Origin of the sequence: Caballeronia sp. LZ001, from assembly GCF_031450875.1 — a bacterium.
Taxonomy (GTDB): domain Bacteria; phylum Pseudomonadota; class Gammaproteobacteria; order Burkholderiales; family Burkholderiaceae; genus Caballeronia.
Genome location: NZ_JARTVX010000004.1, coordinates 3,297,314 through 3,527,999, shown reverse-complemented (window position 1 = coordinate 3,527,999; position 230,686 = coordinate 3,297,314). Strand labels below are relative to the sequence as shown.

Here is a 230,686-nt window from a genome sequence, read left to right as displayed (position 1 = left end):
AACGTCATCACGAAGAACCACGTCTTGTGGACCTCACCGGTGTGTGCATCGGTGATGGTCGGACCTGCGCCGAAATCAACTTGCGCGGCTTCTGCGGGTTTGAACTCAAGCCGCATCGGAACATCCGGCGTGAGCTCCGCCTTCAATTGCTGAAGTAGCCTGTAGACGGATGAGTAGCTTCCCGTGTAGCCGTGGTTGCGCACCAGCGCGCTGTGAATCGTCGTGCCGGGGACGCCCGCGTCGTGCCACTGGGCAATCTGTTCGCGCCACGGTTCGGCCGACGAGATACAGCTCGCGGGCAGGAACTCCTTGTGGCTGAACGCTGTAGCAAGCTGCGCGTCATCCGGCAGAGCGTTGTCCGGAGAAAGCCACCCGCGCTCGGTTGCGATCTCCCGCACGGCTGCCAGCTTCTTACGGCCCATGATCTTCGACCGGTCGATATCCCGGTCGGAGTCACCCTGGCGCATTCGCACCAGAACCTGTCGATATTGGTACATCTCGAACTTCCTCTTCAAGCCACCCTCCGGAGCAAATGCGTGCCGGCAGAGTAGCGGTTGGTGAAGTTCGAGCGCCCGACTCAGACGCCAGTGGCGCCTTTACGGCGAAAATCTACTGGCGCCTATATGCCGAAAAACTTGCGGCGCCTAAACGCCGAAAACTCCCTGGCGCCTTTATGCCGAAAACGGTTTGGCTCCTTAACGGCGAAAGTTCACAACGTGGCCACAAATCCTTGCAGCGCGGGCTTCCCAAGCCTTATCGCACCTGCTGCTCGGGGACAAAATGCCTCCTAGTTTCGTCGAAAAACATAAACCGGCATCGACAAAAAAAGATTGAACTCAAATTCCAAATGAAAAAGCCGCCAACCCCCATGGATAAAGGGTTTGGCGGCTTCCTCCATCGGAATTTATGCGAGTCTTTACCTCGGCAAGTGCCCGGAATTCCGCCTAGTCGTCATCCCCGGCAACCAGTGTCGGATAGGACGAGCTGATGTCAGCAGTCGGCTGTGGCGATTCGGGCTGACCAAACCGTTTGAGCATGCTCGCAGCGTCTTCGCGGTCAAGGGCTTCTTTGGCGGAAGCGCGCGTCGCCACCACAGCACCTCGTTTCCCAGTCCGTCTCGAATTTGCGGCCTTCAGAATCTTCTCCTCCGCTTGAGACACCACGGCCGCGGATGTCCGCTTCGCTTTGTTGATGGCCTCTTCCGCCATCCGCAATGCTTCAGAAAGGTTTAGATTCTTCAGCCTATTGATAAAGGTATGTTCCCACACGAACGTGTTGGGATAGTTGAGGGCTGTTTGCTCCGTCGCCTCGAGCGGACGTAATTTTCCCGCTGGGTCATCCCACACGAGGGTGTGCGGAGCATTGGCGAGTGAGTACACAGTCACCTCGAATGGCGAGCCCGGGTTTGTATCTTTGAAGGCCTTTGCCACTGCCTTCAGCAGCGGTGACGTGAACCGGCGCTTACCTAGCGTCACCACACCGTTCGTGGCTGACAAGACATGCTTGTCGTTTAGGCGCTTGGACACTTCTTCCTCGCTCCAGTCATCCGCGAAATCACCGCCACGGAGACTCTTGTTATAGGTATAGATTCCAATGGGCGTGGGCTGCGGTGGCTTCAGGTGCTTCTGCTTCGGGTTCAGCATCTCGTCTGTCATGAGATGCGTAACGTCCATCGTAGTGTTGCGTATATATATACCCGTGAGTAGAGCAACCATAAATACGTCCAGGGGAAGGGCCTTCACCTTCGCTTCTAGCCGACGCTCGCGGTCAACGTCATCATCTCCAGTCTTATGCGTCGAACCGAGTACGTTCGAAAGAGCCTTCTGAAACCAACCCATCCCGCCCTCGACATGGCCCTTACCTTGGGGGTCACCGGGCCGCGCGAACTTCATGTCGCCGTTGAGGCGGTCGACCGCCGCCATTTGAGTCGCTTCAGACATGCCAGGGCCGCGGTCAACGAACACGACTGATGCCTGGCCGTAGGCCATTCCAGATATCAAGTGAGGAACGCCCCAACGAAGTAGGTCTTCCTCTTTTGGCGTGTAAGCCGAGAAAAGACAACGGCGATAACAATCGCCGTTCTCGTATCCGAATGTCACGTACCATCCTAGGATAAGGTCGCTCGCTCGGTCTATTGCGAGGAGCACCGTCGGTTTTCCAGTTCCGTCGATGTAGATGTCATGCCCGCCGTACCGAATGAAGTTATCTGCGATAGTCGCGTCCAAATCCAACACGTTCAGGTCGCCATTCGCAAGTAACCCCGCTGAACCGCCCGAGAGTACGCGGCGACCTCCCGGCTCGTCGCTTTGTCTCGCTTTTTTGTCAGCGCGAGCTTTCCGCAGCGTGGCTCTGGCCAAGTCCCTCATGTTGCTGTCCCGAGGCAACTGCCGCTTGGCTGGATAGGTTCTTAATATCCGGTTTTCATCTCGATTGAAAGCTACTTGGGTGAGCTTGAAGCGGTCCAAGATGACGCCCAAGTTATCATTCGTCAACAAACCTTGAGCGCGAACGAAAGCGGTCCACTTTTCTCGCAATGCTCTCGAACACGTTCGGCGCCGATATCGCGTGTCCGGGTCTATTCTCTCCGCGTCCGTAGGTCTCCCGCGAAGTCGGACTTTACCGTTTTCATCCCTTATCTCAGGCTTCTCCTTTCCTAGCCCTCCCTTGAGCCAATCATGGGTCATGTTTGCGTAGGGATGTCCTCCGTAGAACAAGTCGTACTCCAACCAATTCTCGACTGTCTTCTTAGACGTTTCAAAGGCGACGACTGCGTCCTTGACAGCTTCCTTGTACGTTTTGTCCGAAAAAATCCAGCGCATCCCAAAGTGCTTTTTGACGTAGGCGACGGCTTCGCGCTTCATTGCAATGATGTCATCGCATTGTGTTTTTCCTTCGTGCTCACTGTCTCCCGCTAAACTCATCTGCTTTGGAATTCCTCGCTCTTGCACTCTTTCAAGCCGGTTTGCCATCACCCATTTTTCGACGTCTCGAACCCTCCAAGTCCTGCGTAGTGCCGTCGTCTTTGGGGGACTATGCAGCTTGAATGTTCCGTCCTTCTGCTCCTTACCAATCTCCATCATGTAAATGTGAGTCTTCGTTCGCTCCAAAAAGCGATAGACCGTCTCCGGCCGACCTGGCTCCCGCTTGACCCAGTTTCCAGAAGGTGAAAACGTGACGGCGTCCATATCCATGCGTGTTCTCCAGAGAAGCCCTACGAGGCAACTATTACTTGAGCAACATCATCGGTTTGTGTCGATGCAACTCATGCGCGTGATTCCATCTGAGATAGCCGAGGAAATGGGCAATGCCGAAAATTCTGTAAGCAGCGAGCTGGTCCCATCCCAGCCGTTTTGCAACCATTGTTAGCACACGGTCCAGCGTCCCCTTTGCTTTCGATGCCGCCAGAGCGCGAGCGAGTTCTGCAGCTGGTAGGACGTAATCCTCGATATTGCGCGTGTGCATCATGTAGGAGAGCAAGCGCCGATGGTTCACATGCTCCACTGGCGATATCGTGAGGTCAGTCATAACCTCGTGAGTGCTCCACTCCTCTACTCGGGTACGTTCACGCTCATGACGCGACTCGACGTCGGGCTCATACAGGAGGGCTGCGGGCTTTCCCGACACTGCGTGGTACAGACAGTATGGGTAACCCGGAATACGAAGGGTGAGCATGAAGTCAATCGTCATGATGTCCTTTCGCGCGAAGCGCTTTCCTGCTCGGAGATATCGCTCGAACTTTTCGAAATCCAGGGCAGGATATTGGGTACGGATTTCGATAACATACGGGCACATATCGAAAAACCTCAGCAGCGTCTCTTCAAGATGTGAATGACACCACGTCCTCCCGCCAGCCTTCCTGCTTCGGTAGGCGCCAGCGACACCTAATTTGCTCGCACAAGCCTTTTTCCAACATCGAAATTCCCCTGCACTGCTTACGCCCCTCGGGTCGTGAGGCGGCAGGACAGGCGGCCATTGAAGGATGGGTCTTCCACCTAGCCGCCTAAGATGCTGGGAACCTGATCAGAGAACAGTTCCCGTCGGGTCAACGAATTCGTTTGAAGCGGCTAGCGCCTTCGCCTTCCCTCGCGAATATGGCAAAAGACTGCAGTCGCCAATCCCAATGAGGTTTCCCTCAACAATCTTTTTGCTTGCTTGATTCTCTGATTGCATTCTCTTACCTCCAGAGACAAAAAGCTTTCCTCGATGCCGTAACGGCTCTTTGGTTTCACAGAACGAATGGCACGGCAAAGATGCGGTATCAACCGCTTGTTGTAGGTTTCATCTGAATCAATACATTCGCTTAAGGCCACTTTTAGTTCCTCAGGCCTAGTACGTAGCCCATTAGCCATCGGAACACCAGTCCGTAGTGCAGCCATAGTTACACGCATTCCCGGTACAGTTGAAATAAGATAAGCTCGGCGCGCATAGATTTGTGCAACCCGCTTCTCGATAGATTCATCGGTCAAATTGAATGCGTCAGGCAAAACCGATTGATAATACTCTTCATCGCAAATCCTGAGGAACGCGAGATAAATTGTTCCCCTTTTTCGTCTGTAGAGTTGGGTCCTCGTTATACAAGGAAACTCTTCAAGGATACTGGTCAACCATGTGCGAGCATTCGTCTTAAGCTCGTCCAACTCGTGTGCAGAGAGCTTCGAAAACTGTTGACGATAAGCTCGCGTCGAGCGCCCCTTGAGGTATTCCTTCATGTACTTTTTTGTTGCTTCGCTACTTCGAACGCCGGCTCTTCGGATTTCGTGACTCGATTCCAATTCGCTCTCGTTACGGTTACCTAAATCAGATAAGGTAGTCTGCTCAAATCGCTGCCACCCCCCGAAGGCGGCGTAGACACCAATTATGTTTAGGAATGGGTCTGCGAATGACTTCCCTGGCGATAGTGGTGTAAGTAGCTTACCGATAACATGCGGTCGGATATCTAATCTTTTTAGGTAATTTTCTCCAAGATTGTCTAAGAACATCTCCCTGAGAATTGTCATGGGAGCTCTTCCCTCACTGCCTTGTCGAGTGCAATGATGTTTGAAGGTAGAGACCAGAGCATTGCTTGCGCCCTGTGGACGATATTCTTTGGTCAATAATTGCTGGACCATCTCTGCGATATCACGGGCGACAGCAAAGTCTCGTTTCGAGAGCTTTCCTAAAGGTGTCAGCGGGCCGTTGCATCTGCATCGGTTTCCAGGTATCCAGGGAGCAACCTTTGTCGTCTCATTTACAAACTCGCACTTATCGCACAAGGTATAAAGAATTGTTGAATGGCGTGGGCATACCTCAATACCAGACATCAGCGCTAGGCGGTGCCAGTAGGCATAGCCGTATTGTTTTCGGTCTTCTTCGATGCAGTCCAAACAGACTTTAAGTCGACTTTTCCTGTTTGTGTGCACGCCACCGGGCCGCTTAGGCTCATCGACCCGGATTGCAATCAAGTCACGTATTTCAGCATCAGTTTTGAACGCACAATCGACCGGCATGCGCGTGTGTCGTTCAAGCGTCTCGGTAACCGGTGGCAGGCACATCCAAAACGCTTCGACGGCGGCTCGAACATTCTTCGGAACGAACCATGGAATATCGAGTTCCGGTCTTTGAATAAGTGATGACGTGACCTTGACACTTGGAAACCCTCGTATGGTTGACTGTATCTTGAGAAAACCGTTGTAATCCTCCTCTTCGGCGATGTGTCTCGCGTAGAGATATGAACCCTCGACCGATAACGCCAATTTCACCTCCTGAATGTGAGCTTAGTCTTCAGCCGCTCCTTTAAGGACGCGATTCACTGTTGATTGCCGCAGTTGAGCCGCTTTCGCCAGTGCCCAGTTTCGCTTTCCGACACGGCTCACGTGCTGAACCGCCCAGTCAACACGACGTCTGACGAAGTTCGTCGCACACTCTCCATGTGGGCTCATTGCCAAGCGACGACGGCCACTTCTGAACGAGTACTCTGAGACCCCAAGGAGGTGCCGTACTCGGTTGAGTGATTTCCTCAAAGGACGTTTCTCCCCGTCGTCGCAGGCCGCCTCAGCGATGTTGATAACTTGAGCGAAGCGCGCCAAGACAGGGCTAGAGGTTTGCGACTGTTTGCAGTTTCTCCGGCTGGTGGGCTTGCTGTCGGAGTGCGACTTCAGCCACACTTGCGCCTGTCGATAAAGCTGAGCCCATGTCGCTGGGAATCGTCGCCGGAGTTCGGACATCGGCAACACGGGGTTCGTGGTCCGAGCACTAGACCACACCTTTTTCGCTGTGGCGGTGCGGTCGGCAATCGCGCGCTTACTTGCCTCAACTGGCTCCGGCATAGACGACAGGATTCGATAGACGGTCGTGAGCGATACTCGAAACCGCGCTTGTACTGCCTTCGGAGAATCGCCTCCTTTCAGGGCGACACTAATGGCCTCTTGCAAAGAGCCGTCAATGAACTTCGGCCGCCAGGCTGCATGAAGCCCGTACCGCTTGCACAGAACAGCCACGCGTGCAGCGCTGATTGATAATGCCGTTGCGACTCGTGCGATGCTCCCGTGCTCCTGAAGGAGCGCCCATAATTCCTCTTTTGAAGGTTCCGCAGGTTTCATGAGAGGGACAGCCTGCGGTCGTTCCGCCTTAATCTCGCAACCGTCCGTGAACCACTTCAGCAAGATGCACCAGATGGGGTGTACAGCTCGCGTTTCGCGCATCAGATTCCTCAACGCGTTCTCGATGTGGCTGTCCGTCTGGGTTAGATGCCGAAGCCGTAAATCAGCGAACGCACCAGAATAGAACGAGGTGAAGTCTGAAAGGAGCTTTGATAGGTGCAATCTCCCTCCGCTTCGAACCCAGCCAGAGCGGCGCAAGGCCTCCTTCACAGAACATTTGCGGTAGGGCGACTGCAAGGCTGGAATCTCCATGCAGTCCCCTACTCGTTTCGCAAACTCCATCCCCATGGTGAGTTGGTATCGGCTACGTTGTTCTCGGCAGGCTTGGTCAAACAAGAACATCTGATTGCTCGTCGGTCGCAAATCACAAGCATGTAGGTAGCACACGTCGACGAACGGCGCGCCGGTTCTTCGATGGATAAAAGTGAAGCCTTCCTCGCGCAATTGCTCCCGATTACATTCTGGGCAGGACAGATACTCTCGCTCCGAAGCTCCAAATAAGACCGGCAAGCGAGTCAGCCTTGTTGGTCCCGGGAGAACGCCGTAAACCCGTTCGAACTGGTCCGCAATTTTGTGCGACGGAAGTCCACAGCAGTAGTATTCGATGGCGAGGTGATTCCTTGCTATTCCTTCGAGGTCGTCATAGAGATAGCCGATGACGCGATGAAACTCACGCAAGCCGTTCGGCATGCTGTCGAGACTGGGGGCTCGCTCAAGCAGCCTTTTGCATGTGACCACGAGACGACGTCCGCTGTCTGTACGCGGCAGATTGACCAAGTAGTCGTTGATGATTTGGCCTTTCGGAAACGGCGGCACCATCAACGAGATTTGCTCGACTTGAGGCATCTTTACGTCCGCACATGAAGAAGGTTTTTGAACTTCCTTACGTTGAAGATGGTCTTGGGGAAGTGGTCGATGTAGTTGTAGAAATCGAGCTCGTCCTCCAAATCTTTGCGTTCCGCCCAATGCACGAGCGCTGCCCTTGTTGGCAGTTGATAGGCGAGCTTTTGTAGCGCGAGCTTCTCAATGTATTCATAGTTCAACGTTTGTATCAGTGCAGGATGTTTTGCGACCTTGAGATGCAGGCCCTCCATGATTTGCATGGTCCAGCCTTTCCTGCCCAGCGCGAGTTTCGCCATCCATAGGGGTAATTCAATAGGCATCGAAGTTTCAGAGGAAATCACCCCTGAAGCCCACGCTCGAGAAACGAACTGATAGAGGGTACTCGTTGAATCAGGATTTCCGTTCGCGTCGGCCACGTTCCCGAGAGAGCCCAGATTCAGCCTCTGACCGCTAAGAAAGCTTGACGAACCGCCCTTCGCTAGGGACAGACAGTGCAGGAAAACAGGTGTTGCAGCAAACACGACGACTATGCCGGAGCGCTGCTGCAGCTTAACGAGCATATCCACCACCTCCTGCGGCTGACCAGCGAGACTTTTGAAACACGCACCGTCAATAGCAAGTACACCGACGTTGACTTGGACGCACAGAGAGATGATGGCGTTGACGCTATCCTGACCGGCAATCTCGGGGATGACATCTTTCAAGGTGTCGACTCGTCCAACCCTTTCTATGACGCGATACCGAATCTCGCGAAGCATTCCCTCTACTGTCCCGCAACTTGGATAAGAAATGGAGAGAAGTGGGACTATGCTCATGTAAGCTGGTTGCTTTCCGGTTCCATAGAATCGAAAAGGTGTATCGAAAATCTGCAGCAAGCGGTTTATGTATGCAGTCTTGCCGCACAAAGGGGGCGCCTCGACGATAAAAAATAGGTCCCGGAGAGCGCGGACGCAGGTTGGGATGGGACGCAAGGCATCGCCCTTCAGTATCTTGTCGATGTTGAAAAAAAACTCGCGATAGTCCGGGTCATCAAAGTTGCGCCTAGACATGGAGTGGCGAAACGCCGAAATAATGGAGTAGGTGAACTCGACTGTATCGTCGTCAGCGTAGAACGACTGACGGTAAAGCGCTAATGCATTCTTCTTTGCATCGCTGCTTGCATCCGGTTGTCGTGCCACGTCGGGAACGGCGCAGTACGACAGTTGTTGCTCCACTTCGGCGGTCGTCCTATCTCGAATCGCTTCCTGCAAACGCGTTCTTGACGCTTCCCGTATCTCCGCAATGTTCCGACTAGTGACAACTTCACGTGAGATTGAGGCTTCTTCCAGTGGGACGACATCATCTACGACATCACACTCAGCCGACGAACGCATTTCTCGCTCCTCAAATCGACTAACGGTAGTACTCCGTATTTAATATTTCAGACTCTGCTTGCATAGTCCGTAGATGTGTAGCTGGGTAGGTTGCCGGCTTTACTTGACTCTGACGACAAGGTTCTCGAGACGCTTGCGAAAGGGAGCAGCTTGCAATACTTCCATCCAACGCGCTGTATGAACACGTTTCTCAACCAACCGTTTCAACCCCGTGCGTCGAGCCAAAAGGAAGCCGATTAGAAAGACAGTTTTGCGGTCTAGGTTCATGGTTCTCAACGTGGTGAGTTTAGGCACCCATTCCGAAGGAAGGAATAGCTTTCAAAGCTTTTCGTGTAATAGCTATTCCCCAACTGTACGAGCATGGCTCGAAGCCTCGTCCGAGCCTGACGTATGGCTCTACGGTTCCTTGCTTGGCTGTGCTTTGCGAATGTAAGAGTTTTTCTAGTCGCCAGGTAGGACTGTTCGTATTTCTTGCGTGGCGTTTCGACTTTGTCGTTGCATCTGTCGGCAAATTTAACTGGCAGCCGCACGAGGATAGGACACGCTGACTTTCCTTGGCGCTTGCTATACATACACAGTACTCCTTCGGATATAAGCCTGAGATAAGAAAATCTGGTCGATTTTGAAACGGCACATTTGCTGTCCCGCGCCTTAACTAAAACATAGACGCTACTTGTCGCAGCGCTTCAGGAGCCCGAGGTCGGATGGGTCAACTATTCGATTGAGTCGTTCATGCGCAAGGAGCGAGACTCGTAGCGAGCAGCCTCGCGGGACGAATCAACAAACATTGGTCTAACGAATAGGCGCGAGGAAGGATGGGAGAGGAAGCGTAGCGGGATTTCGAAGGTATGCGATGCCGAGTCGCTCATTCCCTGGAGTGGGGCAGCATGGCGCACATCTGCTACCCGCTTTAAGTTGGCAGATGCGAGTGGCAGGCGAGAGGAATTCATCGGGTCTCATTCTCCGAATTCATCAAGCGCTTACATCTGCGCTTGACAGGGTGCTCCCCCTGTGAGACCCTTCGCGCGCGAAAGCGTGGGTGCCTCGAAAGGGGTACGCCATTCGGCCTGTACGGTTGCAGCCGTACGGGCCGTTCTCTTTTCAGGGGTACACGTTTCGCCAGCTAGTTCGTGTCCTCGTCAAGTTGGTCAAAGATTGCTCCCGCATTCCCGGCGAAAGCCGCATCAGATGCGAGGCGGACAGGTCGGCCCGGAAATCATTTTAGAAAATACCTGCGCAAAGTCGCCAGAGCCTTTCTGAGCAAGGGACTGAGCATCTAAGCGCAGTGGCTTGCGCGCCGCGTCTTCTGCGTGCGGCACAACCTAAAATCACCGAATTTAAAATTTGCGAGCCGCTCTTTAGGATGTGCTCGCACGCGGCCCAAACCCTTAATGGGCAAGGCTCTGACCTGTTTTGCGCGAAACATTTCTAAAGTGGACACGACGCCCTCTCAAATTTTGCTTGAGAATCTAAAATAACTTAGCTAAGATACTAGCTATCTTGCGATTATTGCGTCTTGGCATCGGATTATGCGTCGATGGGTGAGCGCACGTCAATAGCTTTTCTGCACCTTATTTCTCCTCGCGGTAATTCCTCGCAAAGTCAAAGACTTAAGCCGCTCTGCTATAGCAACCCATGTGTCGTCTTGGGCGCGCCATAGCCCGTTTTCGACGATGAGGGCTTTTTCCCGCAGCTGTACTGGGACATATCGAGCGTCGCAATCGACAAGGAAAACCGCGTCGGGCTCGCGTCTAAGATGGTCTCGCTCGAGAAGGTCGCGACGCGATGGAACCTCTTCTCGTAACCGCCTCAGCCGTTTGTTCCCAGGCGCAGTTGCTCCCACCACCCGCGAGGAAAGCGCACTTGGAAGAGTGTCGAGCACTGTGCGATAGCCATGTTTAGCGACCCAGCTTGAGCTGAGCACGACTTGCACGTCGTTTTCGGACTTGAGTAGCTCAGCGAGCCGATGCAGGTGTGCGTCAAGGGAAGCCCCTCTTAACCTGCCGGCCAGCCGGATTTGCGGCCAGTGGAAACAAAACGCCTTCGACCGTTAGATAAAGAACGTTCCGACCTGCCATAGCGCACCCCCTATTTGAGGGCAAGGCGACCGTCCCGAATCAATTAAAATGTCCGGGTACGAGTGAGGCGGCCGGGAGGTTGCAGTAGTTCGACTTTTTCCGGCCGGTGTTCGGATGAGATGTTTATCTCACCTTCAACATAGCTCGTCGCTCTTCAAAACGCAAAGGATTTTATGAGCGAAGCTGACTCTCCGTGGGCGCGGCTTGCGTGCCGCGTCGTGCGCGTTGCGATGGCACGCAAGGAGCACACCTATTCATCGCTTGTACAGCTGCTCGCAAGCGATGGGGTCGACGAGACCGAGCGCAGCTTAGTTCTGCGCATCAATCGCGGCAGTCTCCGACTAAGCTCGCTGCTGCACATCCTTTCGCTCATGTCGGCTACCGTGCCTGAGCTCTGGCGTGCGAGCTTGTCTGCAGGAGGCGATTGGCCCACGCGCGCCCGCGATGTCGTCCTCGTCGAACTTCGCGAGGGCGGCATTACAAGCCTCGGTTTGCTTACAGACCAACTGGGCAGACTCGGAACGAACATTACGGAGCAGGCTCTCGAGAGCCATGTGATGACAGGTACCATTCCGCTTTCCTTGGCTTTGCAGTTGCTCTTCATCGTGCGGTCGCATTCTCTAGAACGCTACTGCGATTTCACAGACATTCTGAAGACAGCCGACAAAGCTATCGTCTAACGAGAAAAAAGCCCTTGACGCGGTGGCGACATCGCCTACTCTGAGATAAGTATCTCATCGCAAGGCGCTGAAAAAGCAGAACGATAAGTCGGCCCTACCCTCCTGCGCAATGAAGTCAGACGTCCATTTGCGACGCTGACCGATTTCATTGCCCCACCGCTGGAGGCTGCAATGGCTATTTGGGCGACCCTCCCTGTCGACCTCGAGCCGGAAATCTGTCTGGAAGAATGGTGCGTTATCGAAACCGAGCCGGAGCGCGAGCAACGGCACCTTCTTGGTATCCGAACCGATACGCTGGACGCGCGCATCAGTTCCGAAATCTCCGACTTCGACATGAAGACCCGGGTTGCGCATTCGTCCACGGGGCGCACCTATCGCCTCATCGGACCGCCAGGATGGGCCATCGACGCGCAGTACGTTCTTCTCGAATGGTGCCGGCGGAATGCGGTGCGCGAAATTTCGGACGTGACGACTGAGTACCTGCTTCACGTAAAGGACGTCGAGGACTATCTTCGGTGCTGGGATGTGACGGCTCAGACGGCAAAGGAACGCGAACTGCCGCCGCCTTTGGTCAGGGGGTACCGCGTATGAGTCGGCCTCAAGACAGAACGAAAGCTGTCATTGATACACGACGCATCCTCGAGGCCCTCGAAGCGTCCGAGCAACCTCTTATGTGGGACCTGGTGCGAACCGTCGCGATGAACGCGCTCCGAAATTATCCAACGGAGGCGGACATCGCAGCATCCGCGGTCGCGCTTCCCTTGTTGTGGGGAGCACCGTCACCATCGCAGAACAACGGAGCGGGCATCCTCTGCCATCCGAAAATCTGTAGCGGCCGCTGCCAGCTTCTTTCCATCGTGCCCAAAACGAAAGAGGTGAATCAATAACCTCCGCGCTGCTCAGGACCCTTCTCTCTTTTAACACGAACAGTTGGAGTGTGGTGGTGCACTCACAGCCTCCGCGAATATGGCAAACGTCCCCGACAAGCCGGCTGTACCTGATAACTTTCCTCGTCCCGCCTTCGGCGTGGTAGCAGGTAGGCAACCAAAGGTCTGCGTGGTCCTGTGCAAAGACGGACGTTATCGGGAGAGCTCATCCGATGAAGTGCGAGCCGAGCGCTACGAGTTTTGCGAGGACCTCGCACAACAGCTCTGCCCTATCGCGATAAATGACGCGGTGAACCGTTCTCACGACGCAGTACTTGGGCGAGTATCGACCGCGGTCGAATCAAAAACATGGACGAGTCGGCAAGAAACCATGTGGGTGATTGAACGACTTCGGACACTCCTCGCTTGGTGACAGATGCTATGAACCTTCAAATAGCGAGCGACATTCATCTCGAGCGCCTGTCGGCAGAATCACGAGATGAAATGATGCTGCCACCGGCTCCTTCCGCCGACCTTCTCATTTTGGCTGGCGACATCTCTCGAGCGATAGACGGTGTTCGAAGGTTTGCCTCGTGGTCAAAACCGGTCATCCTGGTCCATGGAAATCATGAAGCGAGGTCAGGCCATCTGATAGACCTGTCGCGTTCTATGCGGAAACAGGCGTTAGGGACGAACGTGCATTACCTTGAGCAAGACGCACTTGAATATAACGGCGTTCGGTTTTTGGGTTGTTGCCTATGGACGGACTTCGCACTGTACGGGTCACCTCGGACAGCAATGCTGGAGGCCGCGCGACTTATGCCCGAGTACAGCATCTATAAGTCCGGCAATAGCCGTGCGTTCTCGCCCGAGTACTCGCTTGCAATCCATCGCAAGTCCCGTGTATGGCTTCAGAGTGAGCTCGCGAAACCCTACGCTGGCCGCACCGTCGTCGTCACGCATCATGCACCGCATCCGCGCTCGATTGTCCCGCGGTACGCAAATGACCCGCTCAATCCATCGTTCGCAAGCGACCTGACTGAGCTGATGGAGCACGTCGACCTATGGGTTCACGGTCATCTGCACACTTCATCGGACTACGCCGTCGGGCACTGCCGAGTCATCTGCAATCCGCGTGGATATCCGGTATCACGGCGTGATGGAATTCCTGAGTTCGAAAACAAGATGTTCGACCCGCAACTGGTGGTCACGCTCTGACATTCTCTTACGAAGAGACCGGAGGCTAAAGTGCTTTTAATCACCGTTGAACTGCTTTCTGGTGGAAGCGAGGAAGGACGGCGCACGCTTGGTGAGGCGCGAATCATTGACGTAGGTGGCGATGCTGCGTACGGGCACTATCTCACCGAAGTAAGGGAAGGCTTTGACAAGCCAAAGTGGCACGGGCAGCTTAGCGACTCCCCCAGATTTGCTGGCAGGGTATGGGACCTAGCCGCACGAGGAATCGTCATCGCCATGACTGGGAGCGAAGAGCTGCCGCCGCGGCCCGTGCATGCATGGCGTCAAGAAGACTCCCGGGATTGAGACGATGCTGAACTTCGTTTCGACCTCCGGTGATTCGCTATGAAAGTCCGCCAACTCTTGCGTCGACTCGAGCGCGTGCCGGAGGATGCGAATGTCCTTATGTCATCAACCAGCGGCGGCAGCGAGAGTGAAGCTGAAGAACTGAAGTTCGTCCGGCTATCCCGCTCGAAGCAGGTCGTGTATCTGCTCGCAGACAAGCAGGATGAGCATCGTTTGCTGTCGGATTCAACGCGCACGCCGGTCGGCGCCGGCCGACCGTCGATAGATGCTATCAGGGCTCAAGCACTCGAGAGGTGTTGCACGATGCTCGAAAGCGGAGACTTGCTTGGCGAAGATGCGTTTCGCAAAGGATTGGCTGTCGGCAAGAAGCGCTTCGCCGCGATGGTCGACGAAGGCACCGTCTTCGGATTGAAGCTCGATGGTCAGACGGTCTATCCGTCGATACTCTGCAACAGAGGATTGCGCCTTCAGCGATTGTGGGGGGTATCGAAAATCTTGGTTCCAGCGCCACCTGTGCTGCGCTTCGATTTTTTGACATCAAGGTCAGGGGCGCTCCGGAGTCGAGCACCTGTTGACCTGCTCGCCGATGACCGCGATTACCGTGAGCTCCGAAAGAACGCAAAAGCGTGGGTAAGCGAGTTCAGTCGGACCACCGTTAAGGTCGTCGCTGCCGAGGCAACAAAGAGCCCAGCGATGCGAGAAACTCTATATACATGTGCGACGGAAGTGGACCCGAGGCGCCCGCTTTGGAAACGTGCACTCGAAGCTGTTTGCGCGCCAGGCTATCAGTTTCCGCACAACGTACCGCGCTGTCCGCCCCTGGTCTTGCTTATTGTCGAGCGGCGCATGGCAGGGCAGGATTCCTTCGAAACTGAGGCCAAAGTCGTCTGCGACCTCCAAGCGACCGAGCTGAGTGTGTCCGTCGCGATACCGGGCGAACTTTCACCGGCTATCAAGTTTTCCTCGCCCGGTAAGCGGCCTACTGTCGCAGAAGTGGCCGAGGCTGTGTTCGCCTCGCTCGCGAAGTCATGACGGTCCGGCCGATTGCGAGCACGCGAGTGTTCTCTGCATCGGACACCACCGACCTTGACGTGATGCGCATAGTCCGTTGTGCGCGACGTCGGCTAGTCCGCACGAAGCACCTGCTGCTGGCAAGCGTGTTTGGAAAGCATGCGTGATGTAGGAGTGTGACCGCTGCTCCGAAATGGAACCTCTCATCATGAACACAAAAATCACCGAGTTTGAGGTCATTGCGCACATCGATGGCGACTGGGAGCCGTGCGGCCAACTGGCGATGACCGAAGACGGCACTGTTCTCGTTGGGTCCACGTTTAAATACGCGCGCCAGTATCTCGACCGACAGGATGCGTTCGATGTCGACCCCGTCGCCCTATCACTCAGATACGCTACCAGCATCGCCGGAAAGGTGCTCCACCCACCCAATTTCTTGCCGCAGTTCGGCAGCATCCGAGATGCCATGCCGGACGCTTGGGGGCGCCGAGTCATCGAGAACAAACTTACCGCGCCCCTCAACGGGCTCTCAGAGTCTGAATATCTTCTGCATTCGGGCCACGACCGCGCCGGCGCTTTGGATTTCAGACCTGCTATCGCCCCGCTCGAGCTGACCGAGCCCGCTGACCTGGGCAGTCTGCCGGGGTTAGCCGAAGCAGCCGCACTAATAGAACGCGGGCAGCGCGTCCCGAGCGACCTACGGAGCATTTTCGATTGTGGTGCCAGTCTTGGCGGGGCGAGGCCGAAAGCGGCCGTCCGCGACAGGTACGGGGTGGAGTGGGTTGCAAAATTCCCGAGCATCAACGACCGGCTAAATGTTCCCGCTATCGAATGGGCAACCCAGCGGCTCGCTACGCGGGCCGGACTCAACGCGGCTCTGGTCATGCTTCTCGAAATCGGCGACCGACACGGGCCGCTGCAGCATCTGGTCGACCGGCGCCACGTACTACTCAGCCGCCGCTTCGACCGGCGTTGGTTGTATTACCCAGAATGTTCCGAAGCCAAGACCCAAGCGGGATGGGAGGTCTATCGCATCCCTTATGCGAGCGCGCTGACCCTCGTGGGGTGCGACGAGATGAGCTCGCGTCATTGCAGCTACGGCGATGTCGTTCGAGCTTCGTATGAATTCTGCAGCGCGCTCGTGACGAAGCAGGATGCAGAAGAGCTATTTAAGCGTGCTGTCTTCGACATTCTTGTGAGCAACGACGACGCACATCTGCGCAACACGGCTTTCGTCTGGGATGCCTCGGTAGCTGGCTGGCGGCTGAGCCCGGCCTTCGACCTGATGCCACGACCAAGTGTCGCAAGCGACCGGTATCTTCACCTCTCGCTGGGGACCAGCGGACGTCACGCCACCCTCGACAACGCGCTGAGCGCACGCAAGGAATTCGGACTGTCGGAGGCTAGAGCATGTGAGCTGGTCTCCGAGCTTTGGGAAGCGGTTAAAGGATGGCGGTCGGCCTTCGAAGTGTTCCAACTCTCGCCCCAAGACATCGCCGCGGTCGCGTCGGCATTTCGGCACATTGATGACATAGCAAGTCGCGAGTTGCGTCGAAAACTTCCGTGACCCAGTCCTGAGAGACCGAGGTGAGCGAAGTGCTTCTGCCACGGCCTGTGCACGCGTGGCGACAAGACGAGTCGTAAGACCGCATTCGGCTTCTTACCACTGTCGTGCTATAGGGGAAGGTAATGGAAGTTCGTGAGCTTATTCACCTCTTAGGGCCAGCACCTCAGGATGCGACCGTTCTCCTGCTGCCAGCGGGTGCCACCGCGGGCGAGGCCGAGGTGGTCCGCGCCGCTATAACACCGGCTCAGCCTTGGGTCCGTGCGCGCCGAACGCGACCTGATGGCAGCACCGACGACTTCTACCATCCCGTAATCTACGAGCCGAATCCTAACTTCGAGGAGCAGACGGATGGACGGATAACGGAGAATGTTGTCGTCCTGGTTGCAAGCGCTGATGCTTCCGACCTCGGTCAGTCGATGATTGCGGGAACAGGGCGGCTTTCGATGGCCACCGTTCGAGCGGCCGCGCTAGAGCGGTATCGTGAGATGCTCACGAGCGGTGACTTATTGCGCGAAGCAGACTTTCGCGCGAGGCTGGGAGTAAGTGAGGAACAACTTGCCGCGCTTGTTCGCAAACACCAACTGTTCGCGCTCACGGTTGGCTGGGAGAAGCTCTATCCGGCCATCTTTTGCAATGAGGGGGTCCCGCTTCGGCGGCTATCGAAAATCGCGGCAATGTTGGCCCCACTTTTGCCTGCGCAGCGACTGTCCTTTCTGGAGTCAAAAAATGGCGCTCTCGGTGGTCGCACGCCCATCGAGATGCTCACCCGCGACACGGATTTCCGGAAAGTCCGTCAGTTGGCCGCCGCGACAGCGGCGGAGGCGTCGCGTACCTTCCTGAAAATCTTCGAGGCGTCGCAGCAGCCAATGCACACTCAGCTGATTGCACCACTGTACACAGCGGCCATGGAAGGCGACCCACGGCGTCCCCTGTGGGCACGAGCACTCGAAGCGATTCGGTCGCCTGGCTACCAGTCACCTCATGACATCCCAGTCGCGCCGCATACTCTCCTCATGGTCGTCGAGCGGCACTTGGCGAACCACGGCCTTGAAGAGGTGGAGGCTTGGGTCGACGTGAAGCTCGATGCCGACGGTATACGCTTTACTGTTGCTGGCCTCAATGAGAAGCGAGTGAGTTTGCCCCATTACCTGCAAGAAAAACCCCTCACCGTCATTGAGTTGGCGGATGTTTTGGTCAGTAGCCTCGCAGAGCGAAGCAAATCATCGTAGTTCGACTGAGAGCATGGATGGAGCGCCGTTCATGAAAATGCTCGTCGAAGACCTTGACGACCCGTCGGACTCAGACGCGATGCGTCGCGTGCGCCGTGCTCGGCGGCGGCTGGTTCAAGACGGACTGCTCGTGACGGGAAGCCAATTCTGCTTGCGCGCGGGCATCGCTGAAGACGAGCTCCGCTCGCGGGTCAGACGTAGGAGCATTTTCACCCTTCGTCTCGGTAGACGGACCTACTATCCGTCGCTGTTTTTCAGCGCGGACGGTCGGCGTTTCAGACTGCTTTCACGGGTTGAGCGCGTGACGCGGGCGATGAGACCGGAAATTCATCCGTGGACAGCGTATTTCGAACTTGTCCACGCGTTTGAAAGTCAGGGCGGGAAAACGTTGCAGCAGGTGATGCGTCGAGGAACAGGTTATCGGTCAGCGCTTCGTTACGCGCGAGGAGTCGGTGCGTCACAGAAGTCCTTCAAAAGGAGAGATGCCCTGCGCAGAGCTTAGACTTTTGAAGCCGTCGCACTCGTTCAGGACGTATCGCAGTCGTATCGCGCTGAATGATAGTTGGCCACCTACCCGTGAATACCGGAGTTATCGCCGTCCGAATGTTGCAGCCGTCAAGTCTTTGCTAGCCATCAAACATGATAAAGGCGACAGCATCCGTGCACCTAAGTCTTCGCCGCATCCCAAGGAGGCATCTCATCTGCGATATGGTGCGTCATTCCCATAGCGTTGCGAAATGCGGTACCTGCAACCACAGAACTCCTCCACTTCTTAGACAAGAGAGATAGCTTGTGATAAAGACTGCAAAAGGGTGGGAGGCTTCGGTACCGTATAGGTCTTGCAAAGAACAATGCCTTCTCATAGATGCGAAATCGTCGGATGGTCTAGGCCACTGCTCCAGGCAACTTGCCTGCGGCCGGCCCATCGACTGACTCTTCATCTTGAATGATTTGAGCGGCGGCCAGTTCGTGAGAATGGCATTGATGTCGATGTCAGACCGGGCCGCAGAACGGAGAGTACAAGCCGTCCCATCAGTGAAGAAAATTGCCACACCTCAGCCACTGTAGGACACTTGGCTATTTCCGTTTCTACTGACAGCACCAATGCCACTCGTAGAAGAATTGGGGCGTCATGGAATGATGAAATACGGAACCAACTGTTCTTTCACCGGCGCACGCTTTCCGAGATAAGGGGCGGACGGAAAGATGAGACCGTGGCGAACAACAATAATTTCGAATCGTTGAAAAACCGCCGGATTCGACGCAAAGCTGACGTGGTGCCCGTAACCACGACAGTCTCGCATCGCACAGCAGTCTCGGTTCGGGTCGTCCCGCACAATCTGCCGTATCGATTCGCCCAAGATTAGAGTAGCTCTAGGCGCGCTGAAACCCTTCTCAAGCACCGTTAGGATAAACATCGACAGGAAGCGATTCAGTGCATATGCGAAGCCAAGATGAGGTTCTTTGGTAATCCAGACGAAATATGGAAAATCCGGCGCATCATAGTCGTCTCTCAACAACTCATCCGCGAGCTTTTGGAACGCAGGTTTTGTGGCCGCAATTTCGTCTACATTGCCGTGTAAGTCGACGATATTGTTTTCTGTCGCGAATTCCACGATGAAATCACGACAGATTTCTTGAACGACCTCTCTGTACTCGGCATCCCAAATTTGCATCTCCCCATCTGGCGCTGGGTCGTTAGGGTTCGACATTCCCCACGCACACGCTCGTCGAGCACGGTCTTCAGCCGTCATTAGTCGGAGAAGATACTTCTCTTGAATCCTGCTCTTAAGACACACCTCGAGCTTGGCTAAGAGCGCTAAACCGAACTCCTTCGTAGCAGCGCGCTGGAAATCCTGCATTGCCCCGTCTCCTCCGCCAGAGATAAGCACTCGTTCCACGGAGCCTCGGGATTGACAATCAAACTTATCGTTGTCAAGAAAGTCATCATCAACCCAGAACCGGGGGCCACGGTAGCTTCTGAGTTCGACAGGAGATGTCCACGACTGCGTCGGATGGGGAACTTTTACCCTTCGCTGGAGAACGAGAGTCCGCTCGCGCATAAAACCTGTACATGAAACGACGGCCCCGTACACGCGGTCTACATTCTTACCGGCTCCTTCTGGCCATGGCCCCTTGACCTGAACAGAACCATTTGACGTTGTGCATTTGAAGTGTCTTACATTCGTATTGCGCAGGAGTTCTAAATTAGGAAGTGATTTTCTAGCCTTGTTAAAGGCGCTTTGCCAAGTCGCCGCATGATTGGCGGCAGAATCGGAATCAAACTGAAGAGGGAATGGTGGCGCGATGAACTCCGATGGGTCAGGCATTGGTCGTGGCCAGTCGTATTCAAACGGCGCAATCCTACGGGAGCGAGCCCTCGCGAGCGTTGAAAATTCTCTACGCTGTTTTTCGATGACGGTGACCGGAACGCCTTTTTGAGCGGCGATGAGAGCGCAAGTAATACCGGAAACGCCGCCGCCGAAGATGAGCAAACCCTGTTTGGAGCCCACCACTCTTGATATTTCTTTAACATCATTGAGTAGGGCTGCCGTTATTGAAAACGCTCGGATGAACTGGTCGCGCACACTGCCTGTTCTGAGACCAGACAAGTCGTATTGGCGCTCACCAACACGGTGAAACCCTAACAGCTGATTCCTTGGCATCAGAGCCCCGATTTGGTCGCATGAGACACAAGCTGTTTTAGGGGAAGGTGCGAGAACTCGTTATTACGAAGCTTGGTCGACGAAGCGGCTCACGTTCGGTAAAGTGTGACGAAAATACTTGTTGGCGTGGGCGACCAGCGTGGCCTCAGCTTCAGCGTCGACTGACTTCCTGTCAGACCGCCGACTCTTTCTTACTAGCAAACCGCGTCCTGCAAGCGCCTGGTCCACAGACGCAAGCGCCCCAATATGGATGTAAGACGGCAAATAAAGAAACGCCATCCCTGCATCCGCCTGTTCCAACTCGACGAGGAGCCGTGCCAAAGGCCGCTCTGCGCGCAGAACATCTGAAATCACGGCAACGCGCAACCCAGAGTCGGGTTCGGTAAACCGAATCGTCAGCCGGCGATGAGTCGATTTGGACTGCATCTCGGCCCGCCAACTCGGCCGCGCGAGTCAAGCTAGTCTGAAAACGGGACGCAAGCCTCTGAATGTCGCGGTTGCGGTCGCACTCGCGCCATTCCTGTGCCTCAACAGTCATCACGCGGTATTCCGCATACGTTGCCATGACGCCCCCATTTACGGCTCTGCATAGACGCGGCTACCGCTTCGCCGCACATACGTTCGATAATCCGAAAAATGAACTTACAGCCATAACGAAGATTCAAAGCGATATCGCGACCTCGTCATTCTTCCTGCTACAGATAGTCTACCCCCGAAACAATTTATGTGTGCGCATGCGAACACTAGGCTATCAGGGCTGTCGCCTCATGGCGACGGGTTCGATATTTTGGCGGACAACAGAAGGTGTGTACGAGCCCTCACAGCCTTTTTAGAGCGCTCGCAAACACATTATCGGCTGCAAACCTTCGCAACTTGAAGCAACCCACACCAGGGTTAGGAAATTGTCACGACCCAATCGAGGCCTATAGTCGCTTATGCGCCGTCGCCGATGGCTGGCTCACCACAGTCCGAACCAGCAACGTATGCCGACTGAGCGCCTTGCGTCGGCAACTCTGCGCCGAGCCGAAATCGAGATTGTTGGAATCAAGCCAATTAACAACCCACAGCCTGACCGTCGCGTCGATGGAGCACAGTAGACTTGTGCCCCATCGCGCGAAGTTCGTCGACAACGGATGAAGCTACCGTCGGCTCCAACGTGAGGTCAGCGTTGTCGTTAATACGCCAACGCGGCGCACCGGAGCATGCCTGAGGATTGTCACCCTGGAGCACGCGGCGCATAACCATCTGCGTGTGCCCTTGCGCCTGCATGTTGCCACCCATGACGCCAAAAGCCATCACCGGCGCGCCACCCTTGGTCATGAAAGCCGGGTCCGTCTCACTCGTTTCTGCGGAAGCCCTTTTTCCGGCCGGGTTCAAGAGTGATGTTTCGCGCCTCATTGCGAATATCCTCAAGCGCTTCGCTTCTGGTCGCATACAAATCGGTGAGAAGAGTTCACACCGGCTGACGATGACAAGAAGCGAGGGCGTCAAACCTTCCCGCTGGTGAACGGCCCGAGCCCTGGCAATGGTTGCGCGCCCGACCCGCTTAAAACAGAAACCCAGAAAGGTCCTCCGCGGGCGTCAATATCGTGACTCGGCGCATGGCGCGCGTGACGGCCACCCGCAGAGCCAGCTTTTCCTGCTCGACACTCCTCGTATCATCGGGTCGCTTCATGAACCGAGAGTGATAGCGGCCCTCATAAACGATAACCTCGTCAAACTCCTTGCCTTTTGATTTGTGCATGGTCATAACGTGAATGCCCTTGGTCTTCGTCGTTGCAGCTGCGAAATGCTGCTCGAGAAGCGCGTCCCGTATCGCTCGCTCTGCTCCGGCGTAGTGGCCTTGCTCCTTCCAAAGGATTCCAAGCGATGTTCGAAGAGCGGACCCTCTGTGCAAAAGACGCAAATACTTCGCGTCGTCGGCGACACGGCATAGTGTTGGCGCGGCCGAAGCTGCAAACATGTTGCGTACGGCAAGCCAGTCGTCCGCTGGATTGCCGCTGAATTCGTGAGCTGCGCAATCTTCAGCGAGCCGCCGGCACTCCGCAACAATCTCTTGGCGCCGCGAGCCCCGTATCTTTCCTGCTGCCATGTCGCCGGCGAGCGCGCCTGCTAATTCGAGGTCAGTGCGAGGGATTTTGTCGCGACCAGCACGCCCTCGAATATGTTGATGCAAGGCCCGCAGGATGCCGCCGGAGACTTCAGCAGTTGGGCCCCGCTCCAAGGCAGAGGCGATGACCTGTGCGGCAAGCGCTGGGGCTTCGGCATCCATCGCTACCTCATGCTCAAGCTCCGGGAGTCCGTCCTCAGCTCGACTGAGGTAGTCGGAAACAGCAATCATCAACGCCCTGGACGGTACGAGTATCGCAAGTGAATGCTCCGGTATTTCGGAGATACGTCCGAGAGCCTGGAGAACCTGTGCTTTTACTGTGAAATGCATACTGCGGTCGTAGTACAGGCGATGTGCAAGAACTCGTACGTCTGAATACTTCTTCCCCTTGTTTGCTCCGGTCAAGAGGTCGTTGCCGAACTCGGTAATGTCGGTACCCGCGCTCCGATGATTTTCGCCGGTGAAATCGAAAAGTGCCGCTCGAAACTCCGTGGCGAACTCTCCAAGCCGAGCCGGGTCGGCTCCACGAAACTCGTATATGCGCTGCTCTGGGTCGCCCAATGCGATAAGACGGCTTTTGTCGCCGAGCAGCCTAATGAGCGCCCATTGGTCGGCATCAGTATCTTGAAACTCATCGAGAATGATGAGTGGATAGGCGCTCGAGTAGATGTGGGCGAGTTTGCTGCTCTTTGCAAACAGCGTCGCCACCATACGAGCGAACAAGTCGAAGTGCAGGCGTCCATCCTCGTAAAACAGACGCTCTTTTTCGGCGTCGCGGTCTTCGGACGCGATATCGGCGAGGTGCGCTGCCGCATCCGGCGGCGGCAGCAACTGGATGTTCGGCTGGCCGTTTAAAAGATAGGCATGGCTCCGGAGAATGGACCAGGTGAATCCATGATAGGTGTTGATTTCCAGTTGTCGCAATTCGTCGCGGCCAACGAGCATCGCTGCTTTCTCTGCGATTCTCGACACAGTTGCGCGAGCGAAACTCAGAAACAGTACCTTTTGTCCGTCTGCGAGCGCGCCCCCTCGAATTTCGTCGCGTGCCTTCACCAAAGAGACGTGTGTCTTACCCGCCCCCGGGCCACCTAGTGCGAGAACGTGTCCCGTCGCTTGGAGGAACTGCAGCTTTTGCGGGCTCCAACCTTCGCTCATGATTCGAATTTCGGAGGCGCGGGAGCGAACTTTGGAAAACTAGACTCGTTCACAATCGCTGTCGCGTCGTCGGTCGGACCGGCCGCTGGCATGGGGGGCACGGGGGGCACGGCCGGTATGGTCAACACCATCGGTGAAGAAGCCACCACAGGCACAGGTGGAACTGGTGGCGGTACCGTAATAGGTGGCGGCACGCCGGGGACGTTCTGAATTACCGGTGCAGGTGGAACAAAGGGTGGAGCGATAGGCGGGGCCGACACACCAGGCGGGACCGGTGGCAGTGGTGGGATATTCACTACGACGGGCACCGGCGGCACGTGTGGAGCCGATGCTGCCAAACTTACTGCTGCTGCGACCGGCGGGACGGGAGGCGTAGTTTGAGCGGCAGCGCGAGGTGGCTGAACAACGTCTGTTATAGCCTTGAGCGTTTTACGGACAAACTGAGGCATGTCTGCCGAAGTGCCGCAGGATGCTAGAAGTTCCCCCGCATTGCCGCCACCTTTTGCCCATGAGAAATACTGCCTCAGCGCAGTTCGAAGGTCTGTCGCTCGAGAGGTTGATGTCGGCGTAATCGCGCCGAGATGCTGCGGCCAGTCGCCACCGGCCACGACCGCGAGTGCGTACGCTCGGAGCGCTACCTCGCCAGTCTGATTCAAGACCAAATCTTCGAATCCCTTCGTCTGCGATTCATATGCGTGGTGGACGGCCTTCTGAATTGCATCGAGCCCCGCCGCCGACTGTTTGTCGAAAACTGCGAAGACAATCTTTCCCAAGTCTTTGAAATATGCGCCAAGCGGGGCAACGTTCGTTTCCCCCTTCGCATCCACAATCGCCACGCCGAGATTGTCGAGGCTTCTGTACGAGTCGGGTTCAAGCTCGCCGAGCCTGGACGCCGCTGCAGGCATCGCGTCGTACTCTGTGCGACCTTCCACGACAAGGACATACTTCGCCAGAAGCGCTTCACAGAAACGTGTACGGAACTCAGTTCTGTAGCTTTTTGCCTTCACGCTGGGCGGGTACGTCGCTGCTTTTTCCGTAAGCTCACAGTTCGTGCGGGTCAGCACCCGTACTTGGCTGGGCTCGAACTCCTCCAAGACGTACGGCGAGTGGGACGTGAAAATAGCCTGCGCTGATTTTTTTCTCAACGAAGCAATGATTCTCTTCTGCGTGTACGGAGGAATTGCTATCTCGGGCTCTTCCATCGCAAAAATAACGTTCTGCTTCAGTTCGGCGATGAGTGACAGAAGCGCCAACACCAAGGCATTGATGGTGCCGGTGCCTTGATGCTGATACGGCGCCGCGTATGGTGTGCCATCAGGTCGAGTGGCACCCGTACCCATGAATACAGTCAGTGTTCGACGCAGCATCTCCCGAGTGAGGTCGGAAACGCGCATATGTGGGTTGTTGGCCCAATCCGATGGTACATAGTGCCGCACGGCTTCCTGAACGGAAGCAAGCAAAGCACCGATTTGCTCCTGCTCCCCGACTGGCATGTCGCGAAGACCGGCCAGCACGTCTTCCCACAATCGAAGCCGCTTATCCTGGAGTCGCAGGATGATATCCAGCAAGGACCCACGTTCAAGGCTCAATGCTCGCGCGCCTGTGCGAAGTGTTCGCAGGAGTAGAAAGCCGCAACGCCGTTTGTCGGAATTGGTGAACCTTTCGTACCCGCCCTCCGGCAATTCCGGTAGGGCGTAGAACGTATCTCCTTTGAAGTCGTCCTCTTCTGTGTCGTACCACCCGTTGAAAAACACGCGCAAGACAGGAGCGACTTCGGGATTTTCAGTGCCCTCCGCCGGTGGGCCTGACAACAGAGTCCGAGAGGTTGAGTCCCACCATTCGACGTGGTCGCGGAAGTGTCGCTGTTGCTCGGGAGACAAATCCGCAACGACGACTTCGATTTGTATCGGAACCACCTGAAGGGCGTCTACATCCACATAAAACCCGGCGTGGAAATCGTGCTCGTCAATGACAGGACGACGAGCGAGGCGCTCAGGGCCAAGTACAAGGTCGACCGCCTCCAACAGCGTGGACTTACCGGCATTATTGTGACCAACTAACACCGAATGGCCATCGAGGTGAACCTCGCCCTTCTTGATGCCTCGGAAATTGCAGACACGGACGCGGACAATTTGCATGCGAGTGCTCTCAGATTTTTGTTATGGTCCGCACCAGCTATCAACTCAGCGAGCACAGCGCGGCTCAAAGCGAAGCGCTATTGTCGCGAAAATAGCCCAAGCCGTGCATCAAATTGTTGCCCGACAACTGAGAATTAGAGCAAGTTCGACAGGTTGTGACTTCCAAGCATCGAGGTGTGCGCTGCGGCTTTATTTCGTTCGTGTCGTTATTGTTTGCACACGGCGACGCAACGGCGCGTCGCCTTCCTCGCTTGGAGCACGCGAGACTTCTCGCTGTCGATACGTTTCAGCAATAAAATCAATAAACGCTACCGCAGACGCTACAGCGAGACGTGCATGACGCGGTTGCAGGCCACGGTGCTGACCATCGCGACCGTGGCCCGTGCCGTAGAGTCCTCGAAGTTGGGCGAGATTGTTCGTGAGCTGTGTCAGATTGCGAAGTATGAGCTTGATATTCTCAGCGCCTTTTGCCTCATCGGAAATCCCTTCGGGAACCAACTTCAGCTCCGTCGCCACCTTCTTTGTCAGATTTCCAAGGTCGTCCGACTTGGAAAATTCGACGCTTCGCTTCGTCAAGATTGTCTTGCAGCACGTTTCCACGAGCTCCTTGGCGGTTCCGATTGCTAACGCAGGGTCTCGCTCCACAGCGTGCTCGAGACGCTCGATTTCTTTGGCCATCCAACCTGCGTCTAACGCATCCGAGACAGTTCGGGCGCGGTTGACGACGCGCGCTCCACTGTCGATAAGGCGACGATAGGCAAAGCGGGGACGACCCGCAACGCGCTCCTCCTCGAAAAGCTCCCAGCCTACCTGGCGTATTTGCTCATTGAAAAGCGACACCAGGTTGATGACATCGTCTCTGTCCGGCCGCACCAGCGGATGCACCATCTCACACAGGAATCTAAGGAAGCGTTCCGCAGGTCCGTCCACGAGATTGAAGCGGTTGTCGGAAAACAGCCAGTCGCGGCTCCAATCGTCGTTGTTCATTCGATGCTGCCAGATATCGCCAGCGGCGTCTTTGAAGCGGTCGTCCGTTGAGGGGAGCTGTTCGAGTTCAAACAGGCGGCTCAGAAACTCGACGTCGTCGAGCTGGCCATACCAAGCAACGTCATTTAATCGTAATCCGTCCAGGATGTTGAGACGTACTTGTCGCGGCAACGCGATTCCCGCGGTACGCCAATCCTTGTGGGTCACCTTCAACGGGATTATTTTTGCCGAGTACCAATCTTGAGTTTCTTGCTCAAGGACGGGCTTCAACCGTGCTGAAATCTGCTCCTCGATTTGCGCTCGCTTGGTCCCAAGTCGAGCGAATTCGGGTGCTGGCACCTCAAACTGGACCTCCCATATTTCGGTACCACCGTTCCAGTTGTCGTAACCAGTCTGTTCGGTCCGCGCAGAATGTTCGCGCACAAGGTTGGCTGCCTCATACATACCTTCTGCTTCAAGCAAAGCGTGGATGGTCCCCAAAACTTCTTCGAGCGCATCTTTTTCCACGGCGGGCCTCACAGGTCGTCATCGCAAAAAACTAACGGAATCTCATCATTGAAAAGCAGGCTCGCTCTCGTCAGAGACGAGATATCGAATCTGCGAAGTTTCCGTGAGCGTAAATTCCACCGGGACCCTTCGTCCTGGTTGAATCCTTTTGACGGCGCTCCGAATCGTGACATCCGAGAGGTAGGTACCAATCGTTTTGCCGAGTAGCGAACCGCCGAAGGCGGATATGCCGAGAGGTTCAAGCAGTCGCATGGCAGTTGGCCGCTTGACCGACAGCGTTTTTGTTAGGTTCTGTACTTCTTCTTCGTTAGTTGGGACGAAGACAGCGGACATGGTCTCTCCGGGCTTCGCTCTTCTCTTTGCAACCAAGTCCTTCAACCGGACGATGTCGCTCTCTGAAATGTCGAGCTTCTCTGGAATCACTATGTCAAGGTCCGAGTCAGCCAAGATTACTCGAAGCTTGCTAGCAAAATCGAGGAAATTATATGGAATCGCGCCGGTAGGGAGACCACCAACCCCTCCAGTAACAAGTTGACCATCCACTTCGACTTCAATCAGCCAACGTGTTCCACGCCGCACCTCGCGTTGAAAACGCTGTAGCTGGAGGAAAAACGGAAGGCTCTTGACGTTGCAGCCAATCCATCTCTTGAAAACCGGATTGAGCGTCAGCTTGAGTTCCTTGCCATCGCTTTGGATGATGCATTCGAGCATATCGTTGAGAAATCCAACGCGGCAAGATATGCCTTTGCTTCCAGATGTCAGCTTCGTGTTTGCCTGGTCCAAGAAGACTGGCTCGGCGTCTGGACTCGCTGACGTGGATATTCTGATGACAGCGTCTTTTGCGTCACCGCTCGTCATCAACACGCTCAGCAGCTGCCCATTCATGCTCTCAAATATAGGCGACCCTTCGAACGAAACGTGACTGCCGTCAAATCGCAGCGCCTCGCCGTACTCCTTGAATCGCCTCAAGTTTTCCGGGTCGTGCGCAATGGCTTGAACATGCATCGAAATCTCCACGGGCCCGTCTGCTGCCTCCAGATGCACCGACGTAGTTGAACCCGTGTGATAGACACGCGCTTTGAAGCGGGGGTCTAACAGCTCCAGCGAACGGGAAATTTCTGTCAAGGCGGTTCCCGCGCGCGCCAGTGCCTCCTGCGCGGACAGAACTACTCCGGTTTGCGTGATTGCAGATGGTGCGACATTGACTGGCTGATTGATGCCAAGTAGCGCTCGAGTTTCAGCGGTCTGCTTCCACGAGCGGAGCTTGCTTACCGGAAAGCGCGCGACGTCGCGGTCGATGAGGCCGGCGCAGTTGCGGCATAGCCAAATCGCGTTATCGAGAGAACCTCGTTGCTCAGCACTTATATGTGGGTCGAATCGTGGTCCCCCAGCAGAGGCAGCCGTGATATGAGCAGCTTCCCCTGTCAAAACAACGCCCGTTGGACCGCTCTTGGGACCCAGTGTTCGAACATTGCAATCCGGGTTCGAGCAAACAAAAGCAACTCGTCGTGCGAGCTCGTCGATGACGGGCTTTCTGAAATTGTCGCGGGCCATGCAGCGTGTAAGGGAGTAATAGAGGACGGGAGCTGAATTCGATTAAAACTTTTTCACTCGGACCGTACAGATGAGAGGCCTCCGCGAGTATTGGCCAGCATCTCAACGCTTTTCTGCGGCGCGTGTCCAGACAGCCGGGAAGCTGATGACCATGGACGGAACGCTATGAAACAGTGCCAGCTCACCCTGAGCCGCATACTCGTGGTCGAGAACCGACGTCTGCCTGTGGTTGTCGTCAGGTCCCGGAACGCAGTCAAGAGGCAGACGACTGAGTGTAGACGACTGAGCGAGAGCGCAGCGAGTCCAACGCCGTCATTTTAGCGGCTCACAAACCGGGTCGGGCTCGTAAGCTCCCAGCTGATTCGCTGTGTTGTTCAGCTTATGGGGCGAGCAAAGCATCGAGCATATCGCGCTCGGCCCGCATACCTTAATCGCACAGGAGAGTTTCGCCTTCGCGGTGACTAGGTAATAGTGGTATTGGAGTCGATTAAAGCGAACCCTAAACTGCGGCTCATCCCGGTAAATGTGTTGACATCGTCTGGCGAGGAGTCGGATATCGACTGTGCGTATGAGCTAGGCGTGACCGGTTTTATTGTCAAAGTTACTGACTTTACTGCTTTTCGTCGCGATATCGCAAGCGTCCGCGCCATGTGGAGCCACTTGAGTGAGGCGCCACCCTCCTTTCGCCTACGGGCCGCACCCTCCCGAGCTACACCGTCGGCCAGCAGGTCCTGGGACCAATCGTCGCGCGGCACGCTCATCGTCCAGAAACACCTTCATGCTTCAACGCCTACTTGCGCCTCGTCAAACACTCGGAAGCAGGCCGAGGCTTGGCGCAGCTACGGCAGTACACAGCTAGTTCGCGTTCATCAACCATTCTCGCGGAGACAAGCCAAGGTTCGGACACGTTCTTGAAAACGGTCATGTTGACGGCAACGTGAGGCTTTGACCGGTCCACGTGACGAAGGGAGAGCGAACAAGGGACAGTCATGCTTGCGGCAGGATACGGCGAGTTCAAAGTCGACCTGATTGCCGCCTCAGCGCTCATGTGCAGCGCAGCGACACCGACTATGTGCGTTACCACGCATTGAAAATCTGAAACAAATTGTGTGATTTGATACATCTTGTATCATTTACTAAGAAGGTCACTAAAAGAGCGCTACGGTGTTGATTTGCACCGGAAACTGACCTACTTTTTGCATCTAAAATTGACCCACCCCTGATGTGCAGAAACATCATTCTGGTGTGTCGTTTTCCTCCTCTTTTAGTCGCTTGGGTGAGCTTTTTCGGGTTGCAGCCCGCGAAGCGGGCTGCCCCGCCGTGCTGTTTTTAAAGCGCCACGAGTCGTTGCCTGTTTCGACGATATGGCAGTGGTGCGTAAGTCGGTCGAGCAGTGCCGTAGTCATCTTTGCATCGCCGAATACGTTCGACCATTCGGTGAAGCTTAAGTTGGTCGTCACGAGAATGCTCGTACGCTCGTACAGTTTAGAGAACAGGTGAAACAGCAGCGCACCGCCCGTCTGCGTGAATGGTAAGTAGCCCAGTTCATCTAGGACGATGGCATCGACGTACATCAGGCGGTTAGCCAACTGGCCAGGTTTGCCAGCAGCCTTCTCGGCTTCAAGGTTGTTCACGAGCTCGACTGTGGTAAAGAATCGAACTCGTTTCCCGTATTGTTGTATTGCTTCGATACCAATGGATGTCGCAAGGTGCGTTTTCCCCGTGCCAGGCCCACCGATGAACACGACGTTCTGCGCTGATTCGCAGAACCGTACGGTATGGAGGTCGCGCACGAGCGTTTCGTCGACGCTCGCCTGCTCGAAGTCGAAGCCGGCAAGGTCACGATGTGCGGGGAAGCGGGCAGCGGCCATCTGATAGTTGATTGACCGGACCTGCCGCTCAGCTGTCTCCGCCTTCAGCAGCATCTGCATGAATTTCTCCGGTTCAAACTCGTTATGGCGCGCTTGGGCGACCAACTCTGGCCATGCTTGCGCCATTCCGTGGAGCTTCAATGACTTAAGTAGTGCAGCGGTTTCATTCGACATGACCATCCTCCTCGTTACGTGGAACGCGAAGCTGCTCGTAGCGGTGGACATCCGCAAGCGGCTCGACCTTGAGCGTGATTGCCGTTCTCACGACGTCACCTGCACGTGCCGTCGGACTTTTTAGTCGAGCAAGAATGTTCAGGACATGGTCACCGCTCGGACGCCCCGATTCGAGCGCAAGCTCAACCGCAACCAGCACGGCCTCTAGACCATGAACCGGAGTTGCCGCGAGGACCTGCACCATGACCCGGTCGCCACCGGTTTGCTTCAACAAGTACCTCTGCAGTCGAAGCATCGGTTCAGGCATTGTTAAGAATGGCGCGCCGTTTCTTAACGAGCCGGGCTTACGCTCGACAAGGTTGATGTAGTGCCGCCAGTCGTAGAAGGTTTGGTAACGGTCGAAGCTACGCGGATGACGCGCTATCTCGACACCATCGGCCACGAGGCTGATGTAGGTTGGATAGCTCCGGAGACTGACGATGTGGTGCGCATATTCCGTCGGTACGCTGTAGCGGTTGCGGTCAAGATGCACCAGGCTCGTTGGCGAGACGCGCACAGGCTTCTCAATGTAGCCGTCGAACGGTTTGGGAACCTGCATCAGCCGTGGACGTTCGTCCGCCAAGGCATCCTCTACCGTCAGCTCAGGCCATTGAGGATGCTTCAGCTGCTTCCAGGCTTGTTGGCATCGCTCGGCCAACCATATGTTTAGAACTTCGAGCGACTCCCATCGAACGGCGATTGCATCGTGCCAAATCTGTCGACGCCGGTCCTGAACGTTCTTCTCGACGATGCCTTTCTCCCAACCGGCCGCTCGGTTGCAGAACTCAGGCTCGAATAGATAATGGCCACACATCGCGTGGAAGCGCGCGTTAATAGCTCGTTCCTTACCCGGCCCGACCTTATCCACGGCCGTCTTCATGTTGTCGTAGATGCCGCGTCGAGGAACGCCCCCTAAAGCCACGAACGCTCGTGCGTGGGCGTCGAACAACATCTCGTGGCTTTGGGTTGGATAGGCAACAAGCCAGAGCGCCCGACTCGCGGCGAGCTTCATGTGAGCGACTTCTATCCTTCGTCTAAGCCCACCGACGAAGACATACTCACAACTCCAGTCAAACTGGAAGGCTTCGCCATATTCGAAAGCCAGCGGCACGAAGGCGCCGCGCTGCGCACCAGCGTCGCGTTCCTTCTTCCAATTGCGTACGAACGCTGACACGCGGTCGTAGCTGCCGTCGTAGCCAGCCGCACGCAAATCCTCATACATCTGAGTTGCGGAGCGTCGCTCTCGTCTGGGACGTTTAACGTCGGCGACCAGCCACAGGCGAAGTTGCTCCGACCATGGGTCGACGACACTGTTGTTGACGCGTTTGGTGTACTTCGGCTCGTCGGACGACGGCTCACGCAGCCATCGTCGAATCGTGTTTCTCGACAGTCCTGTCTGTCTCGCAATGTCCCGAAGCGGGACGCCGTCGCGGAAATGCATCCGCCGAATCTTGGCCAACATGCTCACGGTTATCACTCCGTTCTCCTGCTTGGCGTCCAAGCAGGAAGTTGAACATGTGGGTCAATTTTCGATGCAAATTTCTAGCAGAAGTGGGTCAGTTTTGCGTGCGCATCAACAGACCAAGCTGGAACAGGAGATATTCAAGCAGCGAACCCGTCTTGCGGATGCCGAGCGCACATTGCAGTCGAAGGCTACGAAGGCCGCCGCCGAGAGCAAGCGCATCGCAACCGCCAAAATTGAGGCCTCGCTACGCCGACTCGAGGACATTAACCGGACGGAGCCAGAACCGCGCGACTCACGCATCTTTCCCGGCACTTACGCGCCAGTGCTTGTGATGGAAAACGGAATGTATGTGGTCAAGCCGATGCGGTACCAATGCCGAGTAGCAGGTAAGCCGGCGAACTACGATGTGAAGTACCCGGGGACTTACAACGCACGGCGCGATAATCTCGAAGGCTTCTGGAAACCCTGTTTCGGCTACACACATGGCGTGATGCTAGTGGACGTCTTCTACGAGAACGTCAAAAAGGCGAAGTATGAGAACACGCTGCTTGAGACGCACGCCCGAGACGAGAACGTCGTCCTTGAGTTTCGCCCGAGCAACGACCAGTTGATGCATGTTGCGTGCCTCTGGTCCAGATGGACCGCGCCAGGGCAGTCCGACCTGCTGTCCTTCGCCGCAATCACGGACGAGCCACCGCCCGAAGTCGAGGCCACTGGCCACGACCGATGCATCGTGCCCATCAAAGTCGACAATATCGAAGCCTGGCTCAATCCCAGCCAATCCAACTTGAATGCGATGTATGACATCCTTGATGATAGAGACCGACCATACTACGAGCATCGACTTGCGGCGTAACGGTCGGCTGCTCGAGCATAGCTTGCTGGAACGAAACATCGCGAAAGAAGGAGCGTCGAATGATACGCAAGACATTTAGTGCCTCTCGACTTTAGCAAGAAGTTGACCGACGAATCCATCGGCTACAGGAAATCGTTGAAGACGGCGTAAAGATTCGAGTGCCGCGGCCCCAATGGCAGGAGCCCGATAAAACGGGATGTGACTGGAACATGGCGCATTTTAGGAATGCGGTCGGCTTCGAGCGCGACATAGATGGTGTGCTTAAGGCCGTACGCGCTGAGTACAACCTGAGCACCGAATCAAAATCCGCTTCCGACCCATTCGGTGACTAAGGGAAAACAAACAAGCGCTGCCAGCGTAAGGTCCGGCAAGAGTTGCGATTCTGCTTCGCAGAGGTAGCAGAATGAGCTTCGAACTTCAGATGCTAATAGCCTATCTGCGCCGGTGTCTTTTATCTTGCTCTTCGGGCCTTAGGAGGTTGCAGTGGAGAGAGAAGAGGAGTCGAATGCGAGCGTTACCGAGCGGGAGCCCGAGTCGCTCAAAACCCTAGCGCAATACCTGGAGCGAGCGCTCGACAAGGCGACAACCATCGTCAAGATGCGGCATGCGCCTGGCATTTGCACGGTCTATCTGGGCGACCCGTCCGGTCCACGTGAGGAACTGAAGCAAGTCGGAGCGATTGCTACATCTCTGGAAGATGAGATGCTCCGACTGACTGCGTCCGGAAGCAACCGAATGAATATCGGCGAGCAAACCTACCGGTTCGCTCGCAGTTTCACGCAGATAGACGAAGTGGCAGCCATTGTATTCTCGACCTAGCCTCCTCGCCGGGCCGAGCAGTGCCGGCTCAACTGGAACGGCGCCGACCGCGAGAGCTGGATATGGAACCGATGAAGAGCCGTCATGTACTGTGTGGGAACATAGTGAACGCGACGAGTGCCGATGCTGACAATCCTAGGGAAAGCTTCCTCAATCAATGTTCGCAAGGTGCTTTGGGCTTGTGCGGAGCTCAAGCTGGACTTCGTTAGAGAGGATTGGGGGACCGGATTCCAGTCGACCCATACGCCGGAGTTTCTGGCGCTCAACCCCAACGGCTTAGTCCCGGTGCTGAAAGACGGCGATTTCGTTCTTTGGGAATCGAACACCATCATTCGCTACTTGGCGTCCGGCTATGGCGGCAAACATCTATACCCGGTTGAGCCCGTCGCTCGCGCACGAGTCGACCAGTGGATGGATTGGCAGGCGACTGAGCTAAACCGGTCGAGGAACTATGCGTTCCTCGCGCTCGTCCGACACTCGGAAGCTCATCAATCGACGGAGGAGACTGCGCGGTCGATTGCCTCTTGGACGCAGCAGATGACCATTTTGGAGAAACAGTTGTCGGCCACAGCGGCTTATGTTGCAGGTCCGACCTTTCTCTCGCAGATATCCCCATCGGACTGTCGGTGAACCGTTGGTTCTCTACGCCGTTTGACCACCCGCCCCTTCCGAGGGTGACCGCATACTTCGACCGTTTGGGGGACCGACCGGGCTTCGACGAGCATTGCCGAAACGGACTTGCATAATTCATCCCGCCGAGCTTGTGATTGCGAGCGCGGCAAATTTTGGCGTGCCCATCAGACTTACAGCAAGGCAGGATAGGTTCGAACCCTCTTCACATGCCCACTACGCTATTGCGGCTACGTTGCATCTATCGTCAACTCGGCTTCCGATGTGGCCTCGTCCGACTCGTAGTCTTCGCTGTCCTCGCGGCTTTCCCCGGTGTACGCGCGCTTCCCCATCGCATCCTCAATCAAAGCTAATAGCTGCTTTTGTCTGTCTGACATAAATGCTTCGAACGAATCGCTTCGAAGCAAAGCGGGATTGATAAAGTGCGACTCAAGATGCTCGTTCAGTCGTTCCCAATCGATAGGCGGGGTTGTCGAATTACCGCCCTCAAGCTTCGCGAGATACTCGGACGGTGCCACTCCACCGATAATCCTGTTCGTTCGATAGGACAGAGGGGTCTTGTTGATTATCGAATCATATACGGCGGGTTTGATGCCGTTGGCTTTACACCAGTCTTGCGGAAAGATATGGTGGATGTCGACGTTCTCACCAAAGAACACGGTATGGTCGAATTTCTGCCCAGAACGAAAATCGCGGGCGCCCTCCCTCATGAGCAGCGCATTCACACCCTTGTACGCGGCTGATAGGCGCATCCGCATCGTTTTCAGCCGGTCGGCGCGAAAGATGGTTTCGCTGATTGTCGTCGGTTCCGGTCCGCTGTTCAACCAAACCGGCACTTCCAAGAAGTCTCGGGCGAAGCGCGAGTCAACCGCCGAACCATATAGCTCACCAAAGACGCCATTCCAATACCATTGAACCAGCTTTGTGCGAATCGTATCGTGCTCCCACGCGGTTCCAATGTCGGCGAGTATCGCCGCAAGCGGAACAATTTGTGACTGATAGGGTAGGTCGAACACTCGGTATATGTGTAGCATATGAAGAAACTTGGCTGCATGGATGAAGCCAGTTTCGACCTGCGCCTCATACTTCTTATAAGCGGCCAACGGGAGATTCAGAAGCGCCTGACGATTTCCACTGACCGATGGCAAATCTTTTCCAGATTTATTGGCTTGCTCCGCCTCCCGGCGTTTCTCGCGAGTGTAGAAGAGCGAGACGGCTTGCAAGAAATCGGTATTGGTAACGTTCGCGATGATGCCGGAAGTAGCATCCGCGGGACGCAAAGTCTCTACGAAGCGGCTCTGCCGACCCTTCGTTTTTTCACTGCCGAACCAATCCTTTCGGAGTTCATGTCCTTCGGCGGCGTACATCGCGGTAACCAATTCGAATGCATCAAGCGGTTTGCCACCGGTATTGACCTTCTCGAACACGACGCACACTGCTTCCTTCGATGTGGACCTGTCGAGCGCGATGACAGGAACCCGATAGTCCTTGAAGTTCTCCAGAATCGACAGCTTGAATGCTTTGAACAACTTCCGCGTGTCTGAGTGCTCGTCTCCGCGCCAATATTCCTGGAAGCCATCCTGCCATGAATCCCAATCGAACACTTGTGAAACGGGATACATCAGCGTTTCGTACTCGCGCTCCGGCGTCGTCAGGTCAAGAACCTCTGAACGCCCAAAATCCGTACGGATAACTCTATCTTCCGGCACACCGACAATAGCGTCTTCACGGTCGCACGACGGGTCCATTGCTTTTCTAATATCGATATAGAACCAGCGTTTAACCTTCTTGTTTTTCGGAGTAACGGTCTCCACGACCTTTCCGCGGAGTGTTACCTGATAAAGTGACGTCATCCGCTGTTGGCCGTCAAGCAACAACGCCCGCGGCACAGCCGACTGAGCTGAGCGCGGCGCACCCTCAACTGGCCTGGGCTTGAACTCAACATCGCCTCCCGTCTCCAACGTCATCAGTGCTCCAACAGGAAACGCTCGGGAGATGGACGCGACTAGGCTTTTGATGCGGTCTTCGTCCCAGACCCAACTGCGCTGGAAGTCGGGCAGTTGGAGGGCACCTCTATCGCAGTCGTCAAGTAGTTCCCGCAGGGCGATTGGATTCGTCTGAAACGCTGACCTAGCCATAGTAATAAATGTAGTCTTTGGGGATAGCGGTGTTAGGAGGTGAGGTGCATGACGGTTGGGGTCACTGGGCAGCTCTCGTGGCGTATCTGTTGCAGGCAATTCGAGGTTTTTCGACGCTCCATCCTGCTAAGCGTAATATAAGTTCGCAGTCCCAGCCGTTAGACTCACATCGGGTATTCTAGTTGAACGGGTTCAACAACAAATTGCTAGGCTGCGCTCGAGACCGACAATTTGCTCATCAATTCATCGTCTAACTCGTCAACCGTTAGAGGGTATTGTGTGAGCAGATGCTCTAGCCCATCTCTTTCAATCAACTGAACACGGTTCGCGCCAGCTTGAGCGTGCGCGCCAGAGTTAAAACGCCGGTTCGTTACGCATATACGCCTAAAGCGCGTACCCGAATACGCGTTTTGGTACCGTGCGGCACCGGCGGCTACTTCCTTTACCGCATCCCATCCGAGTTCACCATTCGCAGACGACTTGCACTGGAGTAACTCACCTTCCTTGCCCTGCAGTGCAATCACATCAATGCCACCGTCGCCGCGCATCTTTGTCGTCACAGACGCCACGAATCCGCGCTTTTCCCACAACAGCCTGCAAAGGTATTCGAAGCTGGCGCCATCAAGACGGTCGACATCATCCATCGTGAGGTACCTGAGCTCAATCTGCGCGGAACCAGGCACGTCTCCCAACAGTTCAGACATCCGCACGTCTTCAATGTTGCCGTTCAGCATGGCCTCCATTGACGAATTGCTCATGGTTGCACCCGCAAGTTTTCCTTTGCGTTTCAGCATTTCGTCAAGACGTACCTCGAACGTAGGAAAGTCCGCGACAACGGTTGGACAGTAGACGAACACATCCCTTTCTTGGCCAATGCGATACGCCCGGTCCGTGGCTTGATTTTCCTTCGCGGCGTTCCACGCGCGGGTGTAGTGGAAAACGTGGTTTGCCGCCGTCACGTTGAGTCCGGCGCCTGCAGCCAGGGTGGAAAGAATGATGACGTTGAAGCCACCGGCACCAGAGAAACGGTCGATGAAACCCTGCCGGCCCTGCGTGTCGCCATTCACCACCGACGGTTTCAGGCCGAAGCGCTGATGGATGAAGTAGGCTAGCGCCGCCTGCACCTCGCGCAACTCGGTGAAGACAATCGCTTTCTCCGCGCGGCCCGCAACCGCCGCAAGTTGTTCGAGGAGCCACCGCATCTTTGGCGAATTTTCGAGATGCGCATCAAGACCCCGCTTGTCGGGCGCGAACCGGCTTCCCGGCAAACAGTACGGCTCGGCACAAACAGCCTTCATGAGATGCAGAGCGCCGAACGAAAGTCTCGCGCGCTGCCGGGCATCCCTCTCCGCGGCGGCATCCTGTAGCTTTTTGAGACCGCCTTTGTAGAGCACCAACTGGTGCCCTGAAATGGCAACCTCTAGCCGCTCACCGTCTAATGGATTGACGCTGAGCGAAGTCGCTGCTTGCGTTAGCCCTTGCAGGACGAAATATTTTTTCTTCAGTTCGTCGGCAATGTCTTCCTTGGTTCGACGCAAGGTTTGCGGGGCGATGAGCAACTGGAGCCGGTTCAGACTGTCGTGGTGCTCCTCGGTGTTGCACTCAATCGGCCGGCGGTAAGTTCGGCCGAAAGTCTCCAGCGCACCCAGCAGACCCGGCTGCACAAAGTCAAAAAGGCTCCATAGGTCGGCTAGGGAGTTTTCTACTGGCGTACCCGTGCAGGAGATACGAAAGTCCGCTTTCAGTTTTTTTGCGGCAAGCGTAACCCGCGTTCCAGGGGTCTTGATGCGTTGCGCTTCATCGCAGATGACAAACGCGAATTCCTTGCGGGCGAACGAGAATTCATAATTCGTCAGTACCTCGTAGGTCGTGATGATGACCTTGTGGTTCCCGAGCCAGTCTGGTTTGAGTAGGTCGGTGATACCGCGCGTCTGCAGTTGTTCGTCGATGAGGTCTATGGGCTGTTTTCTCGCTCGCAATTCGTCGCCATGCAACACAAGATGGTCGGGATAGGCAGGAGTGAAAAATCGCTCAATTTCCTGGGCCCAGTTTTCAAGCAGGCTTTTCGGTGCGACGACCAATGAGGGTTTTCCTTCGGGCTGCTGTTCGTAAAACCAGCCAAGCAGGGTAAGCAATTGAAGCGTCTTCCCCAGGCCCATGTCGTCCGCGAGGAGCGCTCCCCGGCACTCCGAAGGGCTCAATGCGACGAGATGCTGAAACCAAGCAATGCCCTGTCGCTGATGCATTTTCAGCGAAACGGATGGCCGCAGAGACGCTGGTAGGACTGCCTTCGCCTCCTCAGGCGGTGTCAGGACGGCTCGCCTCGCCTCCTGATAGTCAACCTCGTTGAAGTTAGTCTTGACGAGCAGGCTTTCCTTCGTTCTGCGCGACTTCGTCTCTCCGCCGGCCTTTTCCGCCTTGACCTTTTCACTAGCGGCAATCATCGAACCGAATGCGTCGGCGAGCTGCCGCGCCTGGGCGGTATCGATGGCCGTTGGCAGTTCGGGGGCGCACACCGCGCCAACTCCTTCCTTTTCCGCCTGCTGAACGGCCTGCTCGAAGTTTCCAACCCATTCTGCGGTGAGCGGAATGAGCACGTGACCGTCGTGTCCGGACAATGTGACTGAGACCATCGGAGTGAGTTCGTCGGGCAGCCAGCCGCCTTCATCATCCGCGTTGGAAGAAGCGTTCTGCATGACCGGTACATACACAGGCTTGGCTACGCCGATTCCGTGAATCCGGTCGCTGTACCCGTTCAGCGTGTATACGTCCGTGAAATCAATCCGCCCTGCGGGCTGACTACGCCACAAAAACAAAACCTGTCGGGCGGTCTCAAGCTGGGAGGCAGATTCGGCATCGACGGTAAGGTCGAACTCGTTCCACGGAAAAAGCTCTCGCTCCTCACACAGGGCGCCCTCTAGCGTAACCACAAATTCCGCGAGCGATGCCGTACCTTCAAACCTGCAATCAGAGGTTCGCGCCGTGCCATCGGCGTAGTGTTCGGTCACGACGAGTCCAACGGTGTCGATGCGACCGTCGCTCATCCGGGTCGCGACCGAGAAGATGGTCGTGAGCGGACCAGCAGAAGCTTTGTCCAGCAGGAAGTCTTCCTCATTGAGCACTTCAGCAGCACTGTCACCAAGAAAAGCCCACGGGTTGTGGATGAACTTTTCGGCACGTGCGCCCGCGACACGGCGTCCCGGCATGTCGCGTTTGATGACCTGGAGGACCTTGAGAACGGGCTCGGACAACACAATGCGGACTCGGCCGCCGTCGCTGCTCGCGAGGTCATAGTGAGGCTGGACAGTCCCAAACTGGTCAAAGGCACGTAACCATCCGTCAGGCGCGCCGTCGAACGTGGGCATAACAGTGTGAACACGGCCGAAAGGAGTCTCTTCCCTCGTCTGAGGAAGACGGAGCTTGTCCGGTGTCAGAACGTGTGTCGTTGCCAGGTACTGGGATTTATAAAGAGCGCTGGCAATATCCGCTTGGGAGCGAATCATTCCCCAGCCTAGTTCATTGAAATGTTGAGTGCGCTGCTCGACGGGGCGATGCTGGAACTGGTTGATGGTCTCGACCGTTTCCCATGTCGCCGCGGGGAGGAGCGCTTCCTCATCATCGACAATCAGCACGGCACCTGTCCGTCGAACCGTGCGAATGCTCAACCCGTTCAGCTCCCAGCTTTCGATGAATATATCGAAGGATGAATCTGATAGCGTGGCCTGATGGTCCAGTACCGGCTGGAACGGTCGCTCGGGTGGAACTACGAAGCTCGCGAGCAACGACTGATGTTCAGGCATCTCCCTCAGTCGGAAAAACTCCGACCAGGGCAGGAGAAGGCTGTTGGCGTCAACCGACGCCGCACCTTCCTGCACCAGTTGAAGGAGGTAGTGAGCAAGGACGAATTCGTGCCGCTCAACGGCATACGCCCTTGCCTGGAGCTCATCGATTGTCGGTGCCGGCAATGGAACGGCCAGCCTGAACGCGATGCCGCGCTCGGTCCACTCCGGCTGGAAGCTCGGGCGCGCCGTATTTGTCGAAGCGCCGCGTTTGAACAGGTTGAAGAAAGCCATCCTTACTCCGCGTAATACCACGCCGAACGTGAGTGAGCCCACTTGAAGCCCCACGCCTTCAGCTGTCTGCCAAGCGCCATGTCCTGTCGCGGGTCTTCAACCCATAGTCGGCCGCTGGCGGCTTGGCGCCTGTCATCGACGTAGGCACCAATGTATTGCTCGACATGGGCCTCCAGCGCCGCCATGGAAAAAGGTGTTTGAGTGGCGACTCGGGAGGGAAAGGTGGGCGAAACCCATCCCGGTCCTGCCAGCCCCGATTGGGGCGACGTCTTGATTTGTCGCGTTTCTACTAAGGTGGGACTGGGCAGTCGTGACTGCTTTATATCCTCGTCGGGACGAATGCCAAGCCGAGCCAGTTCGTGCGCCGCGCTGGACTGCCAGCCCGCATTATGGATGATTCGACATCGGGCTCCAGTGCGAAATCCGTAGCGCAAATCCTCAGTGCCGCCGTGATAAGTCGGTGAATATCTGTCGAACCGGAGGGTTGCAGAATCGTAGACGTACGCGGCGTTGCCCGTAGTGCTGAACTCGACAATGATGTACTCGCCAATCTGCATGATGAACGCATCAATGTTCTTGTTCCCATACAGCGTCGCGTACGCTCCAGCCTCTCGGGCGATAAGCTCCCGGATTCCCCGGTTGCTTCGCGCGAGTAACACCGTTTCGTTACTGAAAATCAGGCGCGTCCACGAAATCTGTCGCATGTAGCGGCTCCAGAACGCAAGCCGGCCCTCATCGGCACTATTCCGAGCAGCCAGTACATCGAAAAAGTCCCGCAGGTTGCCTTCGTTTACCCACTGCAAGACCATTCGCCAAACGGAGTCGGGCACGCGATTCCAGGCCGTCGCAATGCCTGCCGCCTTCAATTTCGGATTGCGCCACACATCCTTGCCGACAACGTAATCTCGCAATTCGTGGTGAACGGGATGCCCAGGAATGCGGTGGTATCGCGCGAGAAGGATTTCGAGGGCTTCATCACGAAACACAGGACGAGATTTGATAAGCGCAATCAGGCGCGGTATGTGGGCTACGAAGCGTTCGTCCCCATAGCCGGCACTAGTCTTCACTGCACTGAGGACCAGTGAGTGCCAGAACCAGCTGCTCTCCGGGATACCGACGTTCTCCACAATCAAATCAAGGGTAGTCCGGTCACCGGCAAGATAATGGTCCGCAAATTCGTCTGCAGCCCTTTCGCTGATAAGTGCGGGGTGTCGTCGTAAAGCGGCAAGCCAATCGGGGACCGTCGCATTGCCGCTAGCGCTGTCGATATGAGACCAGGTCGTAGCAAGAAGCTTCCTCAGCAACAGCCAGCCATCGTGTTCAATCCCCCGAGCGGAGAGCGGGTCGTACGAGAAATACGACACCAGCAAGCCGAACCAGGTCAGACGCCACAAAGTACCGGCAACTGCTTCGTCCTCGTAGTATCTGAAAAGTGCCGTCAGCCTGTCGCTGCCTATCGGCCTCGCTCCCTGGCGCTCTGAAACCGCCTGGTTTAGCGCGCTTGCAACTGTATCCTTCTGTGATTCGTCGAGTTCGTGTCCGCGTAAGAAGGCGAGCGCAGATGCGTAGGCATCGCGCGCCGAGGGGCGCGCACTCGCGTATTCTTCAAAAGTCCGCTTCGCCTGCTCACTCGCTTTTTCCACCAGTGCCGGCTGTCCGAGTTCCTTCCAGTCCGAACTGAAAGCGACAAGCTTTCGGTCGAGCGCCGACTTCAGAAGGGAGAGTGCGTCGGCACCTAGCTGCATTGCCCAAACTCCTTCGAAACGGGCGCGGGCAGTGCGGAGGGCTGTTCGTCCAGCGTCCAGAACTCAACCTTCAGTTCGACCCGGCGACTCGCTTCCTTGGACTCCTTCGTAGAGTTGAACGAGTATCCACCGACAAGGAACAGGTCACGAATCTGCGTTTTTTGACCAACGCTCAAAGGCGTCTCGTCTCGGCTTGGTAGTGCGAAAAGTGAACAAACCACACGCCGGCTGCGGTCGAGGCTCAGCCCCAGGTTGTATAGATAGCTACCGTCCTGGTCGGTAAACCCTTCCACGACAATGCGGCGAATCCATTTCTGGCCAATATCTGTCTGTTGCGCCTTGAGAAGAACCGGTACGTAGTTGCGAAGGAATGTCGCCCCGCTGGTCGAGATGTCTGACCGTCCACTATCGAACCGGACAATGTCACCGAGGTCAATGCGATAAGTGGTTTCATTGACCTTTACCTCTGGAAACTGCCGCGACACTTCCTTGATTTGCGCCATCAGTTCCCGGATGTCCGTTTCGCGCTGTATCTTCCTTTGCTCAACGGTCGAGACGCTCTTGGTGACAGTGATAAGCGTCACGGCCATCACGACCAAGAACAGGGTCATCAATGCGGACATCAGGTCCGAAAAGGAAATCCAGAAGGGACTTTCACCTTCGGACTTGCCCGGACGTTTGAGTACGATTCGCGGAAACATGACCTTACGCCGCGCGCTTCATGCGCTGAAGGGCGATGCCTAGCTCCTGGACGACGCCGGTCAGTTGCTGGACCCCATGACCGAGATGGCGGTCCGTCTCTCCGATGGTCTGACGCAGTTGGTTGGTCATAGCGTTGCCAAACTGCTCGAAAGACTCGGCGAGCGTCTGATTGACACCGTTAAGATACTCGGTAGCTTGCCGTTCCGCCTCGCGTAGCGTTTGAACAATCGCTTCAAGGTCCGTGAGCATGGATTGCGTCAGCCCGGCTTCTTTTCCTGCGGACTCGACGAGACCCTTCAGGATGCCAACATATTCTTGAACGGTCTCACGGGTGCGGTCATACTGCTGGAATGCCTGTGTCACCGTAGTCGACGCCGACTGAAGCGCTGAAGTCGCGCGCTGCAAGTCGGCCGCGACCGCCACTGATTTCTCGAACACGGTAGTGACGGAAGCGCCTGCGGTTTCAAACCGGTTCGCCGCCGTATTCATGGTCGCCGCACCGTTATTCATCCCGTCGATTGCCCGGATGCTGACGGCCTGAAGCGCATCGATATTGGCTTGTGTGCGCGTAATCTGGCCAGTGACCGCTTCGGTCATGGCTTTCAGTTGTGCGGAAAGGTTGCTGACGACTTCTTCGGTGCGACGCGTAAGTGCCTCGTTCCGTGCCTGGTCCTGAGTTGCCGCCGCGTCTCGTGTTGTCTGCAACTGGGCGACGGACGCGGATACTTCTTGCAGAACCCGGCCGACCACATCGTTCATTGCCTGGCTATTTAAGTCCTGCTGTTTTGCGGCACCGGTGCCCAGTTCCGCCGCAAATTGCCGCAACTGCATAGCCATCATTTCCTGGTGGCCCGAGAGGCCGCTGATGATTTCTTCGGTTCGGCGGCCCAACGATTCATTGCGCTGCTGTTCCTGCTGCGTTGACTGGCTCCTGCTGTCCGCGAGACTCTGAAGCGTGTCGTTGACACGCGCCATCACCTGACCAACGGTATCGTCCATCACCTGCCTGGACTTGCTATGCTCGTCGGCGACCAGTTGCCTGAACTCATTTACGAAGTCCCGCATCTGCGTGGTCATCAGCTCCTGGTTCGCAGATGCATGCGCAAGGGCCTCTTCGAGCTTCCCCGTGACTTGGGTCGACGCGTGCTCATTGGTTCTTGAAATGTCACTCAGCAACCGTTGCATGGAATCCTGAACCGCTTGCATGGCACCCAGCGAGCGCTCAATCTGTTCGTTCGCGCCGCGCATCTGGCCGCCAAAGGTGTCTTCGAGCTTGGCCATAAAGCTCGTCAGCATCGATTCAAGCATCCCATTGACAGCCTCACCGTTTCCGCGGCTCGTTTGCTCCATCGCATCGGTCATTCGTTGGAGCGGCGCAGCGAGTGTACTGTTGATGGTCTGTCCGATGTGTTCGCCAAGCATCACGGACGCCTTCGCCTGCGCTTCAATCTGGCGCTCGACCAGATTCGTCATCATGCGGCTCAGGTCTTCCACCATCGCGTCCTTGAGCTGGGCCGCGTGCGCCTCACTCTTTTCGGAAGCGTGAACGAGTCGCGCGAGATATTCCTCGCCCGCTCCCGTGTTGTAGAGTGCGTCAATCGCGTGATTCAGTTTTTCGACCAGACCATACAGGTAAGCGAGCGTCAGGCGACTTAGAAAGGTGACGCCCATCGCGCAGCAAATTGCAACTGCGGAGGCAATGAATGCGTGGGAAACCCCGGTGAGAAGCGGCGTGAGACCGGAGACCGCTCTTGTCGGGTTGGACGGGTCAAACCCACTTAAGCCCTGTAGGAGACCCGCGAATGTTCCGATGATGCCGAGACCTGTCAGGATGCCGGGAAGGTGCCGCGCGAAATCGTCAAACAGTCGCGCATCAACCAGCACGTCTCGGGTGAAATAGGTCTCTGCGGGAAGTGTCGCCCGGGTCTCTGGAGTTCCGTTGGCGGTGCGACGCAGCGGATGAAGAGTGTCCCGATATTCCAACCAAAGGTGTTTCAGCGGCGCGCGGGTGAAGTGTTTGCCGACTATATCCGGTTCTGGGCGCAGGCCCTCCGCCCTGACACCGCGGATTACTGCGCGGAGTTGCCACCATACCTGCGACCCTTTCCATACGTAGCCCGCAACGAATAAAAAGGTAAGCAGCAGAACAAGGCAGAAAACGGCTAGCGGGAAGCCAGACAACTCCCGGAGAGCCGGGTTGAACGTGGCCAGGAAATTTACAAGCCGGTCGGTCATATTTATACCCGTTTAGTTAACCGAGACCCTTTGCGGCGGCGGCTGGCGCAAAGCGTTGATTCTGCCTCGTGCGCGGGCGCTCAGTGTCTGTTTTCTCGTCTTTGCCGCGTGTCAGCGCGGCGGTTTTTATTCTCGCATTAGCGAACGATATTCAGTCTCGTGAATAATGCAGAGTTTCAACGCCAATTCGCGGAATGGATTGAAGGAGACGATTGGCCCGAGAGGAGGCTGCCTACATATTGCAATTCGACTCCGCGTTGCACAGTTCGTGACCATGTTCGGGGAAATCTGAATACACAAAACTCAGGTTTTTTGAAGCACTCCTCGGCGAAGGGTGTTCCATTTCTTAACGACCGAACCGTGCCGCGTTTCTGCAAGAAGTATTTGCGGGAGATGAATGGACTGCTCGCAAACGCACAAGGCGACAAGGCGGCGCAGGCGATTGCGGGGACTGCTGCTCTTGCTTTCATGATTTCTTGGTCTCAGGTCCAAATACAGCGCGTATTGCGCGCGTACGCACTCTTTATGAGTGGTTCTTCTCAGGGTCGTCGCGTCACGATAAGACGGTCGCACTTCTCATTACGTCCTTATGGACCAAAACTTGAGCGCCTTGCACACTCAAGTTTGCCGAGCGTGCGCCGTTAACTGCTGAGCCGCTTTGCGATTTTTCCGGCTAACTCGGCGTATCGACCGAACGCGCCACTGTGTGATACCGAGCCAGTGTCGGCATATGGCGGCCTAACGCACGGCCTTCGCATCGCAAGTGGCTTTTGCTGACGAGAAAAGCAATCAGCGACGCAAGGCGAACAAGGAGAGGACAAGATGGGTTGGGGCTACCGAAAAAGTATCAAAATCGCGCCGGGAATTCGCATCAACCTCAGCAAGAGCGGTGTGAGCACGTCCATCGGCGGCAGAGGCTTCACGTACAACACACGAGGCAGCGTTACTGCGAGCATTCCTGGTACTGGAATCCGTTACACGCACAGCCTGAAAAGCGCCAGGCATACCACGCGTCCAGTCACCTCAGTTGTGACAGGAAGCCGAAATTTAGACGCCGACGGATACGAGCGGTTGTCAAAACGCGAGCAGGCGACTCGCGACTTTGTCGAAAAGGTACAGAACCGAACCGCCACTGCGCTGGTCAACTACTTCCTCTCGCATGGGGTCTACGTGCGCGCGGAAGACCTGAGCGACGCCGTGACTCTGGAGGACTATCAGGATTTCCTGAACTCGCTATCGCGCGAATTTGAGGCTACGACGAACGCCATCCGCCTTGCGGTTGATATCGGTTCCATCTCACTCGCCGAGAAAGAGAAGGCGATGCGAGCCGTGTACCAAATTGAAAAACTGTGCGCGGAGAATCATGGCTCACAGGCGGAGCTCGGTGAGGCAGCGTCCGCTCTGCTCAGTGCTGTGCGAAGTTATCCCTCTGCGCCCTCCCTCACAGGCGCCTTCATCGTCGGCCTCCTGGGCGCCTTTCTGACGTACGCAATCAGCATCAGAGCCGGCCTTGGTTTGACAGCGTTAGCGCTCATCTACGGTGCAACCAAAGCGACGACATATTTTCGCGGGCGCGACGCGGCGCTGACGACAATTGAAGCCGCAGAGCATCGATTCGATACGTTGCTGACGGCAGAGATTTCCCCACGCCCGCATCTTCGCGCTGACGACGAAAACGTCAAGAGAAAAGCCATTGGGTTCGCCAGCGTTACGCTCGTTGCAATGCTCGTCGCTGTGTCCGCGCACGTCTTGCAGCCCACCCGGGCCGCCGTGACCGACATTGCGGCTGACGAATCAGCCCCTGCCGCTACTATGACGTCACATACCTTGGGCGCTGATGCTAACCAGACGAGCAGCGCCTTCGCATGGATGGTTGGAAAGTATCCGTACGACGTCGTGAACGACCATCGTTTCAAAGCAGCCTTCCGCGGAGTGTCGCGCGCCGATTGGAAGAAGATTGTCGAACGGCTGACAGTTGTCAATCAGGCCGGCATTCAATCAAAGGACGGCTTCCTTGTCGGCGAAGGATGCATGGCTCACGAGTGCAATTCCGAGAAAGCTGTGTTTGCCATCAACGAGACCACCGGCAAGGGCGTCCTTATCATGATGCAAACCCCCAGTAACACTCCGGTCTTCACGACCTATCGATGGAAAGACGCGGCCATTGAACAGACGCCACTGGCTGACTGGAAGCAGCAGCAGCTCGCCGACTCTATGCAAACAGCAGGCACAGCGACGGCTCCCGAGGGCGTGACGACAACCGCAGTCCTGCCAACCTTCCCGACCAGCTTTGATTGCGCGAAGGCGCACTCGGACGCAGAGCACCTGATTTGCGGCGACGCGCAGCTTGCTGCGGCTGACATTGAACTGGCCGCAGGCTACGTGAAGGCAAAGGGTGCGGTGGCAGACCAAGCGGCTTTCCGTGAGCGCACTCGCGCTCAATGGAACTACCGAGAGCAAACGTGCCACGACCGGGAATGTCTAGCTCGGTGGTACGCCGACCAGAAAATTGCGCTGAACGAAATGGCGACAACGGGAAGCGTCGGCCCGTAAGTCCCGTAGATGGCACATGGCGATTGAGGACATGAATCCATGGGGCAGCAGTCGTCGCCGGTAGGTGCAGGCGGTCGGTGATGACTAAACCCGCGCTTTAGACGGGTGATGGACCTGCCCATTGATGCTCTTCACGGCCCCATAACCGCCCCTCATCGTGTGGGCGCAGCTGCAAATCTGGTCGCTAGCCTATTGACAACAAGGGTGAGTCCGCGGCGCGCACGGACCTCCTTCAAAGTTGCTACACGGAAATGAGCCGCGTGTACAAACAAGTACAGGACGCAGCGAACCGTTCTTATCTGGCGTTTGGCTTCGGAAGCAGATTCTCGTTACGCTCTGTGCTGTATCGCTCAAATTCCGAGGCATAGTTGCGTCTGCGTGGGCACCGAGGCACGACGCCACAGCCACGCGTCGAATTCGCGTCGCGGAAGAGCAAGAAGGTCGGCCGCGCAGCAGAACGTTTTACGCAGGAAGTAGTAGTCGTCATTCTTGACCCCAGCCACTTTTGCAAATGTGCGGACGTGTCGGTCGACAGCGATGGAGTCGATTCCTACTAGGCAAGCCATGTAGTCGACAGTCTTCGGGCCGATGCCGTTCACCGACTGGATAGATTCGCAGAATTGCTCTGACATAAGGCGACGGCGCAAATCGTTCACATCCTCAATTCCGCCGGCATCTAAAAACGCAACCAGTGCTTCGAACCGGTTTACCTTCTCATGGTGGCGCCAATTGAGAAACGAACCAGTTTCTCCCGCCCGAATCATCGAGATGACCGAAGAGACCGATTTGAGATTCGGATATGTGCGCAGGATGGCCTGTACTCGGGGACGCACGACAGTGGCGTAGTTAAGCCCCGCCTGTAGTACAGAATCTGCCAGCACAGCGCCTAGATGTTCACAGGTAGCACGCAGCGGTTGCCCATCAAAAAATGCGCCCTCACCCCTTGCGTGGTCGGCAATTCGACGCGCAGCGAACAGAACCTCAAGTGCGGCGCCTTCCTCTCGAGACTTCTTCATACCAGCTTCGCCTCCCTTAAAGCCTTAAGGCGCTCGACGCAATTGGGACACGCCCCGCAGGGAAATTGCGAAGCCGCTTGGCACGAGTACGTCCGGCCGATAGGCACGCCAAGCTCAACAGCGGCACGCGCGACGTCGGCTTTAGAAGAATAGCGAAATGGAGAGTGAAAGCGAACAGGCCCAATGTTCGATGTCAGGCCGTCCAGGTCATTCATGAACGCGGCGGTGCAGTCGATTTCTTTCGCATGGTTGCTATTGATGAAACCGGTATAGACATCAAAGATGCCAACCGTCTGTGCACGCGCCGCTGCCGCAGCAAAGAACAACATCGTTCGATAGGGAATATACAAGTCATCGTCCTTGACCTCCTCAGTCCATAGGTCTGCTTCGCGTATCAGCCGCGAGTGCGAACCTTTGAAGATTTCAGAGATGTTGAAGCGCTCAGGACGAGTCATGTCGGAAGGCAGAACCTCGTTCAAACGCTTCCATTCCACTTCAACGCAGTGCTGCCCGTAATCAAAAAAAATGGGTACGACCGCGATGCCACTTGATGCTAGCTGATAGCCGACCGTCGTTGAGTCTAAGCCGCCGGAGGCTAGGAGAAGCACTTTTTTCACCGAGTTTCGCCCCTTAATTTGGCAACGACGTCAAAAATCCCGTTGAGGCATGCGTCAAGGTCTGCGGAGTATACCGAACTTCCCACCATGACCATCGTATTCTCGTTTTCCTTTCGCGGGTCGTAAGTCACCACAGGCTTGCTCATCTGAATCGCCATGCCAATCTCGACCAGCGTGCCGGGGTCACGCTCCAGAGGGACAGCAAAGACCGCGTCGCACTCTTGGAGTAGGCAAAGGTCTTTCTGATAGGTATGGTGCAACTCTCCTGCTGAAGCCGGCCGCTGCAGTTCACCGTTCTCACGTATGGGGCGGCGAACTTTAAAGTTGTGGTACGAAAGGCTTTTAGCCGCAGCTTCGAGCTCCTGCTTCTCGACATACGAGAAGTCGGGGCCTGCAAAATAGATGGAATACCGAGGTCTCTCATGCCAAGGCAGCGAAGCTCCGCCGAGCGACTGGAGTGCTGACAGCGGCAGCGTGAAACATCGCTGTAGGTCCCGCCGGATATCATCAGGAAATGTCGTCTGCGAATATATAGTCGCGGCCTGGCATCCGCGCCACGCCGCTTCGGACCAGCCGAGACTGGCAGCGAGTGCCACCATAACGGCCGAGTAGACGTCTCCCACGCCGACCGAATTGACCGTCTTCCCTAGTGTTGCGGGTATCTCCTCAACCGTATCTCGGACAATGTCGAACAGTCGGCTGCCACCACGATTCTCTTTAAGCAGTAGGACCTCAGGGGACAACGTTCTTGCGGCGCTCACCAATCCGCTGACGTCGTCCTTGCCGAGGCGAGCGAACAGGACTGATGAGGTCGAAATGATGACCGCGCGGGTGCGTCCGCGAAAAGCATCGAGTAATGCAATGTCATCAAGGTCGTACGCGATGTCGAATGCAAAGGAAGCATCGGGCGCGAACGATGCAGCGAGCGCCTGCATGTCAAACCGGCTCGGAAACACAAGAACCTGCCGATAGGCATCAAGCCCCTGTACCTGCTCATGAAGCAACAGTTGTTTTTTGTCGCGCATCAAATCTTCGTAACCCTGATGCCCGACTTCTGTCGCGTCTTGAATGATTACGACATTTGGTGCGCCAATGACATCGCCAAGCCAGATGAACTCTTCGCACGCGCAACTCTCGAGATAGCGCCTCGCCTCATCCACAAGGTAGCGCGGACAAAAAGCCGCAACAGAGTATTCGATGTTTGCGGCCCAAAGCCCTCGCGCTGCGTGAGCAACGCCACCCAACCGAAGTTTGCACATGAAACCGCTTTGAGGCAGCGTGAAATCGACAACCAGCTCGCCCACAACCAGCAGAGTCTCTGTAGCAGCCATGGTTATTGCGGCACGAAGTCGGCTTCAATGGTCGGCACCGGTTGCGCCGCCGAGTGTTTGACTACCCCAACATAAGTGACACCGGCAGTCAGACACGTTGCGAGATAGTTAAACGCTGTCGGAAGCGCGCCCACCGTTAAGCCGTTGACGTCTACCGCAAAAACGCGTGGCGGGTGAAATGCGATGGAGAGCTGCGTGCCGATGGCCGGCACCGTCATGAACTGCGAGTAGAAGGCACACTGGGCGACGTCTTCAAGCACGCAGCTAAAAGCCTGTTTGCACTTGTCAACGCCGCTTGCACCACCCGTTGCGCCGATTCCTTCACCCTCTGCGTCCTTGGCTTTCGAGCCAGGATAGTCCGAAAACGAACCCGAGCCGGAGCTGCCCATGTGTCCCTCGTCTTGTTATTGAAGAAACTCGTTTCAGAGCGCGGAAGCTCTTCTGTTTGAACTAAATTGTACAAGAGTGTACTGCTCGCCGAGATTGGTCGAATGGTGGCTCGGGCGGTTATGTGCAGGACCAGGAATGCGAAGCGGCAACAGCAGGTCTGCTGCGCTTAGTCAATTCCATACGTACCCGTACAGCAGCCGGACTGATGGCAAGAAGACAAAGCGTCGCCAGCGGTGAGTTCTGCGCGTATGCGAGTGGTTTCACAATTAGCAGCATTTCGATAGCCGCATTGTTCGTCAACGTTCGACGTGGACGCGCATCGTGTCGCCATGTACGCGCAAAACGTCGCCGCGAGGCGTTCGCTTACGGGGTATCTCATCAAAGGTTGGACGACGCTGCTCGGGGGCGGCCGACGTCGGCACTGGCGCCGCCACCGACTTCATCATGCCGCGTTGTTTGCTGCGCACCGTCGCTCGTTTGACCGGCGCTACGCGCTTTCGCGCAGGCTTGTGTTGGTGCCCAACGCCCAATGATGAATCTCCACGAGCCTCCGGCGGGTCCCAGACCTCGACGTAATGCTGCCCGGCGAACGCCGTGACAGTTGTCGTCAACAGCGCGCTGACAATGATGGTCCTTAGCAAACGACTCCTCCTGTGTTTGCGCGCAGGGAAATTCTTGCTGCGCGCCGTATTCTGCCATGCGCTAAGTCCGTCTTGAACCGCGCCAAGTTCTGCATTTCGATTCGTATCGACCTGTTTTTCCGGTCTCCGAGAGTGTCGTTGCGAATTGAAACGTCCATCGTCTCAACGTGCTGCTTAAATCTGCCGTGCCGAGCAAGCGCTCAATCAGCGTCGAGCGTTTAGAACGACATCTCTATAGGTTGGATGGATGACCCTATTGCAATCAAAACGACGGCGAATCGCACAACTGCCGCCGAGCTGGCATCGACGCTAGTTGAGCTGGTCGAGACTCTGCTGACAGATGCGGCGGCCGATGTCGAAGTGGTCGCACGTGAGCTTGGGCTCAAGGATGAGATGCGGGAGCGGCTCCGGCGGGCGTTGGACCGCAGTGAGTGCGCGCGGAGGGTTTTGGGAGCAGTGCGTGAAGTCGCAGGTTCGGAGGGAGCGTGGAAGGAGTTACTCCCAAAGAGATGCGGTCGTGACTCTGCAGACGGCGAACCCAATGGAAACTATGAGAATGACGAGCCAATAGACGCGAACGAGCGAGCTTGGGGTGCGATTGAATTGCTCGCAAAAGAGTGGCCACAGGACTACCCGGAGGGGGCAGCCGAGTGGCATTTTGTTCGGCCCGCGAATTCCGAGGAGCGCGGCGGATTGCGCCGATAGTAAGAATTAAGCTTCCAATCTTGCTAGTTGCTTTCGTTCTGGTACCAAAATTTCGATTTTTGCAGCGGGTGATTTGATGGTATCAAAATGCAGAAGCTGCGGGGTTGGGAAGAAGCCTTTCAGCCTTAGCCAATAAGGCTTCCAAGGAAGCCTTACCCCCTTCGAAAAAAGGCTTCTACCCCTATGTTTAGAAGCTTTCTATTTGTGCGGGACACTCGCGACGGCACCAACCCAACTTCACTCCACCGTCACCGACTTCGCCAGATTCCGCGGCTTATCCACATCCGTCCCACGCGCACAAGCGGTGTGATACGACAGCAATTGCAGCGGCACCACATGCAAAATCGGCGAGAGCGCGCCGTAATGCTCGGGCATGCGGATGACGTGAATGCCCGCCTCGCTGACGATGCGCGTATCCGCATCCGCGAACACATAAAGCTCACCGCCGCGTGCCCGCACTTCCTGCATGTTCGACTTGAGCTTTTCAAGCAGCGTATCGTTCGGCGCGACGGTCACGACCGGCATCGCCTCGGTCACCAGCGCGAGCGGCCCGTGCTTCAGTTCGCCCGCCGGATAAGCCTCCGCGTGGATATACGAAATCTCCTTGAGCTTCAACGCGCCTTCCAGCGCGATCGGATAATGCAGCCCGCGCCCGAGGAAAAGCGCATTCTCCTTGCGCGCGAATTCCTCCGACCACGCGATGATCTGCGGCTCCAGCGCCAGCACGCTATTCAACGCCGCCGGCAAGTGACGCAACTGACCGAGATAAGCCGCTTCCTGCTTTGCATCGACGAAATCGCGCAGCTTACCGAGCGTCACCGCCAGCACGAACAAGCCGACGAGCTGCGTCGTGAACGCCTTCGTCGACGCCACGCCAATCTCCGTGCCCGCATGCGTCAGGAACGCGAACTCGGTCTGTCGCACCATCGCGCTCGTCGCAACGTTGCAGACCGCGAGCGTGTACTTGTGGCCGAGCGATTGCGCGTGCTTGAGCGCGGCGAGCGTGTCGGCGGTTTCGCCCGATTGGGATACCACCACGACCAACGCTTTCGGATTCGGCACCGACTCCCGATACCGATACTCGCTCGCAATCTCGACCTGCGTCGGAATCTTCGCGATCGATTCAAGCCAGTACTTCGCCGTCAAACCCGCGTACGAACTCGTGCCGCACGCCAGAATGAGCACGCTGTCGATTTCCGCGAACACCTCGCCGGCCGTCGCGCCGAATAGCTCCGGGTCGAAGTGATCGGCTTGCGGAATCGTGTCGGTGATAGCGCGCGGCTGCTCGAAGATTTCCTTCTGCATGAAATGGCGATACGGCCCAAGCTCCACGGCGCCGCCGTACGCCGTCACCACGCGCACTTCGCGCTTCGCGGGCAGACCCGCCCGATCGAAAATCTTCACGCCATCGAGCGAAAGTTCGACGACATCGCCTTCTTCGAGGAACGAGAAACGGTCCGTGCTGCCCGCAATGGCGAGCGCATCGGACGCGAGGAAATTCTCGCCATCGCCCAGACCGACGACGAGCGGCGAACCCTGGCGCGCGCCCACCACCGTATGCGGCTGATCCTTATGAATGACCGCGATGGCATACGCGCCATGCAATTGCGCGACGGCTTCGCGCACGGTCTGGAACAGATCACCGCGATACATGCTGTGAATCAGATGCGCGATGACTTCGGTATCCGTCTGCGATACGAACTCGTAGCCCTTGCCGCGCAGCATCTCGCGCAACGCCTCGTAGTTCTCGATGATGCCGTTATGCACGAGCGCCACGGTATCGCGCGAAAAGATGGGGTGTGCGTTGTCGGTGACGGGCGCGCCATGCGTGGCCCAGCGCGTGTGCGCAATGGCCGTCATGCCGGCGAGTCCCGATTGCTTCACCTGTTCGTCGAGATCGGCCACGCGGGCGACGCTGCGCGCGCGGCGCGGCTCGCCGTTGCTCAATACGGCGACGCCGCACGAGTCGTAGCCGCGATATTCGAGGCGTCGCAGGCCTTCGACGAGCACCGGGACGATATTACGTTGCGCAACCGCGCCGACAATTCCACACATGGCGTTGATCCTTTCAGACTTAGTTTCGTGCGCGCGCCGCAATGCAGTCCGCGCGCGTTGTTCAGACCTTCTTCGCCTTGACCGGGCGAACGTAGCCCGGCTTGCTGACCTGCACTTTCTCGTTCAGCACGAGTTCGCCTTCGCCGACATCCTTCCACACGGTCGTGCCCGCCGCGATGGTCACGCCGCGACCTACGCGCACGGGCGCGACGAGCTGCGTATCCGAGCCGACGAACACGTCGTCTTCGATGATCGTGCGATGCTTGTTCGCGCCGTCGTAGTTACAGGTAATGGTTCCGGCGCCGACATTTACCCGCGCGCCGATGTCCGCGTCGCCGATATAGGTCAGGTGGTTCGCCTTGGAACCGTGGCCTAGCACCGCGTTCTTCACTTCGACGAAGTTGCCGACGTGCGCTTCGTCGCCAAGCACCGCGCCCGGACGCAGCCGCGCATACGGCCCGAGCACGACATTCGCGCCGGTCTTGCCGCCTTCGATATGCGTGTACGCGTCCACGCGCGCGCCTGTGCCGATGGTGGCATTGCGAAGCACGCAGTTCGGACCGATGGTCACGTCATCCGCCAGCGTCACGCGGCCTTCGAAGACGCAATTCACGTCGATGAAAACGTCCGCGCCGCATTCGAGCGTGCCGCGTACGTCGATGCGGGCCGGGTCCGCGAGCGTCACGCCCGCTTCGAGCAGCGCGTAAGCCACGTTGCGCTGATGCACGCGCTCCAGTTCCGCCAGCTGAATCTTGCTGTTCACACCGAGCGTTTCCCATTCGGCATCGGGCTGCGCCGTCACCACTTCGACGCCCGCTTCGATGGCGCGCTCGACTACATCGGTGAGATAAAACTCGCCCTGCGCGTTGTTGTTCTTAAGCGACGCGAGCCACGCTTCGAGCGTGCGCGTGGGCGAAACGACAATGCCCGTGTTGATCTCCGCGATCCGCCGCTCTTCCTCGCTCGCATCTTTTTGTTCGACGATTTTCTGCACGGAACCGCTGGCATCGCGCACGATCCGGCCGTAGCCGGTCGGATCAGCCACCGTTACCGTCAGCACGCCGTAGCGTTCGCCGCCGGCAGCATCGAGCAGGCGTTGCAACGTGCTTGCGCGCGTGAGCGGCACGTCGCCGTAGAGCACGAGCGTCGGCACGGAGGGATCGAGCAGCGGCAGCGCCTGTTGCACCGCGTGGCCCGTGCCGAGTTGCTTGTCCTGGACGGCGAACTGCACGTCGGACGCGCCGACGGCTTCGCGCACCTTGTCCGCGCCGTGACCGATCACCACGACGAGCCGCGTCGGCGAAAGCGTGCGCGCCGTGTCGATGACATGCGCGAGAAGCGGCTTGCCCGCCAGCGGATGAAGGACCTTCGGCAGAGCGGAGCGCATGCGCTTGCCCATGCCGGCAGCCAGAATCACGATGTTCATTGACGGATTTCTTGCGAAGAATGGTTGCGGCCAATATAGCACGCAGGCCTTTTGACGCAGTGCGGTAAATGCCACGCTGCGCCTTGTCGGGAAAGGCTCAAAGGTCGTCGAACTGCACGATTGAAATCGCCTTTGCCGGCCCGGACGGTTCGCTCGCGCACGGTTCTTCGTCGAAGGCAATATCGCCGTTTGCGTCCGCCTCGCCCGTCGCGCACAATCCGGCGAACGGAAAGAGCTTGTGATCCATCAAGTGCGACGGCACGACATTGGTCAGCGCGTTGAACATATTGTCCACTCGACCGGGAAAACGCTTGTCCCAATCGCGCACCAGCGCCTTCATTTCCGCGCGCTTCAAGTTGGGCTGACTGCCGCACAGATTGCACGGGATGATCGGAAACTCGCGCAACTCGGCGTATTTTTCCAGATCGGTTTCCTTCACGTAGGCAAGCGGGCGAATCACGATGTTCTTGCCATCGTCCGATTGCAGCTTGGGCGGCATGCCCTTCAGCTTGCCGCCATAAAACATGTTGAGCAAAAGCGTCTGCAGAATGTCGTCGCGATGATGCCCGAGCGCGATCTTGGTCGCGCCCAGTTCGCCCGCCACGCGGTACAGAATGCCGCGCCGCAGCCGCGAGCACAGCGAACACGTCGTCTTGCCTTCCGGCACCAGCCGCTTGACGATGCTGTACGTATCCTGGTTCTCGATATGAAACGGAATGTCGAGCTTGCTCAGATATTCGGGCAGCACATGCTCCGGAAATCCCGGCTGCTTCTGATCCAGATTGACGGCCACGAGTTCGAAGTTGATCGGCGCGCGCTCGCGCAGGCGCATGAGAATTTCGAGCATCGCGTAACTGTCCTTGCCGCCGGACAGACACACCATGACCTTGTCGCCTTCCTCGATCATGTTGAAGTCGCCGATCGCCTCGCCGACTTGCCGCGCGAGCCGCTTGAAGAGCTTGTTGTTCTCGTAGGCTTCCTTCTGCTGACGGCGCGTCAGCGCTTCGCGCGCGGGCTTTTGCTCGTCGGGCGCTTGCAGTGTCTCGGGCGCGTTCATGCTCGTTCCTCTTTGATACGGAAGACTTCGACGCCCACCGCGTCGCAGTCGGGATACACGTCGGGTTTTTCTGTCGATACCACCACGGCCCGCACATTCGGATGCGCGAGCAGCGCGGCGGCGACATCGTCGCAGAGTGTTTCCTGCAGATGGATGTGGCCGCGCTTCACGCGCTCGGCGATGGTCGAGCGCATGAAGTCGTAGTCGACGACTTCGGCGAGCTTGTCCGCGACGGGCGTGGACAGCGCGAGCGGCACGAACAGTTCGACGTTGATCACGACGCGTTGCTCGCCGCGCTTCTCGAAGTCATGCACACCGATATTGATGCGCACTTCGTAGTTGCGCAGAAAAAGCCGCCGGCAATCGGCCAGCCGGGGATGCGAAAGTGCGGCAAGCATGGGTTCGTTCCAAAAGTTGATACGCGGCGCGCGGGGCTACAGCTTCGGCGCGCCGAACAGGTACATCACGTCGCGCGGGCTCGGCACGAGATGCTGGCCGCCATCGACCACGAGCGTCGTGCCGGTCATGCCGTGCGCGTTCGCCAGAAAGCACGCGGCCTCCGCGACGTCGCGCACCGTGGACGCCCGCTTGAGCGGCGTCACGCGATGCGCCGCCGCGAACGATTCCGGCGTCTGCCCGGCGGAAATCAGCGTCAGTCCCGGCGCGAGGCCGACGACGCGCAGCTTCGGCCCCAGCGCCTGCGCGAGCGCGACGGTGGCGTTTTCCAGCGCGGCCTTCGTGAGCGTGTACGACAGGTAATCCGGGTTCATGTTGTACAGCTTCTGATCGAGCACGTTGATGACAACGCCGCGTTGCGTGTCGTCATCGGCGGCGGATTCAGGCGTGATTTCGTGCAACAGACGCGCAAGCGTGAGCGGCGCGGCGACGTTGATCGCGGTCATCTCGAGCAGCTTCGCGTAGCCGAAGTCGGTGGCCGTGTCTTCGTCGAAACGCGATGCGCAGTTCACCACGCAATTCAGCGCGCCGAATGCCTCGACACACGCCGGCACGAGCCGCGCCACATCCGCTTCGATGCCGAGATCCGCGTGCAATGCGGCCGCGCGCCGGCCAAGCGCTTCGATTTCGGCGACGGTTTCGAGCGCTTCACGCGCAGAGCCGCCGTAGTGCACGGCGACGTCCCAGCCCTGGCGAGCGAATTCCAGCGCGACGCCGCGCCCGATGCGCCTGGCGCCGCCGGTCACGAGTACGACGCGGGACCGCGCAGCCGAAGCGGGCGAAAGCGGCGAATTTGCGGAAGATAACGGCGTGGAGGCGCTCATTTACAATACTGGGATGAATCCGAAAGCTCGACAATCCGACAGTTTACCTGCTCCCGGCGCGGATGCACTCGCCCAGTCCGACGCACTTTCCGCGCTGATTTGCGAGCGTATCGCCGAGGCGGGCGGCTGGCTGCCGTTCGACCGCTACATGGACCTCGCGCTGTATGCGCCCGGACTCGGCTATTACAGCGGCGGCGCGACGAAGTTCGGCCGGCGTGCGGAAGACGGCAGCGACTTCGTCACCGCGCCGGAATTGTCGCCCTTGTTCGCGACGACGCTCGCGCGGCCCGTGGCGCAGGCGCTCGAACAGAGCGGCACGCGCCGGCTGATGGAGTTCGGCGCGGGCACGGGCAAGCTCGCGGCGGGTTTGCTCAACGCGCTCGCCGAACTGGACGTGGCCTTCGATAGTTACGCAATCGTCGATCTTTCCGGCGAATTGCGCGCGCGCCAGCGCGAGACAATCGAAGCGCAGGCGCCCACGCTCGCCGCCAAGGTCATCTGGCTCGATGCATTGCCGGATTCGTTCGAAGGCGTGGTGATCGGCAACGAAGTGCTGGACGCCATGCCGGTGCGGCTCGTGGTGCGCAAGCTCGGCGCGTGGCACGAGCGCGGCGTGGTCGTGCTGAACGACCGTCTCGCTTTCGATGACCATCCCGTGGAAATCGACGAGCAAATCGAATTGATCGATGCCGCCATCGACGAAGCCAACGACGAGCCATTCACCGAATACGTGACCGAAACGCACGAGGCGGCGCTCGGCTTCACGAAGACCGTTTGCACCATGCTCACGCGCGGCGCGGCGTTTTTCATCGACTATGGATTTCCGCGCCGCGAGTTCTATCACGCGCAGCGCGCGACCGGAACGTTGATGTGTCATTACCGGCATCGCGCGCACACGGACCCGTTTCTCTATCCGGGCTTGCAGGACATCACGGCGCACGTCGAATTCACGGGGATCGCGGAAGCAGGCACGGAAGCCGGCGCCGATCTGCTGGGCTTCACGTCGCAGGCGCGCTTTCTGATGAACGCCGGTATCACCGACGTACTCAACGAACTCGATCCCGCCGACGTGCGGCGCTTTTTGCCCGCCGCCAACGCCGTGCAGAAATTGCTTTCGGAAGCAGAGATGGGCGAACTCTTCAAGGTGATCGCGTTTTCGCGCGGCATTCCCGGCACGCTCGACGCCTTCTCGGCCGGCGACCGTTCCCATACGCTCTGAGCCATTGCCATGATCCGCTGGCTTCTGACTACGTTTGTCGCGCTGATGGTGCTGTCGGCTTGCTGGCCGTGGCTCCGCAAGCTCGGCGTCGGGCGCTTGCCGGGCGATTTCACGCTGCGCATCTTTGGACGCGAATACTCGTTTCCGTTCATGTCGACGCTGCTGCTGTCGATGTTGCTGTCGCTGATCGCGCGCGCGCTCTAGCCGTTACAGAACCGCCTTCACCGCTTCGACCCGCGCATCGTGCACGGCGTCTTTTATGCGGGCGGGCTGATTGGCGAAGCGTTGCGCGACCGCGCCGGCATCGACGGAACGGGCCGCGACTAGCGCCTTGCGCAGCCGTTCAGCCTGTGGATAAGGCTGCTGTTCCAGACCGAGCCGACCGCGCGCATCGGCGAGACACGCCTGCAAGGCTTCCGCGAAACGCGCGGGTTTGCGCAACGCGTCGGCGCGTTCGAAGAGGCGCACCAGCGCGGCCGCGCCCGCGTCCATGACGCGATGAATGTTGCCGTGCTCGCGCGCGACGAGTACCGCCAGATCGCGGCACTCGTTCGGCACGCGCAATCGGTCGCAAAGCGGCTTCAGGAGATCGACGCTGCGCCCTTCGTGACCAAGATGGCGCGGCAGGATATCGTCCGGCGTGGTCGCCTTGCCGAGATCGTGAGTGAGCGCGGCGAAGCGCACCGGCAACGCAAACCCCTGCGACGCCGCGTAGTCCACCACCATCATCACGTGGACGCCGGTGTCTACTTCAGGGTGATAGTCGGCGCGTTGCGGCACGCCCCAAAGCGCGTTGACTTCGGGGAGAATGCGCGCCAGCGCGCCGCAACCGCGCAGGACCTCGAACATGCGGGAAGGCTTCTTTTCCATCAGACCGCGCGAGACTTCCTGCCATACACGCTCGGGCACGAGGGCATCGACTTCGCCCGCCTCGACCATTTTCTTCATCAGCGCTTCGGTTTCCGGCGCGACTGAAAAATCGGCGAAGCGCGCCGCGAAACGAGCGAGACGAAGAATACGCACCGGGTCTTCGATGAACGCATCGCCCACATGCCGGAAGAGTTTCTGCGCGAGATCGGCGCGGCCGTTGAACGGATCGATCACCGGGCCGGTCAGTTCGCCATCGGGATTCACTTCGCGCGCCATTGCATTGATGGTCAAATCGCGCCGCGTCAAATCCTCTTCGAGCGTCACGTCCGGCGAGTAGTAGAACTGGAAGCCGTGATACCCCGCCGCCGTCTTGCGCTCGGTGCGCGCGAGCGCGTATTCCTCGTGCGTCTGCGGATGCAAAAACACCGGGAAATCCTTGCCCACCGGCTTATAGCCTTGCGCCACCATTTGCTCGGGCGTGGCTCCAACCACGACATAATCGCGATCCACCACCGGCACGCCGAGCAACTCGTCGCGGATCGCGCCGCCAACCGCGTAAATGTTCATTGCGCGATTTCCTGCTTTGCATCCTCGATCCACGCCACGACCGCGGGCAATGCGGTCACGCGCTGCGCATAGGCACGCGATTCATCGTCAAGCGACGGCTCGTAGGAATTGAAGCGCATGACGACCGGCGCGAAGATGGCATCCGCAATACCGAACTCGCCGAACAGAAACGGCCCGCCCGACTTCGCCAGGCAATCGGCCCACAACGCTTCGATGCGCGCGATATTCGCCAATGCGCCTTCGCTTGCGCCTTTGCCTGGCGCGTGCGTGTGAATTTCCATGGGCATCGACTGACGCAAGTCAGCGAAACTCGCGTGCATCTCGGCGCTGATGCTGCGCGCATGAGCCCGCGCGCCGGCATCGCGCGGCCACATCGCGTGGTCGGGAAAGCGCTCGGCGAGGGTCTCCATGATCGCAAGCGACTCCCACACGGAGGCGCCGTCGTCGGTGACGAGACACGGCACCTTGCCCGATGGCGACACTTCGAGAATGCGCGCCTTGGTATCGGGCTGACCGAGACGGATCAGCGTTTCCTCGAAGGGAATGCCGAAGTGCTTCATCAGCACCCAAGGGCGCATGGACCAGGAAGACGTGTTCTTGTCACCAATGACGAGTTTCATGCGATCGAAGTTCAGCGATGCGCCGTGGCGCGAAAAGAATTGAAGCGCGAGCGATTCGACGCGCCCGTCAGATACAACGGCGCAATCGCCTCGATGCTCGCCGGTTCGCCGATGCCCAGTTCGGGCGCAAGCGGGCCGCTCGCAATATTCGGCGTTTTCATGGAATCGAGATTGTCGCGCGAAATCAGCGGTTCGCCGGGCGCGAGTTCGAGCGTCATCGCCTGAAGGCGGCCAAGGCTCTCGGGCAATTTGATGATGCGCGAATGCTTGCCGATGGTCGCGCCCGCAAAGCGCACCAGCTCCGCGAGCGTGAAGACGCCCGGCCCCGCGAGTTCGTAGACCATGCGGTTGGCCGCGTCGAGGTCCAGCACGTTGACCATGGCCTTGGCCACGTCGCCGACGAAAATAGGCTGGAACTGCGCGTCGGCGCAAGCCAGCGGAATCACCGGGAACATGCGTTCGAGGAAGGCGAACTGATTCAGCAGATTGTCCTCGGGACCGAAAACGACGGAGCTTCGGAAAATGGTCCAGTCGAGGCCCGAGTCGCGCACCGCCTTTTCGCCATCGCCCTTCGAGCGCAAATACATGCTCGGACCTTCCGAATCCGCGCCGATCGCGCTCATGTGCAGCAGCCGGCGCACGCCTTTCGCCGCGCACGCCGCCGCGATCTTGCGCGGCAACTCGACGTGCGCTTTCTCGAACTCAGGCCCATAAGGCTCGCCGCGCCGCCCTTGCAGCACGCCGACGAGGTTGATCACCGCGTCGGCCTCCGCGACGAAAGCCGCGAGTTGCGCGGGATCGTGAATATCGGTTTCGATGACATCGACGGGAAGAAGCGTCAGATGCGCCGCGTTGGAACGGCGCCGCGTGGCAATCCGCACGTTCTTGCCGAAATCGACCAGCGCGTTGACGAGATGACTTCCGATGAAACCCGAACCGCCGATGAGCGCTACCTTTTGATGTCGCATATTCGCCTCTTGAGTCGCGGCTTTGTGAGTGCGCTTTGACGAATGCGAACGGCGAAGGGGCAGCCGCGCGCCCGTTCCGTTTATTCGTGCAACGAAACCGCGACGCGCGGTGCAAAAGAACTACGGCGCGATATATCCCAGCCGCGTCTTCAGCGATTGCGGACGGCCTTCGAACAGTGCCGCGTAATAGACGGTGTTCGACAGCACGTTCTTGACGTAATCGCGCGTCTCGGTGAACGGAATGGTTTCAGCAAAAATCGCGCCCTCGACAGGCGCGCGCAAATCCTGCCGCCATTGCTTCGGCCGGCCGGGACCTGCGTTGTAACCGGCAGTGGCGAGCACGGGCGAGTTATCGAATTGATTGTAGATCATCGACAGGTAATTTGTGCCGAGCAGAATGTTGGTGTTGATGTCGTTCATTTGCGCGCGCGACACCGGACCCATGCCGATTTTCTTGGCGACGAGTTGCGCCGTTCCCGGCATCAGTTGCATCAAGCCGCCCGCGCCTACTTCCGAACGCGCGTTGATGATGAAGCGCGATTCCTGGCGAATAAGCCCGTATGCCCATTCGATATCGAGCCCGGTGGTTTGCGCATCGCGCTCGACGATATCGCGGAACGGCGACAGATAACGCAGCGTGAAGTCGTGCTCGGTCTTAGTCTTGTCGGCGGTGTTCACCGTGCGGTCGAACAGTTCGATGCGCTTTGCATACTGCGCGGCGGCGATGAGTTGCCGGTCCGTCATGCTGCGCAACGGCCAGTTCCATTCGCGGTTGCCTTCGAGCCGCATGTTCAGCGAGTAGAAACGTTGCGACAGCGCGAAGCCCGGCACCGACTGCATCTGCGCGATTTCGGCATCGCTCACGGTAGTGCGCGGCGGGACGCTGATCTTCTGGCCGGTCTCTTCCAGCGCGAGCTGGCCGTAAAAGTTGTATTGGTCCGCGATCGACTGGAATTCCTGATTGGCCGTTGCGGCGTCGCCCGCTTGCTTGACCGCGCGGCCGTGCCAGTAAGTCCACGCAGGCTGGCTGCGCAAGCTGGGCGGCATCTGGTCGATAGACCAGCGCACCATGTTCCAGTCGCCCGCGAGAAGCGCGCTGCGCGTGCGCCATTCATATGCGGGGTTCGACAACTGCGCGTTCGCCGATAGCCGATACCAGTCCGACGCGGCCGGCATGCGCTTGATCGCCGCCTGATAGCCGATGGTGCCCCAGCCGATCGCGCGTTCCTGCGCGGTGAGACTCGGCGCGACCGAACTGAACGTGGCCGCGGCCATTGCCGGATCGTTGCGAGCCATGCGCGTAATGGCGAGCAAGGTCAGTTGGTGCGCCGGCGTGTTCGGCATGACGCCGCGCGCGAGGTAAAGCGGCGGCTTGTTGACCGCGTCGTCGAGAAGCGAGCCTTTCGGCTTTTCCTGCCCGAGCGCTTCGACGATATTTAATCCGGTCGACGTGTAGTTCTGTTCGTAAGCGATGCGAATCTGCTGCCAGATGTCGTCGCTCGTGAACTGGCCTGACTCCGCAAGTGCGCCGATGAGATCGACGCAGCCGTCGCCGTACCATTTGGGATCGACGAGCAGCGCGCGCGCCGCTTCCGCGACGTTCTCGCCCTTCGAGAGACGCGCTTCGAGTGCATAGCACTTGACCTGCGTGTCGTCGTTGAGCACGAAGCGGGCATATTGCTGCTCGAAGTTCTTCCAGTCGTGACGGCTGCCGAGCACGACGAGATAATCGTTGCGCATGCGGTCGGCAATGGCCTGGCCGTCGTTGCGCTGCAGGAACGAGAGCACCGGCGCATCGGGCGCGTCGATGCGCGCGTGGCCTTGCGAATCGAAGAGTTGCGGCTTGATCGTGAAGTACTCGACGTAACTCGGCGCCGGATAGTTCGGGATTTGCGCGGCAAGAACGGCGGCTTTGGCCGGATCGTTCGCGCGCGCGGCATCGCGCAACTGCATGAAGATGCGGTCGTCGGACGACGGCGAGAAGTCTTCGTCGGGGCGAACCGCGGAAGCTGTTCCACAAGCGACGAGCGTCACTGCGGCAAGTGCGGTACCAGCCGCAAGATATACTCGGTCGAGGCGTTTTGACATCGTTATTACTGGAGCGCGAGGTGGTCCAAAGATCGGTTGAAAGCATAGCACGCAACGTTTGCGCGGAACCTAAAAGCGCATTGCGTTCCACGCTTCTCGCAAGCCGCGAAGCACAGCGTGACGATCCCGCGCAAGCCGAAAGAAATAAGGCGCTCGCGACACGCATCGAGGCGTTGCTCGCGGAGCATGCGGTCAAGTGCATCGGCTTTTATTGGCCCGTTGCGGGCGAATTCGATGCGCGCGCTTTGCTCACGCGCTGGCTCGCGGCAGACGCGACGCGCGCCGCCGCGTTGCCCGTGGTGGTCGAGCCCAAGGCGCCGATGGCCTTCCACGCATGGCATGCGCAAATGCCGATGAAGGAAGGCCGCTATCGCATTCCCGTGCCTGCGCAGGAAACCCGCGTGACGCCGGATCTGTTGCTGATTCCATGCGTCGGTTTCGATCTGCAGCGCTTGAGACTGGGTTACGGCGGCGGCTACTACGATCGCACGCTCGCCGCCTGGCCGAATGGCGAGCGCCCCGTGACTATCGGGATTGCCTACGAATCGGGCAAATGCGATGCGCTCCCGCGCGAGACTCACGACTTGCCGCTTGGAGCCATCGTTACCGAGGCTGCCGTCTACTGACTCAAAGCGATGTCGCCGCGCGCGCGGCGGTATCGTAAAGACCGGATGCGTTGCGCATGAGTTGCGCGGCGTCGCCAATCTGCTCGTTTGTCAGCCCGCTCTCGCGCAGCGTCGACATGAGACAGCTCTCCCGCACTTCACGATACTTCCCGCACAACTCGCGCCCTGCCGCCGTTGCGGAAAAGAACACTTCCTTGCCCGTCTTCTCGCTTTTAACGTAACCGCGCGCCACCAGTTTCTTGAGTGCATACGTGGCAACGTGGGTATCCTCGATATTGAGGACGAAGCAGATATCGGCGAGCTTTTTCTTGCGATCGCGATGGCTCACGTGATGCAGCAGCGATACTTCCACGGCGGTCATGTCCTTCGCGCCCGCCGCCGACATGCAACGCACCATCCAGCGATTGAACGCGTTGCTCACCATGATGAGCGCGTATTCGAACTCCGATAACTCGGCGCTGACTTCTGACACGAGATGCTCGGACGAGACGATCTTGGTAGGGTGACGCGACATGGCGAGGACCGTTGAAAAGTGCGTGGAGTGTATCCGAACGATATCGCGCAGCCGCGACCTTGCGTCACGAACTACACTCCGAACAAACGCTTATTGATAAATTGTCGATAATTTATTGACAATGTAGCATTCTGACGCGTTGCTGGCCGCATGGACGGCGCGCGCAAGGGACCAGAGAGGCATGACGAAACCACGTATTCATCCGCTTGGCGACAACGCGCTCGTGTGCGAATCCGCGCCACCGGCGACGCTCGATTGTCAGCGCCGCATCTGGGCGCTCGCCGACATCGCGCGACTCATGCCGCACGTCGTCGAAGTCGTGCCGGGCATGAACAACCTGACCATCGTCTTCGACCCGCTCGAAGCCGATTACGAAGCCCTCGCGGCGCAACTCGAAGATGGTTGGGAAGCGGCCACGCCATCGGATACAGGCGGCGCGGAGATCGAGATTCCGGTGCGCTACGGCGGCGCGGACGGCCCCGATCTGAGTTCGCTCGCCAAGCACGTCGGCCTTTCCGTCGATGAAGTCGTGAAGCGTCACACCGAAGCCGAATACGTCGTCTTCTTTCTCGGTTTTCAGCCGGGCTTCGCCTACATGGGCGGCCTCGATCCCGCGCTGCACACGCCGCGCCGCGCGGAACCGCGCCTCGAAGTGCCGGCGGGTTCGGTCGGCATCGGCGGGGCGCAGACGGGTATCTATCCCGCTGTATCGCCCGGTGGATGGAATCTGCTCGGCCGCACCGACCTCAAGCTTTTCGATCCGGCCCGCAACCCGCCGACGCTCATGCAGCCCGGCGACCGCGTGCGCTTCACGGCGCTGGAGGTGCGCGCATGATCGAAGTAAAACGCGCGGGCGTGCTCTCGTCCGTGCAGGATCTCGGGCGCCACGGTTATCGGCATCTCGGCGTGAGTTCGGGCGGCGCGCTCGATGCGCTGTCGCTGGAAATCGGCAATCGTATCGTCGGCAACAAGGCGGATGCGGCGGGCATCGAAGTCACGTTCGGGCCGACCGTGCTGCGCTTCTCGCGCGCGACGCGCGTGGCGATTACCGGCACGGACTTCGGCGCGACGCTCGACGACGAGCCGGTTTATTCGTGGTGGAGTTTGCCCGTGCGCGCGGGCCAGGAACTGACGCTGCGCGCGGCCAAGCGCGGCATGCGCGGCTACGTGTGCATTGCGGGCGGTATCGACGTCTTGCCGATGCTCGGCTCGCGCAGCACCGACCTCGGCGCATGCTTCGGCGGCCTGGGCGGACGCGCGCTTGCCGACGGCGACCGTTTGCCTGTCGGCGTGCCGCAACCGCACAAGGGCATCGCGTTTTCGCCGGAAGAACCGGCCTTCGGCGTGAAGGCGCCCGCGTGGTGCAAGTTCGTGCTCGTCGATGAACCCGTGCGGCGCGGCCGACATGCGCCGGGCGTCGACTGGGCCGTGCCGATTCGCGTGCTGCGCGGTCCGGAATACGCGAGCTTCACGGAGAAGGCGCAGCGCGACTTCTGGAACGAGGAATGGACCATCACGCCAAACAGCAACCGCATGGGCTTTCGCCTTGCGGGCACGGAGCTCGAACGCGGCGAGAAGATCGAACTGCTGTCGCACGCGGTCCTGCCCGGCACGATTCAAGTGCCGCCGAACGGCCAGCCCATCGTCCTGATGGGCGACGCGCAATCCACGGGCGGCTATCCGAAGATCGGCGCGGTCATCAAGGCGGATTTGTGGAAGCTCGCGCAAGTGCGGTTGAACGGCGGCGTGCGCTTCATCGAAACGTCGCTGGAAGAAGCACGCCATGCGCTCGCCGAAGAGCGGCGCTATGTCAGTCAGGTGGGCACGGCCATCGCGATGCATGAGGAACGCTGCGCGCGTCTGGCTAAATCAACGTAACGACTTTGAACGATACGACATCATGGAAATCGATCTGAACGCCGATCTCGGCGAAGGCTGCGGCACCGACGAAGCGCTGCTCGAACTCGTCAGCTCCGCGAACATCGCGTGCGGCTGGCATGCGGGCGGCGCCACCGCGATGCGCGAGTGCGTGCGCTGGGCGGTGCAAAAAGGCGTGGCGATCGGCGCGCATCCGAGCTTCAACGATCCCGAGAACTTCGGCCGCAAGGAAATGGACTTGCCGCCCGAGGAAATCTACGCGGGCGTGCTGTATCAACTGGGCGCGCTGTCGGCCATTGCGCGGGCGGAAGGCGGACGTATCGCGCATGTGAAGCCGCACGGCGCGCTCTACAACCAGGCCGCGAAAAGCCCCGGGATAGCGGATGCCATCTGCTCCGCCGTGCATGACTTCGATCCGTCGCTGCTGATCTTCGGTCTCGCCAACAGCGGTCTCGTCGATGCGGCGCGGCGCGCGGGCTTGGTCGCCATCGAGGAAGTCTTCGCGGATCGCGGCTATCGCGCGGATGGCTCGCTCGTGCCGCGCAAGGAACCGGGCGCGCTGCTCGAGGATGAAACCGAAGTGCTCGACCGCACGCTCGCGATGGTGCGCGAGCAACGCGTGCAGGCCGTGTCCGGCGAATGGGTGCCGCTCAAGGCGCAGACCATCTGCCTGCATGGCGATGGCGCGCACGCACTCGAATTCGCGCGACGCATTCGCGGCGCGCTCGCCGATGCGGGCGTCGATGTCCGCGCCGCCCGCGCCGCCCGCGCCGAATAAGCGATTTTCCGATGCATCGAACGCCCCGCCTGCCGGGGCGTTTTAACAAGCGCTATTTACGCGTCCGCTTCGAGGCGCGATGTCTAACCCCTGGTCTGGAGATCTCATGGCAACCGCAGTCAGCTTATGGCCGCTCATCGGCGTGGCCGTCATCATCGTGGGCTTCGTGCTGCGCTTCAATCCGATGCTGATCGTCGCCGCAGCGGCGATCGTCACCGGCTTCGCGGCGCACTTTCCCGTGGAGCGCATTCTGACCACCATCGGCACCGGCTTTCTGAAGACGCGCAATATTCCGCTCATCATCTTGCTGCCGCTCGCGGTGATCGGCCTGCTCGAACGGCATGGCTTGCGTGAACGCGCGCAGACGTGGATATCGAGCATTCGCGCGGCGACGGTCGGGCGACTGTTGATCGTCTATCTGCTCGTGCGCGAACTGACGGCGGCGGTCGGCCTCACGGGGCTCGGCGGCCATCCGCAAATGGTGCGACCGCTCCTCGCGCCGATGGCCGAAGGCGCCGCCGAAACGCGTTACGGCAAGCTCTCCGACGCGGTGCGCCACAAGCTGCGCGCATATTCGGCGGCAACCGACAACGTCGGCCTCTTCTTCGGCGAGGACATCTTCGTGGCGTTCGGCGCCATCGTGCTGATGGTCACGTTCCTCAAGGAAGCGGGCATCGTCGTGGAACCCATGCATGTTGCCGTGTGGGGCATTCCGACCGCGATCTGCGCGTTCCTCATCCACGGCTTTCGGCTGTGGCTGCTCGACCGGCGCCTGACGCGCGAACTCGGCGCGCTCACGCGCAATCTCGCGGGAGAGAAAGCATGACGCTCACCATCAACTATCTTTTCTATCTCGTCGGCATCGTGCTGGTGGTGGTCGCCGGCATGATCCTCACCGACAAGTCGCATCCGCGCCGCCTGACGACGGGCGTGTTCTGGCTCGTGTATGCGCTCGTGTTCCTGATCGGCGACTGGCTGCCGCCCGCGGTCGTCGGCGTGCTCGTGATAGCGATGGCGCTCATCGCCGGACTCGGCGGCGTGACCGGCGCGAAGCCGAAAATGCTGTCGGAGCAAACGCGCCGGCAGAGCGCCGCGCGGCTCGGCAACAAGCTCTTCGTGCCCGCGCTGACCATTCCGGTCGTCACCGTGATCCTGACGCTCGGCGCGAGCCATCTTGTCTTCGGCGGGCAACCGTTGATCGAGTTGAAGAACGTGACGCTGATCGGCTTCGGCATAGGCTGCGTGATCGCGCTGGCGGTGGCGTGCGTCATGACGCGCGATACCGTCGGCCAGTCGATGCGCGAGGCGCGCCGTCTCATCGACGCGCTTTCGTGGGCCGCCGTGCTGCCGCAAATGCTCGGCATGCTCGGACTCGTGTTCTCGGACGCAGGCGTCGGCAAGGCGGTCGCGCATGTGACGACGGCCTACATCAACCTCGACTATCGGCTCGTCGCGGTGACGGTCTATGTCGTCGGCATGGCGCTTTTCACGATGGTGATGGGCAACGGCTTCGCCGCGTTTCCAGTGATGACGGGCGGTGTCGGCGTACCGATTCTCGTCGGCGTGTTCCACGGCAATCCGGCGACGATGGCCGCCATCGGCATGTTCTCGGGCTACTGCGGAACGCTGATGACGCCGATGGCCGCGAACTTCAACATGGTTCCGGCGGCGTTGCTGGAGTTGCCCGACAAGAACGCGGTGATCAAGGTGCAGGTGCCAACGGCGTTGTCGCTTCTGATCGTGAACATCTTCTTGCTGAACTGGCTGATGTTCATCTGAATCGGCAAAGCGTTCAGCCAGCCACCACGACGAAGCCGCGCTTTCTCAGCAGTTCGAGCACGCCGCGCGACCCGCCGAGATGCAGCGCCCCGATAGCCACGAACACCGGCTTGTCGGGCGCTGCCAGTTGCACCATCCGCGCGACGAAGCGGCGATTGCGCTCATATACCACGCGGTTATCCACCTGATCCGCGAGCGGCTTCGAGCGCGCAAGCTTGTTGCCCTTGGCGTCGTCCCAGGCTTTGAGCGCGTCCGCGTCGCCGATTCGCCAGAGCCGGTGCAGCTCTTTCACGTCGGCGATGTTTTCGGTTGGCGTCTGCACGAGATCCTGTGCGAGCATCTCGCGCTGTTGCGCGGAAGTCAGACGCGTGAACGTCGATATCTGTTCGTTCAAGGTTTCGAGCCCGACGATTTTTCCTCGCACATGCAGATAGACATTCTGCAACTGCGCCTCGGTGCCGTACTCGCTCTGAAAACCGGCCTTGAGCGTGTCGTATGTTTCGATCAGCATCGACGCGAGCCACGGACGCGTGTGCCGCAATTCCTTCAGCGCATCGGGATTGTTGCGCATGCGCGCTTGCACCGCCTGCCACATCGAATCCGGCAAATAATCGATCAGACATTCGCTGCGGCACATGCCGAAGCGATTCACGTCCTCTTGCGAAACGAGCAGTTCGTCGGGAGAGATTTCGAGCGCGAGTGTGGGCGATGCATAAAGCGCAGCCAGTATCGACTGGCGAAACGGCTGTTCGGCCGGATAGTCGGTCGCGAAACCGACATGCAGCGTGCCGAGCAAATAGATGGTGGTCGTGCCTTTGGTCGCAACGTAGAACGGCATGCGCGCCGGCGCCGCGCGCACGGGGCCGCTTGCCGTCGTGCCATCGGATCGATCCACGGCCGGCGCGGGTGCCGATGCGCCCGGTGCCGCCGCTACGTCCGCGCCGCCTGCGGGCTGCGGAGTGCCACCTGCCGGCGTACGCGATCCGACGACCGCGAAACCGGATGGCGTAACGACCGCGCCTGCCATGAACAGTACGAACGACAGCACAATGGCTGTCGCTCTGGCGGACGCCACGCGCGCGGCGCGCGGCTGGTCATATGAATACGGCACGAGCGACATCTTAAAACATTCACGCGACCCGCTGGACACGCGCTGTCGCTTCGAGACGATCGACTTGGAGCTTGACCGCGCGCCGCCTTCTTTGAACGAAGCTGGCGCGCGTCAAACCGCGCGTCGATGCGATTCAAACCTCCACGTCACCTACCTCCTCGGCGCGATGACACGAGACTTGCCGCCCGTCGACGACGCGCAGCGCCGGTTCCTCGGTTCTGCAACGATCGATCGCGTACGGGCAGCGCTGATGAAACGTGCAGCCCGATGGCGGATTGAGCGGCGAAGGCATTTCGCCCTGCAGCTTGATCTTAATGCGGCGATCTTCCTCGAACAACGCGGGCGTTGCCGACATCAAGGCCCGCGTGTACGGATGACGCGGTCGCGCGAAAATGGTTTTCTTGTCGCCGAGTTCGGCCACGCCGCCGAAGTACATCACCATCACGTCATCGGCAATATGCTCGACCACCGACAGGTTGTGCGAGATGAACACGTAGCTCGTGCCGAACTGCGCTTGCAGGTCCATGAACAGATTGAGAATCTGCGCCTGGATCGAGACATCGAGCGCGGAAACGGGTTCATCGGCGACGACGATTTGCGGGTCGAGAATCATCGCGCGCGCAATCGCCACGCGTTGCCGTTGACCGCCCGAAAACATGTGCGGGTAGCGCGTCGCGTGTTCCGGTCTCAGGCCGACGGTGCGCATCATCTGCGCAATGCGTTGAGCGCGTTCGGTTGCGTTGAGCTTCGTGTTGATGGCGAGCGGCTCGCCAAGCGTCTGCTCGACGGTCTTGCGCGGATTGAGCGAGGCAAACGGGTTCTGGAACACCATCTGCACGCGCTGCCGCAACGCGGCGATCTTGTCCTTGCTCGCGCCCGCCACGTCCTCGCCATCGATCAGAAGACGGCCCGATGTCGGCGTTTCGATCATCGTCAACTGACGCGCGAGCGTGGACTTACCGCAGCCCGATTCGCCGACGACAGCAAGCGTGCGCCCGCGCTGCAACTCGAACGACACGCCGTTCAGCGCCTTCACCGTGCCCTGTTCGAACATGCTGCGCTTGACGCTGTAATGCCGCGTGAGCTGATCGGCGGCGAGCACGATGTCCTTGTTGATTTCCTTCGGTACGGCGTTCATCGCGCGCCTCCTTCCACCACCACTTCGACATTCAACGGCTTGATGCAACGCGCGCGCACGGCCGCGTCGTTGGGGTCGAGCTGGAACAGATTCGGCCGCCCCTTCCAGCAGTCCTCGACGGCATATTTGCAGCGCGGCGCAAAGAGGCATCCACTGGGTCTGTCGTCTCGGCCCGGCACCATGCCCGGCAACGCCGCCAGACGATCCGCGCCGCGGCTATGTTCCGGAATCGCGGCGAGCAACGCTTCCGTGTACGGATGATGCGGCTCGCTGAAAATGGCAGGGACGTGATTCGTTTCGATGATCTCGCCCGCATACATCACCGCGACGCGCTGCGCCACTTCCGACACCACCGCGAGATCGTGCGAAATCAGCACGAGCGCCATGCCGCGTTCCTTTTGCAAGCGCACGAGCAGTTCCATGATCTGCGCCTGAATGGTCACGTCGAGCGCGGTCGTGGGCTCGTCGGCGATCAGGAGTTTGGGATTGCAGGCGACCGCCATTGCGATCATCACGCGCTGATTCATGCCGCCCGACATCTGATGCGGAAACGCGTCGATGCGGCTTTTCGCATCTGGAATGCCGACCTGATCCAGCAGTTCGAGCGCGCGTTTGTTGAGTGCGTCGCCGCGCAAGCCTTCGTGCAGTCTCAGCGATTCCTTGATCTGATAGCCGACCGTGTAGCTCGGGTTCAGGCTCGTCAGCGCGTCCTGAAACACCATCGCGATGTCCTTGCCGATGATCTTGCGACGCTCGCGCGCCGAGGCCTTCAGCAAATCTCGCCCATCGAAGGTGACCTGATCGGCCGAGACCTTGCCGGGTGCATCGATCAGGCCCATGAGCGCCATCATCGTGACGCTTTTGCCCGAGCCGGATTCGCCGACCACGCCGACCACTTCGCCCGGCTTGACCGACAGGTCGATGCGATCGACCGCCTGTGTGCCGCCGAACGTCACTTGCAGATTACGGATAGTGAGTAGATCGTTCATGTCATCCCATCCGTTTCAGTTTCGGGTCGAGGGCGTCGCGCAGACCGTCGCCGAGCAGATTGATGACGAGCACCGAGATCAGGATGGAGAGACCGGGCATCGTGACGATCCACCATGCGCTTTCGATGTAATCGCGCGCCGAAGCCAGCATGGCGCCCCACTCGGCCGCGGGCGGTTGCACGCCCAAGCCGAGAAAGCCGAGCGCGGCGGCGTCCAGAATCGCCGATGAAAACCCGAGCGTCGCCTGCACGATGAGCGGCGCGGCGCAGTTCGGCAGCACTTGCGAGAACATCAGCCGCACGACGCCCGCACCCGCGACGCGCGATGCCGTCACGTATTCCTTTTGCAATTCGCCGAGCGCCGATGCGCGCGTCAGACGCACATAACCCGGCAGCGCGACGATGGCGATGGCAAGCATGGTGTTGACGAGCCCCGGCCCGATGATCGCGACCACGGCGACCGCGAGCAAGAGCGAAGGCAGCGCGAGGAGCACATCCATGATGCGCATGATCGGCGTATCGAGCCAGCCGAAGAACGCGGCCATGAGCCCCAGCACGACGCCCGGAATGAGCGCGAGCACGACCGATACGAAGCCGATCCAGAACGACAGCCGCGCGCCGTACATGAGACGCGAGAGAATGTCGCGGCCGGCTTCATCGGTGCCGAGCAGGAACATGCGGTTGCCGCCTTCGAGCCACGCGGGCGGAATCTTCACGTATTCGCGATATTGCTCGATGGGGCTGTGCGGCGCGATCACGGGCGCGGTGAGCGCCACCAGAATCAGCACGAGCACGATGAAGCCCGCGACCACTGCGCCGCGATTGCGCGAGAAGTTCGCCCAGAACTCGCGGCCCGCGACCATGCGGCCGCTGGGTGGCGGTGTTACTGCCTGGGGAGGTAGGTTGTTTTGAATGTCGGCCATATCATGCCTCTCGCCGAGCCGCCTCAAGAGAGGCATGCGCCCCCTCGGGGGGCAGCGAACGAATATGAGCGTGGGGGTGGTACATGTTTATGCCTCTCGCCGAGCCGCCTCAAGAGAGGCATGCGCCCCCTCGGGGGGCAGCGAACGAATGTGAGCGTGGGGGTGGTACATGTTCACCTTGTATGGCGAATGCGCGGATTCAACACGCCGTACAGCAGATCGACGATCAGATTCACGAAGATCACGAGCGACGCGATCATCAGAATGCCGCCCTGCACGACGGGATAATCGCGACGCGAAATGGCATCGATCAGCCACTTGCCGACGCCCGGCCACGAGAACAACGTCTCCGTCAACACCGCGCCCGCGAGCAACGTGCCAACCTGCAAGCCGATCACGGTCACCACGGGAATCAGCGCATTGCGCAACGCATGCACGATCACCACGCGCAACGGCGAAAGCCCCTTCGCGCGCGCCGTGCGAATGTAGTCCTCGCGCAGCACTTCGAGCATCGACGAACGCGTCATGCGCGCAATCACCGCGAGCGGAATCGTGCCGAGCACGATGGTCGGCAATATCAGATGGCTCACCGCGGACTTGAACGCGCCTTCATCGGTGGAGAAGATCGAGTCGATCAGCATGAAGCCCGTGACGTGCGGAATGTCGTATTCCACCGCGATCCGCCCCGACACCGGCGTCCAGCCGAGCCTCGCCGAGAAGAACATGATGAGGATCAAGCCCCACCAGAAGATCGGCATCGAATAGCCCGTGAGCGCGGTGCCCATCACGCCATGATCGACCACCGTGCCGCGCTTGAGCGCCGCCGCCACGCCCGCCGGCAGACCGACGATGAGCGCGAAGATCATCGCGCAGATGGAGAGTTCGACGGTCGCCGGAAAGCGCGCCATGAATTCGCTCATCACACTCGTATTGGTGATGATCGACATGCCGAGATCGCCCTTGAGCGCATGGCCGACATAGTGGAGATATTGAAGCGGCAAAGGCTCGTCGAGACCTAAGCGCTTCATGGCTTCGGCGTGCATCGCCGGGTCCACGCCGCGTTCGCCCATCATCACTTCGATGGGGTCGCCCGGGATCAGGTGGATGAGCGCGAACGCGAGAATCGTAATGCCGATGAACGTCGGTATCACCATTCCTATGCGTCGCAAAACGAATCGGAACATGATCGCCCTTTGGTTCGTACTTGGGGATTTGGAAGAGTGACCGGCGGCGCGGATCGTTTTCGACCCGCGCCGCCGGCCCTGTTCGACTAATTATGGTTTAGTGCAAAAAGCGTTCCGCTTGCAAGCTGCGTTTTGCGGATGCTCTCGCTTTACTGCATGCCCACGCCGTCGAAACGCACATAGCCGAGCGGTTCGATCTTCAGGCCCGTCACCTTCTTGCTGGCCGGCTGATACACCGTCGAATGCGCGATCGGCGAGAACGGCAGCTGTTGCGCGAAGATCTGCTGCGCGTCCATGTAGGCCTTCGTGCGCGCCGCGACGTCGCTCGTCGAACGGCCCTTCACGACCAGATCGTCGAACGGCTTATAGCACCACTTCGAGAAGTTGCTTCCCTTCACCGCGTCGCAACCGAGCAGCGTGCCGAGCCAGTTGTCGGGGTCGCCGTTGTCGCCGGTCCAGCCGATCAAGAGCGCCTGATGCTCGCCCGCGTGCGCGCGCTTGAGATACTCGCCCCATTCGTACGACACGATCTTTGCCTTCACGCCGATCTTCGCCCAGTCGGCCTGGATCATCTCGGCCATCAGACGTGCGTTCGGGTTGTACGCGCGTTGCACAGGCATGGCCCAAAGGTCGATATCCATGCCGTTCGGAAAGCCGGCCTTCGCGAGCAGATCCTTGGCCTTGGCCGTATCGTACGGGCTCGTCTTTAGGTTCTTGTCGTAGGACCATTGAGTTGGCGCCATCGGAGCGGTGGCCGCCTGGCCCGCGCCCTGATACACGGAATCGATGATCGCCTTCTTGTTGATCGCCATGTCGAGCGCGCGGCGCACGTCGGTGTTGTCCAGCCCCTTCTTGGTCACGTTATAGGCCACGTAACCTTCGTTGAAACCGGCCTGCGACGGCGTATCGAGATTCGATGCGGACTTGAGCGACTCGATGTCGCCTGGACGCGGATAGCTCATCACCTGGCATTCGTTGCTTTTCAGCTTCTGAACGCGCACGGCGGCATCGGGCGTGATCGAGAAGATCAGCTTCGACACCTGCACCGCGTTCGGCTTCCAGTAATCCGGATTGCCGTCGAAGCGAATGGTCGCATCCTTTGTATAGCTACGGAAGATGAACGGTCCCGTGCCAACCGGATACTGATTGATGTCGGCGGCCTTGCCGTCCTTCACCAGCTTGTCCGTGTATTCGGCCGAGAGAATGGACGCGTATTCCATCGCCATGTTCTGGATGAATGGCGCGTTCACTTCCTTGAGCGTGAACTTCACGGTGTAGGGATCGACCTTCTCCACCTTCGCGATGAGCTTGTCGAGGCCCATGTCCGTGAAGTACGGGAACGCAACCGGATACGCCTTGCGGAACGGCTGGTTCGGGTCGAGCATGCGGTTGAACGTGACGAGGACGTCATCCGCGTTGAATTCGCGCGTCGGCTTGAAGTACGACGTCGTCTGGAACTTCACGCCGTGACGCAAATGGAAGGTGTAGGTCAAACCGTCCGCCGACACGTCCCACTTTTCGGCGAGACCCGGCTCGACCTTCGTGCCGCCGCGCTCGAATTCGACGAGGCGGTTATAGACCGTGAACGTGTTCGCGGTGAAGTCGGTGCCAGTGGTGTATTGCGCGGGATCGAAACCGGCGGGACTGCCTTCCGAGCAGTACACCAGCGTCTTGTTGGGGATGGCGGCATTCGCGACGTTCGCCGCGAATAGCGTTGCCGTGGCGACGGCGCCCATGAGCGCCGACACGCGGGCGACTCGCAACAGGCCATTCTTCTTCATGTTTCCTCCAGGTCGATGCCAGCTTTCAACTGACGTAGCGCGATATTACTTGATCGCATCGGCGGTGCTGCCAGCCGTGCGAATCTGCCGGATGAAACGGCGCAAGCAAATTCGGGCGCTACCCTAGCATGAACAAATATTACGTGTGTGGTCGTTTTCCCCACTGGATTTACGGCTGCCGGTTGGTTCGATGCGGTTAGGTTATCGCCTATGTCTAAGCGTGATAGCTCGGATGGCGAAATATCCGCGCAAGGTGCCGGCAGCGTGCGCAAAGTGCGCCGTCGGGTACTAAAACGCCCGAAAAAAGTGCTAAACGAGGAGGAAAGTAAGGACCGCGCGGACGAACGCCGCGCGGGTAAACAAACTCAGACGCTCTTGACGCCGAGCCGCTCGCAAACCGTCTTCGACGCCCACGCGCCGTTGAGCGTGTAGAAATGCAAGCCGGGCGCGCCGCCGTCGATCAGACGCTGGCATAGACCCGTCACCACATCGACGCCGAATTCGCGGATCGACTCGCGGTCGTCGCCGTAACTTTCGAGCCGGCGCGCGATCCACTTCGGCACTTCCGCGCCGCACATCTCGGAAAAGCGCATCAACTGCGTGAAGTTGGTGATCGGCATGATGCCCGGCACGATAGGCACATCGACGCCGAGCTTTTTCGCTTCATCGACGAATTCGAAGTAGGCGTCCGCGTTGAAGAAGTACTGCGTGATCGCGGAGTTCGCGCCCGCCTTCACTTTGCGCGCGAAGTTTTCGAGATCGGCGCGCGGCGAACGCGATTGCGGATGAAACTCCGGATACGCCGCCACTTCGATGTTGAACCAGTCGCCGTGCTCCTGGCGAATGAACGCCACGAGTTCGGACGCATAGCGCAACTCGCCGACTTCACCCATGCCCGAAGGCAAGTCACCGCGCAACGCGACGATATGGCGAATGCCGTGCTCCCGATACTGCGAAAGGATCGCGCGCAGGCTGTCTTTCGACGAGCCGATGCAAGACAGATGCGGCGCCGCGTCGAAGCCTTCCGCGGCCATTTCGAGCACGGTGTCGAGCGTGCCTTGCTGCGTGGAGCCGCCCGCGCCGAACGTCACGGAGACGAACTTCGGCGCGAGCGTTTTCAGTTGCGCGCGCGAGGCGCGCAGTTTGTCCACCCCTTCCTGCGTCTTCGGCGGGAAAAACTCGAATGAAAGTTCGATCGGTTTCATGATGGTGTGTGTACGCGCGGCGAGGCGTGGTGTGCGCGGCGTCAGCCGAAGTTGCGCTGTCCGAAGATGAGCGCCGACAGAAGCCACGACACGATGCTATAGAGAATCGAGCCGAAGAACGCGGACCAGAAACCCGTCACCTCGAAGCCTTTCAAGAGCGACGAGCACAGCCAGAAACACAGCGCATTCACCACGAGAATGAAGAGGCCGAGCGTCAGGATGGTCACGGGCAACGTGAGAATGATGAGCACCGGGCGCAGCACTGCGTTGATGAGCCCGAGCACCACGGCCACGATGAGCGCCGTGCCGAAACTGCGGATGTGGATCGACGGCACGAGATAGGTGATGATCAGAAGCGCGAGCGCGTTGATCAGCCATGTCAGCAGCACGGTCATCGAGTGTTCTCCGGTTGATGCAATGTGTCTTTGTACCGCGCTCGAACCTCCCGATCCGTGCGCGGCCACGCCGCCGCGTGCCTTGTCAGTAGCGGATTAATAGCGGTAGTGGTTCGGCTTGAACGGACCGTTCTTGTCGACGCCGATATAACCGGCCTGCTCCGTCGAAAGCACCGTCAGTTCCGCGCCGATACGTCCCAGATGCAGACGCGCGACCTTCTCGTCGAGATGTTTCGGCAGCACATACACCTTGTTCTCGTACTTGTCGCCTTGCGTGAACAGTTCGATCTGCGCGAGCGTCTGGTTCGTGAACGAGTTCGACATCACGAACGACGGATGGCCGGTTGCGCAGCCGAGATTCACGAGACGTCCTTCGGCCAGCAGAATGATGCGCTTGCCGTCCGGGAAGATGATGTGATCGACTTGCGGCTTGATGTTGTCCCACGTGTATTGGCGCGTGGAAGCGACATCGATTTCGGAGTCGAAGTGACCGATGTTGCAGACGATAGCGTTGTTGCGCATCGCCTTCATGTGGTCGTGGTTGATGACGTGGTAGTTGCCCGTTGCCGTCACGAAGATATCGGCCTTGTCGGCGGCATATTCCATCGTCACGACGCGGTAGCCTTCCATTGCCGCTTGCAGCGCGCAGATCGGGTCGATCTCCGTGACCCAGACGGTGGCGCCCAGACCGCGCAGCGACTGCGCGCAGCCCTTGCCCACGTCGCCGTAGCCCGCCACGACCGCGATCTTGCCGGCGATCATCACGTCGGTGGCGCGCTTGATGCCATCCACGAGCGATTCGCGGCAGCCATACAGATTGTCGAACTTCGACTTCGTGACCGAATCGTTCACGTTGATGGCCGGGAACGGCAGACGCCCTTCCTTCTCCATCTGATACAGACGATGCACGCCTGTGGTCGTCTCTTCCGTCACGCCCTGGATGTGCGCGAGGCGCGTGGAGTACCACGTCGGGTCGGCATCGAGGTGCGAAGCGATCGACTTGTACAGCGCGACTTCTTCTTCATTCGTCGGCTTGCCGATGACCGAGCGGTCTTTTTCTGCCTTCGAACCGAGGATGAGCAAGAGCGTGGCGTCGCCGCCGTCGTCCAGAATCATGTTGGCGAATTCGCCGTTCGGCCATTCGAAGATGCGGTGCGAGAACTCCCAGTATTCGTCGAGCGATTCGCCCTTGAACGCGAACACCGGCGTGCCGCCCGCGGCGATGGCGGCGGCAGCGTGATCCTGCGTGGAGAAGATGTTGCACGATGCCCAGCGCACGTCGGCGCCGAGTGCGGTCAGCGTTTCGATCAGCACGCCGGTCTGGATGGTCATGTGCAGCGAGCCTGCGACGCGCGCGCCTTTCAGCGGCTGTTGCGCCTTGTATTCCTCGCGCGTCTGGATGAGACCGGGCATCTCCGTTTCGGCGATGTCGAGTTCCTTGCGGCCCCATGCGGCGAGCGACATGTCGGCAACAACGTAATCCTGGGAATTCTTGGAATCGAGAACTGCGGCGTTCATCACGCCCTCCTTTCTAAAAAAGACTAGAAATTTTGACGTGAGCGCCGTTCGATGCGGTGGCTCAGCGGGCTTGTTTATGTGCCTTCGAACCGTCCGATTGAAGCCTCCGAGCCTGGCGGGTGAAACCCGTCGCAACGCTCCTCGGGGGCGAGCGAAGATTGTAGCAAAAGTCGGCGGAATGCGAATGCGGGATTAAGCGCAGTCTGATTGATGGGGGTGACTAAGCGTAGGGGGCGTTCAGGCTTGATCGATCGTTGATTCAGCAGTGCCGGACATCGCCGTGCGGGCGCGTGCGACGAACTGTTGGATGGCCTCGGTGGTCGCCCAATGCTCGTCGAACGGCGTTTCGGCGCCTCCTGCGCGGCTGAAATACAACGCCACGTGGCTCCCCGGATGATAGTGGACGCGAACGCCCTTCCTGGCTTCCAGGCGATAACAACCGTAAATGTCGATGATTGCATTTGAAAGCGCCGAATCCTCGCCGCCATAACGCCGGAAGACTTCATCTGTAGGGAAGCCGCCGAGCGCGAGGAAGGTCGCACGCTGAATCACGAGCGTGCTCGCCACCGTGTCGCTCATGATGTCGGCGTGGCGTTCGAAGTCGGGGAAAGCACGCAGATCGGCGGGAAAGTCACTGAAATCGGCGCTGAAACGAACTGCGGGTTGCCGAGGCGTGTTTCGCAGATAGAGTGCGGCAGTCGCCAGTGCGCCTGGCTGGTACTCGTCGTCGGCGTCGAGGAACGCAAGAATGGGGTGTCCCGCGACCTTTGCACCATGATTGCGCGCCCGAGCGGGGCCGCCGTTTTCCGGCATCTGAACCAGTTCGACGCGTCGGTCTTTCAGGGAATAAAACTTCGCAACCGCCGCCGATGCGTCCTGCGAGCCATCGTCCACGACGATGATCTGCGCTGCATCGGTTTGCGAAAGACAACTTTCGAGCGCGCGTGCCAGCGTTTTTGCCGAGTTGAAACACGGAATGATGACTGAGACGCCGGGGTGCTGGGAGACTAGTGACATTTGGCTCGAACCGAAATATTTGAGCCCGCATTGTCGCAATAGATGCCACGCGAATTGCCCGCGAAAACTCCTAAACAGCGGCGCGTGCGCGTAATTTGCCTATATCGGCAACATGCTCAAAACCGGCGCGAGCAGCACCATCACCACGCCCGCGATCATCATCGTCAAGCTGGCGACAACGCCCTCTTCGTTCCCGAGTTCGCGCGCCTTCGCGGTGCCGACGCCATGCGCCGCCGCGCCGAACAACGCGCCGCGCGCAAGCCGCGTGCGCAGCGGCACCAGCGCCAGCACGATCTCGCCGAAGAGCATGCCGCACACGCCCGTCGCGATGACGAAAAGCGCGGTCAGATCGCGCGGCGCGTGAATCTTGTCGGATACCGCGAGCGCAAATGGCGTCGATATCGAACGCGTCGCGAGACTGCGCTGCAGTTCCGGCGACAGATGCAGCAACTTCGCAAGCGCAATCGACCCGCCGACCGCCACCAGAATGCCAACCGTCACTCCGACGCTCAACGAAATCCAGTGCCGCTTCAGGAGCGACCGATATTCGTAGATCGGCACCGCGAACGCCACGGTGGCTGGCCCGAGCAGCCACATGAGCCAGCGCGTATCGGCGAAATAGACGGGGTATGGAATGCGCGCCGTCACGACGATCGCCGCAAGCACCGCCGGGACAGCCAGAAGCGGCGTCAGCCACGGACTTTTGAAGCGCGCGTAAAGCCGCTTCGACACGAAGTACAGGACGACGGTCATCACGAAGCATCCGGCAGCGATCAGGCGTGCAGCGTCGTCTTGGAGCAGCGAAGCGTAGAAGTGGCTCATGGCTCAGGCGCGCGCAGCTTGCCGCGCGTGGAGCGCCCGGCGCAGCGCGAGGTGACGCTCCAGGCGCGCCGCCCGATCCACGGCGAACGCCACCGCCACCATCACCATCAGCGTTCCCGCGACGACAACCAGCGCCAAACGCCAGCCTTCTTCCATGAAAAGCCCGCCGTATTGGACCGCCGCCACGGCCGCCGGGATGAAGAACAGCAGCATGTCCGACAGCAGCCAGTCGGCGCCCGCCTTCACCCAGCGCGGCGCCACGCCGCCGCAGAACAGGAGCGCCAACAACGCGACTAGTCCGACGACGCCACCTGGCACCGGCAGCGCCAGCCTGCGCGCGGCCAGGTCCGCGACGAACCATATCGCCGCGAGCGCCGCCGATTGAATCGCGATGCGCGTCACGCGAGCAAGCGCCATGCGGGCGTTGGCTAAGGCGGAAGGGGCGGAAAGAACGGTGGACATGGCGGGCTCGGGGCGAATGACTAGGGTTAACCTGTAGACGGAGTATAAGTGCACCGTTTACATAAAAAAATGACTTAGCATTATCCAAATCATTCCAATCTGGAATCTCAAATGGAATTGCGCGCGTTGAGGTATTTCATTGAGGTGGTCAAGCAAAAGAGCTTCACTGCTGCCGCCGAGCATATGTTCGTCACTCAGCCGACCATCAGCAAAATGGTCAAGTCACTGGAAGACGAGGTCGGCTCGCCGCTTTTATTGAGGGAAGGCCGTCAGATGGTCCTGACCGATGCCGGGCAGATCGTCTATCAGCGTGGCGTCGATGTGCTCGCGGCCCATGCGCGGCTCGAAGCGGAACTGAACGATCTGGGCACGTTCGGGCGCGGCACGCTGACGATCGGCATTCCGCCGATGGGCGGCGCGCTCTTCACGCCCGTCATTGCTGCTTTCAGGGAGCGGTATCCGAAGATCGAGCTGAAGCTGTTCGAGCAAGGCTCGAAGGCGATCGAGGCTGCGTTGATCGAAGGCGAACTCGAACTCGGCGGCGTGCTGCAGCCAGTCGATGCCGAAACGTTCGACGTGCTGCCCGTCAGCCGGCAACTCTTGTGGCTCGTGGCGCAAAAAGGTTCGCGCTGGGACGGTCTGAACGAGGTAGCGCTCGCCGATCTGGCAGCCGAACCCTTTGTGTTCTACGGCGAAAGTCTCGCGCTCAACGACGTCGTGCTGAACGCGTGCCGCGCGGCGGGGTTCGCGCCGACGATCGTCGGTCGCAGCGGGCATTGGGATTTCATGGCGGCGTTGGTACAGGCTGGCATCGGCATCGCGCTGTTGCCCGCGCCTTATTGCGGCCGCCTGGATGCCGAGGCGTTCACCTGCCGGCCGGTCGTCGCGCCCGAGATTCGCTGGGATATGGCCGTCGGCTGGCGGCGCAACGGATATCTGTCGCATGCGGCGCGAGCGTGGATCGAAGTCGCGCGCGAAATACTGCCCGCGAATGTCGATCAGGATTTCATGGCCGATGGCTTTCCGCGGCTGAAGCGTGGCGAGGCGCTGTAATGCGTTGAACGGGACTTCCCTTGCCTGATGCGCCTGGTGCGAAGTAAAAAAAGCGCCGAACCGCTTCAGAGCGGTCCGGCGCTTTTTCGACGCATCGCGCCGAGATAGCGCGTGACGCTCAGTCGGCTTGCTTGAACTCGATACGTCGATTAGCCATGCGGCCAGCGGCGGTCGAGTTGTCGGCGACCGGATTGGCGTCGCCAAAGCCTTGAGCCGTCAGCGAATCAGAAGGAATGCCGTGCTGAACGAGGTACGAACGCACCGCTTCCGCACGCTTCTTCGACAACTGAAGATTCAGCGCCGCGCCGCCCGTGTTGTCCGAATAGCCTGCGATCTGAAGCCGAATTGGCTTTGCTTGCGTGTCGCAGGCCTTCAGCGCCTTCGCCGATGCAGCGAGCGCCGCCATGGCAACCGGCGGCGGCGTGTTCGAACCCGTGCCGAAGTTGACCGGCTTCAGGTTCAGCGTCTTGACGATAGCCGGAGCCGAGCAGGCATCCGCGTCTTGATTGGCTTGCGCTTCCGATGCCGGAGCCGCAACCTGAGCCGATTGCGTGCCGACCGTCCAGCCGGCGCCGAACAGCGCCTTCAGCTTGTCGACCCAGCCGAGCTTCGGCTCGCTTGCGCCGCCGCTCAGGGTGATCGTGTCGCCGGTAATCTGCAGATCGGCGCCCGGCAGCGTCATCAACGGCAGCAGGCCTTCGAGCTTGTCGAGCCACGCGGCGGGCTTCGTGTCGGGATCGACGGTCACGTTCGCGTGGAACTTGTCCGCGCCGAGCTTGGCCGACAGCATGTCGATCAGGCGTTGACGTTCCTGCTCGCTATTCACCGTGGCTTTCAGCGTGGGAATGCCGGAGGCGTCGACCGTCATGGACAGGCTTGCGTCCTTGCCCGGCAAAATGGTCGGCAACGATGCCTGATCGGGCGCCACAGCCGTGGCTTGCGATGCCTGATCGTCGCTGGCGCTGGCGCTGGATGCAGATGCGGCGTCGGATGCCGCCGAGGCGTCCGTGCGCGTTTCGGCCGTCACGTCTTTCGACTTGTTTTCGGTCGAACAGCCGCGCGCAACGAGCGCGGCCAGCAACGCGAGGGCAGCGGCGTTGGCAACCCACAGCCATTTGCGGCGCGGACCCTTGTCGTTTGTTTGCGCGGTTTCCACGGCCGGTTCTTGTTCACCATGAATGGGGAACGACGCTGCTTCTTGGGTAGCCGGATGACCGAGATGCGAGGACACCGCCTTCAGCCGCGAGGCCACGCCCGCGAGGAACGCGCCGACTGAGCCGAGCCCCAGCGCATTCGCGAACGAATCCGTCATGTTGGCCCGCACGACCGGCAGTTGATGCCCGAGCAGCGTGGGCAACTGGCCGATATGGCCGTTGTGCTGCGTGAAATAGCGCTTGAGGATACCGAGAATGGTTGCGCCCACGACGCCGGACAACGTGCGCGATGCGCTCGCCGCCACGCCCGTGTATTCGGAAATACGCTCGGCGAGCGCATTGAGATTGTCGTGCGAGGCAATGACGCCATCCACCGTCGAATGGGTGGCGAGGAGCGTTTGCATGCCTTCGTCGTTGAGAACGAAGTGCGGCAGTTCCTCGGCGATATGCGTGTTCACGCCCGGCGACATGACGGAGGCAAACAGACTGCGTGCGCCATCCAGCGACGCCGCCTTGTTCATCATCGAGCCGATGAGTGCTGGCGCGCATAGTCCGACGACGCGCCTCGCGGACTCCTGCGTGCAGCCAACGCGTGCAGCCAGGTGTTGCAATACGCTCTCGGTCAAGGCGCCTTGAACGAGTTGATTGAGGTTGATGCTCATTGAGAAGACTTCCAGAAGAGGCCTGTAAACCTCAGGCCATAAGGGTCTCGGCGATTATAGGTTCGGCCTCCTGTCCGTCAGCCGTGGTAGCCAAACAATCGGATTTCTCTCATCCGGTTGGTCTTTAAGAGTTCGCATCAGAAAAATATAGGAATGGTTTAAGACCAAACGCGAGCGCCCGGCCAGATTGAAGCGAGCGGCAGCGCTACACGCTGGTCGGGCGTGCGGCCTATCATCGTTAAATAGAGATAGAGGATCATTTTTGACCACGCGTGTTGCGATTAGCCGACGCAAGCTCGCACGGGAGACACACGATGAACCACGCACCCTTGTTCGAGACACACGAAGTCACGAATCAGTCGCCGCCGCTTGTCGACTACGACGCCTTCGCCGCGGACCGCGCGCTCGTTGCCGCGCTCGAGCGCGAAGGCGCGCATTGGCATGCCGAGGCGCTCCACCGCGACGGCCGCGCGCTTACACAACCGGACGTGCTCGCGCTCGCCGATCTCGCCAACCGGCATACGCCGGAACTGAGCACGCACAGCGCGCGTGGCGAGCGTATCGACGCAATCGAGTTTCATCCGGCCTGGCATGAACTGCTGCGACGTCTGCGGCAAGAAGGTCTGCACGCGCTGCCGTTCGAACCTTCGGCGCGCGCCGGGTCGATGGCCGCGCGCGCCGCCGGTTACTTTCTGCACGGACAACTCGAATCCGGATCGCTGTGTCCGGTCACGATGACCTTCGCGAGCATCCCCGTTTTGCGCAATGAACCCGCGCTTTATGAACGGCTCGCCGCACCGCTCTTGTCGCGCGAGCACGATTCGCGCGACATCGCCCTCGAAGCCGGCAAGCGATCGATGTTGATCGGCATGGGCATGACCGAAAAGCAGGGCGGCTCCGACGTGCGCGGCAATCGCACGCGCGCGCATGCGCTCGGCACACCCGGGCGCGGCGGGGACTATCGGTTAATCGGACACAAGTGGTTTTTCTCGGCGCCGCAGTGCGACGCGCATCTCGTGCTCGCGCGCACGGCGGACGAAGGCGGACTCTCCTGCTTCTACGTGCCGCGCTTTGCGCCCGACGGCCGCAAGAACGCCGTGCACGTGCAGCGTCTGAAGGACAAGCTCGGTAATCGCTCGAACGCGAGCAGCGAAGTCGAGTTTCTCGATGCCTACGGCATGATGATCGGCGATGAAGGACGCGGCGTGCCGACCATCATCGAAATGGCGAACTACACGCGGCTCGATTGCGTGATCGGCAGCGCGGCGTTGATGCGCGCGGCGCTGGTCGAAGCGATCCATCATGCGCGGCATCGCAGCGCGTTTGGCGCGCATCTCGCCGATCAGCCCTTGATGCGCAACGTGCTCGCCGACCTCGCGCTGGAATCGGAAGCCGCGACGGTGCTGTTCATGCGGCTGGCCGGGGCGTTCGAGCAGAGCGCCTCGGCGGGAGCGGCGTTGCGCGAACGCGCGTGGCGGCGCATCGTCACGCCTGCGGCGAAGTTCTGGGTCTGCAAGCGCGCGCTCGAATTCACCGGCGAGGCGATGGAAGTCTGGGGCGGCAACGGTTACGTCGAAACCGGGCCGATGGCGAGGTTTTATCGCGAGGCGCCGGTCAATTCGATCTGGGAAGGTTCGGGCAACGTCATGTGTCTAGACGTGCTGCGTGCGTTCGAGCGCGAGCAGGACGCGGCGCACGCACTATTCGACGACTGGCGCGATACGGCAAGCGCGCATCCGGCGCTCGGCGCGGCTTTGCAGACGCTCTTGACTAGTTTGACGAGCGATCCGGCGTCGCGCGAGGCATCGGCGCGGCGCATCGCGCAGCAATTGACCTTTTGTGCACAAGGCGTATTGCTGGCGAGACATGCGCCGGACGAGGTGGCACAGGCGTTCATCGAAACCCGTTTGGGCGATGCGCGCGGCGAAACCGGCCGCGTGTATGGCACGTTGCCCGCGCGCTTCGATCATGCGGCGATCGTGAGGCGGGCTTTCGAGTTTTAGCGGCGTCCCGCTTCCCTCACCGGCTCCTCGTTCTCCAGCCGATAAACCCAGGCCAGCAGCTCCGCCACCGCCTGATAAAGCGCGGGGGGAATATGCGAATCGAGATCGACCTGCATCAAGAGCGACACCATTTCCGGCGAGTCATGGACATACACGCCCGCTTCCTTCGCGCGCTGCACGATCATTTCCGCGACCACGCCGTAGCCCTTCGCCACGACGCGCGGCGTCGTTTCGCGGCTGCCCGCATCGTAAGTGAGCGCGGTGGCCTGCTTGCGCGAATACAGTGGATTGCTCATGTCACTTCTCCACCCGGCGGCGCGCGGAATAAATGCTCGAGCGGCGAACGCACCGGTTTCGGCGCGTCCAGGTCGATGTCGCCCGTGGCGGCGCCCGAGCCATCCATCGAACGCACGCTGAACGACGCCAGCGCGATGCCCGCCGCTTCGAGCTGACGCTGGAACGCGGCGGCATCGGCGGAAAAACGCGATGCGCCCGTATCGCTCGCCCTCAGACGCGCGACCAGCTTGTCGCCGGTCAGCACGAGTTCGGCGTCCACCATGCCGAGCGCGGGCAACGACAACGTGACGCGCGTGCGCCACGCGCGTTCCTCGCTGGTATCCACGGCGGGACGCGGCTCTCGCGCCACTTCCCAGTCGAAACGCGTCCCCGGCCACGCTTCGCCCTGCCAGCGGAATTGCTCGTTGGCGAGTATGTCGAGTTGCTGACGCACGACCGTGAGCGTCGCCGGATGAATACCCGCATCGAGCGATGCCTGCAGCGCCGATTCATGCTGGCTCGGCTGCGGCGCGGCGGGCGGCGAAGCGGGCGCGGACGGCGCGCTTTGCGAATTCGACAGCGCCAGCGCGGGCGCATCCCGTACCGATGCCGCGAGCGCCGCCGCCTGCTGCGGCGTTTGCGGCATCGCGACGTTATGCGTTTCGGCGTGCAGATCGGACAGATCGGTTTGTGTCGAGGCAAACGCCGGTGGGCGCGTGTCGTCGAAGGCGGTATCGCGCGCGATGCTTTCGTCGCCCGGCAAATCGAGCGGCAAGGTCAGCGCGCGCGGATCGATGCGCGCCTGCGGTTCGCTCGCGAGCGACGCCGTGCTGCGCTGCCCGGCCATCCATTGCACGAGATGCGACTCGTAGAAGAGGCCGCTTTGCGCCACCGTTTTCGCAAGCTCCGATGCCAGCGCGGACGCCGGCAACGGCGGCAGATTCTGGCTCGCCGCACGCGCGGCCGCGACGGCGGCGGCATTGGAGGAGAAAGCGGTATCGAAAAGCCCCGTGGTCAGCGCGGCGAACGCGCTCGCGGGACGCGGCGGTGTCGGCCAGAGCGGGGCATCGCCGAGAATCGCGGGCGCGGCGCCGCCCAGGCGGGAAATGACATCGAGCGTGCGGGCGACGCTCGACAGTTCGGTTTGCGCCGACGCCACCGGAGCGAGCGTCGGCGCGGATGCGCCCGCCGCGGTTCCGGCGGGCGTCGCGACGGACAAGGAAACGCCCGTCTGCGTGGTCGTCTGGCCGGTCGAACCGGCGTTGGCGCGCAGCGCGGACAGAAGGAGCTCGGTCCGGCTGGCGATAATCATGGCGATCGCGGAATCGAGTCCTGACATGCCGGCATCCTGGAATGACCGCGCGCGAGGGCCGGGCCAGACGCCGGAAGAGTTTTCCGTCGCAAGCCGCGTTGTCTAGCGCAGTCCGATCATCTTTTTAAGTACGCGCGCCGGGCTGTTGGTCGTGAAGAGCGCGGAAAGACGCGCGAGGCTCGGCGAACTGAGGTCGCGAATCGCGGCGTCGTCGGCGAGGATCTTCTTCACGAGGTCCAGCTTGCGCGCACGGGCGGTGTCGTCGAGTTCCGAGCCGGTATCCACGTCCTTCAACCGTTCGATCAACTCGCGATACCTGCCCTGCATCGTCTTCAATTCGCTCCACTCGCCACTGCGCGCCGCAGCCAGCATCTGGCCGGACAGCGCAGCAATCGCCTCGTAGTGCGCGAAATATTCGTCTGTGGTATTCATTCTTGTCAGGCAGTCGCCATGGCTGCCGCTCAGATGGCTGCCGCGGTCGTTCTCGCCACTTCCGGTCCAATGCCGACCCACGCCTCTTCGAGCGTAGCCAGCAGATTGTCCACTTCCACGAGCATCGACTCGTCCTGGTTCAGATTCGCTTCCAGGAGCCGGCGTGCCATGTACGAGTACAGCGCGTCCAGACGCAGCGCGACTTCGCCGCCCGCTTCCTTGTTGAGCGCCTGCTGCAACCCGGTCTCGATGATGTTGATCGCCTTGCTGATCGCCGCTCCGCGCGCGCCCACGTTCTTCTGCTGCAAGTGCATCCGCGCCTGTGCAATCGACTGCCGCGCGCCCTGATAGAGCATCACGATCAGCCGGTGCGGGCTCGCTCCCATCACCCCTGTCTGAACGCCGACGCGTGCATATGCGTTGGCTCCCGCCTGTCCTGGGGAATACATCCGTGGTTCTCCTTATGCGATACCGAATGACGCCCGCGGCACGTGGCGCGCGGTGCTCGGACGACGGCGCAAAGGCCGCTTCGTCCGACCGGTAAGAATCGGTGCTGGCGATCGAACCATCGTTCGCCGTGCTGTTATCGAGGTTATCGGAGAATCGCGGCAAAGCTTTAGGGCGCAAGGCTCTGGGGCCGTATCGGCATGATGGGGACGGATTCGAAACGCACGCGCCAGCCACAGCGCGTCACACCGAAATTTGCATGATGTCGTTGTAGGCCGACACGAGCTTGTTGCGTACTTGCAAGCCGAACTGCATGCCGACGTTGGCCTTTTGCATATCGACCATCACGTCGTTGAGCGAAACGTTCGGCGCGCCGATTTCGAACGCGTGCGCTTCGGACAGCGCCTTCGTCTGGTTGTCGCTGATCTTGCTGATCGACGACTGCAGCGCGTCCGCGAACGTGCCCGCGCTCACCGCGCCCGACTGGCCGATTCCCGCGTCCTGTCCGGATACGGCGCCCGTGGCGACCGTGGGGCTGCCGGCGGCCTGCGTCGCCATCGACTGCATTGTGCTCAGCGCGGAGGTGAGCGGATTGATCGGGAAGTTCATGGTGTCTCCGATTGACAAGTAAAGAGCCGGTTCAGCGCCCAAGTGCGAAAGTCGCTCGTCGCCGGGTTCGGGGCGGCGTGCGAACGGTCGTCCGAACGCTTTTACCGAGTACGAGAAAGATTAGCAGCGCGGCATTTTCCAAAGCGCTGGAAGAACGGGGGAAACCCGGCTCTATTCGCTGAATCGACTTGCAATCTTCTGCGGATAATCCATCTCGTCAAAAGTCCTCCGGCGCCGCATCACGGGCAGTACGACCGGCCAGAGGGGAACGCAAAAGATTCGGAGCTTCGACGCTAAATGGATACGCCCAACAACTCACTGATCACGCCAGACGCCAGAATGGGCCTGGCAGGCGCGCAGCCTGGCGCCTCGGCGAGCGCCGCGAGCCCCAGCCTCACCGGCGGCGCTGGCGGCGCCGACTTCGGCGGCTTCGCTCAGCGCATGCCGATGCTCTCGCAATTCCGCTCGAACCCGCGCGTGCCGCTCATCATCGCCGTGGCGATCTTGGCGATGGTCGTGGCGGGGCTCGTCATGTGGACGCGCCAGCCCGACTACCGCGTGCTGTTCTCGAATCTCTCCGACCGCGACGGCGGTGCGATCGTCGCCGCGCTCCAGCAGGGCAACATTCCCTACAAGCTCTCCGACGGCGGCGGCGCGATCCTCGTTCCGGCCGAGTCGGTGCACGAAACGCGTCTGCGCCTCGCAAGCCAGGGTTTGCCGAAAAGCGGCTCGGTCGGCTTCGAACTGATGGACAACCAGAAGTTCGGCATTAGCCAGTTCGCGGAGCAGATCAACTACCAGCGCGCGCTCGAAGGCGAACTGGAACGCACCATCGGCGCAATTTCCTCGGTGAAGTCGGCACGCGTGCATCTGGCCATTCCGAAGCCGAGCGTGTTCGTGCGCGACAAGGAACTGCCGACCGCGTCCGTCATGGTCAACCTCTTTCCCGGCCGCGTGCTCGACGAAGGACAGGTTTCGGCGATCGCGCACATGGTGTCGTCGGGCGTGGCGGACATGCCGGTCAAGAACGTGAATATCGTCGATCAGGACGGCAACCTGCTCACGAACCAGAGCGCCGCGAACGGTCTCGACGCATCGCAACTGAAGTACGTGCAGCAGATCGAGCACAACACGCAAAAGCGCATCGACGCGATTCTTTCCCCGCTCTTCGGCGGCGGCAACGCGCATTCGCAAGTGAGCGCGGACATCGACTTCTCGAAGCTCGAACAGACCGCCGAAAGCTACGGCCCGAACGCCAACCCGCAGAACACGTCGATCCGCAGCCAGCAATCGAGCGAATCCAGCGAAACCTCGGGCAGCGGCCCGTCGGGCGTGCCGGGCGCGCTGTCGAACCAGCCGCCGCAGCCGGCATCCGCGCCGGTCACGGGCGGAGCATCGGACGCAACCGGCGCTGCCGCCGCGAAGTCCACGCCGCAGAACCTGCGCAAGGACACGACGACCAATTACGAAGTGGACCGCACGGTGCGCCACTACGAACAGGCGACAGGCGGCATCAAGCGTCTTTCGGTGGCGGTGGTCGTGAACTATCAGCGTCAGGTCGATGCGAAGGGCAACGTCACGATGACGCCGCTCGCCGCCGACAAGCTCGCGCAAGTCCAGCAACTCGTGAAGGACGCGATGGGCTACGACGAGAAGCGCGGCGACTCGGTCAACGTGGTGAACAGCGCGTTCAACTCCGACCAGAACGTGACGCCCGATGTGCCGTGGTGGCGCACGCCGGACATGATCATGCGCGGCATCCAGTTGGCGAAGTACGTGGGCATCGGCATCGTCGCACTGTTCCTGTACTTCAGCATGGTTAAGCCGGCAATGCGCCGCGCCTTCCCCGTGCCGGAACCGGCGGCGCCCTCGCTCAACGCGCCAGACGAACTCTCGCTGCTCGACGGCCCGACGCTCGAAGGCGGCGCCAAGAATGACGATGATGACAAGGATGCCGAGGTAAGTCTCCTCGGTCATGAAAGCAACAAGGCCAAGTTCGATCGCAATCTCGACTACGCGCGCATGGTGGCGCGTCAGGACGCGAGAATCGTGGCGACGGTCGTGAAGAACTGGGTGTCCGATGAACGCTGAAGGTCTCAATAAAGCCGCGCTTCTCCTGATGTCGATTGGCGAGGAAGAAGCCGCCGAAGTTTTCAAGTATCTCGCTCCGCGCGAGGTGCAGAAGATCGGCGCGACCATGGCGGCGCTCAAGAACGTGACGCGCGAGCAGCTCGACAACGTGCTGACCGAATTCGTCAGCGAAGCGGAGCAGCACACCGCGTTGTCGCTCGATTCGAGCGAGTACATCCGCTCGGTGCTCACGAAGGCGCTCGGCGAAACCAAGGCTGGCGCGCTCATCGACCGGATTCTGCAAGGCAGCGATACGAGCGGTATCGAAGGTCTGAAGTGGATGGACTCGGGCGCGGTCGCGGAACTCATCAAGAACGAGCATCCGCAGATCATCGCGACGATCCTCGTGCATTTGGACCGCGATCAGGCTTCGGAAATCGTCTCGCTGCTCAACGACCGTCTGCGTAACGACGTGCTGCTGCGTATCGCCACGCTCGACGGTATTCAGCCCGCCGCGCTGCGCGAACTCGACGATGTGCTGACCACGCTTCTCTCCGGCAGCGACAACCTGAAGCGCGCGCCGATGGGCGGTATCCGCACGGCGGCCGAGATTCTCAACTTCATGTCGAGCAACCATGAAGAGGGCGTGATCAACAACGTCAAGGAATACGACGTGGAACTCGCGCAGAAGATCATCGACCAGATGTTCGTGTTCGAGAACCTGCTCGACCTGGAAGACCGCGCGATCCAGTTGCTGCTGAAGGAAGTGGAATCCGAAACGCTGATCGTCTCGCTCAAGGGCGCGCAGCCCGCGTTGCGTCAGAAGTTCCTGTCGAACATGTCGCAACGCGCGGCCGAATTGCTTGCGGAAGACCTCGATTCGCGCGGTCCGGTGCGTGTGTCGGAAGTCGAGCAGCAGCAACGCAAGGTGCTTCAGGTGGTGCGTAATCTGGCCGAAAACGGCCAGATTCAATTAGGCGGCAAGGCAGAGGATGCATATGTCTAATCCGGCCCAGAACCCGAAGGCGCCGCTCTCCGCGTATCAGCGCTGGGAGATGGCTTCGTTCGATCCCGTCACCGTGGACCACAGCGCGGCGGATCAGGCAGCGCTCGAAGCGCATTTGCGCCGCGTCGAGGAAGACGCGCATGCGCAAGGTCTCGCCACGGGTCATGTGGCTGGACAGGCGATCGGGTATCAGGCCGGTTTCGAACAAGGGCACGCCAAGGGTTTCGAGGACGGCCGCAAGGAAGCGCTCGCCGAAGCGGCGCGTCTCGCGGAAATCGCCGATGCGTTCAGGATCGCGCTGCAAGCCGCCGATGCCGCTATCGCGGAAACGCTCGCCACGCTCGCGGTCGATATCGCGCAGCAAGTGGTGCGGCAGCATCTAGCGCACGATCCGACGGCGCTCGTCACCGTGGCGCGCGAAGTGATCGCGGCCGAGCCGGAACTCACGGGATCGCCGACGCTGATCGTGAATCCCGCCGATTTGCCTATCGTCGATGCGTACTTGCAGGAAGAACTCGGCGCGGCTGGCTGGATGGTGCGGCCCGACCCGCTCGTGGAACGCGGCGGCTGCCGCGCGCACGCGGCGAGCGGCGAAATCGATTCGACCAATGCGTCGCGCTGGGAGCGTGTCGCGGCGGCATTGGGGAGGAACAAGCCGTGGTAAATAGCGCAATGACGCATCGCATCACGCAGGACGGACTAAGCGAGCTGGAGCAGGAAATCGCGCGCGCGTCGTTCGGGCCGGAAGCTGTCGTCGAGGAAGAATCGCCGGAGGAACTCGCTGCGCGGACCATCGCGGAACTCGCGAACATGGCGGGCAATCCGCATATCGACGCCTGGCGCGACAAGCTCGACGCCCTCAAGGCGCGTACCGCGATCGCCAAGCCGCTGCGTCCGTGCGGACGTCTCACGCGCGCCGCCGGCCTCGTGCTCGAAGCGGTCGGACTGAAGATGGGCGTCGGTTCCGAATGCATGATCGAACTGCCGCCGGGCAGCGCCATTCCGACCGCCGAAGCCGAAGTCGTCGGCTTCGCGGGCGACAAACTCTTTTTGATGCCGACCACGGAAATGGCCGGCCTCTTGCCCGGCGCGCGCGTGTATCCGCTGGAAAGCGCGCCGATCAACGATCCGATGGCAGGCGCAAAACGTCTGCCGGTCGGCTGGGAGATGCTCGGCCGCGTGGTCGATGCATCCGGCCGTCCGCTCGACGGACTCGGCCCGCTCGGCGCAAAAGTCGATGCGCCGTTGTCATCGCCGGTCATCAACCCGCTGAATCGCGAGCCGATTCACAAAGTGCTGGACGTCGGCGTGCGCGCAATCAATTCGCTGCTGACGGTTGGACGCGGCCAGCGCATGGGCCTGTTCGCGGGCTCGGGCGTCGGTAAATCGGTGCTGCTCGGCACGATGGCGCGCTACACGAGCGCGGAAGTGATCGTGATCGGACTGATCGGCGAACGCGGCCGCGAAGTGAAGGAATTCATCGAACAGATTCTGGGCGAAGACGGTCTCGCGCGTTCGGTCGTCGTGGCCGCGCCGGCTGACGTTTCGCCGGTGCTGCGCATGCAGGGCGCGACTTACGCGACTTCGCTCGCCGAATATTTCCGCGATCAGGGCAAGCATGTGTTGCTGCTGATGGATTCGCTGACGCGTTACGCGATGGCGCAGCGCGAGATCGCACTTGCGATTGGCGAGCCGCCCGCGACCAAGGGTTACCCGCCGTCGGTGTTCGCCAAGCTGCCCGCGCTCGTCGAGCGTACCGGCAATGGCCCGGAAGGCGGCGGTTCGATCACCGCGTTCTACACCGTGCTCACCGAAGGCGACGACCAGCAAGATCCGATCGCCGATTCGGCCCGCGCCATTCTCGACGGCCATATCGTGCTGAACCGCTCGCTCGCCGAGGCGGGGCATTATCCGGCTATCGATATCGAACAGTCGATTAGCCGCGCGATGACCGCGCTCATCGACGACAAGCATCTCGAACACGTGCGCCTTTTCAAGCAGATGCTCTCGCGTTATCAGCGCAATCGCGATCTGATCAACGTGGGCGCGTATTCCAGCGGCCGCGATGCCCTGCTCGACCGGGCCATCGCGCTTTATCCGCGAATGGAGTCGTTTTTACAGCAAGGCTTTCGCGAGCAGGCGAATTTCGAACCGAGTCTTGATTTATTGCATCAACTTTTCAACTAGTATTTGCAGCCGCACCTATATTTGTCATAAGTTATTAAAAAAACCGCGCGACCACAGAGACCAACTCGTCCATGTCAAAGAATCTGCCGATCAACACCCTGATCGAACTCGCTCAGGAAGAACTCGACGCCGCGACCAAGAAGCTGGGCAAGCTTCAGCAGGAGCGCAACGAAATCGAGGGGCAACTCAATTCGCTCGTGACGTATCGCGACGAATATCACGCGCGTTTCACGGCGTCGGCGCAGCAAGGCACGACGGCGCAGACGCTGCGTAACTTCCAGGCGTTCGTCGACACGCTGGACTCGGCGATTGCGCAACAGCGCACGTTGCTCGTGATGGCCGACCAGCGCATCGAGGCAGCGAAGCCGGAATGGCGTCTCAAGAAGCAGAAGGTCGGCAGCTACGAGGTGCTCGCGGCGCGCGGCGAGGCGTTGCTCGCCAAGAAGGCGGCGCGCGTGGAACAGCGCGAATCGGACGAGCACGCGGCCAAGGTGCTGCGCATGCGCGCCGAACGCGCCTGAATTTAACTACCGGACTTTTTCGAGGTAACGCATGTCCTCCGTTTCTTCCATCGGCGCGCAGTCGGGCGTTTCGTCATCTTCGGCTGCCAAAAAGCGTGCAGCGGACGCAGGCGCGTCGTTCGGCCTGACGCTGCAGAGCATGACCGACAAGGCCAATGCCGACGCACAGGCAGCCAAGGCGCTGGCGGCGTCGTCCTTGTCTTCGTCCACTGCGGCCAAGTCGAGCGTGCATGACGTGCCGAAGTCCGACGACACCGCGAGCGCCAGCAAGTCGGACGACGCGAGCGACGTGAAGAAGAGCGATAGCGCGACAGACACGCAGGCGTCGTCGTCGGCCGACAAGAGCGGCAAGACGGATTCGACGAAGGAGGCATCGAAGCCTTCGGGCAAGACCGAAACGGCGGATGCGTCCAAGCCTGCCGCCCCGGCAAAGCCCGCGAAAGCGACGGATGCCGCCGATGCGGCCGAGCGCGCGGACGCCGCCGAAGCTGCGAATACCACCGTGTCCGACGTAACCGATGCGGCCGCGACGGCGGTTGCATCGACGGATGACGACAAGACCGCGACCGGCGACACGCACAAGAGCGGCGACGCCAAGTCCGCGCAAGATGCGCTGCAGGCCGCGCTCGCCGCGATGAACAACGTGCCGGCGAATGCCGTGCCGATGAACGCGGCGGCATCGGCGCATGCGGGCGCGGTCGCGGCCACGGGCGCTGGAAAGAGTGACGAGCCGTCGGGCGGCATGGTCGGCGAAGGATCGAAGGGTAATCGCTCGGGCGGCCTGCTCAACGCGCTCGCCGGCGATGCCAGGGACAACGCGGCGCCGGCGACGACCGCGGCACTGGCAAGCGATGCGGCAGCGGTTCAGGCCGCGCTGACCCCGCAAGCCGATGCGGGCAGCGCGGCGTACAAAGCCATCTCGCAGCAAGCCGATGCAGCGGCGCGCGCGGTGGCGATGCAATCGGCATCGGCGGGGTCGGCGGTATCGAGTGCGCAAGGCGAGATGACGGCGGCGACCAGCGCGGCGATTGCGCCGCACGTGGGCGCTGGCGGCTGGGACGATGCGTTCAGCCAGAAAGTCGTGTTCCTCTCGAATTCGCAGCAACAGAGCGCGGAGTTGACGCTCAATCCGAAGGATCTCGGCCCGTTGCAGGTCACTCTGCAGGTTTCCGAGAATCATGCGCACGCGCTCTTCGTGTCGCAGCATGCGCAGGTGCGCGAAGCGGTCGAAGCCGCGATGCCGAAGCTGCGCGAGGCGATGGAAGCCAATGGCATCAGCTTAGGCTCCACCAGCGTTTCGGATGGATTCGCGCGCCAGTCGTCGCAACAGGACCGCGGCGAGGGCCGCTCGTCGTCGGGCAACGGACGCGGCGTGGGCGGTGTTGGCGGCGTCGGCGGTAGCGATTCGGGCGTGGCAAGCACAGTGACGATGCCGGTGCGGCGTACGGTCGGGTTGGTGGATACGTTTGCTTGATGGCCGTGGTGCAATCGATTCGGCTTCTTGAGACGAGCCGATTGCAATCACATTGATCAAGCACAGGTTGCGCGTCCTCGCTGACGCGTGATCGCTCTCTCGACTTCCTGCCAAATTCCGTTGAGTGTCACCCGAAGATACAGAACGCTGAGTTCGTGTCGCAAACGGAAGAAAGCAGACGCGTCGCGTTTCAACAGGAGTTTCCTGACTTCATCGATCACCGTTTGATCATCGAATGAAAGCCAGATCGGCGGCGCTGCAGTTAAGGCGTTCGGACCGCACACTGGAGCGACCTCCCGAAAGAAAATCTTTTTGAGTTCTTTCAATGGATAGACACATATTTTCGATGCTTGGTAGTCGTAGTCGATTCTGTTATCGACGAAGAATTCCGCCATCGTCGTCCAAATGCGCTCCCTTGCCTGCTGGTCTATCTGATGCCCCACGTGCGGAATTCCTCCAATTCGTCGAGATAAGCGTCCTGAGCCGTTTGAGTTACGACAGAACCGAGAGTTGAACCGATCAAGACGACACCGAGAGCACATATTGGGGCTCCCGGTCCGCAGATTGATCCTACGGCAAGACCCGCAAGCGCACCGCCGATCAACCCGCCTTCAATGGACGCAATTTGGCGTTCAGCTTCGCTTATCTTGTCTCTGGCGTTCAAAATCTCATATCCGGCGAGCACTCCTGTTATCAAGAGGCCGACCTTGCCCATCAATTTCATTCGGGCCGTTTTTGCGTTGACCTTGGCGTTACTCCTTCCCGCCGATTCGATTATCGAGAAGTAAGCGCGGTCTTTTTCAGACTCGGTCAATGCATGAAACGGCTTGGAAAAGTTTTTAACCGAGTACTTGTCGAGAAGCTTTTCAAGACCAAGCCCTTCTGCCTTATATGCCTGTGCTTTTGCCAAACTCGTGGGCGAAGTGGCCGTCCTCGCCTCTTCCATGATGCGATTGCGCATGTCCTGGCAGAAGGCCGCACCCTCTGCAGCGGTCATGCGTCCAGCGTTGACTTCGGTTTGAACGGTCTCGCTCATTCGCTCGATGCCAGCGGCATAACGCGCTCGCACGCTCGCGTCGCTGATAACGCTTTGGGAGAAATACGCTCCAGCGCCTTCGAGAGCGGCGCGCGCATCGGCCAGAATCCGGGAATCAATCTGGTGATCTTTGTTCGCCGCGAAAGAACCTCTGATGGTACTGCCGCTTACTGGCGCTTTTGTGTCTGGCATTAAGCTCGAATAATCGATAAAAGTGCTTGAGATACGGTCGCTTCCTCAGTGGGAGAAACGCTTACCGCGATCTCGATACGTGTGCATGCGCTGTTGTTCGATCTAGCGAACCGGATGTTGTTGCCGCCGCCGATACTGCCTCGCTCGCTGGACCCGTCCGCGAAGCGTGCGACGCATGACATGCCTTCGTAGCTTTCCGGCTCGCGCAGAGTGAAGCTGATCCAGTGGTCTGCATCAGGAGGTACCGGCGGCTCTGCCGAAGCATTGCTCGACGAGAAGCGCGTGATGGGCGCGTGATCGAATATCCGGCATCGTCTTCCGTGAGCCGGATAGATGATCGGAGACGTCGAGCACTGGCAAAGAACCCGGTCACCGCCAAGCGCCCAATCGCGTCCCCGATCTTTAGGTCTACGGCCCGGTGTTAGATGGACACCATAGGTAATTTCGCCTGTGCTCTCGCAAGCTGTGCAGGAAGGCGAAGTCGCCGATCACTGCCCCGCCGCGCAGTCGACCGCTTTCGTCCGCAATGCGCCGAGTTCGCCCTTGCGCGATTACGTAGCTCCCCTCTTCGCTGGTGAGCGGGTCGCCATCCACGGCGGCGTAATAGACGGTCATTTCGCTATTGCCTTCCTTGTACGTCGGCGATGACAACACGTTCGTGTCTAACGTCGATTTGTAGATATGCGCGTTAAATGCAAGAAACGTCGTTCAGGCGAAGGCGTTATAGCCGCATCTAACCTTCCAGAAAGCGGCCTGAAACGCTTGGCGTATCGCCCGTACCGCAGTTTCACATGACCGAAGGGCCCTTGCTGAAAAATAGTGCCAAATGCTGTGCATGGGCAACTTTCTCGCGGCAATGCGTTCGCGCGCCCATTTTCAGCGTTCGCTCACGGGCCGTCGAGACCGGAATAGCAAGGCTCTGCATCCGCCAGCAAGCTGCCCTAACCCACGAGTTAGCCCCAAATCCCCCCTCTTTTCGCCCCATCGCTCAACGGCGTTATAGCCAACAATTCAACCTATCGAAAGAGGGCAAGAATTCATGGCTACCACCACTGCAAATCCGAAAGACATCGTTCCCGCGAAGAGCGGCAAGCTCAAGAAGACTCTGATCATCGCCATTGGCGCGGTCGTTCTGCTGGGTGCTGGCGCCGGCGGCGCTTACTTCATGCTCGGCAAGCAGCCTCACGGCCCCGCCAAGCCCGCACCGGTGCCGCCGCCCGTGTTCTTCCCGCTCGATTCGCTGACCGTCAACCTGCAAGCCGACGACGGCATCATGCACTACCTGCGCGTCGGTCTGTCGCTCAAGCTCGCGGACGAAAAGGCTCAGGTGCAGATCACCGAACGCATGCCTGAGATCCGCAGTCGCGTGCTGATGCTCATCTCCGGCAAGCACCCCGAAGAGATGGCGACCGTCGAAGGCAAGCGCAAGCTCGCCGACGAACTGCGCGAAGCCGTCGAGAAGGCCGCCAGCGCGCCGGATCATCCCGCCCACGTCGAAGAAGTGTTGTTCACCGAATTCGTCGTGCAGTAAGCCCGCGCACCAGATTCAAGGAAACGGAAAAGAGTCATGGGCCACGAAGAGTTCATGTCGCAGGAGGAGGTCGATGCCCTCCTCAAGGGCGTCACCGGCGAAGTCGATCAGGTTTCAGACGACAGCAAGCCCGCCGGCGTTCGTCCTTACAACATCGCGACGCAGGAACGCATTGTCCGCGGCCGGATGCCCGGCCTCGAAATCATCAACGACCGCTTCGCGCGCCTGTTGCGCGTGGGCATCTTCAACTTCATGCGGCGTTCGGCGGAAATCTCCGTCGGCCCGGTGAAGGTGCAGAAGTACAGCGAATTCACGCGCAATCTGCCGATCCCGACCAACCTCAACCTGGTCCATGTGAAGCCTCTGCGCGGCACGTCGCTGTTCGTGTTCGATCCGAACCTCGTGTTCTTCGTGGTCGACAACCTCTTCGGCGGCGACGGGCGTTTCCATACGCGCGTCGAAGGCCGCGAGTTCACGCAGACCGAGCAACGCATCATTCACAAGCTGCTCACGCTGGTATTCGAGCACTACTCCGCTTCGTGGAAGAGCGTGCGTCCGCTGCAGTTCGAATTCATGCGCTCGGAAATGCACACGCAGTTCGCGAACGTGGCGACGCCGAATGAAATCGTCATCGTGACGCAGTTCACCATCGAATTCGGTTCGACGGGCGGCACGCTGCATATCTGCATGCCTTACTCGATGATCGAGCCGATTCGCGACCAGCTCTCCTCGCCGATTCAGGGCGAAGCGCTCGAAGTGGATCGCCGCTGGGTGCGCGTGCTCTCGCAGCAAGTGCAATCGGCGGAAGTGGAACTGACGGTGGAACTCGCCGAGATCCGTTCGTCGTTCGAAAGGCTGCTCAACATGCGCAAGGGCGACGTGCTGCCGATCGACGTGCCCGAGCATGTCGTCGCCAAGGTGGACGGCGTGCCGGTGATGGAATGCGGCTACGGAATTTTCAATGGTCAATACGCGCTGCGCGTGCAGAAAATGGTCAGCGCGTCGGACAACATGAAGGAAGGTGGATATGAGTGATCTCTTGCAGGAAGGCACACTGCCCGGCTCGACCGGCGTGGGCGACATGAAGGCGGAAGAGTTGTCGATGGACGACTGGGCGAGCGCGCTCGCCGAGCAGAACGGCAACGAAACGCCTGCCGTGGCCAGCGCGGGCGTGTTCCAGCCCTTGTCGAAAGCCGCGGCGCCTTCGACGCGCAACGACATCGACATGATTCTCGATATCCCCGTGCAGATGACGGTGGAACTCGGCCGCACGAAGATCGCGATTCGCAACCTGCTGCAGCTCGCGCAGGGTTCGGTCGTGGAACTCGACGGCATGGCGGGCGAGCCAATGGACGTGTTGGTGAACGGTTGTCTTATTGCGCAAGGCGAAGTGGTCGTCGTGAACGACAAATTCGGTATTCGCCTGACCGACATCATCACGCCGTCCGAACGTATCCGGAAGTTGAATCGATGAAACGCTTTGCCGCCGTCCTGATTGCCTTCGTGCCTGCGCTGTCCCGCGCAGCCGATATGAACGCCGTGAACCACGCCGCGCAGATCGCTTCGAGCGTCGGCGCGGGAAGCGCCGTGCCGTCGCTCGGTTTCGGCGCGGTGTTGCAGACGCTGTTCGGTCTCGTCATCGTGATCGGCTTCGTGTTCGGTTGCGCGTGGCTCGCTCGCAAGTTCGGCTTCCAAGGCGGCAGGAAAGGCGGCCTCGTGAAAGTAGTGGGCGGCGCGTCGCTCGGCAACAAGGAGCGCGTGGCGGTCGTCGAAATAGGCGATACCTGGCTCGTGCTCGGCGCGGGGCCCGGCAACGTGCGCTTGCTGCATACCATGCCCGCCGGATCGGCGGATGCGGACGTAAGCGGCGAACCAGCACCCTCGGCCGCGCAAACGTTGCAAGGCAGTTTTGGTCAGCGGTTTCGCGATGCCCTCGCCGGTGAAGCGAACAAGCGTCTTCAGAAGTTCGTGGGCGGGAGCAAGTAATGCAGGTCAGTCGTAACATCGTGCGCGGCGTGAAACTGGCGCTGCCGGTCGTGATCGCCTTGTTGCCGGTCGCGGCGCTCGCGCAAAGCACGGCGGGTCTTCCCGCCTTCAATACCAGCCCCGGCCCGAACGGCGGCACGACGTACTCGCTCAGCGTGCAGACGATGTTGCTGCTGACGATGCTCTCGTTCCTCCCGGCCATGGTCCTGATGATGACGAGCTTCACGCGCATCATCATCGTGCTGTCGCTCTTGCGCCAGGCGCTCGGCACGACGAGCACGCCGCCTAATCAAGTGCTCGTGGGCCTCGCGTTGTTTCTCTCGTTTTTCGTGATGTCGCCGGTGCTCGACAAAGCCTACACCGACGCATACAAGCCCTTCTCCGACGGCACCATCGCGATGGATCAGGCCATGCAGCGCGGCGTCGCGCCCTTCAAGCAGTTCATGCTGAAGCAGACGCGCGAAGCGGATCTCGCGCTGTTCGCCCGCATCTCGAAGGCCGCGCCGATGAACGGTCCGGAAGACGTGCCGCTGTCGCTGCTGGTGCCTTCGTTCGTGACGAGCGAACTGAAGACGGGGTTTCAGATCGGCTTCACCATCTTTATTCCGTTCCTCATCATCGACGTGGTGGTGGCGAGCGTCTTGATGTCGATGGGCATGATGATGGTCTCGCCCACGACGATAGCGCTGCCCTTCAAGCTCATGCTGTTCGTGCTCGTCGATGGCTGGCAGTTGCTGATCGGCTCGCTTGCGCAGAGCTTCGTTTCGTAACGTTATCGTTTCTATTGAGGTTGCTGGAATGACACCCGAATCGGTCATGACCATAGCGCATCAGGCGATGTATGTCGCGTTGCTGCTGGCTGCCCCGCTCTTGCTGGTCGCGCTCGTCGTGGGTCTGGTGGTTAGTCTCTTTCAGGCGGCCACGCAGATCAACGAATCGACGCTCTCCTTCATTCCCAAGCTGATCGCCGTGGCGGTGACGCTCGTGATCGCAGGACCGTGGATGCTCACGACCATCCTCGATTACATGCGGCACGTGTTCACCATCACGCCTGCGATCACAGGCTGATTCGTTCGATGTTCTCGGTTACTTATGCGCAACTGAACGGCTGGCTCACGGCGTTTCTGTGGCCGTTCGTGCGCATCCTCGCCTTGATGGCCACCGCGCCGGTGCTGAACCATATGGCGTTGCCCACGCGCGTGAAGATCGCGCTGGCCGCCTTCATCACGCTGATCGTCGCGCCCACCTTACCCGCCATGCCCGACGCCACGGTGTTTTCAGCGGCGGGCGTGTGGATCATCGTCAATCAGTTCCTGATTGGCGCGGCCATTGGCATGACGATGCAAATAGCCTTTGCCGCCGTCGATGCGGCTGGCGAGTTCATCGGACAGCAAATGGGCCTCGGTTTCGCGATGCTTTACGATCCGCGCGCGGGTGGCAATGCCGTGGTGGTATCGCGCTATCTCAACACGCTGGCGATGCTGGCGTTTCTTGTCTTCGACGGGCATCTGCAACTGATCGCGGCACTGATCACGACCTTCCAGAGTGTGCCCGTCGATGTCAATGTCGTGGCGTCCGCTTCGCATGCGCAAGGTTGGCGGGTGATGGTGGGTTATGGCGCTTCGGTTTTTTCCACCGGGTTGTTGCTGTCGTTGCCGGTCGTGGCGGCGCTTCTTATCGCCAATCTCGCGCTCGGCATTCTGAATCGCGCGGCGCCGCAGATCGGCATCTTCCAGGTGGGTTTTCCGGTCACCATGCTCGTCGGCTTGTTGCTGCTTCAGTTGATGGTGCCTAATTTGATGCCGTTTTTTCAGCGGATCTTCGAGGCGGGGCTGGGACAGGTGGGAAGAATCGCGGGCTCGATGGGCCCTTGACGCCTCATTGCCCGCATCGTGGCTCACGGTGCGCGCATGCACGGCGCAACGTGCCCGACATACATGGGCCGTTCACCATACCGAACGACAGCGCCGTTGCGAATAAGGAACCAGCGGCGCTTGGCTCCCGTGTAACCGCCATAGCTGTTCTTCGCGTTGATGTCCGTGCACACGAGATAGCCATAAACGGCACGGTGCTCCGTCATGTTCTCGATAGCCTGATCCTTCGTTGGCGTGGAGAAATCGCCATAGCGCGCCGACTCGGGGTCTTTGAGCGTCTTCGCCATGGCCGCCTTGATGATGTCCTGATAATTCGACGGATATTCACCGTAGTCAGCGTCCGGCTCCGGCAGCGTCGCGGCCCACTGTGCCCGCCCGGCGTCGAGTTGTGCCGTGTTCTTGCGGGCAGGCGGCGAATCCGCGCCGCTTCCACACGCGACAAGCATGATCGGACATGTCATTGCACCGAGCACAACGAGCGCGCGATCAATCCCTATTTCCGTCACCCGTCTCACCAAGCAGTCGGTATCTCATGACGCACGAATCCTCGACGTTGCACTTAAGTCCGGTGCGTCAATCATAGGAATCGTTCCCGGCTTCTTCCACTGAAAAAACGAAAAAAAAAGCATCGCCAAACCGCACGATGCCCTTCTCGAAGTTCCCTTAAAAAACGAGAGACAAGACCCCTTATTAGCTGAGGTAATTGAACAACGACAACTTCTGGATCTGCGAAAACGCCTGCTGTGCCGCCGTCAACGAGTTTTGCGTGAGCTCATAAGAACTGATCGCCGAAACCAGATCGATGCTCGTCAGATTCGCAAGATCGCTGGCGGTCTGCGTCTGCGAAGTCGCCATCGACGTCTGCGTGGCCTTCACTTCCTGCTCACGGCCACCCACCACCGTCTGCGCAGACAACACGTTCGTGTAGGTGTTGTCGAGCTTGGTCGAAGCCGTCGACAACGCGTTGGTCAACGTCGCTTCCGAGGCTGGCGTGCCCGTCGGCTGCTTGAGCGCGCTGATCAAATTGTCGAGCGTCGCGAACACATCGTTGTTGCCCGATGCCGCCGGCTGCACCGTGAAGCTGTCGCCGTTCGCGGGCGCGCCGCTGACCGTCACCTTCTGACCGCCGAACGAAATCGCCGTGCCGGCCGTGTATGCGGTCGGTGTCGTCGACAACGACGAGTCAGGCGGCGTCGCGGTCACGAGGTAGCTCGTCGAACCATCCGTCGACGATACCGAAAACGCGATCGAATACGTGCTCGCATTGTTCGCGTTGCCCGGATCGGCCGTGCTCACCTTGCTGATCGTGGCCGTGCCCGTATTGGTCGCCGATGCCGACGGTACCGCGTCGCTATCCGTGGGCGACACGCCCATGAAAATCGACGAGCCGGTGTCGCCCACGGGAATCGAGCGGCCCGAGCTGATCTGCACCGTGCGCTGGCCGGCATCGCCCGAATACGTCGTGCCTACGCCGGAAGCATTGTTCGAAAACGGCGCGGTGCCGCCCTTTAAACCCGAGAAAATGTAATTGCCTTCGCTGTCGGTCGTGTTCGCGACGCTCATCAACTGGTCGCGATAACCCTGCAGCGTATCCGCAATCGATTTGCGATCCGCGTTCGTGAGGGAGCCATCGCCCGCGCGCACGACTTGCGTCTGAATGCTTTGCAGCACGCCGCTCACGTCGCTCAAGGTCGAATCTTCCTGCTGCAACGACGAAAGCGCCGTGGTCTGATTCGCGCTGTATTGCGTGAGCGTGGCGGTCTTCATCGTGAGCTGCACGGCCTGCGCGGCACCGAGCGGGTCGTCGGAAGCGGTCAGAATGCGCTTGCCCGACGAGATCTGCTGATACATCGAGGCAAGCGAGCTCTGCTGGTCGCTCATCGAAGCGACGTTCATGTTGAAATACTGCGAACTGGATATACGCATCGCTAAATGCCTCAGTTAAAGATGCCAAGCAGCGTCTGAAACAGCGTCGAAGCCGTCTGAATCACTTTGCTGTTCGCCTGATAAAGCTGCTGATACTGCATGAGGTTCGCCGCTTCCTCGTTCAGGTTCACGCCCTGCACGGACTGTTGCGCCGATGTCGCCTGACTGAGCAGCGCCGTTTGGGACGAGCTCGTGCTCTTCAGCTGGTTCGTCTGGTTGCCGATCTGGTTCACGTAGTTCGCATAGGAATTCGTGAGCGTGTCGGTGCCGTTCATCGACTTGGTCGACACCAGGTTCGACATGGTGAGCGCGTTGCTGCCGTCGCTCGTGCCGCCCGTGTTCGGATTGATGTTGAACACGTCCGTATTGGCCGGCTTGCCGCTGATCGTCGCGCTGATGCCGTTCGACGTAACAGTGAGCCCCTTCGACGAATCGTAGGGAATGGTCGTGTTGGCCGGGTAATTCGTGGTGCCCACGGTCACCGCGACATTCGACGTGAAGCCGCCCGCCGTCGAGTTGTACGTGAGCGCGATAGCCGAAGGCGTGCTGTAACCCGCCGCGACCGTCGCCGAGGAAATCGTGGCCGTACCGGTGTTCGCGGTCGCCGCCGATGTCACCGCGGGCGAAGCGGCCGCGATCGCGGAGCCGTTGGTCGTCGCGAGCTGGAAGTTGTCGAGCGAGGCGCGCGTCGGCTGAATGGAGAACGAGTCGCCCGCTTGCATCGTGCCCGACGGCGTGATCTTCAGACCGTCGAACGCGTTGGGCGGCGTGAAGCTGCCGAGCGCCTTGCCGCTCTGGGTATCGGTCACGTCGAAGCCGGTGCCGTTATAGGTGACCGTGAGATCGCTGGACGTGGGCTGCGTGGCATCGGAGAACTCGGCCGTGACCGTGCCGGTGCCCTTGTTGCGCGCGTCGGCGTAGACGGTGGGCGAACCCGCCGAGAAGAGCGCGCCGCCAGCCTGGCCGTTCAGATCGAGGCCGAGCGAGTTCTGTCCGTTCAGTTGCGCGGCAAAGCTCGTCGCAATCGCGCCGAGTTGCGCTTGCGCCGGATCGAGCGTTTGCGAGCGGAAGTCCATCAGGCCGCCAACCACGCCGCCCGACAACGCGCTTGTATCGAGGTATTGCGTCTGCGCGGCGGTCGGCGTCGTGCCGTCCTTGCTCTTGAACGCGACCGTCAATTCGCTCGGGTCAGTCGGCGATGTCACCGTCTGCAATGCCGAAGCCGTGCCGCCGACGACGAGCGGCTGTCCGTTGCCGACGAAGATGTTGTAGTTGCCATCCGTTTGCACGACCTGCACGCCGACCATCGAGCTGAGACTCGCAACGGCCTGATCGCGCTGATCCATCAACTGATTGGGCTGCTGACCTTGCGCGCTGGCGACGTTGATCTGCTTGTTGAGATCAGCGATCTGTTGCGTGTAGCTGTTGATCGACGAGACCGCGCTCGTCAGTTGCGTGTTGACGCTCGAACGCAACTGGTCGTATTGCTCGCCTGCCGAATTGAGCTGATTCGCGAGCGTCTGCGCGTTGCTCATGAGCGACTGGCGCGACGACGTGCTGCTCGCCGAATTCGCCACCGACTGCATGCCCGAAAAATAGTTGCTGATGCCGGTTGCGATACCGGTGGTGGGATCGCCAACGAGGTTGTTCAGCTGCGAGATCAACGAGTAATAGGTGTTGGCGGCGCTGCTCGACGCGGTCGTGTTGTTGACCTGCGTGGTCAAATACTGGCTGTATTGACGCGTGACGGTAGTCGTCTGCACGCCGCTGCCGAGATAGCCGGAACCCGTGTACTGTCCCGACGACTCCTGAAACGAAGCCTTTTCGAGCGTATAGCCGGGCGTCGCCGCATTGCTGATGTTCTGCCCGGTGACTGTCAGGCCCCATTGAGCCGCATTCAGTCCCGACAGGCCGATATTGAAGATGTTGTTGGACATGCGTTGATCCTTGTCTTGGCGGCGATGGCGTCATGCAACGCCGCCGGATAGCTGCCTTGTTTATCGGCGAAGCGCCGGGAAAGTTGAGCGTTTCGGCAAACGTTCGCGGACCGGTTCTTCAACGCGGATACCGTGGACGGTTTGCTCGACTTGGGCATTATCGGGCGCGTCGTGCAAGCGCAATTTGCCGATTTGAAGGGGGTTTTGGGGCTTATTCGGATTAGATTTCGGCGGGCGCTTTTAGCTGTATCGCGACGCGAGGGAATGGAAAAAACCGGGAAACCTTGCAGCCGGACGGGCGGCGCTCAGAGCAGCGCCGCCGCGAGGGGTGAAACCGATGTGAACGGCCGCCTTACTTCGCCAGCGCGCGCCGCTTCATTTCCAGTTGCGTAATGAGCCGCTGCAGCGTGTTTTCCGCCGATCCCGGCATCGAAATGAATTTGAAGCCGAGCGTGAAGCGGCGATCGCCCTTGGCCGTCGTCGATTCCCTGTGCGACACCAGCTTGATATCCACGGTCACCTTGCCGGTGGTCGTGAAGTGCAGTTCGGCATCCTGAATCACGATGCCCATCTCCAGGTCGGCCACGCGTTCGTCCGTGGTTCGCAACGCGACGCCGCCGAGCGAAAGATCATGCACTTCGAAGCGAAAGCGCTCGCCATCCGGCAGCGAGCCGCTGCAAATATAAGGGTCGAGCACCGGCGCTTCGACGCGGAAATATTCGCGACGCTGCATGTAGTAAAGCACCGGCGGAAACTCGGCCTCGAAAGCGGGACGTCCGTCGAACACGGTCTCACGCGCGGCGCCCGTGGTGAATTCGAGTCGCACGCCGTCCGGCGCCGAACTGAAAATCAGCTTGGGCGCAGCCAGCACGTGACGATTCTGTTCCGCCATGCCGCCCCAGTCGAACGTAAAGCGATGTCCCGTAACATCGACGTCCAAAAGGCGCGTAACAATCTGCCCGTCGCCGTATTGCGCGGTCAAAAAGTCGCCGCGATGGGCAAGGTTGCGCAACGACACACCGATCTCCAGCGGATTGCGTCGTCCAAAGTCCACGATCGGCGCAATGTCGTCGTCGGCGAAGTCCTGCATGTGATTGATATTCATTGTGCTGGCCGTATTCATTGGTCGCGTACCGTCCATTTCCGCTACGCCACGTGTCGAACCGGCTCACCTTCGAACCGGCAGTTTCTTCTTAGGGATAGCGGCAAACTGCCAGCAAAGTTTAGACAGGCAGCCCCGAAAAATATGTGGCGCGCCGTCCCTACGAGGACTAAAACGTTTGCACATGCACGAAGCAGGCCAAAGAGCGCGCATGGCTCTAAATCAACGTATTGAGCGCCGAGCGCAAAAAGGCAGGATCGTTCCGCCGTTGCGGAACGCCTGCCTTTCTGTCGAATTCGAAAACGCTTCGTCAGGCGATCTGACGCATGATCGAGATCAACTTTTTCGCGTATTGGGGATCGGTCGCGTAGCCTGCCTTTTGCATGCCGTGCGCGAAGCCCGCGACATCGCGCGATGCCTCCACGACCGGCGCGTAACGCGGATTGTTCTTGATGACGCTCGCGTAGTCGGTGAGCGCGGCTTCGTAGGAATCGTAGGCGCGAAAGCGCTCCACGACCTTCTTCGGCTGACCGTTGACGTATTCCGTCGTCACCGAATCCACTGTCTTGCCGGTCCAGCTCGACGTCGCCTTGATGCCGAAAATGTTGTGGCTCGTCGCGCCGTTCGCGTACTTGATCTCGCGCTTGCCCCAGCCCGATTCCAGCGCCGCCTGGCCGATGATGAAGCGCGCCGGAATGCCCGTTGCCGCGCTCGCGGCTTGCGCGGGCGTGGCCAGCCGTTCGACGAACGCGTTGACCTTGTCCGAACCGTTGCCGCGCACGCCCGGATCGAGCGCGTCGGCGCCCGTGTAGCCGTTGCCGCTGTTGAGCGATGCGCCGCTCTTGTTGGCCTGCGCCGCGGCGTAGGCCTTGGCCATTGCGTTCATTGCGGCGATGTTGCCCGCGTTCGCGTCGCTGCTGCCGCCGCCGCCCGACAGCGCGTTCATCGCGTTCATGCCGTTTGCCGCGCCGCCCGTGGCCGACGTGTCCTTGATGCCCGCCGTGCGCATGAGCTGCTTGTACATCGCGTCCGCCACGCCAATACCCTTCGACGACATCTGCTGCGACAACTGCTGGTCGAGCATCGCCGTGAACGACTTCGTATCGTTCGACTCGAAGGGGCTGTCCGAGGGCGTCGCATCGCGCATGCTCTTGAGCATCATCGTCGTGAAGACCGCATCGAACTGCTTGGCTGCCGCCTTCAAACCCTGTTGCGGCGATGCGTTGGCCTGCGCGCGCAACGCGTCGAAGCCCTGCGTATCGAGCGCGAAGCGGTTGGTCAGGTTCGACAGTCCGCCCGTCTCGGTAGATGCCAATGCCGTGTTGGCGATATCGCTCGAAGTCGAGTTCATGTGCCGTCGTCCCTTAGATGATTTCGAGGTCGGCGCGCAGTGCGCCCGCCGCCTTCATCGACTGAAGGATCGAGATCAGATCGGCCGGTGTCGCGCCGAGTGCGTTCAAGCCCTTCACCACGTCCGCCAGATTCGCGCCCGCCGAAAGCATCTTGAGCGCGCCGCTATCCTGCTTCAACTGAATCGACGATTCCTTCGCGGCGACCGTCTGGCCGTTCGAGAACGCGTTCGGCTGGCTCACCGCCGTTTTCGTGTTGATGACGACCGACAGGTTGCCGTGAGCGACCGCGCAATTCTGCAGCGTGACCATCTGATTCATCACGATGGAGCCGGTGCGTGCATTCAGAATGACCTTGGCCGCGGCTTGCGCCGGCCGCACGTCGATGTTCTGCAACTGCGCCATGAACGAGACCTGTTCGCTCGCTTCGGACGGCGCGCGCAACTGAATCGTGCGGCCGTCGAGCGCGAGCGCCGTGCCCGTGCCGAACTGGTTGTTCACGGCCGCGACGATGCGTTGGGTCGTGTCGAAATCCATCTCGCGCAGTTCCATCTGCATGGTGCCGCCTTGTTGCAGCACCGTGCTCTGCACCGCGCGTTCGACGAGCGCGCCGCCGGAAATGCGGCCCACCGCGAGTTGATTGACCTGCACCTTGCTGCCGTTCGCACTTGCGCCCGCGCCGCCGACGACGAGGTTGCCCTGCGCCATCGCGTAGACCTGACCGTCCGCGCCCTTTAGCGGCGACATCAGCAGGGTGCCCCCGCGCAAGCTCTTGGCATTGCCGAGCGAGGATACGGTCACGTCGATCGCTTCGCCGGGACGCGCGAACGGCGGCAACGTGGCCGTCACCATCACGGCGGCGACGTTCTTCAATTGCATGTTCGACGTGGTCGCTGAATTCACCGTGATGCCCAGGTTGCCGAGCATGTTGGTCAAGCTCTGCGTGGTGAACGGCGTCTGCATGGTCTGGTCGCCCGTGCCGTCGAGACCGACGACGAGGCCATAACCGATCAGCGGATTGTCACGCACGCCTTGAAAGGAGACGAGGTCTTTCAGGCGCTCGGCGTGCGCATGCGGAACGCAGCCGATGGCGACGACAGCAGCCGCGAGCGAGAACGAGAGGAAGCGAAGGAGCGAATTCATGATCGGTCAGAACGGCGCGACGTTGAGGAAGAAGCGCTGGAGCCAGCCCATGTTTTGCGCTTCGTCGATATAACCCTTCGCCGAATATTCGATCTTCGCATCGGCGATCTGCGTGGAGTAGACCGTGTTGCTGCCCGAGATGGTCGTCGGATTGACGACGCCCGAGAAACGCACGTATTCGTTACCCTGGTTGATGAGCATCTGCTTTTCGCCGCTGACCATCAGGTTGCCGTTCGACATCACTTCGGTGACGGTGACGGTGAGCGTGCCGCTGAACGTGTTGGCCGCGCTTGCGCCGCCGCCCGCCGTGAACTTGTTGGCGCCCGTGGCCGACAGGTTCGTGTTGTTGAAGAGGCCGCCGAAGACGCCCGGCACGGTCGGCACGGCGAACGCGCCCGTGCCGGTGCGGTTGGTGTTCGCCGCCGACGACTTCGTCGCGTTGACGTTTTCCGAGATCACGATGGTCAGGATGTCGCCGACGTTGCGCGGACGCTGATCTTCGAACAGCGGCCGGCCTGCGTAGCCCGCGTTGTAGATCGCGCCGGGCGAACGCGTGCCGATGGGCGGCTGCGGCGGACGCGCGGTCATCGGCTGCTGGATGATCGGTTCCTTCGGCACGAGGCCGCAAGCGGCAAGCGCCGCGCCGAGCGCGAGAAGCGATGCAAGGCGTGACGCGCGAACGATAGTGTTGAGTGGCGACATCTTGATGATCCGTTTAATGCTTCTGCGTCAAACCTGCATCTGGGAAAGCGTCTGCAGCATCTGGTCGGACGTGGTCACGGCCTTGCTGTTGATCTCGTAGGCGCGCTGTGTCTGGATCATGTTGACCAGTTCCTGCACCACGTTCACGTTCGACGCTTCCACATAGCCTTGTTGCAGCGAGCCCGTGCCATTCAGGCCCGGTTGCGAAACGTTCGGCGCGCCGGAGCTGCCCGTTTCGGCGAAGAGGTTTTCGCCCTTCGCTTCGAGACCGGCCGGGTTGATGAACGACGCGAGCGTGATCTGGCCGACCGTCGTGCTGGCCGTGCTGCTCGGCTGCGTGACCGAGACCGTGCCGTCCGAGCCGACGGTGATCGCGGTCGCGTTTTGCGGAATCGTGATCGCCGGATTCAATTGATAGCCGCTCGACGTGACGAGCTGGCCTTGCGCGTTGGTCTGGAACGAACCGTCGCGGGTGTAGGCGGTCGTGCCGTCGGGCATCGTCACCTGGAAGAAGCCTTGACCGTTGATCGCGACGTCCTTCGAGTTGCCGGTCTGTTGCAGGTTGCCCTGCGTGTAAAGGCGTTCTGTCGCGACTTGCTGCACGCCGGTGCCGAGCTGGCTGCCCGACGCGAGTTCGGTTTGCTGCGTGGAGTTCGCGCCCGGCTGACGCACGGTCTGATAAAGCAGATCCTCGAACACCGCGCGCGAGCCCTTGAAGCCGTTGGTGCTCACGTTGGCGAGGTTGTTCGAGATCACGTCCATCTGCGACTGCTGAGCATTCATGCCGGTCGCGGCGATATAGAGGGAGCGGTTCATGTCGTTCGTTTCCTAATGTCTTGGCTGTGCGGCTTAGCTGAAGTTCAGCAGCTTGTTCGCCGATTGTTCGTTCTGGTCCGCGGATTCCATCAGCTTGGTCTGCATCTGGAACTGGCGTGCGTTGGAGATCATCGAGACCATCGCGGAGACCGGGTTCACGTTGCTGCCTTCGAGCGAGCCGCCTGCCACGACCACATTCGGGTCCGCTTCGGCGGGGTCGCCATCGGCGGTATGGAAGAGGCCGTCATCGCCGCGCGACAGCGTCGACGGATCGGGATTCACGAGCTTCAGCTGATCCACCGTCGCGATCGCCGTGGGCGGATCGCCCGGAATCAGCGCTGACACCGTGCCGTCCTTGCCGACCGTCACTTCCGCGCCCGGCGGAATGGACAGCGGGCCGCTCGTGCCGAGCACCGGCAAGTTGTTCGCCGTGACGAGCTGACCGTTCTGATCCACGTGCAGATTGCCGGCGCGCGTGTAGGCCTCGTTGCCGTCGGCCGTTTGCACGGAGAGCCAGCCGGGTCCCTGAATCGCGACATCGAGCGGATTGCCCGTTTGCGAGATCGGGCCTGCCGAGTAGTCCGCGTTCGGCGTGGACGAGAGCACGAAAGTGCGCGTCGTGCCATCGGCGGACTGGTTCTCGAACGACATCGGCACTTGACGGAACGCCGCGAGTTGAGCCTTGAAGCCCGTGGTCGATGCGTTCGCCAGGTTGTTCGCCACGACGCTCTGTTGTTCGAGCGCCTGGCTTGCGCCGGTCATCGCGGTGTAGATCAGACGGTCCATGAATCGCTTCCTTCCTTGACTGACTTGGCGACGCTTACAGGTTGATGACCGCTTGGTCGACGGCCTGCTGCGTCTTGATCGTCTGCGCGTTCGCCTGATAGTTGCGCTGCGCGGTGATCAGGCTCACGAGTTCGCTCGTCAGATCGACGTTCGAGTCTTCCACCGCGCCGCCTTGCAGCACGCCGTGGTTGGTCGAGCCCGGAACCGCGACCTGCGCCGCGCCCGAAGCCGCCGTCTGTGCGTAGACGTTGCCGCCCAGGTTCTGCAGACCGTTCTGGTTGTTGAAGTTGGCAATCGCGATCTGGCCGAGCGACTTGGTCTGGCCGTTCGAGTAGTTGCCCGTCAGCATGCCGTCCGTGCCAACCGTGAAGCCGGTCAGTTCGCCCGTGCTGTTGCCGTCCTGATGCAGATTCGCGAGACCGCTCGTCGCGCCGTATTGCGTCGTGCCGGTGAGGTCGAGCGTGAGCGACTGCGTGGTCGTGCCGCTCGGGTCCGCGCCGTTGGGAATCGTGAAGGTGTATTTCGGGCTGCTCGTCAGGTTGCCCGACGTATCGAACGTGACCGCGCCGAGATCCGACTTTTGCGTGACCGGATCGCCGTAACCCGCGAACGCCTCCCACGAGCCCGTCGCGGACTTCGTGAAGTACACCGAGACCTTCTGCGTGCCGCCGAGCGAATCGTAGGCATCGACCGAGGTCGAGGCGTTGTACGTGTTGCCGTTGGTCGGATCGAACGCGGCCTTGTCCTTCACTGCGTCCTGCGAATTCAGATTGAACGACGCGGTGATGGTCTTCGTTGCGGTCGGCGCGATATTGGCCGTCGGCACCGACAGCGGCACCGTGCTTGCGCTGTTGACCACACCGTTCGAATCCGCCGCGTAGCCCATCAGTTGCAGGCCGGCCGAGTTGACGATCTTGCCGGTGTTGTCGAGGTGGAACACGCCGTTACGCGAGTACACGGTCGAACCGTTGTTCGACAACTGATAGAAACCGTTGCCGTTGATGGCGACGTCGAGCGCCTGGTTGGTCGTCGTGATCGTGCCTTGCGAGAACTGCTGCTGCACTTCGGACAGACGCGTGCCGATACCGATCTGGTTGCTGACGGCGGTGGCCATCGAGCTTGCGTACATATCGGCGAATTGCGCCTGGCCTTGCTTGAAGCCGACCGTGTTCGCGTTCGCGATGTTGTTGCCGATCACGTCGAGGTCGCTCGATGCAGCGCCCAGACCGCTCAGTGCTTGTTGATAGCTCATGTGTTTCTCTCTGGAATGTCTGTTTGTTTAAAGAATCGAGGCGACGCTCGACAGTGCGACCGTGGAGCCGTTCGCGAGCTTGAGACCCGGTGCGCCGCCCGTCATCTGCACGACGCTCTGGACTTGCGAGGCCGCGAGCGTGGTCGCCGTTGCCTGCTGGCCGTTGATCGTGCCTTGCGCGGTGATCGTGTAAGTGCCGTCGGCGAGCGTATTGCCCTTCGAGTCGACCGGCTTCCATCCCGAGACCGGCACCACGCCTGCGCTCTGCGCGCCGAGGTCGAGCGTGTTGACGATCTGGCCGGACGAGTTCTTGACGACGACCTGAAGGTCGCTCACGTCGTTGGCTAGCTGCACGCCGAAAGTCGACGACGCGCCGCTCGATACCGACACGTTGCTGCCCGAGGCGAGCACGGTCGAACCGATGAGCATCGCCGCTTGCGTCGACTGGCCGGCGGAAAGCTGCGTGGCGAGCGAGGACAGCGACGTGTTCAACTGACCGATGCCCGACACCGTGTTGATCTGCGCGAGCTGCGAAGTCATCTGCGAGCTGTCGGCTGGGTTGGTCGGGTCCTGGTTCTTCAACTGCGTCACGAGCAGCGTGAGAAAGGTGTTCTGCAGGTCCGATGCGGACGTGCCCGAAGTCGAACTGGAGCTCGAGCTGGACGACGTCGAGGAAGCCGACGACGCGCCGTTCATGGTGTCGAGGAGCGTCTGCGACACCGTGGTGCCGTTGCTGCCGATGGTTGTGCTGGTTGTCACGTTATGTTCCTTCAGGTTCCGATGGTGAGGGTCTTGAGCATCAATTGCTTCGCGGTATTGAGCGTTTCGACGTTCGCCTGATAGGAACGCGACGCGGACATCATGTTGACCATTTCCTGCACCGGATCGACGTTCGGCAGCGTCACGTAGCCGTCCGCGTTCGCCGCCGGGTTGCTCGGGTCGTAACTGGTTTTCATCGGGCTCGGGTCGTCGATCACGCCGGTGACCTGCACGCCGCCGACTTGCTGGCCGGAGCCGCTCTTCGCGCCGCCGAGCGGATCGACCGCGAACACGACCTGCTTCGCCTTGTACGCCTGGCCGTCGGGGCCGGTGGTGCTGTCCGCGTTGGCCAGATTCGACGCGGTGACGTTCAGGCGTTGCGCCTGAGCCGACATCGCCGAACCGGCCACGCTGAAAATGTTCATCAAAGAAGGCATGGTTTTCTGGCTCCTTAACTGTTCGACGTGATCGCCGAAAGCATCGACTTGATCTGCGAACTCAACACCGTCATGCCGGCTTCGAAGTGCAGCGCGTTGTCCGCGAATTGCACGCGCTCGGCGTCGAGATCGACCGTATTGCCGTCGAGCGACGGCTGGTTCGGCACGCGATAGGCGAGGCGGCCGTAGTCGTCGCTCGAACCGCCGGATGCGGTGAGCGTCGAAGTGCCCGACATGTGGCCGCGCGCCGTGACCGCCATTGCCGCGCCAGCGCTCACGCTGACCGGCTGCGCCATTGCCAGCGTGCCGGTGCTGCTCGTGCCCGCGCTGCTCGCCGTGCCAGTGGCGCCGCCTTTCTTCAGCGCGCCGGCAAGGGCGGACGAGAAATCGACGTCGCGCGCCTTGTAGCCCGGCGTGTCCGCGTTGGCGATATTCGACGAAAGCAGTTCCTGCCGATACGCGCGGACATCGAGCGCTTCGCGGCCGAAGGCGAATTCCTTGTCGAGTTTGTCTAGCATCACCGTCCTCTACAGATGTTTGGTTCGGGTCCGGCATCGCCAAGACCTTTTTGCATGACACGAATATTAGGAGCGGCGCGCAACAACTAATCCGACGAATAACCGGGAAACGGGGCCTCTATTCGACGCTTGATCGCCGCGCGGTCTATCTAGAATCTGGTTCGTGGTCGAAAGGAATGGTTTGGGAGTCGAAGCGGCTGTGATGTTCGTGGGACTGATCGGGTGAATGGGCTCGGCCGCCGTGGCATTGCGGCGGCGTTTGTCCAGCGATGTGTAGTTGCCGTCTTGTCCGCGCCCCAGCCTGGGCAAGACGAGTCAGTCGAATGGGAGTGCCGCCGTGGAAATCGCGGCGTGTCGTTAGCGGTTTGCAGTCGCCGTCCTGTCCGCGCCCCCGCAAAGGGCAGGACGGCTCAATCGAATCAGAACGCCGTCGCGGCATTCGCGGCGCGCGAGGGAGAGAAGTAATGAGCAGGTCCGCCAGTCATTCGTCGAAGGCTCTTGCCCGCGTCGCCGCGATGGAGCGCCGCGTGCAGAAGGCGTCGTCGCTTGCGCGACGCTCGGCGGCTGGCGTGGCCCTCCTGTTCGTCGGGGCCGCTGGTTTTGGCTTTGCGGCGAGCGCTTACGCGCAGCAGGACGATGGCCCCATCGTCATTCCGGGCAACGCGGAGACGAATCCGGCAGCCGCGGCGGAAATGGCGAAGGGTCTCAAGACCGCGAAAGCCGCGCCCGCGACCACGCCCGCACCGGTGGCCGCCGTTTCTCAGGCAGCAATTTCATCCGCGATGATGTCGCGCCCGAGCGGCTACGGCGATGCCAGCAAAGCCGCCGATGCCGCCATGCGCCATGCCGCGCTCGCGCTCGAAGCACGCGCCGAAGCCGCCGACGACGCCATGGACGACGCAAGCGGCATGATCGTCATTCCCGGTCCGGGCGAAGGGAAGGCGCAAACGGGCGTTGGAACGGCGCGCGCGGCGGCCTCTGCTAATCAGAATGCAGTAAGCGGCGCGATGAGCGCGCCCGTTTCCAAGGTTGCCGATGCTCCGGGCGCCGCTCAAACCGCAGCTCAACCCGATACCGCCGCGAACGCGAATCTGCGCAGAGTCGCCTCCGTCACGCCATCGCGCGATGTGATTCCCGTGGTCGTCACCCGCGACGACGCCATTCCCGCCCGCAACGGCGCCGTGCGTCCGATCGCGGCAGGCACGACGGCGCCCGTTCCCAGCGCGGCATCGCCGATGAAGCGCGTCAGTTTTAATCCGTCCGCCGCAGCGCCCGCCGCGACGACGCTGCCACAAGCGAACGCCACCGGCGCCACCGTCCAGGACGGCGAGAGCATTCGCGCGGCTGCCGTGGCTTTTCTTCAGCAACAAACCGCCGGACTGCCGGGCAAGGTCGAGATCACCGTGACGCCTGCGTTCCCGCGAGGTCTCGCGCCGTGTTCGTCGATCGATCCGTTCATGCCGACCGGCGCACGGCTCTGGGGCCGTATGACAGTAGGCGTGCGCTGCGTCGGCGAGCGCCCGTGGACGCTCTATCTGCAAGCGCGCGTGGCGATCAACGCGACTTACTACACGGCGGCGCGCGCGATCGCTCCCGGCGAGATGCTCGGTCAGGGCGATGTGGTCGCCCACGAAGGCGATATCACCGCGATGCCGCAGGCCACCGTCACCGATCCCGCGCAAGCCGTGGGCGCCATCGCGCTGTCGCGCGTGCCGGCGGGATTGCCGCTGCGCACCGACATGCTGCGCGCTGCCAGCTCGGTTGCCGTCGGCCAGACGGTGCATGTCGTCACGGATGGCTCCGGATTCTCGATTTCCGCCGAAGGCAGCGTGATGAACAACGCCGCGCCCGGCCAGCAAGTCCGCGTGAAGACGGCCAACGGACAGATCATCACCGGCATCGTGAAGGACAGTCAGACCGTCGAGATACGGATGTGAGACGGCTTGAGGCAGAAATCTGCGAATCAGGTCGTGAAAGACAGTAAGACCGTCGAGATGCATGACCGAAGGTGGCTTTTTTCGGCGCTCCATCGTCCGAACGAATCGGTCTGAACGAGCCGCAAAAGCCCTTATGTGGGCCAGATAACAGTTTGTTTCACTTTGTTGCAATTGCTCTGAAGCCCGCCCCGTAAGGCTTTGCTGGCGACGAGCGAGTCGATGCCCCGTATGGGTCCCCCGGTTGGGTAAAGTTTCCAAACACCCCCGCCGATAAAGGACTCAACAAGTACGGGAATAGACATCGTGAAAATCGAATCGAACAGCAACATCGCACTGGCTGGAATTCAAGACGCTACGCAACGTGCATCCCAAAACGACGCCAAGAGCGCTTCTAGCGTGGCGCAAGCCGGCACGACCGCCGCGCAGAACTCGAAAGTGAGTCTGTCATCGCTGTCGTCGGGTCTGCGCGCGTCGAACAGCGCCGACGTCGATACAGCGAAAGTCGATTCGATCAAGGCTGCACTGCGCGACGGCAGCTACAAGATTGACGCCGGCAAGATCGCAGACGGCATGCTGAGTTCCGCGCGCGACATGCTGCAAACCAGAACCGCGCCCGCTGGCGCCTGAGTTCTTTCTCCGCCGCGCCCGCTTTCGCTTCGAAAGCAGACGCGCAACGGAACCGGAATTCGACGGCGGCAGGCGCATTGTGAAACCCGCGTTTTTTTAGCGAGCTGCAATGAGAGACGCCCTGCTGTCCACCGTTACCGAAGAAGTCGCCGCCGTTCTGGCGTTCGAAGCCCTCCTCGCCCACGAGGAAAAGGCGCTGATCGCCGCGCAGCCGCTCGAAGCGCTGCCGGGAATCATCGAGAACAAGACCGAGCTGACCGAGCGCATCGCCGCGCTCGAGAAAGATCGCGACGCGCATTTGCACGCGCTCGACCTGCCGGGCGGTTTCGCCGGCATGGAAGTCGCCGCTCAGGGCGATGCGCGCATCGCCGAGCAGTGGGCGTTGTTGTGCGCCGCGGCTCGCCGTGCGCGTCAAGGCAACAACAACAACGGCGTGTTGATCCGCACGCGCATGGAATACAACCGCAAGGCGCTCGCCGCGTTGCAGGTTGCGCCGTCGAAGGCGGGCTTTTACGGGCCGGATGGGCGGTTGCCGGGAGCTTGAGGAATTGTTGGAGGGTTGCATTTGCCGGGTGCGCTTTCGGGCTGGCGCGGCTTGCTCCGCTGGCATTCGGTAAACGACAGCCGTTCTTTCCAACGCTTTCCCGGGCTTCTTGTCTCGATCGGGGCGCACGTCGCTTGGCGCTCCTGGCTGGCGGCCGAGGCTGGTTATCTGTCGGCGGGTTGGTTTTTCGACGCGGTCGCGCCTGATTCGATCGCCAGCTTGCTGACGCCTCTGGCTCTTGCGAAAGCCCGCTGATTTGCAGTCGTTCGAAGCTCCGCGCAGCCTCTAGCCGGGCGGGCGCGGTGAACGATCCGCGCCTTTCGAACAGTCGGCACATGATTCCGCCGAGTGTGCCGATGGTCGCAGCGGCAAGCGTCGACGCTCCCTTTCACCGATAAGCCTCGCACTTCTTGTAGCGTCGGAGCTTGCTTCAGTCCGCTGGCGTCCGACTTTCGGCGAATGCCAACGCTTACATCCGATCGGCGCGGCACATCGCCGGATCAACGCTTCCGCCGCGCGGCGCGTCCGTTCCAACGCCTCTCATCACCCGAATAAACCCCCTTTCCCCGGCCTTATCCGCCGATGGTGGCTCGACGTCCTCCGCAATAATCGCTTTCATCAAGAAGCGGCTTCGCGCCGCGTGCATGGCGATTAACGCAGTCGAACCGGAGTCGAAGCGCGGTGGCAGAAGAAAGCGATCTCGAAAAAACCGAATCAGCCACTCCCAGGCGCCTCGAAAAGGCGCGGGAGGAAGGCCAGGTTGCGCGCTCGCGGGAACTCGCATCGTTCGCGCTCCTCGCGGCGGGATTTTTCGGGGTATGGGGTTTGTCGGGTCCGATCTACGGTCATCTGCAAGGCATTCTGCGCGGCGCGTTCACCTTCAATCACGAGAACGTGCTCGATACCCACCAGATGATGATCGGCGCTGCCAACGCCAGCAAGGAAGGCATGCTCGCCATGCTGCCGGTGCTCGCGCTCACCGCCGCCGCCGCGCTCGCCGCACCCATGGCGCTCGGCGGCTGGCTCATCACCACGAAGCCGCTTGCCCCGAACTTCGGCCGGCTCAATCCGATCAGCGGCCTCGGCAAGATGTTCTCGTCGAACGGTCCGATCCAGCTCGGCATGTCGATGCTGAAAACCGTGGTCGTCGGCGGCATGGCGGGCTCGGCCATGTGGAGCCGCAAGGCCGAAGTGCTCGGTCTTTTGACCAAGCCGCTCGACCTCGCGCTCGCCGACGCCATGCATCTGCTGTTCGTGTGCTGCGGCATGGCCATCGGCGGCCTCTTTCTCGTCGCCGCCGTCGATGTGCCGTATCAGCTTTATTCGCACGCGAAGAAGCTGCGCATGAGCAAGGAAGAAGTGAAGCGCGAACACAAGGAAAGCGAAGGCGACCCGCACGTGAAGGGCCGCATCCGTGCGCAACAACGCGCCGCCGCCCGGCGCCGCATGATGCAGGCAATTCCGACCGCCGATGTCATCGTCACCAACCCGACGCACTTCGCCGTCGCGCTCAAATACGCCGATGGCGAAATGCGCGCGCCGAAGGTCGTCGCCAAGGGTGTGGATCTGGTGGCCGCGCGTATCCGCGAATTGGGCCGCGAGCATAACGTGCCGCTGCTCGAAGCGCCGCCGCTTGCGCGTGCGCTCTATCACAACGTGGAAATCAACCGCGAGATTCCGGGGGCGCTGTACGGCGCTGTCGCGCAGGTGCTGGCGTGGGTTTATCAGCTGCGCCGGTATCGCGAAGACGGCGGCGCCAAGCCGGACGATCCGTCCGATCTCGAAGTACCGAAAGAACTCGACAAGGGCAGCGTCTCCGACGCCGATGCCGAACAAGAAGCCGCCGACGTACTCGGCGCCGATGACACCTCGAATGGAGCCGCAGCATGAACGCGCGCGCTGGATTTTTCGCCAAACGGCCCGACGCGCTCGGCACGCAGAATTTGCGCGCGCTCGCCGGTCCGATCCTGATCTGCATGATCCTCGGCATGATGATCTTGCCGTTGCCGGCGTTCCTGCTGGATTTGCTGTTCACCTTCAACATCGCGCTCTCGGTGATGGTGCTGCTCGTCAGCATGTACACACAGAAGCCGCTCGACTTCGCGGCCTTCCCCGCCGTGCTGCTGTTCTCGACGCTGCTGCGCCTGTCGCTGAACGTGGCGTCCACGCGGATCGTGCTGCTCGAAGGTCATACCGGCCCGGACGCTGCCGGTCAGGTGATCGAATCGTTCGGCCACTTTCTCGTTGGCGGCAATTTCGCCGTGGGTATCGTCGTCTTCGTGATTCTGATGATCATCAACTTCATGGTGATCACGAAGGGCGCGGGACGTATCGCGGAAGTCGGCGCGCGCTTCACTCTCGACGCGATGCCCGGCAAGCAGATGGCCATCGACGCCGACCTGAACGCCGGCCTCATCAACGAAGAAACCGCGAAGAAGCGCCGCACGGCGGTGGCGCAAGAAGCCGAGTTCTACGGTTCGATGGACGGTGCGAGCAAGTTCGTGCGCGGCGACGCGATTGCGGGCTTGCTGATCATGGTGATCAACATCGTGGGCGGGCTGATCGTCGGCATGCTTCAGCACGACATGGACTTCGGCCACGCGGCGACGAACTACACGCTCCTGACCATCGGCGATGGCCTCGTCGCGCAGATTCCTTCGCTCATCATTTCGACGGCGGCGGGCGTGATCGTGTCGCGCGTCGCGACCGAGGAAGACATCGGTACGCAGTTGACCGGCCAGTTGTTCCAGAACCCGCGCGTGTTGATGATCACGGGCGTGATCATCGGCGTGATGGGGTTGATTCCGGGCATGCCGCACTTTGCGTTCATGCTGCTCGGTGGCGGCTTGATCTACGCCGCGCGTTCGATGAACAAGCGCGCCGAAGCGAAGAAGAAAGCCGGCAACGTTACGGACATCACGCCGGTCGCGGCCGCGCCGGTGGAGAATGCCGAAGCGAGCTGGGACGATGTCGCGCTGATCGATCCGCTCGGCCTTGAAGTGGGCTACCGGCTGATTCCGCTCGTCGATCGCAATACGGATGGAGAATTGCTCAAGCGTATCAAGGGCATTCGCAAGAAGTTCGCGCAGGAAATCGGGTTTTTGCCGCCTGTCATTCATATTCGCGACAACCTGGAATTGCGGCCGAACGGCTATCGCATTGCGCTGAAGGGCGTGGAAGTGGGCGTTGGCGAAGTGTTTCCGGGACAGTGGCTTGCGATCAATCCGGGGCAGGTGTCGGTGACTTTGCCGGGCCCGCAGACGCAGGACCCGGCGTTCGGCTTGCCGGCAGTGTGGATCGACACGAATATGCGCGAACAGGCGCAGGTTTATGGCTACACGGTCGTCGATGCCAGCACGGTGGTCGCGACGCATTTGAATCATCTCGTCGTGACGCACGCGGCGGAATTGCTTGGGCGTCAGGAAGTGCAGGCGTTGCTGGATCGTATTGGCAAGGACACGCCGTCGCTCACCGAGGATCTCGTGCCGAAGACCATTTCGCTCACGCTGTTGCAGAAGGTGCTGCAGAATTTGCTCGACGAAAGCGTGCCGATTCGCGACATGCGCACCATTCTCGACGCGGTGCAGGAGCACGCGCCGCGACTTGCCGATCCGTACGAGCTTACGGCTGCGGTGCGCCTTTCGCTCGGCCGCGCGATTTCGCAGCAGTGGTTTCCGGGCACCGACGACCTTCAGGTGATGGGCCTCGATCCAATGCTGGAGCGTGTGTTGTCGCAGGCGCTTTCGACGGGCGCGAACCCCGGCCTGGAGCCGGGGCTTGCGCAGACGCTGATGAACTCGACGCAGAACGCGATGCTGCGTCAGCAGAACTTGGGCTTGCCGCCGGTGCTGCTCGTGCAGCATTCGCTACGCGCGATGCTTGCGCGGTTCCTGCGTCGGAGTCTGCCGCAGTTGAAGGTGCTTTCTTATGCGGAAGTGCCGGATACGCGGAATGTGAAAGTGGTTAATTTGATTGGGGCTTGAGGTGCGGGCCTTGATTCGATAATCAATTAAGCGTGGCGCTGATCAGACTTCGAAGATTGCGCGCATCGAACACAACGGTTTTCCACGTGTAGTAATTCGCGCGTTCGAACTGAATCTTGCCGACCGCTTGTTGCGACTCCGCAATTGCCAAGACCGCGCCCGGCATCTTTTGGGCGCGGTACTGCAAATGAATGATCTCCCCTTCTAGAAGACGCTTCGCGCTTGTCGCGGCAATCACGATGGAAGGCGTGGGCGTATCGATGACATGATCGGCGATCAAGCCACCGGATATCGGCAACTCAACGTCCGACACATGCGCGAGGCCCAAATCGCTTGCAATCTCGTCGATCGCGCATTTCAAGCGGACCGTGAACTCATTGCTACCCTGGCGTTCGGCGCGAGACGTAGCTACGCCATAAAGCTGTTGCGCTGCCTCCGCGACGCGGAACACATAGGGCGCAAGAAGACGTTCGTCGATTGTCGTAGCTCGGATTACTTCGTCATCGCAGAGGCGCGCCGGACTGTCTTGAGCAAACGCTTCCGACCAGCGCTCGACGGCGCCCGACTCGACATCGCCACCCGCCATACTTGCGTGAAAGCAGGCTTCTCCGTTTTCATCGATAACAAAACCGTCGTCGCGAGAACGAATACGCACCACCACGCGATCGCCTGTTCCCGGATATTCGAGCGGCGTAATGACGCGATACACGCCGTTCGAGTCAGCGTGAACTTCGAATAGCGCGCAGATTGTTTGTTTAAGCGTGTCTGCTAGCACAATAAGTCGCCCTGGCCGTCTTGCTCGTTTGAGATCGTGATGCCCGTCGCCTTGCAGAACAGCACGATCAAAGCGCCACGATCATTTTCCGCACGTGGATCGAAACGTTTCGACGACTTAAGGTTAAGCTCCGGCGCGCCCGGCAGCAAGCGGTTCCGATAATCGCTTGTCGTCCGACACGGCACCTTGCAGTGCAAACCCTTATGGCTTGGATGGTAGTGAAACTCGAACAAGGGATAGAGATCGCCCTTCGGCAGCGAGCAAAGCAGATGCGCGTAGAACTCGCGGTCTTCGAGTTGTTCTCCGTCGCGCCAAACGAACAATACGAAGTGGTCGTCCGACACGCGAATGAGTTCGGTGGCGTGAACGCGCGGCCTCGCCATCCGATTAAATGGCTTCGGCCACTTGTTCTTGACCATCTGCTTGAACTTCGGCGAGCCGGTCAGCGTTTTGCGCACTTGCTTATGCGCAGCAAGATCCTGTGGAAGCAAGGCGGTCTCTCAAGTATTTGAACCGACCGCGTCGCACCGAAGGAGCAGTCGATAGATTCGTTTTAGTTCTATCGATGCTAACCGCCTTGCGTGATGGAAACTGCTTCGTCCACCGAATTTTTCAATCGCCCTGACAATTTCTGCTTGGAGCCTCAACACTCCACGATATTCACCGCCAACCCACCCCGCGAAGTCTCCTTATACTTCGTCTTCATATCCGCCCCTGTCTCGCGCATGGTTTTAATGACCGAATCCAGCGATACATAATGCGATCCATCGCCGCGCATCGCCATGCGCGCCGCGTTGACCGCCTTCACCGATCCCATCGCGTTACGTTCGATGCACGGAATCTGCACCATGCCGCCCACCGGGTCGCACGTGAGCCCAAGGTTGTGCTCCATGCCGATTTCCGCCGCGTTCTCCACCTGCGCGGGCGTGCCGCCCATCACCGCCGCAAGTCCCCCGGCGGCCATCGAGCACGCAACGCCCACTTCGCCCTGACATCCCACTTCCGCGCCAGAAATCGACGCGTTCATCTTGTAGAGGATGCCAATGGCCGCCGCCGTCAGCAGAAAATCGATCACGCCCTGCGCATTCGATCCCGGCAAAAACCGATCGTAGTAATGCAGTACCGCTGGAATGATGCCCGCCGCGCCGTTCGTCGGCGCCGTCACCACGCGGCCGCCGACCGCGTTCTCTTCATTCACGGCGATGGCGTAGAGGTTGATCCAGTCCATCATCGATAGCGGATCGCGCAGCGCCTGCTCGGGTTTGCCGGCGAGCGCGCGATACAACACCGGCGCACGCCGCTTCACCTGGAACGGACCCGGCAGATGCCCATCCGCATCCGCATTGCCGATGCCGCAGCCGCGCGCGACGCAATCCTGCATCACGTCCCAGATTCGCAACAAGCCCGCGCGAATCTCGTCCTCGCTACGCCACACGCGCTCGTTTTCCCACATCAGTTGCGCGATGGACTTGCCCGAATCGGCGCACATCTTCATCAACTCATCGCCCGTCTTGAAGGCGTAGGGCAAGTGTTCGATGGCCGTAAGCACCGCCGTGTTCGCCGCGCCCGCCGTCACCACGAAGCCGCCGCCCACCGACAGATACGTCGCCTCGCGCAACGGCTCGCCGCTCGCGTCGAATGCGTGCAGCTTCATGCCGTTCGGATGCTCCGGCAACGCCTGCCGATAGAACGCAATGTTCTCCTTCAGCGTGAACGGAATCTTGTGCGTGCCGAGCAGCGCGAGCGTCCTGGACGTGCGTACGGTTTCGAGGCGCGGCGCGATGGTGCCCGCATCGACCGTGTCGGGGGCATCGCCCATCAAGCCGAGCATGACGCCGCGGTCCGTGCCGTGGCCTTTACCCGTCGCACCGAGCGATCCGTACAGCTCGCATTTCACCGATGCCACCGCGTCCAGCAGCCCATCGCGTTCGAGCCCTTGCGCGAACATCAGCGCGGCGCGCATCGGGCCCACGGTATGTGAGCTCGAAGGTCCGATGCCGATCTTGAAGAGGTCGAATACGCTGACTGCCATGAATGCTCCTTGCTTGAGCTGCTTGAGACGGGATCATCGCGCCGGCAACGGCAGACACACCGCGAGCCACGCAGGCGGCGTCGGCGCGAGCCGCAACGCCACCGGCGCATAACGGCCGTCGAGACGCGCCGCGAGATGAAAGAGTTCCGCCGAGTTTTTCGGGTCCCACTGACCCGAGAATCCCGGCAATCCGGCCTCGCGACGCTTGGCATCGAAAGACACGGTCGAATGCACGAATTCGTCATGCGTGCGGGTGCCGAGCGCATACGGGGTAAGCCAGTTGAGCGCTTGCGCGAGCGTTGCGCCCGACTGCGCGCGCTCCGGCAGCCAGTTGCGGTTATGCCGTCGCGCGGCCAGCGCCGCCGTCACGAGCGGCTGAAGATCGTAGGTGACGTAGCGCAAGGCATCGCGTTCGGCGAAATCGACGGTCGATCCATCCGGCGCGATGTTGTCGCCGATATGCTCGACGAACAGCCGCTGCGCCGCGTTGATGAGCTTGCGGTCGTCGATGGTGAATGCGCCCATCGCCACCAGCTTCACGCGATGACTCTGCCAGTTGTTCCGATACGTGCCCGTGAGCGGGCGCTTCTGCTTGTCCATGTCGGCGACGTAGCCCGTCACCATCTTCGTGATGAACGCGTTCGCCGCGTTGCGCGTCTTCACCGGCAACGCGCTCGCGGTCAGATCGTAGGCGAGGATCAGCGACTCGAAGTTGGTCTCGTCGATCGGATTGAAACTCGGCTGATACGTTGTCGTCCACGCAAACAGAAAGCGGTCGACGAGACGCAGATAACGCTCGTCGCCGGTCGCGCGCCAGGCGAGCGCGGCATCGCGCATCAAGCCGAGATCCTTTTCGGCTTCGATGCTCCCGTCGCGTATGCCTTCGTGCGGCAGCGTGCCTTCGGTATGCAGTTTCGCGAGTGGCTTCGGCTGGTCGTTGACGTGCGATTGCACCATCTGCACGAGCGCCTTCACGCCGGGATCGGCATTGGTACGCTCGCTCGTCTGCATGGCGGGCGCGGCGCAGAAATTCATCGCCGCATGCGCGGACGGCGCGGCGCAAGCCAACGCCCACAGCATGAATCGCGCGGCATGGAAGCGCTTCGTCTCGTTCACCTCTCGCACCCTTGTCGCCATATGAACTCCCTGTTTTGGCTTTTGGTCCGGGGTGAGATGTTAGCCCTTCTGACTCGCGCTGCAAAACCGCCCGACAATGCTTGACGTTTCCGGGCAGTTGCGCGGTTTTGATCGATTACTCGTCCGTGTACTCCGAGATTGGCACGCACGAGCACATCAGATTGCGGTCGCCATACGCGTTATCCGCGCGGCCAACCGGCGACCAATACTTGCGCGTCACGAGCGACTTCAGCGGATACGCCGCCGCTTCACGCGTGTACTTGTGGTCCCACGTATCCGAGGTAACGACCGCCGCCGTGTGCGGCGCGTTCTTCAGCACGTTGTCTTCGCGATCCGCGCTGCCTTCTTCCACCGCGCGAATCTCGTTGCGAATGGCGATCATCGCGTCGATGAAGCGATCCAGCTCTTCCTTCGACTCCGATTCGGTCGGTTCCACCATCAGCGTGCCGGGCACCGGAAAGCTCATCGTCGGCGCGTGGAAGCCGTAGTCGATCAGACGCTTGGCCACGTCTTCCACCGAGATGCCGCTCGATTCCTTGATCGGCCGGACATCGAGAATGCATTCGTGCGCGACGAGCCCGCCCGGCCCGCTATACAGCACCGGATAATGCGGCGCGAGGCGCTTCGCGACGTAGTTGGCCGCAAGAATCGCGCTTGCCGTGGCGGCGGTGAGACCTTCCGCGCCCATCATCGCGATATACATCCACGAGATCGGCAAGATCGCGGCCGAGCCGTAAGGCGCCGACGATACCGCGCCGATGCCCGCGTCATCGCGCTTGTAACCGGTCGAAGCCTGATTCGGCAGAAACTTGGCCAGATGCGCGCCAACCGCGACCGGACCCACGCCCGGTCCGCCGCCGCCGTGCGGAATGCAGAACGTCTTGTGCAAGTTCAGATGCGAGACATCGCCGCCGAACTGGCCGGGCGCGGTGAGGCCGACCATCGCATTCATGTTCGCGCCATCGACATACACCTGGCCGCCGTGCGCGTGCACGATCTCGCAGATTTCGCGGACGTTGCGCTCGAACACGCCATGCGTCGACGGATACGTGATCATGATCGCCGCGAGATTCGCCGAATGCTTTTCGGCCTTCGCCTTCAGGTCTTCGATATCGACGTTGCCGTTCGTATCGCATGCAACGACGACGACCTGCATGCCCGCCATCTGCGCCGAAGCCGGATTCGTGCCGTGCGCGGACGCCGGAATCAGACACACATTGCGATGCCCTTCGCCGCGCGACTCGTGATACGCGTGAATGATGAGCAAGCCGGCGTATTCGCCCTGCGAACCGGCGTTCGGCTGCAACGACACCGCCGCATAGCCGGTGCACGCGACGAGCATCTGTTCGAGCTGATCGATCATCGTGCGATAGCCGACCGTCTGTTCCGCAGGCGCGAATGGATGAATCTGCGCGAACTCGGGCCACGTGACCGGCAGCATTTCGGAGGTCGCGTTGAGCTTCATCGTGCAGGAGCCGAGCGGGATCATCGTGCGGTCGAGCGCGAGGTCCTTGTCCGCGAGACTGCGCAGATAGCGCAGCATTTCGTGCTCGGAATGATGGCGATTGAAAACCGGATGCGTGAGGTATTCGCTCGTGCGCTTGAGATCTGCGGGCAATGGATCGGCAAGCGATGCATCGAGTGCGTCGATATCGAACGTCTCGTTCTTGCCCGCGACTTCGGCGAACAGCGCGAAGAGCTTCGTGAGATCGTCGCGCGTCGTGGTTTCATCGAGCGACACACCGACGCGATTCACGCTCACATGACGCAGATTCACATGCGCGGCGTAAGCGGCCTGATGCAGCGCGTTGGTGCTCGCGCCGCTTTCGATGGTCACGGTATCGAAGAACGTGTCGTTGGTCAGCGCGTAGCCGAGCTTTCGCACGCCCGCCGCGAACACCGACGCGACGCGATTCACGCGCAGCGCAATGGTCTTGAGACCCTGCGGGCCGTGATAGACCGCGTACATGCTCGCCATGATCGCGAGCAGCGCCTGCGCCGTGCAGACATTCGACGTCGCCTTTTCGCGGCGGATATGCTGTTCGCGCGTTTGCAGCGCGAGACGCAGCGCGGAATTGCCTTGCGCGTCGATAGTCACGCCGACGAGACGGCCCGGCATCTGACGCTTGAATTCGTCGCGCACGGCCATGTACGCCGCGTGCGGACCGCCGAAGCCGACCGGCACGCCGAAACGCTGCGTATTGCCGATAGCCACGTCCGCGCCCCATTCGCCTGGCGGCGTGATGAGCGTGAGCGCCAGCAAGTCGGCTGCGGCGATCACGTAACCGCCCGCCGCATGCACCGCTTCGGCGAGCGCGCGGTAGTCGCGAACGTCGCCATTCGCGCCGGGATATTGCAGCAGCACGCCGAATGCGTTCGCGCTCGCGGCATCCGCGGCCGGTCCCACGTGCACGTCGATGCCCGCCGGCTTAGCGCGTGTCTTCACCACTTCGATGGTCTGCGGCAGCACGTCGTCGGCCACATAGAACAGGTTCGATTTCGGCTTGCCGACGCGTTGCAGAAGCGTCATGGCTTCGGCGGCGGCGGTGGCTTCGTCGAGCAGCGACGCGTTCGAGATGGCGAGACCCGTGAGATCCATCACCATCTGCTGAAAGTTCAGAAGCGCTTCCAGACGCCCTTGCGAAATCTCGGGCTGATACGGCGTATAAGCCGTGTACCACGCCGGATTTTCCAGCACGTTGCGCAGAATCACGCCCGGCGTGTGCGTGCCGTAATAACCCTGGCCGATATACGTGCGAAACACGAGATTCTCGTTCGCCAGCTTGCGCAGCGACGCGAGCGCTTCCGCTTCGCTTTTCGGCTGCGTGAACGCGCCGAGCGGCAGCGTTTCCTGGCGGCGGATCGATTCCGGAATCACCGCGTCGATGAACGCCGCGCGCGATGCGAACCCGAGCGCGTCGAGCATGGCGCGCTGGTCGGCATCGCCGGGACCGATGTGCCGTGCCGCGAATGCGTCATGGCATTCGAGCGCGGCGAGGGACAGGGAGGTGCGGTTCATCAGGTGATCCGGATGTTCGAGCTTCATGTGAATTCCTGCAAAGCGGCCGGTTGGAAACGCAACCGCTTTCGTCATTGAGATGAGTTATTCGCCGATCGACTTGCCGTAGCCTTCGGCGTCGAGCAGCTTGTCGAGACTGGCGTCGGCGGCCGGCTTGATCTTGAAGAGCCAGCTTTCGTACGGTGCGCCATTCACCGAATCCGGCGACGAAGTCAACGCGTCGTTCGCGGCGACGACTTCGCCCGACACCGGCGCGTAAATATCGGATGCCGCTTTCACGGATTCGATCACCGCGATGGCGTCGCCCGCCGCGACTGCCTTGCCCGCCGCGGGCAGTTCGACGAACACGATGTCGCCCAGCGCTTCTTGCGCGTGATCGGTAATGCCGATGGTCAGTGTGCCGTCGGATTCGGCGCGGACCCATTCATGCGATTCGGTATATTTCAGATCGGCCGGGATGCTCATTGGATGCTCCTTGCGTAATTCGTTCGTGGGATTCGTGATCGGATGGCGCGCGCCACGTTCGTCCGCTGTCGGGCCTCAAAGGCTCACGAGCGTCTTGCCGTTGCGCACGAACGGAAGTTTTACCACGCGCGCGGCAACTTGCTTGTCGCGGATGAGCACTTGCACCGTATCGCCGATCGCCACTTGCGTCGGGACGCGAGCGAACGCAATCGACTCCTGCATCGACGGCGAAAACGTGCCGCTCGTGATCTCGCCTTCGCCGTGCGCCGTGACGACCTTCTGATGCGCGCGCAGCACGCCAGCCGCACGCCGGTTCTCCTTGATGAGCACGAGCCCGACGAAGTTCGACTGCGAGCCGTTCGCTTCGAGCGCGGCGCGGCCGACGAAATCGCGCGGGGTTTTCAGGTCGACGGTCCAGGCGAGGCCGGCGTCGAGCGGCGACACGGTTTCATCCATGTCCTGGCCGTAGAGATTCATGCCGGCTTCGAGACGCAAGGTGTCGCGTGCGCCGAGGCCTGCGGGCTTCACGCCGGCTTCACGGAGCGCGTTCCACAGCGCTTCCACGTTCGTGGCGGAAACCACGATCTCGAAGCCGTCCTCGCCCGTGTAGCCGGTGCGCGCGAGCATCAGTTCGCCGAAGGGCGTGGTTGCGAACTTCGCCGCATTGAAGGGTTTGAGCGATTCGGTTTCGGCGCGCGTCTGCGGCAGCACTTGCCAGACCTTTTCGCGTGCATTCGGACCTTGCACCGCGATGATGCCGAAATCGCCGCGCGGGCGGATCGACAGATCGAAACCACCTTCCGCGTTCAGTTGCTGGAACCACGCGATGTCTTTATCCGCCGTGCTCGCGTTCACGACCACGCGGAAACTCGTTTCGGAGAAGTAGTAGACGATCAGATCGTCGATGACGCCGCCGTCGGTCTTGAGCAGGCACGAATACAGTGCGCGGCCGGGCGTCGTCAGCTTGTCGACGTTATTGGCGATGGCGTGCAGAAAGAAGGGCCGAACGGCGTCGCCTTCGAAATCGACGACGCGCATGTGCGATACGTCGAACATGCCCGCGTCGGTTCGGACGGCGTGATGTTCGTCGATTTGCGAACCGTAGTTGACGGGCATGTCCCAGCCGCCGAAATCGACCATGCGCGCGTTGAGCGCGAGGTGGGCGGCATGCAAGGGCGTGTGTTGAAGAGCGGTCATCGGGGCCTCGGTTCGCGAAACAAAAAAGGCCACGCAGCGCGCAGATATCTGCCTTCGCCGCGGACTATGCCTTTGCTCGCTGAATTTCAGCAGCGCAAAGCGCATACCGGCTGGCGGTTGCGATGCGTGACCCCTCTGTCCTCGGTACCTGAGAGATTGCGCGGATCAAAAAAATCCGTCGCGCGCCCCTTCGGTGGGCTGCTGACATCGTTCGATGCCGCTGCCGCTCTCCAGAGTGCGAAAAAATTGCCCGAAAGGGCGATTTCTTCGACGCGGCCGGTCCTTTTGCCTGAGAGTTTGTGGGTGTGCCCCTTCGGCGGCGCGGCTCGCTTGGCGATTTTGGAATCGACAGAAGCCACGCGCTCTCCCGACGCGTGCGGCCGAATTTACGCGACCGAATTGGGCTTGTCAAACGGATTCGGACGGGGCTGAGTGTGCGGTGGAGCGGGTTGTGGCTGGCGACGATGCCTCGCCATGCGTCGGCCTCAGAACGTCGTTGACAGGGTCGAGTTGATTTGCCCCTGAAATGCATCGGTTTTCGGCAAGAACGCCAGACAGTTCGCGACGAGGTCGGTGGCGTCGTGCTGACTAAACGGCTCCGTGAGATGGTAATCCGCGTGCGTACGCACTTTTTTTAGGTCGATGAGCACGTAGGCCAGCGCGCGGCCTTTGTTCCCTACGGTCATGAGCCGATTTGTCAGCCGTTCATGTTGACCGGCAACCTCGCGCGTTGACGGCAAGCAGGCGTCCGCCACGGCAAGCGTTTTGTGATAAGCGGCGTAATAAGCTCGCGACGCGCCGGATCGCCATTCACATTCGCTATTGCCTGCCGACAACTGCTGCGCAAGATGCAGAAGATCGGAAACCTCGATGCTCATTGCACCACCTCCATTAGCGCACTGCGGGAGGCAAGCGCACTAAGCGAACCAACAGGGCGACAGACGAAGGTAATCACCTCTGGGTACGCGTTATCGAAGGTCGTGGTCAATGCCTCGGCAATCGCAAAGTTGACGTTTCCACACTGGCTTGCAGTTTCGTCGACATAAAGCTCGTATCTCGTTGTGTCGTCGTAAATCATCAACCTGCTGCCGCGAATCATGCAGCCCTGCGAGCGGATTGCTTCGACCGCCGTTTCCAACAAAGCAAGCCGTTGCTCGGCATCGACGCCGCAACGAAGAAAGATCTGTGCCGTCGCTTCGATGTCGCGCGGTAGCTCCGCATCGCCTTCGGCAACGGTTGCATTGAGATCATGAGCAAGCATGACTGCCGCCGCCTCTTCGACCTGCAGCGCCGTGACGAATACACGCGCTGCCTTGATCCGGCCTGTCGGGTCGCTACGCTGCGTATCGGCGAGCAAGCGCGCGTAGTTCACCGCCATGCGCGGCTCTCCGAGATCGCACATTAGCGACGCCACATTGGTCAGAATGGTGACGTCATGCCTCACCAATGCCTGCGCGGCTTCGGAGCAACGAACGCATTCGTCGCGATCACCACGGAGGAACGCGGTGAATGCGAGTACGAGCCAACATATCTCAGGACGTTCGCGGCCCTTGCTCAAGAACGCAAGCGCTTCTCGCTCGATGCGCCTTACCTGGAATTCGTTGCTCTGCGCCGTGATCACCATATCGATCAGATCGCATAGCCATTCTGTTGCAACAGCTTTCGGGACATTCAAGGGAACGCACTCCGGATATTCGTTTGCGGTCGATTCGAAATATTACCGCCTCGATCGCGCCAGGCGTTTGTCTCTTTATTGTGAATTAAATGCCCCTGCTGGAAGGCACGGAATTATTGCCGCAATCGTTCGAGTGAGCGCAAAGGCCGCTTCGTCAATGTCGAACAAACTCCACCCGCCGCCCTTCCTTTTCACTCTGAATAGCCAACTCGATGATCGCCATCACGTCCACCGCATCCTGCGGCTTAACGGGGAACGGTTTGCCGTCCAGCACGGCCCCCGCTAGCGCCCGATAAAACTCCACATACGCTCCGTCGCGGGTGGCGAAAGCCTGACGCAGATCGTGATCGCCATCGACTTCGCGCAGCAAGCCCGGCGGGTTCTTGCCGAATTCCGAATGCCCCGGCCGCATGCCGGAGCGCAGTTGATCTTCCTGCACATCGAGCCCGCTCTTCACATAGCTGCCGCGCGTGCCGTGAATCGTGAAACGCGGCGGATCGAGCGCCGCGAGCGCGCTTGCATGCAGAACGACTTCCTTATCCGCATAGCCGAGCACGAGATGCACGTAATCCGGCGCATGCGCGTGGTCGCGATGCGCCTTCACGAACGCCGTCACCGTCGCGGGCGCGCCGAACAACGTCAGCGCCTGATCGATCAGATGCGGCCCGAGATCGAACAGCAAGCCGCCGCCGCGCGATGCTTCCTCACGCCAGCGCTGCGGCACTTTCGGACGAAAGCGGTCGAAATGCGATTCGTAATGCGTGATGCGCCCAAGCCGCCCGCTTTCGATCAACGCGCGCACGGTCATGAAATCGCCATCCCAACGGCGATTGTGGAACGGCGCGAACAGAAGCCCGCGCGATGCGGCGAGATCGGCGAGCGTGCGGGCATCGCGCGAGGAAAGCGTCACGGGTTTGTCGACGACCACATGCTTGGCCGCCGACAACGCGCGATGCGCGAGGTCGAAGTGCGTGTCGTTAGGTGTGGCGATGACGATGCAATCGAGCGCGTCGATGGCGAGGAGCGCATCGAAATCGGCGACGATCCGTGCATCGGGATAATCGGCCTCGGCGCGCTCGGCCTGGCTCGTCGCGATGGCCGTTACCTCCGCGCGGCCGCAGTGTTCGATGACCGGCGCGTGAAACGTCGCGCCCGCCAGACCATAGCCCATCACGCCGACTTTCAGTTTTGAACTCATGCTTGGCGTCCTTTGAATCGGTAATCCGGCTGGATATTGTGGCATGTCAGTTGGACGCGGCGCGCTCGATGCGTTGTTCACGGCGGCGTCACGATCATCCGCCGATTGACGGACGATGGTCCCGCTTGGCGACAAGACGCAATCGCGAGCGCCACCCATCGTCCAAACGAACGAGGGCCAAAACCCGTCGCGTTCTATCGTGTTAACATCGCGCTCTCGCGCATTTTTTGCGGTCGCACGCGCGTCGCTGCGATGCGCGCAGTCCATCAGGCACCGGCGCCGCCGCGAGCCTCAACTCAAAGTCCAAAACGATGTCCGCAGGTCTGAACGCCGCGCAAAGCGAAGCCGTGCGCTATCTCGACGGTCCCTGTCTCGTGCTCGCCGGTGCGGGCAGCGGCAAGACGCGCGTGATCACGCAGAAGATCGCGCATTTGATCGAAGGACGCGGCTTCGAGCCTAGGCACATTGCCGCCCTCACCTTCACCAACAAGGCCGCGCTCGAAATGCGCGAGCGCACCGCGAAGCTGCTCGAAGGCAAAACGCTCACGACGCCCGGCAAGGAAGGCCGCAAGGTGCCCGTGAATCAGTTGACCATCTGCACGTTTCACTCGCTCGGCGTGCAGATCATGCGTCAGGAAGCGGAACATGTCGGCCTTAAACCGCAGTTCTCCATCATGGATTCGGACGATTGCTTCGGCATGGTTCAGGAGCAGCTCGGCACGACCGACAAGGGCTTGATCCGCAAGGTGCAGTCGATCATCTCGCTGTGGAAGAACGCGATGGTCTCGCCCGATCAGGCGTCCGTGCTCGCGAACAACGAAGACGAGCATCAGGCGGCGATTGTTTATCGGAGCTACGCGGCGACCTTGCATGCGTATCAGGCGCTGGATTTCGACGATCTCATCCTGCGTCCCGCGCAACTGTTCGCCGAAAACGAGCAGGTTCGCGATAAGTGGCAGAACCGTCTGCGATATCTCTTGATCGACGAGTATCAGGACACCAACGCCTGTCAGTACGAGTTGTTGAAGCTGCTGGCTGGTCCGCGCGCCGCCTTCACCGCCGTGGGCGACGACGATCAGGCCATTTACGGCTGGCGTGGCGCCACGCTGGAAAACCTCGGACAGTTGAGCAAGGACTTCCCGAAACTGCATGTGGTAAAGCTGGAGCAGAACTATCGCTCGACGGTGCGGATTCTGACAGCGGCGAACAATGTGATCGCCAACAATCCCAAACTGTTCGAGAAGAAGCTCTGGTCCGAGCACGGCATGGGCGACAGCATCACCGTGACCGGTTGCAATGACGAAGAGCATGAAGCGGAGTCCGTCGTGTTCCGGCTGTCGGCGCACAAGTTCGAACGGCGCGCGGCGTTTCGCGACTACGCCATTCTGTATCGCGGCAACTTTCAGGCGCGCATCTTCGAACAGGTTTTGCGGCGCGAGCGCATTCCGTATGTGCTGTCGGGCGGGCAGTCGTTTTTCGACCGCGCCGAGATCAAGGACATCATCGCGTATTTGCGGCTGATCGCGAATCCCGACGACGATCCCGCGTTCATCCGCGCGATCACGACGCCGCGTCGCGGTGTCGGCAACACGACGCTCGAAGCGCTCGGCGCGTTCGCCGGCGCGGCGAAGGTGTCGCTCTTCGAGGCCGTGTTCATGGGCGGTATCGAGGCGCGCTTGTCGGCGCGGCAAGTGGAACCGCTGCGCACTTTTTGCGAGTGGATTCGCAGGCTGTCGGACCGCGCCGCGCGCGAACCGGCGAGCACCGTGCTCGACGACATGATGGAAGCGATCCACTACGAAGCGTATCTCTACGATGCCTACGACGAACGGCAGGCGCAATCGAAGTGGCAGAACGTGCTCGAATTCTGCGAGTGGCTCAAGCGGAAGGGCACGAAGCCGGAGCCATCGGCGGAAGCGGAACAGACCGGGTTCGATACGGCCGACGGTCTTTCGGATGACGGGAAAAATCTGCTCGGCCTGATTCAAACCGTCGCGCTGATGTCCATGCTCGAAGGCCGCGATGAAGATCCGGATGCGGTGCGGCTATCGACGGTGCATGCTTCGAAGGGGCTCGAATATCCGCACGTGTTTCTGGTGGGCGTGGAGGAAGGCATCATGCCGCATCGCGGCAGTTCGGACGATGACGCGCCAGTGGATTCCGCGCGTATCGAGGAAGAACGGCGGCTCATGTATGTGGCGATCACGCGGGCGCAGCGCAGCCTGCATCTGAACTGGTGCAAGAAGCGCAAGCGCGCGCGGGAAACGGTGGTGTGCGAGCCATCGCGCTTCATCCCCGAGATGCTGCTCGACGATGCACCGCCGCCGACGGCCGACGAAGCACCGTTGTCGCCGAAGGATCGGATGGCGATGTTGAAGGCGATGTTGCAGAAGGGGTGATGAGCGCTGCGCGCTTGGCAGTCTTGAAGCGCGTCGAGCGTATGCGTGAGATTTTCTGCGCTTCAAAGCTGCAGACGCGGTCCCGGTGGCTACGGTCGAACGACAAGCCGGCTAACTCCTCGTTCGGCGAATATCGCGTTGTAAAAGCAAAGCCCCGCGACGCTCACACGCACGCAGGGCTTTTACCGCCGCCATTCACTTCGAAGCATTCACCATGTAATCGACGGCGGCTTTCACGTCCGCATCGGATGCGTTCGATCCGCCTTTCGCCGGCATCGCGCCCTTGCCGTGCAGCGCGTAGTTGTAGACGGTGTCCATCGGATCTTTCAAGCGCGGCGCCCATGCTTCCTTGTCGCCGAACTTCGGTGCGTTGAGCACGCCGGCCGCGTGGCACGCCTGACAAACCTGCTCATAGAGCGCCTTGCCGGCTTGCGATGCATCGGCGCTTTGCGCGCCCGCTGCCGGAGCAGCCGCCTGCGGCACCGATGCCAGCGCGGCGACTGCCGCCGCAGCCTGAGCGTTCTCCGTCGAACTCGCGCCAGCCGCCGCGCCGGATGCTCCGGCTGCGGGAGCCGCGGCGCCTGCCGTTGCGCCAGAAGCGGGTTGAGCCGGTTCGGGGAACTTGGCGCCGCCGTCGTTGGCCATGTAGACGACTGCGCGAGCGATTTCGAAGTCACTATAGTCGTCAGGGCTCGTGCCGCCGCGCGCGGGCATGGCGCCCTTGCCGTTGAGCGCGTTATGCAGAAGCGTGTCGTAGCCTTCGCTGATGCGCGGGGCCCAGGCGCTGGCATCGCCGAACTTGGGCGCGCCTGCGGTTCCTGCCGCGTGACAGGCCGAGCACACGGCCTTGAAGACTTGTTCGCCGGTCTTGTAGACGCGTGGCGCGTTGGCGTCGCGGATATCGACTTGAGCGGCCGGTGCAATACGTTCCTTGACCGAAGCTTCGAGGTCGGTGCCGGCGCCGGTGCGAGTCGAGTTATTCACATAGACCGCGAGCAGGATGATGATGGCGACCGGTATACCAAACCCCGCGATCACCGCCGCGATGAGTTGGCCGGGTGTTTTTATTGGGGCTCCGTGGGGTGCTTCGCTCATGCTTGTCTCGTCTCCCGTTTTTTCTAGGTGAGTCGGTTCAGTGACAGCGTGTGGCTACCGCGAGTGCCCTCCTTCTGTATGAGGGCACGGTCGATTATAGACGGAACGTTTAACGCAGGGCGTGGGCCGCCTGCTTTGGTTTCACGCGCGTTTACCCGAACCGGCGCGGGTTCCGAGCTTCCACGAAAGGCGCTCGCGCAGGCCGCGCGATGGACGGATTCATCGAAAACAGGTATTCTCTCGGATTCGCATGGGTCTTGCAGACGCTTCTCCAGCGTCCCCCGCAGCCAAGATCCTCGTCAACGCGCCCGTAGCTCAATGGATAGAGTACTGCCCTCCGAAGGCAGGGGTTGCTGGTTCGATCCCAGCCGGGCGCGCCAAGCTTGACAAGGGTTTCCGCCCGATTAGCTGGCTCAAAAGCAAAGGCGATCGTTGAGCAGGGCCGCACGAGGGCCGATCATGGACTTTCGGCTGCGGCTTCTCTATCTGCCCACAGGACGCGTGGATTGGGATGCGTATAAAGGTGACGAAAGATATCTTTCGAATTGCCGTACTTGCAGCAATGATCTCAGGGGCCGTTTGCTGCCGATACTTTCTCGCTGAGGTTTCGTCCCATCGACACGCTTTGCAATCGCTGGCTGCCGAGCAAGCCAAAACAACCGTCATGGCCGAACAACCAAGATAGACCGTTTAGGGCGTTCTGGTTGGCAATTGTCCTCGAATCGGGGGTACGCCTAGGTAAGGTCAGCTTGGCGGCATATCGATGCTGCTCGTCTCGCAGGTGAGATCGACATGCTCACGTCTCGCATAATCGGGCAACACGGCGGTCACGTGAAACGCCGCGTCACCATGGACGACGCGCATGCCCGCCTTCACATCTGTGCGATAGCGAATGCGGATGCTCGCCGTGCCCATCGAAATGTTTGCGTTGGACGCCATCATCTCTTTGCCGCTGAGCATGCGGATGTTTGCGGGCACCGTCGCTACTTCCTCCCAGCGTATTTCAAAATCCTGTGGTTTCGCCTTGGCACGCCGTTCGATGCGCACCGTCCGGTTGAGTGAGCCAGCTCTGAGCATCACGCCACCGCCGGATCACGAAAGCGCATAAGCAACGACTCGACCGCCGGGCTGATTGGACTTGCGCCGCCCTCGCGATCGGCGTACAGGTGCCCCAGCACGAGCAGCACAGCCGAGCGAACCGGTCCCGGCACTGTGCTCGGCGTCAAATCGCTCTCGACTTTCCACTCCTCAGGCGCGGGCTTCTTCAGATAGTCGATCACGATGTCGCTTGCCGCGCTGATGAGGTCGTTGATGGCAGCGTCATCCTCACCGAGCGAGACGCGCAAATGTGCACAGGCACGCGTGATCGACACCAGCGGCTTACTCGGGCTCGTTGCCATCGGTCGGCTCCTCGTTCGGTTCGGTGCGCGCGGCCGTGCTGCTTGGCGCGGGCTGCTTGTCGCGCGCGGCCAGCGCCGAGAGCGCGAAGTTCTGCTGCTGGAGATAGGGCGTGTCGCCGCCTGCGACCGGCGGCAGGTTCTCGGCCGCGCGCGCCTCGTTCGGCATCATCCACCCGCCGCCCACCGCTTTGGAATGCGCGTCGTAGCGTGCTACCGGGTCCATGCGCAACAGATCCCGCACATCGACCTCAAAGCCTTGCCCGTCTGGCACGTCAAGCCCCTCGTCCAGGCAAAGCTCGAGCTCCTCGATCGGCGCTTGCAGACAGTCGGTGTAATAGGACTGCTCAAGCGCGCCGATGTTGGCCGCCGTCTTCGAGCCGGTCGGGTCCGCACCGATCTTGTAGAGCGGCACGTGATAGCAGCGCGCGACATCCTCCACCGCCCATTTGAGTTGCTCGATGAGCTGTGCGTCGATGGCGCTCATCATGACGGTGGCGTATTTCAGGCCGTCCCCGACGACGGCCACGCGTCCGGCGTTCTCGCCGCTGTAGTTCGTTTCCCACTGCGTTTTGAGGCGGTTGGCGGTCTCATCGCTGATCTTGCCGTCGGTCGAGAGGATGCCGCCGGGGCGCGACAGGTTGCCGAAGAACTTGCGGCTGTTGAACTGGATACGGTTGCCCATCGTGCCGGCGGCGGCCGCCGCCACGATAGGCGACACGCCAATGAGCGGATGCCATGGGCAAATGCCCCGATCGTGGATGATTTCGCAGGCGGGAACCGTGATTTGCTCGGGCAGGCCTCTGAGCGCATCCGTGCCGAGTTGGTAAAACACCGCGCCGCTTGTGGCCACCAATGGCCGCACGCGCGTCGGATCAAGCACGTACATGGCAATAACATTGCGCATCGCGTCTCTCATTAGCAGCACGTAAGCGTTGCCAAAGAGTAGTTTGGAGCTTTGCCACGCCTTGATGAACTGGATGCGGTTCTGATACGGATTCGGGCGGCGCAGTGGCGTCGTGAAACGCGGCGCACGGTAATCCTGCCAGATCACGCCCTCGCGCCTGACGTAGCGCACGCCAAGCTTGGCGATGTCCGAGGCGATGCGATCGACGCACGCGTAGACGGCCGAGAAGGCCAGCAGATTCTCTCGACAGTCGAGCGTTTCGCCGGATTGCCACGCGCCCGCAAACGCCTCGCGGATCATGCCGATAAAGCTGTTTGCGCCGACCGGGACAGCTTGCGCGCTGTGCACTGACCGGGCCGAGACGACCGAGGCGCGAGGAGCCGACTTGTTATGCCACGGAAACAGGCGCATCAATGATTCCGCTTAAGCCTTGGGCGCGCCGTACTTCACGCCCGTGATGTACTGGACAGCCTGCGTGCGGCGGCGCTTCCAGTTGATGAAACGCGCGGCCTTCATCGCAACGAAGCCGTTCTGCCAGAGCGAGACGAGCTGCGTGGCACCGCCCTTAGGCCCGCTTTCCATCTCGACCGACGCCTCGCGGCTCGCGTCGAGCGTCACATCACCATCGTCAGCCAGCAGGATTTCCGACGCATTGGCGAGAATCATCATGTCGCCGGCGGTTTGCGAGAGCAGCGCAGGAAGCCCGAAGAAGGTGCCGCCCGCCATCGTGAGGCCCGGGAACTCCGGTTGCGCCAGCGCGTTGTGCATCATCGAGAGCGCCAGCGCCGTGCTCTCGGACATGACCCAGACCGCCTTGGCGACCGATAGATTGGCCGCGATGAAGGCGTCGAATGCGGCCTTCACGTCCGCGCGCACGGCCGCCGCATCGACGCCTGATGCCTTGATCGGGTTCAGGTCATGCGTGATGGACGCGGGCGAGACGCCGTACTCCCCTTCGGCCTTCTTCGGATCGATGAACTGGCCGTCAAGAAAGCCGCCCACCGTTGCGATCAGGTCTTGCTGAACCAGCGCCTCGGCGCTAGGGCTTGAGAAGCGCACCAGCTCCTCGGTCATGACCACCAGACCCGCGACCTTCGAGTGGCCGAGCGAGGTGGTGTTAAAGGCCAAGGAGGAGACAGGCGTGGGCTTGCCTTCTCCGACCCAGTTGACCGAGGAGCCCGTGACCTGACCGGGCACCTTGATGTTGAACGGCACGCGCCGGAAGTGCTCGATGCGCCCGACAATCGTGGCCGGGCGCAGCAAGTCGATGAATTCGCTCGCCATGCTCTGATACTCCACCAGCGGCTTGGCCCACGCCGGATCGGTGGTGGTCCCCGCCTGCACCGCCGCCTTGAGCACCAACTCGACCTCAGGCGTCGAGTCCTTCCACTCCTTGGCGATCTCGACGGCCTGCATGACGTTACCCTTGGAGCGCATCAGCGCGATGGCGTAGCGTGTAAAAGCCGTGCCCTTGGCTACATTTGGCTTAAGCATGATCGGGGCGTGCGAGGCGGGGCCGCCCGAGACCGGCACGGCCGACTTCGCTTCAAGGGCTTGCTGCTCCTTGAGCCGCACCTCGTGAGCGTCCAGCGACTTCAGTTCAAGGCCGAGCTGGTCGTATTCGGCCGACTCGTCGTCATTGAGCGTGCGCTCGCCCTCGGCAGCGGCCGCGTCCATAAGCGCCTTGCGTCGTTCGAGGTGGGCGGCGCGCCGGGTGGCGACAGCCTTGAGTCGTTCTGCGATGGTCATATCGGTTTCCTTGGGGCGAGATGCGCTCAAGCGCACGACGGGCATAGCCCCGTGTGCGCTGTCATGCGATTTGATGGTTTGAATGGCGGCGTCGGCGCTCGCCGGGATGGTGACGGCACTGATTTCGAAGAGCTCGCACGCCTTGATGAGAAAGCCCCCGGTTGAGCGGTCGAACTCCGCGTCGATGGGACGAAAGCCGATCGACAGTCCCGGCACGAGCCCCGCCTTGATTAAGCTGTAGGCCTCGTCGATGTAGGCCGCAGTCCCCGCGGGGGCGATGCTTGCCTCGACTTCGACGCCCGCCTGGGTCACAGTCAATTTCGTCACGGTGCCGATCGGCCGACGCGGGTCGTGCTGCCACAACAGCGGAAACGGCGTCTTGAACTGGATGCCATCCGGCACGACAACATCGCCCACGCGATCAGGAGTAGGCGTGCTGGCGATACCGGTGAGGGTGCGGGAATCCTCGTCGAGGCGTTTGACCTGAAGTCGGGAGAACGCTTTATTCGACGGTACGGGCGTGTTCTTCGCAACGAATTGCGTTAGAACCGGGATTGGTCGATAGTAATTGTGCATCGATGCGGTATAACACGCATTTAATGCAATTTCAATGCCTAGATGAAGAACATCTGCGGTTCTTTCTCCATTTCCTCCGCATTAAGTTGCGTTGCGCCCACTGCCATCGCCAGCGCTACTATCCCGTCAATGCGCCCTGTGGCCTTCTGCTTGGTGAATTTGCGGTTGCCCGCAGGGTCCGAGACCGTCACCGCGTTCACGGCGCACATGGTCAGCACGGGGTGTCGGCCGTGGCGCAGCTTGCGTGCGAGCAGTCGCGCTTCGAGCTCGCGAATTGCGGGTGACATCGACACGAAGCCTTGCCCAAACTCGACAAAACGGCTCAGTTCCTCCTCGGTGAAGCCGACTCGTTCAAGCCACGGTTTCAGAAAGCGCATGTTGTACCGGTCGAACGCCAGCGCCTTCACATGACAGCGGTCGAATACCGTGCGCAGATGCTCGGCGATGAACTCGTATTCAATCGCGCGACCAGGTGTGGTTTGCAAAACGCCGTCACGCGCCCACACGTCGTAGGGCACACGATCGGCCCGGGCCTTCTCGGCAAGGCCTTCCTCAGGCAACCAGAATGTCGGATGCACGTCGCCTGCGTCTGACACCAGCACGAGCGCGGTCAGATCGCTCACGCTTGACAGATCGAGGCCACCCGAGACCTCCTCACCGTCGATGTCCGCTGGCGGCTCGCCGTTCTCCATCCAGATCGCGCTCGCGACGAACGGATTGCGCGCCTCGACCCGCTGATTGAGTATCAGGTTCCGGTAGGCGGCCTCGCGGCTCGGCAGGCGTTTCGCGTCGTTTGCCATGCGACGTACCTCGGCCTGATTCATGAACACGTCGAAGTGCGGATTAGCCAGGCGAATTGCCCGGTCGCTGAAGGGATCAATATCAGTAGGCGCCGTGTAGAGCTCGACCTTATTAAGCGGATCAGCGCCAGTGAGCGCATCGTCGATCAGCAGACTCAGCAAATCTGCGTCGGTCGGCGCTTGCGTGCTGATGAGCACCGAGAGCGGACTCTCCTGAGCGGCACTCGCCGTCTCCAGGGCCTCATACAGCTCTGAACGCGGACCTTTGACCTGGCCGAGCTCATCGTGGATCACAAGCGCGGGGCTGAGACCGAATTTGGTCGACGCGTCTGCCGAGAGCGCCTTGAAAAATGTGCCGAGCTCAGCGCACAGCATTTCCTTGGCTGTATCGCGGATCGTCACATACTGCGAGAGCTCCTGCGACATGCGCACGACCTTCGCCGCCAGCTCGAATAGCACCGCCGCCTGATCGCGCGATTGAGCGGCGCTGTAGAGCTGGCTGTTGACGCGCGCCTCAGGCCCGACGAGGTGCAGCAGCACGAGAAACGCGGAGAGCGCGGTCTTGGCGTTCTTGCGCGCCATCGACAGGATGAAGGTGCGCGTGGGCGTGTCGTAGATCCGCTTGAGCCAGCGCCGTTGCTCCTTCGTGAGCTTGACCGGCTGACCGACAAGACGGCCTTCGGGTACCCGGCAGTGCGCCTCGATCCATTCAATGTTGCGTTTGCTGCGCGCGAGCCGACGACGGGTGCTCACGTGGGCAGCTCCCATGGTTTCCTCGCCTTCTTCTGATTGGCAATCGCCCGCCCGGCGGTCGTCGGGTGCTCCACGGCCTGCCGCGTGATGCGAAGACGCGTGGCGAGTGACGAGGCCGCGCGGCTCTCACGCTCGCTCATCGCCAGCAGCCGGTCATAGCGTTTCAGACCATCGTCACGCGCAAGCCATGCGCGCTCGAAGTTGAGCAGCTCATCGGCGATCGTTCGTGCATTGACGACGTGCCGACAGTACATCTCCAGCAAAGGAGCGTGAGTCGCGCTGAATGCGCCGGCCGGCTGGTCGCTGACGAGCTCCAACCATACCGCTCGCTCCGCGTCACTCAGGTGAAGCGGGGCCGCAAGACGCTGTTCGAGCGCGATTGGCACCGTTGGCGCGATTGCCAGCGATGCGGCGGATTTCCTTCCCCGTTGAGCCATTTTTTACTTTTTTTGTCCACGTTTATGGTCGCGAAGGGGAACGCTCGGTGTCCGCCCCCAGCACTGCCAGAAATCGACCTACCCCCGCCACCCGTTATTCGTCCAATGACCCGTCACGACCACTCTCCATCGACCGGCAGTCCGTCCGCGCCGAACGCCTTGCGATCCCGATACCCGAACTGCTCGCGTGTCACTGCCTCGTGACAGACTGCGCATAACCCGCGCAGGTTCGATTCATCGTCCGTGCCGCCATGAGCCAACGGGATGATGTGGTCAACGATCACCGATTCCCTAACCCTGTCTGCCGATGCACAGCGCACACAGATCGGGTCACGCTTTAGGATGCGAGCGCGGACGCGAAGCCATCTCCTGCCTCGTGTGCGCTGTGGAAATCTGTGACACGGGTATGACAATCGCCGCCTGATATATCTAAAAAAGCAATAAAAAACATTATATATCAAAAAACATAAATCAATGTACACAGAAAATCGTAAAAATCGCTTAAATATTCTAATTCACCGAGTTTTACGCAAATTAAATCCACTATAAAACTCCGTGCTTAGGCATGTAAACTTTGCCACATTACTCGTCTGATGTTTAATGCGTCTGTCTCGAGGGCAGTGCCAGCCGCAAATCTGACCCTGTTCTATGGAGAAAACTTTCCATTGGGAGTTGCAATGAGATTAAATCAAGCGATTAAAGTCCTTTACATCGTTGCGATATTGGTTACTTCAGCCGCACAAGCTGAAGTTCCCGCCTATAAAACGAAGCTTATTGACGGAGTACTGGTTGGGTACCTTCCAAAAACTGTTCTGAAAAAAATCCCTATGGAGCGTGTTGCCGACGGTTCATTTAAGATTAAGCCGCACTCGCGGCCGCCGGAACTCAACGAGTTGCATCGGCGGTATTGCGCCAACCTTGGCGCTGAAGACATGACCGATGAGGCCGACGTGTTCGTGTCATTGAAAGACAGTGATGCAGTGCTCTGCACGACGGGCGCTAGTCCGGATGCAAATCTGTCAGGGAGGCCAGCCGCAGTCAAAAGCATAAGTACACCGGACGATATCATCGGTTATCCGATTGGCACCGCAATGCAAATAAATCAAGTGCCGGAAGCTGATTTGAATCGTCGGCCGTCGGCCAATTTGGAGCAGGTGCTGATAAACCTAAGAGCGCCGTCTGGGATAACGCCGATGAACCGGAATTACACGGCATCCGGAATTGCGGAATATACCAATATGCCGAAGAGTGGGCAGACGACTTCTATTCTCACCATTGAGGAGGAATCGCCACTTGTTGTTAGGGCAATTCACGTGTCAGGCCCCAACTATTCTAAAGACACGCTAACCGGCGTCGTTCTCGCCACTCGCCCAGTAGCTATATCTAGCGTTACAGGCTGCTACACCGATCAATGTGCGCAGAAAGCGCATGGGTCGTTTAGACATTTCTGATGCGAGTTATCAGTGCGGTCGCACACAAGGCGGCCGATGACATGCAGACATTTACAGAGGTCGTAAGAACGCGTCCTTGAGCCTCGCTCTTCGAAGCGTCTGGCTAGTCAGCAGCGTCTTAAAATGCTCTTCACGACCACTTGCCTTTCAATGTTATGAAATAGCAATGATTAGTACAACCTACGAGCGCCGATGTAGTGTCGAATGGCACGCGGAAACCAGAAGGATTTTGATCATCCTGGAAGACTACATATTCACTGGTTCGTTTGCCGAGTTTCCTAGGATCCAGAGTTACAGGCTTGAAAATTTACCGCTGCGACTCTTAAATAGCGAAGGAATGACAGCTTTACTTTGCTCAAATAGTCTGAATTTCGATCTCGGAGTGACAATTAGGGACTATTTGTCAATTACGTTTCATGAGCGTTTAAATGGAAGAGTAGTTGCAGTGATAAATAGTCATGTTCGCGTCAAAGGTGTAGCGCGTGTCAAAGCTCGCGGAATATGGAGAACGGTATGAGACGATAAGACGTCCAATTATTACAGCTGCTGATTGGCTTTCAGCGGATGGTCGGCCGTCGTCTTGCAAGGCGGATGACATACAGGAATGTGGCAATCGAGCAATGACGCGGGTTTGCGCGATCCACTTCGCCACTTTTTCGCCGCCGCGTGAGCGCAAGTGCCGGCCGAGCTCGGCTGCCGTGCAGATATTTTGCGAAAGGACTTAACGGACGAGACCGTCAGCGGCGATTTCCAACAAATGTGAGGCACTAAGCAATGGTTACAGCAAACAAATGACCTATTCGGATTAGGAGAGAGCGATGGTCGAAGTGAGATTTAGTCTACTGCAGCGAGGAGTCTACGTGTACGTCGTCAGTACTGTTTCTATTGATGACGCATTCGCCAACGGGTTAAGAATTAGTCCGCCTCATTTTCAACCCAGCTTATCGGCATATTTGACTGGCGCGCCTGACAGTGGATTTATAGAAGCTCTCAAAACGTATGGCGAGGCAGTTATGCTGGCGCGGGCCCTCGCTAGAGAAAATAACGCAACGTTCTTTGTATATCAGGTCAACGGCACTACGGATTTTCGTAGCCTGGGCGCGTCAATAGCACAGCACTTGACGGACCACCGTGAACGATTTTTGTCGAACGGGACTTATCAAGGCTATGCGAACGACCTTTATATCTTGGGGGCACTAGAGGGAATTTATAGACGTTACATCACGTCAAGATATGTTCAATCAGAGGACATAGTTTCAGGAACCGAGATTTCTCCTGACAGTGATGTTAGCTGGTCGAACACCCGATGGCGTGCCCGAGGCTCAGGACCATCTTCCAGTGGAATAGCTTTTGATCCGCCCGACGAAGTGTCTATCCTCTTTTATGTCAATTTGCCGCTACGTTTCACACAATTTCCGCCTACCTTTTATTGTGCAAATATTTTGCATGGTCAGTACGGGTACTTATCAGAAGTGCTCTGCGGAAATACCGGCGCAACTCAGATTTTGTTGTGTTTAGATCTTTGATTTTTATCCTATTTGCGAAAAGGAGATATTTTTGAACGCGAATCACCACGAAGACTTGCGCGGGTTTTTAGGTTGCGACTATATACTCACCGGCCGGATTGTCGCCCTTTTTGCTGAGCAGCGTAACACATCTGATCATCCCAATTCGTCAACCGAGGTTTTCATGTTGGCTATCGAAGACCCAACAAGCGATCGGAACCTCAAAATGCATACCTGTTTCGACACAAACATGTTTCGCCTGGCGACTATGGCTATGAGGCTTGGAGAGCAAGTTACCGCCTATTGCACGATAACGTCGGCGGATTTTGCGAACCATGTGAAAGCATTGGGAATTTATTACAAAACGCCGAAATGGTGGAACGAACCCTAATCGGAGCAATTGGAAAAGGCGAACTGGCACGATTCTTTTTTACGACTCAGGATCTTGAGAAATTCGCTTCTTCCGTGCTTGGGGCTCAGTCGTCTTCCGACGAATAGGGCCGTTTTGGCCGCCCCCAATCCGTACTGAATAGATGGGGGCGAAAGGCCTTGAAGCGGAACAGCGTCACGGTCGCGGGGTCTCCGACCCTGGAGTGTCTAACAGACCGAACGCACTTATAGCTGTGCCTCGTGCAGTAGTCATTCCTCACTCCTTACATGTCGAAGTCCAGCGCGTGCGATAGACGTCATCGTCAGAAAGCCAACGCGATAGAGGTAGGCTCGCGCTTCGTAAATTCGTTGAGCATGCGAAGCAGAATGAGCTTCTCCATACCGTTTTCGATTCCCGACTCGTCAGTTCCCGGCTCTCGGTAGAAAGATCCGATACGCCGCTTCAAGCGCCGCCGTCTGGACTAACTCATCTTCGAACGCATCCTTACAGCGACAGCAAGCTGCGATCTATTCCGAAAGGTTGAACATCTGTTCGCTATTCATGCCCTATCCTGTCATTCGATACAAACTTCGATTTAAGTGAAGCCGCCTCAACGAGGGCAATTCTTCGCCATCCCTCGAAAGCGTCATCGCGTTTCTCCATGCTGATGGTCAACTCCGCAATCGTTCTGGCGCTGCGGACTTGATTGCGGAGTTGAATCCCTTGCTGCGTATGGGTTTGCGGGCAAGTCCGCAAGACCGCAAAGGTTTTGAGGGAGTGCGGACTTGGCTTGATCTTGGCCTTGTTTTTCAGGTAACTCCGCAACTACTGAAAGTGACTGCGGAGTTGCGGACTTGCCCGCAATCCCTTGCTGAGTAACGATCCCAACTCCGCAAGCGCTTTTGCGGACTTGAATTTCTTGCGCACTTGAATAGCGCACCGATTGCGGAGTTGAATTCCCGTATTTAACCGCGTAATGGTCCCAAATCCAGCCCCAAGCATTACCCTGCTTTACGGCTCGAATCTTGTTTCCTGCGCAAACTTCTGCTGCCTTTGCTGCTTCAATCCGTCGCCAGCTGATCCCTTCCGCCTGCGCCGCAGCTTTCATTTCTTTGGTGCTCATGAAAGGTGTAAGCCATTCGTAGAGCATGCAGCGGGCGCGCTCAAACTTCGATTCCCGCTCTTCTTGCGGCTCACCCTCGGGGTCATCGGCCTCGAGTTCACGCAAGATTTCCTTGGCCGATCCGTCGATGGGCTCACCCCAGACAATCCGGCTCGACGCCAACCCTTCGGACGAGTCCAGATTCTCGACCGCATACTCGAAGCCGCCCCTGTCACCCGCAATGTTGCATTTCGACTTGGCAAAGATGCGCCGTCCCGAAGACTCATCCCTGCCAGCAATCATGATCGTCCGGGCTGTCGCGCCGAATGCCTGCGAGCCAAGAATTCGCTCAATCGGTGCCGAGCCTTTTGAGCCTTTGCTGAAGTGTGTGATGCCGAGAACTGCACACTTGTGGGTTGCTCCCAGATCAACCAGAGGCTGCAACGATTTGCGCACGTCACCGGACTTGTGCGAATCGCCGCTCACCACGCTGATAACCGGATCGACGACAAGTAGGCTCGCGCCGCCGATTGAGTCGATACGCGCGGACAGAATGGGAACATCGCGGCTCGGATCGAAGGGTTGTATCTCACCATCCGCATTGGTCACGGACTGAACGAAAAACACGCGCTGCCGATTTGCGCCCGCAGCCATAAGACGTGGCACCAGCGTATCTGCGAGCCCATCCTCTCCGGTCCAGATCAGCACGTTGCCGGGCTCCTTGCATTGCGTGCCGTCTGGCCATTGCCCGCCGTTCGAAATCGCAGCAGACAGCGAAATGCCGATCGTCGTCTTGCCACACCCCGGTTGTCCCGCCAGAATCGACAGCTTTCCGGCTGCAAGCCACTCCGGCCAGAGCCAGTGAATCGGCTCAGGAACCACGTCCGCCGCACAACAGAGGTTCACCGTGGGCGTCGAGCGCTTCGCGACACTTCTCGTCATACGGAGCTCTCTTGCGCCCGCTATACGCGATTTGACCGCCTCATTGCCCTCATGCTGTGCGAGATCATTGAAGTCTGAGGCGCCCGTTGGTCGGTTTTCACCAAAGTCGGGGACGGCCAACAAACCATTCACCGACTTCGCCGCATCGGTGGCGGCCGTGATGCCTGGGTTGCCCGCCGTTTCAACGTCGTCATCGGCTGCGATTACGATCTTGCATCCAGTCGGCAAATTAGCCTTTACTGCCAGTGCTACGGGCTTGAGGTTGCCGGAGTCAAATGCAACGGCAACCGGCAAGCCGGTCGCCTCGAACAGGCTCGCCGCCGTAGCGAAACCCTCGGCAATGATGATGCGATCCGCAGGCTTCGGCCCGAAAGAGTAGTAGCAACCTTTTTTCGCGCCGCCAGTTAAGAACCGCTTCGTGCCGTCGGCATGGATGAACTGCACGCTCACGATCTGGCCGCTTGAGTCACGAAGAGGCACGATCAACGTGCGCTTGTCCTTAAACTCTTTCAGGCCGTATGGCTTGATACCCTTAGCAACGCAGTAGGGGTTGTCGTCGGTGGCCTCGCGCGTCTTCGCCCAAATGCGCTTGGCCTTCGCTGCGGCTTCCGCCCTACGGGCTTTCGCCTCTTGCTCGACGGCTGCGCGGATCTGCTGCTGTTCGCGCTTCCACTGCTTGCGCTCCTCCACCGTTAAAGTCGATTCGGCTCTCCCAAACCAATTCTCTTTGTACCCAGTCTTCCAATCGCCGAATGCCCCCAAACCGAAGCGGCTGCTGTGCAGCACATACCAAGCGCTCTTTTTGCCCCGCTTATCTTCGGGGCCAGCAAAACGATGAATCGTGCTATCCGCGACGATTTCAGGGGCGCTGAAGCCAGCGCCTGTCAGCGCGTCTGCAAAGACAGCCTCCACATTCACGAGATCGCTCATGCAACCTCCCGCGCGGCCAGCGACAGCCCTTGAATGACCTGCCCCAGCAATTCCGGGCGAAGCATAATGCCCTGACGAGTCGGCACGAACTCACCCGCCATATCGACAACCACCAGACGAACATCGATGTACTGACGGCCCTTGTACCAGCGATGCGAGATACGAACGCGTTGCGTCGCGTTCTTCTGAACCTCCATCACCATCTTGTCTTGATCGACCGTACTCATACGTCCTCCTTCGAACCGCCTACGTTCTTATCGCGCGCTTCATCTCCCCCACACGCCAGGTCAGATAGCTTGTTGGCAACCTCTTGTGCCTGATCGATCAACAGGTGCACGACGCCTCGCACGGGAACAATGCATCCCGCTTGATCTTCTGGAAGTGCGGCCGAAAGGGTTTGCAGGACATCGTGAATCTGCCATGCCTTGGCGGCGAGATCGTAACGATTAGCCATGGTTCGCCTCCTGTGAGGAGTACTCATCGAAACAGCTACGACTAGAACGTGCGACTTTGAGACGGTCGGTCAACCGTCGCTGCAAGTAGCAATTGGAGTCCGCCGCTATTTCAGCGATACGAGCGATCAATTCGATCTCGGCCGCAACGTGGAAGAGCAGAACAGGTTCATCTTTGCCTTGCAGTGCTTCGGTACGAAGGTGCTTGTTCTCCGACCGACTATCAGCGCTGACCAACATACCAATGCCCGCAGTGAGTGTAGACAGCGAATCAGCCATGTCAGCGACTGTGCCGGTGAAGCCCGCGAGGTATTCCAATTCACTGTCCGACGCATGGGCCGTATCGAAGCGCTCGAAGAAGAAGTCGATCAAGCCCGCCGCCGTCGTGTGCCGCAGAACAATCGCTTCTGTGATCTTAGTCATGACGCACCTCCGCACGGGCGATGTCCACCAGCTGACGAAGCGCATTTCCGGTGATGTCGAGTGCATCCAGGTCGGAAGCGGCCAACGTGGCTTCACGCAATGCACGCTGGGCGCACTGAAGGATGTCGATGTAGACGAGGGGGATGGTTTGCTCAGAACGAGCGGGGAGAGCGAGTCGCATGGTGCGGCCTCCTTTTGCAGGTTCAACGAACCCGGCCCCCAACTGCAATTGGGGTGGCCAGGCACAAGGCAGGGTTGCAGTACCGGTGCAAAAGGAAACCGGCGAGCGCGAGCGCTCCCCCACCAAGGCCCGGCCATTGAAGGCGAACGCATGGCAGCGGACGAAAAAATACCGCCGGTCGGCGGTTGTCCGCCTTTTGCTGATCGAGACTGCAATCCCGAGCGAGAGGTGTCTCCTCCCGCGTTTCACAGGATAGACGACTGATTCCGACTTCGTCAAGCCAGTGATTTTCGTACGCGACTGATGGTGCCGACGGCCACGCTTCTCTAAGATGACAGCGCTGTATCCTCCAAAAACGCTTTTTGCTGGCCTTCGGGCCAGCATTTTTTCGGTCGTCATTGCCGCTGGCCCTCCAAGTCTGAAGTCTGCTTAGCCAGCATTAGCGCTTCCCACTCCTCGGCGCTCTTGCGCGTGATGACAACGCGCCGCCCTAGTCGCAATTCTTTTGGGCCGTTTCCCTGCGCTTTCAGCGTGTAGTAATAGACGCGGCTGAAGTGATATGCCGCGCAGAACTGCGGGATTGTGTAACTTGCTTCCATATTTCCTCGCTTCGTTAATACTAGGTTGCTCAAATGAACAACCGTGAAGCGAGTCTAGAGAGCGCCGATACTCCTGTAATTCTCGATCTCTTTTCTTATTTTTAGAGCAGAAATATATTCTAAGTCTCGTCGTCGATTTTTAGAAATTTCTTGGGAATGCCTATCCCCTGTTCAATACCGTTTTTCATGGCGTAATAGTCTCCCCGAACCGCTTCGTACGATAGGTTATGACGTGCGCTTTCGGCCTGCAGCAAATGACTTACCTTGGCCTTAGGATTCTGCTTCAGCGCATTTCTGACAGACGTCCAGACGTCGAAAGCGCGCTTCCCACAGCGAGTAAAATTCCCGTGTGGATCTGGCTGTGCCCACGGCAGAGGGAATGCGCGTTCCCATTGCTCCCCGTCGAGAACTTTAAAAATCTGTCGCGCGATATAGCTCATGACCCACGGCGGCACTTTGCTTGGATTGCCGCCATTTCTGAAAAAATCGCGGCAGAACAATTCGAGGATCCGCATTACCCACTCGTTTTTCTCATCGCCATGCAACTCGCCGTCAGACGCGCGATCGAAATAATCATCGTAGTCAAACGTGTTGATTTCATTGAGCAAATCATCGGTTCTAGCATCGGTGCATTTTTGGCTTTCACGCCTTTCGAATCTGAGAACCTTGTTGTCTGTCATGTTTGTTTTCTGAAGAAGACTGTGGGTGTCGATCCAGCTTGGCGACGGCCGCCGACAAGTGTTCAGGTGCCAGGTGGGCATAGCGCAGGGTCATGGTCAAGTCGGCATGTCCGAGAAGTTCGCGGACTGTGTTCAAATCGACGCCCGCCATCACTAACCGCGACGCGAAGTGATGCCGCATATCGTGCCATCGAAAATTTGTGATTTCAGCATTTAAAAGAAGCTTCGACCATGCGGTTTTCACATCGGTGCGCACGCCGCCAGTTGCGCCTGCGAAAACGATACTGTGCTTGGTTTGTTGCTTTCTCCACGAGATCAGCACAGCGAGCGCCTCTTCATTGAGTGGAATGTGGCGCTGCTTTCCCGATTTCGATGACGCATCCACGACGGTCAGCAACGCGCGATCTAGATTTACGTCGCGCCAGTCCAGCTTAAGCAATTCGCCTTGCCGCAGGCCTGTATTAAGAGACAGCAGCACCGCAGGCTTCAGATAATCGACAAACTCAAGCTCGCGAAGGTTTTGCATGAGACCGTAGCCGCGTGCGGTTCGCCAAGCGTTAGCGCTCTCGCGTTCCGCGCGCTCGCGCTCTTCACGAGCAGCGAGCGCAGCACGCAGACGCGCTTCCTCGTCGTCTGACAGCCATCGAACCTTGCCGCTCGGCGCTTGCAATGCCTTCACCGTGCGCATTGGATGCTCGGCAAGCACGCCCCACTCGACGGCTCGAGAAAACAGCCCACGAAGCGCGGACAGGTCGCGATTGACGGTGGACGCACCGACGCCCGCTTTCATCCGGGCCGCACGCCATTTTTCGATGATCCAAGCGGTAAAGTCGCTCAGCGGGCGGTCCTGATGGTCAGAAAACGACCGTCGGAGGCGGGCGACAGTCGCAGCGCTAGCGCGCGTGTTTGCCATCAGCCAATCGGCGTAACGATCATTGATGAACGCGGCCAAGGTCGGCGTGCCGATGATCTTCTCCGCTTCGACTTTTCTGCGACGGCGGTCGAGTACGTCCGCCGTCGTGTCGCCAGACTTATCCACGTCGCGAAGGGCTTTCTTCGCCAGTTCGCGTGCCTCGCCTGGATTCAGGTCCGGCCAGTAGCCAAGGACGCGCCGCCCACGAGAGCCATCGGGCTTAGTCCAACGAATTGTGTAACTGACTCGGCCGCTCGGTGTGACCTTCACAACGAAAGCGCGAACATCGGCGTCCACGAATTCTTGGTACTTCCCGTTCGGACAAATAGCGCGCAAAAAATCACGATCGATTTTGAATCTCTGACCCATGCCCTAGTCCCTGCCAATAGGGCAGAAGTATAACGTAGGGCCGATTTAGGGCCGATCGCGCAGCGAACAAGCATATACGTGCCTGAACACCAATTATCTAAGCCGTTGATTTTTATGAATTCCCAAAACCGCCGTGAACCTCCAAAAACATGGTTTTTATCTCTCCGAAGGCAGGGGTTGCTGGTTCGATCCCAGCCGGGCGCACCAATAGCGTCGTAATTGTTGCGCGCCTGCAAGCCCAGCAGGAACCCGCGCGACCTGCGCGCCGACCTCTCGCTTTCCCTCAAAACCCGAATAAGCACCCTTTTCGGCGTTTCTTCAGTCGTTCGAATTTCCGGCGCCACGGCGATACTCTCGTCACGGAAAAATCGCGCGCACCCCCAACACATTGCGGACTGCGCGCCACGCACGGCAAACATTCACGTGACACGCAAACTCTTCATTTACGGCGCGGGCGGCTTCGGCAGAGAAGTGATGGACGTCGCCCGCCGCCAGAACGCGTCCACCGGGCAGTGGTCCGAGATCGCGTTCGTCGACGATATCTGCGAAGCGCGCACGAAGCATGGCGCCCCGGTGCTGCGCTTCGACGATTCATCTTTGCACGCGCAATTCGACTCGGCCGAATTCGTGATAGCGGTCGGCGAGCCGGCGGGCCGCGAAGTCCTGGCGCGCAAGCTCCGCGACGCGGGTACGCAGTCGGGCATTGTCGTGGACACGAGCACCATCGTCGCGGACAGCGCGCGACTCGGAGCAGGGGTCGTCATCACGCCGTTCTGCTCGATTTCGAGCGACGCGCGACTCGGTGCGCACGCAAGCATCAATACGATGGCTATCGTCGGCCATGACGTCGAAATCGGCGACTACACAGTCGTCTCCTCAATGGTCAATCTTGGCGGCGCGTGCACGGTTGGCCAGGCAAGCTACATCGGCATGGGCGCACTCGTGAAGGAGGGCGTGCGCATTGGCTCAAATTCGATCATCGGCATGGGGTCTGTCGTCTACGGCGACATTCCCGACAACGTGATCGCGCTCGGTAATCCCGCGCGCGTCGCGCGCCCCAACACCGACCGCAAGGTCTTCAAGTGAAACCGGTAACGAACATGACTAACAGGGATACTTACGATAAGGTATTTATGGACTGCTTCGCGGTCCCTCACGACGCGCTCAACGCGGAGTTCGTGTATCAGTGCGTGCCTGATTGGGATTCGGTCGGCCACATGGGCATGATCGCCGCGCTCGAGGACGCGTTCGAGATCATGATGGAAACCGAGGACATCATCGAATTCGGCTCGTACACCATCGGCGTCGAAAAGCTGAAGAAGTACGGCATCGAGGTATGAACGTGCCCCTGGTCAGCCGGCAATATTCGCAACGCACTGCCCTGATTGCCGAGGACGGTCGCATGCTCACTTACGAGGCCTTGCATGCTTCCATCGGACAGTGGGCATCGGATCTGCCCGCGCGCCAGCTCGTTTTTATCGTCGGCGAGAATGATCTGCCGACCGTGCTGTGCTATCTCGCCGCACTCGAACGCGGCGCCGTGCCGCTTCTCTTGAGCCGCTCGATTCATGCAAGTACGCTTGGCGCACTGTACGACGCTTACCGTCCGGCACAGGTACTCATCGCGCGCAACGCCGCATGGGCTCCCCCAGGCGCGACGCTCGTGCGCGAGATGGAGGATTACGGCCTGTACGACACAAAGGCGAAAACCGACGGCTCGACACCAGCGTTGCATGCCGACCTCGCGATGCTACTTGCTACCTCGGGTTCGACCGGCTCGCCCAAACTCGTACGGCTCACCGCCACGAATCTGGTCGCGAACGCGACGTCTATCGTCGAGTATCTAGGACTCACGCCCGACGAGCGCGCGATAACGTCGCTGCCACTTAGCTACTCATACGGCTTGTCGGTTCTTAACAGCCATCTGCGCGCGGGCGCATCGGTCGTGCTGACGAATCGCTCGCTGATGGGCGCCGCATTCTGGCGCACCCTCAACGCATACGGGGCGACGAGCCTCGCGGGCGTGCCGTATAGCTACGACATGCTGCTGCGCCTTCGCCTCGCGCGCATCGACATGCCGTCGGTGCGCACGCTGACGCAGGCTGGCGGGCGCATGCGTCCGGAGAAGTTGCGCGATGTCGCGCAGATCTGCGAGAAGCGCGGGATCCGTTTCTTTGCGATGTACGGTCAAACCGAAGCCACGGCACGTATCGCTTATCTCACGCCGGCCGACGCGGCATTGAAGCCCGCCAGCATTGGCCAAGCGATTCCAGGCGGCCGCCTCTCGCTCGAACGCGCAGATGGCAGCGTAATAGAAACTGCAGGCGAAACAGGCGAACTCATCTATGCAGGCGCGAACGTGTCGATGGGATACGCCGAGTGCGCGGCCGACTTCGCTCTGCCGGATGTCAACCGAGGCACGCTCCGCACGGGTGACCTCGCCCATTTCGATGAGGACGGCGCGTTCTTCATTGAAGGGCGGCTGCATCGCTTCCTGAAGGTGTTTGGCATTCGCGTTTCGCTGGATGCCGTCGAACAACTCGCCGCCGAACTCGGCTTCGAATGCGCAGCGAACGGCACCGATGAGCGCCTCGTCATTCATGCCGTCGCGCCAGACTCGCATTCCAATTCCGAGGCCGCACCTTCCGTCGCGTGGGCGCAGTCGCTGCGCTCGGAACTGGCACAGCGTATCGGCGTCCATGCGTCGGCAATCGTCGTCAAGCCCCTCGCGGCGCTGCCGCGGCTGCCGGCTGGAAAGGTGGATCACGCATGTCTGGCGAGCCTGTCGTGAGCGACGTCCTGCAGTGGCCCGTGTACGGCATGCCGCAGTCGGAGAAGGATGCCCTGCTCGGCGCCGAATTGCGCCGCCTCACCGCGCTGCACTATGAAGCGTGCCCGCCGTATCGCGCGATGCTCGACAAGCTCGCTTCCGTGCGGACTGCGCACGGCGAGTCCACTCCCAACGCGCTTGACGACCTGCCGTTTCTGCCCGTGCGCCTTTTCAAGCACGAGCAACTGGTGAGCGTGCCGCACGCGGAAGTCGTGAAGACGATGACATCGTCCGGCACGAGCGGGCAGAACGTATCGCAGATATTTCTCGATCGGAAAACGTCGATGCTTCAGGTAAAGGTGCTGTCGCGCATCGTCGGCGATCTGATCGGACCGAAGCGCCTTCCAATGCTCGTGATCGACTGCCGTGCGACCATCGCGAATCGCTACCGTTTTTCAGCGCGCACCGCTGGCATTCAAGGTTTTTCGATGTTCGGCCGCGACGTCGAATTCGCTCTCGACGATGACATGTCGCTGAATCTCGAGCGCGTGCGCGCATGGCTCGACAAGCACGCCGACGAAGACATCCTCGTCTTCGGCTTCACGTTCGTCGTCTGGCTGCATCTGGTACGCGCGCTGGAAGACGCGGGCGAGACCCTTCCGCTCGAGCGCGGTGTGCTGGTGCACGGCGGCGGCTGGAAGCAGTTGCAGTCGCAAGCCGTGGATGGCGCCACGTTCCGTCGGCGCGTCGGCGCAATCACGAACTTGGCACGAGTCCACAGCTACTACGGCATGGTCGAGCAGACCGGATCGATCTTCGTCGAATGCGAGCATGGCCATCTGCACGCGTCTGCATGGTCGGATATCCGCGTACGCGATCCAATTGACTTCCGCCCTTTGCAACGCGGCGGGCGTGGCCTGATCCAGCTCTTGTCAACGCTGCCGCACAGCTATCCGGGACATTCGCTTTTGAGCGAGGACGAAGGCGAGATCGTGGGGATCGACGACTGTCCGTGCGGACGCAAAGGCACTTACTTTGCGGTACACGGGCGCATTCAGCATGCTGAAGCACGAGGTTGCAGTGATACCTATACCCGCTGATATCCTAAGCCGCATGACGGTGATCGTCGGCCAAGCGCACGCGGTGTCGAACGCTCCGACGCCGGTCTTTCATGCACCCCGCATGGACTTCCTTGCGGATCTCTCGCGGACGCTGCTCACGCATCCGCGCGCCCGCGCGATGCCGGATGTCGTCAGCTTCGCTTACTGGTGCCGCCGCGCGAATCTCACGCAACTTGCCACGGCGCGACGCAACGCCGATCAGAGCTTTGAGGGCACAGTCCGTCTGGGCCTCGGGCTCTCGTTCCATATCTGCCCGTCGAACGTGCCGGTGAATTTTGCCTTCTCGCTGGCGTTCGGGCTGCTCGCGGGCAACGTCTGCGTGTTGCGCCTGCCGTCGAAAGAGACGGAGATCGCGCGGCTGCTCATCGACGCGATTTCGGCATGCCTCGCCCAAGAAAAGCACGCTCCGCTCGCTTCCGCAATGCTTCTGGTGCGCTACGACCACGACGACGCGATCAACGGCTTCTGGATGGCGCAGGCGGATGCCCGTATCGTCTGGGGCGGCGACGCGACGGTCGCGCATATGCGCACGCTGCCGGGCCGTCCGCGCGCCCGCGAAGTCGCGTTTTCGGATCGCTACTCGCTTTGCGCGGTCGAACCGCGCGCTGTTCTCGAACTCGATCACGGGGGCCTGCTCGACCTGTGCGCGCGACTCTACAACGACCTGTATCTGATGGACCAGGCAGCGTGCTCGTCGCCGCAGTTGATCGCTTGGATCGGCGCGACCGACGAAGCCGCCGCGGCACAGTCGCGTCTTTGGCCCGCACTCGCCGAGCATGCGCGCACGCGCTACTCACCGCGCCCGGTGCAGGTCATGGACAAGTTCGTCGACGCGTGCCGCTACGCGCTCGGCAACCCACGCGTCGCGGCCGTGGAGTGCCACGGCAACGTGCTGTATCGCGTCGCGCTCACTGAACTCGCCGCCGATCAGGATACCTGCCGCGGTTACTTCGGCACGATCCACGAGGTGACGCTCGATGCCCTTGACAAGCTCGCGCCGATTATCAACGAGCGCTATCAGACGCTCACCTATTTCGGCCTGGAGCCGGCGCGACTGCGCGAATTCGTCACGGCTCAACGCCTGCGCGGCGTGGATCGCGTCGTCCCGGTCGGCCGTGCGCTAGACATGAACATCGTATGGGACGGCTACGACCTCGTGGCCAGCCTGTCGCGCGTGATCGACGTGCGCTAAGCCCGCATCAATTTTCGAGGAACAGATGGACACCGCTTACGACCACCTACCGCACGGCTTTAGCCTGAACTGCATGGAGTTGCAGGCGTATCAACCAAACCGTTATCCCTACCTGATGATCGATCACGTCGATGAAGTCGTGCCCGGCAAGTCCGCACGCGGCTACAAGAATCTGACGATGAACGAGTGGTACTTCCCCGTGCATTTCCCCTCCGGCCCTAACATGCCCGGCGCGCTGCAACTCGAAGCGCTCGCGCAGATGCTTACCGTCGCGATCACGACGCTGCCGGGCCTCAAGGGCAAGGTGACGCACGCGCTGCAACACACGGTGCGCTATCGGAAGGAAGTTCTGCCGGGCAAGAAGTTCGAGATTGAAACAGAAGTGCTGTCGTGGCGGCGCGGAATCTGCAAAGGACGCGGAATTGCTCGCGTGGACGGAGACATCGCTTGCGAGGCAGACATGCTGATCGCGATTCCCGAGATCCTCGAGCAGTTCACTCCGAAGAAGCCGGCCTGACGATGAACGATATCGCGGACATCGTGATCGTTGGCTCGGGTGCGAGCGGTGCAGCCGCAGCGTGGCGGCTGTCGCGCGAGCGCGGGCTGCGCATCGTCTGTCTTGAACAGGGTGGTGCGACGCGGCCTGCCGACTATCCGTCGACTCGCACGGATTGGGAACTCGCGCGCGCGGGCTCGTATAGCTCGAATCCGGCCATCCGCAACAACGTGGCCGACTATCCGATCGACGATTCCGCGTCGCCGATCGCGATCGCCAACTACAACGGCTTCGGCGGCAGCACAATCCTGTACTCGGCACATTTCCCGCGCTTTCATCCGTCCGATTTCCGCACGCGCAGCCTCGACGGCGTCGGCGATGACTGGCCGTTCGACTACGCCACGCTGCAGCCGTTCTTCACCGAAAACGAACGCATGATGGGCGTGGCGGGACTTGTCGGGGACCCGGCCAACCCCGACTACGAGACGCTGTTGCCGCCCGTTCCCCTCGGCGGCGCCGGTCGCGCGATGGGTGCGGCATTCAACCACCTCGGCTGGCACTGGTGGCCTTCGTATGCGGCGATCAACACGCATCGGCATGGCAACCGCGCCGCGTGTATCAACCTGGGCCCGTGCAACGCCGGCTGCGCGCAAGGCGCGAAAGCAAGTGTCGATGTCACATACTGGCCCGCCGCGCTCGCGCAGGGCGTTGAGGTGCGGATGCATTGCCGCGTGCGCGAAATTACGCTCGATGCGCGCGGACTCGCGAACGGTGTGGAATATGTCGACGAACAGAACCGCGAGCAGCGCATCGATGCGCGCGTGGTTGTACTCGCGGCAAGCGGAATCGGCACGCCGCGCTTGTTGCTAAACTCGAAGTCGAGCGCGTTTCCCGACGGACTCTTGAACGACAACGGCCTGGTCGGACGCAACCTCATGTTGCATCCGCTCGCTTACACCGAAGGCGTATTTGAGCAAGACTTGCAGTCCAGTTTCGGTCCGCATGGCGCGTGCATTCTGAGCCAGCAATTCTACGAAACGTCTCGCGAGCGCGACTTTGCGCGGGGCTATACCATGCAGGTGCTGCGCGGCGCGCCTCCCGCCGAAACCGCCGTGTCCGGCCACTACATGCGGCAGCTGCCTCTGGGCCCTGGCCATCACGCGCGCTTTGCGAAGCTTTACAACCACACCGTGGGCATCGCCGCGATCGCCGAAGATCTGCCCGACGTCGAGAACCGAATCGAACTCGACTATGACCATCTTGATTCGAGCGGCATGCCGGGCGTGAAAGTTCATTACCGGCTTGGCGAGAACACGAAGCGCATGCTTACTCATGCCATCGATATGAGCAAGCAGGTATTTGCCGCGGCCGGCGCGAAGGTAATTTCATCGTTTGCACCGGTGCGCCACACTGGCTGGCACTTGATGGGCACCGCGCGAATGGGCGACGACCCGGCGACCTCGGTAGTCAACCGGAATGGTCAGGCGCACGCGGTGAGGAATCTGTTCGTCGTCGACAGCAGCGTGTTCGTCACATCTGGCGGCGTGAATCCGGTCGCGACCGCGCAGGCGATCACGCTCATGGCGACCGACTGGCTTGCGCGGAATCTCGATGCTGTTGCCGGAACGCCGTTGCATGCACGCGCGCCCGCAAAGCCGTGCGAGCCACAACCCGCGTCCCCTATCACGTCATGATCGATCTCGTACTCGACACAATACTGCCCGGCGATGCAGCCCTCGGCCTGCCGCCTGCCTCGCGAGTGGATTTTGAAGGCTATTTGCTGCGTCATCGTGCAACGGCGCAGTCCGACGCCTTTCTCGCCGTGCTCGTCCGAGTCGCGCGTGAACGTGTCGGCGCGCCGTTCGAAGCGCTCGACGCGACGCAGCGCCTCGCCGCGATAAACGCCTGCAAGCTCGCCGACGTGCGCGCGTTCTCGGCGTTCGTCACGCACGCGCTGCGCGCCTACTACACGGATCGCACGGTGCTCGCCTGCATCGGCGCGGGCGCGGCGCCGCCGTTTCCCGAGGGAAATCCGCTAGGCGACGACGACTGGACGCTTCTCGAACCGGTCTATGAGCGCGGACCCATCTGGCGCGACATCTGAACCATTGGAAACATTAGGACAAGGCATGCTGTTAAAGGACAAAGTTGCGGTGGTGACGGGCGCGAACCGTGGCATCGGCGACGCGATCGTGCGCACGTTTGCCGCGCAAGGGGCGCGCGTTATCGCGTGCGTGCGCGATCCGGCGACGCCTGCGCATGCCGCTTGGCTTGCATCGCTTGCCGACGATGGCCACGTAGAGGTGCAAAGCGTGCCCCTTGAACTTGCCGACGAAGCGTCGGTGAAAGCGGCCGTCAAGGCGATCATGGCGCTCACGCCGCGTGTCGACGTGCTCGTGAACAACGCCGGCACCGCGAGCGGCGGGCTGATGCAGATGACGACCATGGCCGAGTTGCGACGCGTTTTCGATGTGAACTTCTTTGGTCAGGTACTGCTGACCCAAGGCCTTTCGCGTTTGATGGCACGGCATAAGTCAGGCTCGATCATCAACCTGACATCGACGGCTGCGCTCATTGCCGATGCCGGGACGCTCGCGTACGGTACGAGCAAGGCGGCGTTCGCGCGCGCGACCGAAAGCATGGCCACAGAACTTGGCGCGTCGGGCATTCGCGTCAATGCCATCGCGCCCGGCCCGACCCGTACCGACATGTTTGAACAGATGACGCCGGCCGCGCGCGAGCGGATCGTCGAATCGTCAGCGCTCAAGCGAGCGGGCGAGTCGCAGGACGTCGCCAATGTCGCGTTGTTCCTCGCATCGGAGTTGTCCGCGTTCGTGAGCGGCCAGATTCTGCGGGTGGACGGCGGCATCGTCTGAACAGGAAATCACATGAACCACTACCCCGAAATCGAAAACATGGCGCGCCTGATGCGCCGCAAGATGCTCGACATTAGCCACCAATGCAATCTCAGTACGCATCTGGGCGGTGGCCTGTCGATGGTCGAGATCATGGCGACGCTCTATGCACGCGTGCTGTGTTACGACGCTCGCGATCCGCGCTGGCCGGAGCGTGACCGCTTCATACTTAGCAAGGGACATGGCGTGCTCGGCTACTTTCCCGCGTTGCTCGCGGCGGGCTTGATCGACGAGGCCACCTTCGCGACGTTCCAGACCAACGGCAGCGACCTCATCGCGCACCCGGTGATGAACCTGAAACTCGGTATCGAATCGTCGAACGGCAGTCTCGGGCAAGGCTTGTCGATGTCGGTCGGCATCGCGCTTGCCGCGAAGAAGCGCGGCAAGTCGTTCGGCACCTTCGTGCTGCTCGGCGACGGCGAATGCAACGAAGGCTCGGTATGGGAAGCGTCGATGTCGGCGGCGCAGCTCGGTCTCGACAACCTCACCGCGGTCGTCGACTATAACCGGCTGCAAAGCGACGGCGACGCGCGTCAGATCATCGACTTCGGCGATCTCGCCGCACGCTGGCGCAGCTTCGGCTGGGACGTCATCGAAGTCGACGGCCACGACATCGCCCAGCTCGTCGCCGCGTTCGAGGCACCGCGCGTGCGAGCCAAGCCGCGCGTGCTGGTCGCAAACACAGTGAAGGGCAAGGGCATCTCGTTCATGGAGCATAACAACGAGTGGCATCACAATCGCCTCACGCGAGCGAGCTATGAACTGGCGCTTGCCGACCTGGAAGCGCGGGAAGCACCGCAATCGCAGACCATTTGCACGCCGGACTTTGGCGTGGCGGTTTAAGGGAGCATCATGCTGGAAATCAACGCAAGTAACGCGCGCCAGTGGTCGCGCCTCGGGTCGCGCGGGATGTTCGGTCAGGCCGTTCTCGCGCTCGGCGAGCGTTATCCCGATGTAATGGTGATGTCGGCGGATCTAGGTACTTCTTCCGGGCTCGATCGCTTTAAAAAGAGTTATCCGGACCGCTTTCTGAACGTCGGCATTGCGGAGCAGAACCTCGTCGGAATGGCGGCCGGACTCGCCAAGGAGGGCTATAACGTTTTTGCGACGTCGTTCGCACCGTTCATCTCGATGCGCGCCGCCGAACAGATCCGCATGAATCTCGGCTACATGGAGATGAACGTGAAGGCAGTGGCAATAGGCAGCGGAGTTTCCATGGGCCTGCTCGGCAACTCGCACTACGGCATCGAGGACGCCGCCGTGATGCGCGCGATTCCCAACATGACGGTCGTGTGTCCCGCCGATTGCGCGGAGATCGTCAAGACGGTGGAAGCCGCCGCGCAATTCACGGGGCCAATGTATATCCGCCTGACGGGCGCGGTGAACAATCCGCCCGTGTACACGAAAGACTACGAGTTCAGAGTCGGCCGCGCGATCACGCTGCGCGAGGGCGCCGACGTGACGATCATCGCGAATGGATCGATGGTGCATGAGTCGCTTTTAGCGGCGAAGCTGCTCGAAGAACAGGGCATCGCGGCGGGCGTCATCAACATGCATACGATCAAACCACTCGATACGGGCGCCGTGGACACGGCCTGCGCACGCTCCGGGCTGATCGTGACCGTGGAGGAGCATTCCATCATCGGCGGCTTGGGTAGCGCGGTTGCGGAATACAAGGCGGCATTGCGTCGTGCCCCGCCGCAACTCATCATCGGTTTGCCGGACAGCTTCGACAAGGCGGGCGATTATCGCTGGCTGCTCGAAAAGCACGGGCTCGTCGCCGAAAAGATCGCGCAACGTATCCGCGCGTTCATGGACGCTGCCAACGACTGAGCAGGCTGTCGCGCCATCCAGTGAATGGAGGCGCGGCATCTCGTGATCATTCTGACTCGCGCAAGCGCTATGCGAAAAAAAACGCGGGCCGCTCAAGAACGGTCCGCGTTTGCTTTTTAGGGAAGGCTTCATATTCGAACAAGCGCGACACTTACCCCGCGTTCGCCTCGATAAGCGCGACGATACGCGCCTGCTGTTCGTCCGTGAGCGTCGGGAAGATCGGCAGGCACATGACCTTGCTGGCGGCATCGGCCGCGACAGGCAGGTTGGCGCGCGGCGCCGATGACAGACCACGGTACATCGGAAAATCGGAAATCAGCGGGAAGAAATAGCGGCGCACCATGATGTCCTGCGCGCGGAACGCTTCAAACAATTCATCGCGGGAAAGCGGATATTCGTTTTCCACGAGAATCGGAAAGTACGAGTTGTTCGATTCCTGATCGACGCACACGGGCAACAAACGGATGCCGCGCACGCGTTCGAGCCGCTCGGCGTACCGTGATGCGACCGCGCGCCGCCGTGCGAGCGCATCGTCGATATGCTGGAGCTGCAGCATGCCGAACGCCGAATTGACCTCGCTCATCTTGCCGTTGATGCCAGGCGCCACGACCGTGGTTTCGTCGACGAAACCGAAGTTCTTCAGCCGGTCGATGCGCAGCTTGGTCTTCGCATCAGGGCTGATGACCGCGCCGCCTTCGAAGGTGTTAAAGACCTTGGTCGCATGAAAGCTGAGCACGGACAGGTCGCCCGCACGCAGAATGCTGCCCGCTTCAGTGCGTACGCCGAACGCGTGCGCGGCATCGTAGATGACTTTAAGGTTGTACATGTCGGCGATGCGCTGGATCGCTTCGACATCGCACGGATGGCCATAGCAATGTACGGGCAGGATGGCCGTGGTTTCCTTCGTGATGGCCGCTTCGATTTTCGCGGGATCGAGATTCAGCGTGACCGGATCGACATCCACGAAAACAGGCTTGATGCCGTTCCACAGCAACGAGTGCGCAGTCGCGACGAACGAATAAGGCGTCGTGATCACTTCACCGGTGATGCGCAGCGCCTGCAGCGCGGTAACGAGCGCGAGCGTGCCGTTGCTGAAGAGCGAGAGATGCGGCACATCGAGGTACTTGCAAAGCGCCTGTTCGAGTTGCTGATGGAACGGGCCACCGTTTGTCAGCACCTTGCTTTCCCAGATCTGCTCCAGATACGGCAGAAACTGCTCCAGAGGCGGCAGATGCGGCTGGGTGACGTAGATGCGTTCATGCTGCTGCAGGGCGAGGACGGCTTCGTGGGGCAGGCTGGCATTCATGATGGCGCTCGTAAATTCGTGGTCTCGTGGTCTTGTGTCGGATGCGCGCCTGTCCAGTTGGCCGGCGTCTCGAATGCCGACGCGGTCAGACGAGTTTGCAAATTATGTTGCGCGAGACCGGCCGTTAAAGCGCCGAAGTAATGCCCAAACATCCACCTGTTCGCGTGAATGAACCAGCAGCTTTCAAACGAAACTTCATGCTCGGCAAACCGGGGCATTCAAGTCGGCCACGGCGCCATCAAGCCGCCGAATCGGGCAAGTGTAAGCACAAAGAAACGCAGGGTTCCGCCACATGAACATGGCCAGCATTCCCCCTTCGCGCAAGGGTCATCCGTACTACATCATGGCCCCGGCTTATCGGGAAACCTCGGCGGGTATCGTCGTCATGCACACGCTTTGCGACGTGCTAAATCGCGACGGTTATGAGGCGTATATTGCCGGCACGCCAGTGGTGAACCCAGCATTCGACACCCCGCTTCTCACGCCGGAAGTGCAGACCTTGCACCGGGCGCAGGGTCGCACGCCCATTGCGATCTACCCGGAAGTCGTGTCCGGCAATCCGCTCAATGCCGAAGTGTGCGTGCGCTACATCCTCAACCGCATCGGCTTCATCAACGGCAAGCCGCTCAACGAGGGCAAAGACGACCTGTTCTTTTACTACTCGGAGAATTTTCTCGGCGACGCGAAGAAAAGCGACGTCGATTTTCTGTTTCTCCCGGTGCTCGATACGGAGTTGTTCAGACCCGACCCGACGCGCAAAAAGGACAAGACCTTTGTCTTCCAATATCGTTATCCGCTGGACAAGATCGACTTTTCGCTACTTCCAGCCGGAACCGAATTGCTTTCGATGGCGAATCCAGTAACGCTGCCCGAACTGGCCAAGAAGCTTCAGGGCGGGCGCGTGTTGTACTCGTACGAGCTTTCGTCCGTCTGCCCTGAAGCGATGATGTGCGGCTGCCCGGTCATCTTCCTGCCCGACGGCGGCCTGAAGGAAGTGCCCGATCAGTTCGCGTTCGGCGCAAATGGCTCTGCGATGGCCACCGAAAAGAACGGCTTCGCACGGGCCGTTGCCACCGTGGACACGGTTTATCCAACCGTGCTTGCCATGAGCCGTGTGTTCCGAGCCCAGCTTCCCGTGTTCCTGGAGAAGACCCAGCATGCGGCACGCAAAGCGAACCTGCGTCGAGACGCCACGTCCGTGGCACCATCGTCGCACGCGTCGGCAATGCAGCCGCCCAGGCCGCGTATCGCCGTGCTGACGATGGAGCCCGTTGCGCATCGCGCGACCACCGTGCGCGTCGCCAAACCGTTCGAATTGCTGGCCGATCAGTGGGAACTCAGCTGGCCGGTTCAGGACAACGCAGGCGTGCTCGGTCCCTTCAACATGCTTCTGATGCAGCGACGTTTTCCGATCTCGATTCCGCAGCAACAGCTAGATCAATTGTTCTCGACGGGCAAGCCGGTCGTCTACGAGACGGACGAACTGATGCATGATCTTCCCGCCGATCATCCCTTGCACTTCCTAAGCCGGCAGACCGCGCAGAAGACCGAGTACGTCATGCGCCGCGCCAGTGCACTCGTCGTGTCGACGCCCGCACTCGCGCATGCGCTGCGGGCGTACAACGCCAATATTCATGTGCTGCCGACGAGCGTCGACTTCGACCGCTTCTACAGTCCGGTACGTACGCATGGTGGCAAGGTACGTATTGGCCTAATGGGTTCGGCCATGAAGCCGTGCAATTTTGCCTTGATCGAACCGGCGCTGAATGAGATTCGCGCGCGCTTTGCAGGCGTTGTGCAGTTCGTCTTCGTCGGCGCGCTGCCGCCCGATGACTGGATGGGCCACGAAGACGTCACCATGACGGGCACGTCCGCGACGTACGCCGCGCATGCCGTGGCGTTACAGCAGCTCGAACTCGATCTCGCGCTCATGCCGCTGGCGGCATCGGCAACTGTCGATGGCGCACCACGCATGGAGTGGCTGGAATACTCGGCGGCGGGCGTGGCGACGGTCGGCAGCGATCATTCCGCCTACAACGAACTGGTGACAAACCGCTGCTCGGGGTTGTGCGTAGAGGCGGAATCGACCGAGAGCTGGATCGATGCAATCGCGCGTCTCATCGACAATCCCGCACAACGACGCGGATTGGCCCGCACCGCGCAGGCTATCGTGTACAAGAGCGGTTCGGTGCAGTCCCAACTGTCGCGCTATCACGAGGTTTTTCTGCGCTGCCTGGGTCTCAATCCGGGCAAGACCTCCGTCACCGCGCCGGAACGGATTCCAGCCGTGTTGATCCTTGACGCGCAGGGCGACGCGCAAAAGGTTCAGCACAGCCTGAAGCTACATGCGAACAGCCCGCACAAGGATCATATGGTCGTCGTGCTGACTACACAGCAAGGCGCTCTGCCCGAATGGGGCGACGATCTGCGTTATCTGCACGCAACGGCGAGTGAATTCTGCGGCGCCATGGAGCAGATCTGCGGGCACGACGAATTTGACTGGAAGGTGGTCACCGAAGCAGGCGTCGCGCTGCTCTGAGGTTCATGGCGGGAGCGTGGCGCAATACGCACGTTCCCGCTTTTTCCGCGTGTTAGATGGTCCCCCACCCAAACGCCATCCCCGCCAACCATCTCCGATACGCCACCGACATCCGGTCGCACTTCTGATGCAACTCCGCATCGAGCGCGAGCGGCAGCAGCTTCGGCCATTGCGACTCCACGATCGGCGTGTCCTGCAGCAGAATCTCCATGTTGAAGTCGTACAGCTCCTCGTCGCTGTGCAAAGTCTCGTCTTCGTGAATGGAAACGAGCCACGCGCGGGTCTCGGTCTGCGTCACGGGCGACGCCACCAGCATGATATGCAGTGCGCCCATTGCCCCCGACGCCATCTTCGTGAGCTTCGCAACCAGCGGCCGCTTCACGCGATAAACGTAATCCATCATCGCGCCGCCCTGCCCCGGTAAACCCGCCGGCTGCCAGAAACGGCACTGGCGCGCTTCGAGTCCGTCGGCGCTTTCCATGACTTCATAGTCCGGCACTTCGGTATGCGCATCCTCGCCGAGAATGCCCACGTGCACGAACGAAAAATGCGCCATGTCCAGGAAGTTTTCGACGACACGCGGCGCGGACGACTTCACCGTCTGCGGCGCAAGGTTGATGCGCCGTCCGCCCGGAATCGCGGCTTCGGGAAAGAAATCGAGCGCGTGCGCGGGCTCGCCGAAGCACATCCACACGACGCCGTATTTCTCCTCGGCGACGAACGCGGTGGCGCACGCGCGCTTCAAAGGCCGAAGCGACGGATTCGACGGAATCAGCACGCACTGACCAAGCGTGTCGTAGCGCCAGCCGTGATACGGACACACGAGCTGATCGTTCGTCACCGCCCCCAGCGACAGTTGCGCGCCGCGATGCGGACAGTAGTCACGCCAGACATGCGCCACGCCTTCGGCATCGCGCCAGACGACGATGCGCTCATCCGCGACGATGAACGCTCGCGTCGAACCCGCCGGCACGTCATCGCCATTACAGACCGCCAGCCATTCGCCAGCGAGAGAAAAGTCGTCGCTCATAGCACTGAAGCATCCGCAGAAAACGCCGTTAATCATCTGTCCGAGATGCGTTCTTACACGATTCACAGCAGCTTGGCAAAACGTTGCAAAATACCAGTCGTCGGAGACGAACATCGCGACGGGGCCGCAATAAGACAAAAGCGCGACAGCAAAGACACGCGCAAAAGACCATAACAGCAAGAAATCACCACCAGGGGTTCAGTATGGAGCAGGCGCATCAACCGGCACGCCGGGCCTATGCCTTCGCATGGTCCGGCAACCGGAATCCCGAACGCGAGCAAGCCATGCTGCGTATCGGGATGGGAGCGGCAGTTCTGCTGGCTTATGCGGTGTATGCGTGGCGGCACCCTTCGGCCAACGCGTCGCTGATCACGCGGTTGATCGCGCTCTACGTGTCCTACGGTGCAATCACACTATTGCTCGTCAGCCGGATGATGGCGCTGTCCAACGTCCGGCTCGTCATCACCACTATCCTCGATCAGGCGTTGCTCGGCGCCATGCTCTTTCTCTGCGGCACGCTCGCCTTGCCGCTGCTGTGGGTGGTGTTCTGGTTTCTGATCGGCTCGGGATGCCGCTACGGCAAGCGCACGCTCGCCATTTCGTGCGCGATGGCGCTCGTCGCGATCGTCGCGCTGGCGTTGTGGCAACCGTGGTGGGTGGCAAACCGCGCCGCCGCGCTCGGGCTCGCGCTGAGCGTGCTGGGCGCGTCGGTGTATCTGAGCGTGCTGGTCGACAGGCTTGGCAGCGCGAATCGCGTGCTGGCGCGGCAGGCATCGACAGACCCGCTCACGGGCCTCTATAACCGTTACGCGCTCGAACAAACCGTGAATCGCGCGATGTCCGCGCCCGAAGCCGCCGACGCGAATACCAGCGCACTGCTACTGATCGACCTCGACGGCTTCAAGGGCGTGAACGATACCTACGGTCACGCAGTCGGCGACGTGCTGTTGCAGTCGTTCGCGCAATTGCTTGCACGGCGCATGCGCAAGACCGACACCATCGCGCGGCTGGGCGGCGACGAGTTCGTCGTGCTCGCGCGCAACATGCGCGATCGCAGCGCGGTGCTCACGCTCACCGATGGCATCCATTCGGCGCTCGCCGACCTCACGCTGGTGCAGGAGCGCCCAGTGAGCGTATCGGCGAGTATCGGCGCCTGCTTGCTGTCGAGCGCGGCAGAAGCGCATGACGCCGATATCACCGCCGTGCTGAGAGCCGCGGATCGCGCGATGTATCGCGCAAAGAGTCTCGGCGAAGGCAAGACGGTGTTCGCCGAGGCGCGCGACTTCGAGATGCATTGAGCCCATCCGCGCGCATTCGAGCGCCTTTGCAAAGGCAAAAGCAAAAAGCGCGCGGCCCCGGTTCGGGGCTTCGCGCGCCTCTACAACGCGGAACTCAGGCCTCGACGCTAGTCCACGACTGTTCCCGCAGCTTCGCACGCAAACGCGCCACGGCCTGGCTATGCAACTGGCACACGCGCGACTCGCTCACTTCCATCACCGCGCCGATTTCGCGCAGGTTGAGGCCCTTCTCGTAGTACAAGCTCATGAGCAGCTTCTCGCGCTCCGGCAACTTGTCGATGGCTTCGATCAGCGCGCCGCGCAGACTGTCGTCCAGAAGCGCCGACAGCGGGTCCGAACGATCGACGCAGTAACGGTCGAGGAACGGCTCGTCGTCCGCCGAGCGGTCGAAGTCTTCGTAATAGATCAACTGGCTGCCGTGCAAGTCCTGCAGCATCGACTGATACTCGTCGAGCGGCATCTTCATGTGCTCGGCGACTTCGGTCTCGCTGGCTGAACGGCCAAGGTTCTGTTCCACCTTGTGTACCGCCGACTCCACTTCGCGCGATGTCTTGCGCATGCTGCGTGGCAACCAGTCATTGGCGCGCAACTCGTCGAGCATGGCGCCGCGAATACGCTGACTTGCGTAGGTTTCGAACTGGGCGCCCTGATCTTCCTTGTAGCGGCTAGCCGCATCGAGGAGGCCAATCATGCCGGCCTGGATCAGATCGTCGAGATCGACGCTCGCCGGCATCTTGGCGACGAGCTGGAGTCCGAGGCGGCGAACGAGCGGCGCATATTTCGTAAGCACGTCGGACTGCGAGAGTTTGCCTTGGGCGTTATACATCCTGTTCACCTTTCAATATCACATCGACGCCGTGCTGCTCATTGCATGATCAGAAAACGCCGCCGCTCGGTGCGCCGCTTTCCGTCCGCTTTCACCAGACTCGCCAACCGGAATGTGCGCGTCGTACTGGCTCGCTTCGTCGCCGCGCGAAAACGGCGCGGGACGCATCGGCCAGTGCAGCAGCTCGGCTGCGATGTAGCGGTAGTCGCGCGCCGCGGCCGTAGCCGGAAACGCTTCCACCGCACACCGAGAGAGCTCCCTCGCCCGAGCGACGCGCGCATCCTCGGACACATACCCTGCCTGCACGAGCGAAACGGCCAGATAACGGCTCGCGACACCCGAGAGGTTGTCGAACGCGATCGCTGCATCGGCTGCGTCCTGCACGTGATTCATCAGCACGCGGAACTGGCCGATCGCGTGGGCGTAGTGCAAGCGCTTCATGCACGCATACGCCTCGGTGATCGCCGACGCGGCTACCCGCGTCACTATCAGAAAGTCATGCGCCTGCGCCGCGAGCGACGAGAGCGCGCCATTACGATCGAGTTGCGCATCGATCAGCACGATATCCGCGGGGCCGTCGAGCAGCGCGCGTGCTTGCGCTGCGTCGTGGCTGATACGTTCATCGCGCGGTGCGGCGATCAGCGAAAAACCCATCGGCGTGCGCACCGCGACATCCTGCAATTCGCGACGGCCGGACATCACCGCCGAGAGCGCGCCCGCGCCATCCACACCCGCCATGCGGCTGACCGAGCCCGCGTTATGCCGCTCGTCGATGACGAGCACATCCTTGCCATGCACGGACAACGCCGCGCCGAGGTTCACTACCGCCGACGTGCAACCGATGCCCGCCGGTCCGCCCACTACAGCCACCACGCGAGAACTGGCGCGCGTCAGCAGCCTTCTCAGGCCTTCAGCCTGATCGAGCACGAACTTATCCAAAATGGACTCCATGCAGTTCGGTCGTGGCGCGTGCGGACAGTGCGGACAGAAGCGCCGGCACATCGTCGTCTTGCGGCACGAAAGGCGAGCCATCGCGCGGAATGCAGAACGCGCTCTTGATGAGGAAACGCTTGGTTGCGACGTACAAGTTCTCCGGCACCTTCTGACCGGTCGATACGTAATGCACCGGCAGCTTGTAGCGGATGACCGTATCGAGCACGCTGCCGAGGTTGGTCGCCTCGTCGAGCTTGGTCAGAATGCAGCCCGCGAGCGGCGGCTGGTCCGGCGCACTCTTGTAAGCCTGCACGACTTCGTTGAGCGTGTCGCCGTGGCTCGTGGCGTTCAGCAGCAACAAGCGTTGCACCGGCTGACCCGTGCCGCACAGCATCGCGATCTGGTCGGAGACCGTGCGATCGCGCTGGCTCATGCCGATCGTGTCGATCAGCACGATATGTTTGTTGCGCAGTTCGGAGAGCGCGAGTTGCAGGTCGGCGCCGTCCTTTACCGCGTGCACCGAGACGCCGAGAATCTTGCCGAAGATGCGCAGTTGTTCATGCGCGCCGATCCGGTAGCTGTCCGTCGTCAGGAGCGCGACCTTGCTGGCGCCGAAGCGCATCACACAGCGCGCCGCGAGCTTTGCCGTGGTCGTCGTCTTGCCGACGCCCGTCGGGCCCATCAGCGCGAACACGCCGCCGCGCTCCATCAACGCGTCTTCGCTCGGCATCACCGGCAGATTCGATTCGAGAACTTGCTGCACCCATTCGAGCGCGTTTTCCACGTTCTCCATCGACGGCATGTTGTCGATCACCATGCGCACGAGTTGCGCGGAGAAACCGGCGGCGAAGAGGCGCTTGGTCAAGGCCGAGTTGGTCGGGTTGCGGCGCTGGCGGTCGCCCCACAGCAAACCCGAGAAGTGCTCTTCCATCATCTCGCGCATCGACGAGAGTTCGTTCATCACCGTTTCGTTGACCACTTGCTCCATGCGCGTGCGGATGGCTTCGGTCACGACGGCTGCGGCATTGGCCGGCAAGCCTTCGAAATTGCCCGATGCGGCCGGCGCTTCGTCGGCGGCTTGCGGTGCTGCGTTGATCTTCTGTGCGGCGCGGCGTGCGGCGACTTGCGCGGCTTCACGCGCCCAGTCGGGCGTTTCGATCTTTGCGTGCGCTTGCGCGGCGGGTGCGGCAGGCGCGGCGGCAACCGGCTGCGCGGCGGCTTGTGCACGCGGCGCTTGCTGGCGCGGTGCGTCGGCTGCCTTGACCGATACCGGCACGCCCATGCCGCGTGCAATTGCGGCGGACGGCGTCAGCGGCCGGTTCGACGGCACCGAAGCCTGTTGCGCGATACGGCGCGCATGTTCGATCAACCACGGATTGGAATCGGCCATCGTGCGCGGTGCTTCCATGCGCTCTTCGTCGGCTTGCTCGTCGAAATCGTCGGCGTCGGCGGTGTTGCCGAAGACGGAGGAGAAAACATCGCCGCTGGCGTAGGGGTTCATCGGAGAGCTGGGAGCGGCGGCCTGCTGCTTCATCGCGGCGGCTGCGGCTTGTGCAAGCGCGGCGCGCGGCGTGGCGCTGGCGAACGGCGCGGCGGCGGCTTGTTCGCGTGCGGCCTTCGCGGGCGAGATCGAAGCGAGATCGCTATCCGCGACACCGACGATTTCCACCGATCCATCGTCGAGCGTGCGGTTGGACAACACCACGGCATCGGGTCCGAGCGCTTCACGGACCTGGCGCAGAGCGTCACGACTGTTCGCGCCGATGAATTTACGAATGTTCAAACTGGCCCCCGATGAGGATAGATGCAGCGATATTTGCGAGGCGAGCACCCTTTGGTTATTTCCGTGCCCGCTTTTCAGTGAAGCCATTATTGCGAAGATCACTTCGGGCCTATCGCTGGATAAAGGGTGTGAAAGAGGGGTATTTCGACTGATGGAAACAACCCGGCCGTGCGGATTGCGTCGCGCGTCATGCGGGAAAAAATGCCGGTCTGGCACGATCGACGCGACGGGACGAGAGATGTCGCTTGCCGGTTGGTCCGGCTGTGAGGCGCGCGGCGGCAGGCGCGTCGCGCGCCAAGGCGGCCGGACTGCATCAGCCAGAGTCCCATCCAGCGGCGTAAGCTACGGTCTGCGGCTCGAAACCCGGGCTCACCGATGCTCACTGACAAAGGAGACTTGTTCGCATGGCATCCGCTTCTCATGGCCAGACCACCGGCGCGCGTCTGGTTGTCGATGCGCTCGTTCATCACGGTGTCGAACGCGTGTTCTGCGTGCCGGGCGAGAGCTTTCTCGCCGTCCTGGATTCGCTGCACGACGAAACCAGCCAAATACAGACGATCGTCTGCCGCCACGAAGCCGGCGCGGCGAACATGGCCGAGGCGGTCGGCAAGCTGACGGGGCGTCCGGGCGTGGCTATCGTCACGCGCGGGCCGGGCGCGACGCACGCGTCCATCGGCGTGCACACCGCTTTCCAGGACTCGACGCCGATGATCCTGCTGATCGGCCAATGCGCGCGGGATCACATGGATCGCGAGGCGTTTCAGGAAATCGACTATCGGCGCATGTTCGGGCAGATGGCGAAGTGGGTCGCGCAAATCGACGATCCGCGCCGCGTGCCGGAGTATCTGAGCCACGCGTTCCATGTCGCGACGGCGGGACGTCCCGGCCCGGTCGTGCTGGCGTTGCCCGAAGACATGCTGACCGAAGCGTGCGACGCGGCGCCGCCCGTGCCGCGCTATCAGCGCGTCGCGGCGGCGCCGTCGCAGGCGCAGATCGAGCGCGTGCGCGAACTGCTCGCCAACGCGAAGACACCATTCGTGATCGCGGGCGGCAGCGGCTGGACCGCCGAGGCGACGCAGGACTTCGCGCGCTTCATCGAGCGCTGGCAGTTGCCGGCGGGATGCGCGTTCCGCTATCAGGACACGCTGCATAACGAGCATCCGAATTACGCGGGCGATGTCGGGCTCGGCATCAATCCGGCGCTGGCCGCGCGCGTGCGCGAAGCGGACGTGCTCTTCGTTCTCGGCCCGCGCATGGGTGAATCGACGACGGGCGGCTACACGCTGCTCGACATCCCGAAGACGAAGCAGACGCTGATTCACGTGCATCAGGGCGCGGAGGAACTGGGCCGCGTGTATAGCGCCGATCTGCCGATCGTCTCCGGCATGCCCGAGATTGCGTCGATGCTCGCCGCGCTCGAACCGCCCGCGCAGATCGCGTGGTCGGGCAGCGCCGAGACGGCGCACGCCGTGTATCTCGAATGGCGCAAGCCGCGCCCCATGCTCGGCGATGTCCAGCTCGGCGAGATCATGCGCACGCTTTCGGAGCGCCTGCCCGAAGACGCGATTCTCACCAACGGCGCGGGCAATTACGCGACCTGGCTGCATCGGCATTATTCGTATCGGCACTTCCGCTCGCAAGTTGCGCCGACGAGCGGTGCGATGGGTTACGGCGTGCCTGCGGCCATCGCGGCGAAGTCGCTGTACCCGCAGCGCACGGTGATCGCGTTCGCGGGCGATGGCTGCTTCATGATGTCGAGCCACGAACTCGCCACGGCGATGCAGTACCAGCTGCCGGTGATTTTCGTGGTCGTGAACAACGGGCAGTTCGGCACGATCCGCATGCATCAGGAGCGGCACTATCCGCATCGGGTCCATGGCACGGGGCTGACGAACCCCGACTTCGCGGCTTATGCACGCGCGTTCGGGGCGCACGGCGAGCGGGTCGAATCGACGGAGCAGTTCATGCCGGCGTTCGAGCGCGCTGTGAGTTCGGGATTGCCCGCGGTGATCGAGATTCGGATTCCGGCGGATCAGAGCACGCCGGGCGCGACGCTCGAACAGATTCGGGAGCAGGGGAAGCGCTGAGGGCTGGTTCAGCCGGTTAGCCCCGTCCAAACGAAAACGGCCCGGTCGCACACGACCGGGCCATCCAAAACAGCCACTAAACCTTACTTCCCACCCACGCTCTGCAGCGTCGTCCACTTCCCGCCAACGACCTTATACAGCGTGATACCGCCGTTTTTCAGATCGCCCTTCGAGTCGTACGCCAGATGCTTCGTGGTCACGCCTTGCATGTCGGTCTTGGCAAGCAGCGGCAGATACTTTGCCGGGTCCGTCGAGTTGGCCGCCTTCATTGCGTTGAACATGGCCATTGCGCCGTCGTAGGCGTACGGCGAGTACGTCTCTACGTCTTCGTTGAAGCGCTTCTTGTACTTCGCCGTGTAGTCCGCGCCGCCAGGCATCTGGTCCATCGGCAGGCCGGCAAGCGATGCCACCGTGCCATCCGCCGCGTCGCCCGCGATCTTGATGAAGGTGTCGGTCTTGACCATCTCGCCCGCCATCAGCGGTGCACGAAAGCCAAGCGTCTTCATTTGCTTGGCCATCGGCGCGGCTTGCGAATCCGCGCCGCCGTAGTACACGAGGTCAGGATTCGACGACTTGATCTTGGTCAGAATTGCCTTGAAGTCGACAGCCTTGTCGTTCGTGAATTCGCGCACGACGATATTGCCGCCCGACGCCTTCGCTGCCTTCTCGAACTGGTCGGCGAGACCCTGGCCGTAAGCCGTGCGGTCATCGACGATGGCGATCTTCTTCACTTTCAGCGTCTTCACCGCGAACTCGCCCGCGACCGAGCCTTGCTGCGTGTCGGACGTCATCATGCGGAAGGCCGTCTTGAAGCCTTGCGTGGTGTACTCCGGCGCGGTTGCCATCGCGATTTCGGGGGATGCCGGCATTCGCATAAATGCGCGATGCCGGAATGGTCGTGCCCGAGTTGAAGTGGCCGAGCATGCCCTTGATGCCGTCGTCGACGAGCTTCTGCGCGACGGTCGTGCCCGTGCGCGGGTCGGCCTGATCGTCCGCCGAATCGAGCACGATGCGAACCGGCTTGCCGCCGATCACCGGCTTCGTGGCGTTGAAGTCCTCGACCGCGAGCGTGATGCCGTTCTGGAAATCCTTGCCGTAGTGCGCCTGCGCACCGGTCATCGGCCCGGCGAAGCCGACCTTCACATCTTCTGCTGTTTGCGCGAACGCAGTCCCCGCGAGCGACAGGCCGGCGAGCGTCAGGGCGGCTGCCAGCTTGTTCATCGTGTGCTTCATAGCTTCTCCTAGTACCAGTGTGAATGGCAGCTCGTCGCCGGGATCGCCGTGCCTGCTGCCGTTTGTTTGAATCGAGCGCGAGAGGATACTTCTCAACCGATCGTCATCAAATTCGCATTGCCGCCCGCCGCCGCCGTATTCACGCTCACCGAGCGTTCCGTCAGCAGACGTTCGAGCGCATAGTCTTCGCCGTCATGGTTAGCATCGGCGAATGTTCCCGCCGCCACGCCCTGCACCGATACGATTGGTCCCGGGCGCTTCGCGACTTCCTTCACGAGCGACAACAGTTCGTCGCTGTCGCCCTCGAACAGCACGGCGTCGAACTCCGCCGCCGCGTCTTTCCTGACCGCGGCATACGGCTTGAGCGATGCCGGCAGCGACGCCGCCAACTGCTCGCCAGCCGAACCGGCGAACAGCGCCTTGTTGCCCGTTGCCAGCACGGCGGCAAACTGCGCCAGCGCGCCGCTCGGGGTTGCCGCCACGCACAGCACCGTGCCGCGCGCGCCGAGCGTGTACGTGTTGCGCTCGCCGGTCGGACCGGACAGCACGGCCGTCGCGCCTGCGAGCACGTGTTGCAGATAACCGTCGCAACGCGCCGCGGTCTGCGGATCGCGTTCGCCGATGGACCAGTCGCGCAGCGCCGTGAGAGCGGCGGTCGGGGCATCGGCGGATGCCGCCTTGTCCACCACGAGCGCGCTTGCCAGCGACTTCGGCAGTCCAGTGGGACGCTTGGCCAGCAAGCGCTGCAAGTACAACGCGCCGCCCGCCTTCGGACCCGTGCCCGACAAACCTTCCCCGCCGAACGGCTGCACGCCGACCACCGCGCCGATCACATTGCGGTTCACGTAGATGTTGCCCACGTGCGCGCGCGAGATGACATGCGCGATGGTTTCGTCGATCCGCGTATGGATGCCGAGCGTCAGTCCATAACCGGTCGACCGAATTTGGTCGAGGAGTTTATCAAGAGACGAACGGCGGTAACGCACCACATGAAGCACCGGGCCGAAGACCTCGCGCTTGAGTTCGTCGATGCCGTCGAGTTCGATCAGCGTCGGCGGCACGAATGTGCCTTGCGCGCAACCGTCCGGCAGCGGCAGTTGCACGACCTTGCGGCCCTTCTCGCGCATCTGCGCAACGTGCGCGTCGATGCCGCGTTTCGCGTCGGCATCGATCACGGGACCGACATCCGCCGACAGCCGGTCAGGATTGCCCACCGCGAGTTGCTTCATCGCGCCGGTCAGCATTTCGAGCGTGCGATCCGCGACATCGTCTTGCAGACAAAGAACGCGTAGCGCCGAGCAGCGTTGACCCGCCGAGTCGAACGACGACTGCATCACGTCCGCGACGACCTGTTCCGCAAGCGCCGAGGAATCGACGATCATTGCGTTCTGGCCGCCGGTTTCGGCGATGAGCGGAATCGGGCGGCCGTCCGGATCGAGCCGTTCGGACAGCGTCTTGTTGATGAGGCGCGCGACTTCGGTCGAGCCGGTGAACATCACGGCGCGCGTGCGCGGGTCGGCGACGAGCGCTGCGCCCACGGTTTCACCGTTGCCCGGCAACAGTTGCACGGCGCCCGGCGGCACGCCCGCTTCGCGCAGAATGCGCACGGCTTGCGCGGCGATCAGCGGCGTTTGCTCGGCTGGCTTCGCGAGCACCGGATTGCCAGCCGCGAGCGCCGCCGCGACCTGACCCATGAAAATCGCGAGCGGGAAGTTCCACGGGCTGATGCAGACCACCGGTCCGAGCGGACGATGCGTGTCGTTCGAAAATTCCTCGCGAATCTGTGCGGAGTAATAGCGCAGGAAGTCGATAGCCTCGCGAATCTCCGATACCGCGTTCGCGAGCGACTTGCCTGCTTCGCGCACGACGAGGCCCATCAACGTGTGCATCTGCGCTTCGAGCAAGTCGGCGGCGCGCGTGAGGCAGTCGGCGCGGTCATCGACGGGCGTCGCTTGCCAGATCGGCGCGGCGGCCACGGCGTTGGCGATCGCGGCGCCGACTTGTTCCTTCGACGCTTCCACCACCGTGCCGACGAGATCGCGCAGATCGGCGGGATTGCGAATGTCGCGTGCGACGCCGTTGTGCGGATCGTCGCCTTCGAGCATCGGCTCGGCGCGCCACTGATGATTCGCGCTCGCGAGCAACGCCGACGACAGCGACGCCAGGCGATGCTCGTTCGACAAGTCCAGACCCATCGAATTGGGCCGCTCGTCCCCGTACAACTGACGCGGCAGCGGAATCTTCGCGTGCGGCGCGCCGAGCGGCACGATCTTCTGCGCTTCGTCGATCGGGTCTTCGACGAGATCCTTCACGGGGATGGATTCATCGGCAATACGGTTCACGAACGATGTGTTCGCGCCGTTTTCGAGTAGACGCCGCACGAGATACGCGAGCAGCGTTTCGTGCGTTCCGACCGGCGCATACACGCGGCATGGCCGGTTCAGCTTGTCGCGGCCCGTGACTTCTTCATAGAGCGGTTCGCCCATGCCGTGCAGGCACTGAAACTCGTACTGGCCGGGATAGTAATTCTGTCCCGCGAGGTGATAGATAGCCGACAGCGTGAACGCGTTGTGCGTCGCGAACTGCGGATAGACGGCATCCGGCGCGCCGAGCAGTTTTTTCGCGCAAGCAAGATACGAGATGTCCGTATAAATCTTGCGCGTATAAACCGGATAGCCTTCGAGGCCGTCCACTTGCGCGCGCTTGATTTCGGTATCCCAATACGCGCCCTTCACGAGACGAATCATCAGCCGGTGCCGGCTGCGGCGCGCCAAGTCGATCAGGTAATCGATCACGAACGGGCAGCGCTTCTGATAACCCTGCACCACGAAGCCGATGCCGTTCCAGCCCGCGAGCGCCGGGTCGAAGCACAGCGCTTCGAGCAGATCGAGCGAGATTTCGAGGCGATCCGCTTCTTCCGCGTCGATGTTCAGGCCAATGTCGTAACGACGCGCGAGCAGCGCCAGCGCGCGCACGCGCGGCAGCAGTTCGCTCATGGTGCGTTCCTGCTGCGAACGCGAATAACGCGGATGCAGCGCCGAGAGCTTGATCGAGATGCCCGGGCCTTCGTAGATGCCGCGCCCGCCCGCCGCCTTGCCAATAGCGTGAATCGCCTGCTCGTAGGACGCGTAGTAACGCTGCGCGTCTTCCTCGGTGGTCGCTGCTTCGCCCAGCATGTCGTAGGAATAGCGGAAACCGCGCGCCTCGAACTTGCGACTGTTCGCGAGCGCTTCGGAGATGGTCTCGCCGGTGACGAACTGCTCGCCCATGAGGCGCATCGCCATGTCCACACCCTTGCGGATCAGCGGCTCGCCGCCTTTGCCGATCATGCGCGTCAACGCCGACGACAAACCGGCCTCGCTATTCGTCGTGACGAGCTTGCCGGTGATCATCAAGCCCCACGTCGCCGCATTCACAAACAGCGACGGCGCCTGGCCCATGTGCGAACGCCAGTCGCCCTTGCTGATCTTGTCGCGGATGAGCGCGTCGCGGGTCGCGCGGTCGGGAATGCGCAGCAGCGCTTCGGCGAGACACATCAGCGCAACGCCTTCCTGACTCGACAGCGAGAACTCGTGGATCAACCCTTCCACGCCGCCGCCCGTGCTCTTCGCGCGCAAGGCTTCGACGAGTCTGGTCGCGAGCTTTTCGGTATCGGCGGAAACGCTGGCCGGCAAGCGCGCTTGTCCGATCAGGAACGGCACGCATTCGGGTTCCGGGCGACGATACGCCGCCGTGATCGCCGCGCGCAACACCGACTGCGGTTGCACGTTCTGCGCGAAATCGAGGAAAGGTTGCGGCGCGCTGTCGTCATCGCCCTCGACGGCTACGGTCTCGCCGGGTTCGCCCGAGCCGTTCGTGCCCGAGAGTTCCGGCGGAAGCTGACCATGCTCGATACGCTCCAGATAGGCAAAGATCGCCTGCTTGATGAGCCAGTGAGGAGTGCGCTCGAGCCGGGTCGCGGCATCTCTGAGCCGTGAACGCAGCAGATCGTCGACTTTGACGCCAAGGGTTGTGCTCGCCATGATTCCTTCGTTTGCCGGACGTGCTCACCCGGCCGTAGACCTAAAAGTTGGCGAATCGTACTCCGCTGAAATAAAAGGTGCAACCGACAATTTCGAGAGGGTTGCACCATGTTGGAATCCTTGTGGGACAAGGCTTTGCGGGATGCAACGCCGAACGGACATTGGCGGAAATCACCTAGTAGTTTCCCTAGGCGTTTTTATTTTGGGACATGCCCTAAGTAATTGCCCGAGTGCAGCCGATATAAACGCCATGCGCGCCGTCGGCGCCACATTCCGCGGAAGACCACCGCGGGGCTCTCGGAGAATAACGAGCATGAGCACTTGGATGGTGATAGCCAGCGTTTGGGTGATGTTCGCAGTGTGCGTCGTCTTGTTTGTGCGAGGCGCATCGCCGCATGTAGGCCGTTCGGACGATCTGCACGACGACCTCGAATCCGCATCTGGAAGCGCCACGCGCGCCGAGTATTAGACGTCCAGCGGATCCACTTCCACGTTCCAGCGCAGTACGCCCTTCAGCGCGCGCAACGCCGGTTGCCACGCGCGCAGGGCGGATTGCAGCGCAGCCCGCGAGCTGCTTTCGAGCAGCAATTGCGCGCGGTGCACGTTGAACACTTTCACGATGGTCAGCGGCACGGCATCGTAGACCGTCACGCGGTCCGCGCCCGGCAAGGGCGCGAAGGCGGCCGCCGCCTGCCCGAGAAACGCCAGCGCCGCTTCGAGCGTGCGGCCTTCCGCGCGCAGCATGGCCTGATAGACGAATGGCGGCAGACGCGCGTCGCGACGTTCCGCGAGCGTCGCGTTGGCGAATCCCACGTAATCCTGCCGCGATAACGCCTGATACAGCGCGTGACGAGGATATCGCGTCTGAATCATCACTTCGCCGGGAAGTCCGGCGCGACCCGCGCGGCCGCTCACCTGCGTCAGTTGCGCGAAAAGCCGTTCGCTTGCGCGAAAGTCGTGAGAAAAAAGCGCGGTGTCGGCGTTCAGGACACCCACGAGCGTCACACGGCGGAAGTCGTGACCCTTCGCGATCATCTGCGTGCCGACGAGAATATCGACCTCGCCCGCATGGACATCCGAGAAAAGCGCCTGCGCGCTGCCCTTGCGCCGCGTGCTGTCCGCGTCGATGCGCAACACCCGTGCGCCGGGAACCACACTCGCGAGTGTTTCCTCCACGCGTTGCGTGCCGCGTCCCATTGGCGCAATATCGATGTTGCCGCATTCCGGGCATGCCTTTGGAATGCGCGATTCCCAGCCGCAATGGTGACAGCGCAACGCGCGCTCGGGCTTGTGGAGCACGGCGTAGGCGCTGCATCGCGGACAGCCCGCGACCCAGCCGCAGGCGTCGCACGACAGAATCGGCGCATAGCCGCGCCGATTCAGGAACACGAGACTCTGTTCGCCGCGTTCCAGACGCGCCTTCAGCGCTGCGATGAGCGGGCCCGACAAGCCTTCCACGGACGCGCGCCCGCGCTGCCTTTCCTCTTCGAGATCGATGAGCCGCACGCTTGGCAACGCCGCATCAGCGACGGCGCGGCGCTTGAGCGTCAGGCGCGTGTAGCGGCCCTGCTCCGCCTGCCACCAGGTTTCGAGCGATGGCGTCGCCGACCCGAGCACGACGGGAATACCAAGCTGCTTCGCCCGATAGATGGCCAGATCGCGCGCGGAATAACGCAACCCTTCTTGCTGCTTGTACGCCGGGTCGTGCTCTTCATCGACGACGATCATCGCCAGTTTTGGCTGCGACGCGAGGATCGCGAGGCGCGTGCCAAGCACGATGCGCGCGCTTCCCGTGTGTGCCGCGAGCCAGTTGCGGGCGCGTTCGCCCTCGGCAAGACCGCTGTGCATCGTGACGATGGAACCGGGCGCAAGCATCGAAAAACGATTGCGGAACGCCGCCTCGAACTGCGGTGTCAGGTTGATTTCGGGCACGAGCACGAGCGCCTGCGCATCCGCTTGTCTGGCGAGCAGCGCGGCAAGCGCGTGCAGATAAACCTCGGTCTTGCCGCTGCCCGTCACGCCGTGCAGCAGAAAAGGCGCGAAGCCTTGCGCGCTCGCGATGGCATCGACGGCTTCGCGTTGCTCGTCGGTCAGGCGCGGCGGCGCTTCGGTCGCCGCGAGCGTCGGCGCGTGATCCGCCGGCGATGCGTCTTCAACGCTTTCGATCCAGCCGCGCGTCAGCCATTCGTCGAAAGTCGCGCTTGCCTTGGGATGTACGGCGCGCGCTTCGGACAAACCCAGCGTCTCGCTCGATCCCAGCGCTTCCGCCAGCCGCCGCAACGCGCTCGCCCGCGCGGGCAAGGCACCCGGAAGTTCGGCTCGTCCGGCTGCCAGCATGCGGTAACGCGGCTCGACCGCGAATAGGCGGTTCCAGCGCGATGCGTCGCGTAGAGCTTGCGGCAAAGCGGGCAGCGCAACTTCGCCGAGCCCGCGTTGATAGTATTCCGCCGCGAACGTCGCGAGCCCGATCCATTCGGCGGAAAGCGGCGCGCAGGCATCGCAGATGGCGGTTACGTGGCGCAGTTTGTCGGCGGGGACGTCGGTTGAGGTCGCGATCTCGCAGATGAGCCCAACGACGTCGCGCCGCCCGAACGGCACCTGCACCAACGAGCCGACCACAGGCTCGACGTCGAGTTGATAGACGTAATCGAACAGCACGGACATCGGCTGATCGATAGCGACGCGCACATAGAGGCCGCTCATGCCACGCGACGCCTTTCGGCAAGCCACGGCGGGCTTTCCGACAATGACATCAGGCTTCGCGCGACGAACTTAAAGTAAAACATCAGAATCGCTGGTAAACCGAAGATTATTTTTAGATTTCCGATGCTTTCCACAGGCCTGTGGATAACTTTGTTGAGAAGTGCATTACGGGCTGCCGCAAACCGTGTCGCCAATCACTTATGTGCGTCGGCCCACATTTCGGGCAGACCACAACAAACATTAATGCAAACAGGCACTTACGCAACAAATAGCGACATTTAATTGATCGCGGATGGCGATATGTCTGATGGCGCGCCGCAACGTACAAAATGTGTATAACTGCTGTCTTGACATCTTTCGATTCCACCAAGGGCGGGCGTTTCAGACAAATCCGACGATTTCTGAAACGCTGCACCCGACGGTATCGCGCTGCACTGCAACATACTGTTTAGCGTACCAACGCGGCCGCGCGCATCGCCCGGCTGTGCGAATGGACTTCATCGACCAGCTCGGCAACGTGTTCGGGCGGCGTGAACTGCGAAATGCCGTGGCCGAGATTGAAGACGTGTCCCGGATGATTGCCGAAGCTTTCCAGCACACCACGCGCTTCGGCACGAATCGCCTCGGGCGGCGCAAACAGCACGCTCGGATCGATATTGCCCTGCAACGCCACGCGAGCGCCCACTTTCTCGCGCGCCGCGCCGAGGTTCACCGTCCAGTCCAGCCCAACGGCATCCACGCCGATTGACGCGATCTGCTCAAGCCACAACCCGCCGCCCTTCGTGAACGTAATAACCGGGATCCGCGCGCCGTCGTGCTCGCGCTTGAGGCCTGCGACGACCTTCGCGATGTAGTCGAGCGAGAAGCGTTGATACGCGCCGTCGGCGAGTGCGCCGCCCCAGGTATCGAAGATCATGACCGCCTGCGCGCCGGCTTCGATCTGGGCGTTGAGATACGCGACAACCGCTTGCGCGTTCACATCGAGAATGCGGTGCATGAGATCGGGCCGCGAATAAGCCATCGATTTCACGGTGCGATGATCGTCCGAGCCGCCGCCTTCCACCATGTAGCACGCAAGCGTCCACGGACTGCCCGAGAAGCCGATGAGCGGTACCCGCTGACGGCCTTCCGCGTCGGTGAGCGCGCGGCGAATCTGGCTAACGGCGTCGGTGACATAGCGCAGCGTGGCGTCGATGTCCGGCACCGCCAAGCGCTTTACGTCGTCTTCGGTGCGCACCGTGCGTTCGAAACGCGGACCTTCGCCTTGCACGAAGTTCAGCCCGAGGCCCATTGCGTCGGGAATGGTGAGGATGTCGGAGAAGAGGATCGCCGCGTCGAGCGGATAACGTTCGAGCGGCTGAAGCGTCACTTCGGTGGCGTAATCGGGATTCTTCGCAAGACCGAGGAAACTGCCTGCGCGTGCGCGCGTGGCGTTGTACTCGGGCAGATAGCGCCCGGCTTGACGCATTAGCCAGATCGGCGTGTATTCGGTCGGCTGCCGCAAGAGCGCGCGCAGAAAGGTGTCGTTCAGGAGAGTGTGGGCCACGGCGCTCGATGCTGAATGCGAGGAATCGTCCATTCTACCGGACGATGCGCGCGTCATCGGCGGCTGAGAGTGATGTTCAGACTCACGCGCGCTCGTTATGATCGACGGCGGCAACCAATACGAATAGAACACGGAGAATCGATGAAACGCGCGTTTTTAACGTCCATTAGTGTCGCAATCGCCGTCTTTGCCGGGTCGATGTCCACCACCGCACTTGCTCAAACGGTGCAAGCGGGAAGTGTCGGCACCGTGCCCGCGCCTCCGCCGCCCGTCGCGCCGCCCACGCGGCTCGACGACATCCTCGGGCGCCACACGCTGCGCGTCTGCACGACCGGCGACTACAAGCCGTACACGTTCCTGCGTACGGACGGACAGTTCGAAGGCATCGATATCGACCTGGCGGAAAGCCTCGCGAAGTCGCTTGGCGCCAAGGCGGAATACGTGAAGACTTCGTGGTCGAACCTGATGAACGATTTCATCGACAAGTGCGATATCGCGGTCGGCGGCGTATCGACGACACTCGACCGGCAGAAGCGCGCCTTCTTCACCGCGCCATATATGGAGGACGGCAAAACGCCAATTGTTCGCTGCGATGACGTGGACAAGTACCAGACCGTCGAACAGATCGATCAGCCGAACGTGCGCACGATCGTGAATCCCGGCGGCACGAACGAGCGCTTTGCCAAGCAGTTCTTCCCGCATTCGCAGTTGATCGAGTACCCGGACAACGTCACGATCTTCAAGCAGATTCTGGACGGCAAGGCAGATGTCATGGTCACGGATGCCTCGGAAACGCTGCTTCAGCAGAAGCTCAATCCAGGCCTATGCACCGTGCATCCGGACAAACCTTTCCAGTTCGGCGAAAAGGCGTATCTGCTGCCGCGCGGCGATTGAGGTCGGTCGTCAATCGTGGAGAGCAATGGCCTAGGCTGCGAGTTGCATCTTATAAAATCGTTGGGTGAAGGCGGCAGGAGACAGATAACCAAGACGGGCCTGCTTTCGCTGCCGGTTGTAAAAGATCTCAATGTATTCGGTCACGGCCTGTCGAGCCTCAGCGCGTGTCGCGAACCGGCAGTGATGCACGAGTTCGTTTTTGAGCGACCCCCAGAAACTTTCCATTGGTGCGTTGTCGTAGCAATCGCCCTTGCGGCTCATCGACATCGTCATGCTGAACTGTTTTGTCAGATCCCGATAATCGTGGGAGCAGTATTGAGCGCCGCGATCGGAATGAACAATCAGTCCCGCCTGTGGCCGTTTGAGCGACACCGCGCTGAAAAGCGCTTGCATCACCAAGCTGCGAGTCATCCGTTCGCTCATGGCGTAGCCGACCAATTCGCCGTTGAAGAGGTCCTTAATGCCAGCAAGATACAACCACCCCTCATCGGTCCATAAGTAAGTGATATCACTTACCCAAGCCTGGTTCGGAGCGCTCATGTCAAATTTGCGTTCTAGCAAATTCGGTGCGACTGGCAGATCGTGCTTGGAATCGGTTGTATTTCTAAACTTGCGCTTCTGCTTGCAGCGAAGTCCCAGTTTAGAGCGAATGCGCCTGATGCGATGAAGACCAACGCGCACGCCGTGATCTCGCAAATCGGCTTGCAGCCGCTCGCGTCCATAAGTGTGCCGAGTTCGTTCATGGGCTGCAGCAATTTGGACTTCAAGCCTTGCGTTCTCCTGTGCACGTGGCGACTCAGCACGTCGACGCCAAGCGTAATAGCTGCTGGCTCCCACCTCGAACACTCGACATAGCACTGCGATCGGATAGTCATGTCGCATCGCTTCGATCCGGTCGTATTTCACCGCGACTCCTTCGCGAAATAGACCGTCGCTTTTTTTAGAACATCTCGCTCCATCGTGACTGTTGCAAGCTCTCGCTTCACCCGCGCCAACTCCGCTTCGAGCTCGCTTTGCGGCTTTTGCGCTTCACCGACTTTGGCCAACGTACCTTTGCGCTCAGCAACAACCCAGGCACCCAGTGTCTTGACCGACAAAGATAAACGGCTGGCCGCTTCGCGCTGCGTGAGCCCTTCAACAACCACGAGCCTCACCGCCTGCTCGCGAAATTCCTTCGTGTAGGTGCCCTTCAGTACTCGATTCATTTGATCTCCGTTTCGCTCATTCTACGAGACATTGATCTCCAATTCTTTCAGCCTAACTCAGTCGTAAAGCGGGTCGTAGACTGCCGCGACGATCAACGCGGGCGCAGGCGTCCGCTCGAACGGCTCGGCGAGCGGAAAGGCGCGCACGTCATGGGCGTCGGGCATCACGCCGGACAGGAACTGAGTCCAGTACCACTTCATCTCGTCGTTGGTGAGGCCGGGGCCGTTCGCGTTTGCAAGACAGCTCGCGCTCTCGAATTGCCGCCGCATCACCGGATACAGCAGAAGCTGGAGACTGACGAGGCCGGCCACGCGCTCGTTCGCGCCGCGCGCCGCGACCACCGAGAGATGCGCACCCGCGCTATCGCCACCGACGGCCAGCCGGTCCGTCGCGAAGCCAAGCCGAGAACGATGTTCGGCGAGCCAGATCAGCGCGTCGAGGGCATCGTCGCAAGGCGCGGGAAATGGATGCTCCGGCGCCAGCCGATAATCGACGCTCGCGACTGCGCACTGCGAGTCGCGCGCGAGGCGGGCGACCAGCGCATCATGCGTCTCGATATCGCCGACCACCCAGCCACCGCCGTGAAAGTAGACGATTAGCGGCAGCGGACCGTTCGCCGACTTCGGCTTATAGATGCGCGTGGCAAGCGTGCGCCCGGCAAGCGGAATCTCGATGTCCTCGACGAAAATGGTTTCGTCCGGCGCCGGGGCGTAGGCTTTCGCCACTTCGCTGAAGCGCTCGCGCACTGCCTTCGCGTCGGCATCGGGACCGAGCGGCGGAAAAGCTTCGGCGACGGTGGCGTAGTAGCGAAGCAGAGCGGCGTCAATGGTCATACGAGTCTCCAAGTGCGTCTTTTACGGGAAGTTTTGGCGGTTCAGGCCGAATGAGTATCGATTTCATACGTGCGCCCGTTCGATTTTCCCGGAAAATGCCGATTAACGCAGCGGCCCATATAACCGGAAAAACTCCGGGAGTTTTAGCGGATCGAATAAATTAGCTTAATAACTGACAATATCTGCACGGCTTTGTACGCATCCGCGACCGAAAATTTAACGAGAGCCTTATGGGACGGGGGTTACAACCTGAAACACTTTGTTACGGCGGGTCAGAATCAATTCGCCCACAATCTGTTCAAACGGTTTCAACACGGATGTGTCCGGGCGCGCGGTTGCAAATGCGGCGTTTTCCGGTGGTCGCCTTGGGCGAATCTCTGAAAGGGACATCAGTGTTGGGATCGTTCTTCGATTTGACGTTGAATCGAATCCCACCTTTGGTCTCCTCGCGCTAACCCCGTAGCGTGTGGTTTTTAGCGGGCTCCAGGCCCGCTTTTTTTTCGCCTGCACAAACGTTTGCGCTAGTTGCGAGTTTCGCCGCCGAACGTTTCGTGCCATGACAGGAAGGGAGCGCTTAATAGCGCTCCCTTCGTCGTTTCAATTACGCCGTTTTGGCTTCCGCAAGCTTCAGGTCGTCGATCATCTGCGCGCGCATCACAAACTTCTGGACCTTGCCTGTCACCGTCATCGGCAATTCGTCGACGAACCGGATGTAACGCGGAATCTTGTAGTGCGCGATTTGTCCTTGGCAAAAGTCGCGGATCTCGTCGGCGCTGGCGATCTCGCCCGGACGCAGCACGACCCAGGCGCACACCTCTTCGCCATACTTTTCATCCGGGACGCCGAACACCTGCACCGACTGCACCTTCGGATGGCGGAACAAGAATTCCTCGATCTCGCGCGGATAGACGTTCTCGCCGCCGCGAATCAGCATGTCCTTCAGGCGTCCGACGATGTTGCAGTACCCGTCGGCGTCGAGCGTCGCGAGGTCGCCGGTATGCATCCAGCCATCGACGATTGCCTCGCGCGTCTTTGCGTCGTCGCCCCAATAGCCTTTCATCACCGAATAGCCGCGCGTGCACAGTTCGCCCGTCTGGCCGACCGGCACGATTTCGCCGAGCGGGTCGATGATCTTCACCTCCAGATGCGGCTGAACGCGCCCGACAGTGGTCGTGCGTTTGTCGAGCGGGTCGGTGGTCGAGCTTTGAAACGAAACCGGACTTGTCTCCGTCATGCCGTAAGCGATGGTGATCTCGTCCAAATGCATGGTGGAGACCACACGCTTCATCGTTTCGATGGGGCACGGCGAGCCCGCCATGATGCCCGTGCGCAGCCGGCTCAGGTCGTAATTCGCGAACTCGGGATGATCGAGTTCGGCGATAAACATCGTCGGCACGCCGTGTAGCGCCGTGCAACGCTCCTCGTGCACGGCGGCGAGCGTCGCGGCGGGATCGAATGCCTCGCCGGGGAACACCATCGCGCAGCCGGTCGATACGCAAGCCAGCACCGCGAGCACCATGCCGAAGCAGTGGTAAAGCGGCACGGGAATGCACAGCGAGTCGTTCTCGGTGAGGCGCATGGCCATCGCGATATAGCGCGCGTTGTTCACCACGTTCCGATGCGTAAGCGTCGCGCCCTTCGGATTGCCCGTCGTGCCGCTCGTGAACTGCACGTTGATCGCTTCGTCGGCGGCGAGTTTGGCTTCGAGCGCATCGAGCTTGGCGGTATCGACGAGCGCGCGGCCTTCTTCCATCAACGCGTCGAAGTTGAGCATGCCGGGCGTCTTGCCTTCGCCCATTCGGATGATGGCGCGCAGGTCCGGCAGCTTCGCCGCGTTTAGCGCGTTCGGTTGCGCATGGGCAAGTTCCGGCGCGAGCGTCTGCAACATCTCCAGATATTTCGACGATTTGAACTGCTCCGCCGCGACGATCGCCTTGCAGCCGACCTTGTTCAGTGCGTATTCGAGTTCGGCAAGCCGATAAGCCGGATTGATATTCACCAGCACCGCGCCGATGCGCGCCGTCGCAAATTGCGTCAGCAGCCATTCCGCGCGATTCGGCGACCAGATGCCGACGCGGTCGCCTGCTTCGATGCCAAGCGCAAGCAAGCCGCTCGCAAGCACGTCGATCTCGTCGGCGAACTCACGCCAGGTCCAGCGGATGTTCTGCTCACGAAACACGACAGCGGGACGCCCGGGAAAGCGGCGCGCGGTATCGAGAAGAAAGCGCGAAACGGTGGCGTCGCTCAAGGGCGTGTCGGTCACGCCGCGGACGTAGGAAAGACCGTCACGCGGTTCGACTTGCGCGCTGGCCTGCGTCGGTTGAGTTGCCATCGAAGGGTCTCCGCTATCGACCGTGCAAGATATGCAGCCTCAAGGACGTAGGCTGTTTGGAAGGCTATTTTGCACGGTGGCAAGCGGCGCTGGCATCAAGTGTTACCCGCAATCGGGGTGCACAACGGTCATGCAGATTTGCCGGGAAGCAACCCGGACTCGCCATAAAAAAAGCAGCCCGGAGGCTGCTTTCTTCGATTCGCTACAAGCGCGCTGGCTTAGTGCTTCGAGCCAAGCTTGCGCAAACGCTGAATGGCGGCGAGCTGTGCCGTTGCGTACGCGAGTTCCGCTTGCGCGGTCGCATATTCAAGGTTCGAGCCCGTGTTCTGCAACGCTTCTTCCGCGCGCTTCTTTGCTTGCTCGGCCTTTGCTTCGTCAAGATCGGCGCCGCGAATGGCGGTATCGGCAAGAACGGTCACGACGCCCGGCTGAATCTCGAGGATTCCGCCTGCGACGAAAACGAACTCTTCCGAACCGTCTTCCGCTTCGATGCGCACCGCGCCCGGACGAATGCGCGTGATGAGCGGCGTGTGGCCCGGCAAAATGCCGAGTTCACCTGCTTCGCCCGGCAGCGCGACGAACTTCGCCTGGCCCGAGAAGATCTGCTCTTCCGCGCTGACGACGTCTACTTTGATGGTTGCCATATCGACTCCTGAGCGTATTACGAAGGCGCGGAGTTTTGAGATCCGCGCCCGCTTCGTCTACACCCGACCGTTACTGAATCTTCTTGGCCTTTTCGAAGGCTTCGTCGATCGTGCCAACCATGTAGAACGCCTGCTCCGGCAGATGATCGCACTCACCTTCGACGATCATCTTGAAGCCGCGAATGGTTTCCTTCAGCGGCACGTACTTGCCCGGCGAGCCCGTGAACACTTCAGCAACGTGGAACGGCTGCGACAGGAAACGCTGGATCTTACGAGCGCGCGCCACGGCGAGCTTGTCTTCCGGCGCGAGTTCGTCCATGCCCAGAATCGCGATGATGTCGCGCAATTCCTTGTAACGCTGCAGCGTTTGCTGCACGCCGCGCGTGATCGAGTAGTGCTCTTCGCCGATCACGTTCGGGTCGATCTGACGCGAGGTCGAATCGAGCGGGTCCACTGCCGGATAGATACCCAGCGATGCAATGTCACGCGACAACACGACCGTTGCGTCCAAGTGGCCGAAAGTCGTAGCCGGCGACGGGTCGGTCAAGTCATCCGCAGGGACGTACACGGCCTGAACGGACGTGATCGAACCAGTCTTGGTCGACGTGATGCGCTCTTGCAGCTTGCCCATTTCTTCAGCCAGCGTCGGCTGATAGCCCACTGCCGACGGCATACGGCCGAGCAGTGCCGACACTTCCGTGCCCGCCAGCGTGAAACGGTAGATGTTGTCGACGAAGAACAGCACGTCGAGACCTTCGTCACGGAAGTGCTCGGCCATCGTGAGGCCGGTCAGCGCCACGCGCAGACGGTTGCCCGGCGGCTCGTTCATCTGGCCGTACACCAGCGCGACCTTGTCGAGAACGTTCGAGTCCTTCATTTCGTGATAGAAGTCGTTCCCTTCGCGGGTACGCTCACCCACACCGGCGAACACGGAATAACCGCCGTGTTCTTTCGCGATGTTGTTGATGAGTTCCATCATGTTCACGGTCTTGCCCACGCCGGCGCCGCCGAACAGGCCAACCTTACCGCCCTTGGCAAACGGGCAGATCAGGTCGATAACCTTGATGCCCGTTTCGAGCAGTTCGGTCGAAGGCGACAGCTCGTCGAACTTCGGCGCGAGCTGGTGAATCGAACGCGTGGCGGTCGATTCGATAGGACCGGCTTCGTCGATCGGACGGCCGAGCACGTCCATGATGCGGCCAAGCGTCGGCTTGCCGACCGGCACGCTGATGGGGTTGCCCGTGTTCTTCACGATCGTGCCGCGGCGCAAGCCGTCGGATGCACCCAGACAGATGGTGCGGACCACGCCGTCGCCCAACTGCTGCTGGACTTCCAGCGTCAGCTCGGTGCCTTCCAGAATGAGCGCGTCGTAAATCTTCGGCATGTGCGAGCGCGGAAATTCCACGTCGATAACGGCGCCGATGCACTGTACGATCTTGCCTTCTACCAAAGCAGTAGTACTCATCGCATTTCCTTTAGATACTGTGTTCTTTCACGCGGTCATCAAGATCAGACCGCAGCGGCGCCGCCGACGATTTCCGACAATTCTTTCGTAATCGCGGCCTGGCGGCTCTTGTTGTAGACGAGCTGCAGTTCGTTGATCACGGTCTTCGCGTTATCCGACGCGGCCTTCATTGCGACCATGCGCGCCGATTGTTCCGACGCCATGTTTTCCGCCACCGCCTGATAAACCAGCGCCTCGACGTAGCGCACGAGCAATTCGTCCACCACGGTTTGAGCGTCCGGCTCGTAGATGTAGTCCCACGAGGTCTTCGGCGTGTCGTTCGCAATCGCGGCTTCGTCTGCCTTCTGCTGCAGATCTTCGGCCGTCAACGGCAGCAATTGCTCGATCACCGCTTCCTGCTTCATCGTATTGACGAAGCGCGTGTACCCCAGGTACACCGCGTTGATCTTGCCTTCCGAATACAAGTCGAGCTGCACCTTCACCGCGCCGATCAGCTTTTCCAGATGCGGCGTGTCGCCCAGATGTGTGACTTGCGACACGACCTTGGCGCGCAGCCGGTTCAGGAAGCCGAGACCCTTGGCGCCGATAGCCGACGCTTCGATGGACACGCCGGTCTGCTCCAGCTCCTTGATGCGCTGCAACGACGCACGCAGCACGTTCGTGTTCATGCCGCCGCACAAACCCTTGTCGGTCGTGACGAGGATCAGGCCGGCCGTCTTCGCGCCTTCGTTCTTCACCATGAACGGGTGACGATACTCAGGGTTCGCCGCGCTCATGTGCGCCGCGATTGCACGGACCTTGTCGGCATACGGACGGGCGGAACGCATGCGCTCCTGGGCGCGGCGCATCTTCGATGCGGCGACCATTTCCATCGCTTTCGTGATCTTGCGCGTGTTCTGCACGCTCTTGATCTTGCCGCGAATTTCCTTCATTCCAGCCATTGCTTACTCCTTGATCGAAGCCGCGCGGTGTTCATCGGTCGATGCACCGCGCGTTGCTCCTCAGTCCCGATCAATAAGCGCCCGACTTCTTGAAGTCCTTCAGCGCGGTATGCAGTGCGCCGTCGTCGTCCTTCGACAAGTCTTTATTGTCTTCGATGCGCTTAACCAGATCGGCATGGCTCGTCTTCAGGTATTCGCGCAGGCCCTTTTCGAACGGCAGCACTTGCGCAACTTCCAGATCGTCGAGGTAGCCGTTGTTAGCCGCGAACAGCGCCACAGCGAGTTCCCACACTTGAAGCGGCTGATACTGCGGCTGCTTCAGCAGTTCCGTCACGCGGCGACCGCGCTCCAACTGCTTGCGGGTGGCTTCGTCCAGGTCCGACGCGAACTGCGCGAACGCAGCCAGTTCACGATACTGCGCCAAGTCGGTACGGATACCGCCCGACAGCTTCTTGATGACCTTGGTCTGAGCCGCACCACCTACGCGCGACACCGAAACGCCCGCGTTGATGGCAGGGCGGATACCGGCGTTGAACAAGTCGGTTTCCAGGAAGATCTGGCCGTCGGTAATCGAGATCACGTTCGTCGGAACGAACGCGGTCACGTCGCCGGCTTGCGTTTCAATGACGGGCAGTGCCGTCAGCGAACCGCTCTTGCCCTTCACTTCGCCGTTGGTAAACTTCTCGACGTAGTCTTCCGAAACACGAGCCGCACGCTCGAGCAGACGCGAGTGCAGATAGAACACGTCACCCGGATACGCTTCACGACCCGGCGGACGGCGCAGCAGCAGCGAAATCTGGCGATACGCCCATGCTTGCTTGGTCAAATCGTCATAAACGATCAGCGCGTCCTGGCCGCGATCGCGGAAGTATTCGCCCATCGTGCAGCCGGCGTACGGCGCGAGGTATTGCATCGCGGCCGATTCCGAAGCCGAAGCCGCCACGACGATGGTGTAAGCCATTGCGCCGGTTTCTTCGAGCTTGCGCACCACGTTCATGATCGACGAAGCCTTCTGGCCGATCGCGACATAGATACAGAAAAGGTCCTTGCCCTTCTGATTGATGATCGCGTCGACAGCCACCGCGGTCTTGCCGCACTGACGGTCGCCGATGATCAGCTCGCGCTGACCACGGCCGATAGGCACCATCGAGTCGATGGACTTCAGACCCGTTTGCACCGGCTGCGACACCGACTTACGCCAGATCACGCCCGGAGCAATCTTTTCGATTGCGTCGGTCATCTTCGCGTTGACCGGACCCTTGCCGTCGATGGGGTTACCCAGCGCGTCGACCACGCGGCCGATCAGTTCCGGACCGACCGGCACTTCGAGAATGCGGCCCGTCGTCTTGACGATGTCGCCTTCCGAGATGTGCTCGTACTGACCGAGAATAACGGCGCCGACGGAGTCGCGTTCGAGGTTCAGCGCGAGGCCGAAGGTGTTGCCCGGAAACTCGAGCATTTCACCCTGCATCACGTCCGACAGGCCGTGAATACGCACGATACCGTCGGTCACGGAGATCACGGTGCCCTGGTTGCGAACATCCGCGCTCGCTTCAAGGCCCTGGATCCGGCTCTTGATCAGCTCGCTGATCTCAGAGGGATTGAGTTGCATTATTCGCTCCTGATAGTCAATTCTGTTGCGTGCCAGCGATTCGCTTCTAACGAAGCGTCAGGCGGTCAGAGCCGTCTGCATGCTGGCGAGGCGCGCGCGGACCGAGGTATCGAGCACTTCGTCGCCAACCGTCACGCGAACGCCGCCGATCAGCGACTGATCGACTTCGACGGTCGGTTTCAGCTTGCGTTCGAACTTGCGTTCGAGGCTTGCGACTAGGTCGTTCAATTGTTCGCCTTCGAAGGGGAACGCGCTTACGATCAGCGCGTCGGCCGCACCTTCGCGGGCGTTCTTCAGCTCGTCGAACTGCACGGCGATTTCAGGCAGCAGCGACAGACGATGATTGTCCACCAGCATGCCGACGAAATTCTTCGCCTGTACATTGCCTTGAGCCAAAGGCGACTTCACTGCGGACAGCAGCAGATCTGCTACTTGATCGCGGCTCACCTTCGGGCTCGAGGCGACCGACTGCACTTCGGGCAGACGCGCAACCTGGGCCAGTTCCTCGACGAAAGTGGACCAGCCCGCGAGATCGCCGCTCTCGGCTACGCGGAACAGCGCTTCTGCGTAAGGACGAGCGATGGTTGCAAGTTCGGCCATGATCAGAGCTCGGTTTTGAGTTGATTCAGCAGATCGGCGTGAGCCTTCTGATCGACTTCGCGCTTCAGAATTTGCTCGGCGCCCTTCACGGCCAGGGCCGCGACTTCGGCGCGCAGCGACTCGCGCGCCTTGACGACTTGCTGTTCGGCGTCCGCCTTGGCTTGCGCGACGATGCGCGCGGCTTCAGCCTGAGCGTTGGCCTTGATTTCTTCGGCGACGGCTGCGGCGCGCTTTTCGGCGTCAGCGATACGTTGCTGACCGTCCGTGCGAGCCTGCGCGAGTTCCTGGTCGACGCGCTTATGCGCGGCTTCGAGTTCCGCCTTGCCCTTGTCGGCGGCGGCGAGGCCGTCGGCAATCTTCTTTGAGCGCTCGTCGAGGGCATTGATCAACGGCGGCCACACGAACTTCATCGTGAACCACGCGAGGATCAGAAACACGACCATTTGCGCAAACAGGGTTGCGTTGAGATTCACGGTGTTTCCTTAAACGTTGCTTAGTCGGAGAGTGAAACGGTTAAAAGGCGCTCATCGGCCCGTTGTGCTCGATCAGCGCCTCACCCGTTCCGTCTTGCGTCTCATCGCAAGAAGAGACGCACACTTCCGAGGAACCTCAGCCTGCGAGCTTCGAGAGCAGCGGGTTCGCGAACGCAAACAGCATTGCCACACCAACGCCGATCAGGAACGCCGCGTCGATCAGACCAGCCAGCAGGAACATCTTGGTCTGGAGCGGGTTCATCAGTTCCGGCTGGCGGGCGCATGCTTCAATGTACTTGCCGCCCATCAGGCCGATACCGATACAGGCGCCGATTGCACCCAGGCCGATGATGATGCCGATACCGATGGCGGTCAGACCCTGGATGTTGGCGATGAAAGCGTTCATGTTCACTCCTTTGATTAAAGACTTTGGAACTGGATTTATAAAAATTGAAAACTAAAACCTAAGCGATTCTGGACCTGCCGCAAACACTCTTTAGTGAGAGTCGTGCGCCTGACCAATGTACACGAGCGTCAGCATCATGAAGATGAACGCTTGCAGCAGCACGATCAGAATGTGGAAGATCGCCCAGACCGTACCCGCGACCACATGGCCGATAAAGCCAAGTACGGAGGCGTCCGCGCCGAAGTGCCACATGCTGCCGAGCAGCGCGATCAGCAGGAACAGCAGCTCACCCGCGTACATGTTGCCGAAAAGCCGCATGCCGAGCGAAACCGTCTTGGCGACGAACTCGATGATGTTCAGCGCAAGATTCGGAATCCACAGAAGCGGATGCGCGCCAAACGGAGCGGACAGCAGCTCGTGCACGAAGCCGCCTGCGCCCTTGATCTTGAGGTTGTAGTAGATCATCAGCACGAACACGCCGAGCGCGATGCCGAGCGTGCCGTTCAAATCGGCCGTGGGCACGATGCGATGATGCGGCAGCACTTGTTCGAGGCCCAGCCAGCCAATCACGCGGCCTGGCAGATCCACGGGGATGAAGTCGAGCGAGTTCATCAGGGCGACCCAGACGAACACGGTCAGCGCGAGCGGAGCGATGAAGCGGCGGCTGCCGTGGATCATCGACTTCGACTGATCTTCGACCATTTCGACGAGCATCTCGATCGCGCACTGGAAACGTCCGGGAACACCGGACGTCGCGCGGCGCGCTGCGATACCGAGAATGACGATGGTCAGGAGACCGCACACGATGGACCAGAACAGCGTGTCCAGATTCCAGACGTGGATGTCGAAAATCGACGTCTGTGTGTGCGTGGAAAGATTCTGCAAGTGGTGCGCAATGTACTCGGACGGGTCCAGAGCGTGCGTTCCTTCGCTAGCTGCCATATCGTTAAAGCCACCCAAATTGTCAAAAATCTTTCGTCGCCAGACGCTTATCCGAGCCACCGCTTCGCGTTGCGGCTCCGGGCGTCCGGCCCGAGCGCGGCGTTCATAACCGCGCTTTCATGTGTGATGCTACATACTTGACTTCGGGCTGGCGATTACCCTGGAGGTCAACGCAAAGCCATGGCCAGCCAGTAAGTCTTCAACGCGACGATGTACGTAACGAGCAAAGGCAACCACAGCGCGCTCTTGTACCAGAAGGCGACCGCTACGAACATAGCAATCGTCGCTCCCATTTTCATCGCTTCGCCGATCATCCAACTCATGATGGTCTCGGCTCCGCTCTTCGCCTTCAGGCGCGCCGCGAACAGTGCACTGGGCAGCCAGCAGATCGCGCCTCCGAGGAAGGCGGACAGCGCAGCATCGCCCGGCGGCTTGTAGAACAGCCACCACAACAGCGTCGCACCCAGGGACAAAACCATTTGCGCGGCCACTACCTTGAAAGGCGTGACCCGCGATGGACGACTCACATCAGGACCGAACAGCTTCTCTGCCTGGCCCCGCGTGAGCGGAACGATATTGTTATCTTGCGCCTCGGCGTCCCACGAGTCGTCAGACGAACTGCGGGGCTGATTTCCTGAAGCGTGCATGTCTCCGCGTTTGTTTTGAGCGCTGTCTTGCCCGCCCACCGGCGCTCGATTCTGCTCTCGCACCGTCTTCAAACCCCTTCAACACATCAACCGACAGTTCGGAAACCACCCTGCGCTTTCGCCGCGCTTTCTAGGTGGCCTAGCTGATAAATCCGGGGGATTGTAAGCGATTGTCCTCGGAGATTCAATAGTTTAGGTGCGTCAAAAGCCAAGCGGACAAAGCTTAAAAAATGGTCTCGAAAGCGAGACTTTTCTTGCGGTTACAAGCAGATTTTCAGACGACGTGAGATTGCGTCGCGAAACTCAGATGAGCGCCCATCCAACAAGCGCTGCAACAAACCAGAAAGGGATCGAAACGAGGTGAAACGGACCCCACATGCCCTTCTCGCCCGAAAGACGCACGGCGATGAGATTGGCGAGCGAGCCGATTGCCACCCCAAAGCCACCGACGCTCACGCCGAAAGCAAGCGCGCGCCAGTCCTTCGAAAACTCGGCGAGCACGATGGCCGCCGGCACGTTACTGATGGCCTGCGACAGCACCGCGCCCGCAGCATACGCACGCATCGGCGTGCCGATACCCAACTGCGCGATGAAGCCGTGGATGGCCGGCAACGCGGCCGCGCTGCGCAGCACAACGAACATCAGCATGAAGATGAGCAGAAGCAGCCAGTCGATCTTCAAGACGACTTCGGGGCGCCAAAGCAGGAACGCGACGGCAAGGACAGCGAGGCCGGGCCCGGCATGATGCGCGTCGGCCAGTGCGACGAAGCCAGCGAACGCAAGCACGCTCACACCGCATAACACACGGTCGACGCCGTGCTCTTCGGCATCGCCAGAAAGGTCGAGCGGCGCGTTGCGAAACATTGCGCAAGTCACGGCGCCGAGCATGAGCATGAGGACCGCGCAAAGCGGCAGCAACGCCCAGACGAACGCGCCGAAGGAGACGCCGCTCGTCTGCCAGAGGAAAAGGTTTTGTGGATTGCCGAGCGGCGTGAGGATCGATCCCGCGTTCACCGACAACGCAATCACGATAACGAGACGCTTGATGGGCAAGGGCGCGAGCCGATGCAGCGATAGCGCGAGCGGCACGACCGCGAACAACGCGACATCGTTGGTCAGCACCGTGGACAGCGCCGCCGCCAGCGCGACGAGGAGCAGCGCCAGGCCGCGTTCGCCGTGGATGTGATGCACCAGCCGATGCGCGGCCCACATCAGGAATCCTGACAATTCGATCGCTTTGGTCAGGATGAGCAGGCCGGCGAGCGTGAGCACGGTCTGCCAATCCACAAGACCTGGCAGCGAAGCCCACGAGCGCGGATGAACCACTTGCAACACGCCGAGCGCGAGCACGAGAATGGCGAGGACCGGCTCTTTACTGACAGTCCTCCAGACGCGCGTCAGGAGGTCGGAGCGCGATTGCTTGACGTTGTATTCCGACAAGACTCACGCAGCCGAATTAGGCGCTTCAATGCTGCCGCGTAGTTTGCTCAGAATGCCTTCGAGCGCGTCGAGGTTACCGAAATCGATCATCACCTTGCCGCGTCCTCGTCCGCCCAGCTTGATCTTCACGCTCGCCGCGAGCAGATCCGACAACTCTTCTTCGAGCCTGCGCGTGTCACGGCCGCCATCGTTCGCGGAACGCGCCTTGACTGCCGGCGCTTCCTTCGTCGTCGCGGCGACGAGGCGCTCCGTTTCACGCACCGACAAGCGGCGATTCACCACGTGATTAGCCAACTGAATCTGCGTGGCGGCATCGACGGCGAGCAGCGCGCGTGCGTGGCCCATGTCGAGATCGCCTGCGAGCAGCATCGTCTGAACGGGCGTGGCGAGGTTCAAGAGACGCAGCAGATTCGATACCGCGCTACGCGATCGCCCGACCGCTTCGGCCGCCTGCTCGTGCGTGAACGTGAATTCGTCGAGCAGGCGCTGGATACCCTGCGCCTCTTCCAGCGGATTCAAATCCTCCCGCTGGATGTTTTCGATCAGCGCCATCGCGGCGGCAGCCTGATCGGGCACGTTCTTCACCAGCACCGGCACTTCGTCGAGCCCAGCCAGGCGCGCCGCGCGAAAACGTCGCTCGCCCGCGATGATTTCGTACTGATCCGGGCCGACGGAGCGCACGAGAATCGGCTGCATGAGGCCTTGCGCGCGAATACTCGCGGCGAGCTCTTGCAACGCGCCCTCGTCCATTCGGGTACGCGGCTGATACTTGCCCGCCTGCAGCTTGTCGAGCGACAGGACTGACGGCGTGCCTTCGCCGCGTACGGCTTCGGTAATGTCGACGCTGCCGCCGAGCAATGCATCCAGGCCTCGGCCCAAACCCTTCTTCTTCATCACAGCGCTCATTTCGATTCCTCCGTTGGCGTCGTCCGCCAGATCGAATGGGTTTGCGTTACAGCGCGCGTACGCGCTCGATCATTTCCGTGCCGAACTGGATATACGCCTGCGCGCCACGCGACGACTTGTCGAACACCACGCCTGGCAGGCCGTAACTTGGCGCCTCGGCAAGGCGCACGTTGCGTGGAATGACGACATCGAAAACCTTGTCGCCAAAGTGTTCTTTCAACTGTTCGGACACTTGCTGCTGCAAGGTGATGCGCGGATCGAACATCACACGCAACAGTCCGATCACTTTCAGATCGCGGTTGAGGTTCGCGTGGATCTGCTTGATGGTGCTCACCAGATCCGACAAGCCTTCCAACGCGAAATATTCACACTGCATTGGAATGACGACGCCATGTGCTGCGCACAACGCGTTCAATGTCAACAGCGACAATGCAGGCGGACAATCGATCAAGATGAAATCATAGTCATCGACTATCTTCGCGATGGCCGAGCGAAGAATGTGCTCACGGTCGTCCATATCCACAAGCTCGACTTCCGCGCCAGCGAGTTCACGATTCGCAGGCAGAACGTGATATCCCACGCTCTCCGGTCGCACTACCGCCTCACGTAGTGTCACCCCGTCGACTAACACTTCGTAGATTGTCTTCTCGCATGCGCCTTTATTGACGCCACTGCCCATCGTCGCGTTTCCCTGCGGGTCCAGATCGATGAGTAGAACGCGTTGATCAAGGCCCGCGAGACTTGCCGCGAGATTGACCGCCGTGGTGGTCTTTCCAACGCCGCCCTTCTGATTTGCGACGCAGAAGATTTTTGCCATCGTTTTATGTCCTCGTTTCTTCGCTGTCAGAAGATCAGCTGCCGTTTACGGCCGTGACGAAAGCGCCCGCGACGTGTTACTGCGCGCCGACGGCTACATGGATCAAGTGGCGCTCGGCATCGAGCATCGGAACATTCAGACGCTCGATGCGCTCCACCGTCGCGCCATCTGGCAGACGCGCAATTTCGTTGTCCGGTTGCAAGCCCTTCATCGCGAGAATCCGGCCGTCCTCCGCAACCAGATGACGCGCAAGTGTAACGAAATCCGCGAGGTCTGCGAACGCGCGCGAGACAATTACGTCGAATTTTCCCGGGACTTCGCAACCCGGCCGCAGATTCTCAACACGTCCGGTCACGACGGAGAGATTCGCCAAACCCAACTGAACCTTCGCTTGCGACTGAAAGGCGGTCTTCTTGTGGACGATATCGTTCAGCGTCACTTTCACGTTGGGTAAGACGATTGCCAGCACGATGCCCGGCAGGCCGCCGCCCGAACCGACATCCAAAATCGATTTTGGTTGGTGCGCCACGAGCATCGGAACGATGGCAAGCGAATCGAGAATATGCTGAATGAGCATTTGCTTCGGATCGCGGATCGCCGTCAGGTTGTAGACGGCGTTCCATTTGCCCAGCAGCGCGACGTAATCGAGTAGCTGCTGTTTCTGCGATGAAGTCAGCGCAAGCTCGAGTTCAGTCGTACCTCGGTTGAGCAAGTTAGCCAGCGATTCGTTTTGGTCCTTCATTGAACCACCGGGTTGCTGCTGGCCTGATCCTGATCGCTGCCTGCGCCGCGTCCGCGCCGGCCGAGGCCGCGCTTGAGATGCACCATGAGCAGTGAGATGGCAGCCGGCGTGATGCCCTGAATACGCGAAGCCTGCCCGATCGTTTCTGGACGATGCTGCGTTAACTTTTGTCGCGCCTCAAACGAAAGGCCGCGCACTTCGCTGTAGTCGATCGCCTCTGGTAAACGCGTGTTCTCTTGCGCTCCGTTGCGCACGATCTCGTCCGCTTGCCGGTCGATATAGCCTTGGTACTTCACGCCAATCTCGATCTGTTCTTTGATCTGCGCGAGCAGAACTGGATCATCGGCAAGCGATTCGGCTGAACCGCATTCCCCGTTGCGCAAAGCGCAGACGCCATCGTACGAGACACCAGGGCGTCGCAGCAGGTCGGCCAAACTATACTCATGATCGATCGGCTTGCCGAGTAACGCGGTCGCCTCTTCAGCGGGAAGCGTCTTAGGGTTCACCCACGCGGAGCGCAGACGCTCTGTTTCACGTGAAACAGCGTCGCGCTTGCGGCTGAAAGCATCCCACCGGACGTCATCTACGACTCCAAGCTCCCGCCCTGCTTCGGTCAGGCGCATATCCGCGTTGTCTTCACGTAGAGACAGACGATATTCTGCACGGCTCGTGAACATTCGATACGGCTCAGAGACTCCGCGCGTTACCAAATCGTCGACCAATACACCCAAGTACGCCTCATCACGGCGCGGTGTCCAGGCATCCCTGCCCTGCACTTGAAGCCCTGCATTTATGCCGGCTAGTAGTCCTTGAACGGCAGCTTCCTCATAACCCGTCGTGCCGTTGATCTGTCCGGCGAAGAAAAGCCCACAAATGGATTTCGTCTCCAGCGAAGCCTTCAGCGCACGCGGATCGAAGTAGTCGTATTCGATTGCATAGCCAGGACGCAAGATATGGGCGTGTTCGAGACCACGCATGGAACGCACAAGATTTAATTGGACATCGAAAGGCAGACTCGTCGAAATTCCATTGGGATAGAACTCGTTCGTAGTCAGCCCTTCCGGCTCCAGAAAGATTTGATGTGCGTCCTTCGATGCAAACCGATGGATTTTGTCTTCAATCGACGGGCAGTACCGCGGCCCAACGCCTTCAATCACCCCTGTGTACATCGGCGACCGATCCAAGCCCGAACGAATAATGTCGTGCGTTTGAGCGTTCGTGTGCGTCACCCAGCACGGCACCTGACGCGGATGCTGCTCGACGCGGCCAAGAAAAGAGAAAACCGGCACCGGATCCAAATCGCCCGGCTGCTCTTCAAGCTTTGAAAAATCGATCGTGCGGCCGTCGATGCGCGGTGGCGTTCCCGTCTTTAGTCGGCCCTGCGGCAAATTCAACTCTTTGAGACGTGCAGATAAAGATATCGCAGCAGGATCGCCCGCGCGGCCGCCCACGTAGTTGTTCAGCCCCACGTGGATCTTGCCGTCGAGGAACGTCCCTGCCGTTAGAACCACGGCACGCGCGCGAAACCGCAGCCCGACTTGCGTAACGGCACCAACGACGCGGTCACCTTCCACCATCAAATCGTCGACGGCTTGCTGGAACAGCCAGAGATTCGGCTGATTTTCCAGCCGATGGCGTATTGCCTGTTTGTAAAGAATGCGGTCGGCTTGAGCGCGCGTGGCTCGCACAGCAGGACCCTTCGACGAATTGAGAATGCGAAACTGAATACCGGACTCGTCGGTGGCGGCAGCCATCGCGCCGCCCAACGCATCGACTTCCTTGACGAGATGTCCTTTTCCAATGCCGCCGATCGACGGATTGCAGCTCATCTGGCCAAGCGTCTCGATGTTGTGCGTCAGGAGCAGCGTCCGACAGCCCATCCGCGCCGAGGCAAGCGCCGCTTCGGTGCCCGCGTGACCACCGCCAACGACGATCACATCAAATTCTGAGGGAAAAAGCATGAAGATCTCGCATCGAGCGATGCGAACCTGAAGAAAGAATATCGACGAATTATATCGGGTTCTCGTCCGCCGATTTTCAAACGACCCGGAAAAGGCGAAAAAAATGGCGTGTTTCACGTGAAACACGCCTTTGAGATTTACGCAACCCTTTAAACGGCCTTCTTCACCAACCCGAGATAAGTCTCAATGACCTTGGGATTGTGTTGCAAATCTTGCGCGGGGCCTTTCAGGGCGAATTCGCCTGTCTCAAGAACATAGCCGAAGTCAGATATCTGTAGTGCCGCGCGTGCGTTTTGCTCGATCAAAAGTATTGCGACGCCCGTCTCGCGAAGCGCGCTAACGATATGAAAAATTTCCTTCACGATCAAAGGTGCCAGACCTAGACTAGGCTCATCGAGCATCAACAATTTGGGCTTGGCCATCAACGCTCGACCCACAGCAAGCATTTGCCGCTCACCGCCGGATAGCGTTCCTGCCGCCTGCGTGCGGCGTTCCTTCAATCGGGGAAAAAGGCGAAAGACTGGTTTCAGCTGATCCAAGAAATTTCGCTCCCCCGCTCGCTTGCGCCGATAGGCGCCTAGGACGAGATTGTCCTCAACCGACATCGAAGCAAACAGTTCCCGGCGCTCAGGGACAAGGCACATTCCACGTGAAACACGACGCTCGATAGGCAGCGCAGCGACATCCTCGTCCAGATACCGGATCATACCGTTAGACGATCCTGTCTGCGGCAAAGCTCCCATGATTACATTCAACAGGGTGGATTTTCCCGCACCATTTGGACCGATCACGGACACGATTTGTCCAGCGCCGACCGTAAGCGTCGCATTGTGCAGCGCCTCGACTTTCCCGTATCGCACGGATAAACCATCGACTTGAAGAATCGGCACACTTTTTTGCATCACTCCACTCCACCAAGATACGCTTCGAGCACAGTGGGATCTTTCTGAACATCTGACGGCAAACCTTCTGCGATCTTCGTCCCGAACTCCATCACGACAAGGCGGTCGGTGAGATTCATCACGAAGTCCATATCGTGCTCGACCAGCAGGATGCTCATTCCCTCTGCGCGAAGCCTACGCAGCAGGTCGGCAAGCTGAAGCTTCTCCTGGTATCGCAAACCAGCTGCTGGCTCATCGAGAAGCAAAAGCGTCGGATCGCAACACAGCGCGCGCGCAATTTCCATGATGCGTTGTTGCCCCAGCGCCAAACTTCCGGCCTCACTGAATACATGCTTTTCCAGGCCGACGCGTTCGATCTGTCGCGCCGCCTCGGCCATCAGCCGACTTTCCTCCGCACCGTTCAAACGCGCGACGCTCCGCCAAACTCCGGTGTTTCCCCGCAGATGCGCGCCGATCGCGACATTTTCCAAGACGCTCATACCCGGAAGCATCTTCACGTGCTGGAAGGTTCGCCCGATGCCGCGCTTTACGATCTCCCGCGATGTCAGCTTCTCGATACGCTCGCCCCGAAAGCTGATCGCGCCGCTCGTAGCCTGAAGCACGCCGGTTACGAGATTGAAAGTGGTGGATTTTCCAGCGCCGTTCGGCCCGATCAGCCCGATGATCTCCCCTGCCTTTATATCGAAACTCACATCGTTTACTGCAACAAGCCCGCCGAACTGTTTGCGCGCGTTATCGACGACAAGAAGCGATTCACCCGCCGCCGGCTTGCTGCGCTGCGGCAACGCTTCGACGTGCTCCGGCACGCGCGCTCGCGGAGCGCTTGGAAACAAACGCGCCACAAACGGCCACACTCCCTGACGCGCGTATTGAAGCAGCAGCACCATCAACACGCCGAAGACAATGACTTCGAAATTTCCGTTCGCACCAATCAACTTGGGCAGCAGCGTCTGTAGATAATCTTGCAGAACGGTGAGGATAGTCGCGCCCAGAATCGCACCCCAGACATGCGCCACTCCGCCAACCACCGCCATGAACAGAAACTCGATGCCATGATTAAGCCCGAACGGCGTCGGATTCACCGCACGCTGTAAATGCGCGTAAAGAAAGCCGGAAATGGATGCAAGCACCGCCGCATAGACAAAGATAACGACGCGCATCCAGCCGGTATTGACACCCATCGCCTCCGCCATCGTGCCGCCGCCGCGCAACGCGCGGATAGCGCGGCCCGGACGACTATTAAGCAGATTCTGAACAGATACGACGGCGAGCAGCACGACGACCCAAATCAGGTAGTAGATGCTGCGCCCAGACTCCAAGTGCCATCCAAAAAGGTTCAACACAGGAATTCCATTGATCCCGTCGTACTTGCCGAGCAACTCCATGTTTCCGAACAGATAAAACAACGACAGTCCCCACGCGATTGTGCCGAGCGGCAGAAAGTGCCCGGAAAGCCGCATCGTGATGAGGCCCAGAAACAGCGCGATGACTGCCGTCAACACCACGCCCGCGATCAACGCAAGCCACGGTGACACACCGTATTGGGTCGTCAGAAACGCCGTTGCATACGCGCCTACGCCGACGAACGCGGCCTGCCCGAAGCTCGTCATCCCGCCTATGCCCGTCAGCAAGACGAGCCCTATCGCGACAATCGAATACAAGCCGATGTAGTTGAGCAGCGTTATCCAGTACTCGGGCACGGCCACCGGTTTCGGCAACACGGGCAACGCAAAGACCACGACGAGGAACAGCCAGAAGAAGCGGTATCGATGAAGGAATGCCATTGCGTTACTCCTCGTCTTCATCGGAATGCGGGCTTGCCAGGCTTCGCCATAGCAGCACTGGAATAATCAGCGTGAAGACGATCACCTCTTTGTACGCGCTCGCCCAGAACGACGAATACGACTCCAGCAAGCCGACGAGCAGCGACCCCGCCGCCGCCAGCGGATAACTCACCAGACCGCCCACGATTGCCCCGACGAAGCCCTTCAAGCCGATCAGGAATCCCGAGTCGTAATAGATGGTCGTGATGGGCGCGACGAGTACGCCGCACAGCGCGCCGAGCCCTGCCGCCAGCGTGAACGCGAGCCGCCCCGCTTGCGTCGTGCCGATGCCGACCAGGCGCGCGCCCAGCCGGTTCACCGACGTCGCCCGCAACGCCTTGCCAGAAATGGTCCGGTCGAAGTAGAAGTAGAGCGCCGCGATCAGCACGACCGCCGTGCCCACCACCCACACACTCTGCCCGGAGATCGACACGCTGCCGAGATTGAAGGTAGCGTCGGAGAACGCTGTCGTGCGCGATCCTTCCGCGCCGAACATGACGAGCCCGAGCCCGACCATCGCGAAGTGCACGGCCACCGCGACGATCAGCAGCAACAGCGTGCTCGCCTCCGCGATCGGCTCGTAGGCGAGTCGATACACGAACGGTCCCATCGGCACGACGATCAACAGCGTCAGCGCGATCTGCACGAACATCGGCAAGGGCTGCGCGAAGATTGCCTGCGTCAGTGCCCATACGGCGACGGGAAACAGCACATACTTTCCCGCGAGCGTTGCAAGCAGCCGTCCAATCTGCCGATACCGCGCCGGATGCCGCACGATCCCAGCAAGTTCGGCGACGAAGCAACCCGCGCCCATGACGATGAGCAAGTAACACGTCGCCGGCAGCTTTTGCGTCTGCAGCGCGGCAAGCGTGAGCGCGCCATAAGCGACGAACTCCCCTTGCGGGATGAAAATGACGCGAGTCACGGAAAACACGAGCACCAGGGCGAGCGCGAGCAATCCATAGATCGCGCCCGTGGTGATCCCGTCTTGCGCGAGGATCGCCGCAATCGATAAGTCCATACTTCCTCTTCAGAGCTTCCGCAAAAAGGTCGGGCTGCCGGATCAGCCCGTGAACATGGGAAAAAGCGGCGCGCCGCATACATCGGCGCACCGCTTTGCTATCTTGAAAATCGGAGAAAAGAACGCGCCTTTAGAAGAGCACGCGCTCAAGTCCGATCAGTCGTTGAGCAGCTTCCACTTGCCATCGGAGATTTGCACCATCACACGCGCGCGATCGTCGAAGCCGTTGTGATCGTTCGATGTCGTGTTCATGATGCCGTGCGCGACGGGCAAGTCCTTCAGATTCTCCAACGCGGCACGCAGCGCCTCACGGAACTCGGGCGTACCCGGCTGCGCTTTCTTGAGCGCTTCGGGGATCGCACGCTGAAGCATCTGACCGGCGTCCCACGCGTGACCGCCGAAGGTGGAAAGCGTACCCGCCCCGTTGGCCTTCTCATAGGCGTTCTTGTACGCCGCCGAGGACTTCTTCACCGGATTGTTTTCCGGCAGTTGCTCGGTCACGAGAACCGGCCCGGCAGGCAGGATCTCTCCTTCGCAATCCTTGCCGCATACGCGCAGGAAGTCGTTGTTCGCCACACCGTGCGTCTGATAAACCTTGCCCTTGTACCCGCGCTCCTTTAACGCCTTCGCCGGCAGCGCCGACGGCGTTCCCGCGCCTGCGATCAGCACGGCATCCGGATTGGCGCCCACCGTCTTGAGCACCTGACCGGTGACGGACGTGTCCGTGCGGTTATAGCGTTCGTTCGCGACGATCTTGAGCTTGTGCGCGCTCGCCGCTGCGTTGAAGACGTTGTACCAGCCGTCGCCGTAGGCATCCGCGAAGCCGATGAAGCCCACTGTCTTCACGCCGTGCTTCTCCATGTAACTGGCGATGGCGTCGGCCATGAGCGCGTCGTTCTGCGGCGTCTTGAAGACCCAAGCTTTCTTGCCATCCATCGGTGCAATGATGGAAGCCGATGCCGCCATCGAGATCATCGGTGTCTTCGAAGCCGAAGCGGCATCGATCATCGCGAGCGAATTCGGCGTGACCGTTGAACCGACGACTGCATCGACATGATCCTCGTCTATCAGCTTGCGCGTGTTCTGCACGGCGCGGCTCGTGTCGGAGCCGTCATCCAGCACGATGTACTCGACGGACTTGCCGCCAATTTCCTTTGGCAACAACGCGATGGTATTTTTCTCGGGAATCCCAAGCGATGCCGCCGGTCCCGTGGCCGAGAGCGTCACGCCAATCTTCACTTGCGCGAAGGCCGCGCCCGAGCTTACGAGCGCGCCCCCCGCGATGGCGAGCGCGACGCTTGCCCTGATCCATGTGTGCTTCGTTTTCATTGCTTGTCTCCAAACGCGACCGGCTGTGCGCGCCGCTGCGAGTTGTTATCGATGAAGCTTGCTTACTGCCGTCTGAATAGCCGCCCCAATCTATGTACCGCGAAACCACGTGCCTAGGCTGGTTTTCCCTGACCGTCGGCAGGCGCTGCATGGGGTTTTCGCGCCCTCTTCTCTTCCATTACGGCATGCAGAAAAAAAGGCGCGACCATGACAGACGCGCCTTCTTCGTTTGCGTGATTTCACATGCTCAGTTGCCCGAGAGCTTCCACTTGCCGCCGACGATCTCCACCATCACGCGAGCACGCTGATCGAGGCCAGAGTGATCGTTCGCGCTCATGTTGAAGATGCCGTGCGATGCAGGCAAGTCCCTGGTGCCTTCGATAGCCGCGCGCAATGCCTCGCGAAACGCGGGCGTTCCTGGCTGACCCTTCTTCAAGGCAATGGGAATAGCGCGCTGCAGAATGAGGCCCGCGTCCCACGCATGACCGCCGAACGTCGAGACCGAACCCGCGCCGTATGCGCCTTCATAAGCCTTCTTGTAAGTGAGCGCGGCTTGCTTCACCGGATTGCTGTCCGGCAGTTGCTCGGCGACCAGCAACGGTCCGGCGGGCAGGAACGTGCCTTCGCAATCCTTGCCGCATACACGCAGGAAGTCGTTGTTGGCAACGCCGTGCGTTTGATAGATCTTGCCCTTGTAGCCGCGCTCCTTGAGCGTCTTCTGCGGCAGCGCGGCGGGTGTTCCAGCACCGGCGATGAGCACCGCATCCGCATTCTGCGACATCATCTTGAGCACTTGCCCCGTGACCGATGCGTCGTTGCGCGCGAAGCGCTCGTTGGCCACGACGCGAATCTTCGCAAGCTCCGCCGCCTTCGTGAACTCCTTGAACCAGCTCTCGCCGTAGGCGTCCGCAAAGCCAATGAAGGCAACCGTCTTCACGCCATGATTCGACATGTGCTGCGCGATAGCGGTCGCCATGAGGATGTCGTTCTGCGGCGTCTTGAAGACCCACGCCTTCTTCACGTCCATGGGTTCGACGATGCTGGCCGCGGCCGCCATCGAGATCATGGGCGTGGTGGTCTCGGCGGCGATGTCGATCATCGCGAGGGAATTGGGAACGACCGTGGAACCGACGAGCGCATCGACGTGGTCTTCGCTCGTGAGCTTGCGCGCGTTCTTCACGGCTTGCGTGGAATCCGTGGCGTCATCCAACACGATGTACTGCACCTTCTGCCCCGCCACTTCCTTCGGCAGCAACGCGATGGTGTTCTTTTCCGGAATGCCGAGCGAAGCCGCCGGGCCCGTTGCCGAAACCGTCACGCCTATCTTTACGTCCGCGAAAACCTGAGTGCTGAATACCGCCGATAAACCCGCGACAGCCATTGCGACCGTCTTAACGCGTAAAGCCCACTTCATTGATTTGCGCCCCGTCTTGATCGTGAAACGTCCAGTTTGAAGCCCGCGTCTTTTCACCGACCGATGGGTCGGGAAATGCAGTTTAGCGGAGGCGCGTCATGCACAGCAAGCGTTTTGCAGGGCTTATGACGGCTGTCGAACGTAAGCTGCGACCGGGTGTGAATGCGAGTTTTTTGAATCCGCCGAAACGGTATGCGGATTATATTTCGGCGACGCGAAATATCGACGTAAAACAAAACAGCCAATAAAAAAGCGCTGTTGGAATCATCCAACAGCGCTTTCGGTCGGGCACTTGGTGCCTCATGTCTCCTCGTTCTCCACCTCAAAAATCTGGGTGCAACAGAACTAAGCAGAATGTTATCGACTGTATCGTTTCGCAACAACCTAGCATTTACCCTAGTGGTGCATAAAAGCACCTTAAGAGGGCGATTTCGAGGTCGTTAACCGTGCATCGCGCGCGTGTCGTTGCTTGAACAGTATTTGTTCGGATATCCAACTAAATGGTTAACCCTGTAGCGGTCTGACACGCGCCACGATTTCACCCACAATGCCGCGCCGAAATGCGAGCACGCATGCGATAAAAATCAGGCCCGTCACGATAGTCACGGATTCACCCAGCGAATTGAACCAGTCCACGCCGGTGAGTCGCGCAAGTCCGCCGCCGATATCGCCGAGCCGGTCTTCCAGCGCAACGATGATCGCCGCGCCGAGCAACGGACCGAACATGGTGCTCATGCCGCCGACGAGCGTCATCAGCACCACCAGGCCGGACATCGTCCAGTAGGCATCGCCGAGAGTTTCGAAGCCGAGCACGAGCGTCTTCAGCGCACCGGCAAGCCCTGCGAGACCCGCCGACAACACGAACGCAAGCAGCTTGTAGCGCGCGGTATCGTAGCCGAGCGATACCGCGCGCGGCTCGTTCTCCTTGATCGCGATCAGCACTTGTCCGAACGGCGAATGCACGATACGCACGATCAACGCGAACGCCAGCAACATGACGACGAGCACGACGTAATAGAGCGTGATGTCACTGCCGAGGTTCAACGCGCCGAAGAGCTTGCCGCGCGGCACGCCTTGCAAGCCGTCTTCGCCATGTGTGAACGGCGCCTGCAGGAACACGAAGTAGACCATCTGCGCGAGCGCGAGCGTGACCATCGCGAAGTAGATGCCTTGGCGGCGAATCGCCAGAAGACCGACGATCAATCCAAGCACGGTCGCCACCGCCGTTCCCGCGATCACGCCGAGTTCGGGCGTCAACCCCAATGTCTGGATGGCATAGCCCGCGGTGTAGCCCGCGCTTGCCAGAAACATCGCGTGCCCGAAAGACAGCAAGCCCGTATAGCCGATCAACAGATTGAACGCCGCCGCGAACAACGCGAAGCACAGCACTTTCATCATGAAGACCGGATACACGCCCGCGAAGGGCGCGACGATCAAAGCGATCAGCAACAAGCTGTAAAGCGCTTTTCTCTGCATCATTTTTCCTTGCCGAACAGTCCGGCGGGCCGCACCATCAGCACGAGCGCCATGATGACGAAGACAACGGTCGCGGACGCTTCCGGATAAAACACGCGCGTCAGGCCTTCGATGATGCCGAGCAAAAGACCCGTGAGAATCGAGCCCATGATCGAACCCATGCCGCCGATCACCACGACCGCGAACACGGTGATGATCATCGACTGGCCCATCAGCGGCGACACCTGAATCACCGGCGCGGCCAGCACCCCCGCAAAGGCCGCAAGCGCGACGCCGAAGCCATAGGTGAGCGTGATCATGAGCGGCACGTTGATGCCGAATGCCTCGACGAGCTTCGGGTTCTCCGTGCCCGCGCGCAGATAAGCGCCAATGCGCGTCTTCTCGATCACGAACCATGTCGCGAAGCACACCGCGAGCGATGCCACGACGACCCACGCGCGATAGTTCGGCAGGAACATGAAGCCGAGATTGGTCGCGCCCGTCAGAAGCGAGGGCACGTCGTAAGGCTGACCCGACGAACCATAGATGGAACGGAACACGCCTTCGATCACGAGCGTGAGGCCGAACGTAAGCAACAAGCCGTAGAGGTGATCGAGCTTGTACAGCCAACGCAGCATCGAGCGCTCGATAACCATGCCGAAGAGGCCGACGATAAGCGGCGCGAGCACGAGCATCGCCCAATACGGCACGTTGAGATACGAGGCGCCCATCCACGCGAGCATCGCGCCAAGCATGAACAATGCGCCGTGCGCGAAGTTGATGACGTTGAGCAAGCCGAAGATCACCGCGAGCCCGAGACTCAGGATCGCGTAGAACGAGCCGTTCACCAGTCCGAGGAGCAACTGGCTCATCATCGCGGCGAGCGGGATGCCGAAAATTTCCATTGAACCTGCCGTCAGGAATGGGTCGATTAAGTCATCGCGACAAGCGGCCAATGACAGCCGCTTGCCGCATCAACCGTGTGCGCTTATTTCCACGCCGCGCAGCGCGACTCCGCCTTCGTGCCGAATGCCTGATCGCCGGGAATCGTCGCCGTGATCTTGTAGTAGTCCCACGGCTCCTTCGACTCCGACGGCTTCTTCACTTCCATGAGATACATGTCGTGGATCATCGCGCCGTCCTGGCGGATGGTGCCCTTCGCGTAGAAGTCGTCGATCTTCGTCTGCTTCAACTGCGCCATGATCTTGTCGCTGTCGGTCGTGCCCGTGGCCTGCACGGCCTTCAGATACGTCGTGACAGCCGAATAGTCCGCGGCCTGCAGGCTCGTCGGCATCTTCTTCATCTTGTCGAAGTAGCGCTTGGCCCACGCGCGCGTCTTGTCGTCCTTGTTCCAGTACCAGCTATCCGTCGCCACGAGGCCTTGCGTGGTTTCGAGTCCCAGGCTGTGGATGTCCGTCAGGAAGATCAGCAACGCGGCGAGTTTCATCGACTTGTTGATGCCGAATTCCTTCGCTGCCTTGATCGAGTTGATGGTGTCGCCGCCCGCGTTCGCAAGACCGAGCACCTGCGCCTTCGATCCTTGCGCCTGCAACAGAAACGACGAGAAGTCCGACGCTGACAGCGGATGGCGTACATCGCCGAGCACTTGGCCGCCGTTGGCCTTCACCACGTCGGCCGTGTTCTTTTCGAGCGCCTTGCCGAACGCGTAGTCGGCGGTGAGGAAGTACCACGACTTGCCGCCCTGCTTCGTCACGGCGGAACCGGTGCCCTTGGCGAGCGCCATGGTGTCGTACGCATAGTGCACGGTGTACGGTGTGCACTGCTCGTTCGTGAGGTTGTCCGCGCCCGCGCCGATGTTGATGTACGGAACCTTCTTCTCGCCCGCGACCTGATTGGTGGAAAGCGCGGTAGCCGAGTTCGTGCCGCCGATGATCACGTTCACGCCATCGCGGTCGATCCACTCACGCGCGCGCGATGCCGCGATATCCGCCTTGTTCTGGTGATCCGCATACACGAGTTCGATTTGCTTGCCGTTCACCTTGCCGCCGAAGTCCGCAATCGCCATGCGAATGGCTTCGAGACCGCCCTGGCCGTCGATATCGGCATAGAGACCCGACAGGTCGGTAATGAAGCCGATCTTCACCGTGTTGCCGTCGGCCGCGTGAGCAGCGTTCATGGACGCCACACTCGCCGCCGCAGCCGCAAAGCAAAAAGTGGAAAGGCGCGCGAGGGTCTTCATTTTCATTGCAGTCTCCGTGAGTTTTTGGTTGTTGCGTGCTGCCTGAGCCGTGCCGCTTTACGTGCCGCTTCAACGTGCCGCGTTTGTCGATTTAAGAACGATTACACCCCGAGCAATTCGTGCAGCACCGGCATCTTCGCTTCGAGTTCCCCCGCGCCGAAATGCTCGACGATGTTTCCATGCTCCATCACATAGAAGCGGTCCGCGAGCGGCGCCGCGAAACGAAAATTCTGTTCGACCATGACGATGGTGTAGCCACGCGCCTTCAGCATGAGGATCATGCGCGCGAGTGTCTGCACGATGACGGGCGCAAGCCCTTCCGATATCTCATCGAGCAGCAGCAAATTGGCGCCAGTGCGCAGAATGCGCGCCACCGCGAGCATTTGCTGTTCGCCGCCCGAGAGCCGCGTGCCCTGACTTGCGCGCCGCTCCTTCAGATTCGGGAACATGGAGTAGATCTCGTCTAGCGGCATCGCCTCTTTCGGATTGCCGGTCACCGGTGGCAAGAGAAGATTTTCTTCGCAGGACAAGCTCGAAAAAATGCCGCGCTCCTCCGGACAATAGCCGACCCCATGATGCGCGATCTTATGTGTGGCAAGCCCGATGGTCTCGCGTCCGCCCACGCGGATAGAGCCCGTGCGCCGCCCGGTCAATCCCATGATGGCGCGCATCGTGGTCGTGCGCCCCGCGCCGTTACGGCCGAGCAGCGTGACCACTTCGCCGCGATTCACCTTCAGATCGACACCATGCAGAATGTGCGATTCGCCGTACCACGCCTGCAAGCCTGCTATTTCCAGCGCGGGCACATGACCCGCTGCGCCGTTCGCCTCTTGCGAGCGGCGCGCTTCCACGATCGTGCTCATGCGTGCGCTCCGGTGAGCGCTGCATCGGCGCTGCCCATGTAGGCTTCCATCACGAGCGGATTCTTCGATACTTCCGCATAGCTGCCTTCCGCGAGCACTTCGCCGCGCTGAAGCACCGTGATGGTGTCGGAGATGCCCGCGATCACGTTCATGTTGTGCTCGACCATCAGAATGGTGCGTCCCGCCGAGACCTTCTTGATGAGCGCCGTCACGCGATCCACGTCCTCGTGCCCCATACCTTGCGTCGGTTCGTCGAGCAGCATGAGTTCGGGTTCCATCGAAAGCGTCGTGGCAATTTCCAGCGCGCGCTTGCGGCCGTATGAAAGCTCGACGGTTTTCGTATCGGCGAAATCGGTCAGGCCCACTTGCGTGAGCAAATCCATCGCGCGGTCGTTGAGGGCATCGAGCGAACGCTCGCTGCGCCAGAACTGGAACGACGTGCCGAGCTGCCGCTGCAGGCCGACGCGCACGTTCTGCAGCACGCTCAAGTGCGGAAACACGGCGGAAATCTGGAACGAACGAATGATGCCGCGCCGCGCGATATGCGCCGGGCGTTCGCGCGTGATGTCGGTGCCGTTGAAGACGATCTGGCCCGCGGTGGGTTCGAGGAACTTGGTGAGGAGGTTGAAACAGGTCGTCTTGCCCGCGCCGTTGGGACCGATCAGCGCGTGGATCGAACCGCGGCGCACGCGCAGGTTCACGCCATTCACGGCCGTGAAGCCTTTGAATTCCTTCGTGAGCCCTCGCGTTTCCAGAATGGTGTCGCCGAGAATCATGTCCCCTTCCATGCGAAGTGAAATGCTAAGCGGATGACTTCGCCTGCGCCTTATTTTTTATCCGCGCATACCGGACGCGGGTTTCGCGCCGATACCGCTTAGCCTCGTGCGCCGCTGTTGCGGTTGCACAAAAGTGTGCGCGCGATAAGCCGAGCATCACCTGATTCGAGGCCATTGTCGCCGCAATGATGCAGCGCAATCATTGGGATTTGCACTTACTTACGCCGTTGAAAGCTCGGGCTGTCGGACACGCGAAGGCCTCGCATGACGCCGTCTCGTGCGAGGCCGCCAAACGCGCCGTTCATCGTGCGGTCATGCAAGCGCGGTTGCGATGACCTCTTGCGCTTCCATGCCGCGCCGGTCTTCGCGAATCATGTCGCTTGCGCGTTCGGCGATCATCAGCGTGGGCGAATTCGTGTTGCCGGAGGTGATGACCGGCATCACCGATGCATCGACCACGCGCAATCCGCGCACGCCGATCACGCGCAGACGGCTATCGACCACGGCGGCGGGATCGTTGTCCGTACCCATGCGGCATGTGCCGACCGGATGAAAAATCGTCGTGCCGATATTGCCTGCCGCTTCGATCAGTTCTTCCTGCGTCTGGAACTGGATGCCGGGCAGAATCTCTTCGGGCGCATGTCGCGCCAGCGCGGGGGCGTTGACGATACGCCGCGTGAGCTTCAACGCGTTGACGGCAACTTCGCGGTCGTGTTCCGTGGAAAGATAATTCGGCGCGATGAGCGGTGCCGCGTGCGCATCCGGCGAGCCAATATGCACGCTGCCGCGCGACGTAGGCCGCAGATTGCATACGGACGCCGTGAACGCATTGAACGCGTGCAAGGGCTCGCCGAAGCGTTCGAGCGACAACGGCTGAACGTGATATTCGACATCGGAGCGCTTGATGGATGCGTCGTCGGGATTGGATTTGGCGAACGCGCCGAGTTGCGACGGCGCCATCGACATGGGGCCGCTGCGCAAGAGCGCGTATTGCATGCCGATGAAAAGCTTGCCCCACCATTTGGCCGACAACGTATTGAGCGTGCGCACGCCGTTTACTCTGTATGCCATGCGCAATTGCAGATGGTCCTGCAGATTCTCGCCGACGCCGCGCAGATCGCGCACGACATCGATGCCGAGCCGCTGCAGCCGCGCGCCATTGCCGATGCCCGAGAGCTCGAGAATCTGCGGCGAGTTGACCGCGCCCGCGCTGAGAATCACCTCGCAACGCGCCCGCGCGATGTAATCGACGTCGCCGCCGCGATATTCCACGCCCGAGCACCGCATGCCCTCGAACACGAGCCGTTGCGTGTGCGCGCCGGTGATGGTCGTGAGGTTCGGGCGCTTCATCGCTTCACGCAGGAATGCTTTGGCCGCGTTCCAGCGAATGCCGCCGCGCTGGTTCACATCGAAATAACCGACGCCTGTGTTGTCGCCGCGATTGAAGTCATCGGTTGCGGGAATGCCGCTTTGCTGCGCGGCTTGCGAGAAGGTTTCGAGAATCTTCCACTTGAGACGCTGTTTTTCCACGCGCCATTCGCCGCCCGCGCCATGCCACTGATTCGCGCCGCCGTGATGATCCTCGCTGCGCTTGAAGATGGGCAGCACGGAATCCCACGACCAGTTCGGGTCGCCGCTGATATGCGCCCAGTCGTCGTAGTCTTCGCGCTGGCCGCGCATGTAGATCATGCCGTTGATGGATGAACATCCGCCGAGCACGCGACCGCGCGGATAAGACAGCGCGCGCCCGTTCAGACCCGCTTCGGCTTGCGTCTTGTACAGCCAGTCCGTGCGCGGATTGCCAATGCAGTACAAGTAGCCGACGGGAATGTGAATCCAGTGATAGTCGTCCTTGCCGCCCGCTTCGAGCAGCAGCACGTTCACGTTGGGGTCTTCGCTGAGGCGATTGGCGAGCACGCATCCGGCCGTGCCCGCGCCGACGATGATGTAGTCGAATTCACCTTCCAGCTTGCGGGCGTCCTGTTTCATCGCTGTCTCCTGATGGCCGGCAATGCCGTCTGTCGCGGCATGGTCTGGCGAGAGTAGCGCCGCAAGCCGCAGCAAATCCAATGAGATATGTTCATCGGCGATATAAGTCGCGCTAATATCAGCGCATGGACTACACACTTCTGCGCGCTTTCATCACCGTCGCTCGCGAAGGCAATCTCACGCGCGCGGCGGCGCAACTGCATGTCACTCAGCCAGCGGTCAGTCTCCAGATCAAGAATCTTCAGGAGATGCTCGGCGTCGTGCTGTTTTCGCGGACATCGCACGGACTTTTGTTGACGCGCGACGGCGAAGCGCTGCTGCCGCACGCGGAACGCGCGCTCGTCGCCGCCGCAGATGTCCAACGCGCCGCCGCCGCATTGCGCGACGAAGTGAGCGGCACGTCACGCATCGGGACGATTCTCGACCCCGAATTTCTGCGCCTTGGCGGCTTTCTGCGTCAACTCGTGGAAGCGTATCCGCGCATTGAAACGGCGTTGCGGCATGGCATGTCGGGTTGGGTGCTCGAACGCGTGAAGTCGCGCGAACTGGATGTCGGCTACTACATCGGCGACCCTGCGGCGGACGGCACGCGCGATGGCGAGCGCTTTCATGTCGTGCGGCTGACGCCCTTCGACTATCGCGTGCTCGCGCCCGCCGGCTGGCATAACCGCGTGAACAAGGGAAAGCGCAACTGGGCGACGCTCGCGCGGTTGCCGTGGATCTGGACGCCGCCGGAATCCGCGCACAACCGGCTGCTATCGAAGATTTTCCGCGACGCCAACGCGTCGCCGACCATCGTCGCCGAAGTGGATCAGGAGCCGTCGATGCTCGATCTCGTCAAATCGGGCGTGGGCCTTTCGCTCGCCCGCGATTCGATCGCGCTTCGGGAGGCGCACGCGCATGCGCTGACAATCGTCGAGGGCGTCACGGTATCGACACAACTGTCGTTCGTGACGCTCGCCGAACGCCGCGAGGAACCGGCGATTGCGGCGGCGCTGCGGCTCATCGACGCCCAATGGTCGATGTAAGGCGAAGTTCAAGCGGCCTTCATCGAAACTTTGCTAGGCTTGAGCGCAGATGTTTCATTCAAGGCAAACCGCTCAACCGGAGTCCTCCATGGCACGCAACATCGAAATCAAGGCACGCGCTCATCAGTTCGACCAATTGCGTGAGCGCGCCGCCGCGCTCGCCACCGACAGGCCGCTGGTGTTTCGCCAGCAGGACTTCTTCTACGACGTGCCCACCGGCCGTCTCAAGCTGCGTCAGTTCGACGACGGCACGCCATCGGAGCTGATCTTCTATCAGCGCGACGACCGCGACGGCCCGAAAGTCTCGTATTACTCGCGCAGTCCCGTGACGAATCCCGAAGCCATGCATACGCTGCTCGCGCAGGCGCTGACCACGCGCGGCATCGTCACGAAGGAAAGGCATGTCTATCTGGTCGGGCGCACGCGCATCCATCTGGATCGCGTGGATGGGCTTGGGGACTTCATCGAACTCGAAGTGCTGCTGGGTCAGGAAGACGACGAAGCCGGCGGCGAGGAAGAAGCGCACGCCATGTTCGCGCGTCTTGGCGTGGAACAGACGGATCTGGTGCCGGTTGCTTATGTCGACTTGCTGAATCCGACGCTTCAGGCGGAATCGGTCGACAAGTGACCTAGCGGCAGCGGACCGTTGCGCTTGAATGTCGTGAGAACGATGTTCGAGCGCACGCTATCGACGCCGGGAACGCGCATCAGCTTCTTCATCACGAAGGTGGACAGCGCGTTCAGATCGGGCGCGACGATCCGCAGAAGGTAATCCGCATCGCCAACGGTCGCGTGGCATTCGAGCACTTCGGGCAGCGTCTCGATCTGCTGCTGAAACTCCTCGATGATCGAATCGCCGTGATGCTTGAGCTTCAGGCTCGTGAACGCGGTCACACCGAGGCCGAGCTTTTCTGGCCGCAACACCACCCGATATCCTTCGATCACGCCGGTCGCTTCGAGCCGCTGCAGTCGACGGCCGATCTGCGACGGCGACAGCGGCACCTGCTCGCCCAATTGCTGATGCGTGGCGCGGCCGAAGCGTTGCAGCACATCGAGCAAGGCGAGACCGAAATGATCGAGTTCCAGCATGATTGGGCGCGAGCGAAAGCGAAAACGAAGATGCGACTTTAGCGCATGAAAGTGCCATCACTCACATACCCGACGCGCCGAAGGGCCGTTTCGCGCGGAGCTTAACGCCTGCTTACGGCAACCGACAAGGTAACAGCCGTATTACCAACCGTGACATGATCGAAAGGATCGAAAAGCGCCTTTTGCCAGCTTCCCGTCATGGATGGAAGCCGATGCGAAGCTTGAAGAAAGAAATCGTGCTGAAATCTTTCGGTCGTGCAGGCTGATTTATAAGGGCGTGTAATCTAGCCGCGTGACGCGCGCCCGTAGACCCGGCCGATCGACCGGCACTTCTGACTGACGCTGTACAATCAGCAGCGCAACTAGCCTGGGCAACGTTCAGGCAGAAAGTCATCCGGTGTACGGCCGCTCGCGGCTCGAGGTTACGTTCGCGCGACGCCGCATGAGAATCAACGGATTTGATCCGGCTCGAACCCGCGCCGCCGCGTCGTGCATGTCACCGGCTTGGGCGCCGGCTCGGGTTAAACCCATCGTACTTGAGCGAGTTCATGCGAATCCTTCTGATTGAAGACGACCGCCCCATTGCGCGCGGCATCCAGAGCAGCCTCGAACAGTCGGGCTTCACGGTCGATATGGTCCACGACGGCATCTTCGCCGAGCAAGCGCTCGCGCAAAACCGCCACGAACTGGTCATTCTCGATCTGGGCCTGCCGGGCATCGACGGCATGACGCTTCTGGCGCGCTTTCGCCAGAGCAACCGGCATACGCCGGTCATCATCCTCACCGCGCGCGACGAACTGCATGACCGCGTGCAAGGGCTGAACAGCGGCGCCGACGACTACATGCTCAAGCCCTTCGAGCCGCAGGAACTGGAAGCGCGCATTCGCGCCGTGATGCGCCGTAGCGGCCCGCACGGCGACGTGCCGCGCCCCGAAGTCACCTTGGGCGGCTTGCGTCTGTCGGGCGTGGATCGCCGCATCTTCAACGACGAGCGTCCGCTCGAACTGTCGCCGCGCGAATTCGCCGTGCTGGAAATGCTGCTGCTGCGTCATGGCCGCGTCGTCAGCAAGGCGCAATTGCAGGATCACCTGACGCATTTCGGCGGCGATCTCGGCGATACGGCCATCGAAGTCTATGTGCATCGCGTGCGCAAAAAGCTCGAAAACACGCGTGTGGAAATCGTGACGGTGCGCGGCTTCGGCTATTTGCTTCAGGAGATCCGTCAGGCGACGTGACGTCCCGGCGGTAGAACGGTTTGCGACTTCCCACCCGGCGCGCGGGCGATCAGCGTTTCGCCCGCGAAGATTGGCTCGATCTGGCGCGATCTAAGGCCACCGAAGTTCCCGCGTCACCGAGCCTGCGGCGCACGCTGTTGCGCCGCCTGGCCGCGCCGCTGTCCCTGCTCGCGCTGATGAGCGGCCTGATGGCGTACTGGCTCGCGTGGCAGTACACGCAGCACGTGGTGGACCGTTCTCTCGCGGATCTCGCCACCGCCATCTCCAAGCAGATTCAGCTCGCGGGCGTCGATGCCCCCGTCACCGTTCCGCCGCTCGCCCAGGCGATGTTCTCCGATCCGGTGGAGCAGCTCGTCTATCGCATCAGCACCGGCGACCAGGAAATTGCCGGCGAGCCCGATCTGCCGCTGACCGGCACCGCCGTGCGGCGCATCCACTATGCATACGTTTTCGAAACGCACTATCAGGGCGTGAGCGTGCGCGCCGCGCAAGTGCGCGTGCCGCAGCCGACGGGCAATCCTATCGTCGTCGAAGTGGCGCAGCGCGTGGGCTCGCGCTACAGAATCGCGGTGGAGTTTCTCTTCGCGATCATGATGCCGCTGCTGCTTTTGCTGCTCGCAGGCTGGGTGATCGTATGGCGCGTGGTGAATCAGCAATTGAACCCGCTCACCGATCTCGCCGACACGCTCAACCAGCAGACCCACATCTCGCTCGAACCCGTCGACGAAACCTTCGTGCCAAGCGAAATCCGTCCGCTCACGAGCGCCATGAACGGCTTGCTCGTGCGTCTTCAGGCCGCGCTCGATGCACAACGCAAATTTATCGCCGATGCCGCGCACCAATTGCGCACGCCGCTTACCGCCGTCAAGCTGCACGCGGAGCAAGCGCTTAGTTCGCGCGATCCGGCGAAGGCCATCGAAGCGGTGAAGGAACTGCGCGCATCGGCGGATCGCGCGGTGCGTTTGTCGAATCAACTGCTTTCGCTCGCGCGCGCCGAACCGGGCGAACAAGCCGCGCGTTTCACCGACTTCGATCTCGCCACGCTCGCGTTCGAAACCGGCGCGGAATGGGTGCCGCGCGCGTTGTCGGCGGGCGTGGATCTGGGCTTTCAGCGTCTCGACGACCCCGACAACGAACATCCGATGATGGCGCGCGGCAATATCGTGCTGACGCGCGAGGTGATCGCGAATCTCATCGACAACGCGCTCAAGTATGTGCCGCCGTCGCGTCATGAAGGTTCGCGCATCACGCTGACCATCGGCGACTGGCACGATGCGCAAGGCAAGCGTTTCGGCGAAGTGGTCATCGAGGACAACGGTCCCGGTGTGCCGCCGGATCAGCAACCCGATCTCTTCAAGCGCTTCTTTCGTGGCGACGGTCAGATGGTGGAAGGCGGCGCGGGACTCGGGCTCGCCATCGTTCACGACATCATCTCGCTGCACGGCGGCACGGTGCATTACGAAGACGCTCCGGAAGGCGGCGCGCGCTTCATCGTGCGTATGCCGCTCAAGGACGGCGCGGCGCCAGCCGCCGCAAAATAAAAAGCCACGGCATGATTCCATGCCGTGGCTTCTTTACCATGGCGTTGCAAGCGCCTATTTCTTCAGCGCGAGCATGGTTCCGCGACACTTCTTCGCGCCGCAACGGCACTCGTATTCTTTCTTGAGCTTCTTGGTGATGCGGCCTTCGATCACGAGGCCGTAGTCGTAATTGAGCTCTTCTTCCGGCTCGATGCCGCGCAGGGCGTGGATGAACACGCGCCCTTCCACTTCCTCGGCTTCGCAATTCGGCTTGCACGAATGATTGATGTACTTCGCGCTGTTGCCGTCGATCTTGCCGTCGATCACGCTGCCGTCGTCGAGCGCGAAGTAGAACGTGTGATTCGGCTCATCCGGATTGTGCGGATGCCGGCGCAGCGCTTCCTTCCACGAGATACGCTCGCCCTTGTATTCCATCACCTGCTCACCCGCCGCGATGTGCTTCACGGCGAATACGCCCTTGCCATGTACTCCCGAGCGGCGGACGGTGATCCTGCGTGAACTCATCGAACGAATCCTTAATAAACGAGGTGTTGGGTTGGCTTCATGTCCACTTCGTCTTGGATCGTCTCGACGAAAGCGGATAAAAAAAACGCGGTGGCCGCTGAGGCGCCGCGTTGGCATGGTTGAACGTGCTGTTCAACTCAATCGTTATCGTACACTCCCGGGCCGCTGTCGAACAACTGGCCCGTGAGTATCCGTGGGTATCGACTGATGATGTTGGTTAGCGCTGGCCGAACGCCACGTCGCCGAACAGGTTCTTCAGTTCGCGCGGCTGCGAGCGCCAGTATTGCGGCGGCGCCGTGACGGTCGCGCCGAGCTCGGCGGCGGCGTGCCACGCCCAGCGTGGATCGTACAGCGCGGCCCGCGCGATGGCGACGAAGTCCGCCTTGCCGCTACCAACGATAGCTTCGGCTTGCTGCGGCTCCGTGATGAGACCGACCGCGATGGTCGTCACGCCCGTGGCTTCCTTGACCGCCTGTGCGTACGGCACCTGATAGCCCGGCCCGAGCGTGATCTTCTGCAGCGGCGATACGCCGCCCGACGAGACATCGATCCAGTCGACATCGCGCTTCTTCAGTTCCGCCGCGAACGCGATCGTGTCCTCGATGGTCCAGCCGCCCTCGACCCAATCCGTCGCGGACACGCGCACGCCAACCGGCTTGTCGGCGGGAAATGCGGCGCGCACGGCCTCGAAAATCTCGAGCGGATAACGCATGCGATTTTCGAGCGAACCGCCGTATTCGTCGGTGCGCTGATTGGCGAGCGGCGACAGAAACTGATGCAGCAGATAACCATGCGCCGCATGCACCTCGATGCCGTCGATACCAAGCCGCGCCGCCCGTTTCGCCGATGCGACGAACGCTTCCTTCACGCGAATGAGGCCGGCCGCATCGAGCGCGAGCGGCGGCGTCTCGCCTTCCTTGTGCGGAATGGCCGAAGGTGCATGCGTCATCCAGCCGCCGTCGGCAACCGGGATCAGCTGGCCGCCATCCCACGGCTTGTTGCTCGACGCTTTGCGGCCCGCGTGCGCGAGCTGCATGGTCACGGCGATATCCGAATACTGGCGGATGGCCGCGAACACCGGACGCAGCGCGGCTTCGGTCGCGTCGTCCCAAAGACCGAGATCGCCGGGCGTGATGCGGCCGTCAGGCTCGACCGCGGTCGCCTCGATGACGAGCATGCCCGCGCCCGAGAGCGCGAGTTGGCCCAGATGGATCATGTGCCACGCGGTGGCCTCGCCGCGTTCGGCGGAGTACTGGCACATCGGCGAAATGACGATGCGATTGGGAAGCTGAAGGCTGCGTAAGGTCTTGGGAGTGAAAAGCGCGCTCATGTCGAAGGCTCGGTGAGAAAAGATGCGATCGAGAATAGCATCGGGATTTCTTCCGTGCAGGATGCATGCGGTGCCAACCGCCGCAATCCGCGCCTTGACCTTCAGCCCTGACGTTCGGTGCAGGGAAACTTGTCGAGCCATTCGTGGAACATGGCGCGCGCCGCACGTTCGAGCGCGGGACCGTGGCGCGCCGTCTCTTCACGCAGCGTGACGGCCGTGGCGCCGCTCCTGGCGATATCCGCGGGATAGGTGACGAGCCAGCTCTCGAACCGGTCTGGCAGCACTTCGGGATGGCACTGCAGCGCAAGCACATGCTCGCCCCACGAGAACGCCTGATGCGCGCAAGCTTCCGTCGATGCAAGCAAGCTCGCGCCTTGCGGCAGATCGAAGGTGTCGCCGTGCCAGTGAAATACGGGAATGGATTTGCCGTCAGCTTCGAGATGACGCAGCGGCGACGCGCGCCCGGCGTCGGTCAGCGCAAGCGGCGACCAGCCGAGCTCCAGCTTTCCCGACGAATACACGCGCGCGCCGAGCGCACGCGCGATCAGCTGCGAGCCAAGACAGATGCCGATGGTCGGCAAGCCCGCCGCAATGCGCTTTTCGAGCATCGACAAAAGCGGAGCCAGATGGGGATACTGCGCATCGTCGTAGGCGCCGATCGGCCCGCCGAGCACGACCATGAGCGATGCATCGAGCGGATCGGGCGCGTCTATGCGTCCGCGGCCCACGTCGAGATAACGCACGAGATGGCCGCGGTCGCCGAGGACCAGTTCGAGGCTGCCCAGATCTTCGAAATAGACGTGGCGAATCGCCAGGACTTCATGTTTCATCGGCGGGTTTCCGTGGCTCGGACTGCGGAGTAGAGACGAGCCGCGCCTCGCCAGGAGGCGCGACCCGCACAGTCTAACCGACTCGACGCGGCCTCACAGCGTACCTTTGCACCGATCGACCCGGGTTGTCCCGGGCCGTTGCCGTTCAGGCGATTTGCGCGAAGACCTTCCAGCTCTTCTTCTGCGTGGCGACGTCGGCTTCTTCGTATACCGAACAGTCGAGACGCAGATTGGTATCCGCCATGTCGATCTGAAGCAGTGCGCAATGATGCAGCACCTTCTTCGGATTCTTGCTTGGCTGGAAATGCGCGCACGACAGACACATCCGATGCGCCGGAATCTGCTGTTGTGTTTCGAGCTGGCGGATGGTCTTGAGCAAGCTGCGGTAAAGCGCCGCTTGCTCTTCTTCACGCAATGTGCCGACCGCCTTCGCGAGGAAGTCCGGCCATTGCAGCGCGCGCTTGGCGGCCGTGCGGCCGCGTGCGGTCAGACGCACCGCCAGTGCGCGACCGTCGTCGAGTGCACGGCGCTTTTCGACGAGCCCCTTGCCTTCGAGCGTGCTCACGGCGTCGCTAGTGGTCGCGGCGGTCAGCGCGGTTTCCCGTGCAATCTCGCCGAGGCGCATAGGCCCCTTGCGCTGCATCAGCAGTACGAGAATTTCACCCTGGGTTGGCGTAAGCCCCGCGCCTTCCGCCCATTCCCAGGCCTGGCTGCGCATCGCTGTGCTCAGCCTCAGCAGGCCGTGGGTCACCCGCCCCGTCGCCTGCTCTCCGTATAAACCTTCACTCATGATCTTTCGCTTGTTGTTCCGCTTATGGGTTTTGACGGCATGTTCGCTAACCAACGAACACCACGTCCCCTAAGCCGCCCCAGGAACCTGCTGCCTGTGCATTGCTGTCAGTATTCCAAAGACCGCCTTCAGGTCGTGGTCCCCGCCGTCTCAAAATTCAGGCGTACCAAGCCAATTCGCTTTGCCTGAATGGGGGACATGCAACCCTCTTCGTTATGCGCCATCTTGTCACCAGCCACTTCACCACCCTGCTCGACAATCTTGCTTTGCGTCTAAAGTGACCGGTTGCGGCGCTATGTTTTTGCCGACTATGACGCGCCGTCGGCAACGTCGCCATTCTAAGCGACCTAGAACAAACGTACACCTTAATTATTCACGCAAAACTGTGGATAACCCGTGGAAAAACGTAGCGTTTGGTTGTGAGCGAATTCTCGATAAGCCAAGGCATCTTTCGACCACCCTTTGTCTTATCCTTGGCCGCGCGCATCCATTCAACTTTGATTCACCGCCTTATCGTTTTTCCAATTCGTTGACCTTGCAGCGCTTTTTAACGTTTCCCATAGCGTCGCGCAGCCCTCGTTACCTTCTATTACGTAGGTATACGGACTTCTCACGGGAAACCTTAGAGATGCCGTACGATTCACGTAACGTTCAGGCAACGAGCTTATTCCTAAGTTCCGCATGCACGCGTTTCATACACAACATAGCGAGACCGAAGTTTCAAAGCACGAAGGCCGTTTCGACTTTCATCGAAACGGCCTTTCGTCTTGATTCTCACTTCAACGCGTGTGTAAGGGCAGCGTCATGCGCGCCATTGCAGGCATTGCTGACGTACGGCTTCATGGAGCGACTTCTCTTTGTCGAAAACGCCGCGCAACCAAGTGGCGTCATTCATGCCACCGCGTGCAATGTCCGCGATTTGCGCGAGCGCCGCTTGCGAACCCAATGCTTCGGCATGCGGTGCAAGTACATCCAGCGTTGCGAGAATATCTTCGCCGATGGTGTGCCGCTCACCCGACTGCGGATGCACGCAAGTGCCTTCCAGACCGAAGCGGCAAGCTTCGAAACGATTGAATGTGTAGACGAGGTAATCGTCTTCTTGCGGCGTAAGCGGTTTATCGAGCAGCAAATACCGCGACAACGTTTGTATATAGCAAGCAATCGCCGCAGCGCGATCGACAGAAAGCGGCGTATCCATCACGCGAACCTCGATGGTGCCGAAACCCGGCTTCGGCCGGATATCCCAGTAGAAGTCCTTCATGCTGTTCACGACGCCCGTGTGCACCATCTTCGAAAAGTATTCCTCGAAGCTGTCCCACGTGAGGACAAACGGCGCGCGTCCGGAAAGCGGGAACGCGAATACCGAATTAAGCCGTGCCGAATGGAAGCCGGTATCGACACCCTGGATATACGGCGACGATGCCGAAAGCGCTATGAAGTGCGGAATATAGCGCGACATCGAATGCAACAGGAACAGCGCGCTATTCGGGTCCGGACAGCCGATATGCACGTGCTGGCCGAACACCGTGAATTGCTTGGCCAGGTAGCCATAGAGTTCGGAGATGTACTGGAAGCGCGGCGCGTCGTAAATTTGCCGGTCGCTCCATTGCTGAAAAGCATGCGTGCCGCCGCCGGCAAGGCCGACATTGAGTTGATCCGCCGCCGCGACCAGCGTATCGCGAATCTTGC

Annotated in this window: 203 protein-coding genes, 1 tRNA gene, 3 pseudogenes and 3 riboswitches (2 of these 210 cut by a window edge); of the genes and pseudogenes, 68 read left to right on the top strand and 139 right to left on the bottom strand. The window is 60.3% G+C overall.

Going from position 1 to position 230,686, the window contains the following annotated elements; translation table 11 throughout:
- The 7 genes from istA (P9292_RS27395) to P9292_RS43280 all read right to left on the bottom strand — a co-directional run.
- Positions 1-497, bottom strand: partial view of an IS21 family transposase gene (gene istA, locus P9292_RS27395; RefSeq protein ID WP_309957873.1) — the 5' portion only. 1,030 nt of this gene lie to the left of the window's left edge; 497 of the gene's 1,527 nt are visible here — the first part of the coding sequence; the start codon lies at positions 495-497; its stop codon lies beyond the left edge, outside the window.
- Between the two features lie 447 nt (positions 498-944).
- On the bottom strand, positions 945-3,191 hold the full coding sequence (locus P9292_RS27390; RefSeq protein ID WP_309962216.1) for a hypothetical protein: 2,247 nt from the start codon (positions 3,189-3,191) through the stop codon (positions 945-947).
- 34 nt (positions 3,192-3,225) lie between these two features.
- A complete protein-coding gene (locus P9292_RS27385; RefSeq protein WP_309962214.1) occupies positions 3,226-3,525 on the bottom strand; it encodes a hypothetical protein in 300 nt (99 codons plus the stop codon).
- A 539-nt stretch (positions 3,526-4,064) separates the two neighbouring features.
- Complete coding sequence (locus tag P9292_RS27380) at positions 4,065-5,732, bottom strand: TniQ family protein (RefSeq protein ID WP_309962213.1); 1,668 nt, start codon at positions 5,730-5,732, stop codon at positions 4,065-4,067.
- 21 nt (positions 5,733-5,753) lie between these two features.
- Positions 5,754-7,484, bottom strand: coding sequence for a TnsD family Tn7-like transposition protein (locus tag P9292_RS27375; protein ID WP_309962211.1), 1,731 nt, complete (start codon positions 7,482-7,484; stop codon positions 5,754-5,756).
- 2 nt (positions 7,485-7,486) lie between these two features.
- The gene (locus P9292_RS27370) at positions 7,487-8,854 is read right to left on the bottom strand and encodes a hypothetical protein (RefSeq protein WP_309962209.1); all 1,368 of its coding nucleotides are present in this window, start codon (positions 8,852-8,854) and stop codon (positions 7,487-7,489) included.
- Between the two features lie 1,552 nt (positions 8,855-10,406).
- Positions 10,407-10,826 (bottom strand): HAD domain-containing protein, encoded by a 420-nt coding sequence (locus P9292_RS43280; RefSeq protein ID WP_409015418.1) that lies wholly within the window; start codon positions 10,824-10,826, stop codon positions 10,407-10,409.
- 279 nt (positions 10,827-11,105) lie between these two features.
- On the opposite strand from P9292_RS43280, the gene P9292_RS27365 reads away from it, so the two are divergent.
- The 7 genes from P9292_RS27365 to P9292_RS27335 all read left to right on the top strand — a co-directional run bounded on the left by P9292_RS27365 (position 11,106) and on the right by P9292_RS27335 (position 17,827).
- Positions 11,106-11,612 (top strand): DUF6471 domain-containing protein, encoded by a 507-nt coding sequence (locus P9292_RS27365; protein WP_309962207.1) that lies wholly within the window; start codon positions 11,106-11,108, stop codon positions 11,610-11,612.
- Between the two features lie 171 nt (positions 11,613-11,783).
- A complete protein-coding gene (locus P9292_RS27360) occupies positions 11,784-12,203 on the top strand; it encodes a hypothetical protein (protein ID WP_309962206.1) in 420 nt (139 codons plus the stop codon).
- Positions 12,200-12,499 (top strand): BPSL0761 family protein, encoded by a 300-nt coding sequence (locus tag P9292_RS27355; protein ID WP_309962204.1) that lies wholly within the window; start codon positions 12,200-12,202, stop codon positions 12,497-12,499. The genes P9292_RS27360 and P9292_RS27355 overlap by 4 nt, the downstream gene beginning before the upstream one ends.
- 420 nt (positions 12,500-12,919) lie before the next feature.
- Positions 12,920-13,696, top strand: a complete 777-nt coding sequence (locus P9292_RS27350; protein ID WP_309962202.1) for a metallophosphoesterase — start codon at positions 12,920-12,922, stop codon at positions 13,694-13,696.
- A gap of 363 nt (positions 13,697-14,059) precedes the next feature.
- Positions 14,060-15,052, top strand: a complete 993-nt coding sequence (locus P9292_RS27345; RefSeq protein WP_309962200.1) for a hypothetical protein — start codon at positions 14,060-14,062, stop codon at positions 15,050-15,052.
- A 187-nt stretch (positions 15,053-15,239) separates the two neighbouring features.
- Positions 15,240-16,598: a type II toxin-antitoxin system HipA family toxin gene (locus tag P9292_RS27340; protein WP_309962198.1), complete on the top strand. Its 1,359-nt coding sequence runs from the start codon at positions 15,240-15,242 to the stop codon at positions 16,596-16,598.
- Positions 16,599-16,720: 122 nt separating this feature from the next.
- Positions 16,721-17,827: an antitoxin Xre/MbcA/ParS toxin-binding domain-containing protein gene (locus P9292_RS27335; protein ID WP_309962196.1), complete on the top strand. Its 1,107-nt coding sequence runs from the start codon at positions 16,721-16,723 to the stop codon at positions 17,825-17,827.
- A 1,130-nt stretch (positions 17,828-18,957) separates the two neighbouring features.
- Here P9292_RS27335 and P9292_RS27330 read toward each other — a convergent pair.
- The 9 genes from P9292_RS27330 to istA (P9292_RS27290) form a co-directional block, all read right to left on the bottom strand.
- On the bottom strand, positions 18,958-20,493 hold the full coding sequence (locus tag P9292_RS27330) for a hypothetical protein (protein ID WP_309962193.1): 1,536 nt from the start codon (positions 20,491-20,493) through the stop codon (positions 18,958-18,960).
- 63 nt (positions 20,494-20,556) lie between these two features.
- Positions 20,557-20,919, bottom strand: coding sequence for a hypothetical protein (locus P9292_RS27325; protein ID WP_309962192.1), 363 nt, complete (start codon positions 20,917-20,919; stop codon positions 20,557-20,559).
- 627 nt (positions 20,920-21,546) lie between these two features.
- Positions 21,547-21,891, bottom strand: a complete 345-nt coding sequence (locus P9292_RS27320) for a gamma-glutamyltransferase (protein ID WP_309962190.1) — start codon at positions 21,889-21,891, stop codon at positions 21,547-21,549.
- Positions 21,892-22,039: 148 nt separating this feature from the next.
- On the bottom strand, positions 22,040-23,758 hold the full coding sequence (locus P9292_RS27315) for an ATP-dependent helicase (protein WP_309962188.1): 1,719 nt from the start codon (positions 23,756-23,758) through the stop codon (positions 22,040-22,042).
- Positions 23,755-25,896: an AAA family ATPase gene (locus P9292_RS27310; protein WP_309962186.1), complete on the bottom strand. Its 2,142-nt coding sequence runs from the start codon at positions 25,894-25,896 to the stop codon at positions 23,755-23,757. Before P9292_RS27310 ends, P9292_RS27315 begins: the two co-directional genes overlap by 4 nt.
- A gap of 189 nt (positions 25,897-26,085) precedes the next feature.
- Complete coding sequence (locus P9292_RS27305) at positions 26,086-27,390, bottom strand: abortive infection family protein (protein ID WP_309962185.1); 1,305 nt, start codon at positions 27,388-27,390, stop codon at positions 26,086-26,088.
- A 45-nt stretch (positions 27,391-27,435) separates the two neighbouring features.
- The gene (locus P9292_RS27300; RefSeq protein ID WP_309962184.1) at positions 27,436-28,944 is read right to left on the bottom strand and encodes a hypothetical protein; all 1,509 of its coding nucleotides are present in this window, start codon (positions 28,942-28,944) and stop codon (positions 27,436-27,438) included.
- Between the two features lie 1,235 nt (positions 28,945-30,179).
- A complete protein-coding gene (gene istB / locus P9292_RS27295) occupies positions 30,180-30,995 on the bottom strand; it encodes an IS21-like element helper ATPase IstB (RefSeq protein ID WP_409015200.1) in 816 nt (271 codons plus the stop codon).
- Positions 30,979-32,496, bottom strand: coding sequence for an IS21 family transposase (gene istA / locus P9292_RS27290; RefSeq protein WP_309962181.1), 1,518 nt, complete (start codon positions 32,494-32,496; stop codon positions 30,979-30,981). The genes istB and istA (P9292_RS27290) overlap by 17 nt, the downstream gene beginning before the upstream one ends.
- Between istA (P9292_RS27290) and P9292_RS27285 the strand changes: the two genes are divergently transcribed.
- The 4 genes and pseudogenes from P9292_RS27285 to P9292_RS27270 all read left to right on the top strand — a co-directional run bounded on the left by P9292_RS27285 (position 32,480) and on the right by P9292_RS27270 (position 34,914).
- On the top strand, positions 32,480-33,349 hold the full coding sequence (locus tag P9292_RS27285; RefSeq protein WP_309962179.1) for an SOS response-associated peptidase family protein: 870 nt from the start codon (positions 32,480-32,482) through the stop codon (positions 33,347-33,349). The two genes, istA (P9292_RS27290) and P9292_RS27285, sit on opposite strands and share 17 nt — an antisense overlap.
- A gap of 113 nt (positions 33,350-33,462) precedes the next feature.
- Positions 33,463-33,681: a hypothetical protein gene (locus tag P9292_RS27280; protein WP_309964208.1), complete on the top strand. Its 219-nt coding sequence runs from the start codon at positions 33,463-33,465 to the stop codon at positions 33,679-33,681.
- A gap of 151 nt (positions 33,682-33,832) precedes the next feature.
- Positions 33,833-34,168: a hypothetical protein gene (locus P9292_RS27275; RefSeq protein ID WP_309962177.1), complete on the top strand. Its 336-nt coding sequence runs from the start codon at positions 33,833-33,835 to the stop codon at positions 34,166-34,168.
- A gap of 123 nt (positions 34,169-34,291) precedes the next feature.
- Positions 34,292-34,914, top strand: a pseudogene (locus tag P9292_RS27270) (glutathione S-transferase family protein).
- A 114-nt stretch (positions 34,915-35,028) separates the two neighbouring features.
- Here P9292_RS27270 and P9292_RS27265 read toward each other — a convergent pair.
- The 5 genes from P9292_RS27265 to zorA all read right to left on the bottom strand — a co-directional run bounded on the left by P9292_RS27265 (position 35,029) and on the right by zorA (position 45,691).
- Positions 35,029-36,936, bottom strand: a complete 1,908-nt coding sequence (locus tag P9292_RS27265) for a DUF262 domain-containing protein (RefSeq protein ID WP_309962175.1) — start codon at positions 36,934-36,936, stop codon at positions 35,029-35,031.
- A gap of 206 nt (positions 36,937-37,142) precedes the next feature.
- Complete coding sequence (locus tag P9292_RS27260) at positions 37,143-41,009, bottom strand: SNF2-related protein (RefSeq protein WP_309962173.1); 3,867 nt, start codon at positions 41,007-41,009, stop codon at positions 37,143-37,145.
- 2 nt (positions 41,010-41,011) lie between these two features.
- Positions 41,012-42,754, bottom strand: a complete 1,743-nt coding sequence (locus P9292_RS27255; RefSeq protein ID WP_309962171.1) for an EH signature domain-containing protein — start codon at positions 42,752-42,754, stop codon at positions 41,012-41,014.
- Complete coding sequence (locus P9292_RS27250; RefSeq protein WP_309962169.1) at positions 42,745-43,455, bottom strand: flagellar motor protein MotB; 711 nt, start codon at positions 43,453-43,455, stop codon at positions 42,745-42,747. The genes P9292_RS27255 and P9292_RS27250 overlap by 10 nt, the downstream gene beginning before the upstream one ends.
- Positions 43,456-43,459: 4 nt before the next feature.
- Positions 43,460-45,691: an anti-phage ZorAB system protein ZorA gene (gene zorA, locus P9292_RS27245; protein ID WP_309962167.1), complete on the bottom strand. Its 2,232-nt coding sequence runs from the start codon at positions 45,689-45,691 to the stop codon at positions 43,460-43,462.
- An 822-nt stretch (positions 45,692-46,513) separates the two neighbouring features.
- On the opposite strand from zorA, the gene P9292_RS27240 reads away from it, so the two are divergent.
- A complete protein-coding gene (locus tag P9292_RS27240) occupies positions 46,514-48,244 on the top strand; it encodes a DUF4236 domain-containing protein (protein WP_309962166.1) in 1,731 nt (576 codons plus the stop codon).
- A 350-nt stretch (positions 48,245-48,594) separates the two neighbouring features.
- Here the strand turns inward: P9292_RS27240 and P9292_RS27235 are convergent, their stop codons facing one another.
- The 10 genes from P9292_RS27235 to P9292_RS27190 all read right to left on the bottom strand — a co-directional run bounded on the left by P9292_RS27235 (position 48,595) and on the right by P9292_RS27190 (position 58,762).
- The gene (locus tag P9292_RS27235; protein WP_309962164.1) at positions 48,595-49,260 is read right to left on the bottom strand and encodes a hypothetical protein; all 666 of its coding nucleotides are present in this window, start codon (positions 49,258-49,260) and stop codon (positions 48,595-48,597) included.
- Positions 49,257-49,877: a 7-cyano-7-deazaguanine synthase gene (locus P9292_RS27230; RefSeq protein ID WP_309962161.1), complete on the bottom strand. Its 621-nt coding sequence runs from the start codon at positions 49,875-49,877 to the stop codon at positions 49,257-49,259. Before P9292_RS27230 ends, P9292_RS27235 begins: the two co-directional genes overlap by 4 nt.
- Complete coding sequence (locus tag P9292_RS27225; protein ID WP_309962158.1) at positions 49,874-51,208, bottom strand: nucleoside 2-deoxyribosyltransferase; 1,335 nt, start codon at positions 51,206-51,208, stop codon at positions 49,874-49,876. Before P9292_RS27225 ends, P9292_RS27230 begins: the two co-directional genes overlap by 4 nt.
- A 2-nt stretch (positions 51,209-51,210) precedes the next feature.
- Positions 51,211-51,597 (bottom strand): hypothetical protein, encoded by a 387-nt coding sequence (locus tag P9292_RS27220; RefSeq protein WP_309962157.1) that lies wholly within the window; start codon positions 51,595-51,597, stop codon positions 51,211-51,213.
- Between the two features lie 297 nt (positions 51,598-51,894).
- Positions 51,895-52,239, bottom strand: coding sequence for a hypothetical protein (locus P9292_RS27215; RefSeq protein ID WP_309962156.1), 345 nt, complete (start codon positions 52,237-52,239; stop codon positions 51,895-51,897).
- A gap of 942 nt (positions 52,240-53,181) precedes the next feature.
- Complete coding sequence (glmS, locus tag P9292_RS27210) at positions 53,182-54,999, bottom strand: glutamine--fructose-6-phosphate transaminase (isomerizing) (protein WP_309962154.1); 1,818 nt, start codon at positions 54,997-54,999, stop codon at positions 53,182-53,184.
- Between the two features lie 61 nt (positions 55,000-55,060).
- A complete protein-coding gene (gene glmU / locus P9292_RS27205) occupies positions 55,061-56,425 on the bottom strand; it encodes a bifunctional UDP-N-acetylglucosamine diphosphorylase/glucosamine-1-phosphate N-acetyltransferase GlmU (RefSeq protein ID WP_309962152.1) in 1,365 nt (454 codons plus the stop codon).
- A gap of 97 nt (positions 56,426-56,522) precedes the next feature.
- A complete protein-coding gene (gene ttcA / locus P9292_RS27200) occupies positions 56,523-57,482 on the bottom strand; it encodes a tRNA 2-thiocytidine(32) synthetase TtcA (protein ID WP_309962150.1) in 960 nt (319 codons plus the stop codon).
- Positions 57,479-57,880, bottom strand: a complete 402-nt coding sequence (locus tag P9292_RS27195) for a dihydroneopterin aldolase (protein WP_244826500.1) — start codon at positions 57,878-57,880, stop codon at positions 57,479-57,481. The genes ttcA and P9292_RS27195 overlap by 4 nt, the downstream gene beginning before the upstream one ends.
- Before the next feature lie 36 nt (positions 57,881-57,916).
- Complete coding sequence (locus tag P9292_RS27190; RefSeq protein ID WP_309962149.1) at positions 57,917-58,762, bottom strand: SDR family oxidoreductase; 846 nt, start codon at positions 58,760-58,762, stop codon at positions 57,917-57,919.
- A gap of 13 nt (positions 58,763-58,775) precedes the next feature.
- On the opposite strand from P9292_RS27190, the gene P9292_RS27185 reads away from it, so the two are divergent.
- Both P9292_RS27185 and P9292_RS27180 read left to right on the top strand, forming a co-directional pair.
- Complete coding sequence (locus P9292_RS27185) at positions 58,776-59,981, top strand: SAM-dependent methyltransferase (protein WP_309962147.1); 1,206 nt, start codon at positions 58,776-58,778, stop codon at positions 59,979-59,981.
- Positions 59,982-59,990: 9 nt separating this feature from the next.
- The gene (locus tag P9292_RS27180; RefSeq protein ID WP_244826503.1) at positions 59,991-60,185 is read left to right on the top strand and encodes a DUF2905 domain-containing protein; all 195 of its coding nucleotides are present in this window, start codon (positions 59,991-59,993) and stop codon (positions 60,183-60,185) included.
- A 3-nt stretch (positions 60,186-60,188) separates the two neighbouring features.
- On the opposite strand, the gene P9292_RS27175 is transcribed toward P9292_RS27180, so the two are convergent.
- From P9292_RS27175 to P9292_RS27160, 4 genes are all read right to left on the bottom strand, one after another.
- Positions 60,189-61,418, bottom strand: coding sequence for a multifunctional CCA addition/repair protein (locus P9292_RS27175; protein ID WP_309962145.1), 1,230 nt, complete (start codon positions 61,416-61,418; stop codon positions 60,189-60,191).
- Positions 61,415-62,038, bottom strand: coding sequence for a glutathione S-transferase family protein (locus P9292_RS27170; RefSeq protein WP_309962143.1), 624 nt, complete (start codon positions 62,036-62,038; stop codon positions 61,415-61,417). Before P9292_RS27170 ends, P9292_RS27175 begins: the two co-directional genes overlap by 4 nt.
- A gap of 11 nt (positions 62,039-62,049) precedes the next feature.
- On the bottom strand, positions 62,050-63,006 hold the full coding sequence (locus tag P9292_RS27165; protein ID WP_250509622.1) for a complex I NDUFA9 subunit family protein: 957 nt from the start codon (positions 63,004-63,006) through the stop codon (positions 62,050-62,052).
- Between the two features lie 120 nt (positions 63,007-63,126).
- Positions 63,127-65,094, bottom strand: a complete 1,968-nt coding sequence (locus P9292_RS27160) for a transglycosylase SLT domain-containing protein (protein WP_309962140.1) — start codon at positions 65,092-65,094, stop codon at positions 63,127-63,129.
- An 8-nt stretch (positions 65,095-65,102) separates the two neighbouring features.
- Between P9292_RS27160 and P9292_RS27155 the strand changes: the two genes are divergently transcribed.
- Complete coding sequence (locus tag P9292_RS27155) at positions 65,103-65,720, top strand: 5-formyltetrahydrofolate cyclo-ligase (protein ID WP_404989366.1); 618 nt, start codon at positions 65,103-65,105, stop codon at positions 65,718-65,720.
- A gap of 1 nt (position 65,721) precedes the next feature.
- Here the strand turns inward: P9292_RS27155 and P9292_RS27150 are convergent, their stop codons facing one another.
- Positions 65,722-66,234, bottom strand: a complete 513-nt coding sequence (locus P9292_RS27150) for a winged helix DNA-binding protein (RefSeq protein WP_244826509.1) — start codon at positions 66,232-66,234, stop codon at positions 65,722-65,724.
- A 181-nt stretch (positions 66,235-66,415) separates the two neighbouring features.
- Between P9292_RS27150 and pxpB the strand changes: the two genes are divergently transcribed.
- From pxpB to P9292_RS27125, 5 genes are all read left to right on the top strand, one after another.
- On the top strand, positions 66,416-67,069 hold the full coding sequence (gene pxpB / locus P9292_RS27145) for a 5-oxoprolinase subunit PxpB (protein ID WP_244826510.1): 654 nt from the start codon (positions 66,416-66,418) through the stop codon (positions 67,067-67,069).
- Positions 67,066-68,112 carry a biotin-dependent carboxyltransferase family protein gene (locus tag P9292_RS27140; protein WP_244826511.1) on the top strand — a complete coding sequence of 349 codons (1,047 nt, stop codon included), beginning with the start codon at positions 67,066-67,068 and terminating at the stop codon, positions 68,110-68,112. The genes pxpB and P9292_RS27140 overlap by 4 nt, the downstream gene beginning before the upstream one ends.
- A 22-nt stretch (positions 68,113-68,134) precedes the next feature.
- Positions 68,135-68,890 carry a 5-oxoprolinase subunit PxpA gene (gene pxpA / locus P9292_RS27135; RefSeq protein ID WP_244826512.1) on the top strand — a complete coding sequence of 252 codons (756 nt, stop codon included), beginning with the start codon at positions 68,135-68,137 and terminating at the stop codon, positions 68,888-68,890.
- Between the two features lie 106 nt (positions 68,891-68,996).
- On the top strand, positions 68,997-69,716 hold the full coding sequence (locus P9292_RS27130; protein WP_309962135.1) for a DUF969 domain-containing protein: 720 nt from the start codon (positions 68,997-68,999) through the stop codon (positions 69,714-69,716).
- On the top strand, positions 69,713-70,669 hold the full coding sequence (locus P9292_RS27125; RefSeq protein ID WP_250466013.1) for a DUF979 domain-containing protein: 957 nt from the start codon (positions 69,713-69,715) through the stop codon (positions 70,667-70,669). Before P9292_RS27130 ends, P9292_RS27125 begins: the two co-directional genes overlap by 4 nt.
- A 13-nt stretch (positions 70,670-70,682) precedes the next feature.
- Here P9292_RS27125 and P9292_RS27120 read toward each other — a convergent pair whose 3' ends face one another.
- The 12 genes from P9292_RS27120 to P9292_RS27065 all read right to left on the bottom strand — a co-directional run bounded on the left by P9292_RS27120 (position 70,683) and on the right by P9292_RS27065 (position 83,213).
- Positions 70,683-71,789 carry a TraB/GumN family protein gene (locus P9292_RS27120; protein WP_244826514.1) on the bottom strand — a complete coding sequence of 369 codons (1,107 nt, stop codon included), beginning with the start codon at positions 71,787-71,789 and terminating at the stop codon, positions 70,683-70,685.
- A 124-nt stretch (positions 71,790-71,913) separates the two neighbouring features.
- Positions 71,914-72,918 (bottom strand): peptide ABC transporter ATP-binding protein, encoded by a 1,005-nt coding sequence (locus P9292_RS27115; RefSeq protein WP_244826515.1) that lies wholly within the window; start codon positions 72,916-72,918, stop codon positions 71,914-71,916.
- Positions 72,915-73,907, bottom strand: coding sequence for an ABC transporter ATP-binding protein (locus P9292_RS27110; protein ID WP_244826516.1), 993 nt, complete (start codon positions 73,905-73,907; stop codon positions 72,915-72,917). The genes P9292_RS27115 and P9292_RS27110 overlap by 4 nt, the downstream gene beginning before the upstream one ends.
- 1 nt (position 73,908) lies before the next feature.
- Complete coding sequence (locus P9292_RS27105; RefSeq protein WP_244826517.1) at positions 73,909-74,829, bottom strand: ABC transporter permease subunit; 921 nt, start codon at positions 74,827-74,829, stop codon at positions 73,909-73,911.
- A gap of 173 nt (positions 74,830-75,002) precedes the next feature.
- Positions 75,003-76,013 carry an ABC transporter permease subunit gene (locus P9292_RS27100; protein ID WP_244826518.1) on the bottom strand — a complete coding sequence of 337 codons (1,011 nt, stop codon included), beginning with the start codon at positions 76,011-76,013 and terminating at the stop codon, positions 75,003-75,005.
- Between the two features lie 149 nt (positions 76,014-76,162).
- Complete coding sequence (locus P9292_RS27095; protein ID WP_244826519.1) at positions 76,163-77,794, bottom strand: ABC transporter substrate-binding protein; 1,632 nt, start codon at positions 77,792-77,794, stop codon at positions 76,163-76,165.
- Between the two features lie 365 nt (positions 77,795-78,159).
- Complete coding sequence (gene metF / locus P9292_RS27090) at positions 78,160-78,999, bottom strand: methylenetetrahydrofolate reductase [NAD(P)H] (RefSeq protein WP_309962133.1); 840 nt, start codon at positions 78,997-78,999, stop codon at positions 78,160-78,162.
- A 41-nt stretch (positions 79,000-79,040) separates the two neighbouring features.
- A complete protein-coding gene (locus P9292_RS27085) occupies positions 79,041-79,394 on the bottom strand; it encodes a phage holin family protein (protein ID WP_244826521.1) in 354 nt (117 codons plus the stop codon).
- A 96-nt stretch (positions 79,395-79,490) separates the two neighbouring features.
- Positions 79,491-80,912: an adenosylhomocysteinase gene (ahcY, locus tag P9292_RS27080; protein ID WP_250466021.1), complete on the bottom strand. Its 1,422-nt coding sequence runs from the start codon at positions 80,910-80,912 to the stop codon at positions 79,491-79,493.
- Between the two features lie 32 nt (positions 80,913-80,944).
- Positions 80,945-81,061: riboswitch (S-adenosyl-L-homocysteine riboswitch) on the bottom strand.
- A gap of 88 nt (positions 81,062-81,149) precedes the next feature.
- The gene (locus P9292_RS27075) at positions 81,150-81,929 is read right to left on the bottom strand and encodes a glycosyltransferase family 2 protein (protein WP_309962131.1); all 780 of its coding nucleotides are present in this window, start codon (positions 81,927-81,929) and stop codon (positions 81,150-81,152) included.
- Positions 81,930-82,028: 99 nt separating this feature from the next.
- On the bottom strand, positions 82,029-82,751 hold the full coding sequence (locus P9292_RS27070; RefSeq protein WP_250466023.1) for an LrgB family protein: 723 nt from the start codon (positions 82,749-82,751) through the stop codon (positions 82,029-82,031).
- A gap of 3 nt (positions 82,752-82,754) precedes the next feature.
- Positions 82,755-83,213 carry a CidA/LrgA family protein gene (locus P9292_RS27065; RefSeq protein WP_309962130.1) on the bottom strand — a complete coding sequence of 153 codons (459 nt, stop codon included), beginning with the start codon at positions 83,211-83,213 and terminating at the stop codon, positions 82,755-82,757.
- Between the two features lie 111 nt (positions 83,214-83,324).
- On the opposite strand from P9292_RS27065, the gene P9292_RS27060 reads away from it, so the two are divergent.
- Complete coding sequence (locus P9292_RS27060) at positions 83,325-84,266, top strand: LysR family transcriptional regulator (RefSeq protein WP_250466025.1); 942 nt, start codon at positions 83,325-83,327, stop codon at positions 84,264-84,266.
- 118 nt (positions 84,267-84,384) lie between these two features.
- Here the strand turns inward: P9292_RS27060 and P9292_RS27055 are convergent, their stop codons facing one another.
- Complete coding sequence (locus P9292_RS27055; RefSeq protein WP_309962127.1) at positions 84,385-86,082, bottom strand: OmpA family protein; 1,698 nt, start codon at positions 86,080-86,082, stop codon at positions 84,385-84,387.
- Positions 86,083-86,396: 314 nt separating this feature from the next.
- Here P9292_RS27055 and P9292_RS27050 point away from each other — a divergent pair, with 314 nt between their 5' ends.
- The gene (locus P9292_RS27050) at positions 86,397-88,085 is read left to right on the top strand and encodes an isovaleryl-CoA dehydrogenase (protein WP_309962125.1); all 1,689 of its coding nucleotides are present in this window, start codon (positions 86,397-86,399) and stop codon (positions 88,083-88,085) included.
- Here the strand turns inward: P9292_RS27050 and P9292_RS27045 are convergent.
- The 5 genes from P9292_RS27045 to fliE all read right to left on the bottom strand — a co-directional run bounded on the left by P9292_RS27045 (position 88,082) and on the right by fliE (position 91,161).
- Positions 88,082-88,381, bottom strand: a complete 300-nt coding sequence (locus P9292_RS27045) for an EscU/YscU/HrcU family type III secretion system export apparatus switch protein (protein ID WP_244826529.1) — start codon at positions 88,379-88,381, stop codon at positions 88,082-88,084. The genes P9292_RS27050 and P9292_RS27045 overlap by 4 nt on opposite strands.
- On the bottom strand, positions 88,378-89,700 hold the full coding sequence (locus P9292_RS27040; protein WP_309962123.1) for a flagellar hook-length control protein FliK: 1,323 nt from the start codon (positions 89,698-89,700) through the stop codon (positions 88,378-88,380). The genes P9292_RS27045 and P9292_RS27040 overlap by 4 nt, the downstream gene beginning before the upstream one ends.
- A 75-nt stretch (positions 89,701-89,775) precedes the next feature.
- A complete protein-coding gene (locus P9292_RS27035; protein WP_244826531.1) occupies positions 89,776-90,105 on the bottom strand; it encodes a flagellar protein FliT in 330 nt (109 codons plus the stop codon).
- A 29-nt stretch (positions 90,106-90,134) separates the two neighbouring features.
- Positions 90,135-90,554 carry a flagellar export chaperone FliS gene (gene fliS, locus P9292_RS27030; RefSeq protein WP_309962121.1) on the bottom strand — a complete coding sequence of 140 codons (420 nt, stop codon included), beginning with the start codon at positions 90,552-90,554 and terminating at the stop codon, positions 90,135-90,137.
- A 241-nt stretch (positions 90,555-90,795) separates the two neighbouring features.
- The gene (gene fliE / locus P9292_RS27025) at positions 90,796-91,161 is read right to left on the bottom strand and encodes a flagellar hook-basal body complex protein FliE (RefSeq protein WP_244826533.1); all 366 of its coding nucleotides are present in this window, start codon (positions 91,159-91,161) and stop codon (positions 90,796-90,798) included.
- A 297-nt stretch (positions 91,162-91,458) separates the two neighbouring features.
- Between fliE and fliF the strand changes: the two genes are divergently transcribed.
- The 6 genes from fliF to P9292_RS26995 all read left to right on the top strand — a co-directional run bounded on the left by fliF (position 91,459) and on the right by P9292_RS26995 (position 98,419).
- Positions 91,459-93,252 carry a flagellar basal-body MS-ring/collar protein FliF gene (gene fliF, locus P9292_RS27020; RefSeq protein ID WP_244826534.1) on the top strand — a complete coding sequence of 598 codons (1,794 nt, stop codon included), beginning with the start codon at positions 91,459-91,461 and terminating at the stop codon, positions 93,250-93,252.
- A complete protein-coding gene (gene fliG / locus P9292_RS27015) occupies positions 93,242-94,237 on the top strand; it encodes a flagellar motor switch protein FliG (RefSeq protein ID WP_244826535.1) in 996 nt (331 codons plus the stop codon). Before fliF ends, fliG begins: the two co-directional genes overlap by 11 nt.
- Positions 94,230-94,901 carry a flagellar assembly protein FliH gene (gene fliH, locus P9292_RS27010; RefSeq protein WP_250466034.1) on the top strand — a complete coding sequence of 224 codons (672 nt, stop codon included), beginning with the start codon at positions 94,230-94,232 and terminating at the stop codon, positions 94,899-94,901. The genes fliG and fliH overlap by 8 nt, the downstream gene beginning before the upstream one ends.
- A gap of 8 nt (positions 94,902-94,909) precedes the next feature.
- Positions 94,910-96,424 carry a flagellar protein export ATPase FliI gene (gene fliI, locus P9292_RS27005; RefSeq protein WP_250466294.1) on the top strand — a complete coding sequence of 505 codons (1,515 nt, stop codon included), beginning with the start codon at positions 94,910-94,912 and terminating at the stop codon, positions 96,422-96,424.
- A 71-nt stretch (positions 96,425-96,495) separates the two neighbouring features.
- Positions 96,496-96,945 (top strand): flagellar export protein FliJ, encoded by a 450-nt coding sequence (fliJ, locus tag P9292_RS27000; RefSeq protein ID WP_244826537.1) that lies wholly within the window; start codon positions 96,496-96,498, stop codon positions 96,943-96,945.
- A 31-nt stretch (positions 96,946-96,976) separates the two neighbouring features.
- Entirely contained in the window at positions 96,977-98,419 is a 1,443-nt protein-coding gene (locus tag P9292_RS26995) for a flagellar hook-length control protein FliK (RefSeq protein ID WP_309962118.1), read from the top strand.
- 56 nt (positions 98,420-98,475) lie between these two features.
- Here P9292_RS26995 and P9292_RS26990 read toward each other — a convergent pair whose 3' ends face one another.
- The 3 genes from P9292_RS26990 to P9292_RS26980 form a co-directional block, all read right to left on the bottom strand.
- Positions 98,476-98,862: a hypothetical protein gene (locus P9292_RS26990; protein WP_309962117.1), complete on the bottom strand. Its 387-nt coding sequence runs from the start codon at positions 98,860-98,862 to the stop codon at positions 98,476-98,478.
- Positions 98,847-99,647 carry a hypothetical protein gene (locus tag P9292_RS26985; RefSeq protein WP_244826540.1) on the bottom strand — a complete coding sequence of 267 codons (801 nt, stop codon included), beginning with the start codon at positions 99,645-99,647 and terminating at the stop codon, positions 98,847-98,849. The genes P9292_RS26990 and P9292_RS26985 overlap by 16 nt, the downstream gene beginning before the upstream one ends.
- A gap of 408 nt (positions 99,648-100,055) precedes the next feature.
- Positions 100,056-100,301 (bottom strand): hypothetical protein, encoded by a 246-nt coding sequence (locus P9292_RS26980; protein WP_309962114.1) that lies wholly within the window; start codon positions 100,299-100,301, stop codon positions 100,056-100,058.
- A 385-nt stretch (positions 100,302-100,686) separates the two neighbouring features.
- On the opposite strand from P9292_RS26980, the gene fliL reads away from it, so the two are divergent.
- The 7 genes from fliL to fliR are packed head-to-tail and all read left to right on the top strand — an operon-like array spanning position 100,687 to position 105,038.
- Entirely contained in the window at positions 100,687-101,178 is a 492-nt protein-coding gene (fliL, locus tag P9292_RS26975) for a flagellar basal body-associated protein FliL (RefSeq protein WP_244826542.1), read from the top strand.
- 36 nt (positions 101,179-101,214) lie between these two features.
- Positions 101,215-102,213, top strand: coding sequence for a flagellar motor switch protein FliM (fliM, locus tag P9292_RS26970; protein ID WP_244826543.1), 999 nt, complete (start codon positions 101,215-101,217; stop codon positions 102,211-102,213).
- 46 nt (positions 102,214-102,259) lie between these two features.
- Entirely contained in the window at positions 102,260-102,652 is a 393-nt protein-coding gene (gene fliN / locus P9292_RS26965) for a flagellar motor switch protein FliN (protein WP_244828135.1), read from the top strand.
- A complete protein-coding gene (gene fliO, locus P9292_RS26960; protein WP_309844814.1) occupies positions 102,649-103,164 on the top strand; it encodes a flagellar biosynthetic protein FliO in 516 nt (171 codons plus the stop codon). The genes fliN and fliO overlap by 4 nt, the downstream gene beginning before the upstream one ends.
- Positions 103,164-103,934 carry a flagellar type III secretion system pore protein FliP gene (gene fliP / locus P9292_RS26955; protein ID WP_244826545.1) on the top strand — a complete coding sequence of 257 codons (771 nt, stop codon included), beginning with the start codon at positions 103,164-103,166 and terminating at the stop codon, positions 103,932-103,934. Before fliO ends, fliP begins: the two co-directional genes overlap by 1 nt.
- 28 nt (positions 103,935-103,962) lie before the next feature.
- Positions 103,963-104,232, top strand: a complete 270-nt coding sequence (fliQ, locus tag P9292_RS26950) for a flagellar biosynthesis protein FliQ (RefSeq protein ID WP_244826546.1) — start codon at positions 103,963-103,965, stop codon at positions 104,230-104,232.
- Positions 104,233-104,240: 8 nt separating this feature from the next.
- Complete coding sequence (gene fliR / locus P9292_RS26945; RefSeq protein ID WP_250466038.1) at positions 104,241-105,038, top strand: flagellar biosynthetic protein FliR; 798 nt, start codon at positions 104,241-104,243, stop codon at positions 105,036-105,038.
- A 23-nt stretch (positions 105,039-105,061) separates the two neighbouring features.
- On the opposite strand, the gene P9292_RS26940 is transcribed toward fliR, so the two are convergent.
- The 13 genes from P9292_RS26940 to flgB all read right to left on the bottom strand — a co-directional run bounded on the left by P9292_RS26940 (position 105,062) and on the right by flgB (position 117,765).
- Positions 105,062-105,484, bottom strand: coding sequence for a hypothetical protein (locus P9292_RS26940; protein WP_309962111.1), 423 nt, complete (start codon positions 105,482-105,484; stop codon positions 105,062-105,064).
- Between the two features lie 244 nt (positions 105,485-105,728).
- Positions 105,729-106,964 carry a flagellar hook-associated protein FlgL gene (gene flgL / locus P9292_RS26935; protein WP_309962109.1) on the bottom strand — a complete coding sequence of 412 codons (1,236 nt, stop codon included), beginning with the start codon at positions 106,962-106,964 and terminating at the stop codon, positions 105,729-105,731.
- An 11-nt stretch (positions 106,965-106,975) separates the two neighbouring features.
- The gene (gene flgK, locus P9292_RS26930) at positions 106,976-108,901 is read right to left on the bottom strand and encodes a flagellar hook-associated protein FlgK (protein ID WP_244826550.1); all 1,926 of its coding nucleotides are present in this window, start codon (positions 108,899-108,901) and stop codon (positions 106,976-106,978) included.
- Between the two features lie 352 nt (positions 108,902-109,253).
- Positions 109,254-110,042 (bottom strand): flagellar brake protein, encoded by a 789-nt coding sequence (locus P9292_RS26925; protein ID WP_370652046.1) that lies wholly within the window; start codon positions 110,040-110,042, stop codon positions 109,254-109,256.
- A gap of 271 nt (positions 110,043-110,313) precedes the next feature.
- Positions 110,314-111,354 (bottom strand): flagellar assembly peptidoglycan hydrolase FlgJ, encoded by a 1,041-nt coding sequence (gene flgJ / locus P9292_RS26920; RefSeq protein ID WP_309962106.1) that lies wholly within the window; start codon positions 111,352-111,354, stop codon positions 110,314-110,316.
- 13 nt (positions 111,355-111,367) lie between these two features.
- Positions 111,368-112,495, bottom strand: coding sequence for a flagellar basal body P-ring protein FlgI (locus P9292_RS26915; RefSeq protein ID WP_309962104.1), 1,128 nt, complete (start codon positions 112,493-112,495; stop codon positions 111,368-111,370).
- Positions 112,496-112,501: 6 nt separating this feature from the next.
- Positions 112,502-113,197: a flagellar basal body L-ring protein FlgH gene (locus P9292_RS26910; protein WP_244826554.1), complete on the bottom strand. Its 696-nt coding sequence runs from the start codon at positions 113,195-113,197 to the stop codon at positions 112,502-112,504.
- Positions 113,198-113,224: 27 nt separating this feature from the next.
- Positions 113,225-114,013 carry a flagellar basal-body rod protein FlgG gene (gene flgG / locus P9292_RS26905; RefSeq protein ID WP_309962102.1) on the bottom strand — a complete coding sequence of 263 codons (789 nt, stop codon included), beginning with the start codon at positions 114,011-114,013 and terminating at the stop codon, positions 113,225-113,227.
- 33 nt (positions 114,014-114,046) lie between these two features.
- Positions 114,047-114,799 (bottom strand): flagellar basal-body rod protein FlgF, encoded by a 753-nt coding sequence (gene flgF / locus P9292_RS26900; RefSeq protein ID WP_244826556.1) that lies wholly within the window; start codon positions 114,797-114,799, stop codon positions 114,047-114,049.
- Between the two features lie 34 nt (positions 114,800-114,833).
- Positions 114,834-116,051: a flagellar hook protein FlgE gene (flgE, locus tag P9292_RS26895; protein ID WP_244826557.1), complete on the bottom strand. Its 1,218-nt coding sequence runs from the start codon at positions 116,049-116,051 to the stop codon at positions 114,834-114,836.
- Positions 116,052-116,078: 27 nt separating this feature from the next.
- Positions 116,079-116,810 carry a flagellar hook assembly protein FlgD gene (locus P9292_RS26890; protein WP_250466045.1) on the bottom strand — a complete coding sequence of 244 codons (732 nt, stop codon included), beginning with the start codon at positions 116,808-116,810 and terminating at the stop codon, positions 116,079-116,081.
- An 11-nt stretch (positions 116,811-116,821) separates the two neighbouring features.
- A complete protein-coding gene (gene flgC / locus P9292_RS26885; protein WP_244826559.1) occupies positions 116,822-117,247 on the bottom strand; it encodes a flagellar basal body rod protein FlgC in 426 nt (141 codons plus the stop codon).
- 14 nt (positions 117,248-117,261) lie between these two features.
- Positions 117,262-117,765 (bottom strand): flagellar basal body rod protein FlgB, encoded by a 504-nt coding sequence (flgB, locus tag P9292_RS26880; protein WP_244826560.1) that lies wholly within the window; start codon positions 117,763-117,765, stop codon positions 117,262-117,264.
- A gap of 464 nt (positions 117,766-118,229) precedes the next feature.
- Here flgB and flgA point away from each other — a divergent pair, with 464 nt between their 5' ends.
- The 6 genes from flgA (at position 118,230) to flhA (ending at position 124,856) form a co-directional block, all read left to right on the top strand.
- Positions 118,230-119,702 (top strand): flagellar basal body P-ring formation chaperone FlgA, encoded by a 1,473-nt coding sequence (gene flgA / locus P9292_RS26875; RefSeq protein ID WP_309962100.1) that lies wholly within the window; start codon positions 118,230-118,232, stop codon positions 119,700-119,702.
- Positions 119,703-120,005: 303 nt separating this feature from the next.
- Positions 120,006-120,329, top strand: coding sequence for a flagellar biosynthesis anti-sigma factor FlgM (gene flgM / locus P9292_RS26870; protein WP_244826562.1), 324 nt, complete (start codon positions 120,006-120,008; stop codon positions 120,327-120,329).
- 109 nt (positions 120,330-120,438) lie between these two features.
- Positions 120,439-120,873 carry a flagella synthesis protein FlgN gene (locus tag P9292_RS26865; protein WP_250466048.1) on the top strand — a complete coding sequence of 145 codons (435 nt, stop codon included), beginning with the start codon at positions 120,439-120,441 and terminating at the stop codon, positions 120,871-120,873.
- 21 nt (positions 120,874-120,894) lie between these two features.
- Positions 120,895-121,128: a hypothetical protein gene (locus P9292_RS26860; protein ID WP_309962099.1), complete on the top strand. Its 234-nt coding sequence runs from the start codon at positions 120,895-120,897 to the stop codon at positions 121,126-121,128.
- A gap of 426 nt (positions 121,129-121,554) precedes the next feature.
- Positions 121,555-122,763, top strand: a complete 1,209-nt coding sequence (flhB, locus tag P9292_RS26855; RefSeq protein WP_244826564.1) for a flagellar biosynthesis protein FlhB — start codon at positions 121,555-121,557, stop codon at positions 122,761-122,763.
- The gene (gene flhA / locus P9292_RS26850) at positions 122,760-124,856 is read left to right on the top strand and encodes a flagellar biosynthesis protein FlhA (RefSeq protein ID WP_309962098.1); all 2,097 of its coding nucleotides are present in this window, start codon (positions 122,760-122,762) and stop codon (positions 124,854-124,856) included. The genes flhB and flhA overlap by 4 nt, the downstream gene beginning before the upstream one ends.
- Positions 124,857-124,878: 22 nt before the next feature.
- On the opposite strand, the gene P9292_RS26845 is transcribed toward flhA, so the two are convergent.
- The 9 genes from P9292_RS26845 to P9292_RS26805 all read right to left on the bottom strand — a co-directional run bounded on the left by P9292_RS26845 (position 124,879) and on the right by P9292_RS26805 (position 134,859).
- Positions 124,879-125,565, bottom strand: a complete 687-nt coding sequence (locus tag P9292_RS26845; RefSeq protein WP_309962096.1) for a hypothetical protein — start codon at positions 125,563-125,565, stop codon at positions 124,879-124,881.
- A 59-nt stretch (positions 125,566-125,624) separates the two neighbouring features.
- Complete coding sequence (locus tag P9292_RS26840) at positions 125,625-126,122, bottom strand: hypothetical protein (RefSeq protein ID WP_309962094.1); 498 nt, start codon at positions 126,120-126,122, stop codon at positions 125,625-125,627.
- Positions 126,123-126,274: 152 nt separating this feature from the next.
- The gene (locus P9292_RS26835; RefSeq protein WP_309962092.1) at positions 126,275-127,663 is read right to left on the bottom strand and encodes an L-serine ammonia-lyase; all 1,389 of its coding nucleotides are present in this window, start codon (positions 127,661-127,663) and stop codon (positions 126,275-126,277) included.
- A 33-nt stretch (positions 127,664-127,696) separates the two neighbouring features.
- A complete protein-coding gene (locus tag P9292_RS26830; protein WP_309964205.1) occupies positions 127,697-128,743 on the bottom strand; it encodes an alginate lyase family protein in 1,047 nt (348 codons plus the stop codon).
- Between the two features lie 172 nt (positions 128,744-128,915).
- Positions 128,916-131,846: an aminomethyl-transferring glycine dehydrogenase gene (gene gcvP, locus P9292_RS26825; RefSeq protein ID WP_309962091.1), complete on the bottom strand. Its 2,931-nt coding sequence runs from the start codon at positions 131,844-131,846 to the stop codon at positions 128,916-128,918.
- Positions 131,847-131,903: 57 nt separating this feature from the next.
- Complete coding sequence (gene gcvH, locus P9292_RS26820) at positions 131,904-132,284, bottom strand: glycine cleavage system protein GcvH (protein WP_244826571.1); 381 nt, start codon at positions 132,282-132,284, stop codon at positions 131,904-131,906.
- Between the two features lie 75 nt (positions 132,285-132,359).
- The gene (gcvT, locus tag P9292_RS26815; protein WP_309962089.1) at positions 132,360-133,481 is read right to left on the bottom strand and encodes a glycine cleavage system aminomethyltransferase GcvT; all 1,122 of its coding nucleotides are present in this window, start codon (positions 133,479-133,481) and stop codon (positions 132,360-132,362) included.
- A gap of 125 nt (positions 133,482-133,606) precedes the next feature.
- A riboswitch (glycine riboswitch) is annotated at positions 133,607-133,725 on the bottom strand.
- 22 nt (positions 133,726-133,747) lie between these two features.
- A riboswitch (glycine riboswitch) is annotated at positions 133,748-133,861 on the bottom strand.
- Between the two features lie 105 nt (positions 133,862-133,966).
- Positions 133,967-134,359, bottom strand: a complete 393-nt coding sequence (locus P9292_RS26810; RefSeq protein WP_309844857.1) for a hypothetical protein — start codon at positions 134,357-134,359, stop codon at positions 133,967-133,969.
- The gene (locus P9292_RS26805) at positions 134,356-134,859 is read right to left on the bottom strand and encodes a hypothetical protein (RefSeq protein ID WP_309962087.1); all 504 of its coding nucleotides are present in this window, start codon (positions 134,857-134,859) and stop codon (positions 134,356-134,358) included. The genes P9292_RS26810 and P9292_RS26805 overlap by 4 nt, the downstream gene beginning before the upstream one ends.
- 57 nt (positions 134,860-134,916) lie before the next feature.
- Here P9292_RS26805 and P9292_RS26800 point away from each other — a divergent pair, with 57 nt between their 5' ends.
- Positions 134,917-135,123: a hypothetical protein gene (locus tag P9292_RS26800; protein WP_309962085.1), complete on the top strand. Its 207-nt coding sequence runs from the start codon at positions 134,917-134,919 to the stop codon at positions 135,121-135,123.
- A 187-nt stretch (positions 135,124-135,310) separates the two neighbouring features.
- On the opposite strand, the gene P9292_RS26795 is transcribed toward P9292_RS26800, so the two are convergent.
- The gene (locus P9292_RS26795) at positions 135,311-136,354 is read right to left on the bottom strand and encodes an oxidoreductase (protein ID WP_250509653.1); all 1,044 of its coding nucleotides are present in this window, start codon (positions 136,352-136,354) and stop codon (positions 135,311-135,313) included.
- A gap of 311 nt (positions 136,355-136,665) precedes the next feature.
- Between P9292_RS26795 and P9292_RS26790 the strand changes: the two genes are divergently transcribed.
- Positions 136,666-138,753, top strand: coding sequence for a UvrD-helicase domain-containing protein (locus tag P9292_RS26790; protein WP_309962082.1), 2,088 nt, complete (start codon positions 136,666-136,668; stop codon positions 138,751-138,753).
- Between the two features lie 195 nt (positions 138,754-138,948).
- Here the strand turns inward: P9292_RS26790 and P9292_RS26785 are convergent, their stop codons facing one another.
- Positions 138,949-139,848 carry a cytochrome c5 family protein gene (locus tag P9292_RS26785; protein WP_244826577.1) on the bottom strand — a complete coding sequence of 300 codons (900 nt, stop codon included), beginning with the start codon at positions 139,846-139,848 and terminating at the stop codon, positions 138,949-138,951.
- A 304-nt stretch (positions 139,849-140,152) separates the two neighbouring features.
- On the opposite strand from P9292_RS26785, the gene P9292_RS26780 reads away from it, so the two are divergent.
- Positions 140,153-140,228 (top strand) — tRNA-Arg (locus tag P9292_RS26780).
- A gap of 364 nt (positions 140,229-140,592) precedes the next feature.
- On the opposite strand, the gene P9292_RS26775 is transcribed toward P9292_RS26780, so the two are convergent.
- The 7 genes from P9292_RS26775 to P9292_RS26745 form a co-directional block, all read right to left on the bottom strand.
- The gene (locus tag P9292_RS26775) at positions 140,593-140,895 is read right to left on the bottom strand and encodes a phage head closure protein (protein WP_309844867.1); all 303 of its coding nucleotides are present in this window, start codon (positions 140,893-140,895) and stop codon (positions 140,593-140,595) included.
- A gap of 29 nt (positions 140,896-140,924) precedes the next feature.
- A complete protein-coding gene (locus P9292_RS26770) occupies positions 140,925-141,248 on the bottom strand; it encodes a head-tail connector protein (protein ID WP_309962080.1) in 324 nt (107 codons plus the stop codon).
- The gene (locus P9292_RS26765; RefSeq protein WP_309962079.1) at positions 141,229-142,563 is read right to left on the bottom strand and encodes a phage portal protein; all 1,335 of its coding nucleotides are present in this window, start codon (positions 142,561-142,563) and stop codon (positions 141,229-141,231) included. The genes P9292_RS26770 and P9292_RS26765 overlap by 20 nt, the downstream gene beginning before the upstream one ends.
- Positions 142,564-142,575: 12 nt before the next feature.
- Entirely contained in the window at positions 142,576-144,303 is a 1,728-nt protein-coding gene (locus P9292_RS26760) for a phage major capsid protein (RefSeq protein WP_309962077.1), read from the bottom strand.
- A 212-nt stretch (positions 144,304-144,515) separates the two neighbouring features.
- Entirely contained in the window at positions 144,516-146,030 is a 1,515-nt protein-coding gene (locus P9292_RS26755; protein WP_309962075.1) for a terminase TerL endonuclease subunit, read from the bottom strand.
- Positions 146,027-146,416: a hypothetical protein gene (locus P9292_RS26750; RefSeq protein ID WP_309962073.1), complete on the bottom strand. Its 390-nt coding sequence runs from the start codon at positions 146,414-146,416 to the stop codon at positions 146,027-146,029. The genes P9292_RS26755 and P9292_RS26750 overlap by 4 nt, the downstream gene beginning before the upstream one ends.
- Before the next feature lie 164 nt (positions 146,417-146,580).
- Entirely contained in the window at positions 146,581-146,787 is a 207-nt protein-coding gene (locus P9292_RS26745) for an HNH endonuclease signature motif containing protein (protein ID WP_309962071.1), read from the bottom strand.
- Between the two features lie 300 nt (positions 146,788-147,087).
- Here P9292_RS26745 and P9292_RS26740 point away from each other — a divergent pair, with 300 nt between their 5' ends.
- The 3 genes from P9292_RS26740 to P9292_RS26730 all read left to right on the top strand — a co-directional run bounded on the left by P9292_RS26740 (position 147,088) and on the right by P9292_RS26730 (position 149,814).
- Positions 147,088-147,918 carry a hypothetical protein gene (locus P9292_RS26740; protein WP_309844877.1) on the top strand — a complete coding sequence of 277 codons (831 nt, stop codon included), beginning with the start codon at positions 147,088-147,090 and terminating at the stop codon, positions 147,916-147,918.
- A gap of 860 nt (positions 147,919-148,778) precedes the next feature.
- Positions 148,779-149,444, top strand: coding sequence for a hypothetical protein (locus tag P9292_RS26735; RefSeq protein ID WP_309844878.1), 666 nt, complete (start codon positions 148,779-148,781; stop codon positions 149,442-149,444).
- Between the two features lie 31 nt (positions 149,445-149,475).
- Positions 149,476-149,814, top strand: coding sequence for a hypothetical protein (locus P9292_RS26730; protein WP_309844879.1), 339 nt, complete (start codon positions 149,476-149,478; stop codon positions 149,812-149,814).
- Positions 149,815-150,439: 625 nt separating this feature from the next.
- Here the strand turns inward: P9292_RS26730 and P9292_RS26725 are convergent.
- The 8 genes from P9292_RS26725 to P9292_RS26690 form a co-directional block, all read right to left on the bottom strand.
- Positions 150,440-152,767, bottom strand: a complete 2,328-nt coding sequence (locus tag P9292_RS26725) for an AAA family ATPase (RefSeq protein ID WP_309962069.1) — start codon at positions 152,765-152,767, stop codon at positions 150,440-150,442.
- Entirely contained in the window at positions 152,764-152,994 is a 231-nt protein-coding gene (locus tag P9292_RS26720; protein ID WP_309844881.1) for a transcriptional coactivator p15/PC4 family protein, read from the bottom strand. The genes P9292_RS26725 and P9292_RS26720 overlap by 4 nt, the downstream gene beginning before the upstream one ends.
- Positions 152,991-153,221 (bottom strand): hypothetical protein, encoded by a 231-nt coding sequence (locus P9292_RS26715; protein ID WP_309844882.1) that lies wholly within the window; start codon positions 153,219-153,221, stop codon positions 152,991-152,993. The genes P9292_RS26720 and P9292_RS26715 overlap by 4 nt, the downstream gene beginning before the upstream one ends.
- A complete protein-coding gene (locus tag P9292_RS26710; protein WP_309844883.1) occupies positions 153,214-153,642 on the bottom strand; it encodes a hypothetical protein in 429 nt (142 codons plus the stop codon). The genes P9292_RS26715 and P9292_RS26710 overlap by 8 nt, the downstream gene beginning before the upstream one ends.
- Entirely contained in the window at positions 153,635-154,222 is a 588-nt protein-coding gene (locus tag P9292_RS43275) for a hypothetical protein (protein WP_409015199.1), read from the bottom strand. The genes P9292_RS26710 and P9292_RS43275 overlap by 8 nt, the downstream gene beginning before the upstream one ends.
- A complete protein-coding gene (locus P9292_RS26700) occupies positions 154,219-154,422 on the bottom strand; it encodes a hypothetical protein (protein ID WP_309844888.1) in 204 nt (67 codons plus the stop codon). Before P9292_RS26700 ends, P9292_RS43275 begins: the two co-directional genes overlap by 4 nt.
- 119 nt (positions 154,423-154,541) lie before the next feature.
- Positions 154,542-155,102, bottom strand: coding sequence for a hypothetical protein (locus tag P9292_RS26695; protein WP_309962067.1), 561 nt, complete (start codon positions 155,100-155,102; stop codon positions 154,542-154,544).
- On the bottom strand, positions 155,065-156,384 hold the full coding sequence (locus P9292_RS26690) for a tyrosine-type recombinase/integrase (protein ID WP_309844892.1): 1,320 nt from the start codon (positions 156,382-156,384) through the stop codon (positions 155,065-155,067). Before P9292_RS26690 ends, P9292_RS26695 begins: the two co-directional genes overlap by 38 nt.
- Positions 156,385-156,807: 423 nt before the next feature.
- On the opposite strand from P9292_RS26690, the gene P9292_RS26685 reads away from it, so the two are divergent.
- From P9292_RS26685 to P9292_RS26635, 11 genes are read left to right on the top strand one after another with little or no spacing between them, the layout of a single operon-like run.
- Positions 156,808-157,470, top strand: a complete 663-nt coding sequence (locus P9292_RS26685; protein WP_250509656.1) for an acetyltransferase — start codon at positions 156,808-156,810, stop codon at positions 157,468-157,470.
- A 14-nt stretch (positions 157,471-157,484) separates the two neighbouring features.
- The gene (locus P9292_RS26680) at positions 157,485-157,724 is read left to right on the top strand and encodes an acyl carrier protein (RefSeq protein ID WP_309962065.1); all 240 of its coding nucleotides are present in this window, start codon (positions 157,485-157,487) and stop codon (positions 157,722-157,724) included.
- Complete coding sequence (locus tag P9292_RS26675) at positions 157,721-159,175, top strand: AMP-binding protein (RefSeq protein WP_309962063.1); 1,455 nt, start codon at positions 157,721-157,723, stop codon at positions 159,173-159,175. Before P9292_RS26680 ends, P9292_RS26675 begins: the two co-directional genes overlap by 4 nt.
- Positions 159,154-160,254: an acyl-protein synthetase gene (locus tag P9292_RS26670; protein WP_250509659.1), complete on the top strand. Its 1,101-nt coding sequence runs from the start codon at positions 159,154-159,156 to the stop codon at positions 160,252-160,254. Before P9292_RS26675 ends, P9292_RS26670 begins: the two co-directional genes overlap by 22 nt.
- A complete protein-coding gene (locus tag P9292_RS26665) occupies positions 160,235-161,467 on the top strand; it encodes an acyl-CoA reductase (RefSeq protein ID WP_309962060.1) in 1,233 nt (410 codons plus the stop codon). Before P9292_RS26670 ends, P9292_RS26665 begins: the two co-directional genes overlap by 20 nt.
- Before the next feature lie 25 nt (positions 161,468-161,492).
- The gene (gene fabZ / locus P9292_RS26660; protein WP_250509661.1) at positions 161,493-161,984 is read left to right on the top strand and encodes a 3-hydroxyacyl-ACP dehydratase FabZ; all 492 of its coding nucleotides are present in this window, start codon (positions 161,493-161,495) and stop codon (positions 161,982-161,984) included.
- A 2-nt stretch (positions 161,985-161,986) separates the two neighbouring features.
- Positions 161,987-163,657, top strand: a complete 1,671-nt coding sequence (locus P9292_RS26655) for a GMC family oxidoreductase (protein ID WP_309962058.1) — start codon at positions 161,987-161,989, stop codon at positions 163,655-163,657.
- Positions 163,654-164,067, top strand: coding sequence for a hypothetical protein (locus tag P9292_RS26650; RefSeq protein WP_250509663.1), 414 nt, complete (start codon positions 163,654-163,656; stop codon positions 164,065-164,067). The genes P9292_RS26655 and P9292_RS26650 overlap by 4 nt, the downstream gene beginning before the upstream one ends.
- A gap of 25 nt (positions 164,068-164,092) precedes the next feature.
- A complete protein-coding gene (locus P9292_RS26645; RefSeq protein ID WP_309962056.1) occupies positions 164,093-164,839 on the top strand; it encodes an SDR family oxidoreductase in 747 nt (248 codons plus the stop codon).
- Positions 164,840-164,851: 12 nt separating this feature from the next.
- Positions 164,852-165,721 carry a transketolase gene (locus P9292_RS26640; protein WP_309844914.1) on the top strand — a complete coding sequence of 290 codons (870 nt, stop codon included), beginning with the start codon at positions 164,852-164,854 and terminating at the stop codon, positions 165,719-165,721.
- 9 nt (positions 165,722-165,730) lie between these two features.
- Entirely contained in the window at positions 165,731-166,711 is a 981-nt protein-coding gene (locus tag P9292_RS26635) for a transketolase family protein (RefSeq protein ID WP_250509666.1), read from the top strand.
- A gap of 151 nt (positions 166,712-166,862) precedes the next feature.
- On the opposite strand, the gene P9292_RS26630 is transcribed toward P9292_RS26635, so the two are convergent.
- Positions 166,863-168,017 (bottom strand): DegT/DnrJ/EryC1/StrS family aminotransferase, encoded by a 1,155-nt coding sequence (locus P9292_RS26630; protein WP_309962054.1) that lies wholly within the window; start codon positions 168,015-168,017, stop codon positions 166,863-166,865.
- Positions 168,018-168,309: 292 nt separating this feature from the next.
- On the opposite strand from P9292_RS26630, the gene P9292_RS26625 reads away from it, so the two are divergent.
- Positions 168,310-170,556 (top strand): glycosyltransferase, encoded by a 2,247-nt coding sequence (locus P9292_RS26625; RefSeq protein WP_309962052.1) that lies wholly within the window; start codon positions 168,310-168,312, stop codon positions 170,554-170,556.
- A gap of 52 nt (positions 170,557-170,608) precedes the next feature.
- Here P9292_RS26625 and P9292_RS26620 read toward each other — a convergent pair whose 3' ends face one another.
- Positions 170,609-171,586 (bottom strand): aromatic ring-hydroxylating dioxygenase subunit alpha, encoded by a 978-nt coding sequence (locus P9292_RS26620; RefSeq protein ID WP_309962050.1) that lies wholly within the window; start codon positions 171,584-171,586, stop codon positions 170,609-170,611.
- A gap of 203 nt (positions 171,587-171,789) precedes the next feature.
- On the opposite strand from P9292_RS26620, the gene P9292_RS26615 reads away from it, so the two are divergent.
- The gene (locus tag P9292_RS26615; protein ID WP_244826589.1) at positions 171,790-172,884 is read left to right on the top strand and encodes a diguanylate cyclase; all 1,095 of its coding nucleotides are present in this window, start codon (positions 171,790-171,792) and stop codon (positions 172,882-172,884) included.
- Positions 172,885-172,978: 94 nt separating this feature from the next.
- On the opposite strand, the gene P9292_RS26610 is transcribed toward P9292_RS26615, so the two are convergent.
- From P9292_RS26610 to flhF, 3 genes are read right to left on the bottom strand one after another with little or no spacing between them, the layout of a single operon-like run.
- The gene (locus P9292_RS26610; RefSeq protein ID WP_244826590.1) at positions 172,979-173,710 is read right to left on the bottom strand and encodes an RNA polymerase sigma factor FliA; all 732 of its coding nucleotides are present in this window, start codon (positions 173,708-173,710) and stop codon (positions 172,979-172,981) included.
- 18 nt (positions 173,711-173,728) lie between these two features.
- Positions 173,729-174,649, bottom strand: coding sequence for a MinD/ParA family protein (locus P9292_RS26605; RefSeq protein WP_309844929.1), 921 nt, complete (start codon positions 174,647-174,649; stop codon positions 173,729-173,731).
- The gene (gene flhF, locus P9292_RS26600) at positions 174,642-176,426 is read right to left on the bottom strand and encodes a flagellar biosynthesis protein FlhF (RefSeq protein ID WP_250526399.1); all 1,785 of its coding nucleotides are present in this window, start codon (positions 176,424-176,426) and stop codon (positions 174,642-174,644) included. The genes P9292_RS26605 and flhF overlap by 8 nt, the downstream gene beginning before the upstream one ends.
- A 404-nt stretch (positions 176,427-176,830) precedes the next feature.
- Here flhF and P9292_RS26595 point away from each other — a divergent pair, with 404 nt between their 5' ends.
- Positions 176,831-178,513 carry a thiamine pyrophosphate-binding protein gene (locus tag P9292_RS26595; protein WP_309844932.1) on the top strand — a complete coding sequence of 561 codons (1,683 nt, stop codon included), beginning with the start codon at positions 176,831-176,833 and terminating at the stop codon, positions 178,511-178,513.
- Positions 178,514-178,596: 83 nt separating this feature from the next.
- On the opposite strand, the pseudogene P9292_RS26590 reads toward P9292_RS26595, so the two are convergent.
- From P9292_RS26590 to hemE, 4 genes and pseudogenes are all read right to left on the bottom strand, one after another.
- Positions 178,597-179,746: pseudogene (locus tag P9292_RS26590) on the bottom strand (branched-chain amino acid ABC transporter substrate-binding protein).
- Between the two features lie 92 nt (positions 179,747-179,838).
- Positions 179,839-183,768, bottom strand: a complete 3,930-nt coding sequence (putA, locus tag P9292_RS26585; RefSeq protein WP_309962047.1) for a trifunctional transcriptional regulator/proline dehydrogenase/L-glutamate gamma-semialdehyde dehydrogenase — start codon at positions 183,766-183,768, stop codon at positions 179,839-179,841.
- Positions 183,769-184,233: 465 nt separating this feature from the next.
- Complete coding sequence (locus tag P9292_RS26580) at positions 184,234-186,471, bottom strand: primosomal protein N' (protein WP_309962045.1); 2,238 nt, start codon at positions 186,469-186,471, stop codon at positions 184,234-184,236.
- Positions 186,472-186,919: 448 nt separating this feature from the next.
- Positions 186,920-188,017 (bottom strand): uroporphyrinogen decarboxylase, encoded by a 1,098-nt coding sequence (hemE, locus tag P9292_RS26575; protein ID WP_309962043.1) that lies wholly within the window; start codon positions 188,015-188,017, stop codon positions 186,920-186,922.
- A gap of 141 nt (positions 188,018-188,158) precedes the next feature.
- Between hemE and P9292_RS26570 the strand changes: the two are divergent.
- A pseudogene (locus P9292_RS26570) lies at positions 188,159-188,908 on the top strand (transporter substrate-binding domain-containing protein); the annotation flags it as partial.
- Between the two features lie 33 nt (positions 188,909-188,941).
- Here the strand turns inward: P9292_RS26570 and P9292_RS26565 are convergent.
- The 22 genes from P9292_RS26565 to P9292_RS26460 form a co-directional block, all read right to left on the bottom strand.
- Positions 188,942-190,116 (bottom strand): IS3 family transposase gene (locus P9292_RS26565; protein WP_309961939.1). Its coding sequence is split into 2 segments (ribosomal slippage): positions 188,942-189,843 and positions 189,843-190,116, totalling 1,176 coding nucleotides; the frame shifts between segments, so codons are not numbered across the junction.
- A 57-nt stretch (positions 190,117-190,173) separates the two neighbouring features.
- Entirely contained in the window at positions 190,174-190,950 is a 777-nt protein-coding gene (locus tag P9292_RS26560; RefSeq protein WP_309962041.1) for an alpha/beta hydrolase, read from the bottom strand.
- 601 nt (positions 190,951-191,551) lie between these two features.
- Complete coding sequence (locus P9292_RS26555; RefSeq protein ID WP_309962040.1) at positions 191,552-193,282, bottom strand: AMP-binding protein; 1,731 nt, start codon at positions 193,280-193,282, stop codon at positions 191,552-191,554.
- A gap of 218 nt (positions 193,283-193,500) precedes the next feature.
- Complete coding sequence (locus tag P9292_RS26550; RefSeq protein WP_244826603.1) at positions 193,501-193,926, bottom strand: F0F1 ATP synthase subunit epsilon; 426 nt, start codon at positions 193,924-193,926, stop codon at positions 193,501-193,503.
- A gap of 70 nt (positions 193,927-193,996) precedes the next feature.
- Entirely contained in the window at positions 193,997-195,391 is a 1,395-nt protein-coding gene (gene atpD, locus P9292_RS26545) for a F0F1 ATP synthase subunit beta (protein WP_244826604.1), read from the bottom strand.
- Between the two features lie 44 nt (positions 195,392-195,435).
- On the bottom strand, positions 195,436-196,332 hold the full coding sequence (gene atpG / locus P9292_RS26540; RefSeq protein ID WP_244826605.1) for a F0F1 ATP synthase subunit gamma: 897 nt from the start codon (positions 196,330-196,332) through the stop codon (positions 195,436-195,438).
- Positions 196,333-196,402: 70 nt separating this feature from the next.
- Positions 196,403-197,944, bottom strand: coding sequence for a F0F1 ATP synthase subunit alpha (gene atpA, locus P9292_RS26535; protein ID WP_244826606.1), 1,542 nt, complete (start codon positions 197,942-197,944; stop codon positions 196,403-196,405).
- A gap of 57 nt (positions 197,945-198,001) precedes the next feature.
- Entirely contained in the window at positions 198,002-198,544 is a 543-nt protein-coding gene (locus P9292_RS26530) for a F0F1 ATP synthase subunit delta (RefSeq protein ID WP_250466184.1), read from the bottom strand.
- Positions 198,545-198,546: 2 nt separating this feature from the next.
- Positions 198,547-199,017, bottom strand: a complete 471-nt coding sequence (locus P9292_RS26525; RefSeq protein ID WP_244826608.1) for a F0F1 ATP synthase subunit B — start codon at positions 199,015-199,017, stop codon at positions 198,547-198,549.
- Between the two features lie 136 nt (positions 199,018-199,153).
- Entirely contained in the window at positions 199,154-199,423 is a 270-nt protein-coding gene (atpE, locus tag P9292_RS26520) for a F0F1 ATP synthase subunit C (RefSeq protein ID WP_244826609.1), read from the bottom strand.
- Between the two features lie 90 nt (positions 199,424-199,513).
- Positions 199,514-200,365 carry a F0F1 ATP synthase subunit A gene (atpB, locus tag P9292_RS26515; protein ID WP_244826610.1) on the bottom strand — a complete coding sequence of 284 codons (852 nt, stop codon included), beginning with the start codon at positions 200,363-200,365 and terminating at the stop codon, positions 199,514-199,516.
- Positions 200,366-200,532: 167 nt separating this feature from the next.
- Positions 200,533-201,012 carry an ATP synthase subunit I gene (locus P9292_RS26510; RefSeq protein ID WP_250509722.1) on the bottom strand — a complete coding sequence of 160 codons (480 nt, stop codon included), beginning with the start codon at positions 201,010-201,012 and terminating at the stop codon, positions 200,533-200,535.
- 303 nt (positions 201,013-201,315) lie between these two features.
- Entirely contained in the window at positions 201,316-202,452 is a 1,137-nt protein-coding gene (locus P9292_RS26505; RefSeq protein WP_309962038.1) for an SLC13 family permease, read from the bottom strand.
- A 3-nt stretch (positions 202,453-202,455) separates the two neighbouring features.
- Complete coding sequence (locus P9292_RS26500) at positions 202,456-203,358, bottom strand: ParB/RepB/Spo0J family partition protein (protein ID WP_309962036.1); 903 nt, start codon at positions 203,356-203,358, stop codon at positions 202,456-202,458.
- A gap of 46 nt (positions 203,359-203,404) precedes the next feature.
- On the bottom strand, positions 203,405-204,175 hold the full coding sequence (locus P9292_RS26495) for a ParA family protein (RefSeq protein WP_250526408.1): 771 nt from the start codon (positions 204,173-204,175) through the stop codon (positions 203,405-203,407).
- Positions 204,176-204,251: 76 nt separating this feature from the next.
- A complete protein-coding gene (gene rsmG, locus P9292_RS26490) occupies positions 204,252-204,917 on the bottom strand; it encodes a 16S rRNA (guanine(527)-N(7))-methyltransferase RsmG (RefSeq protein ID WP_309962034.1) in 666 nt (221 codons plus the stop codon).
- A complete protein-coding gene (gene mnmG, locus P9292_RS26485) occupies positions 204,914-206,878 on the bottom strand; it encodes a tRNA uridine-5-carboxymethylaminomethyl(34) synthesis enzyme MnmG (RefSeq protein WP_309964201.1) in 1,965 nt (654 codons plus the stop codon). The genes rsmG and mnmG overlap by 4 nt, the downstream gene beginning before the upstream one ends.
- A gap of 149 nt (positions 206,879-207,027) precedes the next feature.
- Positions 207,028-207,780 (bottom strand): ABC transporter ATP-binding protein, encoded by a 753-nt coding sequence (locus P9292_RS26480; protein ID WP_309962032.1) that lies wholly within the window; start codon positions 207,778-207,780, stop codon positions 207,028-207,030.
- Entirely contained in the window at positions 207,780-209,564 is a 1,785-nt protein-coding gene (locus P9292_RS26475; RefSeq protein ID WP_309962031.1) for a branched-chain amino acid ABC transporter ATP-binding protein/permease, read from the bottom strand. The genes P9292_RS26480 and P9292_RS26475 overlap by 1 nt, the downstream gene beginning before the upstream one ends.
- 4 nt (positions 209,565-209,568) lie before the next feature.
- Positions 209,569-210,624, bottom strand: a complete 1,056-nt coding sequence (locus P9292_RS26470; protein ID WP_309962028.1) for a branched-chain amino acid ABC transporter permease — start codon at positions 210,622-210,624, stop codon at positions 209,569-209,571.
- A gap of 156 nt (positions 210,625-210,780) precedes the next feature.
- Complete coding sequence (locus P9292_RS26465) at positions 210,781-211,953, bottom strand: ABC transporter substrate-binding protein (protein ID WP_250466197.1); 1,173 nt, start codon at positions 211,951-211,953, stop codon at positions 210,781-210,783.
- Positions 211,954-212,200: 247 nt separating this feature from the next.
- On the bottom strand, positions 212,201-213,367 hold the full coding sequence (locus P9292_RS26460) for an ABC transporter substrate-binding protein (RefSeq protein WP_309962026.1): 1,167 nt from the start codon (positions 213,365-213,367) through the stop codon (positions 212,201-212,203).
- A gap of 98 nt (positions 213,368-213,465) precedes the next feature.
- On the opposite strand from P9292_RS26460, the gene P9292_RS26455 reads away from it, so the two are divergent.
- Entirely contained in the window at positions 213,466-213,615 is a 150-nt protein-coding gene (locus P9292_RS26455) for a hypothetical protein (RefSeq protein ID WP_309962024.1), read from the top strand.
- A gap of 256 nt (positions 213,616-213,871) precedes the next feature.
- On the opposite strand, the gene P9292_RS26450 is transcribed toward P9292_RS26455, so the two are convergent.
- The 6 genes from P9292_RS26450 to P9292_RS26425 form a co-directional block, all read right to left on the bottom strand.
- On the bottom strand, positions 213,872-214,843 hold the full coding sequence (locus P9292_RS26450; RefSeq protein ID WP_309964198.1) for a branched-chain amino acid ABC transporter permease: 972 nt from the start codon (positions 214,841-214,843) through the stop codon (positions 213,872-213,874).
- The gene (locus P9292_RS26445) at positions 214,843-215,727 is read right to left on the bottom strand and encodes a branched-chain amino acid ABC transporter permease (RefSeq protein ID WP_244826620.1); all 885 of its coding nucleotides are present in this window, start codon (positions 215,725-215,727) and stop codon (positions 214,843-214,845) included. The genes P9292_RS26450 and P9292_RS26445 overlap by 1 nt, the downstream gene beginning before the upstream one ends.
- An 83-nt stretch (positions 215,728-215,810) precedes the next feature.
- Complete coding sequence (locus P9292_RS26440; protein WP_244826621.1) at positions 215,811-217,028, bottom strand: ABC transporter substrate-binding protein; 1,218 nt, start codon at positions 217,026-217,028, stop codon at positions 215,811-215,813.
- A gap of 95 nt (positions 217,029-217,123) precedes the next feature.
- The gene (locus P9292_RS26435) at positions 217,124-217,885 is read right to left on the bottom strand and encodes an ABC transporter ATP-binding protein (protein WP_244826622.1); all 762 of its coding nucleotides are present in this window, start codon (positions 217,883-217,885) and stop codon (positions 217,124-217,126) included.
- Positions 217,882-218,661: an ABC transporter ATP-binding protein gene (locus P9292_RS26430; RefSeq protein WP_244826623.1), complete on the bottom strand. Its 780-nt coding sequence runs from the start codon at positions 218,659-218,661 to the stop codon at positions 217,882-217,884. The genes P9292_RS26435 and P9292_RS26430 overlap by 4 nt, the downstream gene beginning before the upstream one ends.
- Before the next feature lie 312 nt (positions 218,662-218,973).
- Entirely contained in the window at positions 218,974-220,650 is a 1,677-nt protein-coding gene (locus P9292_RS26425) for a GMC family oxidoreductase N-terminal domain-containing protein (protein WP_309844978.1), read from the bottom strand.
- A gap of 125 nt (positions 220,651-220,775) precedes the next feature.
- Between P9292_RS26425 and P9292_RS26420 the strand changes: the two genes are divergently transcribed.
- Both P9292_RS26420 and P9292_RS26415 read left to right on the top strand, forming a co-directional pair.
- Positions 220,776-221,678 (top strand): LysR family transcriptional regulator, encoded by a 903-nt coding sequence (locus P9292_RS26420; protein WP_309962022.1) that lies wholly within the window; start codon positions 220,776-220,778, stop codon positions 221,676-221,678.
- 88 nt (positions 221,679-221,766) lie between these two features.
- Positions 221,767-222,306, top strand: a complete 540-nt coding sequence (locus tag P9292_RS26415) for a class IV adenylate cyclase (RefSeq protein ID WP_244826626.1) — start codon at positions 221,767-221,769, stop codon at positions 222,304-222,306.
- Here P9292_RS26415 and P9292_RS26410 read toward each other — a convergent pair.
- Complete coding sequence (locus P9292_RS26410; RefSeq protein ID WP_309962020.1) at positions 222,282-222,767, bottom strand: Lrp/AsnC family transcriptional regulator; 486 nt, start codon at positions 222,765-222,767, stop codon at positions 222,282-222,284. The genes P9292_RS26415 and P9292_RS26410 overlap by 25 nt on opposite strands.
- A gap of 2 nt (positions 222,768-222,769) precedes the next feature.
- Here P9292_RS26410 and P9292_RS26405 point away from each other — a divergent pair, with 2 nt between their 5' ends.
- The 3 genes from P9292_RS26405 to P9292_RS26395 all read left to right on the top strand — a co-directional run bounded on the left by P9292_RS26405 (position 222,770) and on the right by P9292_RS26395 (position 225,543).
- Positions 222,770-223,033: a hypothetical protein gene (locus P9292_RS26405; protein ID WP_309962018.1), complete on the top strand. Its 264-nt coding sequence runs from the start codon at positions 222,770-222,772 to the stop codon at positions 223,031-223,033.
- Between the two features lie 282 nt (positions 223,034-223,315).
- Positions 223,316-224,002 (top strand): response regulator transcription factor, encoded by a 687-nt coding sequence (locus P9292_RS26400; RefSeq protein WP_244826629.1) that lies wholly within the window; start codon positions 223,316-223,318, stop codon positions 224,000-224,002.
- A gap of 20 nt (positions 224,003-224,022) precedes the next feature.
- On the top strand, positions 224,023-225,543 hold the full coding sequence (locus P9292_RS26395) for a sensor histidine kinase (RefSeq protein ID WP_370652049.1): 1,521 nt from the start codon (positions 224,023-224,025) through the stop codon (positions 225,541-225,543).
- Positions 225,544-225,597: 54 nt separating this feature from the next.
- On the opposite strand, the gene P9292_RS26390 is transcribed toward P9292_RS26395, so the two are convergent.
- The 5 genes from P9292_RS26390 to P9292_RS26370 all read right to left on the bottom strand — a co-directional run.
- Positions 225,598-226,047, bottom strand: a complete 450-nt coding sequence (locus tag P9292_RS26390) for an SET domain-containing protein-lysine N-methyltransferase (protein ID WP_309962016.1) — start codon at positions 226,045-226,047, stop codon at positions 225,598-225,600.
- A 217-nt stretch (positions 226,048-226,264) separates the two neighbouring features.
- Positions 226,265-227,377: an NADH:flavin oxidoreductase/NADH oxidase gene (locus tag P9292_RS26385; protein ID WP_309962015.1), complete on the bottom strand. Its 1,113-nt coding sequence runs from the start codon at positions 227,375-227,377 to the stop codon at positions 226,265-226,267.
- Between the two features lie 101 nt (positions 227,378-227,478).
- On the bottom strand, positions 227,479-228,207 hold the full coding sequence (locus P9292_RS26380; protein WP_309962012.1) for a glutamine amidotransferase: 729 nt from the start codon (positions 228,205-228,207) through the stop codon (positions 227,479-227,481).
- Between the two features lie 145 nt (positions 228,208-228,352).
- Positions 228,353-228,997 carry a MarR family winged helix-turn-helix transcriptional regulator gene (locus P9292_RS26375; RefSeq protein WP_244826633.1) on the bottom strand — a complete coding sequence of 215 codons (645 nt, stop codon included), beginning with the start codon at positions 228,995-228,997 and terminating at the stop codon, positions 228,353-228,355.
- Positions 228,998-229,799: 802 nt separating this feature from the next.
- Positions 229,800-230,686 carry the 3' portion of a YbdK family carboxylate-amine ligase gene (locus P9292_RS26370; RefSeq protein ID WP_244826634.1) on the bottom strand. Its footprint extends 229 nt past the window's final position, so 887 of the gene's 1,116 nt are visible here — the last part of the coding sequence; its start codon lies off the right edge, out of view; it ends in the stop codon at positions 229,800-229,802.

Excerpts from the sequence above, each read along its gene's own strand:
- P9292_RS27390 (WP_309962216.1), bottom strand. The coding sequence starts at position 3,191 with ATGGATATGGACGCCGTCACGTTTTCACCTTCTGGAAACTGGGTCAAG.
- P9292_RS27385 (WP_309962214.1), bottom strand. The coding sequence starts at position 3,525 with ATGACTGACCTCACGATATCGCCAGTGGAGCATGTGAACCATCGGCGC.
- P9292_RS27375 (WP_309962211.1), bottom strand. The coding sequence starts at position 7,484 with ATGCCTCAAGTCGAGCAAATCTCGTTGATGGTGCCGCCGTTTCCGAAA.
- P9292_RS27370 (WP_309962209.1), bottom strand. The coding sequence starts at position 8,854 with ATGCGTTCGTCGGCTGAGTGTGATGTCGTAGATGATGTCGTCCCACTG.
- P9292_RS27365 (WP_309962207.1), top strand. The coding sequence starts at position 11,106 with ATGAGCGAAGCTGACTCTCCGTGGGCGCGGCTTGCGTGCCGCGTCGTG.
- P9292_RS27360 (WP_309962206.1), top strand. The coding sequence starts at position 11,784 with ATGGCTATTTGGGCGACCCTCCCTGTCGACCTCGAGCCGGAAATCTGT.
- P9292_RS27355 (WP_309962204.1), top strand. The coding sequence starts at position 12,200 with ATGAGTCGGCCTCAAGACAGAACGAAAGCTGTCATTGATACACGACGC.
- P9292_RS27350 (WP_309962202.1), top strand. The coding sequence starts at position 12,920 with ATGAACCTTCAAATAGCGAGCGACATTCATCTCGAGCGCCTGTCGGCA.
- P9292_RS27345 (WP_309962200.1), top strand. The coding sequence starts at position 14,060 with ATGAAAGTCCGCCAACTCTTGCGTCGACTCGAGCGCGTGCCGGAGGAT.
- P9292_RS27340 (WP_309962198.1), top strand. The coding sequence starts at position 15,240 with ATGAACACAAAAATCACCGAGTTTGAGGTCATTGCGCACATCGATGGC.
- P9292_RS27335 (WP_309962196.1), top strand. The coding sequence starts at position 16,721 with ATGGAAGTTCGTGAGCTTATTCACCTCTTAGGGCCAGCACCTCAGGAT.
- P9292_RS27330 (WP_309962193.1), bottom strand. The coding sequence starts at position 20,493 with ATGCCAAGGAATCAGCTGTTAGGGTTTCACCGTGTTGGTGAGCGCCAA.
- P9292_RS27325 (WP_309962192.1), bottom strand. The coding sequence starts at position 20,919 with ATGCAGTCCAAATCGACTCATCGCCGGCTGACGATTCGGTTTACCGAA.
- P9292_RS27320 (WP_309962190.1), bottom strand. The coding sequence starts at position 21,891 with ATGAGGCGCGAAACATCACTCTTGAACCCGGCCGGAAAAAGGGCTTCC.
- P9292_RS27315 (WP_309962188.1), bottom strand. The coding sequence starts at position 23,758 with ATGAGCGAAGGTTGGAGCCCGCAAAAGCTGCAGTTCCTCCAAGCGACG.
- P9292_RS27310 (WP_309962186.1), bottom strand. The coding sequence starts at position 25,896 with ATGCAAATTGTCCGCGTCCGTGTCTGCAATTTCCGAGGCATCAAGAAG.
- P9292_RS27300 (WP_309962184.1), bottom strand. The coding sequence starts at position 28,944 with ATGGCCCGCGACAATTTCAGAAAGCCCGTCATCGACGAGCTCGCACGA.
- istB (WP_409015200.1), bottom strand. The coding sequence starts at position 30,995 with ATGGTCATGTCGAATGAAACCGCTGCACTACTTAAGTCATTGAAGCTC.
- P9292_RS27265 (WP_309962175.1), bottom strand. The coding sequence starts at position 36,936 with ATGGCTAGGTCAGCGTTTCAGACGAATCCAATCGCCCTGCGGGAACTA.
- P9292_RS27260 (WP_309962173.1), bottom strand. The coding sequence starts at position 41,009 with ATGGCTTTCTTCAACCTGTTCAAACGCGGCGCTTCGACAAATACGGCG.
- P9292_RS27255 (WP_309962171.1), bottom strand. The coding sequence starts at position 42,754 with ATGCAGCTAGGTGCCGACGCACTCTCCCTTCTGAAGTCGGCGCTCGAC.
- P9292_RS27250 (WP_309962169.1), bottom strand. The coding sequence starts at position 43,455 with ATGTTTCCGCGAATCGTACTCAAACGTCCGGGCAAGTCCGAAGGTGAA.
- zorA (WP_309962167.1), bottom strand. The coding sequence starts at position 45,691 with ATGACCGACCGGCTTGTAAATTTCCTGGCCACGTTCAACCCGGCTCTC.
- P9292_RS27240 (WP_309962166.1), top strand. The coding sequence starts at position 46,514 with ATGGGTTGGGGCTACCGAAAAAGTATCAAAATCGCGCCGGGAATTCGC.
- P9292_RS27235 (WP_309962164.1), bottom strand. The coding sequence starts at position 49,260 with ATGAAGAAGTCTCGAGAGGAAGGCGCCGCACTTGAGGTTCTGTTCGCT.
- P9292_RS27225 (WP_309962158.1), bottom strand. The coding sequence starts at position 51,208 with ATGGCTGCTACAGAGACTCTGCTGGTTGTGGGCGAGCTGGTTGTCGAT.
- P9292_RS27220 (WP_309962157.1), bottom strand. The coding sequence starts at position 51,597 with ATGGGCAGCTCCGGCTCGGGTTCGTTTTCGGACTATCCTGGCTCGAAA.
- glmS (WP_309962154.1), bottom strand. The coding sequence starts at position 54,999 with ATGTGTGGAATTGTCGGCGCGGTTGCGCAACGTAATATCGTCCCGGTG.
- glmU (WP_309962152.1), bottom strand. The coding sequence starts at position 56,425 with ATGAACATCGTGATTCTGGCTGCCGGCATGGGCAAGCGCATGCGCTCC.
- ttcA (WP_309962150.1), bottom strand. The coding sequence starts at position 57,482 with ATGAACGCGCCCGAGACACTGCAAGCGCCCGACGAGCAAAAGCCCGCG.
- P9292_RS27195 (WP_244826500.1), bottom strand. The coding sequence starts at position 57,880 with ATGCTTGCCGCACTTTCGCATCCCCGGCTGGCCGATTGCCGGCGGCTT.
- P9292_RS27190 (WP_309962149.1), bottom strand. The coding sequence starts at position 58,762 with ATGAGCGCCTCCACGCCGTTATCTTCCGCAAATTCGCCGCTTTCGCCC.
- P9292_RS27185 (WP_309962147.1), top strand. The coding sequence starts at position 58,776 with ATGAATCCGAAAGCTCGACAATCCGACAGTTTACCTGCTCCCGGCGCG.
- P9292_RS27180 (WP_244826503.1), top strand. The coding sequence starts at position 59,991 with ATGATCCGCTGGCTTCTGACTACGTTTGTCGCGCTGATGGTGCTGTCG.
- P9292_RS27175 (WP_309962145.1), bottom strand. The coding sequence starts at position 61,418 with ATGAACATTTACGCGGTTGGCGGCGCGATCCGCGACGAGTTGCTCGGC.
- P9292_RS27170 (WP_309962143.1), bottom strand. The coding sequence starts at position 62,038 with ATGAAACTCGTCATTGGTGACAAGAACACGTCTTCCTGGTCCATGCGC.
- P9292_RS27165 (WP_250509622.1), bottom strand. The coding sequence starts at position 63,006 with ATGCGACATCAAAAGGTAGCGCTCATCGGCGGTTCGGGTTTCATCGGA.
- P9292_RS27160 (WP_309962140.1), bottom strand. The coding sequence starts at position 65,094 with ATGTCAAAACGCCTCGACCGAGTATATCTTGCGGCTGGTACCGCACTT.
- P9292_RS27150 (WP_244826509.1), bottom strand. The coding sequence starts at position 66,234 with ATGTCGCGTCACCCTACCAAGATCGTCTCGTCCGAGCATCTCGTGTCA.
- pxpB (WP_244826510.1), top strand. The coding sequence starts at position 66,416 with ATGACGAAACCACGTATTCATCCGCTTGGCGACAACGCGCTCGTGTGC.
- P9292_RS27140 (WP_244826511.1), top strand. The coding sequence starts at position 67,066 with ATGATCGAAGTAAAACGCGCGGGCGTGCTCTCGTCCGTGCAGGATCTC.
- pxpA (WP_244826512.1), top strand. The coding sequence starts at position 68,135 with ATGGAAATCGATCTGAACGCCGATCTCGGCGAAGGCTGCGGCACCGAC.
- P9292_RS27130 (WP_309962135.1), top strand. The coding sequence starts at position 68,997 with ATGGCAACCGCAGTCAGCTTATGGCCGCTCATCGGCGTGGCCGTCATC.
- P9292_RS27125 (WP_250466013.1), top strand. The coding sequence starts at position 69,713 with ATGACGCTCACCATCAACTATCTTTTCTATCTCGTCGGCATCGTGCTG.
- P9292_RS27120 (WP_244826514.1), bottom strand. The coding sequence starts at position 71,789 with ATGTCGCTCGTGCCGTATTCATATGACCAGCCGCGCGCCGCGCGCGTG.
- P9292_RS27115 (WP_244826515.1), bottom strand. The coding sequence starts at position 72,918 with ATGAACGCCGTACCGAAGGAAATCAACAAGGACATCGTGCTCGCCGCC.
- P9292_RS27110 (WP_244826516.1), bottom strand. The coding sequence starts at position 73,907 with ATGAACGATCTACTCACTATCCGTAATCTGCAAGTGACGTTCGGCGGC.
- P9292_RS27105 (WP_244826517.1), bottom strand. The coding sequence starts at position 74,829 with ATGGCCGACATTCAAAACAACCTACCTCCCCAGGCAGTAACACCGCCA.
- P9292_RS27100 (WP_244826518.1), bottom strand. The coding sequence starts at position 76,013 with ATGTTCCGATTCGTTTTGCGACGCATAGGAATGGTGATACCGACGTTC.
- P9292_RS27095 (WP_244826519.1), bottom strand. The coding sequence starts at position 77,794 with ATGAAGAAGAATGGCCTGTTGCGAGTCGCCCGCGTGTCGGCGCTCATG.
- metF (WP_309962133.1), bottom strand. The coding sequence starts at position 78,999 with ATGAAACCGATCGAACTTTCATTCGAGTTTTTCCCGCCGAAGACGCAG.
- P9292_RS27085 (WP_244826521.1), bottom strand. The coding sequence starts at position 79,394 with ATGACCGTGCTGCTGACATGGCTGATCAACGCGCTCGCGCTTCTGATC.
- ahcY (WP_250466021.1), bottom strand. The coding sequence starts at position 80,912 with ATGAACGCCGCAGTTCTCGATTCCAAGAATTCCCAGGATTACGTTGTT.
- P9292_RS27075 (WP_309962131.1), bottom strand. The coding sequence starts at position 81,929 with ATGTCACTAGTCTCCCAGCACCCCGGCGTCTCAGTCATCATTCCGTGT.
- P9292_RS27070 (WP_250466023.1), bottom strand. The coding sequence starts at position 82,751 with ATGAGCCACTTCTACGCTTCGCTGCTCCAAGACGACGCTGCACGCCTG.
- P9292_RS27065 (WP_309962130.1), bottom strand. The coding sequence starts at position 83,213 with ATGTCCACCGTTCTTTCCGCCCCTTCCGCCTTAGCCAACGCCCGCATG.
- P9292_RS27060 (WP_250466025.1), top strand. The coding sequence starts at position 83,325 with ATGGAATTGCGCGCGTTGAGGTATTTCATTGAGGTGGTCAAGCAAAAG.
- P9292_RS27055 (WP_309962127.1), bottom strand. The coding sequence starts at position 86,082 with ATGAGCATCAACCTCAATCAACTCGTTCAAGGCGCCTTGACCGAGAGC.
- P9292_RS27050 (WP_309962125.1), top strand. The coding sequence starts at position 86,397 with ATGAACCACGCACCCTTGTTCGAGACACACGAAGTCACGAATCAGTCG.
- P9292_RS27045 (WP_244826529.1), bottom strand. The coding sequence starts at position 88,381 with ATGAGCAATCCACTGTATTCGCGCAAGCAGGCCACCGCGCTCACTTAC.
- P9292_RS27040 (WP_309962123.1), bottom strand. The coding sequence starts at position 89,700 with ATGTCAGGACTCGATTCCGCGATCGCCATGATTATCGCCAGCCGGACC.
- P9292_RS27035 (WP_244826531.1), bottom strand. The coding sequence starts at position 90,105 with ATGAATACCACAGACGAATATTTCGCGCACTACGAGGCGATTGCTGCG.
- fliS (WP_309962121.1), bottom strand. The coding sequence starts at position 90,554 with ATGTATTCCCCAGGACAGGCGGGAGCCAACGCATATGCACGCGTCGGC.
- fliE (WP_244826533.1), bottom strand. The coding sequence starts at position 91,161 with ATGAACTTCCCGATCAATCCGCTCACCTCCGCGCTGAGCACAATGCAG.
- fliF (WP_244826534.1), top strand. The coding sequence starts at position 91,459 with ATGGATACGCCCAACAACTCACTGATCACGCCAGACGCCAGAATGGGC.
- fliG (WP_244826535.1), top strand. The coding sequence starts at position 93,242 with ATGAACGCTGAAGGTCTCAATAAAGCCGCGCTTCTCCTGATGTCGATT.
- fliH (WP_250466034.1), top strand. The coding sequence starts at position 94,230 with ATGTCTAATCCGGCCCAGAACCCGAAGGCGCCGCTCTCCGCGTATCAG.
- fliI (WP_250466294.1), top strand. The coding sequence starts at position 94,910 with ATGACGCATCGCATCACGCAGGACGGACTAAGCGAGCTGGAGCAGGAA.
- fliJ (WP_244826537.1), top strand. The coding sequence starts at position 96,496 with ATGTCAAAGAATCTGCCGATCAACACCCTGATCGAACTCGCTCAGGAA.
- P9292_RS26995 (WP_309962118.1), top strand. The coding sequence starts at position 96,977 with ATGTCCTCCGTTTCTTCCATCGGCGCGCAGTCGGGCGTTTCGTCATCT.
- P9292_RS26985 (WP_244826540.1), bottom strand. The coding sequence starts at position 99,647 with ATGCCAGACACAAAAGCGCCAGTAAGCGGCAGTACCATCAGAGGTTCT.
- fliL (WP_244826542.1), top strand. The coding sequence starts at position 100,687 with ATGGCTACCACCACTGCAAATCCGAAAGACATCGTTCCCGCGAAGAGC.
- fliM (WP_244826543.1), top strand. The coding sequence starts at position 101,215 with ATGGGCCACGAAGAGTTCATGTCGCAGGAGGAGGTCGATGCCCTCCTC.
- fliN (WP_244828135.1), top strand. The coding sequence starts at position 102,260 with ATGAAGGCGGAAGAGTTGTCGATGGACGACTGGGCGAGCGCGCTCGCC.
- fliO (WP_309844814.1), top strand. The coding sequence starts at position 102,649 with ATGAAACGCTTTGCCGCCGTCCTGATTGCCTTCGTGCCTGCGCTGTCC.
- fliP (WP_244826545.1), top strand. The coding sequence starts at position 103,164 with ATGCAGGTCAGTCGTAACATCGTGCGCGGCGTGAAACTGGCGCTGCCG.
- fliQ (WP_244826546.1), top strand. The coding sequence starts at position 103,963 with ATGACACCCGAATCGGTCATGACCATAGCGCATCAGGCGATGTATGTC.
- fliR (WP_250466038.1), top strand. The coding sequence starts at position 104,241 with ATGTTCTCGGTTACTTATGCGCAACTGAACGGCTGGCTCACGGCGTTT.
- P9292_RS26940 (WP_309962111.1), bottom strand. The coding sequence starts at position 105,484 with ATGCTTGTCGCGTGTGGAAGCGGCGCGGATTCGCCGCCTGCCCGCAAG.
- flgL (WP_309962109.1), bottom strand. The coding sequence starts at position 106,964 with ATGCGTATATCCAGTTCGCAGTATTTCAACATGAACGTCGCTTCGATG.
- flgK (WP_244826550.1), bottom strand. The coding sequence starts at position 108,901 with ATGTCCAACAACATCTTCAATATCGGCCTGTCGGGACTGAATGCGGCT.
- P9292_RS26925 (WP_370652046.1), bottom strand. The coding sequence starts at position 110,042 with ATGGACGGTACGCGACCAATGAATACGGCCAGCACAATGAATATCAAT.
- flgJ (WP_309962106.1), bottom strand. The coding sequence starts at position 111,354 with ATGAACTCGACTTCGAGCGATATCGCCAACACGGCATTGGCATCTACC.
- P9292_RS26915 (WP_309962104.1), bottom strand. The coding sequence starts at position 112,495 with ATGAATTCGCTCCTTCGCTTCCTCTCGTTCTCGCTCGCGGCTGCTGTC.
- P9292_RS26910 (WP_244826554.1), bottom strand. The coding sequence starts at position 113,197 with ATGTCGCCACTCAACACTATCGTTCGCGCGTCACGCCTTGCATCGCTT.
- flgG (WP_309962102.1), bottom strand. The coding sequence starts at position 114,013 with ATGAACCGCTCCCTCTATATCGCCGCGACCGGCATGAATGCTCAGCAG.
- flgF (WP_244826556.1), bottom strand. The coding sequence starts at position 114,799 with ATGGACCGTCTGATCTACACCGCGATGACCGGCGCAAGCCAGGCGCTC.
- flgE (WP_244826557.1), bottom strand. The coding sequence starts at position 116,051 with ATGAGCTATCAACAAGCACTGAGCGGTCTGGGCGCTGCATCGAGCGAC.
- flgC (WP_244826559.1), bottom strand. The coding sequence starts at position 117,247 with ATGCCTTCTTTGATGAACATTTTCAGCGTGGCCGGTTCGGCGATGTCG.
- flgB (WP_244826560.1), bottom strand. The coding sequence starts at position 117,765 with ATGCTAGACAAACTCGACAAGGAATTCGCCTTCGGCCGCGAAGCGCTC.
- flgA (WP_309962100.1), top strand. The coding sequence starts at position 118,230 with ATGAGCAGGTCCGCCAGTCATTCGTCGAAGGCTCTTGCCCGCGTCGCC.
- P9292_RS26865 (WP_250466048.1), top strand. The coding sequence starts at position 120,439 with ATGAGAGACGCCCTGCTGTCCACCGTTACCGAAGAAGTCGCCGCCGTT.
- flhA (WP_309962098.1), top strand. The coding sequence starts at position 122,760 with ATGAACGCGCGCGCTGGATTTTTCGCCAAACGGCCCGACGCGCTCGGC.
- P9292_RS26835 (WP_309962092.1), bottom strand. The coding sequence starts at position 127,663 with ATGGCAGTCAGCGTATTCGACCTCTTCAAGATCGGCATCGGACCTTCG.
- P9292_RS26830 (WP_309964205.1), bottom strand. The coding sequence starts at position 128,743 with ATGCTGTGGGCGTTGGCTTGCGCCGCGCCGTCCGCGCATGCGGCGATG.
- gcvP (WP_309962091.1), bottom strand. The coding sequence starts at position 131,846 with ATGAAGCTCGAACATCCGGATCACCTGATGAACCGCACCTCCCTGTCC.
- gcvH (WP_244826571.1), bottom strand. The coding sequence starts at position 132,284 with ATGAGCATCCCGGCCGATCTGAAATATACCGAATCGCATGAATGGGTC.
- gcvT (WP_309962089.1), bottom strand. The coding sequence starts at position 133,481 with ATGACCGCTCTTCAACACACGCCCTTGCATGCCGCCCACCTCGCGCTC.
- P9292_RS26810 (WP_309844857.1), bottom strand. The coding sequence starts at position 134,359 with ATGAGCATCGAGGTTTCCGATCTTCTGCATCTTGCGCAGCAGTTGTCG.
- P9292_RS26805 (WP_309962087.1), bottom strand. The coding sequence starts at position 134,859 with ATGGCGGTGAACTACGCGCGCTTGCTCGCCGATACGCAGCGTAGCGAC.
- P9292_RS26800 (WP_309962085.1), top strand. The coding sequence starts at position 134,917 with ATGCCTCACCAATGCCTGCGCGGCTTCGGAGCAACGAACGCATTCGTC.
- P9292_RS26795 (WP_250509653.1), bottom strand. The coding sequence starts at position 136,354 with ATGAGTTCAAAACTGAAAGTCGGCGTGATGGGCTATGGTCTGGCGGGC.
- P9292_RS26790 (WP_309962082.1), top strand. The coding sequence starts at position 136,666 with ATGTCCGCAGGTCTGAACGCCGCGCAAAGCGAAGCCGTGCGCTATCTC.
- P9292_RS26785 (WP_244826577.1), bottom strand. The coding sequence starts at position 139,848 with ATGAGCGAAGCACCCCACGGAGCCCCAATAAAAACACCCGGCCAACTC.
- P9292_RS26770 (WP_309962080.1), bottom strand. The coding sequence starts at position 141,248 with ATGGCAACGAGCCCGAGTAAGCCGCTGGTGTCGATCACGCGTGCCTGT.
- P9292_RS26765 (WP_309962079.1), bottom strand. The coding sequence starts at position 142,563 with ATGCGCCTGTTTCCGTGGCATAACAAGTCGGCTCCTCGCGCCTCGGTC.
- P9292_RS26725 (WP_309962069.1), bottom strand. The coding sequence starts at position 152,767 with ATGAGCGATCTCGTGAATGTGGAGGCTGTCTTTGCAGACGCGCTGACA.
- P9292_RS26720 (WP_309844881.1), bottom strand. The coding sequence starts at position 152,994 with ATGAGTACGGTCGATCAAGACAAGATGGTGATGGAGGTTCAGAAGAAC.
- P9292_RS26715 (WP_309844882.1), bottom strand. The coding sequence starts at position 153,221 with ATGGCTAATCGTTACGATCTCGCCGCCAAGGCATGGCAGATTCACGAT.
- P9292_RS26710 (WP_309844883.1), bottom strand. The coding sequence starts at position 153,642 with ATGACTAAGATCACAGAAGCGATTGTTCTGCGGCACACGACGGCGGCG.
- P9292_RS43275 (WP_409015199.1), bottom strand. The coding sequence starts at position 154,222 with ATGACGACCGAAAAAATGCTGGCCCGAAGGCCAGCAAAAAGCGTTTTT.
- P9292_RS26700 (WP_309844888.1), bottom strand. The coding sequence starts at position 154,422 with ATGGAAGCAAGTTACACAATCCCGCAGTTCTGCGCGGCATATCACTTC.
- P9292_RS26695 (WP_309962067.1), bottom strand. The coding sequence starts at position 155,102 with ATGACAGACAACAAGGTTCTCAGATTCGAAAGGCGTGAAAGCCAAAAA.
- P9292_RS26690 (WP_309844892.1), bottom strand. The coding sequence starts at position 156,384 with ATGGGTCAGAGATTCAAAATCGATCGTGATTTTTTGCGCGCTATTTGT.
- P9292_RS26680 (WP_309962065.1), top strand. The coding sequence starts at position 157,485 with ATGACTAACAGGGATACTTACGATAAGGTATTTATGGACTGCTTCGCG.
- P9292_RS26675 (WP_309962063.1), top strand. The coding sequence starts at position 157,721 with ATGAACGTGCCCCTGGTCAGCCGGCAATATTCGCAACGCACTGCCCTG.
- P9292_RS26670 (WP_250509659.1), top strand. The coding sequence starts at position 159,154 with ATGTCTGGCGAGCCTGTCGTGAGCGACGTCCTGCAGTGGCCCGTGTAC.
- fabZ (WP_250509661.1), top strand. The coding sequence starts at position 161,493 with ATGGACACCGCTTACGACCACCTACCGCACGGCTTTAGCCTGAACTGC.
- P9292_RS26655 (WP_309962058.1), top strand. The coding sequence starts at position 161,987 with ATGAACGATATCGCGGACATCGTGATCGTTGGCTCGGGTGCGAGCGGT.
- P9292_RS26650 (WP_250509663.1), top strand. The coding sequence starts at position 163,654 with ATGATCGATCTCGTACTCGACACAATACTGCCCGGCGATGCAGCCCTC.
- P9292_RS26645 (WP_309962056.1), top strand. The coding sequence starts at position 164,093 with ATGCTGTTAAAGGACAAAGTTGCGGTGGTGACGGGCGCGAACCGTGGC.
- P9292_RS26640 (WP_309844914.1), top strand. The coding sequence starts at position 164,852 with ATGAACCACTACCCCGAAATCGAAAACATGGCGCGCCTGATGCGCCGC.
- P9292_RS26635 (WP_250509666.1), top strand. The coding sequence starts at position 165,731 with ATGCTGGAAATCAACGCAAGTAACGCGCGCCAGTGGTCGCGCCTCGGG.
- P9292_RS26630 (WP_309962054.1), bottom strand. The coding sequence starts at position 168,017 with ATGAATGCCAGCCTGCCCCACGAAGCCGTCCTCGCCCTGCAGCAGCAT.
- P9292_RS26625 (WP_309962052.1), top strand. The coding sequence starts at position 168,310 with ATGAACATGGCCAGCATTCCCCCTTCGCGCAAGGGTCATCCGTACTAC.
- P9292_RS26620 (WP_309962050.1), bottom strand. The coding sequence starts at position 171,586 with ATGAGCGACGACTTTTCTCTCGCTGGCGAATGGCTGGCGGTCTGTAAT.
- P9292_RS26615 (WP_244826589.1), top strand. The coding sequence starts at position 171,790 with ATGGAGCAGGCGCATCAACCGGCACGCCGGGCCTATGCCTTCGCATGG.
- P9292_RS26610 (WP_244826590.1), bottom strand. The coding sequence starts at position 173,710 with ATGTATAACGCCCAAGGCAAACTCTCGCAGTCCGACGTGCTTACGAAA.
- P9292_RS26595 (WP_309844932.1), top strand. The coding sequence starts at position 176,831 with ATGGCATCCGCTTCTCATGGCCAGACCACCGGCGCGCGTCTGGTTGTC.
- putA (WP_309962047.1), bottom strand. The coding sequence starts at position 183,768 with ATGGCGAGCACAACCCTTGGCGTCAAAGTCGACGATCTGCTGCGTTCA.
- P9292_RS26580 (WP_309962045.1), bottom strand. The coding sequence starts at position 186,471 with ATGAGCGGCCTCTATGTGCGCGTCGCTATCGATCAGCCGATGTCCGTG.
- P9292_RS26560 (WP_309962041.1), bottom strand. The coding sequence starts at position 190,950 with ATGACCATTGACGCCGCTCTGCTTCGCTACTACGCCACCGTCGCCGAA.
- P9292_RS26555 (WP_309962040.1), bottom strand. The coding sequence starts at position 193,282 with ATGGCAACTCAACCGACGCAGGCCAGCGCGCAAGTCGAACCGCGTGAC.
- P9292_RS26550 (WP_244826603.1), bottom strand. The coding sequence starts at position 193,926 with ATGGCAACCATCAAAGTAGACGTCGTCAGCGCGGAAGAGCAGATCTTC.
- atpD (WP_244826604.1), bottom strand. The coding sequence starts at position 195,391 with ATGAGTACTACTGCTTTGGTAGAAGGCAAGATCGTACAGTGCATCGGC.
- atpG (WP_244826605.1), bottom strand. The coding sequence starts at position 196,332 with ATGGCTGGAATGAAGGAAATTCGCGGCAAGATCAAGAGCGTGCAGAAC.
- atpA (WP_244826606.1), bottom strand. The coding sequence starts at position 197,944 with ATGCAACTCAATCCCTCTGAGATCAGCGAGCTGATCAAGAGCCGGATC.
- P9292_RS26530 (WP_250466184.1), bottom strand. The coding sequence starts at position 198,544 with ATGGCCGAACTTGCAACCATCGCTCGTCCTTACGCAGAAGCGCTGTTC.
- atpE (WP_244826609.1), bottom strand. The coding sequence starts at position 199,423 with ATGAACGCTTTCATCGCCAACATCCAGGGTCTGACCGCCATCGGTATC.
- atpB (WP_244826610.1), bottom strand. The coding sequence starts at position 200,365 with ATGGCAGCTAGCGAAGGAACGCACGCTCTGGACCCGTCCGAGTACATT.
- P9292_RS26510 (WP_250509722.1), bottom strand. The coding sequence starts at position 201,012 with ATGCACGCTTCAGGAAATCAGCCCCGCAGTTCGTCTGACGACTCGTGG.
- P9292_RS26500 (WP_309962036.1), bottom strand. The coding sequence starts at position 203,358 with ATGAGCGCTGTGATGAAGAAGAAGGGTTTGGGCCGAGGCCTGGATGCA.
- P9292_RS26495 (WP_250526408.1), bottom strand. The coding sequence starts at position 204,175 with ATGGCAAAAATCTTCTGCGTCGCAAATCAGAAGGGCGGCGTTGGAAAG.
- rsmG (WP_309962034.1), bottom strand. The coding sequence starts at position 204,917 with ATGAAGGACCAAAACGAATCGCTGGCTAACTTGCTCAACCGAGGTACG.
- mnmG (WP_309964201.1), bottom strand. The coding sequence starts at position 206,878 with ATGCTTTTTCCCTCAGAATTTGATGTGATCGTCGTTGGCGGTGGTCAC.
- P9292_RS26480 (WP_309962032.1), bottom strand. The coding sequence starts at position 207,780 with ATGCAAAAAAGTGTGCCGATTCTTCAAGTCGATGGTTTATCCGTGCGA.
- P9292_RS26475 (WP_309962031.1), bottom strand. The coding sequence starts at position 209,564 with ATGGCATTCCTTCATCGATACCGCTTCTTCTGGCTGTTCCTCGTCGTG.
- P9292_RS26470 (WP_309962028.1), bottom strand. The coding sequence starts at position 210,624 with ATGGACTTATCGATTGCGGCGATCCTCGCGCAAGACGGGATCACCACG.
- P9292_RS26465 (WP_250466197.1), bottom strand. The coding sequence starts at position 211,953 with ATGAAAACGAAGCACACATGGATCAGGGCAAGCGTCGCGCTCGCCATC.
- P9292_RS26460 (WP_309962026.1), bottom strand. The coding sequence starts at position 213,367 with ATGAAGTGGGCTTTACGCGTTAAGACGGTCGCAATGGCTGTCGCGGGT.
- P9292_RS26455 (WP_309962024.1), top strand. The coding sequence starts at position 213,466 with ATGCACAGCAAGCGTTTTGCAGGGCTTATGACGGCTGTCGAACGTAAG.
- P9292_RS26450 (WP_309964198.1), bottom strand. The coding sequence starts at position 214,843 with ATGCAGAGAAAAGCGCTTTACAGCTTGTTGCTGATCGCTTTGATCGTC.
- P9292_RS26445 (WP_244826620.1), bottom strand. The coding sequence starts at position 215,727 with ATGGAAATTTTCGGCATCCCGCTCGCCGCGATGATGAGCCAGTTGCTC.
- P9292_RS26440 (WP_244826621.1), bottom strand. The coding sequence starts at position 217,028 with ATGAAAATGAAGACCCTCGCGCGCCTTTCCACTTTTTGCTTTGCGGCT.
- P9292_RS26435 (WP_244826622.1), bottom strand. The coding sequence starts at position 217,885 with ATGAGCACGATCGTGGAAGCGCGCCGCTCGCAAGAGGCGAACGGCGCA.
- P9292_RS26430 (WP_244826623.1), bottom strand. The coding sequence starts at position 218,661 with ATGATTCTCGGCGACACCATTCTGGAAACGCGAGGGCTCACGAAGGAA.
- P9292_RS26425 (WP_309844978.1), bottom strand. The coding sequence starts at position 220,650 with ATGAAACAGGACGCCCGCAAGCTGGAAGGTGAATTCGACTACATCATC.
- P9292_RS26420 (WP_309962022.1), top strand. The coding sequence starts at position 220,776 with ATGGACTACACACTTCTGCGCGCTTTCATCACCGTCGCTCGCGAAGGC.
- P9292_RS26415 (WP_244826626.1), top strand. The coding sequence starts at position 221,767 with ATGGCACGCAACATCGAAATCAAGGCACGCGCTCATCAGTTCGACCAA.
- P9292_RS26410 (WP_309962020.1), bottom strand. The coding sequence starts at position 222,767 with ATGCTGGAACTCGATCATTTCGGTCTCGCCTTGCTCGATGTGCTGCAA.
- P9292_RS26400 (WP_244826629.1), top strand. The coding sequence starts at position 223,316 with ATGCGAATCCTTCTGATTGAAGACGACCGCCCCATTGCGCGCGGCATC.
- P9292_RS26390 (WP_309962016.1), bottom strand. The coding sequence starts at position 226,047 with ATGAGTTCACGCAGGATCACCGTCCGCCGCTCGGGAGTACATGGCAAG.
- P9292_RS26385 (WP_309962015.1), bottom strand. The coding sequence starts at position 227,377 with ATGAGCGCGCTTTTCACTCCCAAGACCTTACGCAGCCTTCAGCTTCCC.
- P9292_RS26380 (WP_309962012.1), bottom strand. The coding sequence starts at position 228,207 with ATGAAACATGAAGTCCTGGCGATTCGCCACGTCTATTTCGAAGATCTG.
- P9292_RS26375 (WP_244826633.1), bottom strand. The coding sequence starts at position 228,997 with ATGAGTGAAGGTTTATACGGAGAGCAGGCGACGGGGCGGGTGACCCAC.